The sequence below is a fragment of the Streptomyces dysideae genome (assembly GCF_001514305.1).
Classification (GTDB): Bacteria; Actinomycetota; Actinomycetes; order Streptomycetales; family Streptomycetaceae; genus Streptomyces; species Streptomyces dysideae.
The window spans coordinates 530430-692720 of sequence record NZ_KQ949076.1; the positions used below are offsets into that span (position 1 = coordinate 530430).

Annotated in this window: 134 protein-coding genes, 1 tRNA gene and 7 pseudogenes; 85 read left to right on the forward strand and 57 right to left on the reverse strand. The window is 67.3% G+C overall.

Translation table 11 applies throughout. From position 1 onward, the window contains the following. Positions 1-1279 precede the first annotated feature (1279 nt). From AQJ91_RS05640 to AQJ91_RS05680, 9 genes are all read left to right on the forward strand, one after another. Positions 1280-2503, forward strand: a complete 1224-nt coding sequence (locus AQJ91_RS05640) for an ROK family transcriptional regulator (protein ID WP_067016971.1) — start codon at positions 1280-1282, stop codon at positions 2501-2503. A 94-nt stretch (positions 2504-2597) separates the two neighbouring features. Further along, positions 2598-3935, forward strand: coding sequence for an ABC transporter substrate-binding protein (locus tag AQJ91_RS05645; protein WP_067016973.1), 1338 nt, complete (start codon positions 2598-2600; stop codon positions 3933-3935). Between the two features lie 7 nt (positions 3936-3942). Beyond that, the gene (locus AQJ91_RS05650; RefSeq protein WP_067016975.1) at positions 3943-4884 is read left to right on the forward strand and encodes a carbohydrate ABC transporter permease; all 942 of its coding nucleotides are present in this window, start codon (positions 3943-3945) and stop codon (positions 4882-4884) included. A gap of 2 nt (positions 4885-4886) precedes the next feature. Beyond that, positions 4887-5780, forward strand: coding sequence for a carbohydrate ABC transporter permease (locus AQJ91_RS05655; protein ID WP_067016977.1), 894 nt, complete (start codon positions 4887-4889; stop codon positions 5778-5780). Between the two features lie 6 nt (positions 5781-5786). Beyond that, positions 5787-7052 carry a 6-phospho-beta-glucosidase gene (locus AQJ91_RS05660; RefSeq protein ID WP_067016979.1) on the forward strand — a complete coding sequence of 422 codons (1266 nt, stop codon included), beginning with the start codon at positions 5787-5789 and terminating at the stop codon, positions 7050-7052. Continuing rightward, on the forward strand, positions 7043-8014 hold the full coding sequence (locus tag AQJ91_RS05665) for an N-acetylglucosamine kinase (RefSeq protein ID WP_067016981.1): 972 nt from the start codon (positions 7043-7045) through the stop codon (positions 8012-8014). The genes AQJ91_RS05660 and AQJ91_RS05665 overlap by 10 nt, the downstream gene beginning before the upstream one ends. Positions 8015-8337: 323 nt before the next feature. Beyond that, entirely contained in the window at positions 8338-9741 is a 1404-nt protein-coding gene (locus tag AQJ91_RS05670; RefSeq protein WP_067017231.1) for a hypothetical protein, read from the forward strand. Between the two features lie 14 nt (positions 9742-9755). Continuing rightward, a complete protein-coding gene (locus AQJ91_RS05675) occupies positions 9756-10814 on the forward strand; it encodes a glutamate ABC transporter substrate-binding protein (protein ID WP_067017234.1) in 1059 nt (352 codons plus the stop codon). A gap of 66 nt (positions 10815-10880) precedes the next feature. Then, entirely contained in the window at positions 10881-12209 is a 1329-nt protein-coding gene (locus tag AQJ91_RS05680) for a hypothetical protein (protein WP_067016983.1), read from the forward strand. A 1-nt stretch (position 12210) separates the two neighbouring features. Here AQJ91_RS05680 and AQJ91_RS58705 read toward each other — a convergent pair whose 3' ends face one another. After that, complete coding sequence (locus AQJ91_RS58705; protein WP_456113453.1) at positions 12211-12537, reverse strand: hypothetical protein; 327 nt, start codon at positions 12535-12537, stop codon at positions 12211-12213. On the opposite strand from AQJ91_RS58705, the gene AQJ91_RS05685 reads away from it, so the two are divergent. Continuing rightward, positions 12512-14740 (forward strand): serine/threonine-protein kinase, encoded by a 2229-nt coding sequence (locus AQJ91_RS05685; RefSeq protein WP_456113454.1) that lies wholly within the window; start codon positions 12512-12514, stop codon positions 14738-14740. The genes AQJ91_RS58705 and AQJ91_RS05685 overlap by 26 nt on opposite strands. On the opposite strand, the gene AQJ91_RS55215 is transcribed toward AQJ91_RS05685, so the two are convergent. After that, complete coding sequence (locus AQJ91_RS55215) at positions 14716-15135, reverse strand: hypothetical protein (RefSeq protein WP_234381842.1); 420 nt, start codon at positions 15133-15135, stop codon at positions 14716-14718. The genes AQJ91_RS05685 and AQJ91_RS55215 overlap by 25 nt on opposite strands. On the opposite strand from AQJ91_RS55215, the gene AQJ91_RS05695 reads away from it, so the two are divergent. The 3 genes from AQJ91_RS05695 to AQJ91_RS48815 all read left to right on the forward strand — a co-directional run bounded on the left by AQJ91_RS05695 (position 15134) and on the right by AQJ91_RS48815 (position 19975). Continuing rightward, positions 15134-16573: a PP2C family protein-serine/threonine phosphatase gene (locus AQJ91_RS05695; RefSeq protein ID WP_407696827.1), complete on the forward strand. Its 1440-nt coding sequence runs from the start codon at positions 15134-15136 to the stop codon at positions 16571-16573. The genes AQJ91_RS55215 and AQJ91_RS05695 overlap by 2 nt on opposite strands. Positions 16574-16673: 100 nt before the next feature. Then, positions 16674-18020, forward strand: coding sequence for a vWA domain-containing protein (locus tag AQJ91_RS05700; RefSeq protein ID WP_067016987.1), 1347 nt, complete (start codon positions 16674-16676; stop codon positions 18018-18020). An 83-nt stretch (positions 18021-18103) separates the two neighbouring features. Next, the gene (locus AQJ91_RS48815; protein WP_079084688.1) at positions 18104-19975 is read left to right on the forward strand and encodes an FHA domain-containing protein; all 1872 of its coding nucleotides are present in this window, start codon (positions 18104-18106) and stop codon (positions 19973-19975) included. A gap of 254 nt (positions 19976-20229) precedes the next feature. Here the strand turns inward: AQJ91_RS48815 and AQJ91_RS05710 are convergent, their stop codons facing one another. Further along, positions 20230-21216 carry a methyltransferase domain-containing protein gene (locus AQJ91_RS05710; protein WP_067016991.1) on the reverse strand — a complete coding sequence of 329 codons (987 nt, stop codon included), beginning with the start codon at positions 21214-21216 and terminating at the stop codon, positions 20230-20232. A gap of 147 nt (positions 21217-21363) precedes the next feature. On the opposite strand from AQJ91_RS05710, the gene AQJ91_RS05715 reads away from it, so the two are divergent. From AQJ91_RS05715 to AQJ91_RS05740, 6 genes are all read left to right on the forward strand, one after another. Beyond that, entirely contained in the window at positions 21364-21777 is a 414-nt protein-coding gene (locus AQJ91_RS05715; protein WP_067016993.1) for a globin, read from the forward strand. A gap of 228 nt (positions 21778-22005) precedes the next feature. Beyond that, positions 22006-22707, forward strand: coding sequence for a FadR/GntR family transcriptional regulator (locus AQJ91_RS05720; RefSeq protein ID WP_067016995.1), 702 nt, complete (start codon positions 22006-22008; stop codon positions 22705-22707). Positions 22708-23007: 300 nt separating this feature from the next. Further along, positions 23008-24447, forward strand: coding sequence for a four-carbon acid sugar kinase family protein (locus AQJ91_RS05725; protein WP_067016997.1), 1440 nt, complete (start codon positions 23008-23010; stop codon positions 24445-24447). Further along, positions 24447-25301 (forward strand): class II fructose-bisphosphate aldolase, encoded by an 855-nt coding sequence (locus tag AQJ91_RS05730; protein WP_067016999.1) that lies wholly within the window; start codon positions 24447-24449, stop codon positions 25299-25301. Before AQJ91_RS05725 ends, AQJ91_RS05730 begins: the two co-directional genes overlap by 1 nt. Positions 25302-25342: 41 nt before the next feature. After that, on the forward strand, positions 25343-26245 hold the full coding sequence (locus AQJ91_RS05735) for an NAD(P)-dependent oxidoreductase (protein ID WP_067017001.1): 903 nt from the start codon (positions 25343-25345) through the stop codon (positions 26243-26245). Continuing rightward, entirely contained in the window at positions 26242-27687 is a 1446-nt protein-coding gene (locus AQJ91_RS05740; protein ID WP_067017003.1) for a GntT/GntP/DsdX family permease, read from the forward strand. Before AQJ91_RS05735 ends, AQJ91_RS05740 begins: the two co-directional genes overlap by 4 nt. Before the next feature lie 110 nt (positions 27688-27797). Here AQJ91_RS05740 and AQJ91_RS05745 read toward each other — a convergent pair whose 3' ends face one another. The 3 genes from AQJ91_RS05745 to ettA are packed head-to-tail and all read right to left on the reverse strand — an operon-like array spanning position 27798 to position 30560. Next, positions 27798-28481 carry a DUF8185 domain-containing protein gene (locus tag AQJ91_RS05745; RefSeq protein WP_067017005.1) on the reverse strand — a complete coding sequence of 228 codons (684 nt, stop codon included), beginning with the start codon at positions 28479-28481 and terminating at the stop codon, positions 27798-27800. Continuing rightward, a complete protein-coding gene (locus AQJ91_RS05750) occupies positions 28478-28891 on the reverse strand; it encodes an acyl-CoA thioesterase (protein WP_067017007.1) in 414 nt (137 codons plus the stop codon). The genes AQJ91_RS05745 and AQJ91_RS05750 overlap by 4 nt, the downstream gene beginning before the upstream one ends. A gap of 4 nt (positions 28892-28895) precedes the next feature. Further along, on the reverse strand, positions 28896-30560 hold the full coding sequence (gene ettA, locus AQJ91_RS05755; protein ID WP_067017009.1) for an energy-dependent translational throttle protein EttA: 1665 nt from the start codon (positions 30558-30560) through the stop codon (positions 28896-28898). Between the two features lie 878 nt (positions 30561-31438). On the opposite strand from ettA, the gene AQJ91_RS05760 reads away from it, so the two are divergent. Further along, a complete protein-coding gene (locus tag AQJ91_RS05760; RefSeq protein ID WP_067017011.1) occupies positions 31439-32002 on the forward strand; it encodes a dirigent protein in 564 nt (187 codons plus the stop codon). A 1043-nt stretch (positions 32003-33045) separates the two neighbouring features. Here AQJ91_RS05760 and AQJ91_RS05765 read toward each other — a convergent pair. From AQJ91_RS05765 to AQJ91_RS05780, 4 genes are all read right to left on the reverse strand, one after another. Beyond that, a complete protein-coding gene (locus AQJ91_RS05765; protein WP_067017013.1) occupies positions 33046-34467 on the reverse strand; it encodes a Cys-Gln thioester bond-forming surface protein in 1422 nt (473 codons plus the stop codon). A gap of 273 nt (positions 34468-34740) precedes the next feature. Beyond that, positions 34741-35220 (reverse strand): single-stranded DNA-binding protein, encoded by a 480-nt coding sequence (locus AQJ91_RS05770; RefSeq protein WP_067017015.1) that lies wholly within the window; start codon positions 35218-35220, stop codon positions 34741-34743. A 220-nt stretch (positions 35221-35440) separates the two neighbouring features. Further along, positions 35441-37366, reverse strand: a complete 1926-nt coding sequence (locus tag AQJ91_RS05775; RefSeq protein ID WP_067017017.1) for a YfjP family GTPase — start codon at positions 37364-37366, stop codon at positions 35441-35443. Positions 37367-37369: 3 nt separating this feature from the next. Next, a complete protein-coding gene (locus AQJ91_RS05780) occupies positions 37370-38977 on the reverse strand; it encodes a dynamin family protein (protein WP_067017019.1) in 1608 nt (535 codons plus the stop codon). A 321-nt stretch (positions 38978-39298) separates the two neighbouring features. On the opposite strand from AQJ91_RS05780, the gene AQJ91_RS05785 reads away from it, so the two are divergent. Next, a tRNA-Arg gene (locus AQJ91_RS05785) sits at positions 39299-39374 on the forward strand. Between the two features lie 248 nt (positions 39375-39622). On the opposite strand, the gene AQJ91_RS05790 is transcribed toward AQJ91_RS05785, so the two are convergent. From AQJ91_RS05790 to AQJ91_RS05800, 4 genes are all read right to left on the reverse strand, one after another. Further along, positions 39623-41017, reverse strand: a complete 1395-nt coding sequence (locus tag AQJ91_RS05790; RefSeq protein ID WP_067017021.1) for a tyrosine-type recombinase/integrase — start codon at positions 41015-41017, stop codon at positions 39623-39625. After that, the gene (locus AQJ91_RS48820) at positions 41017-41214 is read right to left on the reverse strand and encodes a helix-turn-helix transcriptional regulator (RefSeq protein ID WP_079084689.1); all 198 of its coding nucleotides are present in this window, start codon (positions 41212-41214) and stop codon (positions 41017-41019) included. Before AQJ91_RS48820 ends, AQJ91_RS05790 begins: the two co-directional genes overlap by 1 nt. A gap of 433 nt (positions 41215-41647) precedes the next feature. Next, on the reverse strand, positions 41648-41968 hold the full coding sequence (locus AQJ91_RS05795; RefSeq protein WP_067017022.1) for a winged helix-turn-helix domain-containing protein: 321 nt from the start codon (positions 41966-41968) through the stop codon (positions 41648-41650). 587 nt (positions 41969-42555) lie between these two features. Further along, positions 42556-43071 carry a VUT family protein gene (locus AQJ91_RS05800; protein WP_067017024.1) on the reverse strand — a complete coding sequence of 172 codons (516 nt, stop codon included), beginning with the start codon at positions 43069-43071 and terminating at the stop codon, positions 42556-42558. Positions 43072-43614: 543 nt separating this feature from the next. Here AQJ91_RS05800 and dpdE point away from each other — a divergent pair. From dpdE to dpdD, 8 genes are read left to right on the forward strand one after another with little or no spacing between them, the layout of a single operon-like run. Further along, complete coding sequence (dpdE, locus tag AQJ91_RS05805; RefSeq protein WP_079084690.1) at positions 43615-46890, forward strand: protein DpdE; 3276 nt, start codon at positions 43615-43617, stop codon at positions 46888-46890. Beyond that, a complete protein-coding gene (gene dpdF, locus AQJ91_RS05810) occupies positions 46880-49471 on the forward strand; it encodes a protein DpdF (RefSeq protein WP_067017026.1) in 2592 nt (863 codons plus the stop codon). The genes dpdE and dpdF overlap by 11 nt, the downstream gene beginning before the upstream one ends. Beyond that, positions 49471-50403, forward strand: a complete 933-nt coding sequence (gene dpdG, locus AQJ91_RS05815) for a protein DpdG (RefSeq protein WP_067017028.1) — start codon at positions 49471-49473, stop codon at positions 50401-50403. The genes dpdF and dpdG overlap by 1 nt, the downstream gene beginning before the upstream one ends. Continuing rightward, complete coding sequence (gene dpdH, locus AQJ91_RS05820) at positions 50396-53494, forward strand: protein DpdH (protein WP_067017030.1); 3099 nt, start codon at positions 50396-50398, stop codon at positions 53492-53494. The genes dpdG and dpdH overlap by 8 nt, the downstream gene beginning before the upstream one ends. Next, positions 53491-54177, forward strand: a complete 687-nt coding sequence (locus tag AQJ91_RS05825; RefSeq protein WP_067017032.1) for a hypothetical protein — start codon at positions 53491-53493, stop codon at positions 54175-54177. The genes dpdH and AQJ91_RS05825 overlap by 4 nt, the downstream gene beginning before the upstream one ends. Further along, entirely contained in the window at positions 54174-58682 is a 4509-nt protein-coding gene (dpdJ, locus tag AQJ91_RS05830) for a protein DpdJ (protein WP_067017034.1), read from the forward strand. The genes AQJ91_RS05825 and dpdJ overlap by 4 nt, the downstream gene beginning before the upstream one ends. Continuing rightward, positions 58679-59197 carry a phospholipase D-like domain-containing protein DpdK gene (gene dpdK / locus AQJ91_RS05835; RefSeq protein WP_234381815.1) on the forward strand — a complete coding sequence of 173 codons (519 nt, stop codon included), beginning with the start codon at positions 58679-58681 and terminating at the stop codon, positions 59195-59197. The genes dpdJ and dpdK overlap by 4 nt, the downstream gene beginning before the upstream one ends. After that, the gene (gene dpdD / locus AQJ91_RS05840) at positions 59194-61224 is read left to right on the forward strand and encodes a protein DpdD (protein ID WP_067017241.1); all 2031 of its coding nucleotides are present in this window, start codon (positions 59194-59196) and stop codon (positions 61222-61224) included. Before dpdK ends, dpdD begins: the two co-directional genes overlap by 4 nt. Positions 61225-61284: 60 nt before the next feature. On the opposite strand, the gene dbpB (AQJ91_RS05845) is transcribed toward dpdD, so the two are convergent. From dbpB (AQJ91_RS05845) to AQJ91_RS05860, 4 genes are read right to left on the reverse strand one after another with little or no spacing between them, the layout of a single operon-like run. After that, positions 61285-62382 (reverse strand): DGQHR domain-containing protein DpdB, encoded by a 1098-nt coding sequence (dbpB, locus tag AQJ91_RS05845; RefSeq protein WP_067017036.1) that lies wholly within the window; start codon positions 62380-62382, stop codon positions 61285-61287. A gap of 48 nt (positions 62383-62430) precedes the next feature. Continuing rightward, entirely contained in the window at positions 62431-63666 is a 1236-nt protein-coding gene (dpdA, locus tag AQJ91_RS05850) for a tRNA-guanine transglycosylase DpdA (RefSeq protein WP_067017038.1), read from the reverse strand. Next, a complete protein-coding gene (gene dbpB, locus AQJ91_RS05855) occupies positions 63663-64805 on the reverse strand; it encodes a DGQHR domain-containing protein DpdB (RefSeq protein WP_067017040.1) in 1143 nt (380 codons plus the stop codon). Before dbpB (AQJ91_RS05855) ends, dpdA begins: the two co-directional genes overlap by 4 nt. Next, entirely contained in the window at positions 64802-65599 is a 798-nt protein-coding gene (locus AQJ91_RS05860) for a hypothetical protein (RefSeq protein WP_234381816.1), read from the reverse strand. Before AQJ91_RS05860 ends, dbpB (AQJ91_RS05855) begins: the two co-directional genes overlap by 4 nt. Positions 65600-65801: 202 nt before the next feature. Between AQJ91_RS05860 and queC the strand changes: the two genes are divergently transcribed. The 6 genes from queC (at position 65802) to AQJ91_RS58125 (ending at position 70037) form a co-directional block, all read left to right on the forward strand. Next, positions 65802-66512, forward strand: coding sequence for a 7-cyano-7-deazaguanine synthase QueC (gene queC / locus AQJ91_RS05865; protein ID WP_067017044.1), 711 nt, complete (start codon positions 65802-65804; stop codon positions 66510-66512). Positions 66513-66514: 2 nt separating this feature from the next. Continuing rightward, positions 66515-67150 (forward strand): 7-carboxy-7-deazaguanine synthase, encoded by a 636-nt coding sequence (gene queE, locus AQJ91_RS05870; RefSeq protein WP_067017046.1) that lies wholly within the window; start codon positions 66515-66517, stop codon positions 67148-67150. Beyond that, positions 67151-67507, forward strand: coding sequence for a 6-carboxytetrahydropterin synthase QueD (gene queD / locus AQJ91_RS05875; RefSeq protein WP_067017048.1), 357 nt, complete (start codon positions 67151-67153; stop codon positions 67505-67507). 2 nt (positions 67508-67509) lie between these two features. Beyond that, positions 67510-68277, forward strand: coding sequence for a GTP cyclohydrolase I FolE2 (locus AQJ91_RS05880; protein WP_067017050.1), 768 nt, complete (start codon positions 67510-67512; stop codon positions 68275-68277). A 204-nt stretch (positions 68278-68481) separates the two neighbouring features. Then, a complete protein-coding gene (locus AQJ91_RS57290) occupies positions 68482-68616 on the forward strand; it encodes a Mu transposase domain-containing protein (protein ID WP_267891166.1) in 135 nt (44 codons plus the stop codon). Between the two features lie 914 nt (positions 68617-69530). Continuing rightward, entirely contained in the window at positions 69531-70037 is a 507-nt protein-coding gene (locus AQJ91_RS58125; protein ID WP_079084692.1) for an ATP-binding protein, read from the forward strand. 346 nt (positions 70038-70383) lie between these two features. On the opposite strand, the pseudogene AQJ91_RS05885 reads toward AQJ91_RS58125, so the two are convergent. Beyond that, positions 70384-70719: pseudogene (locus AQJ91_RS05885) on the reverse strand (IS701 family transposase); the annotation flags it as partial. Positions 70720-70984: 265 nt separating this feature from the next. Here AQJ91_RS05885 and AQJ91_RS05890 point away from each other — a divergent pair. After that, a complete protein-coding gene (locus AQJ91_RS05890; RefSeq protein ID WP_067017054.1) occupies positions 70985-73159 on the forward strand; it encodes a recombinase family protein in 2175 nt (724 codons plus the stop codon). 39 nt (positions 73160-73198) lie between these two features. On the opposite strand, the pseudogene AQJ91_RS54335 reads toward AQJ91_RS05890, so the two are convergent. From AQJ91_RS54335 to AQJ91_RS48835, 3 genes and pseudogenes are all read right to left on the reverse strand, one after another. Further along, a pseudogene (locus AQJ91_RS54335) lies at positions 73199-73795 on the reverse strand (IS701 family transposase); the annotation flags it as partial. 3 nt (positions 73796-73798) lie between these two features. Further along, a pseudogene (locus AQJ91_RS05900) lies at positions 73799-75480 on the reverse strand (ISAzo13 family transposase); the annotation flags it as partial. After that, positions 75404-75853 carry a transposase gene (locus AQJ91_RS48835; protein ID WP_456113455.1) on the reverse strand — a complete coding sequence of 150 codons (450 nt, stop codon included), beginning with the start codon at positions 75851-75853 and terminating at the stop codon, positions 75404-75406. The pseudogene AQJ91_RS05900 and the gene AQJ91_RS48835, both read right to left, overlap by 77 nt. An 84-nt stretch (positions 75854-75937) precedes the next feature. On the opposite strand from AQJ91_RS48835, the gene AQJ91_RS05905 reads away from it, so the two are divergent. Both AQJ91_RS05905 and serS read left to right on the forward strand, forming a co-directional pair. Then, positions 75938-76555, forward strand: a complete 618-nt coding sequence (locus tag AQJ91_RS05905; RefSeq protein ID WP_234381817.1) for a hypothetical protein — start codon at positions 75938-75940, stop codon at positions 76553-76555. 312 nt (positions 76556-76867) lie between these two features. Beyond that, complete coding sequence (serS, locus tag AQJ91_RS05910) at positions 76868-78154, forward strand: serine--tRNA ligase (protein WP_067017056.1); 1287 nt, start codon at positions 76868-76870, stop codon at positions 78152-78154. 45 nt (positions 78155-78199) lie between these two features. Here serS and AQJ91_RS05915 read toward each other — a convergent pair whose 3' ends face one another. Beyond that, positions 78200-79183, reverse strand: a complete 984-nt coding sequence (locus tag AQJ91_RS05915) for a phosphotransferase family protein (protein WP_067017057.1) — start codon at positions 79181-79183, stop codon at positions 78200-78202. A 180-nt stretch (positions 79184-79363) separates the two neighbouring features. After that, on the reverse strand, positions 79364-79921 hold the full coding sequence (locus tag AQJ91_RS05920; protein ID WP_067017059.1) for a P-loop nucleotide/nucleoside kinase family protein: 558 nt from the start codon (positions 79919-79921) through the stop codon (positions 79364-79366). A gap of 393 nt (positions 79922-80314) precedes the next feature. Between AQJ91_RS05920 and aspS the strand changes: the two genes are divergently transcribed. Both aspS and AQJ91_RS05930 read left to right on the forward strand, forming a co-directional pair. Further along, entirely contained in the window at positions 80315-81637 is a 1323-nt protein-coding gene (gene aspS / locus AQJ91_RS05925) for an aspartate--tRNA(Asn) ligase (protein WP_067017061.1), read from the forward strand. 168 nt (positions 81638-81805) lie between these two features. Next, complete coding sequence (locus AQJ91_RS05930; RefSeq protein ID WP_067017063.1) at positions 81806-82804, forward strand: asparaginase; 999 nt, start codon at positions 81806-81808, stop codon at positions 82802-82804. A gap of 230 nt (positions 82805-83034) precedes the next feature. Here the strand turns inward: AQJ91_RS05930 and AQJ91_RS57295 are convergent, their stop codons facing one another. The 5 genes and pseudogenes from AQJ91_RS57295 to AQJ91_RS58710 form a co-directional block, all read right to left on the reverse strand. Beyond that, positions 83035-83640 carry a helix-turn-helix domain-containing protein gene (locus AQJ91_RS57295; RefSeq protein ID WP_324617971.1) on the reverse strand — a complete coding sequence of 202 codons (606 nt, stop codon included), beginning with the start codon at positions 83638-83640 and terminating at the stop codon, positions 83035-83037. A 112-nt stretch (positions 83641-83752) separates the two neighbouring features. Further along, a complete protein-coding gene (locus AQJ91_RS05940) occupies positions 83753-84307 on the reverse strand; it encodes a flavoprotein (RefSeq protein ID WP_067017065.1) in 555 nt (184 codons plus the stop codon). A 5-nt stretch (positions 84308-84312) separates the two neighbouring features. Then, positions 84313-85545 carry a helix-turn-helix domain-containing protein gene (locus AQJ91_RS05945; protein WP_067017067.1) on the reverse strand — a complete coding sequence of 411 codons (1233 nt, stop codon included), beginning with the start codon at positions 85543-85545 and terminating at the stop codon, positions 84313-84315. A 760-nt stretch (positions 85546-86305) separates the two neighbouring features. Next, entirely contained in the window at positions 86306-88534 is a 2229-nt protein-coding gene (locus tag AQJ91_RS48840; RefSeq protein WP_159054488.1) for a tetratricopeptide repeat protein, read from the reverse strand. A 234-nt stretch (positions 88535-88768) separates the two neighbouring features. Beyond that, positions 88769-89071: pseudogene (locus AQJ91_RS58710) on the reverse strand (helix-turn-helix domain-containing protein); the annotation flags it as partial. A gap of 54 nt (positions 89072-89125) precedes the next feature. On the opposite strand from AQJ91_RS58710, the gene AQJ91_RS05970 reads away from it, so the two are divergent. The 3 genes from AQJ91_RS05970 to AQJ91_RS05980 all read left to right on the forward strand — a co-directional run bounded on the left by AQJ91_RS05970 (position 89126) and on the right by AQJ91_RS05980 (position 91846). Continuing rightward, entirely contained in the window at positions 89126-89320 is a 195-nt protein-coding gene (locus AQJ91_RS05970) for a hypothetical protein (RefSeq protein WP_067017247.1), read from the forward strand. A gap of 251 nt (positions 89321-89571) precedes the next feature. Beyond that, a complete protein-coding gene (gene gltX / locus AQJ91_RS05975; RefSeq protein WP_067017077.1) occupies positions 89572-90939 on the forward strand; it encodes a glutamate--tRNA ligase in 1368 nt (455 codons plus the stop codon). 157 nt (positions 90940-91096) lie between these two features. Further along, complete coding sequence (locus AQJ91_RS05980) at positions 91097-91846, forward strand: phytanoyl-CoA dioxygenase family protein (protein ID WP_067017079.1); 750 nt, start codon at positions 91097-91099, stop codon at positions 91844-91846. Positions 91847-92297: 451 nt separating this feature from the next. On the opposite strand, the gene AQJ91_RS05985 is transcribed toward AQJ91_RS05980, so the two are convergent. After that, positions 92298-93470 carry a serine hydrolase domain-containing protein gene (locus tag AQJ91_RS05985; protein ID WP_067017249.1) on the reverse strand — a complete coding sequence of 391 codons (1173 nt, stop codon included), beginning with the start codon at positions 93468-93470 and terminating at the stop codon, positions 92298-92300. A 71-nt stretch (positions 93471-93541) separates the two neighbouring features. After that, positions 93542-94885 (reverse strand): NsdA family TPR-like regulatory protein, encoded by a 1344-nt coding sequence (locus tag AQJ91_RS05990; RefSeq protein ID WP_067017081.1) that lies wholly within the window; start codon positions 94883-94885, stop codon positions 93542-93544. A gap of 874 nt (positions 94886-95759) precedes the next feature. Between AQJ91_RS05990 and AQJ91_RS55225 the strand changes: the two are divergent. Then, positions 95760-95914 (forward strand): annotated as a pseudogene (locus AQJ91_RS55225) (IS5/IS1182 family transposase); the annotation flags it as partial. An 89-nt stretch (positions 95915-96003) separates the two neighbouring features. On the opposite strand, the gene AQJ91_RS48850 reads toward AQJ91_RS55225, so the two are convergent. Then, a complete protein-coding gene (locus AQJ91_RS48850) occupies positions 96004-96273 on the reverse strand; it encodes a helix-turn-helix domain-containing protein (RefSeq protein ID WP_079084695.1) in 270 nt (89 codons plus the stop codon). A 391-nt stretch (positions 96274-96664) separates the two neighbouring features. Between AQJ91_RS48850 and AQJ91_RS05995 the strand changes: the two genes are divergently transcribed. After that, entirely contained in the window at positions 96665-97705 is a 1041-nt protein-coding gene (locus AQJ91_RS05995) for an AAA family ATPase (protein WP_079084696.1), read from the forward strand. Beyond that, positions 97702-98253: a guanylate kinase gene (locus AQJ91_RS06000; RefSeq protein WP_067017083.1), complete on the forward strand. Its 552-nt coding sequence runs from the start codon at positions 97702-97704 to the stop codon at positions 98251-98253. Before AQJ91_RS05995 ends, AQJ91_RS06000 begins: the two co-directional genes overlap by 4 nt. A 15-nt stretch (positions 98254-98268) precedes the next feature. Here the strand turns inward: AQJ91_RS06000 and AQJ91_RS06005 are convergent, their stop codons facing one another. The 3 genes from AQJ91_RS06005 to AQJ91_RS06015 form a co-directional block, all read right to left on the reverse strand. Beyond that, positions 98269-99144 (reverse strand): DUF1932 domain-containing protein, encoded by an 876-nt coding sequence (locus AQJ91_RS06005; RefSeq protein WP_067017255.1) that lies wholly within the window; start codon positions 99142-99144, stop codon positions 98269-98271. Then, positions 99144-99797 (reverse strand): HAD family hydrolase, encoded by a 654-nt coding sequence (locus tag AQJ91_RS06010; protein WP_234381819.1) that lies wholly within the window; start codon positions 99795-99797, stop codon positions 99144-99146. Before AQJ91_RS06010 ends, AQJ91_RS06005 begins: the two co-directional genes overlap by 1 nt. Before the next feature lie 606 nt (positions 99798-100403). Then, complete coding sequence (locus AQJ91_RS06015) at positions 100404-101288, reverse strand: class I SAM-dependent methyltransferase (RefSeq protein WP_067017087.1); 885 nt, start codon at positions 101286-101288, stop codon at positions 100404-100406. Positions 101289-101546: 258 nt separating this feature from the next. Between AQJ91_RS06015 and AQJ91_RS53375 the strand changes: the two genes are divergently transcribed. The 8 genes from AQJ91_RS53375 (at position 101547) to AQJ91_RS06050 (ending at position 110044) form a co-directional block, all read left to right on the forward strand. Then, entirely contained in the window at positions 101547-102056 is a 510-nt protein-coding gene (locus AQJ91_RS53375) for an NUDIX hydrolase (RefSeq protein ID WP_159054489.1), read from the forward strand. 321 nt (positions 102057-102377) lie between these two features. After that, positions 102378-103232, forward strand: coding sequence for a glycosyltransferase family protein (locus AQJ91_RS06020; RefSeq protein ID WP_159054490.1), 855 nt, complete (start codon positions 102378-102380; stop codon positions 103230-103232). A 40-nt stretch (positions 103233-103272) separates the two neighbouring features. Beyond that, the gene (locus tag AQJ91_RS06025; protein WP_199847856.1) at positions 103273-104130 is read left to right on the forward strand and encodes a glycosyltransferase family A protein; all 858 of its coding nucleotides are present in this window, start codon (positions 103273-103275) and stop codon (positions 104128-104130) included. Next, on the forward strand, positions 104127-107225 hold the full coding sequence (locus AQJ91_RS06030) for a pyridoxal phosphate-dependent decarboxylase family protein (protein WP_067017092.1): 3099 nt from the start codon (positions 104127-104129) through the stop codon (positions 107223-107225). Before AQJ91_RS06025 ends, AQJ91_RS06030 begins: the two co-directional genes overlap by 4 nt. Next, positions 107222-107746: a nucleotidyltransferase family protein gene (locus AQJ91_RS06035; protein WP_159054491.1), complete on the forward strand. Its 525-nt coding sequence runs from the start codon at positions 107222-107224 to the stop codon at positions 107744-107746. Before AQJ91_RS06030 ends, AQJ91_RS06035 begins: the two co-directional genes overlap by 4 nt. Before the next feature lie 23 nt (positions 107747-107769). Then, positions 107770-108636 (forward strand): histidinol-phosphatase HisJ family protein, encoded by an 867-nt coding sequence (locus AQJ91_RS06040; RefSeq protein WP_067017096.1) that lies wholly within the window; start codon positions 107770-107772, stop codon positions 108634-108636. A 32-nt stretch (positions 108637-108668) separates the two neighbouring features. After that, positions 108669-109421, forward strand: coding sequence for a sulfotransferase family protein (locus AQJ91_RS06045; RefSeq protein ID WP_199847857.1), 753 nt, complete (start codon positions 108669-108671; stop codon positions 109419-109421). Then, positions 109418-110044, forward strand: a complete 627-nt coding sequence (locus tag AQJ91_RS06050) for a hypothetical protein (protein ID WP_067017101.1) — start codon at positions 109418-109420, stop codon at positions 110042-110044. Before AQJ91_RS06045 ends, AQJ91_RS06050 begins: the two co-directional genes overlap by 4 nt. 14 nt (positions 110045-110058) lie before the next feature. On the opposite strand, the gene argS is transcribed toward AQJ91_RS06050, so the two are convergent. Beyond that, positions 110059-111786, reverse strand: a complete 1728-nt coding sequence (argS, locus tag AQJ91_RS06055) for an arginine--tRNA ligase (RefSeq protein WP_067017103.1) — start codon at positions 111784-111786, stop codon at positions 110059-110061. 367 nt (positions 111787-112153) lie between these two features. Here argS and AQJ91_RS06060 point away from each other — a divergent pair, with 367 nt between their 5' ends. The 3 genes from AQJ91_RS06060 to AQJ91_RS06065 are packed head-to-tail and all read left to right on the forward strand — an operon-like array spanning position 112154 to position 114764. Beyond that, on the forward strand, positions 112154-113824 hold the full coding sequence (locus tag AQJ91_RS06060) for a hypothetical protein (protein WP_067017105.1): 1671 nt from the start codon (positions 112154-112156) through the stop codon (positions 113822-113824). Further along, positions 113821-114042: a hypothetical protein gene (locus AQJ91_RS53380; protein ID WP_159054492.1), complete on the forward strand. Its 222-nt coding sequence runs from the start codon at positions 113821-113823 to the stop codon at positions 114040-114042. Before AQJ91_RS06060 ends, AQJ91_RS53380 begins: the two co-directional genes overlap by 4 nt. Next, entirely contained in the window at positions 114039-114764 is a 726-nt protein-coding gene (locus AQJ91_RS06065) for a phytanoyl-CoA dioxygenase family protein (RefSeq protein ID WP_067017107.1), read from the forward strand. Before AQJ91_RS53380 ends, AQJ91_RS06065 begins: the two co-directional genes overlap by 4 nt. Here AQJ91_RS06065 and AQJ91_RS06070 read toward each other — a convergent pair. The 4 genes from AQJ91_RS06070 to AQJ91_RS06085 form a co-directional block, all read right to left on the reverse strand. Then, positions 114761-115615 (reverse strand): GNAT family N-acetyltransferase, encoded by an 855-nt coding sequence (locus AQJ91_RS06070; protein ID WP_067017109.1) that lies wholly within the window; start codon positions 115613-115615, stop codon positions 114761-114763. The two genes, AQJ91_RS06065 and AQJ91_RS06070, sit on opposite strands and share 4 nt — an antisense overlap. Positions 115616-115780: 165 nt before the next feature. Further along, on the reverse strand, positions 115781-116350 hold the full coding sequence (locus tag AQJ91_RS06075; protein WP_067017111.1) for a GNAT family N-acetyltransferase: 570 nt from the start codon (positions 116348-116350) through the stop codon (positions 115781-115783). A 208-nt stretch (positions 116351-116558) separates the two neighbouring features. Beyond that, positions 116559-117506 (reverse strand): aminoglycoside phosphotransferase family protein, encoded by a 948-nt coding sequence (locus AQJ91_RS06080; RefSeq protein ID WP_324617972.1) that lies wholly within the window; start codon positions 117504-117506, stop codon positions 116559-116561. A gap of 14 nt (positions 117507-117520) precedes the next feature. After that, positions 117521-117964: a serine O-acetyltransferase gene (locus AQJ91_RS06085; RefSeq protein ID WP_199847858.1), complete on the reverse strand. Its 444-nt coding sequence runs from the start codon at positions 117962-117964 to the stop codon at positions 117521-117523. Positions 117965-118754: 790 nt separating this feature from the next. On the opposite strand from AQJ91_RS06085, the gene AQJ91_RS53385 reads away from it, so the two are divergent. Together AQJ91_RS53385 and AQJ91_RS06095 are read left to right on the forward strand one after the other, a co-directional pair. Continuing rightward, positions 118755-119246 carry a helix-turn-helix domain-containing protein gene (locus AQJ91_RS53385; RefSeq protein WP_267891168.1) on the forward strand — a complete coding sequence of 164 codons (492 nt, stop codon included), beginning with the start codon at positions 118755-118757 and terminating at the stop codon, positions 119244-119246. Between the two features lie 236 nt (positions 119247-119482). Beyond that, the gene (locus AQJ91_RS06095) at positions 119483-119923 is read left to right on the forward strand and encodes an NUDIX domain-containing protein (protein WP_067017258.1); all 441 of its coding nucleotides are present in this window, start codon (positions 119483-119485) and stop codon (positions 119921-119923) included. Positions 119924-120148: 225 nt separating this feature from the next. Here the strand turns inward: AQJ91_RS06095 and AQJ91_RS06100 are convergent, their stop codons facing one another. The 4 genes from AQJ91_RS06100 to AQJ91_RS06115 all read right to left on the reverse strand — a co-directional run bounded on the left by AQJ91_RS06100 (position 120149) and on the right by AQJ91_RS06115 (position 124840). Then, positions 120149-121024, reverse strand: a complete 876-nt coding sequence (locus tag AQJ91_RS06100) for an aminoglycoside phosphotransferase family protein (RefSeq protein WP_067017119.1) — start codon at positions 121022-121024, stop codon at positions 120149-120151. Then, positions 121021-122454 (reverse strand): helix-turn-helix domain-containing protein, encoded by a 1434-nt coding sequence (locus tag AQJ91_RS06105; protein ID WP_234381821.1) that lies wholly within the window; start codon positions 122452-122454, stop codon positions 121021-121023. The genes AQJ91_RS06100 and AQJ91_RS06105 overlap by 4 nt, the downstream gene beginning before the upstream one ends. Before the next feature lie 143 nt (positions 122455-122597). Continuing rightward, the gene (locus tag AQJ91_RS06110; RefSeq protein WP_079084698.1) at positions 122598-123326 is read right to left on the reverse strand and encodes an HAD family hydrolase; all 729 of its coding nucleotides are present in this window, start codon (positions 123324-123326) and stop codon (positions 122598-122600) included. Further along, a complete protein-coding gene (locus AQJ91_RS06115; RefSeq protein ID WP_067017123.1) occupies positions 123323-124840 on the reverse strand; it encodes a helix-turn-helix domain-containing protein in 1518 nt (505 codons plus the stop codon). Before AQJ91_RS06115 ends, AQJ91_RS06110 begins: the two co-directional genes overlap by 4 nt. Positions 124841-125184: 344 nt before the next feature. Here AQJ91_RS06115 and AQJ91_RS06120 point away from each other — a divergent pair, with 344 nt between their 5' ends. The 12 genes from AQJ91_RS06120 (at position 125185) to AQJ91_RS06170 (ending at position 137945) form a co-directional block, all read left to right on the forward strand. Next, positions 125185-125379, forward strand: coding sequence for a hypothetical protein (locus AQJ91_RS06120; protein WP_067017125.1), 195 nt, complete (start codon positions 125185-125187; stop codon positions 125377-125379). Positions 125380-125588: 209 nt separating this feature from the next. Beyond that, entirely contained in the window at positions 125589-126593 is a 1005-nt protein-coding gene (locus AQJ91_RS06125) for a hypothetical protein (protein WP_067017127.1), read from the forward strand. A gap of 78 nt (positions 126594-126671) precedes the next feature. Next, the gene (locus AQJ91_RS06130) at positions 126672-128204 is read left to right on the forward strand and encodes an amino acid permease (RefSeq protein ID WP_067017129.1); all 1533 of its coding nucleotides are present in this window, start codon (positions 126672-126674) and stop codon (positions 128202-128204) included. After that, complete coding sequence (locus AQJ91_RS06135; RefSeq protein WP_234381822.1) at positions 128204-129628, forward strand: glutamine synthetase family protein; 1425 nt, start codon at positions 128204-128206, stop codon at positions 129626-129628. Before AQJ91_RS06130 ends, AQJ91_RS06135 begins: the two co-directional genes overlap by 1 nt. A 38-nt stretch (positions 129629-129666) precedes the next feature. After that, positions 129667-130167: a LuxR C-terminal-related transcriptional regulator gene (locus tag AQJ91_RS06140; protein WP_067017131.1), complete on the forward strand. Its 501-nt coding sequence runs from the start codon at positions 129667-129669 to the stop codon at positions 130165-130167. Positions 130168-130304: 137 nt separating this feature from the next. Further along, on the forward strand, positions 130305-131189 hold the full coding sequence (locus AQJ91_RS06145; protein WP_067017134.1) for a phosphotransferase: 885 nt from the start codon (positions 130305-130307) through the stop codon (positions 131187-131189). Then, entirely contained in the window at positions 131186-131986 is an 801-nt protein-coding gene (locus AQJ91_RS06150; RefSeq protein ID WP_067017265.1) for a class I SAM-dependent methyltransferase, read from the forward strand. Before AQJ91_RS06145 ends, AQJ91_RS06150 begins: the two co-directional genes overlap by 4 nt. 32 nt (positions 131987-132018) lie before the next feature. Next, positions 132019-133038 (forward strand): phosphotransferase enzyme family protein, encoded by a 1020-nt coding sequence (locus AQJ91_RS06155; RefSeq protein WP_234381823.1) that lies wholly within the window; start codon positions 132019-132021, stop codon positions 133036-133038. Beyond that, the gene (locus tag AQJ91_RS53390; RefSeq protein ID WP_159054494.1) at positions 133035-133280 is read left to right on the forward strand and encodes a hypothetical protein; all 246 of its coding nucleotides are present in this window, start codon (positions 133035-133037) and stop codon (positions 133278-133280) included. The genes AQJ91_RS06155 and AQJ91_RS53390 overlap by 4 nt, the downstream gene beginning before the upstream one ends. After that, positions 133277-135217, forward strand: coding sequence for an ABC transporter ATP-binding protein (locus AQJ91_RS06160; protein ID WP_234381824.1), 1941 nt, complete (start codon positions 133277-133279; stop codon positions 135215-135217). Before AQJ91_RS53390 ends, AQJ91_RS06160 begins: the two co-directional genes overlap by 4 nt. A gap of 581 nt (positions 135218-135798) precedes the next feature. Beyond that, positions 135799-137289, forward strand: a complete 1491-nt coding sequence (ltrA, locus tag AQJ91_RS06165; protein ID WP_234381825.1) for a group II intron reverse transcriptase/maturase — start codon at positions 135799-135801, stop codon at positions 137287-137289. A gap of 38 nt (positions 137290-137327) precedes the next feature. Continuing rightward, positions 137328-137945, forward strand: a complete 618-nt coding sequence (locus AQJ91_RS06170) for a class I SAM-dependent methyltransferase (RefSeq protein WP_234381826.1) — start codon at positions 137328-137330, stop codon at positions 137943-137945. A gap of 478 nt (positions 137946-138423) precedes the next feature. Here AQJ91_RS06170 and AQJ91_RS06175 read toward each other — a convergent pair whose 3' ends face one another. From AQJ91_RS06175 to AQJ91_RS06200, 6 genes and pseudogenes are all read right to left on the reverse strand, one after another. Next, positions 138424-139392, reverse strand: coding sequence for a hypothetical protein (locus AQJ91_RS06175; protein WP_067017138.1), 969 nt, complete (start codon positions 139390-139392; stop codon positions 138424-138426). Positions 139393-139550: 158 nt separating this feature from the next. Then, a pseudogene (locus AQJ91_RS48870) lies at positions 139551-140026 on the reverse strand (L-threonylcarbamoyladenylate synthase); the annotation flags it as partial. 164 nt (positions 140027-140190) lie between these two features. Further along, entirely contained in the window at positions 140191-140769 is a 579-nt protein-coding gene (locus AQJ91_RS06185; RefSeq protein ID WP_067017142.1) for a hypothetical protein, read from the reverse strand. Continuing rightward, a complete protein-coding gene (locus tag AQJ91_RS06190) occupies positions 140766-141959 on the reverse strand; it encodes an MAB_1171c family putative transporter (RefSeq protein WP_067017144.1) in 1194 nt (397 codons plus the stop codon). Before AQJ91_RS06190 ends, AQJ91_RS06185 begins: the two co-directional genes overlap by 4 nt. A 12-nt stretch (positions 141960-141971) precedes the next feature. Then, positions 141972-142442, reverse strand: coding sequence for a hypothetical protein (locus tag AQJ91_RS06195; protein ID WP_199847859.1), 471 nt, complete (start codon positions 142440-142442; stop codon positions 141972-141974). Between the two features lie 360 nt (positions 142443-142802). After that, complete coding sequence (locus tag AQJ91_RS06200) at positions 142803-143243, reverse strand: helix-turn-helix domain-containing protein (protein ID WP_067017146.1); 441 nt, start codon at positions 143241-143243, stop codon at positions 142803-142805. An 893-nt stretch (positions 143244-144136) separates the two neighbouring features. Here AQJ91_RS06200 and AQJ91_RS51865 point away from each other — a divergent pair. The 10 genes from AQJ91_RS51865 (at position 144137) to AQJ91_RS06255 (ending at position 152971) form a co-directional block, all read left to right on the forward strand. Further along, the gene (locus AQJ91_RS51865; RefSeq protein ID WP_199847860.1) at positions 144137-145195 is read left to right on the forward strand and encodes a hypothetical protein; all 1059 of its coding nucleotides are present in this window, start codon (positions 144137-144139) and stop codon (positions 145193-145195) included. Next, positions 145192-145947, forward strand: coding sequence for an ATP-binding protein (locus AQJ91_RS06210; RefSeq protein ID WP_067017149.1), 756 nt, complete (start codon positions 145192-145194; stop codon positions 145945-145947). Before AQJ91_RS51865 ends, AQJ91_RS06210 begins: the two co-directional genes overlap by 4 nt. A 32-nt stretch (positions 145948-145979) precedes the next feature. Then, the gene (locus AQJ91_RS06215; protein WP_324617973.1) at positions 145980-146729 is read left to right on the forward strand and encodes a WhiB family transcriptional regulator; all 750 of its coding nucleotides are present in this window, start codon (positions 145980-145982) and stop codon (positions 146727-146729) included. Between the two features lie 95 nt (positions 146730-146824). Further along, the gene (locus tag AQJ91_RS06220) at positions 146825-148156 is read left to right on the forward strand and encodes a DUF2637 domain-containing protein (protein ID WP_067017151.1); all 1332 of its coding nucleotides are present in this window, start codon (positions 146825-146827) and stop codon (positions 148154-148156) included. Beyond that, entirely contained in the window at positions 148153-148344 is a 192-nt protein-coding gene (locus AQJ91_RS06225) for a hypothetical protein (RefSeq protein ID WP_067017153.1), read from the forward strand. The genes AQJ91_RS06220 and AQJ91_RS06225 overlap by 4 nt, the downstream gene beginning before the upstream one ends. Before the next feature lie 461 nt (positions 148345-148805). Continuing rightward, on the forward strand, positions 148806-149336 hold the full coding sequence (locus AQJ91_RS06235; RefSeq protein ID WP_067017157.1) for a plasmid mobilization protein: 531 nt from the start codon (positions 148806-148808) through the stop codon (positions 149334-149336). Beyond that, complete coding sequence (locus tag AQJ91_RS06240) at positions 149333-151063, forward strand: relaxase/mobilization nuclease domain-containing protein (protein WP_067017158.1); 1731 nt, start codon at positions 149333-149335, stop codon at positions 151061-151063. Before AQJ91_RS06235 ends, AQJ91_RS06240 begins: the two co-directional genes overlap by 4 nt. An 84-nt stretch (positions 151064-151147) precedes the next feature. Next, on the forward strand, positions 151148-151594 hold the full coding sequence (locus AQJ91_RS54340; RefSeq protein ID WP_067017160.1) for a hypothetical protein: 447 nt from the start codon (positions 151148-151150) through the stop codon (positions 151592-151594). A 92-nt stretch (positions 151595-151686) separates the two neighbouring features. Beyond that, positions 151687-152376: a hypothetical protein gene (locus tag AQJ91_RS06250; RefSeq protein WP_067017162.1), complete on the forward strand. Its 690-nt coding sequence runs from the start codon at positions 151687-151689 to the stop codon at positions 152374-152376. A 292-nt stretch (positions 152377-152668) separates the two neighbouring features. Next, positions 152669-152971, forward strand: a complete 303-nt coding sequence (locus tag AQJ91_RS06255; RefSeq protein ID WP_234381827.1) for an NUDIX domain-containing protein — start codon at positions 152669-152671, stop codon at positions 152969-152971. A gap of 199 nt (positions 152972-153170) precedes the next feature. On the opposite strand, the gene AQJ91_RS06260 is transcribed toward AQJ91_RS06255, so the two are convergent. The 4 genes from AQJ91_RS06260 to AQJ91_RS06275 all read right to left on the reverse strand — a co-directional run bounded on the left by AQJ91_RS06260 (position 153171) and on the right by AQJ91_RS06275 (position 155647). After that, entirely contained in the window at positions 153171-154064 is an 894-nt protein-coding gene (locus tag AQJ91_RS06260; protein WP_067017165.1) for a hypothetical protein, read from the reverse strand. Positions 154065-154111: 47 nt separating this feature from the next. Then, positions 154112-154798, reverse strand: coding sequence for an SPDY domain-containing protein (locus tag AQJ91_RS06265; protein WP_079084704.1), 687 nt, complete (start codon positions 154796-154798; stop codon positions 154112-154114). Positions 154799-154876: 78 nt separating this feature from the next. Continuing rightward, positions 154877-155185: a hypothetical protein gene (locus AQJ91_RS06270; protein ID WP_407696826.1), complete on the reverse strand. Its 309-nt coding sequence runs from the start codon at positions 155183-155185 to the stop codon at positions 154877-154879. Positions 155186-155287: 102 nt separating this feature from the next. Continuing rightward, positions 155288-155647 carry an SPDY domain-containing protein gene (locus AQJ91_RS06275; protein ID WP_067017169.1) on the reverse strand — a complete coding sequence of 120 codons (360 nt, stop codon included), beginning with the start codon at positions 155645-155647 and terminating at the stop codon, positions 155288-155290. Between the two features lie 1353 nt (positions 155648-157000). Between AQJ91_RS06275 and AQJ91_RS58130 the strand changes: the two are divergent. Next, positions 157001-157135, forward strand: a pseudogene (locus AQJ91_RS58130) (HNH endonuclease); the annotation flags it as partial. 45 nt (positions 157136-157180) lie between these two features. Further along, entirely contained in the window at positions 157181-157642 is a 462-nt protein-coding gene (locus tag AQJ91_RS06280; RefSeq protein WP_067017171.1) for a hypothetical protein, read from the forward strand. Positions 157643-157793: 151 nt separating this feature from the next. Here AQJ91_RS06280 and AQJ91_RS06285 read toward each other — a convergent pair whose 3' ends face one another. Continuing rightward, positions 157794-158528 carry a hypothetical protein gene (locus AQJ91_RS06285; protein WP_067017173.1) on the reverse strand — a complete coding sequence of 245 codons (735 nt, stop codon included), beginning with the start codon at positions 158526-158528 and terminating at the stop codon, positions 157794-157796. Positions 158529-158957: 429 nt separating this feature from the next. On the opposite strand from AQJ91_RS06285, the gene AQJ91_RS06290 reads away from it, so the two are divergent. Further along, positions 158958-159182, forward strand: coding sequence for a hypothetical protein (locus AQJ91_RS06290; protein ID WP_234381828.1), 225 nt, complete (start codon positions 158958-158960; stop codon positions 159180-159182). Positions 159183-159479: 297 nt separating this feature from the next. Here the strand turns inward: AQJ91_RS06290 and AQJ91_RS06295 are convergent, their stop codons facing one another. Next, complete coding sequence (locus tag AQJ91_RS06295; RefSeq protein WP_067017175.1) at positions 159480-160205, reverse strand: hypothetical protein; 726 nt, start codon at positions 160203-160205, stop codon at positions 159480-159482. 301 nt (positions 160206-160506) lie between these two features. On the opposite strand from AQJ91_RS06295, the gene AQJ91_RS06300 reads away from it, so the two are divergent. Beyond that, complete coding sequence (locus tag AQJ91_RS06300; RefSeq protein WP_067017177.1) at positions 160507-161679, forward strand: hypothetical protein; 1173 nt, start codon at positions 160507-160509, stop codon at positions 161677-161679. Positions 161680-161869: 190 nt separating this feature from the next. On the opposite strand, the gene AQJ91_RS06305 is transcribed toward AQJ91_RS06300, so the two are convergent. After that, a partial coding sequence (locus tag AQJ91_RS06305; RefSeq protein ID WP_159054495.1) for an LAETG motif-containing sortase-dependent surface protein occupies positions 161870-162291 on the reverse strand: 422 nt, incomplete at its 5' end.

The window sequence follows — 162291 nt, forward strand, 5'->3', positions numbered from 1 at the left end:
CCCCCGGGCGGCGACGGCGACGGCACTGGCGGAGGATCTGGCGACCCACCGGCGCCGGGCGACGGCACTGGCGGAGGATCTGGCGACCCACCGGCGCCGACTGGCGACGCCTCTAGCGGAGGTGGCGGAGCACCACTGCCGCCAACCAGCGACGGCTCCGGCACAGGGGGCGGAGGTACTGATGCTCCTCCCCCCTAGCAGCGACGCTAGTAGCGACGCCGGAAGCGGAGACATCGGTAATCCACGTCCGCCGGCTGGCGACGGCTGTGGCTGAGGAGGCACTGGCCGGAGGTGGCGGAAGACCACCGGCGCCGCTTGGGGGCGGCGGCAGCTCTGGAATCAGTGCCGGGTCGTGATGTGCGTCGATCGTGCGCCACACGGAGGCCGGTGCAGGGCTCCGGTCTCCCGCCGCTGCAGTCGCGCGCCGGTCGGCTGTCGTGTGGCTGGTCCTTCTCCTGCATGGGAATGCTGACGCGCGTTCAGCGCCTGCCCCATCGCGTCGCGGCATAGTCGACGGTTACGGCCTTCCTCCGCTGGTCGAGGTTCCGAAGCCGTGCCGTGCGGGCCTCTCACGGGTCGGGCGGTGCCCGGCAGCCCTGGCAGCGGCTCGACGTTGCTTGAACTCGTCCTTGAGATGGCCCCAGGTTCGGTAGAGGGATGCGCGGGAGATGCCCGCCTCGCGGGCGAGCGTCTTGACGTCGCAGGCCCTGCCCGGGCGGGGATCCGTCTGGCCAGTAGCCGGTCGATCGCCGCGCGGATCCGCCGCTCGATCTGGTCGCGCTGATCGTGGCTGAGGGCCATGTCATTCGGCCTCTCCCGCTGCTTGGTCGATCTCTTCATGGACTCGCATCGAGCGCTCGTGCTCGGCTCGCCGACGGGCCTTCTCCCGGGCCGGGACACGGCGACAGCCCAGCAGGTCAGCACTGTTGCCCACCGGCCGGTCTGCCAGACCGGCCGGTGAACGATGTGGTGGGTGGCCTGCGGACAACGGGCGCTGTCCGCAGGGTGGGGAGCGACAAGCGCGTCCGGCGTCCTGAGCAGGGTTTCTTGGCTGTGGCCGATTCACCGGATCCACGCCCGACCTGGCGGACGCCGTAACGACTGCGCCACCTCAAGGTCTGTACCTATTGACGCCCCCTTCCCTTCGGGCATACCTTCCTGCCATCCGATAGGAAACTTTCCTAACAGTGATCGCCGAGGGCCCCGTACCCGGGCCCCCGATGGACTTCCCTCCCAGGTCACTGAAAAGCTGGACAGCCGAGAGGCAGGTGTCGACCCCATGGCAGGAACCGCCGGTACGCCGGGCACCCCGCGCGTTCTGCGGGCCATGAACGACCGTGCCGCCCTGGACCTCCTCATGGAGCACGGGCAGCTGTCCCGGACGCGGATCGGCAAGCTCACCGGCCTCTCCAAGCCGACCGCCTCCCAGCTTCTGGCCCGTCTGGAGGCCGCCGGGCTCGTGCTCGCGTCCGGCACCACCGAGGGACGGCCGGGGCCCAACGCCCAGCTGTACGAGGTGAATCCGGCCGCCGCGTACGCCGCCGGCCTCGACGTCACCCCCGAACGCATCCTCGCCGCCGTCGCCGACATCACCGGCCGCACGGTGGGCTCGTACGAACTCCCGACCCCGGGAAGACGCCCCGCCCAGCCCGTCGTCCGGCAGGTCACCGACGCCCTCGACGGTGCCGTGAAGGCCGCCGGGCTCGCCCGTGACGACGTCCACCGGCTCGTCATCGGCACCCCTGGCGCCTTCGACCCCAACACCGGCCGCCTCCGCTACGCCTCCCACCTCCCCGGCTGGCACTCCCCCGCCCTCCTCGACGCACTCGCCGCCGCCCTGCCGATACCGGTCGAGTACGAGAACGACGTCAACCTCGCCGCCGTAGCCGAACAGCGGCTCGGTGCGGCGCGGGGGCACGAGGACTTCGTCCTGCTCTGGAACGAAGGCGGTCTCGGCGCCGCCCTCGTCCTCGGCGGGCGTCTGCACCGCGGCTGGACCGGCGGCGCCGGCGAGGTCGGCTTCCTGCCCGTGCCGGGCACACCCCTCGTCCGGCAGGTCACCAAGGCCAACAGCGGCGGCTACCAGGAACTCGCCGGCTCGCAGGCCGTACCCAAGATCGCCCGCGAGCTGGGGATCGAGGACATCCCGACGGGGCCGTACGCCGAGGTCGCCGCCGTCCTCGTCGCGCGGGCCGCCGAGCAGGCCGACGTCCCGGCGTTCCAGCGCCTGTTGGAGACCTACGCCACCCGGCTCGCCACCGGTCTCGCCTCCCTCGTCTCCGTCCTCGACCCCGAACTCGTCGTCCTCAGCGGCGCCTCCCTCACCTCCGGCGGCGAGGCGCTGCGCGCCCTCGTGCAGGCCGAGTTGCAGGAGCTGGCAGCGGCCCGGCCCCGGCTCGTCATCGGTGACGTGCGCGAACACCCCGTACTGCGGGGCGCGTTGGAAAGCGCGCTCGCCACGACTCGCGACGAGGTCTTCGACACCGCCGCCGCCTCCCGCTGATCCCCGCAGTTCCCCCCGTACCCCCTCGCAGTCCCCTCATACTCACCCCCCGCCTTCCCTCATCCACCCCGTCCTGCCCCTGGGAGACCCTGTCATGCCCGGAATGTCACGGAACGCGGCCATCGCTCTCGCCGCCACCGCCTCCATCGCCCTCCTCGCCACCGCCTGCACCGGCCAGTCCGGATCCGCCGCCGACGGCGACGCCGCGAAGGAGACGACCCTCAACTTCTGGCACGCCTGGAGTGCGCCCGCCGAGGTCGCGGCCGTCAAGTCGCTGATCGCCGGCTTCGAGAAGGCGCACCCGAACATCCACGTCAACGTCGTGGGCAACATGACCGACGACAAGATGAACCAGGCGCTGCGCGCGGGCGGCGACAAAGCCCCCGACGTCATCTCGTCCTTCACCACCAACAGCGTCGGGAAGTTCTGCTCCTCCGGCGCTCTCGTCGACCTCAATCCCTTCTTCGAGAAGTCGGGGGTCGAGCCGGAGAAGACATTTCCCAAGGCCATGAACGAGTACACCCAGTTCGACGGCAACCGGTGTTCCGTACCGCTGCTGGGCGACGCGTACGGCCTCTACTACAACAAGACCGCGTTCGAGGAGGCCGGCATTTCCGAGCCGCCCAGGACCTGGTCCGAATTCGCCGCCGACGCCAAGGAGTTGACCATCGCGCAAGGGAACAGTTACAAGCAGCTCGGCTTCATGCCGAACTACCACGGCTGGGAGTCGACCACCGAGCACTATCTCGGCCAGTTCTCCCCGACGTACTTCGACGCCGACGGCAGGTCGAACATCGCCAAGGACCCGGCGTTCGAGGCGAGTTTCACGCTTCAGAAGAAGCTCGTCGACGAACTCGGCGGCTTCGAGAAGCTGGAGACCTACCGTTCCAAGCTGGGCGACGAGTGGGGGCCCAAGCACCCCTTCCACACCGGTCAGGTCGCGATGCAGCTCGACGGCGAGTGGCGGCTCGGCATGGCTCTGGACGCCAAGCCCGACTTCGAGATCGGCGTCGCCCCGCTGCCCGTCCCGGACGACCAGGCCGACGAGTACGGCAAGGGCTACATCACCGGCACGATCGCCGGTATCGCCGCGACCAGTGAGAAGCAGAACGCCGCCTGGGAGCTGATGAAGTACATCACGACGGACACGGACGCGGTGGTCGGATTCTCCAACGCCATCCACAACGTGCCGTCGACACTCGCCGCGCTCAAGTCGCCGAAGCTGAAGTACGACCCGCGCTTCAAGACGTTCCTGGAGATCGCCGCGAACCCGAACTCGACCACCTCACCCGCCTCCGTGAACGGCGGTGTGTATCTCGCCACGATCCAGGAGCTCGGCTACGACTACGAGAGCGGCAAGGTCACCGATCTGAAGAAGGGCCTTCAGGACACCGCCCGGCAGATCGACACGGACATCGCGCAGGCGAAGTAGCCCTCCGATGAGCACGGTCACGCTCGCGTCGAAGCGCCGCAAGGCGGCGCTTCGCACCGTCGCCTTCATGTCGCCCTGGCTGATCGGATTCGCGGTGTTCTTCGCGTATCCGCTGATCTCGACGGTCTATTTCTCCTTCATGCACTACGACGGCTTCAAACCGCCGACGTGGAGCGGAACCCGGAACTGGACCTACGTCTTCGAGCACTACCCGCTCTTCTGGCCCGCCCTGCGCAACACCCTGTGGCTGGTCGTCATCATGGTCGCCCTGCGGGTCGCCTTCGGCCTCGGTGTCGGCCTCCTGATCACGAAGATCAAGTCCGGCACGGGCGTCTTCCGCACCCTCTTCTACCTCCCCTACCTCGCCCCACCGGTGGCGGCGACGATGGCGTTCGCCTTCCTGCTCAACCCCGGTACGGGCCCGGTGAACTCGGTCCTGGAGAAGATCGGCCTTCCGGCCCCGGGCTGGTTCAACGACCCCACCTGGTCCAAGCCGGCTCTCACACTGCTCGCCCTCTGGGGCATCGGCGACCTGATGGTCATCTTCATGGCCGCGCTGCTCGACGTACCCCAGGAGCAGTACGAGGCGGCCGAGTTGGACGGCGCGTCGGCCTGGCAGCGGTTCCGGTACGTGACGCTCCCGAACATCTCCCCCATCGTCATGTTCGCGGTCGTCACCGGTGTGATCCAGACGATGCAGTACTACACACAGCCACTGATCGCGGGAAAGGTCGCCTCGGGCGTCATCCAGGGCGCGGGCACCCTGTTCGAGCCCGGCTACCCGGACAAGTCCACCCTCACCCTCCCCCAGCTCGTCTACAACCTCGGCTTCCAGCGCTTCGACTACGGCTCGGCGTGTGTCGTCGCCCTCGTCCTCTTCGCCCTGTCGATGGTGTTCACCGCGTTCCTGATGCGGCGCCGGGGCGGTCTCATCCAGGCAGGTGACTGACCATGACCCAAGTGCTGGACAAGTCGGTCGAGTTGCGGCCGTCCGTGACCCCGGCCGAGCGCGTCGCCCGCCGCCGGGCACTCCTGGAGTGGATCGCGGTCCACTCTCTCGGCGTGGCGACCGCCCTCTTCTTCACCCTCCCCTTCGTGTTCGTGTTCCTGACCTCGCTGATGAGCGACTCGCAGGCACTGAGCCGGGACCTGGTGCCGGACACCTGGGAGTGGACCAACTACCGGAAGGTGTTCGACACTCCGGGCTTCCTCACCTGGTGGAAGAACACCCTGATCTACGCCGGCCTCGGCACCGTCCTCACCGTCGTGTCGTCGATCCCGGTGGCGTACGCGCTCGCCAAGTTCCGCTTCCGGGGCCGGAATCTGTCCCTGATGCTGGTGATCTCGATGATGATGCTGCCGCCGCAGGTGGTCATCATCCCGATGTACCTGTTCTGGGCGAAGCAGCTGGACCTGTCCGGCACGCTGTGGCCGCTGATCATCCCGATGGCGTTCGGCGACGCGTTCTCGATCTTCCTGCTGCGCCAGTTCCTGATGACCATCCCGAACGAGTACCTGGACGCGGCGAAGGTGGACGGCTGCGGTGAGCTGCGCACGCTGCTGAAGGTGGTCCTGCCGATGGCCCGGCCGGGCATCGCGGCCGTCGCCCTCTTCCAGTTCTTCTACGCCTGGAACGACTACTTCGGGCCGCAGATCTACGCCTCCGAGAACCCCGGCGCGTGGACGCTGTCGTACGGCCTCGAGTCGTTCAAGGGCGCCCACCACACCGACTGGAACCTGACCATGGCCGCGACCGTCCTGGTCATGGCCCCCGTGATCCTCGTGTTCTTCTTCGCACAGAAGGCGTTCGTCGAGGGCGTCACCCTCACCGGAGTGAAGGGTTAAACACGTATGAAACTCACCGTGGTCGGCGGAGGGTCGACCTACACCCCCGAACTCGTCGACGGCTTCGCGCGCCTGCGCGACACCCTGCCCGTGGAGGAGCTGGTCCTGGTCGACCCGGCGGCGGACCGGCTTGAGCTGGTCGGCGCCCTGGCCCGCCGTATCTTCGCGCGCCAGGGCCACCCGGGACGCGTGACGACGACCGCCGACCTGGACGCGGCCGTGGACGGCGCCGACGCGGTCCTGCTCCAGCTCCGCGTCGGCGGCCAGGCGGCCCGCGAACAGGACGAGACCTGGCCCCTGGAGTGCGGCTGCGTGGGCCAGGAGACGACGGGCGCCGGCGGCCTGGCGAAGGCCCTGCGCACGGTCCCGGTCGTCCTCGACATCGCCGAACGGGTCCGCCGTACCAACCCCCACGCCTGGATCATCGACTTCACCAACCCGGTCGGCATCGTCACCCGCGCCCTGCTCCAGGCCGGCCACAAGGCGGTCGGACTGTGCAACGTGGCGATCGGATTCCAGCGGAAGTTCGCGGGCATGCTGGGGGTCGCCCCGGCCGACATCCACCTGGACCACGTCGGCCTCAACCACCTCACCTGGGAGACGGGGGTACGCCTGGGCGGCCCCGAGGGCGAGAACGTACTGCCCAAGCTGCTGGCCGACCACGGCGAGACGATCGCCGCCGACCTGCGCCTGCCGCGCCCGCTGCTGGACCGTCTGGGGGTGATCCCCTCCTACTACCTCCGCTACTTCTACGCACACGACGAGGTCGTACGGGAGCTGCGCACGAAGCCGTCCCGGGCGGCTGAAGTGGCGGAGATGGAGCGGCAGTTGCTCGCGCTGTACGCCGATCCGGCCCTGGACGGGAAGCCGGAGCTGCTGGCCAGGCGCGGCGGCGCGTACTACTCGGAGGCGGCCGTGGATCTCGCGGCCGGGCTGCTCGGCGGGGGAGGCAGCCCGTACCAGGTGGTGAACACGTACAACCGGGGCACGCTGCCGTTCCTGCCCGACGACGCGGTGGTGGAGGTGCAGGCGGCGGTGGGCGGCAGGGGTCCGACGCCGCTGCCGGTGGCGACCGTGGATCCGCTGTACGCGGGGCTGATGGCACAGGTGACGGCGTACGAGGGGCTGGCGCTGGAGGCGGCGTTGCGCGGGGGGCGTGAGCGGGTGTTCCGGGCGCTGCTGTCCCATCCCCTGGTCGGCCAGTACGAGTACGCCGAAGCCCTCACCGACCGACTGATCGCACACAACCGGGAGCATCTCGCGTGGGCCTGACCGCATGTGTCCTCGCCGTCGACGCGGGCAACAGCAAGACCGACGTCGCGGTCGTGGCGGCCGACGGGAGCGTCCTCGCCACGGCGCGCGGGGGCGGGTTCCGGCCGCCGGCGGCGGGGGTCGAGGCGGCGGTGGACGCGGTCGCCGAGGCGGTGGGGCGGGCCTTCGCCGCGGCGGGCGTCAGCTCGGTCGAGCTTGTCTCGGCGTGCCTCGCGAACGCCGACTTCCCCGTCGAGGAGGAGCGGTTGGCGGCGGCGCTGCACGCGCGCGCGTGGGGGGCGCGCGTGGAGGTGCGCAACGACACGTTCGCGATCCTGCGGGCCGGGGTGACCGAGCCGCGGGGGGTCGCCGTCGTCTGCGGCGCGGGGATCAACTGCGTCGGGATGCGGCCCGATGGGCGTACCGCGCGATTTCCCGCGCTGGGACGGATCTCCGGGGACTGGGGTGGGGGCTGGGGGCTGGCGGAGGAGGCGTTGTGGTTCGCGGCTCGGGCGGAGGACGGGCGGGGGGTGCGTACGGAGTTGGCGCGGGCTCTTCCCGCCCACTTCGGGCTGGCGTCCATGTACGCCCTGATCGAGGCGCTGCATCTGGAACACGTTCCGCAGGTTCGTCGGCATGAACTGACCCCGGTGTTGTTCGCGGCGGCGGCGGGTGGCGACGCGGTGGCGCGGTCGCTGGTCGACCGGCTGGCGGAGGAGGTGGTGGCCATGGCGACGGTGGCGTTGACGCGGCTGGAGTTGCTGGCGGAGGAGACGCCGGTGGTGCTGGGTGGGGGTGTGCTGGCGGCTCGGCATCCCCGACTGGACGGTGGGATCCGGGAGTTGCTGGGGGTGCGGGCTCCGAAGGCGGTGGTGCGGGTGGTTGAGGCTCCGCCGGTGTTGGGGGCGGTGTTGTTGGGGCTGGATGGGGTGGGGGCGGGGGCTGAGGTACAGGGGAGGGCGCGGGCGTACTTCGAATCCTGAACGCCGGGTTTTCTCGCCCTCGAACGCCGGACGGGCTGAGAAAGCCATTCTCCCGACCGTGAACGGCCTGCGCCCACCCACCCGAGGCGGAACCGAACTGATGCCGGGGGCGTATTCATGGGCAGGGGGTGGTGCGAGGCGTACCCCGGTGTGTCGGGATTTCGGTGGCCGCACTGCGATCCCATCAAGATCCGTGAAGGCCGGTGCGGAATGTCAGTCCCGGCAGCGATACTTGCGGCGATGGATGACCATGGGGGAGGTCAGCAGTGACACACCCGCCGAAGAGCAGCGCGGCGCCACCACCGGGACACAGCGTGCCCACGATGCCGTCCGTACCACCACAGCCCGGGCAGAGCGGCCGTCCACCCACACCTCCCGCATCCCCCGTTTCCTCCGCGCCACCGGCGGAGCGACGCCGTACGGCCTTCGCCGAGGGCCTCGACCAGCTCCGCGCAGCGGCGACCACCGAACCCGGCCGCCTCCGCATCATCGGCGCCCTCCTCGCCCTCCTCGTCGTCGCGTTCGGCGCCGTGACCGCCTGGCAGATGACCGAGCGGGCGACGGCCGCCGACGACGTGCTGAACAGCAGCCAGCCCCTCACCTCGGACGCGGCGGACATCTACCGCTCGCTCGCCGACGCCAACACCGCGGCCTCCAGCGGCTTCCTGGCCGGCGGTCAGGAGACGAAGGAGACCCGCGACCGGTACGAGAAGGACATCCGCACGGCCGCCGGCAAGCTCGTCAACGCCGCGGCCAACTCGGACCCCGACTCCCCCTCCGCGGAGACGATCGCCAAGCTGAACCGGCTGCTGCCGGAGTACAAGGGCCTCGTGGAGCGGGCCCGCACCTACAACCGCCAGGGCTTCCCGGTCGGCGGCGCCTACCTGCGCTACGCCAACGAGAAGATGCAGGAGGAGATGCTTCCGGCGGCGGAGGAGCTGTACACGACGGAGAATCAGCGGCTGCGTGCCGACTACGCGGACGCCACGCCCTACCCGTGGGCCGCGATCGCGCTCGGCGTCCTCGCGCTCGGCGGCCTCGCCTGGGCCCAGCGCCGCAACTACCTCCGTACGCACCGCGTCCTGAACCACGGCCTGGTCGCCGCCTCGGCGACGGCCACGGTGGTGCTGCTGTGGCTGGTCGTCGGCCACAGCGTCGCCCGCGCGGGCCTGAACGACTCGTACGACCACGGCGTCCGCTCGCTGAACGTCCTGCACGACGCCCGCATCGCGTCCCTCAAGGCGCGCGGCAACGAGAACCTCACGCTGGTGGCCCGCGGCGCCGAGACCGTCGAGGTGGGCGGCCAGATCCGCGACGCGTACGACAACGCGTTCCGGACGGACATGGACGCCCTCGCCAAGGGCCTGGCCGAGGCGGAGAGGCTCGCCGACGACCGGGCGGGCGAGCGGCCGGTCACCGCGGCCGCCGGGTTCATGAAGGTGTGGCAGGACCGTCACACCTCCGCCCGCGACGAGGACGACAACGGCGACTACCAGGCCGCGCTGGACAAGGTGATAGGCACCAAGGGCACCACCGGCGAGTGCTTCGACAACGTCGACGAGCGGCTCGCCGTCGCGCTCGGCCACGAGCAGATCGAGTTCAAGCGGGCCGCCGGCGACGGCCTGGACGCGATGACCGGACTGCCGGCGGGCGCCGCGGTCCTCGCCGTCCTGGGCGCGGCCGGCGCGGTGCTGGGCATCGGACGCAGGCTGTCGGAGTACCGGTGAAAGGGGGCGTGACGATGTATACGCGACGTCTGCGGGCCGGCCTGCGGGGCTGGGGCGGGGTGGGCGCGATGGCGGTCGTCTGCGCCTTGGCCATGGCCTTCGTACTGCTGCTGCCGCTCACCCAGTCGTCCGGCGACGGGAGCACGGGAACCGGCGGCCGAGGGGGCGCGTACGGCAGCCAGGCCCGGGCCGACCTGTGCGCGGACCCGGAGATCCAGAAGGCCCCGGAGAAGCAGACGCTGTCGCCGTCGGGTGCGGACGGCGCCACCATCGAGGCGATCAAGAGCCGTGAGGGCGAGAAGCGCAAACTGATCGTCGGCGTCGACCAGAACAGCTACCGCTGGGGCTACCGCAACCCCAACAGCGGCAAGTCCGCCGAGCTGGAGGGCTTCGACATCGACCTGGTGCACCGTATCGCCGAGGACATCCTCGGCGACCGGGACGCGGTCCAGTTCAAGGCGATCCCCACCAACCAGCGCATCCAGGCGATCCAGGACGGCCGGGTCGACATGGTGGTCCGCACGATGACCATCAACTGCTCCCGCCTGTCCGACGTCGCCTTCTCCGCCCCCTACTTCAAGACCGGCCAGCAGCTCCTCGCCCCCAAGTCCTCGACGGTCAAGGGCTACGACGACACCCTCGCCGACCAGCGGATCTGCACGGCGGAGGGCTCCACCGCCAACACCGCGCTGAAGAACGACCAGCAGGGCGGCAAGGTCCCCGCCTCCGCCGACATATCCACCACCGTGCCCAACCAGCTGGACTGCCTGGTGCGGCTGCAACTCGGCGAGGTGGACGCCGTGGTGACCGACGGCGCGCTCGCCGCGAGCCAGGCCGCGCAGGACCCGACGGTCGAGCTCAAGGGCGACCCCTTCACTGTCGAGTACTACGGCGTGGCGATGAAGAAGGACGCCGACGATCTGGTACGCCGGGTCAACCAGATCCTGGTGGACTACCACAAGGACACCGCGGGCGGCTGGCAGGCGTCGTACGACAGGTGGCTGTCGGCGACACTGGGCGAGGAGCCGGCGATGTCGGAACCGCCCGCCCCGGAGTACCTGCGCAAGAGCTGAGAGAGCGTCAAGCACCGACTGCCGACAACCTACCGACGGAAACACACACGCAGCGAGAGGTGATCGATGGGCGTCACGGGACCCCCCGGGCCGGTGATGGACCGGGACGAGGTGGACCGTGCGCTGGCGCGGCTCGGCGCGGAGTACGAGGCGATCGAGACCTCGCTCCTCGCCCTGCAGGACCACGCGGGCCGCAGACTCCTCGAGGGCGCCGAGCTCACGGGCGTCACCAAGGAGCGCTGGACGGCCGCGGAGGCGTCGATCACGCTGCTGTGGGCGTACTTCGACGCGTACACGGACGCGCTGCGCTCCGCGCGTGACATCCGCGCGCGCCGCCGCTGGTCCAGCCGGGACGACCTGGTGGAGCTGACGGAGTTGCTGCGCGGCGAGTGTGTGACGGTGGCCGGCAGTGCCACGGCCACCGCCAACGCGCCCACGCTGCACGGCGGTCCGGGCAAGCTCAGCGAGCAGTTCTCGCTGGCCGCGCTGGTGGACCGGATGAACGAGTTGTACGCGACGTCGCTGGACATGGTCGTCGCCGCCGACGCGGTGTGGTCGGCGCTGCCCGCCCGTATCGATTTACTGGCCGCGGAACTCCAGCGCACCCGCCGCCTCGCGCACTCCGTCGGCGTACGCCCCGGCGAGCATCCGGCGGGCGACGACCTGGAGCGCATCACCCGCACGCTCACCAGGCTGCGCGAGGAGGTGGTGTCCGACCCGCTCGCGTACTGGGCGCCCGCGCCGGGCAGTTCGGCGCCGGGCGGCGGGAAGCCGGACACCACGGTCTACGACCGTGAGGCGCGCGCTCTGGAGGACGTACGGCGGGAGATCGACGCCGTGCTGACGGTCCGCCAGGACGCCGAGCAGCGGCTGGTGCGGCTGCGCGACGTGCTGTCCCGCGCGGACCGCACCCTCGCCGAGGCGCGTACCGCGCGCGGTGAGGTCCTCGCGAAGATCGCCGCCACCGAGGTGCCGGTCGTCAGCGGCCCGCCGACCGCGCTGCAGGAGCAGCTGGCAATGGCCGCCGAGTACCGCAGACAGGCCCAGTGGCACCGTCTGTCCCCGCTCCTGGAGTCCCTGGAGCAGAAGGCGGAGGACGAACTGCTTCGCGCCCGCGAGTCGTTGACCGCGGTCACCGCGCCCCTGGCGGTCCGCGCCGAGCTGCGCGGCCGCCTCGACGCGTACAGGGCGAAGGTCGCCCGGCACGGCCTCGCGGAGGACGCTCTGCTCATCGAGCGGTACGACGCGGCCCGCCGCATGCTGTGGAGCGCGCCCTGCGACCTGCGCGTCGCCGAACAGGCCGTGCTGCGCTACCAGCAGGCGGCCGCCGAACAGTTCGCCGGCCCGCGCGTACCGGGGCCGGGCGGACCGCAGGACCGTAGGGGGGAGTCATGAGTCAGGCGAGCCAGGCACAGCGGGCGTGCCAACGGCCGGACTGCGACGGGACGTACGAGGACGTGGGCGGCGGCGAGCTGTACTGCGACACCTGTGGTCTCGCCCCGGTCGTCTCGTCGACCGGCATGGTGGGCTCACCGCCGACCGGGATGACCCGCGGCGGCAAGGGCTCGTCGGGCAGCAGCAGTTCGCGCTCCAGCAGCCGCGGCAGTTCGCGTACGTCGTCGCATTCGTCGAGGTCCCGGCGCTCGGTGTCGGGGCGGCTGTCGCGTGCCCTGTCGGGCCGTTCCACCAGCCGCTCGGTGTCGGTGCGCAGCTCCGGCTCCACCGCCGGCTCCAGCGGCCGCGGCCGGCTCGGCGTCGGCCTGGTACAGGTGCCGGACGTGCCACGGCCCGACCCGCGCGCGATGGTGCAGGAGAACCCGGAGGTGCCCGAGCGCAAGCGGTTCTGCTCGCGCTCGGACTGCGGGGCGCCGGTGGGCCGGGCGCGGGGCGACCGTCCGGGGCGTACGGAAGGTTTCTGCACCAAGTGCGGACACCCGTACTCCTTCGTCCCGAAGCTGCAGGCCGGCGATGTCGTGCACGGCCAGTACGAGGTCGTGGGCTGTCTGGCGCACGGCGGTCTGGGCTGGGTCTACCTGGCCGTGGACCGCGCGGTGTCGGACCGGTGGGTCGTGCTGAAGGGCCTGCTGGACACGGGCGACCAGGACGCGATGGCGGCGGCGATCTCCGAGCGGCGCTTCCTGGCGGAGATCGAGCACGCCAACATCGTCCGCATCTACAACTTCGTCGAGCACCTCGACCAGCGCACCGGTTCGCTGGACGGGTACATCGTCATGGAGTACGTCGGCGGCAAGTCTCTGAAGGAGATCGCGAATTCACGCCGTACCCCGCAGGGCAGGCGTGACCCGCTGCCGGTGGAGCAGGCCTGCGCGTACGGCATCGAGGCGCTGGAGGCGCTCGGCCATCTGCACAGCCGCAACCTCCTGTACTGCGACTTCAAGGTCGACAACGCCATCCAGACCGAGGACCAGCTCAAGCTGATCGACATGGGCGCGGTGCGCAGGATGGACGACGAGGAGTCGGCCATCTACGGCACGGTGGGCTACCAGGCGCCGGAGGTCGCGGAGGTCGGCCCGTCGGTGGCGTCCGACCTGTACACCGTCGCCCGTACGCTCGCCGTCCTGACCTTCGACTTCCAGGGTTACACGAACGTCTACATCGACTCCCTGCCCGACCCCGACAACATCGAGGTCTTCCAACGGTACGAGTCCTTCTACCGCCTCCTGGTCCGCGCCACCGACCCGGACCCGGCCCGCAGGTTCGCGTCCGCCCAGGAGATGGCCGAGCAGCTGACGGGCGTCCTGCGGGAGGTCGTGTCCCTGCAGACGGGACGGGCGCGTCCGTCGCTGTCGACGCTGTTCGGTCCCGAAGTCCGGGTCACGGACACGGAGTTGTTCCCGAAGCCGGCCGGGGAGGTGTCGCGGCTGGGGGCGCGGGTGGTGCGCGCGGGGAAGAAGACAGCGACTCCCCCTGCCACCACCACTCCCGTGCTTCCCGTCGCCCCCGCCCCCAACGCCCCGGCCATCGTCAAGCCCATCGCCGCCCCCGCCGCCGCCCTCGCCCTCCCGGTCCCCCACGTCGATCCCGCCGACCCCAACGCCGGGTTCCTGGCGGGGCTGATGACGACCGCGGCGGCCGAGCTGCTCGGGGCGCTGGCAGCGGCGCCGACGCCCAGTGTCGAGACGCGGCTGCGTCGGGTGCGGGCCTGGCTGGAGAACGGTGACGCGGCCACCGCGCACGAGACGCTGCTGCGGCTGGAGGACGAGCGGCCCGACGACTGGCGCGTCGTCTGGTACCGCGGCGTCGCCGCCCTCGTCACCGGCGACCAGGAGGGCGCCGCACTCGCCTTCGACGCGATCTACGACGCCTTCCCCGGCGAACCCGCCCCCAAGCTGGCCCTCGGTCTGTGCGCGGAGGTGCTGGGGCAGCTGGACAACGCCGCCGAGTACTACCGGCTCGTGTGGTCCACCGACCCCAGCTATGTGAGCGCCGCCTTCGGCCTGGCCCGCGTCCAGCTCGCCACCGGCGACCGGCGTGGCGCCGTGGGGACGCTGGAGTCGGTGCCGGAGTCGTCCATCCACTTCGTGGCCGCACGCGTGGCGGCCGTCCGCGCACGGCTGCGGCAGCACACGGAAGTCGCCGGTGCCGTACCGTTCCTGGACGACCTGACCGCCGCCGCCGGGCAGGTCGAGGCGCTGGACGCGTACGGTCTGGACCCGGCGCGCCGCGAGCAGTTGTCGGCGGAAGTCCTCGGCTGTGCCCTGGACTGGGTACTCTCCGGTGGCCAGGGTTCCGCCCCGCCCGCCCCCGGGGGACGGGCGCTGCTCGGCAGTGGCCTGGACGAGCGGGGACTGCGTTTCGGCCTGGAGCGTTCGTACCGCACGCTGGCCCGGCTCGCACGGGGTGGCGAGGAGAGGATCGACCTGGTGGAACGTGCCAACCGTTACCGCCCCCGGACGTGGGTGTAGTTGATGTCGCAGATGCCCCAGCCGACAGCCTTGTCGAAGTGTCCGAGCTGCGAGGAGCCGCTCGAGTCGGGTGACCGTTTCTGCGGTGCGTGTGGATACGACCTGTCCGCCGTACCCGCACGACCGGGCGACAGCCCGACGATCGCCATGAACGGCTCGGCCCCGCAGACGGGAACAGCCGGCGCGGGCTGGCCGGTCGCCCCCGAGCCGCCCGGCTCCGCCTCCCCACCGCCGGCACACCTGCCGACGGACCTACGGGCGGGGGTCTCAGGCGGCAACGAACTGCCGCACGGCGCCCCGCGGATGCCGTGGGCGGGCGCCCCGCAGTCACCGGTGCCGGGCACGCCCCCGCCGCCGGTGGGCGCACCCAGGCCGCCCCAGGCCGGCCCGCCCATGCCCCCGGCACCCGCCCCGGCCCAGGGGACAGGCTCAGGCGGCAACGAACACCCGCACGGCGCGCCGCAGCCACCCGCGCCGGGCGCACCCAGCCCGTCCGTGGCGCCGCCGGCCGGCTCGCCCACGCCCCCGGCACCCGCCCCGGCCCAGGGGACAGGCTCAGGCGGCAACGAACCGCCCTACGGCTCCCCGCTGCCGCCGCCGGGCGCACCGCAGCCACCCGCGCCGGGCACGCCCCCGCAGCCACCCGCGCCGGGCACGCCCCCGCCGCCACCGAGCGCACACAGGCCGCCCGAGGCGCCGCCGGCCGGCTCACCGACCCCGGACAGTCACGACGTACCGGCCGCCCCACCCATGCCCCCGGCGCCCGCCCTGGCCCCCGACGGCAACGACGTGCCGACCGGCTCCCCGGGGTCCCCCGCCACCGGCGTGCAGTTCCACCGGCCGCCGGAGCCCGACGAGTACCCGCTGCAGGCGCCCGACCCGCGTGTGGTCACCGACCGGCCGCCCCCGGCCGAGGGCATCAAGCTGTGCGTGGCCTGCCGTGCGGGCCGCGTCGACAGTGACGGGTACTGCGAGACCTGCGGGCACGCCCAGCCGCGCGAGCGGGACCACATGGAGCACGACGCAGGCCCGGTCGCCGCCGTCAGCGACCGCGGCCTGCGCCACCACCGCAACGAGGACGCGTTCTCCGTCGGCTGCACCGCGCTGCCCGACGGCTCCCCCGCGGTCCTGGCGATCGTCTGCGACGGCGTCTCCTCCGCGACCCGCCCCGACGAGGCCTCCCTCGCCGCGTCCCGCGCGGCCGGCGAGTCCCTGCTGGCCGCCCTGCCACGCGGCACGCACCCGCAGCAGGCCATGCACGAGGCGATCATCGCCGCCTCGCACGCGGTCAACGCCCTGGCCGACGAACCGGCCACCGCCCGCGAACACGCCCCGCACCAGAACGCCCCCGCCTGCACGATCGTCGGCTCCGTCGTCACCGCCGGCCTGCTGGTCGTCGGCTGGGTCGGCGACAGCCGCGCCTACTGGATCCCGGTGGACCGGAGCTCTCCCCCGGCCCGGCTCACCGAGGACGACTCCTGGGCCGCGCAGATGGTCGCCGCCGGCCTGATGAACGAGGCGGAGGCCTACGCCGACGAGCGCGCCCACGCCATCACGGGCTGGCTCGGCGCGGACGCGTACGAACTGGAGCCGCACACCGCTTCCTTCAAGCCGGACCGGCCGGGTGTAGTGGTGGTGTGCACGGACGGGCTGTGGAACTACGCCGAGGCGGCCGGGGAGATGGCCGAGGCCGTCCCCCTCGACGCCGCCGTACGCCCCCTGCACAGCGCCCGGGTCCTGGTCGGTCACGCCCTGGACGGCGGGGGCCACGACAACGTAACAGTGGCCGTGCTGCCGTTCCCGGCCCCGCCGATGGGGGCAGGATCGGCCTGAGGCCGCACGGCGGGGACAGCCTCAACGGACCGGAGGGGACCGGTCCGTATTCAGCCATTTCCCCACCTCGGTGGGGTTCTCGAGGGGGATCAGAGAAGGCATGGCCAATTTCTCGAAGTCGAACGTGCCGCAGTTCTCGATGGACGTCTACCAGAACGAGTACCTGCCGGAGGGCGGCCGCGAGGTCAACGCGATCGTCACGGTGACCGCGACCGGCGGCGGCACGATCGGAAGCGCGGTCGCGGCACCTCACCTCTACGCGCCGGGGCAGGGCCCGTCCGCGGCCGTGGCGATCATGGTGGACTGCTCGGGCTCGATGGACTACCCGCCGACCAAGATGCGCAACGCCCGCGACGCCACCGCCGCCGCGATCGACACCCTGCGCGACGGCGTGCACTTCGCGGTGGTCGGCGGTACGCACATGGCGAAGGAGGTCTATCCGGGCGGCGGGCGCCTCGCGGTCGCCGACGCCACCACTCGCGACCAGGCCAAGCAGGCCCTGCGCAAGCTCAGCGCGGGCGGCGGTACGGCCATCGGCACCTGGCTGCGGCTCACCGACCGTCTGCTGTCCTCGGCGGACGTCGCCATCCGGCACGGCATCCTGCTCACCGACGGCCGCAACGAACACGAGTCGCCGGAGAACCTGAAGGCCGCGCTCGACTCCTGCGCCGGACGCTTCACCTGTGACGCCCGTGGCGTGGGCACCGACTGGGAAGTGAAAGAAGTCACAGGCATCGCCTCCGTGTTGCTCGGCAGCGCCGACATCGTCGCCGACCCGGCCGGACTCGCCGTCGACTTCACGCAGATGATGGAGACGGCGATGGGCAAGGAGGTCGCGGACGTCGCCCTGCGGGTGTGGACGCCGGTGGGCACCACCATCAGGTTTGTCAAGCAAGTCGCGCCGACGGTCGAGGAGTTGACCGACCGGCGCACGGAAGCGGGCCCGCGCGCCGGGGACTACCCCACCGGCTCCTGGGGAGACGAGTCCCGTGACTACCACGTCTGCGTCGAGGTCCCCTCGGCCGACCTCGGCCGGGAGATGCTCGCCGCACGCGTCTCGCTGGTCGTCCCGCAACCCGACGGCACGACCCAGAACCTGGGCGCGCAGGGTCTCGTACGGGCCGTGTGGACCGACGACATGGTCGCCTCGACGTCGATCAACCCCCAAGTCGCCCACTACACCGGCCAGGCCGAACTGGCACAAGCCATCCAACAAGGTCTCGATCTCCGCAAGTCGGGAGATGTCGATGGAGCAACGGCCAAACTGGGCCGCGCCGTTCAGCTCGCCAGCGCCTCCGGAAACGCCGATACGGCGAAACTCCTTGCGAAGGTGGTGGACGTGGTCGACGCCGCGGCAGGTACTGTGCGACTGAAGGCGAAGGTCGCGGAGGCCGACGAGATGACTCTCGAGACACGGTCGACAAAGACTGTTCGTGTAAAGAAGTGACATGACGGAAGAGCGAGCCTGACCCCTTGGGGTTGGAGAAATCCGGTCGAACCGGCCGGAAAAGGAGAGGGGGAAGCGCCGACATGCCGACCTGCCCGAACGGACACCAGTCGGGTTCCGACGACTGGTGCGAGGTCTGCGGTCACCGCATGGCCGGTTCCGCACCCCCGCCCCCTCCGCCGCCCCCCGGCGGCGGTTACGGCTTCCCGCCCCCGCAGGGCGGCCGTCCGAACGCCGAGCCGGAGCTCTGCCCGCAGTGCCGTACGCCGCGTGAGGGCGGTGCTCCGTTCTGCGAGGAGTGCCGGTGGAACTTCCTGACCAACACGGCGACCTCGTACACCCCCGCCGCCCCGCGCCAGTCGGCGCCCGGCCCGAACCCGAACCCGGCCTCACGCTTCCAGCAGCCGCCGGGACCGGGGCCAGGTCCGGGTCCGTCGTACGGCGGCGGTGACTCGTACGACTACCAGAGCTCGCGTCCGTCCCAGGTGAACCGACCCGCCGAGCCCCTCGCCCCCTTCGGCACGGAACCGCCGGGACCGGGCGGCCCCAACGGTCCGGGTCCCGGCGGTCCGCCGCCCTTCGGCGCGGGCCCTGCGGGGCCGGGCGGCCCGGGTGGACCTTCCGGTCCTGGCGGCCCGCCTCCCTTCGGCTCGGACCCCTCGCGACCCGCTGGACCCGGTGGCCCCGGTGGCCCCGGTGGCCCCGGCGGTCCTGCAGGCCCCGGTGGTCCCGGCTTTGGCACCGACCCCTCGCGGCCCGGCGGCCCCAACAGCCCCTCTGGTCCCGGCGGCCCGCCGCCCTTCGGCGCCGACCCGTCGCGGCCCGGCGGCCCCAACAGCCCCTCTGGTCCGGGCGGTCCGCCGCCCTTCGGCGCGGATCCGTCGCGGCCGGGCGGCCCCGGCGGCCCTTCCGGCCCTGGCGGCCCGCCGCCCTTCGGCGCCGACCCTTCGCGGCCCGGCGGCCCCGGAGGTCCTGCAGGCCCCGGTGGTCCCGGCTTTGGCACCGACCCCTCGCGGCCCGGCGGCCCCAACAGCCCTTCCGGTCCCGGCGGTCCGCCGCCCTTCGGCGCCGACCCGTCGCGGCCCGGCGGCCCCTCCGGCCCTGGCGGCCCGCCGCCCTTCGGCGCCGACCCTTCGCGGCCCGGCGGCCCCGGCGGCCCCGGTCAGGGCGGCGGCTACGGCTATCCGCAGCCCGGCTCGAACCAGGCCCCGCCCGGCCCGCCTCCCTTCGGTGCCGACCCGTCGCGGCCGGTTCCGCCGCCGCCCGGGCCCACGCCGCCCGCCGGCCCCGGTGCCACGGGTGGTGCTCCGCAGGCGTTCCATCAGCCCGGCCCGCCTGCCCCGCCCGGGTTCCCCCAGGAGACGAACCGTCCGCCGCAGCAGGGCGGCCCGCCCTTCGGCGGCGGTGACGACGACTGGGTGATCTCCCCGCCGTCGACCGGACCGGGCGGTCCCGGTGGTCCCGGCGGTCCCGGTCAGGGCGGTGGCTACGGCTATCCGCAGCCCGGCTCCACCCAGGCCCCGCCCGGCCCTGCCTTCCCGCAGCAGCCGGCGACCTGGACGGCGACCATCGGCCCGGACCGCGACTACTTCATGGCGATGATGCACCGCTCCGGCCCCGAGGCCACGGGCCTCAACCTGCCCGCGTACTCGCCCGAGCAGCAGCGCACCCTCGGCGGCAACCAGGTCACCATCGGCCGCCGCCGCCACTCCACCGGCGACACCCCCGACATCGACCTGTCGGTGCCGCCGGAGGACCCGGGCGTCTCGCACCAGCACGCGGTGCTGGTCCAGCAGCCGGACGGCAGCTGGGCGGTCGTCGACCAGAACTCGACGAACGGGACCACGGTGAACGGCGGCGAGGAACCGATCCAGCCCTTCGTGCCGGTGCCGTTGCAGGACGGGGACCGGGTGCACGTCGGGGCGTGGACGACGATCACGATCCGGCGGGGCTAGTGCCCCGGCAGGCACCGTTCGCCCGTCAAGGAGCGGCGTCCGGTGCGTGCTCTCGGCGTGCCGGGTACAAGCCCTCGTACTGGACGTACCTGGGTTTGTGCCCGGTGCGGCGAGTGGGGGCACCTCCCACGCCCTTAAGGCAGTGGGGGAGCGTGCCGGGCGTCGCGACGGGGCGAATGTTGCCTGTTGGGGCATTAGATTCCCGCAGCTGATCGAACAGGGAGGGGCCGGGTATCCGGCCCCTCCCTGGCGTTTCAGCCGGGCAGCGCCCACACGTACGGCCCCTCCGGATCGTCCAGCCACGCCCACTCCCGCTCGCCGCTCACCGTGACCCCGTATCGCTCCCGCTCCGGATGCCCCTCGCGCTCCCACATGCCGTACACCTCCTGCGGATCGAGGCTGCCGAGGGAGAGGGCCAGCAGAAACCGGAACAGCTCGTGCTCCCGGGCCCGGCGCGGCACCCCGCCGAGCGGCGCCGGTTCCGGCTCGAGCCCGGTGCCGCCCCGCAACGGCACGAAGTAGGCGGGCGTGTGCAGGAAGCGCCCCTCGGCCTGTCCGGCGTTGCGTACGGTCAGGGCGACCAGGCCGGTGCCGAGCGGGGTCAGGATCCGGGCGCCGGGGCGGCACTGGGCGAGCCAGGCGTGCGGGACGGACGGCAGGGCGCAGGTCGCGATGATGCGGTCGAAGGGGGCGCGTTCGGGGACCCCGCGCGCGCCGTCGCCGGTGACGACGACCGGGTGGTATCCGGCGGCGGCCAGATGCTGCCGGGCCGCCTCGGTGATCTCCGGCTCCAGATCGACGGTGGTGACGAGGTCGTCGTCGCCGAGCCGGTGGGCGAGCAGCGCGGCGTTGTAGCCCGTGCCCGCCCCGATCTCCAGGACTCTGTTGCCGTCCTCCACCCCGAGCGCAACCAGCATCATCGCCATGAGCGAGGGCTGGCTGCTGGAGGAGAGGAGCTCGCCGTCACGCAGCCGGGTGGCCAGCGGCATGTCCGCGTACGCGCCGGCCATCCAGCGCTCACGGGCCCGCGGATCGGGGCTCTCGCCCCAGCGCCGCTCGTAACCGCCCACGACGCCGACGTAGTAGTACGGCACGAAGAGATGGCGCGGCACCGCCGCGAACACCTCCCGCCACACGGGATCGGCGGCCCACGCCCCGCTCGCGTCGATCTCCCGCACCAGCGCCGCCCGCACCGTGGCGGCGAGGTCGTCCAGGTCCTTGTCGAGAGCATGCGAGCTCATGACTCCACTGTGCTGCGCGAGACGCCGCGAGGCGAGCGCCCGGACCGACGGATCCGGAATCAGCTCTTCAGAAGGGAGGCCTCGGAAGGAAGGGGTCTCAGAAGGGAGGTCCTAGGCCTTGAGTCCTCGGCCACCCGGTCTGAGACCATGGGTGACGTGAATGAGATTCGGCGCGGCACGCTTCAGGAGCAGACCTTCTACGAGCAGGTCGGCGGGGAGGAGACCTTCCGCCGCCTTGTCCACCGCTTCTACGAGGGTGTCGCCGAGGACCCGATCCTGCGGCCCATGTACCCCGAGGAGGACCTGGGCCCGGCCGAGGAGCGCCTGGTGCTGTTCCTCATCCAGTACTGGGGCGGCCCGACGACGTACAGCGAGAACCGCGGCCATCCCCGGCTGCGCATGCGCCACGCCCCCTTCACCGTCGACCAGGCGGCGCACGACGCCTGGCTGAAGCACATGCGGGTCGCCGTCGAGGAGCTCGGCCTGTCCGAGGAGCACGAGTACACGCTGTGGAAGTACCTGACGTACGCGGCGGCGTCGATGGTGAACACGCCGGGCTGACACCGGACCCACGGCCGCGGCCGGACATTGATCACTTCCCGTAACCAAACAGAAATGCGATACGGGTATTGACGCGCCCCCACCCCGATGCCATGGTTACGAACACCGAGACATCAGATGTCTGACGTCAGATATCTGATCCACCGGTCGAGGCCACCGCACCACCCCGTACGGTGACTCCGACGGTCCCCCGTACCCGCACCGCCCGCACTTCCCGGAGGCCCGAAGATGTCGCTCTCCGAAGACCTCGCCGAACGTCTGCTCAGCGAGATCATCGACGGCACCTACCCGCCGGACGCCGCGCTCCCCCCGGAGGCCGAGCTCGCCGAGCAGGCCTCCGTCAGCCGGCTGACGGTCCGCGAGGCGGTCAAGCAGCTCCGCGCGCAGAACGTCGTACGTGTGGTCCGCGGCCGTGGCACCTACGTCAACGCCCCGGACCGCTGGACGGCACTGGAGCCGGTGATCCGCGCGGCGTCCCGTTCCTCCCACACCTCGCTCTCCGAGCGCCTCATCGAGGCCCGGCGGCTGATCGAGAACGGCGCGACGGAGCTGGCGGCACTCCGCCGCGGCGAGACCGACCTCGCGGAACTGCGCGAACACCTCGCCACGATGCGGGAGGCCGCCGACGAGGCCGACACGGAGAAGTTCGTGCAGGCCGACATCGACTTCCACGCGACGGTGATGCGGGCGACGGGCAACCTCTTCGTCCCCCTCCTCTTCGAACCCTTCGGCCCCCTCCTCGCCGAGGGCCGCCGCGAAACGTCCGCGGTCCCCCAGATCCGCGCCAACGCCATCGCCCACCACGAGACGGTCCTGGCAGCCCTGGAATCCGGCAACCCGGACAAGGCCCGCGAGGCGATGAACGCACACATGAACCAGACGGCGAACGACTACAGAACACACGTACTGAAGTCGCCCGAGTCCACTTAGCTGGGGGAGCCCCACCCGTGTAGCTGCGGGCAGTCGCACCGGCGTAGCTGCAGGCAGTCCCACCCGCTTGGCTGCGGCGGCCAGCCCTGCCGCTGGGGCGGCGCCCACCCAAGCAGGCGGCACCCCGCTCCGCCGTAGTCCGTGGGCAGCCGTACCCGCGTAGCTTCAGGCAGTCGTGCCGCTGGGCCGACGCCCGTCCCAAAGAAGCGGCACCCCGCCAGCGCGGGCGAGTGTCCCCACCCCCAACAGCATCCCCCATCCCGCGAACCCCTTTCACGCACCCCATTTTCAGGAACCGCCATGCCCCTACCCCGCCACGCCCTCGCAGAGCCCGAACTCCTCGCCGGCCTCCCTCCCGTACGAGAGGTCACCCCCACCGAGGTGGCAGCCCACCTCACCAGGGCCCCCCGCCTCGCCGTCCTCGACGACGACCCCACCGGCACCCAGACCGTCAAGGACGTCCCGGTCCTCACCACCTGGACGGTCGAAGACCTCCGCTGGGCCCTGCGCCAGAACAGCCCCGCCTTCTTCGTCCTCACCAACACCCGCAGCCTCAGCCCCCAGGACGCGGCAGCCCGCAACCGCGAAATCACCCACGCCCTCCACGAGGCCGCCGCGGCGGAGAACATCCCGTACGTCATCGCCTCCCGCGGCGACTCCACCCTCCGCGGCCACTTCCCCCTCGAAACCGACGTCCTCTCCGAGGAGTTGACGAAGGCCGGCGCCGCCCCCGACGGTGTGGTCCTGGTCCCCGCCTACATCGAGGCCGGCCGCCTGACCATCGACTCGACGCACTGGATGCGCACCCCCGAGGGGCTCCTCCCGGTCGGCGAGAGCGAGTTCGCGAAGGACGCCACCTTCGGCTACACCTCCTCCACCCTGCCCGACTGGGTCGAGGAGAAGACGAAGGGCCGCATCCCCGCCGACAAGGTCCACCGCATCACCCTCACCGACCTGCGCACCGGCGGCCCCGCCCACGTAGCCACGCAGCTCACCGCACTCCGCGACGGCGCCACCGCGGTCGTGGACGCGGTCTGCGACGACGACCTGCGCGTCCTGGCCCTCGCCGTGGCCGAGGCGGAAGCGGCCGACACCCGTCTCCTCTACCGGGTGGGCCCGTCCTTCGTCCGTGCCCGCGCGGGCCAGCCCGCCCACCCCCCGCTCACGGCCGCCGAACTCACCCCGCTGCGCGCCCCGTCCCCCCACGGCCTGATCGTCGTCGGCTCCCACGTCTCCCTCACCACCCGCCAGCTGACCCATCTCCGCACCACCACCCCCGACCTCGCCGAGTACGAGCTCGACGTGGCCCGACTCCTCGACCCCGCCACCCGGGACTCCCACATCGAGGAGATCGCCGCCACGGCCGCCGCCGCCCTCCAGCACGCGGACACGGTCATCCGCACCACCCGCACCGTGGTCACCGCGGCCGACCCCGACGAGAGCCTGGCCATCTCCCGCAGCGTCTCCGCCGCCCTCGTCGAGGCGGTCCGCCTGATCACGGCCGCCCAGCGCCCGGCGTTCGTCATCGCCAAGGGCGGCATCACCTCCAGCGACACCGCCACCCACGGCCTGGAGATCCGCCGCGCCTGGGCCCGCGGCACCCTGCTCCCCGGCATCGTCTCGCTCTGGCAGCCGGTCGACGGCCCGGCCGCCGGCATCCCCTACATCGTGTTCGCCGGAAACGTCGGCGGCGACACCGCCCTCGCCGACGCCCTCGCCCTGCTGAGGAGCGCCGCCTGATGCTGCTCACCGGACCCGAGGGCCTCAAGGCCCTGACGACCGCCCACGAGACCGGCCGTGCCCTCCCCGGCTTCGTCGCCTACAACCTGGAGACGGTCCAGGGCATCGTCGCAGCCGCGGAGGCCCACCCCGACGACCACCCGGTGATCATCCAGGCGGGCTCGAGCCCGTTCAAGCACGCGGGCCGCGCCCCCCTGATGCGCCTGGCCCTGGACGCTGCGAAGGCCTCCCCCGCCCAGCTCGGCGTCCACCTGGACCACAGCCGCGACCTGGACGAGCTCACCGCCTGCCTGGAGGCGGGCTACACCTCGGTCATGATCGACGGCTCCCACCTCCCCTTCGCCGAGAACATCGCCCTGACCCGCGAGGCCGTACGCCGGGCCCGCGACCACGGCGCCTGGGTGGAGGCCGAGTTGGGCGCGCTGCCCGGCGACGAGGACGTCTCGACCGACGCCACCGCCTCCCCGACCGCCATGACGGACCCGGCCCAGGCGGCCGAGTTCGTGGCCGAGACGGGCGTCGACGCCCTGGCGGTCGCGGTGGGCAACGTCCACGGCTTCACGGCCGACCCCGTACGCCTGGACCTGACCCGCCTCGCGGCCATCCACGCCGCGGTCCCCGTCCCCCTGGTTCTCCACGGCGCCAGCGGACTCCCCCGGGACCAGCTCCTCGGCGCCCTCACTCACGGCGTCGCCAAGATCAACGTCAACGCCGAACTCCGCCGCGCCTACCTCCGGGCGGTGAGCGCCGAACTCCCCACGGCACTCCCCGGCTCCGACGTGGTGAGCCTGTGGACCGCGGGCCGCAACGCCGTCACAGAGGCGGCGTCCCGCATCATCACGCAGCTCTCCTAGCCCCCACTCAACGCCCTCCCGCTCCCCGGAAAGGCCCCTCGATGAACCCCCGTCCCCACACCGCGGTGATCGGCCTGGGCGCCATGGGTCTACCCATGGCCACCCGCCTGGCCGCTCACCTACCGGTCACCGCCTACGACATATCCGAACCCCGCCTCGCCCAGCTCGCGGCAGCGGGCGGCACCCCTGCGGCCACGCCCGCCGAGGCCGCCCGCGAAGCCGACGTCGTCCTCCTCGCCGTACGCGACCAGGCACAGGTCGACGCGGCCCTCTTCGGCGAGAACGGCGCCGCGCTCACCCTCCGCCCCGGCACCACCGTCATCCTCACCAGCACGGTCGGCCCCGACGCCGCCCGCGCCACGGCCGCCCGCCTCGCGGAGCGCGGTGCCCTCACCGTCGACGCCCCCGTCAGCGGCGGTCCCGTCCGCGCCGGCAACGGCGACCTGCTGATCGTCGTGGGCGCCGAGGACAAGGCGCTCGACCTGTCCCGCCCGGTCCTGGACCTGCTGGCCTCCACCCTCACGGTCGTCGGCCCCCGCCCCGGTGACGGCCAGGCCCTCAAGGCGATCAACCAGCTCCTCGCCGGCGTCCACATCGCCGCCGCGGCCGAGGCGATCGCGCTGGCCCGAGGCCTCGGCCTCGACCCGGCCACCGTCGTCGAGAGCCTGCGCCACGGCGCCGCCGGGTCCTTCATGTTCGCCGACCGCGGTCCCCGCATGGTCGAGGCCTACGCCTCCGACCAGGACCCCGAGGTGAAGTCCCGCCTTGACATCTTCGTCAAGGACATGGGCATTGTGACCGGAATTGCGAAGTCCGCTCATGTTCCGGTCCCCCTGGCGGCCGCCGCCGAGCAGCTCTACCTGCTCGGCGAGCGCTCGGGTCTGGCCGCCCACGACGACTCCAGCATCGTCACCGTGCTCTCGCCGAAGGAGGCCGACAGATGAGCTCCACCACACTGCTGCTGATAGCGGCGGGCGGCATCGCCGTACTGCTGCTGATGGTCATCAAGTTCAAGGTCAACGCGTTCGTCGCCCTGCTCCTGGTGAGCCTGGGCGTGGCACTGGCCGCGGGCACCCCGGCCGCGGAACTGGTCACCACCATCCAGGAGGGCATGGGCCAGACCCTCGGCTACATCGCCGTCATCATCGCGCTGGGCGCCATGGTCGGCCGGATGATCGAGATCTCGGGCGGTGCGAAGTCGTTCGCACAGTCGCTGATCGACAGATTCGGTGAACGCCGCACCCCGCTGGCACTGACGGTCGCCGGTTTCGTCCTCGGCATCCCGATCTTCTTCGACGTCGGCCTGATCATCCTGATGCCGATCGTCCTGGGCGTCGCCCGCGTCTCCCGCAAGCCGATCCTGCTGTACGCCCTGCCGCTGGCCGGCGCGATGCTCACGGTCCACGCCCTGCTGCCCCCGCACCCGGGCCAGGTGGCGCTGGCCGGCCTGATCGGCGCCGACCAGGGCATGATCCTGCTCTTCGGCATCCCGATCGCCGCGCTGGTGTCCGTGGTCGGATTCCTGCTCGCCCGGCGCCTGACCCGCCGGGAGTACCCGATCGACCCCGACCTGTACGAGCGGGTCTACGGCGACACCGACGTGCCGGACGACGCGGACGGCACCGGCGGCGGCTCCACCCCGGCGGCGGGCGGCGGTGGCGGCAGCGCCACTGTCCTGGCCCCGGCGCCCACCGGCACCAAGCAGACGGAACGCCCGCCGTCCTTCGGGACGATCCTCACCCTGGTGCTCACGCCGATCGCACTCATCATGCTCGGCACGGTCTCCACGAACACCCTGGACGAGGGCTCCTTGCTCCGCACCGTCCTCGGCGTCCTGGGCGCCCCGATGATCGCCCTGCTCATCGCGGTGGTGCTGTGCGCCTACCTGCTGGGCGCCCGCCGCGGCTGGTCCGCCTCCCACACCGAGGAGGTCCTGAGCTCCGCGCTGCCGCCCGTGGCCCTGGTCATCCTGGTCTCCGGCGCCGGCGGCATCTTCGGCAAGGTGCTCGTCAAGACCGGCATCGGCGACGCGGTCTCGGACGTACTGCAGGCCAGCGGTCTGCCGCTGCTCGCCCTGGCGTTCCTGATGACGCTCGTGCTGCGGGCCGCCCAGGGCTCGGCGACGGTCGCGCTGGTCACCGTGGGCGGCCTCCTCGCACCGCTGCTGAAGAACGCGGACCTGTCCTCGCCACAGCTGGCGCTGGTCGCGCTGGCCATGGGCGGCGGAGCACTGGCCCTGTCCCACATCAACGACTCGGGCTTCTGGATCTTCACCAAGCTCGTCGGCATCAACGTACCGACCGCCCTGCGCACCTGGACGGTACTGACCACGACGATGGGCCTGACGGCCTTCGCGCTCGCGGCAGTTGCGTGGCCGTTGGTGTAAATCACGGAGTCTGTGTGATCCACGTGATGCGCCCGGCGAGAGCGAGCAGCCCCGGCTGCCCCTCGCCGGGCGCTGCCACGCAGCCAACCAGGGACGTGTCCCGCCCGCCGTCAGCGAACGCTGACGTCCAGCGCTCCAAGTCCCGCCCTGCGTACGGCGATCGACCCGTACGGCGTGCGCAGTCTGAGCCACGCGCCGGAGGAGACCAGCCGTAGCGCCTCCTCGCCCGGCGCTCCCGCGGGCCGCAGGAAGCCGAGCGACTGCGCCGCGTGTACGACCCGCACGGGCAGCCGGGTGTCCCCGACCGGCCGGGACCAGATCTCCCGCCCGATCCGGTCGAGTTCGGCCCGGGTACGCCCCTCGGGCGCCAACTCCTGCGTACGGGACCGGAATTCGGCGACCGCCGCGCCGACCATCGCCCGCAGCTCGTCCGACGCCGGCAGCCCGGGCTCGGGCCGCCAGCCACCGCGCGGCGGAAGCACACCGGCCCACGGCGGCCCGGTGACGGGGGCGGGCACGACGGCCGTGGCGGCCGACTCGTCGAGGGACTCCAACAGCTCACCCGCGGACACGGTCACGTCCAGCGTGACGTCGAGCCCGTTCTCGTACGGCTTCGCCAGCCGTGCCGCGCGGATCGCCAGCACCTCGAAGGACGGCGGCCGCCCGAAGACGGCGAGTGCGGTGCCGGCGGCCTGGAGGCGCACCGCGGCTCCACGGTCGTAGTGGAGCAGCCGGGAGAGGAAGGCCGCGAGGTCCGCCGCCTCCCCCTCGTCGGCAAGGTGGAGCACCGTCATGCGGCGACGGCCTCCTCCTCGTCGTCGTCCCGGTATTCCTCGAGGAAGTCCCGCTCCTCCGAGGTGAGCCGGCGGGGCCGCTGCGCCTCGAAGTCGAACGGCACGATCACCGTCGAGGCGCGGACGTAGATCTGGTCGCCGTCCTTCACCTCGTAGGCGATGGTGAAGGACGCCGCCCTGATCTCCGTGACCCACAGATCGATGTCCACGGGTGTGTGCCGGTGGACGAGCTGCCGCTTGTAGTCGATCTCATGGCGTGCCACCACGGACCCCTGCTTGAAGTCCTTCTCCGGGCGGAACAGGAAGTCGATACGGGCTTCCTCCAGGTAGCGGAGGAAGACCACGTTGTTGACGTGGCCGTACGCGTCCATGTCCGCCCAGCGCAGCGGGCAGCGGTAGATGTGCCGCAAGAGATCAGCCCCGGGTCAGCTTCTTGTAGGTGGCGCGGTGCGGACGCGCGGCGTCCGGCCCAAGCCGCTCGATCTTGTTCTTCTCGTACGACTCGAAGTTGCCCTCGAACCAGAACCACTTGGAGTCACCCTCGTAGGCGAGGATGTGCGTGGCGACCCGGTCCAGGAACCACCGGTCGTGGGAGACGACCACAGCGGCACCGGGGAACTCGAGCAGGGCGTTCTCGAGGGAGCTGAGCGTCTCGACATCGAGGTCGTTGGTCGGCTCGTCGAGGAGCAGCAGGTTGCCGCCCTGCTTGAGGGTGAGCGCGAGGTTCAGCCGGTTGCGCTCACCACCGGAGAGCACGCCGGCAGGCTTCTGCTGGTCGGGCCCCTTGAACCCGAAGGCGGAGACATACGCCCGCGACGGCATCTCGACCTGACCCACATTGATGTAGTCCAGCTCGTCCGAGACGACGGCCCACAGCGACTTCTTCGGGTCGATGTGCTCGCGGCCCTGGTCGACGTACGAGATCTTGACGGTCTCGCCGACCTTGATCGAACCGGAGTCGGGGGTCTCCAGACCCTGGATCATCTTGAAGAGGGTGGTCTTGCCGGCGCCGTTAGGACCGATGACACCGACGATCCCGTTACGCGGCAGCGTGAACGAGAGATCATCGATGAGGACCTTCTCACCGAAGGCCTTGCTGAGGTTGTTGACCTCGACGACGATGCTGCCGAGCCGCGGCCCCGGCGGGATCTGGATCTCCTCGAAGTCCAGCTTCCGCATCTTGTCGGCCTCGGCCGCCATCTCCTCGTACCGAGCGAGACGCGCCTTGGACTTGGCCTGCCGCCCCTTGGCGTTGGACCGCACCCACTCCAGCTCTTCCTTGAGCCGCTTGGCGCGCTTGGCGTCCTTCTGGCCCTCGACCTTGAGACGGGTCTGCTTGGTCTCCAGGTACGTGGAGTAGTTGCCCTCGTACGGGTGGGCGCGGCCGCGGTCGAGCTCGAGGATCCACTCGGCGACGTTGTCGAGGAAGTACCGGTCGTGGGTGACGGCGACGACGGTGCCGGCGTACTTCGCGAGGTGCTGCTCCAGCCACTGCACGGACTCGGCGTCCAGGTGGTTGGTGGGCTCGTCGAGCAGCAGCAGGTCGGGAGCTTCGAGCAGCAGCTTGCACAGAGCCACCCGGCGGCGCTCACCACCGGAGAGGTTGGTGACGGGCCAGTCGCCGGGCGGGCACCCGAGCGCGTCCATGGCCTGCTCCAGCTGCGTGTCCAGGTCCCACGCGTTGGCGTGGTCCAGGTCGTCCTGGAGCTTGCCCATCTCCTCCATCAGCGCGTCCGAGTAGTCCGTCGCCATGAGCTCGGCGACCTCGTTGAAGCGCTTGAGCTTGCCCATGATCTCGGCGGCGCCGTCCTGCACGTTCTCCAGGACCGTCTTGGACTCGTCGAGCGGCGGCTCCTGGAGCAGCATGCCGACGGTGTACCCCGGCGACAGGAAGGCATCGCCGTTGGAGGGCTGCTCGAGCCCCGCCATGATCTTGAGAACGGTGGACTTGCCGGCGCCGTTCGGGCCGACCACACCGATCTTCGCGCCAGGCAGGAAGCTCAGCGTGACGTCGTCAAGGATGACCTTGTCGCCGTGTGCCTTACGCGTCTTGCGCATGGTGTAGATGTACTCAGCCAAAAGAAACCGTCCGGCAGCTTGAAATCTGGCAGTGGGCAGATACACCCCATCTTGCCTGACGTCCAGCCTCGGGTGGTAACCCATATGGCCGGGGGGCTGTGAGCTGGGGTCTCGTCGCTGGCGGCTGTGGCTCGACTGTCACTGTCGGTCGCCGTTGCGTGCGCTCGGGCGCCCTCGCACGGCCCAGGGACGGCCGAGGGACGGCCGAGGGACGGCCGAGGGACGGCCCAGCATGATCGGTACGGGACCTGCCGCCCCGTCGACTACGAGCGCCTTCGATGCGGTCTGCCTGAGCCTCAGCCAACGACAGTCAGCCACGACGGCGGGCCTACCGGCGGACCAGGCGCGCGTGTGCCTCGCTGCACCCCCACCGGCCTCAGTCCCGCTGCCGGTGCGGCCACCCAGCGCAAGCCGCGCGCCGGCCGGGCGGTAACAGTGCCCGCCACCGGACCCAGCGTTGACCACACTCAGCGGCAGCAGCTTCTTGCCCGCCGGGCCGATCTGGATCTGTGTGTCCGTCTGCGGGTCCACTGACAGACCCCATCCGCGCTGCCGCCCGAGCCGGTGCGGGGCTGCTCGCGTTCCGGGTGGACACACCTGCTGCCTGACAAGGCGTCAAGGCGCTCTGGCGCGCACGCGCATCGCGCAGTGGGCTGACTCCCGACCACCGTCTGCGTCGGCGCACCGAAGCCAGACACGTGCAGCGACAGCCATCCATGAAGGGCACTCGAACGGCCGAGCCCGGCAGCGCACCTCTTCATGTCACATTACGGTTAAACCCGATATCTCCCTTTCGGGTTACTGGCCAGGGCGAACGAGAAGGCTCAGCAGGAGTGACAGAGTGTCACTTCTCCTCGTCCTGGGGACAGGAGAGCATCATGAAAATCGGCAAGCGGCGCATCCGACATGCCGCTCTGGCTACATGCGTTGCCACTCTGACCTCGTTGGCGATCATTGCCGGCGGGCCCTCCGGGGACGGACAGGGCGACACCAAGGACGAGACGCCTCCCGTGGCGCCGAGGGGTGACAGGCCGCAGAAGGAGGTTTCCCCCGGGGAAGGCCGCACCATCCAGGTGGAGGCAAATGTGCAGGTCGCCGAAGAACTGGACCTGGGTGCGCCGGGCCGTAGCGTCGGCGACCAGTTCGTCTTCTCAGGCAATTTGTCGTCGGCTGAGGACCCGGACCGCGTCATCGGCCGGTTCAGCGAGTTCTGTGTCATCACCGACCTGGAACGCAACGCCGGACAGTGCATGCTGACCGCGGTGCTGCCAGGAGGGCAGATCGCGGTTCAGGGCGAGCAGGAAGGAATTCCGACGCCGACTTCGGTCACCAACGCGATTACCGGCGGCACAGGGGAATTCCGTGACGCGCAAGGTCAGATGACGCTGAAAGTCCTGACGGCGGCGACTTGGGCCATCACGTTCCAAGTGACCGACCACTGACCTCAGCTTGAGTTTCAACCCCGCACGTCATCCGGTAGCTCATGTTTCTGCAGGTCGGCCTCTGGGCTTCGTCTGGTGGCGGGCAGGGCTCAGCTTCAGCAACGCTTGCCCGCCGAGTGCTCGTCCCTCTGGTGTTCCATAACCTCTTCTTGCCCGGGGACCGGGCTGCTGAGGGCGGTGGCCAGAGCCTGGGCTTGGTCCGGCGTGATACCGAGGGCGAGTGGTACCTGGCGGGGGCTGTACGGGGATGAGCACACGGCGATCGGGTTGTCGCCGGTCGGGGTCCACCGGGGTCCGCTGGCCGGTCCTGTTCCCCCAGCAGGATCGCGGCCAGACCACTGGCAGCATCCGCGCGGATCCCACAGGGAGACAGCGCGCGGGCCACGGTGTCACGCGCATCGCCGGGCGTGTCGGCGTCGCCGAGCATGGGCAGCAGGAGCAGGAGGCGCTCGGATGGATTCGTCAAGCCCTCGCCGCCTTCCTGTGTGCTCGTGGCGAGAGTGAGGAGTTCCCTCCAGGACAGGCCAGAGCCTGGCTTCGGCAGCGCGAACTGGCCCCAGTCGACATCGGGTTCGGGCTCCACTTGGCGATCTCCGGCGCCTTGATCGCCAATGAGAAGTGGCCCCACCGGCATGCACAACGCGCAGGTCGTCGGGTGGGGCCAGCATCCGCTGACGCGGCCCCAGTGGTGGCGGTTGTGGAGCCAGCGGCGGCTGGCAAGTGGGGCCGCCGAACGCTGACAGAGCCAAGGGCCGGCCTCGTCGGCGCCGCACTGGCCGAGATGGCCGAGGCGCCCCCACTTGGGATGCCGGACGAAGAAGTCGACGTGCCTTCGGGGTCGTTCGCCTCGGCTCGGCGAAGACCGGACGGCACGGCAGTTCGCCGCTGCAGCGGTTTCATGCCCCGTTGCGGCAAGTAACACCCCACTTGCCGTACGCCCATCCCCTGCTGGAACCCCACGGCACAGTCACGGCGCGGTCACCCACCGTCGAGTCGGCAAGGACCAACCTCGTTCGTGCATGACCCGCACCGCAGTCCCGTTCTCAGTCCTGCGTCGTCGCTTCCTTTTTCTTCACGAGGACCAGAGCCGCGCCACCGATCAAGACCAGCGCGATGGCCACGCCGACGATCAGCGGTGTCGCGCTGGACGCGCCCGTTTCCGCGAGGTTGGTGTCGGCGGTGGTCGTCGTGCCCTCCGTCGCGGGGCTCGGCTCGCTCAGGGTCTGGGTCGTGTCGCCCGCCGCCTCCGCCTCGTTCGTCTGCGTCATGCAGTCGAGTACGCCGGTGAACCGTTCCGTGAGGCCGCCCGGTCCCTCGATGGTGAAGTCGTACGCCTGGTCCTCCTGCAACGGGACCGTCACCGTGCGGGACTCGCCCGCCGGGATGGTGTACTCGATGCCCAGCAACTCGAAGGTGAACGCCTCGTCGCCCTCGTTGGCCGCGGTGATGTCCACGCCGCTCTCGGCGCAGTTCTTCGCCGCGGACAGTGCGGGTACGGCGCCCGTCTTCGCCCAGGTCGCGCTCGCCGCCGCGGAGACGGTCGACTCGCTGGAGCCGGCCAGGATCTGGGTCTGGCTGCGGCTCTCCGAGGCGAAGGCCCGGCCTACCGGCACGGTGGTGGAGGCCTGGACCGTGACCTCCGCCGTACCGTCCGCGGCGTCCTCGGGCACCTCGAAGAAGACCTGCGCACCGTCGGCCGCGGCCGTGACCGCCTCGCCGTCCGCGTCGACGATCCGCACCCCGCTCGTGGCCGCGTCCGCCGGCGGTGTCACCGTCACGCTGCCCGCGTTGGTGTGCACCGTGACCGGGCCGAGCCGCTCGCCGGGGTGGCCGGAGAGCGCGGGCGGGTCGAGGCTCAGCGACGCCTGCGGCTCGGCCACGTTGCGCGCGTTCTTCTCCAGGTAGTCCGCGAGCCTCTCGGCCTGCGGGTCGACGGCGTCGACGGCCGCGCCGTCCGAGTAGCGCCAGATGGCCACCTGGGTGCCGGCCGCCGCGTCCTGCTCGGTGAGGCCGCCCTGGACGCCCGCCTTCCGGGCAAGCGCGGCGAGGTCGTTGACCTGCGGGTAGGAGTTCTGCAGGATCCAGCGGATCCGGCCCGCGTCCTTGTTGGCGCCCAGCGAGGTGCCGCTCCACGGCGTCTCGTGGTATCTGGCGTCCCGCTGCGTGGGGTTGTGCAGGTCGATGCAGTACGTCTGCAGGGTGCCGCCGCCGTCGACGGACATCTCGAAGAGGCCCGCCGAGATCTCCTGGTCGCCGGTGTCGCCGTGGACGACGGCCGCGCCGTACGTCTTCAGACCGCCTATGGTGGCGGTCGCCCCGCCCTGGCTCCGCGCCGTCCCGTCAGCCGCGGCGGTGGCCGCACCGGCCATCACCCCGGCGGCGGCGAGCGCAGAAACCAGCGTGACGGCGGCGAGGCGGGCCGTCGCTCGGCCGCGCGTGAACCGCGCGGAGAACGCAGAAAACACAGAATTCCCCTTCGAGCAGGACCCGTTGACGTGGGGGGTAGGTCCCACCAGCAGAATGTTCAAGCCCCGAGAGCTATGCCCGGCATCCTAGGGACGCGGGCGCACCACGTTTCCCGGTGATCCCGTCGGGCAACCGATCCGACTCGGAATCGTTATCGCCAACACCGCCTGCGAGCAGGGCTTATCGACAAATCCACTGAGATCGTTTGAGACCGTTTCGGAGTGCATTCGCCGATAAGCCGCAGTTCGGTCAGCAGTGGGCGGCAGCTGATGTCACGTCACCGCTACCGGCTCCGGGGCCCGTTGGGAGTTCCTCTCGTCAACTGACACCTCCTCGACCGGGGTCTCCCAGGCCGGCTCCGGCTGTGGCGGCGAACCCACGGCCGTCGCCTCCGGCTTCGGTGCGCGCCGGAACGCCGACGTGCCGCGCGCCAGGTCGTGGCCGATCGCCACCGCGTCGATGTCCGCCGAGGTCCAGCTCTGCCCCTCGCGGACGTCCGTCCGCACCTTCAGCCGGCCCTGCACCACGACGGGCTCCCCCACCGACAGCGACGCCGTGACGTTCGTCGCCAGCTGCCGGTTGGCCCACACCGTGAAGAAGTTGGTGTGGCCGTCCGTCCACACGCTCTTCTCCCGGTCCCAGTAGCGCTGGGTCACCGCCATCCGGAACCGCGCCGACGGCCCGTTCGCCAGCTCCCGGTACACCGGCTGCGTCGCCACGTTGCCCACCGCGCAGATCGTCGTCTCGTTCATCCCGAACCCCTCCCATGCGCCGACGGGCCCGTCCCGTACGGCTGCGTCTGGCACGACGACCGCGCCTGCCGCGATCGCCGTACCGCCAGACTGCCTCCGCCGGGCCGAACCCGCTGAGCGCTGTGGACCACCGCCCGTCTGTGGAAAACTCCGCCACCCGAACGAGTGATCCACCCGCACCCTCCGCCGTTACCGGGTCACCACCTCCCCCTGCATCAGGTCACCTCGCCGCTGTCCCCACCCCCATGACCCGCCCGTACTGCTCCCGCACCTCCCGGTACCGCAGCAGCTCCGCCGCCACCGGATCCAGCACCCGGGCCCGCCCGCACCCGGCGGCCGCCTCCCGCAGCCGCCGCTCGGCCTCCGTGCCGTATCTCCGTGCGGGGCCGCGTGCCGCGACCCGGCAGCTCCACTCGACGAGCGGGCCGCCGATGATGCCGGCCACCATCAGCAGCACCGGCACGCCGAGGTTCGGCGCCATGACGCCGACGATCTGGCCCAGCAGCCAGAGCCCGCCCACGACCTGGAGGATTGTCATGGACGCCTGCACCAGCACCGCCGCCGGCCACCAGCCCGGCCGCGGCGGCCGGCCCGGTGGCAGTCCCGCGCGCGCGGCCAGCTCGTCCAGTGCCTCGGGCAGGCCCTGTGAGCCGCGTACGGCGGCCTCGCGCACCGCCTGCGCCCACGGTCCGGGCAGTCCGGCCGAGGCCCGGTCGGCGACCGTGCGCACCGCCTGTTCCACGCGCTGGCGTGCCGTGGCCTCCTCGTCGGGCTGTGCGCGCAACGGGAATCGTCCCGTGGCGGGTTCGCGGCGGTCCTCGTACCACCGCCACAGCCGTAGCCAGGGCGTACCGCACGCGCGGTTGGCGTTGCGCAGCCAGGACCGTTCGGCGGCCTCGCCCGCGGCCGTGGCACCGACCGCGTCCGCGAGGCGGGCGGCGAACTCGTCCCGCGCCTCCTCGCTGAGCCCGGTGCGACGGCCCGTGGCATAGACGGGCCGCAGCCGCCACCCGGCGGCGTCCACATCGGCCGAAATTCGACGTGCGGGGGCCCCGCGTTCCGCCACGAACTGGCCGAGGGACTCCCGCAGTTCGCCTACGCCGTCCCCGGTGAGCGCGGACAGCGCGAGTACGGTCGCGCCCGGTTCGCCGTACTCGCCGAGCGCGATCCCGTCCTCGTCCAGCAGTCGCCGCAGGTCGTCGAGTACCTGGTCGGTGGCCTCGCCGGGCAGCCGGTCGATCTGGTTGAGGACGACGAACATGACCTCGGAGTGCCCCGCCATGGGCCGCAGATAGCGCTCGTGCAGGATCGCGTCGGCGTACTTCTCGGGATCGACGACCCAGATGACGGCGTCGACGAGCGCCAGGACGCGGTCGACCTGCTCGCGGTGCTGTACGGCGGCCGAGTCGTGGTCGGGCAGGTCGACCAGGACGAGGCCGCGCAGCTGGCCGTCGGCGTCCGCCTGCTGCGAGGGGCGCCGCCGCAGCCGTGGCGGGATGCCGAGGCGGTCGATGAGGCTGGCCGCGCCGTCGCTCCAGCTGCACGCGATGGGCGCGGCGGTGGTGGGCCGCCGTACGCCGGTCTCCGAAATGGTCACTCCGGCGAGCGAGTTGAACAGCTGCGACTTGCCGCTGCCGGTGGCGCCCGCGATGGCGACCACGGTGTGCTGCCCGGAGAGCTTGCGCCGCGCGACCGCCTCGTCGAGCACGCGCCCGGCCTCGGAGAGCGTGCGGCTGTCCAGCCGGGTGCGTGACAGCCCGACCAGTTCACGCAGCGCGTCCAGGCGCGACCGCAGCGCCCCTTCGTACGCGAGCGGTCCCGCGGTCTGCGGGTCGGAGGCGCGGGTCTCCACGACGGCGGCCTGCTCGGCGGAGGCAGCGGCAACAGCGCCGGCGGTGGCAGTGGCAGTAGCAGTGGCGGTGGCGGTGGTTTCGTTCACCCGCCTTGCGATCAGCCCGTCGTCCCAGGCGGTCGCGGAGTCCGTACGGTCCGTAGAGGGGGAGGTGTCGTCGTCCTGCTCCCCCGTCTCGTCCTCGGCGGTCGCGGCGGCCGCCGGCTCGCTCTCGGAGGGCTGCTCGTCCCCGGTGGGCGGGTCCTCCGGGTGATCGGCGTGTTCCGCGTGGTCTTGGTCAGTGACGGCAGTCACCGGTCACCTCTCCTTCTGCAGTACGGACAGCGCGGCGATGAGTTCGGCCTGGGGTTCCGGATGGACCTCGAGCGCGTCGAGAGGGGCGAGGCGGCGTTCGCGTTCGGTGCGGAGGATCCGGTCCAGGTGTTCGGTGAGCAGGCGCCCGCCCCGATCGCGCAGCCGCAGCGCCCCGTGGGCGCCGATGCGCTCGGCGAGCCCCTCTCCGGCGAACCGCGCCCGGCGGCCGCCCAGCAGCACCGTGGCGACGAGGGCGGCGACCGCCTCGGGATCGGGTGCGATGCTGCGGTCGAGGCCGCGCACCTCGTCCTCGGCGTACTCCTCGAGCTCCCGCCGCCACCGCCGTACGGCCATCCCGATGCGGTGTTCGGCGCTCTCCAGGGACGGGTCACGGCCGGTCAGTTCCGGGGCGGCTGCGGCCGGTTCGCGCCGCCAGGTGTCGTCGACACGTTCGTCCGCGGCGGTGACGGAGCACAGCAGGAGGGCGCTCAGGCTCTCCACCAGCGAGTCGAGGAGCTCGCTCGCGGAGCAGTCGAGCGGGAAGGCACGCCACCGCTTCAGCGCGTCCCCGGCGAGTACGGCCCCACCCTGCAACCGCCCCCGCAGGCGCGCGTGCTCGCTGTCGTACGCCGTGTCGACGGCGGCGGTGAGCCGCAGCGCGGCCGCGTACTGGGCGGCGGCGGCACTGGCCAGCTCGGGCATGCGGGCCTTGAGGGAGTCGAGCACCCCGTATGCCGTACGGGCCATGACGTGCTGCCGTGCCGCCTCATCCTGCGCCTGGTGGACGAGCCAGGTACGCAGCGGCGCCACGGCGGTGGCCGGCAGCAGCCCGCCGCCCCAGGCGGACTCGGGCAGTTCCGGCACGGTGAAGCGGGGTACGTCGCCGAGCCCGGCCTTGGTGAGCAGGGCGCCGTACTGCCGGGACACCTCGGACACGACCTGGTGCGGGACCCGGTCGAGGACGGTCACCAGGGTGGCGTCGTACTCCTTGGCGGTGCGCAGCAGATGCCAGGGCACGGCGTCGGCGTAGCGGGCGGCGGTGGTGACCATGATCCAGATGTCGGCGGCGCTGATGAGTGCGGCGGCGAGGACGCGGTTGTCGGCGACGAGGGAGTCGATGTCGGGCGCGTCGAGGAGGGCGATGCCGGGCGGCAGGCTCTCGGTGGTCTCGATGCGCAGCACGCGCGCGGGGTCCTCGCCGGGCATCAGCAGTTCGTCCGCCGGCTTGTGATGCGGCACCCACACGCGCGTGAGGTCGGGCAGCACCCGCATCCCGCTGAACCAGTGATGGTCCTCCGGGTGGCAGACCAGCACGGGGGTCCGGGTCGTCGGCCGCAGTACGCCCGCCTCGCTGACCCGGCGTCCGACGAGGGAGTTGACGAGCGTCGACTTGCCGGCCCCGGTGGATCCCCCCACCACGGCCAGCAAGGGCGCTTCGGGGTCCCTCAGCCGGGGCACCAAGTAGTCGTCGAGCTGGGCGAGCAGTTCGTCGCGGTTGGCACGCGCGCGTGGCGCCCCCGCCAGGGGCAGCGGGAAGCGTGCGGCGGCGACACGGTCGCGCAGGGCGGAGAGTGCGTCGAGCAGCTGAGGCCGTACGTCCAAGGTCACCACATGGGAAGAATGCCCAATTTTAGGGGAATTCTGAAGCATATGAGCATGTCTGCGCGCCGACGGGACACAAGGGGCGGAAGGGGTGACTGGGACATGGTCGTAGTCCAGGCATAACGAGTGCACAACACCCGGGGCGCGAGACGCCAAAAGCGGTGCACGATTCGTACCTGCCTGCGATTATCAGGACCGCTTCACCGAACCTCCACATCGAGCCACGGAGGCGAAGCAACAGGGACAAGGACGCGGGAGCCCTATCCTTGTCCCCGGCAACGTCACGGATCAGCCCACACCCGGGCACCACGACAGAGGCCACCACACCCGGCCCCCGTAGCTCAGTGGATAGAGCAGGCGCCTTCTAAGCGCTTGGCCGCAGGTTCGAGTCCTGCCGGGGGCGCCACCGACCGTCGGTCTAGCTGGCAACATTACCGCAGGTCAGACTGCGTTTTCCTGGTCTTCCACGTTAATCGGATTCTTCGCCTCCGTCGGAGGCCGAGTCCGGCTGGCACCGGTCAAAACCGGGCTTCTACGGGTGTCCGTCCCACATACGTCCCACAAAATCTGGGGTCGCGAGACCGTGCTCCGAGCCCCTCCGAGCACACAAGAGCGGCCTCGGAGCCCATCTTCGTGGGGCTCCGAGGCCGCTCTTCACGCCGCTACCTCCGGGAGGGCTTGGACGTCTTCTATCCGTTTCAGGTAGTCATCCAACTGGCCGACGATGCAGCGTGCATAGATGGCCAGCAGCACCGGCACGCTGTTTCCGGCCCACTCGGCGACCTGGGCGGGCGGGATGCCGTTGTTGAGCCAGGTCGTCAGGCAGGTGTGACGCAGGTCGTACACGCGCTTGCCGGTCGGTGACTTGAACTCGTGCTCGTTCAAGATCTCCTCGCGTGCCTTCGCCCAGACACGCCGGAAGACCGAGCCCGCCAGCATGCCGCCCTTCTCCCCTGGGAAGAGGAGGTCGGCGGGCTTGAGGCCGTACTCCTTGATGATCTCGCGGAGGAGTACGACCAGGGAGGGGTGGATGGGGACGACGCGCGTGTCGCCTTCGCCTCGCCCCTTAAGGTCCCGTTCCTCGTGGACGTCGCCGGTATCGGTCCACTGGCTGCCGACTTCGGGCTGGGCTTCATGGACGAGGAACTCGCCCCAGCCCGTCTCCGGCAAGGTGGCGTCACCCACACGGAGGGCGACAGCCTCCTCGGGACGAAGACCCGCGTAGTAGAGGGTGGCGAAGAAGGCCCGGTAGAGGCGTCCGCGACGCGGACGCCTGCCTATCCAGTCCAGCATCTTGGCAACCAGGTCGCGGTTCAGCAGGCATCGCTTGTCGATGGCCTGCGCCACCCTCGGTGCCGTGCGCTCCCCCTTGCCCTTCGGGAGAGGGTTGGCCTTCAGGTAGTTGTGCCTGATCGCGTAGCCCATGACCAGGTTCATGATCCGGTCGTTGCGCGTAACGGAGCTTGCGGCCGCCGCGGTCCCGTCCAGGAGGGTGCCGAGAGCCGTGACGACCTTGTCGACCGTCTCGGTCTTCTCCCAGGCACTCATCGGGAGAGCGTTGCGCTTGACCCAGTCGAGGATCGTCTGTACTTCGGTCGGCACCGGGTTCTCGGGGTCGGTGCGCCGATTGACGTTGAACGCGTACTCCCGCAGCGCTCTGCGGACCATCACGGGCTCGAAGTGCTTCGGCGGATGCGTGCGCAGCAGGGCGATGGTCGCGGGCGTGAGCGCCTTGGCCATGTTCTTCCGGGTGTTCCCGGAAGCACGGGGCCATTTCCAGTCGACGTACTCGACAGCGAAGTCATACCAATTGACCTCGGCGGCCTTGGACGTCCAGGAGATGGGCCGACCCGTTTCGATGTCGAACGGCTCACGCTTTCTGTGCGCGGACATCAGCTTCGAGCGCTCGTCGTCGGCTACCGCGCTCTTCTTGTACGTCTTGCTGTGCTTCTTGTGGGCGACCTTCCAGCGGACGGTGTAGGTGTTGCCCTTGGCCCGCTTGTTCGTCTCTATCGGGTAGAAACGAACGTCCAACGAGCTGGTGTCCATCAAGAAGGGTCCTCGCAATCCATAAGCCAGTTCTCGAAATCGCTGCGCCGTATCCGAAGGGAGCCGTTGGGCAGTCGAATGCAGCGCGGGCCGCGCCCCTTCTGGCGCCAGTCGTAGAAGGTCGATCGGGCGATCTGCAGCTCATCGCAGACCTCGTCGACCGTCAGCTTCTGCCCAGGTCGAACCGCTACCGCCATGACGCCGCCTCGCGGTCCCAGATGGACAAGGAGTCGGCGTATGAGGAGGATGGACCTGCCAGCCCGGGACGAAAAAGGGCAGGGGGTATCGCGGATCGGCACATGAGATGGGTGTTCCTTGCGAAAGAGCGCGCGGGGCGACGGAGCGGGACTAACAGCGCTGAGAGCCCGTGCCGGCCCGGCAAGGACATCGCTTCTCTTCAGCGAACAGGCGCTGCGGATTACAGGGCAGCAGCAGGCAGGAGCCGCTCATTACCTCCTTGCATCCTTGCGGCGCTGTCTACTGCGTCCGCAACGGCTCCACCGCCAAGCACAGCCGAGTGCGAACACCATTAATGCTCTGCACGATCCCCGGTTTCGGTAACCGGGGATCGTCTGCTATGTATCGCGCTGCGCCACGGGGTTCCGTGCGTTGGCCCCGGGTTTGCCTCGGTCAGGAAGCCAGCCGGTACGACCGGAGAGCGGGGGTCTCGCCGCCCATGACGAGCGCCAGGAGCCCGTCGTCGGTGAGTCGGTCGAGGTTGCGGGCCACGACGCGTTCGGATGCACCATCGGCTCGGGCAACGTGCCGGGTTGCGGCTCCGGGGTGCGTCGCGATGTGTGCGAGGACCGCTCGGTCACGGCGGTAGCCGCGTTGCACCAGGTCCTCGCCGAACAGCCCGGCCGCACAGACGCAGAGGCACAGTGCGGTGGAGAGGGCGGCGTAGTCCTCTCGCTCCCGCGCCGTCCACTCGTTCAGGGCGCCAAGCGCCAAGAGGATCGGGGAAGTGAAACGGACGGATCGGAGAGCGGCATTCGACAGGTGGCGCTCCTTGGGTTTGGGCCTCGGCGACGAGACCTAGCAGCAGGGGGTACGGGCCGCCGGCCCGTCTGCTGGCCGGCCGCGAAGCCCGCATTCCCTCATTGAGCTGGTGTTATCAGGGACGTTGTACGTTGACATGGTCCTGGAAGAGGTTCCAGTCCCTTCGGGCTCTTTCTCGTCTGCTGTGAGCGATGCCGGACCAAGAGGGAGGCCAACCAACCGGAGAACGACAGAAACGCTCTCGCCGGCCTGGCCCCACCTGCACGGCCTCGACGCAGACCTTGACGACATCCACCTGTCCGGCTAGCGGCTGCCCACTCCGCGGTGCATGGCCGGTACCAGTCCATGCCCGCTGGATCAACTGGAAGTGGCGTGGCTACTTCGGTATCCCGCGCTGCGTCACTGGCGGGATGCCTGGGGCACATTGAGGACGTGGTGTACCGATCTTGGGCGTCGGTTTGCCGACACGCGAGCCGACAGCGCGGGGGCCGGGGCCTGCTCAGTTCCGTACACCACTTGCTCGGACGCGACCCCAGAGATCAGGTTGTCGCCTGCTTCCGCCGGCGAAGTAGCGTCAGAACAGCGACCGCCGCAAGGGTCATCCACGACTTGCCCAGGATCTGTCCCGGCAGGTACGCGAACGATCCGAAGGCCAACTTGAGGAACAGCAGGCTGTCCGCGAGCAGGCCGATCGCATTCGAGGCGAGCATCGCGGTCAGGAGGCCACGTCTCCGGAGCGGTTCGTAGATCGCGAAATCCATGCTTTCGGCGACCGCGAAGGCGGCGGCCGAAGCCACGGCGAGCGCGGGGTCGGCAAGGAGGTACGACAGGACGGTGCCAACGCCTATAGCCGCGAGGACAGCACCGCGGCCGACGGACTCGCGAGCAAGATCCCGAAGAACCAAGGCGAGGCCGACCATGTAGACACCAGCGGGAGCCGCATAGCCGAAGCCGACTGGGACGACTCCGAAGTGGGTGACGGCCAGATTCGCCGCGGGGATCGTGGCGACGTAGGCGATGAGGGTCGCGATACCGGCAGGGGCAGGGACGTTCACGGTCTTCTTTCTTCTTGGGTAGTGGTGATTGCGCCGATACCACGCCGCGGACGGACAGCGAGGCGAGCGCCCAGACAGTACAGCGCAGGCCACTGACACTGGTATCGGGCCCAGGTGGCGAAACTCTGGCCGAGATTGAGTGCGCTGCCGGAGGCATACGCATAGACGCCCGCCGTGAAGCACACACACCTCGGTCGACGTGAAGGAGGCTGCTCGAGCGAACCCTCGCAGGTCGTACGGCCGCACCCGTCCCAGCACCAGCCGCCTACCCACCAGCCATCCGGCCCGACGAAAGATTCGGAGCGAGGCTGCGTTTCGGTCGCATTTTGTGGCGCAGTCCCACCCCCGTGGACCCACCTCGCGTAACCGGTTCGCCCCATTTAGAGAAATATGCGACGACAGCCAGACCTCCCCGACACCACACACTCAGCCCATCCTCGAATGTATATGCGAATTCGTGCGCTCCTCCGTCAACTGCCTTGTCAGTGGGGGCGCCTAAGCTCGTCTTCATCGTTAAACCAGCAGGTGGGGGCGAGCAGAAGGATGTCTTCGGGCTTCACAGTTGGGCGCCTTGTCACGTTCACAGGAGCGCCTGGAATCGGCCGCGTGGGGGCAGTCGACGGTGGTACGCTCCGCGTCGACTTCTTCGAGTCTGTCGCGGAGCCCGAAATTGAGTCACACACCGTCCCGGCTACCGCCTGCCAGCAGGTGCGGCTCAAGCCACAGACTCGAGTGTTTCGACACAACCCCAGCACCGGGGAGTGGCTAGCCGGGCGGATCACGAACCACGTTGGCGGTCAGTACTTCGTCCAATTCCCCAACGTGGAATACCACTTCCCCGTACCCGAGTGGGAACTCCGGGTTCGCTGGGACAAGCCGGTTAGGGACCCCCTCCAGGTCCTGGCGTCCGGAGGCAACGAATCTGGCTTCCTCTACAACGCACGCATCCCGATGCTGCGCAACCTCGTGGCGCAGCGCGCCGTGAGCGCCAACACCCCCGCCCTCCTAGCGACAGCTGCTGAAATCTATCCGCACCAAGTCCGCGCCGCGCTGACCGTGCTCTCCGATCCCGTTCAGCGGTACCTCCTCGCTGACGAGGTCGGACTCGGCAAGACCATCCAGGCCGGCTACGTGATCCTGCAGACTCTGATCGACAACCCCCAGGCGCGTGTGGTCATCGTCGCCCCCGACTCCCTGCGCCGTCAGTGGCAAGCCGAACTGCGCACGAAATTCTTCACCGACGACTTCCCGACGCGCGTCAGGATCACGTCCCACGAGTCGCCTGAGAAGTGGAAGCAGTACGACGAGAGTGATCTCGTCGTGGTTGATGAGGCCCACCTGCTGGTCCAGGACCGTGACGACACGGATCCCACCTATCGCGCGCTGTGCGGCCTTGCACACTCTGCATCGAAGCTGCTGCTGTTGTCCGCCACGCCCGTCACGTCAAGCCACACCACGCACCTGGGGCTTCTGCACCTCCTCGATCCCGACGTGTACAAGTGGAGCGAGCGGGAGGCGTTCGAGCAGCGATACAACCACCGGGCAGAGTTGGCCAATCACCTATACAGCCTCAGCGCAGATTTCCACGTGCTGCTGCCCTCCTCGATCGAGATGGTCAAAGGACTGCTGCCTCAAGAGGACACCCGCTTCGACGACCTGGCAGCCCGAGTCCTCGAACTCCTCGACAGCGAAGGTAACCTTCGTGACGAGACCGACATGCAAGAACTCTCCGCGCGCGTCACAGAGCTTCGGGCGCACATCAGCGAGACGTACCGACTGCACCGCCGGGTCATCAGGCACCGCCGGGCAGGCGTACTGGGCGACGACGATGACTCGGCACTGTTCCTGTACGAGGTACGTGGTCGGACTGAGCCGACACCGTTGGCAGTCGAATCGTACGATCCGGCCGCGGACAGCCTCGTGGAGTGGCAGACCCAGCTGTGGGGGTATCTCCTCGACGAGGGGCTTGAGGGCAGCCGCAGCGCCTACGCCCTTGCCCTGGCTGTGCTCGCCTCGCGTCTCGGCGGCACGTCTGCGGACTACCTCGACGCACTCCGGTGGCGTGTCCGCCGGGACGAGGACGCCGCCCTTCGGGCTGGCTTGGGCCCTCGGGAGCAGCGCCACCTCACCGCCCCGCCAGTTGTGCCCCACGAGGCGAAGATCCTCGAAGGGCTAGAAGAGCAGATCACAGACGCCCACCATGTCACCGAGCTCAACGAACTCGTGGACGCCCTTCTCCCAGCCCTGCGTAAGGGACCACGCGTCATCGTCTTCTGCGGCCCCGGAGCCCTTGCCGCGAGGCTCACCGAACGACTGAGCGCGCGGTTCCCCAAGGTCGCGTTCCTCGAGCACACCCGGCGCACAGGTACTGAGAAATCCGAACTCGCCATCAGGAAATGGCGCGAGCACCCCGCGCAATCCGCCGTACTCATCGCTGACGACACGGCGGAGGACGGCCTCAACCTCCAGGCTGCTAGCACGGTGATCCACGTACGCCTCCCATGGTCACCCAACCAGCTCGAGCAGCGTCTCGGCCGAACCGATCGCTACGTCGAATCAAGCCAGCAGCGCCAGCCGCCGGCGCAGTTCGTACTCACGGACGCTGAAGGCCACTCGGGGGCATGGCTGTCCCTGCTCGTCAACGGCTACGGCATTTTCGCTGACTCGGTGTCCACGCTCCAGGACGCAATCGCACAGGGCCTCGCTGGCATTTGGGCTGAGGCGCTGGAGCATGGTCCGGAGGGCCTGACGGAGGCCGCCGATACCGTCCAGGCTCAACTCGCCGATGCTCGCGCTGAGATCGACCAGATGGACATGCTTGAGTCGATCTTCGACACTTCCCCCGAAGGGAACAGGTTCACCGAGCAGTTGGGGGAATTTGAAGCGAACTGGGGGCACGCTCGCGAAGCCATGTTGGGGTATACCGGCCGAGATGGCTCAAGCGGCATCCAGATCCGTCACAGTGAGCCCAGCACCCATCGAGACGCCTTCGAGATCACGCCGAAGACCCTCATCTCCCCGCACCTCTACGACCGCGAGAAGCTCACCGAGGAGATGGCCCGGGGAACGTTCAACAGGAACGCGGCACTCAAGGCCCCCGGCACACGGCTGTTCCGCATCGGTAACCCGCTCGTCGACACGCTCGCCAACGTCGTCTGGTACGACGACCGCGGCCAGGCCACAGCGTTCTGGCGTGCCGACCCGAACCACAGGGGCGATCCGGAACCTTACTTCGGCTTCGACTACCTCGTCGAAGCCGACACCGCCCCGGCGCTGGAACTGGCCCTGAAGCTCCCACACGCTCAGAAGCGCACCCAAGTGGAAGCCGCTCTACGGCGCCAGGCTGACCAACTGCTTCCTCCCTTCACGCTGAAGGTATGGGTGCCGGCAGGCGACACCCAGGCACTCACCGACGAAGCCCTCCGAGCCTGGTTGGACGCGCCCTACAGCGCCACGGACCACAACTACAACTCCAAACGGATCCACGAACTGCTGAATCTCTTCGATGGGCCTACGGGATACGACGTCTCTGCACGGGCTGCCGAGCAGGTCGCCCGAGCCGAACTCGAGCGGGTGACCAACCTGGCTGACCGGTGCGCCCAGGCCCAGCAACAGGGCCGCGAACGCCTCACAGTCGCGCGAGCCCAGGCAGAGGCCCGGCAAGCAGCGGGTCGCCTCCTCGACGACGCCGAGAGCTACCTGCTTGATGTGGACGTCACCGCGACGTTGGTACAGGGGCTCAACCACCCCAAGGTTCGGCTTGTATCCGCGACGTGCGTGCTGAAGACGGGGCTTAGGAGGATCCGTCGTGGCGACTGATAACTGGACTGGGGCGGCCTCCCTGTTCAAGGACCTGTCGAGACTGCCCGAACTCCCGGACGCCCGCGGAACGCTGCGTAGGCTCCGCGACGCCCTGATGAGTAAGTCCGCCGGGTGGCGAGACATTGCTTCACTTACTCGACAGATACTCCTCGAAGCTCAGGCACGCGGGAACACCACGGGTTTGACGGTGCCGCTCGATCCACAGCTTCCCACCCGCGACCAGTGGGAGGAGATTGGATGCCAGACCGGGTTGACTTATGGCGGCTCGTATCTGTGGGTGACCGCGAAGCCATGGCACCCGCCTGTCCGCGATGACGTGTCCCGCAGTGCAGCCGAGGAGGATCTCCGCCAAGTCCATCTCGGGGAGGATTCACCCAACCGCCGGAAGTTGGAGTCGTACCCAGCCGACCCGTTCTTCAAGGCCGCCCTCGGTGACGGTTACGACCACTACGTGTCGGTCGGGCAACGGCAGGCAGCCAGGGCCGTGGCGCTCGCCGAACCGGGGAGCACCACCATCATCTGTCTCCCGACAGGACACGGAAAGACCGCGGTGGCCATGGCGCCGGCACTCTTGGCGAGCGTGAGCAACGGCGTGTCCGTGGTCGTCGTGCCCACCAGTGTCCTCGCAGCGGACTTGGAGCGGCGCACCAGCGAGATCATCGAACGGCAAGGACAACACAGCCCCACCCGCCGCTACGCCTACACAAGCGGGCTGTCCGCAGAAGAAAAACGGCAGATGAGGGAAGACATCGCTGCGGGGCGTCAGCGACTGGTATTCACCTCACCTGAGTCCCTTGTGGGAAGCCTGAAGAAGCCATTGGAGACCGCCGCTGAGGCTGGCTTCTTTCAGTACTTCGTGATCGACGAAGCACACCTCGTCGAGCAGTGGGGAAACAGTTTCCGCACCGAGTTCCAGACGATGTCGAGTCACCGTCGCACCTGGCTCAGCAAGGCCAAGAAGGCCCCGCAGGGACGGGAGCCCATCACTGTGGCGATGAGTGCGACGCTCACCGCGCAGCAGGTAGAAACGCTTGACACGCTGTTTGCCTCCCCTCAGAAGGCAAGAATCGTGTGGGCTGCGCAACTCCGCCATGAGCCGAGTTACTACGTCAATGCTTGCGGAAGCGAGAAGGAACGACAGGATGCAGTCCTCGACGCCGCCTCGTACCTGCCAAAGCCGATGATCGTCTACACGACGAAGGTCGAACATGCGGAAGAATGGGCTGAGCGCCTGCGAAATCATGGTTTTAACCGAGTAACTCACGTAACGGGTGATTCCACCGACAGCGAGCGTCGTGATGCGTTGGAAGGGTGGAGCGGCAAGACCACAGAGGGCAAGACCAACACGCGATACGACATCGTGGTGGGCACTGCAGCGTTCGGTCTCGGTGTCGACCTCGACGATGTCAAGACGATTGTGCACGCCTGCCTGCCCGAAACCGTGGACCGCTACTACCAGGAGATAGGGCGGGCAGGTCGTGACGGCAGCCCCTCAGTCGCCTTTCTGGCAACCACGTACCAGGATGAAGAGATCGCCGACTACATGAGCAATGAGGTGATCATCGGGGCACCGCGTGCCTGGCAACGGTGGGAAGCCATGTTTCACGACAAGACCACCGTTCAAAACCTCCATAGGGTCAGCCTCGACTCTTTCCCACCGGACATGAACGAGGGCTTCCACCGCAATCGTGCATGGAACATCCGGATCCTCAACCTGATGATGAGAGCCGGCCTCGTGGCTGTCCACCCGCCGCAGCCGCCAACAAGAGGCGAGGGCGAATCAGATGTCTTTTGGAAGGCACGCCTTGACCAATTCTACTCAACAGCCAATGACTACGCGGACGTAGAGCTACTCGGCTCTGACTCCCGGATCAAAGAGCACTTCTACGCCCGATTCGAAGCGGAGCGCGCAAAACTGCTCCAAGATCGGACAGCATCACTGCGAGAACTCAAAGCCGCTCTGGTGGGGAACCGCTGCATCGGCGAGGTACTTGGGGCGTACTACCGCGTCCCCGACGGGACAGGTGAACGCCGCACGGGCATCACCTGCCGAGGCTGCCCTCACTGCAGGGCAACCGCAGAACCAATGTCCAGCGGCTTCTACCGGCTGGCCGGCGAGCCCCGTCCCCTGCTGCCAACGCCTGAGGAGCAAGGACGTCTGCCTCTGAAGCAGTACTTCGGAGACCGACGATGCCTGAGCCTTTGGTGGCAGGACGCCGGCGACCAGGTCCTCGCGGCCCGTCTAGTGGAAAGCCTTGTCCGCCGCGGAATCGCCGTGGTCGGAGGCCCTGGAATCGATGCCCGCATGAGAAGTCAACTACAGGCCACGGCGCGGACCCGTACCGTAATCGTTGACGACGACGGCGCCCTCCTCGCGGACTGGCATGGTCCAGTCATTTGGATGTCGGATGCCGGTGCAGTATCTCCTGGACCGGAGATCGCGACTCGCTTCGCGTGGGATGCACCGACCTACCTCATCCACCCACGGACCCTGGACCACCCGGAGCGTCAAGGTACGCCACTCATCGACATCCATTCGGCGAACCTGTCGATCCGCCGCGCTTTGGAGGAACTCTGATGACTCTCCTGAACGTAGACGCTGCCATTCCGTCTCAGACCTGGGCGCTGGTGCGTCTCCTCACGTACTTGGGGAAGAGCATCAGCTTGGAGGACGCACGGGCCTTGCTGAGTCCTCCGCCCTTGCGGGCCGAGGATACGACAACCAGACCCCCATTTGACTGTGCGGTCAGCTCCCTCCTGACCCTCGGCTTGGTACAGGTCGACGATGAGCGGAAGGAGTTGTCGCTGGCCGGCCGGGCCACAACTCTGACCAGCAGCGACGATGTGGAGACCTACACCGCCCTCCTCCGTCACGCAGTCCTCGAAGCGGACCGCAACAGCGAACTCGGGGCGGACAACGACGCGGCGGGGCCCCGTGACCTGACACGTGCGCTTGCCTGGTTTCTCGTGCACGACCCGATGGAGCGTCCCGTCGATTGGGTCGCCGCACAGCACTTGCTCGACGAGAAGGACGGAAAGGACCGCGGCTTGCTCAGGCCGGAAGTGCTTCCCCTCTTCGCCAACGCAACACGTTGGACGCGCTTCAACTACTGGGCCCCCGCCCTTGGTCTCGCCGCCGCCCCGCTCTTTCGTACAGAGGGCAGCGGCCCGCTCGTCCCCGACTGCACTGTGGCCGTAAAGCAGACAGTCGCCGAATTGTGGCGAGAGGAGCAACGCATCAACGCTGTCGAGGCATTGCAGGTGCTGCGAGAGCACCTACCTGTACTGCCTGGTGGCGCGCACTCGCTCGCGCTCGGCATCCCCAGCCCAGGCGAGAACGTGGCTGGGGCCGCGCTGTCCTTCGCTCTGCTGCGCGGTCACGAGGAGAAGTGGCTCCGGTTGGAGCACGACGACGACGCGCGGCACATCCTTCACGTGTACGACCCAGACCGCCCGGCCAGCCCGCGCACCGTCAGCGACATCACCATCCTGGAGGCCACCAATGGCTGACTTCCGCGGAATGCTCTGCTGGGATCCGCCAGTGGCAGCCTCCACGATCAACACCGAGGCAGTCAGCCCGTCGAGAGCAGTCTTCCTGGCCACTCACGCACCGTTGAGAATCAAGCGGGCCCGGATCATCGACGACAAGAAGTTGATCCTCGAAGGCAACCCGATCAGCGAGGAGGCCGTCTACGAAGATTTCCTGGCGCTCCGACCGGACAGCGGCACCCTTCTCATGCCTGTCGTCGGTGACTCCGGTTCGGGCAAGTCGCATCTCGTGCGATGGGTGCGAGAGCGACTCACCGGGGCGGATGAGGGGGCCGACGGGCGGGAGGTCATCTACCTCGAGAAGTCCAAGACTAGTCTCAAGGCTGTCGTCAGTACTCTCATCGCAAAGGCGGAGAGCAGCGAACTGGCGCAGCTCAAAGAGGACATCAACAGGTTCACCGAGGACATCGATGAGGAATCGCTGGCACGGCGGATCCTCAACGAGTTGAGCGAGGCTCTGGAGGCCACCCCTCCGAGCGCGGAGTCGCGCCCCTTGGCCCGGATGCTGGTCGGCCCCGGCAAACTGGCCGCGGTACTTCTCGACCCCCACGTCCGTGCGGAACTCCTGGCGCCAGGCCAATTCGTACCCGAACTCGCCCGCCAACTCATCCACAACCGTCAGGCCGGGCAGGCAGACCGCGCCGAGGGTTTCGCGGTCAGTGACCTCCCGCTCGATATCCGCGACATCAAGTCCGCGTCGGGCATGGCACAGCGGTTGCTCGGCACGATCAGCACCCGAGGTGACCTTCAGGCCATCGCGGTGGACCTGCTCAACAGTCACCTGGAACCCGCTATCAAGAGCGCCGCTAATCTCGGAGCGGGCCGGCTCCTGGATGCCATGACGCAGGTACGAGAGGAGTACCACCGGCAGGGCAAAGAGATCATCCTGTTGATCGAAGACTTCGCCCTGATCCAAGGCGTCCAGAGGGACCTGCTCGACGCCGTGGTGGAAGCGGCCAACCGCGAGGGCAGGACGGCCCTCGCCCCGATCCGCACCCTCATGGCCGTGACCACAGGATATTTCCAGTCCCTGCCTGAGACGGCGTTGACTCGCCTCCAGGCGGGCACCGGCTACGTTTATCACCTGGATGTTCCCTTCGGTCCGGAGGAGACGGGGCGCACAGAGATCGCCTCGTTCGTGGGCCGCTATCTCAACGCAGGACGTGTCGGCCGCCAAGCGCTGGAGCGCGCCAACGACGAGATCCCCAACAAATGCACGTCCTGCCCTCTGAAGTCGGAGTGCCACGAAGCCTTCGGCGCGACCTCCAACGGTTACGGCCTCTACCCATTCAACGAGTCAGCTCTCGTCAGGGCCGTTCACTCAACAGCCCCTCAGGACAAGCCGTGGTCCTTCAACCCGCGCACCGTGCTGGGGAGCGTCGTACGTCCGCTCCTCATTGAATACTCCAGCGCCATTCAGCAAGGAGAGTTCCCTGGACGAGACTTCCGGGAGCGGTACCGGCCGACCAAGATCGATAAGCTTCTCAGCCGCGAGGTGCGCAGCTTCGTAGACGAGAACGATCCCGATCCGGCTTCCGTGGAACGGCGCAACCTTGTGCTCGAGTTCTGGGGAGACGCCCCCGAGCACGCCAACGGCATCCATCCCACTATTCTCGAAGCCTTCTCCCTGGAGCCACTGGCCGGCGAAGGCCAGCACGACCGCCCGTCTGCTTCCGCTTCCCCCACAAAGGAGACAAGCACCAGCACGTCGGGGCCCGAAACGAAGGCTGCAACCGACGAGAGCGATCTCCCGAGAGAAGTCCAGCGAATGCTGGAGACGGTGGACGAGTGGCTCACCCGTGAAGGCGGGCTGGACACGACCACCGCCAACCGAATCCGAAGTGTCGTGTCGACCGCGGTGGTGCAGAGATATCTGTGGAACTCACCGCTGATGCGAGAGCAAGCCCTTGGCGACATCAGAAAGGCAGCCTGGCCTCCCAAAGCGACAGTCGTGTCCATCGAGGGTGCAAAGGAGAACCTGCCCGGAGTCGAGAATGCACCCGTATCCTTCTCCCGCCTTCCCAAGGACAGTTGGTTCTTCGACAGCCTCCTGAAGGCTGAGCGGAACCTGCCGGCACGAGCCGAGGACATCCGCAGGCTGGCCACGCTGGCAGATAAGCACAGGGCCGACCTCACGGCACGGCTCGAGCGGCACATGGAGATCAGCGACGACCATCTGGTCGCCGGCTTCCGGGCATCACTGCTCGGAGCGGCTCTCGCGGGCAAAGCATGGCCCGGGATGCCCACCCCGATGCTCATCGCCGCCGTCCTGGACGACGGGCAGGAGTGGTGCCGCGAGGACACGTCCATTCGCAGTACCAGATGGATGGACGTGTTCGGAATGCATCTGAACACACGCCCGGAACTCGTGAAGCAACTGCGCTACGCCGTCGGCATCGCACAGGGCATCGGTGCTGTGAACATGGTCGACGCCGCGCGCATTCTCCCTCTGCTCGAGGAAGCAACGTCCACATGGAGTTGGGATCCCGAGACGCTGCAGATCCCGAAGTGGGTACGGCCGGCGGTCACCGGTTTCGCATCTTGGCCAGCCATGATTGACGACCAGATCAGCCGGCACGAAGGGCTGCTCGACTCGATCCGGAGCCGCCAACCGCGCGGCACCACCGGTATCCAGACCATGGCTGCCATCCGCGACGCAGTCAGCGCCGCACGCGACGTCGGACTGCCCCTGACAGCCGAGCAGGCACGCCAATTCGAAGCTCTCCTTCAGGCATGCCATGACGCCGATTGGAAGGCTGTGTCCGCACTCGAGGACGACTTGGCCAAGGCGAGCGACGAAAGCCGTGATCCTGCCGCTCGTCAAGATGCACGCGTTGCTGCAGCGGTCAAAGATCGCGGCACTTCGCTCAAGGCCATTCAGCAACTCCTCGTCACCTGTGATGCCTGGCTGGACGCTGCTCTCACCAGCGCCGAGTCACGTTCCAGTGGCTCCGCAGGCGACAGTGCCGCAGAGGACGTCGGGCAGATTTGTACGGAGTGGCAGGCACTCACAGCTGTCGCGGCCGACGAGGACAACGGGGAGGACTCGTGACCATCTTGTCCGTATACGACAAGGCCGTGCAGCTGCAAAACAGGGCCCGCCAGATCGCCGCCGGAGCCGTCGGCGAGAAGGAGGCAACCCGGGTCCTGAGCCGCACTAAGGAACTCCGCGCGGCGCTGGCGGAACTCAGAAACCAGGTTGAGCTGAGTCACGCCCTTGCTGGCCTGGGAGCAGCCGCCAAGCCCGACCTGGCCGGCATCGACGCCGCTCGCACAGCGTTCGATCGCAAGGCCCGCAACGGGCTGCCCAGCGACACAGTTTTCAACACGGCCAGGAGGAAAGTTCAAGAGTTCACGGACAGGCTCAAGGGCGACAACAGCGAGGCCTGGTCTTCCTGGGCCACAGCAAGGATCGCTGGCCTTCCGCTGGCCCGTATCCCCATGCTCTCGGCTGACGAGCGTGAGGCAGCACGCGGACGGGAGAAGGAACTCCGGCAGGCGGCAGCTGCCAAGAACCTGTCCAAGGCAGGCATCACTCTCTTCACCGGCACGTACGCCATCCTCGCCGAGGCTCTGCACGACAAGAGCGATCCCCCCAAAGAACTGCTGGACCTCCTGGACCGGTTGGAGAAGCGACCCAGCCCGACTCTCCGTGACATCACGGACGCCGACATAGCACTGCTGCGTCAGTTCGACATGGACCTTCACATCACCCTGCAGAGGACGGGAGCGTGACAGACCACCTCGACATCCGCTTCGCCAACGAGCTCCTGAATCGACTGGAGGACCGCGAGCTTCCCCTCCTGTCATGGGGCGTCACGGAGAGCGCACTCTCGGAGGCTGAGGTCCTCGAGACCATCGACAGCGTCTTGAGCACCCACGATGCGGCCCCCGCCGACGTTTCTGCCAAAGCGGTGCTGGAAGAGTTCCTCCTTCGTGCCCTGTTGTTCGAGGTGCCCGTGCCCGTGACATCGCCTCCGCGGTACCGCACACGGCTGGCGGAGTCGGTAAGGCTCACCGCTGGGCTACGACAGCTCTTCGCGCGAGGAAGCTGGGCCGACGAAGAGCAGCCCGGTTGGTGGCAGCACCAGCGGCGCCTCGTCGCCGATTACCGACTGCATGTGTCACCGCGACGCTATCCGCGCCGTGACATCCCAGCCGCCGATGCACTCCGAAAACTGGCGCAACTTCCCGAATGGGGCGAAGTACAAGCGCACGTTGCGGCCGCCCAACTCAAGGATCGGAAGCTCGCGCGCTTCCAGTTGGAGGCCACGCATGCGGTTTTCAACGCTCTCAGCGCAGACACGTCCAAGGGGATCATCGTCGGTGCAGGTACAGGTAGCGGCAAAACGCTGGCGTTCTACTTGCCGGCCTTCGCCGCAATGGCCGACCGTGCTCGACCCGGCACAGCGTCGAACGTCCACACGCTGGCCCTATATCCGCGCAAGGAACTCTTGCGAGACCAGCTTCGAACATCCATCCAAGAAGCAGACAGCATCGATCAGGCGCTGCGTGAGCAGGGACGACGCCCCCTTCGAGTGGGCGCGTTCTACGGCGACACCCCGTGGAATGCGCGTGACCGAAGGCTCGAAGCAGACTCTGGGCTTCCCAACTCTTGGGCGCGAACCCGTAGAGGCGCCATATGCCCTTATCTGCCCTGCCCTGCACCGGACTGCGGCACAGGGGATCTTGAGTGGACGGATGAAGACCGTCGACAAGGGCGAGAACAACTCACTTGTACCAATACAAAGTGCGGCTACGCACTCAGTGGCAGGCGCCTCGCGCTCACCCGCGAGTCCATGAAGAAGAATCCGCCAGATCTGCTCTTCACGACCACGGAGATGCTGAACCTCTACAGTGGAGACTTCTACCTGGAGCAGTTGCTCGGCTGGCGCGGCGGCAAGACGGCCCCCTCATTGGTCCTCCTGGATGAGGTCCACACCTACAGCGGTCTCCACGGAGCGCAAGTGGCCCTGCTGCTGCGTCGCTGGCGCGAAGCGGCTCGCCGCCCCATCACCTTCGTGGGCCTGTCCGCCACCCTGCGCGACGCGGATTCGTTCTTCGCACAACTGGTTGGACTGCGCTCGAGCGACGTCGTGCCTATCGAACCAGACGACGAGGACCTGCACGCCGAAGGCCGCGAGTACGCACTCGCCCTCCGTGGAGATCCCATCTCTGGTGCGAGCCTGCTCTCGACGTCAATCCAGACAGCCATGCTCCACGGCCGCATGCTTGACCTGGACAACAACACGTATCTGTATGGCTCCACAGGCTTCCTTTTCACGGACGACCTAGACGTCACCAACCGCTTCTACAACGACCTCCGTGACGCGGAAGGTGGACAAGACCGTGGCGGGCGCCGCAACCGCCGCAAGCCAGTACTCGCCGGACTCCGCTCCTCCGTACGCGACGAGCACGCCGCTCGCTATTTGGACGGCCAGTCGTGGGACCTTGCCGAGAAGATCGGTTACGACCTCGACCCAGGTCTTCAACTCCACCACCTGCGGATCGGGCGAACCTCCTCCCAGGACGTGGGCGTCGATCGTCATGCGAACCTCACCGTCGCCACAGCTTCTCTGGAGGTCGGGTTCAACGACCCCCGAGTAGGCCTTGTACTGCAGCACAAGGCGCCCCGCGACGCCGCAGCATTCATTCAGCGCCGCGGCCGCGCAGGCCGCGCGCCTGGAACACGCCCCATCACCGTGGTCACTCTGTCGGACTATGGTCGGGATCGCCTCGCCTACCAGGCGTACGAGACTCTGTTCGCTCCCGAGGTTCCGGCACGAAGCCTGCCCATCAACAACCGCTTCGTGCTGAAGATTCAGGCCACGCAGGCACTCCTGGACTGGGCGGCCCGGAAACTTCGCACAAGGAACCTGTGGGCTGACCCACGTAAGATCCTCAAGGCTCCCAACGGCCATGTGGTGCGTGACGACGACCGGCCTGGCCACGACGCTCTGACGTCCCTCTTTGATGCTTTGCTCTGCAAGCCCGACCTGCAGGATGAACTCGCTCGACATCTGATGCGGGCCCTCAAGATCAGCGCAGACGAGGTACAGGCTCTGCTGTGGGAGCAGCCGCGGTCGCTGCTGCTCGCCGTCGTCCCGACGGCTCTGCGCCGCCTTCGCAGCAACTGGTCCTTCCAGCGCATCGACCCAGGCGCCAAGGAGGGGTCCCTGCTACCCGAGTTCATCACGCGTTCGCTCTTCGAACCGTTGAACTTGCCAGAGGTGGCGCTGCAACTGCCGTTCCCCGAGCGGAACAGTCTGGAGCAGCTTCCGATCGCCCGGGCTCTACGGGAGGCCGTACCCGGACGTGTGAGTCGCCGTTTCGGGCATCGCCACGATGACCACCGCACGTGGCTGCCGGTACCGCCAAGCGGCACTGACACGCTCCCACTGCCTCAGATCGTTCAGCATGCCGACCCTGAGGGGGTGTGGCACCCGCACGGTCACGATCCGCAAGGAATCAAGGTCTTCAGGCCCCACCAGTTGAAGCTGGAGCAGCCCACACCGGACATCGCCGATCAGTCCCAAGGCTTTCCCTTGTGGGGAACTCAGATCGTCGTGCCGGAGGATGCTCCGCCCACTCCAGCGGACGTGCCCAATCCCTCACCCTGGCGCGAGCGTATAGCTGCCATCGGCTTCGCGACTCACGCGGCAGGAAACCCGATCCAGATGCGCCGCATGACCGTGGGCGCCGAATGCCAAATTGTCTTCGAGCGAGGCGGGGGCGAGACACGCAAGGTCTACTACGAGTTGCACGGCAAGCCAGCCGCTCTTGGTTTCAGAATGGATGTCGACGCGGCCCGCATCTTGATCAAGCCTCTCGACACGTCCGACGCCAGCGTCAAAGAGTACCTGTCGTCTGCGCAGTGGCGTTCCCTGGTGTTCTCGTGTGCCATCGACGAGGATCCGACGCTGGCCGACATTTCGAATAAGTTCCAGCGAGAGTGGCTCACGCAGGTCTATTTGACAGCATTCGCCCTTGCAGGTCTCGACGGGACTCGCACCGCCGAGCAAGTACGTGCCTCCCTGGCGAACGGAGCCTGGGCTGGGCAGTTGTCCCGGATCATCAGCGTGCTCTACCGGGACAGCAGTGATCCCGAGCAGATCCTCGACAACACTCGGCTGATCTCCGGACTCACGGAGTTGGTTCGCGACGAACGTGTCCTTACTGCTGTCGACCGGGCTGCGGAGCTTCTCGTCGCTCCGGATGTCGCTGACCGCACCGAGGACATAGCGCAGCGCGCATATCGAGACACCCTGGCAGCAGCGATCCTCGCCGCCGCGCAGCGCGCTTGCCCTGACGCGCAGGATGGAGACCTGATTGTCGACGTCCTGCCCAGCACCGACAGCAGTAAGCCCACCGTCGTGTGGCTCAGCGAGACCTCGGTCGGCGGATTGGGTGTTATCGAGAGCCTTGTCCGCTTCTACGGAGAAGATCCTCGTCGATTCTGGGCGCTCGTCACCAGTGTCCTTGCCCCCAGCGACTACGAGTACGTTGACGCCACACTGACAGGGCTGCTGCAGCACCTTGCGGAGGAGCCAGGCGGGGATGCCGCCGCGGCTATCCGGGCATTGCGCGGTGCCGTAGACGCCGAAGCGGCGAAGGAGGCTCTCAACGCGCTCCTCACTGCCTGGGAACGGCTGGACGGACGGCCCCGACGCGCCGCCGTCTCGGCCTTGTCCACCCGCCTCCTTCGCCCGGGATCCGGAGCCGACACGGACACCCAGGCGTTGGCCATGGTCGACGCCTGGTCGGATCTGGAGCAGCGCCTCGGGATAGAGGTAGACGCTCGTGTTATCGCGTACGCCGTCGGCGACAAGCGGCTGACCGTCGGTGATACCCGTGCCTTGAACGCCGACCAGGCCTTCAGCCTCCTGTGGCCGCGTGGACGTCAGGCCCGCACGCAAGACCTGCAGTACTACCAACCGTACGCGGATGGCCCGGTGCTGGACCGCCTCCTCGTGCGGAGAGCCCATGACGACCGTCTTCCCCGGGTGGATGTCATGGCCAGCGACTGGGTGCTGGCCTATCAGAAGGCGATGTCCGACTTCGCGAGTGTGGAGCTCGTCTGCCCGGCGAGCGAATCACGGGCATTGGCCGAGGCAGTCGTCCAAGTGCCGGCCCTTCCGGTCGAGAGGGACGTCCTGCGGGTCCATGGCGAGGTTCGCGGCTATGCCCGGCATCGAGATGAGCTGCGTGTGCGAGTGGAGTTGCGGGAGGCAGTCCAGTGACAGAACTGATAAGAACTCTACGCACGGGCGCCAAGACCGGCTTGAGCGTCGACTCGATACTGTCCGCGGCACTGATGGCGGAGATGATCAGCCCGAGCAGGGAACTGTGGCTGGTCTCCCCTTGGATCACGGACGTCCGAGTGATCGACAACCGTCATGGGAGCTTCGACGCTCTGTTCGGCGATGTACCGCCCAGTAGTTGGCGGCTGTCCGATGCGCTTCTGTGGATCGCTGGTGCTGGATCCCATGTCTACGTGGTTACTCGCCCTGACTCTCATAACGAGGCATTCCTTCGGCGGATCGAAGGAGCGGAGTTGGACACGCTGCTCGTGCGGCGTGACCCAGATGTCCACGAGAAGACGCTGTGCGGGCAGGAGTGGCTGCTCACCGGGTCGATGAATTACACGGTTCGGGGCATGGCGAAGAACGATGAGTCGGTCACCTACAAGGTGGGGGGGCCGGATGCCGGGCAGGCGCGGCTGGACCTGGCGCGGCGGTGGAGGAGTGGTTCGTGACGCAGCCCCAGGAGAAGAGGCGGGAAGCCGTCGAGACGTTCTTGGAGCGGTTCTTCGGGCCGGGAAACGGTATCTGGCCGGGACTGAGCCCAGACTTCCGCTACAAGGACCGCACCCTGCCGTTCGTGGAGGCTCTGCGGCGCGGCGACGACGCACCGGTCGTGTTGCCGCGTGCGTATACCAACCGCGACCGTTTCGTCATGTACGTCATCGCCCGGGACGTGAGTGATCGTGCGAAGACAGCCGAGTTGATCCGTGCCTTCGCCGGCCCAACGTACATCGCGTACGACGAGCAGGTAGGCATTCAGCCGGTCTGGCTCGACCCGGATGACCCTGTGGAACTGGCCATTCTCAACTTCTTCGGCCAGCGCCCCACCTTCAGGCTGGAGACAGGGCGGACTCTGGACCACAAGTTGAACCTGGCCAATGCTCTGCAATTGATGCAGCGCACAGAGGCCAGGCGACCCCCCAGGCTGTGGCGCGTCGCCAAGCCGGTCGGCCGCCTCCTGGCGGAGTTCGAGGCCTCTCTGTCGGCCGGCGCAGAGGCAGCGTCAGGCGTGGTACTCGATCACCTGGCGGCGACGGGTGGAGTGACCGCCTTCAACCTCGCGAACTTGAGGATCAAGCGGCTTGATCGGCTCGGCCGGAGTGAAGAGCTTCTCGACTCCCCCGACCTTGCCGACGTCATCCGGCAGAACCCGCCCGTCCCTGTTAAGGAGGCCATCCTGAACGCCGTGTATGCGGCGTTGGAGGAGCCTCTCGCAGACAGTGATCTGCCGACGGCGCGGCAGAGGCTGGAGGAGCGAGGACGATTCGTCCCTGACCTGCTTGACATCGACGCTACTTCGCTGAGCGCGCAAGCCATCACCGTTCTGTTGCTGGCGGCCTCTGTCCTTGAGGATGTTCCCGCCCTTCGCCAACTGATCGCGGCCGTGCAAGCCGACGATCGCTCCGGCGAGTTGCCCCAGTTGGTTTGGGATGACGCCGTGCAGCGACTGCAACAGGCCGACGGCGGCTCACTACTCCCAGAGGAGAGCGAGCCATCCGCTGATACAAATGCAAGCGAATCGGCAGAGCCGCAGGCCTCCGTCGACTCCTGGCCGTCTCTGCTCGCGGCGGTGGCTGAGGGCAGCAGTGGCGGTGAGTTGGCACTTAAGAACCGCACGTGGGCTTCGTGGCCATCGCCTGCGGCTGACGACGCCGTCCTGGCGGCGTACCTGGACAGCCTTGAGAACCAGGCCGCAGACGAGGTATGGACGGCTGTCGGGGCTTTCATTGATGCCGTCGGATACGAGACGCCGGCAGGACTGACCGCCCACGCCTTCATACGCAACGCCGTGACCTTCGACCGGTTCGGTCCCGGCGACCTTGCCGTACTGCAGGCTCTCACCGAGATCGCGCTCCGCGCCGCGCCCTCCACACAGACCTACGCCGACATCCTCGAGGAAATTGGCGCCGAGCGCAGCCGCTGGATCTCACCGGAGCGGGCACCGATCGCCTTGGACTTCGTCGACCTGCTGTTCCTGGCAGCCTGCCCGGACTCCGATGCCCGCAGCAATCTGGCGTACAACCTGCTGGAACCCCTCTGGCGGCATCAAGGGCGGCTCAATGAAGCCGACTTGTCCTTCGCGAAACGCCTCTCGGAGGAACTTGGCGTCAACTTCACCTGGCAGACCCGCGTCGGCAGCGAGCAGGAGGCAACGCTCGCTGACCTTCCATCTATGAGCGTGCTGCTCTACTCCCTCGACAAAGCTGTGCTGGCGCGATGCACCGAGGAGATTGAGCAGCTAGCCCCTGCCGTGAAGGTCCTGACGGCTTCGGACCACGTCGGTTCTCTTCAACTCCGGCAAAAGGCCCGTAGCGCGAATGTGATCGTCGTGGCTACACGATGCGCGAAGCATGCAGCCACCGGCTTCATTGATCAGAACAAGACGACCAAATACGTCGGATACGCGAATGGAAGCGGCTCGGCATCGCTCCTACGTGCTGCGGTCGACACACTCCGCATGGCGGCGGCAACGTCTTAACAGAGCGGCGGCCGCCCCCGAGCATCGAGGCGGCCGCCGCATCAAGGCACGAGTGAAGGACTATCGACTGACTAGGGCTTGAAGGTAGCTGCTGAGCAGTCGTACGTCGTTGGAGGTGTTCTGCAGGCTGTTCCAACGGCGCTCTTCGCCGTCGGCGAAGAGCCATGTGCCGGAGGTCCAGGCCACGTGGTCCTCCAGTCCTCGCAAGATGGCGCGGACCTCATCCCAGTTGACTTTATCGACGGGGATGTCCGCGGTGAGCCGGTCCATGACGAAGCCCATGGCCTGGATGCCGACGCCGTGGGTCAGCCTGGAATCCTTCGGCCGCTTTTCCCACGCGTCGCGGAAGATGTTTGCCACTGGTGTCCAGAAGGCCAGCAGGTGGGCCAGCATCCGATCTTCATCCCCGCTGCCGTCGGTGGCATCGCGGTACTGGAACAGGGCTCCCTCATAGATGCTGTGCTCCAGCATCTTCAGGACGCTGTTGTCTTTGATGTCCCCAGTAGGGGATGTGGGGCTGCTGATCCTTCCGCTGAAGGGACCCTCCCCCATGTTCAGGAGGACCATGATCCTCGCGGCCAGTTGCCGGCGCGCGAGCGAGCGCGGCAGCTGACCGGTGGTCTCGGGCAGGAGTTCGTACACGAGGCCCTTGGGGAGCGGCTTGGTGGAGTTGACCAAGATGAACTGCGACCGCTGCTCTTCCTGTCCGGAAGCGATGAAACCCACGGCTGCGACAGGGAACTCAGCGAGATCAGCGTCTCTGATGGCTGCGCTGCGCTGCTGTCCATCCACGAGCCAGGCCGGCTTGTCTTCGTCCGCCAGTGACTCGTCGACCGGGATGATCAGCTCGCCAGGGATGGAGTACTTCACGTCTCCACCGCGAACCGCTGGTTCGAACCGCACGCGCTCGTCGAACGCGAGAACCAGGGCGTTGGGGAGCATCGCCCCTTCGGACTCGAGGTAGCGGCGGATGGAGCGGATGTGGCTTAGGACCTCGGGCCGCTGGTACCCCTGCAACCGCTTCTGGCCGTCGCGGCGGACGCGTGAGACGGCGGCGAAGTCGTGCAGTTTCTTGCCGTCAACGCCGAAGCAGTAGATCTCCTTGGTGCCTTGGAGGACCTTGAGGGCGGGTAGCTTCAGCTCGTAGCGGTCGGCCACATCATCTCCTGTTGGGGGCTATTTGAGTCTTATGCGCGTTCTGGGTGATTATGTGAACGACAGCTTGCGCATCTTGGCTTCGAGGACAGTCATGTTATGGAACCCGCGGCGTTTGTTTCGCTCCGATCCGCGGAAGATGACCATCTCGATCTTGTGCTCCTTGCATAGATCGCATGGGCAGTCCTCCCAGGGACGATCAGCGAGGGTTGGCTTGTACCTGTCGACTTGCTTCAGCTTCTTGGCATCGCCGAGGAGAGCCTGATAGGCGCGCAGCGCCTCCATGACCTCTCCGACTTCCGCGTTGCGCTGGTTGTACTTGCGTAGCAACTGGAGGCATTCTCGTTCCGCCTTGATCGCCGCTGCCTGAGAGACGACGCCGGCGAGGATGAGCCGCTTGAGTGTGGGGTTTCCGTCGACCTGCGGGACTCTGATCGCCGTGTAGGAGCCGCTAGCAGTGTGGTAGTTGTTGCGCTCGTCCATAAAGGCTTGACGGAACGCGGAGGTGCTGTCGAAGCTGCCGACGTAGTACTTGGCGAACTCTTCCATGCTGTCAACGCGGGTGATTCCGAGCAGGTGGAACTCCACCCCGTCAGCGCGAACTTTAGCGATTTCCTTAAGGCAAGCCACAATCTCGGGCGTCTTCAGCGGGACCATGCCCCCCAGGGCAATCCGCTTGTATCCCATTCGCTGGAGGCGCGCAACGCTGTCCGCGTAACTGGCCGGACTCCAGCCCTGAGCCGCGCCGACTGGTTCCAGCTTGCTGTCCTCATTCAGAATCTTTGCATTGCTAGCCCGGACAGCAGCAATGAACGCTTCTGCCAACTCCAGTGAAATCTCACGCCGCTTCACCCATGCAGGGTCAACGTCGGCATCTTCGGGATCGTACCCAAAGATCACATGGTCGATACTGATCCCTGAATTAAATTTGCACCCAAGGTAGAAATCAAGGACTTGTTCAACAGAGTAAGGTGGGTGCTCTTCGTCGATATAGTTGAACGCGCCACAGTCTCCGAGACTCCGCATCGCCTTCGGGAGCCTGAAGAACTCTCTCACCCCAAGGCGGTAGAGGCGCTCTCGCTGAGGGGCACTGTACTTTCCCGCACCCTTCACAGACCCGTCAACAATAGCCTTGCTTACCAGGATCCCGTCGTACGGCGCCGGCGTCACCGCTTGGTGGGCATAGAGATCGTCCCTCTGCCGAACGCGGTACGGGGAGTACTCATCGTTGATGAAGTCATATGTGGGACTGACTTGATCTTGACTGTCCGGGAAGTAGAACTTCACGACGCGCTCATCCTCGACTGAAGGTAGATTCGGATCAAAAGGTTCGACAGGGTACTGATATGCCGGGGCGTGTTCTGCAACTCATTCCAAGGAATGTTGAGTTCCGGCCAACGCCCCTTCGTCCAGTGGCAGTAAGGCTTAACTAGCGCCAATTCCGCCATGGCTTTTTCGTAAGCATCCTTCGACCCATTTTCCGCTACCCCCAGCACTCGGTCCATAATCCGGTCCATGAGGCGCCCCATTGACCGGATTCCAACACCGTGCATCAGTCGACTCTTAGCTGGCGCGAGCCCCCATGCTTCCGGGAAGGTATCTCTGACTGCCGTCCAGTAGATAACGAGGATGTCCCTCATTGCCGCTGCGTCGGTGGTCCCGTTGGAAAGGTTCTTGTAAGGGAAGAGCACCCCGGAAGGAGACAGCGACTCTTCGATGGCGGAGATGAGGCTGTTGTCCTTGACTACTGCCTCGGATTTTCGGTCTCCCGTTGTTGACGCCTGCTTGATCAGCCCTCTGAACGGCGAATCACTGTCCTGATTAAGGGCGTTGACGAGCGTGGAGGGAAGTTTCCGAGCGGACAACCTGGTAGGCAGCTTGGTGTTTACCTCGGGCAGGAGCTCTGACACCAGGTTGGTAGGAAGCGGGGACACCGTGTTGACGCGCAGGAACTGGTCACGTTGGACTTCAAGGTCTTCAGCTACGAAACCTGCAACAGTGACGGGGAGCTTTGACCGCTTCGTGCGGGCGAGAGCGAGGCTGCGCTGCTGTCCATCCACGATTAGGGCAGGGCGGGGCGATTCCGGTGAATCGGGCAACGGGATCTCGATGGTGCCGATCGTTGCCAGGCCGTCGGTGCTGTTGGGTCCACGGCTCCCCTTGAACCGGACGGAGGAGGGCAGGGCGAGGATGAGGCCGTTCGGGAAGAGGACGTTCTCTCCATCGAGGTAGTCAAGGATCTGCTTGACGTGCTGCTTCTTCTCCGGCCGCTGGTAGCCGAGCAGCTTCCCTGCCTCATCTCGGGAGATCCGTGCGACGTCGGCCACGACGTCTACTTCCCCAGCCTGGAGAGTGAATACGTAGAGGGGGATGTTGGGGTTCTGCTCGATGCGCAAAGCTCTACGCCTGATGAGGTTCTCTGTCACCGCTCCCCCATGATCCGGATGTACAGGTTGGCAAAGCGGCCCTGCTCGCAGGCTCGGCCGCTGTCTCGCAGCAGACGGAGGAGCCGTGTCCGAGAGATGCCAGGCTGATCTGCGGTCTGCTGCCGAATGAAGCTGATGACTTCGTCATCGGTCATGGGTTTCCGGTTGTGCTGCTCAGGCTTCGATGCGCTCGCCGCCCACTCGTGCCAGGAGTCGCTGGTCGTCTTCGAGGTCAGCCGGTCGTCCTCGCAGTGCTGAAGCCAAGAAGCAGCCATGCGCACGTTCAGGCTCGTCAAGGTGCCCCCAAGGGCACGTCTCAGACCTGCGTCAGCGGCAACCCTGTGGATCCCCGGGATCTCTTCGCCGCCGCCGAAGAGAAGCGTCTCGCTCGCAGTCTCACCCAAGGCGTGAAGTTCTGCCGTCATGGCCCTTGCGTAGACCTCGGAGAGCACCAGCAATACGGGGCCACTGTTACCGAGTTCCTGCAGCGTGGCGCGCCCAGTCCCATCTTGGAGGTGTCCCCACCACTTCGCACTGCCGTCCGTAGACGTAGCCACCGAGTCGGCGTGGCGAGTGCTGAAGGTTGCTGCGTATGCCGGGGCTGACTCGGATACCGGCTGCAGTCCGAGGCCGGCGGACGCGACCCACAGCCGCGCGTCGAAGCCAGCCTTTGAAGCCGCTGCCTCGAGGCGACGTGACTGTGTCCAGTGGTCGCCGCAGTAGAGCTCGGCGAGCGGGTGGGTCACGGAGGCACTCTCGACGCGTTCCTTCCAGAGCGCCGAGCGTTCCTTCACGGTGCCGGCTGGAAGCGACCTTGCGTGCAGTGAGGCTTCTGGTGCGGCAGCCTTACGGTCCGTACACGTGACCACCAGTGAAAGTCGCCTCACGCGGCTTCGCTCCCCACGCCCATAACTCGAAGTCTGTTGCCGTTACTCTACCTGCCAGTTTTCGCGCTAGTCTGCACCGGTACACAAGCATCTAACTGGGGAGCAGGGCATGGCGGAGCGTCCCGCGATCGTTCTACTGAGTGGCGGACTGGACTCGACGACTGTCCTGGCAATCGCCAAAGACCAGGGCTACACGCCGTACGCGCTGAGCTTCCGCTATGGGCAGCGACACAGTGTGGAACTTGAGGCTGCGAAGCGTGTGGCTGCGGCGCAGGGGGTGGCGCGTCACGTCATCGCAGACATCGATTTGCGAGTTTTTGGCGGCTCGGCGCTCACGTCGGACATCGACGTTCCGAAGCACGAGTCTCTGGACGACGCTGGCAACAAGGACACCGGCAGCAGCGTACCCATCACCTACGTCCCGGCGCGCAACACGATCTTCCTGTCCTTCGCGCTGGCGTATGCGGAGACGGTTGGGGCCAGCGACATCTTCACGGGCGTGACCGCGGTCGACTACAGCGGCTACCCGGACTGCCGTCCCGAGTACATGGAGGCCTACGAGCGCATGGCCAACCTGGCCACCCGCGCCGGGGTTGAGGGCACGCAGAGGCTCAAGCTCCACTCGCCGCTCATCTCCATGTCGAAGGCCGACATCGTCCGTGAGGGCCTGCGCCTCGGCGTGGATTACTCCCTGACGTCCTCGTGTTACGACCCGGACGAGCAGGGGCGAGCCTGCGGGCACTGCGAGACCTGCCTGCTCCGCCTCAAGGGCTTCGCCGAGGCTGGCGTCACCGACCCCGTTCAGTACCAGGGCGCGTGAGAATGACCTATCTGGTCAAGGAGATCTTCTATACCCTGCAAGGCGAAGGGAGCCACGCAGGTCGTCCAGCCGTCTTCTGCCGCTTCTCCCGGTGCAACCTCTGGACAGGCCTGGAGAAGGACCGTCACCGTGCGATCTGCCAGTTCTGCGACACAGACTTCGTCGGAACCGACGGAGAGGGCGGTGGCCGGTTCCGGACCCCGGACGAACTCGCTCAAGCCGTAGAACAGGCATGGCCCTCGTCCTCCAAAGAGCACCGCTTCGTGGTGTGCACGGGCGGCGAGCCGCTGCTGCAACTCGACGAAACAGCAATCGACGCGCTGCATGCCCGAGGATTCGAGGTGGCCGTCGAGACGAATGGCACCCGCGTACCGCCGAGGGGCATCGACTGGATCTGTGTCAGCCCCAAGATCGGCTCCGAACTGGTCGTGACCAGCGGAGACGAACTGAAGCTCGTCTACCCCCAGTTGGGTGGTGACCCCCGTCAGTTCGAGCAACTGGATTTCCGGTACTTCCGGCTCCAGCCCATGGACGGCCCGGACGTTGAAGCCAACACCAGGGCGACGGTCGAGTACTGCATGAAGAATCCGCGCTGGATCCTCTCTCTCCAGACGCACAAGTATCTGGGAATTCAGTAAATGGAAATCTTTCGCGAGTTCACGTTCGAAGCGGCTCACCGACTGCCCAACGTGCCACAAGGGCACAAGTGCGCGCGCCTGCACGGCCACTCCTACAAGGTCATCGTCCATGTCGAGGCTCCCGTCGACCCTGAGGCGGGCTGGGTCATGGACTTCGGGGACCTCAAGAAGGCCTTCAAGCCCATCGAGGCGCAACTCGACCACTACTACCTCAATGACATCGAGGGTCTGGAGAACCCGACCAGCGAGGTCCTCGCCCGCTGGATCTGGGAACGGCTGAAGCCGACTTTGCCCGACCTCTCTGCGCTCACGGTCCGCGAAACGTGCACGTCCGGCTGCACCTATCGGGGCGAGTAAGCATGCACGACATCCAGAACGAGACCGATCCCCGCGGCATCGAGATTGACGACGTCGGCATCAGCGGCTTGCGCTACCCGCTGTACTTCGAGGACGGTCACCTCCGCCAAGAAGGCATCGCCGAGATCGAAGTGACCGTTCGGCTCCAGCAGGACCGCCGCGGCACCCACATGAGCCGCATGGTGGCCCTCGCCCACGACCACCTCCGACGGTTCGACCCTCGGAAGCTGCCGTACGTCCTGAAAGTCGGCGCAGACCTCCTTGATGCACCCGCCCTCGCGGTGACGATCGATGTCCCGCTGAGCACGCGCGTGGTCGCACCTTCGAGCGGCGAGGAGTCGTGGCAGGTCCACGACGTCCGTTTCGAAGGCCGCTGGGATGATGGCGACGCGACGGTGGTCACGTCGATCACGACCGAGGTCACCAGCCTGTGCCCATGCTCAAAGGCCATCTCGGACTACGGCGCCCACAACCAGCGCAGCCGCGTGACGCTCTCCGTGACGGGGCACGGTGACACGCCTTATCCCTTGAGGGTGCAGGAGGCAGTAGGCCTCCTGGAAAGGTGTGCGTCCGCACCGGTCGTGCCGTTGGTCAAACGCACCGACGAACGCGTCCTGACGATGCAGGCGTACGACCATCCTGTATTCGTCGAGGACATGGCGCGCGACGTGAGCCTCGCTTGCCGCGAACGAGGCCTAGTTCACGCAGTGCGCGTACGAAACCTTGAGAGCATCCATAGCCACGACGCAGTAGCCCGAATCTCCAGGTGACTGCCGCTGATCCTCAGCGGCAGGTTTCTTGGCCTGGATAACGCTCCCGACAGACCGCCGCCCCGCGCCCGAAGCGGCGGTCTCTGTCGTCCTCAGTTCAGTGCCAGAGCACTCGACCCGGTCAGTTCCCGACCAGCGCGAGAGCGTGACTTCAAGCCGCTGCCCGACGAGCCGTTCGAGACTGGCCGCTGGTCGAGTCCGCGGGTGGACCGCTGCGGCCAGATCAGCGTCAGCAACAACCGCTACTCGGTGCCCGTCCATCTGATTGGATGGCAGGTGCGTGTCCCACTGCACGCCTCCGAACTGATCGTCTACGACGGCCGCACCGAGGTCGGCTAGCACGAACGGCTGGTCGCAGGCGGGGTCCGCCAGGAACTCGACCACTACCTGGAGGCCCTGCTGCGCAAGCCCGGAGCCACCGCTGGAGCGGGCCCGCGTCGCGGCAAGTTCACCCCGGTGCACAACGCCTGGTGGGAGGCTGTCCGCGCAGCCCATGGCGACGCCGAGGGCACCCGGGCACTGATCGAGGTATTGCTGCTGCACCGGCACATGCCCCACGAGCACGAGGTGGCCGAGATCGCCGCCGCCCTCAAGGCTGGCGCCCTGGCCTCGAACGCTGCTGCCCTGGAGGCACGCAAGGTCGCGGACGCCGACCGGACAGCCGAACGGCCCGAACAGCCGACTCCGTCCCGTCGCCTCGCTGGCCGCCCGCCGCCTGGCTCGCACTCCGGCCGGCAACCGGCCGTTACCCTCCCTGGACGCCTACGACGCCCGCTGCTGTATCGCCGGCCGCCCAATGCCCACCGCCCGAGGATGTACGCCGGGGCAGCTCAGCGCCACCTCGGTCTGACCGAGCCAGCCGCCGACGCCCCATCGGCTCCGCTTGCCGGATGCTGCGCCTCCCCACCACCTCGCCCAATACTTCGACACCGCCGCAGCCTCCCGAGCCCTGCCCGACCATCCGCCGAGGCTGGGGACAATTACCGCTCCTCCGGGGCCAGCAGAGACTGGCGAAGCCATCCGAGCTGGCGTCCTTCGAAGAGGATCCGGAGCAATGACATTGCAGCAGGGATATCACCTCAGCAATTGGGAGCCAGGCCACCTATGGTCCATGGTGGTCGTCCGCCACCTGCTGGGCTTACCGGTCTCGTTGGGTCACCTGTGGACGCGCCCAGCAGAGTCGGCGAGCGATCCGTTCACTTGTGGGAAACCACGTTGACGCCGTAGCTCCCGCCCCGCGAGAGGTCATAGCCATGCCCCGCCCGCTCGGAGATTCGCCCTATGCGTTCACCGTCCCGCCCTCGGTCGAGGCGGTACCAGCCGCACGAGACCGCATTGTCCACCGTGCGCAGCGGCTCGGGCTGACCTTGGATGAGGAACTGACCAACGACTTGCGGTTGCTCACCGGAGAAGTAGTCGCAAACTCGGTCTCGCACACGCAGGCCGATTGCGTGGTGTCCGTGCGGTGGACCGGAGAGCGGCTGCGCGTGGAAGTCACCGACGTTGACCCCACCCTGGTACGTCCGACCCGGGCCGAGGCGATGGACGAAAACGGGCGGGGCCTGTTCCTCGTTGACGCATTGGCAACAAAGTGGGGCTCAGAACCTTGCGAGGCGGGGAAGAAGACATGGTTTGAACTGGCAGTCCCCGCCTCCGTAGCGGGCACCGCCACAGAGCCTGCCTCATATGCCCGTGCCGCTGCAGAGGAGCCCATGCCAATAACCAGTGCACATGCACGAATCAAGCATCAAGCAGCTTGAGCTGCTCCTGTCCAGGCCGCCGACAGATATTCAACTATTCAGAACCGTTGCTGTGGCTGTGACGTTGTTGGCCGGCCTGAGTCTTGGCGAGCGGATAGGTCTCGTCGCGCTGCTTGGCGGGCTTCCACGTGCGACGTACACGTCATCGTATAGTCTGGCCACACCTTGATCAGGCTGTCTTCCAGCGCCGCCCGTGCCTCTCCGATTCAAGGGGCGCCTGATGAGTGGGCGCCACATTCTCGGCGTCGCTCGAATCCGCCTCCGACACCCATGTGGGCGCCGTCGGAGATATTCGGTGTTGCTGCGGGAGCTCTCGTTCTAATACTCCAGTTGTAGATCGTGATCTTCATCGTTGATGGGCGGCCTGCCGTTCGTAGTGGCAGGCCCGGGACCGGGCTTGATGGCGTCGTCGCCAGGTGGACCAGCCGAGGTGATGTGCGGCTGGGCGGATGGTGATGCCCAGTGCGGCGAACAGGTGCCGGATCTCGTTGCAGGTCAATGGGATCAGCTCGCCTGGGACCGGGCGGTGGTCGTGTTCGTGTGCGGTGGCTGCGGCCAGGAAGGCATGGGCGAGCATCGCGAGGGTGACCCAGCGGTGCCAGGACGTCCAGCGTCTGACCTGGTGTTCGTCCAGCCCGGCCAGGCCCTTGGCGGCCTGGAAGGTCTCCTCAGTGCGCCACTGGTGAGACACCCCAAGACGGTTCGAACTTGGCGGAGTTGGCGATAATCCAGGTAGATGCCCTGCTGCGCCTGGTCGCGCTGGTCGATCGGCTGCGGGGTCGAGGAGATGCGGCAGGGGGTGCGGAGCGGTGTCCGACCCCGACGACTGCCCCCCTTGACACCGGTCTGGGCAAGTCTGCCGGTCGAGCAGAGGATCGTGGCGGTGCGTCTGCTGGCGGCCTGGGCGGCTCGGGCAGCGACGGCTCGCAGTCGACGGGAGGACCACGATGACCGCGACATTCCCGCCGCCGTGGGGCCGGTCCCAGGACAAGATCCGCGCTGAGGCGCTTGACCGGGCCGCGGTGGTGTACGTCCGTCAATCCACCCGTCAGCAGGTCGCTGAGCACGGCGAATCGACGCGGCTGCAGTACGCACTGGTCGAACGGGCGGTCGCGCTCGGCTGGGCCCGCTCGCGCGTCGAGGTGATCGATGACGACCTGGGGCATTCCGCGGCGGTGGCCGAGACGCGGCCCGGCTTCGCGAAGCTGGTGACCGAGGTGACGATGGGCCGGGTCGGTCTGGTGCTGGGGGTGGAGATGTCCCGGCTGGCCCGCACCGGCCGCGACTGGCACCAGTTGATCGAGTTGTGCTCGCTGTCCGGTGCACTGCTGGCCGACCCCGATGGCGTCTACGACCCCTCGTACTACAACGACAGGCTGTTGCTGGGGCTGAAAGGGACGATGTCGGAGGCGGAACTGTATCTGATCCGGCAGCGGATGCAGGGCGGGAAGATGGCCAAGGCCGAACGCGGTGAACTGGCCATCCGCCCTCCGATCGGCTACTGGCGCCGCCCGTCGGGGGAAGTGGTGTTCGAGCCCGACGAGCAGGCCAGGACGCTGGTGCACCTGGTCTTCGACACGTTCGCGAGAATCGGCACCCTCAACGGCGTCCTGCGCTACCTGGTCGCCCACGACCTGCAGCTGCCGGTGCGCTCTGCATCAGGGGCGGACAAGGGCGAGTTGACCTGGCGCCGTCCCAGCCGCGAGACGCTGCAGAACATGCTGCACAACCCGATCTACGCGGGATACTACGCCTACGGGCGCCGGCAGAGTGATGTCCGGCGCCGCAAGCCGGGACGGCCCTCGACCGGGCGGGTGGTGACCGCAATGGACTCCTGGCACGTGCTGCTGCCGGACCGGATGCCCGCCTATATCAGCGCCGGGCAGTACGCCGCGAACCTGCGCCGCCTTGAGGCCAACCGGAACACGGCCGCCGCCCCCGGCGCCCCACGCGGCGGATCGGCGCTGCTGGCCGGGCTGCTGCACTGCGGCCTCTGCGGCGGGCACAAGATGACCTCCCACTACCACCGGCACGGACCGCACCCGCTCACCCACCGGTATGCCTGCGCGTTCTACCCGGTCAACTACGGCACCGGACAGCCATGCCAGACCATCACCGGCCCGGCGCTGGACGCCCACGTAGTCGACCAGGTCCTGGCCGCGGTGCGGCCGGCTGCCGTGGAAGTGTCGCTCAAGGCCGCCGAGCAGGCCGAGGCCGAGCGAGCGGTGCTGGAGACGCTGTGGCGCCAGCGGGTGGAGCGGGCCAGGCTCGCCGCCGAGCGAGCGGCCCGGCAATACCGCCTGGCCGAACCGGAAAACCGCCTGGTCATACGGCAGCTGGAGAAAGACTGGGAGACCGCGCTGGCCGAGCAGGCCCGGCTGGAGGCCGACTATCAACGATTCACCGAGACCCGTCCGGCAGCCTTGAGCGCCGCCGAGCGGGACGCCGTCCACGCCCTGGCAGCCGATCTTCCCCGACTGTGGGCCGATCCACAGGTCACGACGACCGAACGCAAGGAGCTCCTGCGCACGCTGATCGAGAGGATCACCGTCGCGGTGGTCGGCCGCAGCGAGCTCGTCGACGTCACGATCACCTGGGCCGGAGGATTCGAGACCCACAGCCGGGCGGTGCGACCGGTCCTGCGCTACGACCAGCTGTCGTACTTCCCGCACCTGCTGCAGCGGCTGACCGATCTGGCCGGTCAGGGGATGAACGTCGGCCAGATCACCGCACGGCTCAACACCGAAGGGCTGAGGCCGCCCAAACGCACCACCCGCTTCACCACCGAGCAGGTCGGCAACCTGTTGATCCGCCACGACATCCGCGTCCCCGGGCACCGCCGCACCCCCGCCCCGGACCTGCCTACGCACCAGTGGACCGTCAAGACGCTCGCGGCAGAGCTCGACCTGCCCATCAACACCGTCTACTCCTGGATCTACCGCGGCTGGATCACCTCGGAAAGGCGCCCCGGCCTGCGATTCCGGATCATCCGAGCGGATGCCGCAGAGATCCAGCGCCTCCGCGCACTGCGCGACCTGCCCCGCGGCCATCACACAAAAACCCGCTGGCAGGCACCCGTCCCACCCCAACCCCACAACAACACCGAGAGGCAAGAGCCATGAAAAACCATCCCGATATGGGGAGCACTACGGGTGGCACACCTCGACGGTCCACCTGCGCCCGGCCACCCGCACCAGCGTGGCCAGCGGCACCGGGGCGGCCGAGTAGCAGCGGTAAAAGGCGAGTTCACCGCTATTGCGGTTGCGGCGAACGAGTAGATGGCGGTGACCGGGCCGGTCGTCGGCAACATCGGCCAGGGCCCAGTCGTAGAAGCGGTGCCCCTTGGCGCCGGCGCCCGCGGAGAGCTTCTGCCAGGCCCGTTTCGGCAGCTTCTTGACCAGTGCATCGGCCCGCACCTTGCCCGCCCGGGTGGCGATCTGGTGATCGCAGGCGACCGCGAGGACGTAGCCGACCTGGCGGTCTTCCAGCGCGCTGCGTAGCTGCGGATTGCCTCCGTAGACCTCGTCTGCCGCCACCCAGGCGGCACGGACCCCGGCATCCAGGGTCCGGCCGATCATACGGACGGCGAGCGCGGGCTTCGTGGCGAAGCCGACCTCCTCGGGAATCCCGGCCGACCGGCAGCGGGCCGCGTCCGTGATCCACGAGCGCGGCACATACAGTTCCCGGTCGATCGCCGCGTGCCCGCGTCGGCTGGAATAGGCTAGGTAGACGGCGACCTGGCTGTTCTCGATGCGCCCGGGGGCCCGTATTTCAATAACTGTCAGCGACGGGTTCCCGCGGGGGTTGTTCGGGCGTGTAGCTGTTCCAATGTGCGGGCGGGCGATCCGGGTATCGGCGTGACGAGGATCCGGTGCAGGTCCAGGAGCCGTTTTGCGTCCTGGTACTGGATGGACAGGTTGGTGCGGTTGACGCCCAGTAGTTGGGCCAGGAACGTCATGGTCACCGCTCTGCGCCGGCGGAGGATGGCTGCCAGGAGCCGGTGGGTGTGGTCCACGCTGCTGGTTTGTGGGTGACGGTAGCTGCGCGGGCGGTGGAAGCGTCGCTGGAATGCTGCCTCGGCCAACGCGTCCCAGAAAGGTTCCGAGACCGCCACCAGATGCTCGAAGGCGGTTCGTGACATGCCGGTCAGGGCCGGGTCGGTGAGCATCGCGGTCAGGGCCGGGTCGGTCCGGTGTGTCGTTGCCGGCGCGTCTGGCGCTCGCGGCGGAAGGGGAGACAGCGTGTAGTTCCAGTCACCGTGGAAGGCGTTGGGTGTAATGGGAAGGGCGTGGAACTCGGCGGGTGTGACGCTGATGCCGAGGTCGTAGCTGCCTGTGTCCAGTTCGGCCCCGATGGTCAGGCCGGTCCTGGTGGTTGTGGCGGCGATGGTCTCGAGGATGACCTGGTAGCTGGTCAGCGGCCGTCCCCGCCAGTTCGCGGTGATGTGACAGAACATCCGGTGCTCTATCTTGTTCCACTTCGAAGTCCCCGGCGGTAGGTGACAGACCGTGATCTCCAGGCCGCTCTCTCGTGCGAAGGTGGCAAGGTTGCTTTTCCAGGTCCAGCGGCGGGGGTCGTTGGAGCCGCCGGAGTCGGCGGTGATCAGGAGCCGGGTGGCATTCGGGTGGTCCGCCCGTCCGCGGTGTTGCCACCAGCGTCGGATGGACTCCACCGCGAACTGGGCGGTGTCGTGGTCGGTGCCGACGTTGACCCATCCGCTGTTGTTGGCAATGTCGTAGATCCCGTAGGGGATCGCCATGGGCTGGTCGTTGGTGGTGAACGTGTGGCAGTCCACCTTGATCGCGTTCTTGCCCGGGCGCCAGGTGCGACCGGGCCGGTCACGGTTGCCGAGCCATTCCTTGGCTTTGGTGTCGACGCTGATCACCGGCTGGGCATCGTTGAGGAACGCGGCGGCGGTGGCATTGAGGTGGGTGAACTGGGCATCGCGGTCCGGATGGCTGATGCCCTCTGTGGTCTTCGCGGTTCCCTGCAGGCTGTAGCCCAGGGTGTGCAGCAGGTGTCCGACGGTTGAAGCGCTGACCGGGTGGCCCTGTGCGGTGAGCGTCGAGGCCAGGGCCCGTAACGACAGCGTGGTCCACCGCAACGGGGAGACGGGGTCGCCTCGGGTGTGCGGCTCGATCAGCGACTCCAGCGCGGGCAGCAGGCCAGGGTCGGTCTCCGTCAGCCGCTTGCGGCCCGCACCTGGAGCCCGGACCCGCAGGGTCGGTGAGGGACAACCGGCCAACTCGGCCATGCCTCGCGCGATGGTTGCAGTGCTGGTGCCGGAGGCGATGGCGACCCGGACGATCCCGCCGCGGCCGAGGGCCGTCGCCTCACTGGCCAGGTACAACCGACGGCGGCGCTCATCAAGGTGCGGCAGGATCTGATCGAACTTGGCCCGCAGAGCACGAGCCGCAACGCGGCCTGACAGACACGAGGTCATATCTCAGACTCCCACCAACACCCCTCTGCCGAGCACTAATTGAAATACGGGCCCCGGCGGTGCCGGTGTACTGGCGCTGCACGCCGACCGTGGCGGTGCCCTTTTTCAGGTCGCCGGTCTCATCGACGACCAACACCGCGTCGTGATCATGCAGTTGCTCGACGACGAAGCCGCGCAGCTCGTCCCGGACCGCATCGGCATCCCACTTCGCCCTCGACAGCAGATGCTGCAGGCCGTACGGGGTGGCATCGCCGGCGTGCTCGGCCAGCGTCCAGCAGTTCTTGCGTGGCAGGTCCGACAAGAGCCCGAGCACGAATTCCCGGGCCCGCCGCCGTGGTTCCACTCGGGTGAACCGTCCCGCGATGCGGCCCATCAGGACCTCAAACATGTCCTGCCAGCGGGCGGGATCTATGCTGTGGCCTGCGGCCACCGCCTGATCTTCTGTCTTCACACACTGATGATCAACGGTGGCCGCATCCGTGCCGCTCGCCCCCTGCGATCCGAGGGGCAGGGGGCCTACTGGCGCGCCGGGCAGGGGCTAATCATGTGGTCGCTCACTTCACGGCCGGTGTTCCGGCGCTTCGCCGGTGCTGTCACGGCTGGCCTGGCCTTGGCGGCAACCTCAGGGTGCACGGTTCCCATCGATGCCGTCGCCGGTATCTCCGTGACCGCCGACGGCCGCCTGCTCGGCGTCATGATGGTCTGCGGGCATCAGATCGACGGTGCGATCCTCTACGTCGACAGCGACGATGCCGACAAGACGGTGACGGTCGGTTCATGGACCGCCGACCACCCCCTCACGGCAGGTCTCACCACCTGGACCCTTAATCCTCCTTCTGCGGGCTGGACCGCCGACAAACCTCTCGCTCCGCTCACCGCCAAGACCGCCTATGCCCTCTACGGGGGGACCGAGGACAACTCGTGGTCATCGAGCAGCGTCTCCTTCACCCTGGCCGACCGGGACCGGCTCACCCCGGGAATGGTCCGCTACGACAAGATCTCGGACAATGGTGATGAATCCGCAGTCACCGTTCCCATAGCGGAGTTCAAAGCCAGGGCCTGTCGGGACATGTAACGCAACGGCGCCTCCGGCCAGGTCGAGGCGCTTCGCCGCCACAAGACGCAAGATCACGATCTACAGCTGGAGTACTAACCTCTCCATCAACGCGATGAAGGAGACAAGTAGTCCGGGTCCACGCGAGCCGAGAGAGCTGTCGGTAGCTGGGAAGGCAGCCTCGCGCCCTGCGGCGAATCCCCCCGTGACCGGGTCGTGAACGAGGCCACCACCCTGTGGTGGCGAAGGCGCGGTGGCACCGCGAGTCGCCCCTTCTCGCCCGCGCTCCCAAGGGATCACGTCACAACGACTGATCGAACGGAGCACCGCACGATGATCGATGTCACCCTGATCCGCGACAATCCGGCCTACGTCCACCAGGCACTGGCCAAGCGGGCCGTCCACGTCGACCTCGAAGGGTTTCTGCGCCTGGACGACGACTACCGGCATACGCGAGCTGAGGTAGAGCGCCTCCGCGCGGAGCTGAAGAGGATCTCGGGCAACATCGCGAAGCGGCAACGGGCAGGCGAGGATGCGGCAGACCTGCGCTCGGAGGCGACGGCCGTCGGCGACAATCTGACCGCCGCCGAGACGAAGCTCGCCGGACTGGAACAAGCGCGTCGAGCCTTCCTTGATCCGTTGCCGAACCTGCCCGACGCGGAGGTGCCGGCCGGAGGCAAGGAGAACAACGAGGTCGTCCGCGAAGTCGGCCGGCGCCCGGAGTTTGGCTTCGCGCCGAAGGATCACGTGGAGCTGGCCCGGCACCTCGGCCTGGTCGACTACGAGCGGGGAACGAAGCTCGGCGGCAGCGGCTTCTGGCTCTACCGGGGAAACGGCGCGCTCCTTGAGTGGGCGCTATTGAACTACTTCGTCGAGGCCCACGTGCGGGACGGCTACGAGTTCGTGCTGCCGCCGCACGTGCTGACCTTCGTAGCCGGGTACACGGCGGGCCAGTTCCCGAAGTTCGCCGACGAGGTCTTCGTCCTGGAGGAGAGCGAGCAAGGCCCGGCACGGTTCCTGCTGCCGACCGCGGAGACCGCGCTGGTCAACCTGCACCGGGACGAGACGCTGCCCGAGATGGAGTTGCCGAAGCGGTACGTCGCCTACACGCCTTGCTACCGCAAGGAGGCTGGCGGCTACCGCACGGCCGAGCGGGGGACCCTGCGCGGGCACCAGTTCAACAAGGTCGAACTGTTCCAGTTCACCCACCCCAACGCTTCGGACGCCGCGCACGAAGAACTCCTCGGTAAGGCCGAGGCGTTGGTGCAGGAGTTGGATCTGCACTATCGGATCACACGGCTTGCGGCCGGGGACACGAGCGCGGCGATGGCCAGGACCTACGACGTCGAGGTGTGGCTGCCGAGCGTCAGCGCGTACGTCGAGGTCAGCTCGGTGTCGAACGCCCGCGACTACCAGGCCAGGCGCGGCAACATCCGCTACCGGCCCCGGCAGGGCAAGTCGGCGTACGTGCACACGCTGAACGCCTCGGGCCTGGCCACCAGCCGTCTGGTGCCCGCGCTGCTGGAACAGCACCAGCAGGCCGACGGCGCCGTGGCGGTCCCGGACGTCCTGCGGAAGTGGATCCCGAGCGGTGTCCTGGCAGCACCCGTGCCGGCCTGACGCCGAGCGGGCTGTACGTCGAGCACCGAACGGCTGTCCCGCGGGTCAGAATGCCCAGCCATGCCGATCGGCCAGCCACCGCAGGGTGACCTCTCCGCACCACGTCTGGTGCTGACGAATGTGCGGGGACCACTCTGCTGGGGGCTGTCCGCCGGAGGTCAGGAAGGAGCCCGAGAGTGCGGCCAGCGCCGCATCAATTTGTTCGTCGGCGACTCCACGGGCGGTGGGGTGCTGGATGAAGAGGGACGTGGCATCGTGGCCGTCGGCGTAGGCGGTGGCCAGGAGGAGGACCAGATCGAACCAGCTCGCCCCCAGGCATGGCCAGTTCCAGTCGCAGATCCACGCGGCGCCGTATGTGTCGATCAGCACGTTGTCCTGGCGCAGGTCATGGTGAAGGACGGCATTTCCTGCGACGGCCTCCCGCCATCCGCTCTCCAGGCCGGCCAGCACGTCCAGGAGGTCGAGTGGCATCCAAGAGGGGAGGACGTTCGTGGGCGTGGCGCCACGGGCGACGTTGCGCCAGTCGGCGAAGTCACCATCTGCACCCACTGGCTTGAGACCAATGTGCTGGAGTCGTGCGGGTGGGGTGGCGAGCGCTTCTGCAGCGATCGTGTAGGCGTCGAGGGTGGCCTTGAGCTCGTCGGATTTCCATGGCGCGGCGGGCAAACGGCCGCCGTCAACAGCTTCGATGCCGAGGACGACCCATCCGTCCTGCTCCTCAATCCACTGCAGGCGTGGCGCCGGAATCGGTGCGGGGAGCGCCTGGTTGATCAACGCTTCCCTGCGGTAGCAGTCGGCGACCACCGCGTTGTCCGTGCTGTTGACCGCTTTGATGAACTGAGGTCCGGACGTGCCACGGAGCACTGCGGCGAAGCCGCTGGTGAATCCGCTCCCGGTGCTGCGCCCGGCCTGTACCTCGCCCCCGAGATGCTGTGCGATGAGTTGGCGAACGTCCTGGGGGAGGTCCTGCCAGTGTGGGCGTACCGCAGTGGCGTTGTACCGGAGGCGGGGGGTGATGATGTGGGGCATGCCGTCAGGATGAGGGAACCGCATTCGCCGGCGCCACGCAGTTGTCGCGTGGACGAGTCCCGGTCCATGCGCTCGCTGAGCCGCGTAGGACTGCATCGAGACGAGGAGCGTCCTGGTCGCTGCGGCCACAGCCTGATCACCGATGGCCGCCCCCCTATCCGAACCGGCCGGCTGGCGCGATCAGGAACTGCGGGCGGGATGAGGCTTGGGGGCCCAACCGGTGGCGGCCACCACCTCCCGCGCGATGTCCACGACAGGTCGTCCGTCCGTCACCACCCGCACGGTATCTGCGGAGGCACGCAGGTCCAGGAGCCGCGCCTTGCGGACGCTCCCTTCCAGCTCCTTCTCCAGTTCCGAGCCGAGTTCCCGCCCCAGAAGCCGCTCGCGGGCGGTGGCATCGGAGGCGGTGAGCAGGACTCGTATGATCCGCACCTCGGCCCCCATGGCGCGTTCGAACATGCCTGTCGCCTCGGGCAGCACGCTCACGGTGTTCGTGTAGATCAGACGCCGGTAGCCGCGGTGGGCGAAGTTCGCCCATACGGCGGTCAGGTTGCTCTCGGTGATCTCCGTGCGGTGCGGGTCCCCTGCTGGTGCTGGATGCACCTGCCCCATGAAGTCCCCCTCGATGACCGCGTGAGGGACCGCCGCGGCACGCAACAAAGCCGAAACCTCCCACCCCACCGTCGTCTTGCCGACGCCGGCTCGCCCGCCTATGAGCAGTACTTCAGCTTGATCCATGAGGGCAGCGTGCCAGCAGGCGATCGACTCACGCGATCCCTTATCGATCCGCCTTCCCTAGCAAGATCACGCCTTGCTCAGGAATCTCGCTGTCCTCTCCGGGGCCTGCGTCGCTATCCTCCGTGGCAACGCGATGACGGAGACGAGTAGCCGCGGGATCACGCGAGCCGAGAGAGCTGCTGGCAGCTGGGAAGGCAGCCTCGCGCCCCGAGGTGAAGATCCTCCCGAGTGCGGGGAGGAACGGCCCGCCGGCCCAATGCCCCGCCGGCTGGCCTCGTAACCGGCCACGAATGAGGCCGCCGCCGTCGAGTGGCGGTGAAGGCGCGGTGGAACCGCGAGTCCCCTTCTCGCCCGCGCCCCCAAGGGATCACCATGACGCCCTGGAGGGCTGCGATGATCCACACGACCGATCGTGTACTGGTATCCGACCTGCGCGAGCACGTCGGCCGCACCGTGTCTGTGTCGGGCTGGGTACACACACTCCGTCTGCTGAGCAAAGTGCAGTTCGTCGTCGTACGCGACCACACCGGCCTGATGCAGGTCACTCACCAGCGAGGCGGCGCAGGCGACGAGATCGAGGCCGCCCTGCAGCAGCTCACCCCGGAGTCCGCGGTGCGGATCACCGGCCGCGTCGCCGACAACCCGATCGTGAAGCTCCACGGCCTGGAGATCATCCCGGAGCGGGTCGACGTCCTGAACCGGGCAGAGACACCGCTGCCCATCGACGAGGGCACCGGCCCGGAACACCGCCTGGACTGGCGGTTCCTCGACGTACGGCGCCGCCCGGCCGCGCAGCTGCTGTTCGCCGTGCAGACCACGCTCGAGCAGGGCATGCGCGAGTACGCCTACGAGCACGGTTGCACCGAGATGCACACGCCGAAGCTGATGGGCACCGCCTCGGAGTCCGGGGCCGAGGTGTTCGAGCTCGGCTACTTCGGCCGCTCCGCCTACCTGGCGCAGTCGCCGCAGTTCTTCAAGCAGATGGCGATCGCGGCCGGCGTCGACAGGGTCTTCGAGATCGGGCCGGTCTTCCGCGCCGAGCCGTCGTTCACCTCTCGTCACGCCACCGAGTTCACCGGCGTGGACGTGGAACTGGCGTGGATCGACGGGGTCGAGGATGTCATGGCGTTCGAGGAGCGGATGCTCGCGCACGCCATCGCCCAGGTCGCCGACGCGCACGGGGAAGCGATCCGGGAGACGCTCGGCGTCGAGGTGACAGTACCGGCAACGCCGTTCCCGCGGATCACGATGGCTGAGGCTCAAGAGATCCTGCGGGCGAAGGGCTGGGACCCGCAGGGCGTGAAGGAGGACCTGGACCCCGAGGGCGAGCGCGGCATCGGCGCGCATCTCAGGGAGCACACGGGCCATGAATGGGTGTTCGTCACCCACTACCCGACGAGTGTCCGGCCCTTCTACCACATGCGGCCGGCGGACAACCCGGCTGTGACGCTCAGCTTCGACCTCCTGTGGCAGGGACTGGAGGTCACGACCGGCGCGCAGCGTGAGCACCGCTACGACGTGCTCGGGAAGCAGGCTGTGGAGAAGGGCCTGAGGCGTGAACCGATGCAGGACTACCTCAACGTCTTCCGGTACGGCTGCCCGCCCCACGGCGGTCTGGGCATGGGGCTGAGTCGGGTGCTGATGGTGTTGCTCGGGCTTGACTCGATCCGCGAGGCCACGTTCCTGTTCCGTGGCCCGAACCGGCTGACTCCGTAGCGGGCGAAAGACCGGGGCACGATCACGATGGCGCGATCGACGGTTTGTCGCTTCACGGCAGTTCAGTGTGAGGCTGACGTCCTCAGGGGGACCCGATAGCCTGCATCGAACGATCTCTGAGGGACGAGATTCATCCTGGCTGAGACTGGTCAGAAGTTGGGGGCGAGGATGGGCGCAACAAGAGCGGTGGCCGTCTACTCTCTCGGCGGCACCATCGCCATGACCACCGATCCAGCGACCGGCGGAGTCGTCCCCGCCCTCTCCGCCCACGACCTCCTCGCGGCCGTGCCCGGCCTGGATGGCCACGGAATCGAGCTGCGCGTGCACGACTTCCGCCGTGTGCCCGGTGCCTCGCTGACCTTCGACGACCTCACCGAACTTGGCGCGGCGGTCGACAAGACCCTCGCCGGCGGCGACGTCGACGGCGTCGTGATCACGCAGGGGACCGACACCATCGAGGAGACGGCGTTCTTCCTCGACCTTCATCACGGCCACGAGCAGCCGATCATCGTCACCGGAGCCATGCGCAATCCGACCATGGCCGGTCCCGACGGACCCGCAAACCTGTACGCGGCCGTACTCGCCGCATCCGACCCGAAGCTGCGTGGCGCCGGTGCCCTGGTCGTCCTGAACGACGAGATCCACGCGGCACGCCACGTCCGCAAGTCCCACACCACCAGCCCCTCCGCCTTCACGTCACCCGGCGCAGGGCCCATCGGCCGGATCGCCGAGGACCAGGTACGGCTGACCACTGCGCTACCCCACCGCTATGGCCCCTTGACACGGCAGCGAAGCCGTGAGGTGCACGTGGGCCTGTATACGGTCAGCCTCGGCGACGATGGGGAGCTGCTCGCGGCATGGGACGGCCGATGTGATGGGCTCGTCGTCGCTGCGTTCGGTGTCGGCCACGTTCCCCAGCGACTCGTCGAGAGCCTCGAACAGCTCGCCGGGCGGGTCCCCGTGGTCCTCTCATCGCGCATCGGGAATGGCCCTGTCCTGACCAGGACGTACGGCTTTCCTGGATCCGAGAAGGATCTGATCAGCCGTGGGCTCATCCCAGCTGGCAATCTTGGCCCCTACCAAGCACGCCTCCTACTCCATGGGCTGTTGGCACAAGACGCGGACCGCGAGACGATCACGGAGAAATTCTCCCTCTTCGCGCGCTGACCTGCGCATCTCAGTCCGTCCGAGGGGACCCCAGAGACGTGCCAACGGTGCCATTCCCGAGGATCAGGAGGATCGAGGAACAAGAGATCCAGCAGTTCGGCAGCCGACCTTTGGCGGATCACCACTGATCGGATGACTCGATACCGGCCAGGCCAAGTCCCAGTTCTTGCGGCAGATGCGATTACTCGCCACCGCAGTCTGACGACAAGATTACGAGCTGAAGTGGAACATCAGGAGACTGTCCGCAGAGGTAGGCCTGGAGCGGCAGCTACGGGGCGGAGCATCGGCCCCGTGATGTCGACGGGTGCGTTCAAGCCGTCCAGGAGCACGATAATCCGGTCGATGTTGGTGAGGCGTCGCTGCCCAGATTCCAGCATCGACAGAAAAGCCTGGCTCAGTCCCGTGAGGAGGGCCATGTCCTCCTGACGGAGGTGGCCGTACTCTCGCACGAGTTGGCACAGCCTGCCGAAGTCCGTGTGTAACAAAGCGTCTCTGACGTCCTGGCGATCCCACACGTGAGGTGGAACGGGGCGCCCAGGCTGTACGGCTGTCCCCCTGCGTGCGCAGCCGGAACAGATGTCTTCCCTGTTGTACCGACTCAGGCGGCATCGGCAAAGGTTGCAGAGCCGAGTGCGGCTGGTTGGCGTGGGGGTGCTTCTCGTGGCGCTCACGGGGAAGCGCTCCGTGTCCGACGGCGTTGGGGCGGCACCAGACGAGCATCGAGATGAGTAGTCATTGCCACCCATCGCATCCGTGCGTGCGTTCGGGTCGCTCTTGGATGCATCGCCCCAGGTCGTTGCGCTGGGGAGCGCCGCGCTCAATCCCTGATCGGGCATCCGGTCCCTCCGTTAGCCGGTGATGGCCTCAGACTGGCGCCGGTCAGGACGAAGGGCCCGGACAGACTGTCCGGGTCCAATTCTTCTTGTTTCGGGGTTTATTGATGGGACGTCAGGAGACTGCCCTGCTGGCCTCGTCGAGTATGGCTTCCCACGGGTTCTGGCGCCCCGGCATCCCAGCCCGCGGCTCGGCGAGCGGCCATACTTCGTCTCCGTAGATCAACCGCACCCCTGAATCGTGAAGGGCTTGGATGTGCCCTTCCCATGCGGGGTGGCGAGCGTGCGCGGCGTTCACGCGGGGCCAGACGACTACCGGGAGGTCCAGTGTTCCGATGGCTTCGTTGACCTGTGTCAACGCTTGGTTATCTGAGATCCCCAGGGCGAGCTTGGCGACGGTGTTGGCGCTTGCCGGGGCCACGGCGTAGCAGTCCACGGGCGGATGCGGCCGGGAGTCACCCGGCAGGCGTGATTCGGACCGTACGGGAAGGCCGGTCAGCCCCTCGAGCTGCGCCGTCTCGCCGCTCGCGCGGAGCCACTGACCTGCGGTCGGTGTGAGCGTGACCGCAACCGTCCAGCCCCGTTCGAGCGCCGGGATCACGAGCCCTGTACGCAGTTCCTCAATCCCGCCGGCGCTCGATCCGACGACGCCCAGCACCTTGCCCTGCATCGAGCTCACTGCACCGCCCTGCATCGTTGGGCCATGGCCAGCAGCTCGGACGAGTGGCTGCCGCCCGTGACCGGGAACTGCTTCCTCAGGTCGCGAAGGGTCTCGCGTACGCGTGGATTGTTCCGCACGAGTTGGGGCGAGATGCGTTCGGCCTCCCGCAGTTCCCTGAAGGACTCGTCGACGCGACCTCTGAGGCAGAGGCCGCGGGCGTAGTCGATGCGATGAGAGACGGCGCGTTCCGCCGGCATGTGGGAGACGTCGATGCCGCCATGCTCGACGACGTACGGGATGTTCTCCAGGTCAAGCTCGATCGACAGGCGGTGCAGCTCGACGTTCGTCGGACCGAAGCACGTCTGCCAGTGGTTCTCGTCGGAACCGAGCCGGTCGGCGAGCCGCTTCGCCTTCTCCAACAGGGAGTTGGCGGTGGGCCGATCCTGGTGCCGTGCAGCGGCCACAGCAGCCCGCAGATGAATCATGCCAAGCAGGCTCAAGGCGGCCGGGTCGTCGTCGCGAACCTGACTGACGAGCCAGGCCGCGGCGGTATCGCCCAGTTCGAGGGCGTCCTCGTATCGCCCGTTGGCCAGCAGTGCGTGCGTACCGGAGCGAGCGGCGGAGACGAGCGACAGCGGGTCCTCGGATTCGTCGGCGGCCCGCATGGCGCGCTCGGCCGCGAGCCACGACAAGTCGGACTCGCCGACCTTGGCGAGGGTGGTTGCCGCCAGGTGATGCGTACGGGCCGAGACGGCGAGGCCGCGTCGCCGCTGATCGCCAGGCGGAAGGTCTTCCAGCTCCTGGGCAGTCCTCAGCAGACCGGGCAGGGCCGCGATGACGTCGCCAAGAACGCCAGCCTGGTAGTCGCCCCAGCTGCGCTCGACGACGACCTGCGCCTGCTCCGGCCTCGGCAACTGCCGCTCCGCCGTGGGACCGAACAGCAGCCTGGAGAGCCGTCGAGGGCTCATCAGCGCATCGCGGACCGCCGGCACGTCGTCCATGTGCTTTTCCTCGTCCTCCAAGAGAACAGGCTGCCCCATCAAGTCGCCAAGCGGGACACGCAGTACGCGAGCGAGTTCAGCGAGCTTGTCGATCCTCGGCGGCTTTCGTACTCCTCGCTCGATCTTCGACAACCAGTCGGTGCTGTGCCCGACGAGGCCGGCGAGGACGGGCTGCGTGTAGCCCCGGCGCTCGCGGTAGAACGCGATCCGCTCTCCTATGCTGAGGTGATCACCAAGACCACGCATGCGCGCTGCCTCCCCAACTTTGGTCCGTCATTCACGGTAGCGGCCGAGCAGGCCGCGAGATCAGGCAGCGATTCGGGCTGCAGTGCCATGTTCAACATCCGCTCGCGGGTCTAGAACAGGCCGGACACTTTGTCCGGCCTGTACACACGAGTCCACGAGGCGCCACAGTTCTGCTCGTCCGTGATCACGGCCAACGGTCGATGACCTGGGGGAACTACCTGCGTGGCGGCGCAACGCAGTGGAAATCTCCAAGCCGAGCCCAACGCCGGATCATGAAGTGCGCACAGACGTCTGGTCATCGGAGTTCCGTGAACCTACTGCGCCGGATCGTCTGGGCGCGCACGGACCGCGACACATGGGTACGGATTGAGCGCCGTCCGTCGCCAAGGTCACCGGGCAAGGCTGGAACGGCACGGAGAGCGCCGCGGTCTTGGCCAAGGGAGCGAAACCCGACTGGTTCCAGGCCGTGTCCTGGACCGATGCAGCCGGAGTTGCGGTGTGGCTCGCCGACGAAAGCGAGCCGCTTCCTGGACATCCAGTAGGTCCGGACTCGGCGCTGACACTGCTGGCTGACTTGTGGAAGGCGTTGGCTGTCTCTCTGGATGCACTCGACCGAACTCCTCGGTCCAGAACCGCCCGGACTCGCACTCGGGCTCACAACCGGACTCACAAGGACTGCACCGGACACGCATTGACCAAGGCTTCCCACGGCAGAGGCAGGGAGGCACCTCCGCAGCATCGCTGCCCTGGCCCCCTTCCCCTACCAAGGTGCGGACGGTGTGCCGTCAGGATCGAGCCCATGAGGCCACAGTCGTCCGAGAAACGTATCTGGCCTTTCGTTCTGACCCGAGTTGCGGAGCCGGGGCCAATTGTCGGCGTCACCGGCGTCGGCTGCTTCCCGGGCGAAGCGTTCGGCATCGGCGCGGTATCCAGCCTCTGCCCGCAGTTCGGCGAGCCGATACAGGGCACCGGACGCGCCGCGGTCAGCTGCTTCCCGGGCAAGGCGTTCGGCTTCGGGGCGGTCGCCGGCTTTCTCTCGAAGTTGGGCAAGTCGAAACAGGGCGCGAACACTGCCGCCAGCGTCGTACAGCTGAGCGAGCCGCTCGGCTTCTACACGGTCGCCGGCCTGCTCTCTGAGTTCGGCCAGAAAGTAAAGGGCGCCCTGGTCGCCAGCTGCAGCGGCTTCACGAAACAGGGCTTCCGCCTCTTCGTACTCCCCACGCTTCGCCCGTATCTCGCCGAGATGAGTCAAGGCGCCAGCGAAGGGCCCTGAGGCCGCCAGCCGCCGCCATAGGACCTCGGCGTCTTCGTGGTTCCCAGCCTTTTCCGCCAACTGGGCAAGGACATCGAGTGCGTCGACGTCACCAGCGGCTAGGGACTGCTGGAGCAGTTCCTCCGCTGCCTCGCGGTTTCCAGCCTCTGCCCGCAGTTCGGCCAGCCGGTGCAGGTAGTACGGGGCGCCGTCGTCGGCGGCTTGGCGGGCGAGCCGTTCGGCCTCGGCATGATCCCCGGCTTCCTCCAGGAGCGTCACGAGTTGGAGCAGCGCCTCACCGTCATCGATGCCCATAGCCTGGCGCAGCAGAATCTCCGCGCTCTCACGGTTTCCAGATGCTTGTTCCAGTTCGGCCAGCCGGTGCATGGCCTCGACGTCGCCAGCATCGACGGCTGTCTTCAGTAGGTCCCTTGCCGCTCCGCGGTCCCCCGCCTCCATTCGTATCCCAGCCAGGCGCACGTAACCGTAGGTGCCGAAGGTGTCGCTGACGTCGGCCGCTTGCTGGGCCAGCCGTTCGGCTTCCTCATGGTCACCGGATCTTTCACGCATTTCAGAAATCCAGAGCAGAGCGTGTGCATCACCTGCGTCTGCGGCCTGTTGGAGCAGATTTTCCGCAGCTTCTGGCTCATCGGCCTGCATCCGCAGCTCGGCGAGCCGATGCATCGCAGCAACGCTGCCGGCGTCGACAGCCTTCTGCCAGAGCTCGTATGCCCAGTAGATCCGGTGCCGGGAAAAGGCGGCCCAGGCAAGGTGGTCCAGGGTTTCAGGATCGGCGAGCTCGTCGCGCGCGGCCTTCCAGAACGACGTCGGAGGGCAGAGCGGTTTGCGCTCCTGGCGTCCGTATTGCTCCAGGTAGTCGGCTAGCCGGTATGTCGTTCCGGCCTGTTGGGCGCCAGTGTTGCGCCTTGTCGAGCGCAACCGGGTGCGACGCAATGGAGCTAGGTTGCCGTGCACAGTTGTGGCGAGCTGGTTGAGGGCCGTTTGAAGCCAGTCGTCGTCAAGGGCGTCATACTCGTCGTCGGTGAGATAGTCCTCAGCCGCCTGCTCCAAGAAGGTGATGGGCAGGTGGAGCCCCGCGCCGAGACGGCGGCCGTCCATGGCCGCGTTCAATAGAGCGCGCCCGGGTGGGGAGGCGGTGTGGTAGCGGTGCAGCAGTTCTGGTCCCCCAGCCATGAGTTGTGTCACCTGCCCGTTGCGCGCGTGTTCCAGAGCATGCGTGAGTTGCTGATCACCGGCAGCGGCTACGGCCTTCGCCACACCGATGGCGGTGGCATCGAAAGCATCGGGTACGGCGATCAGTCGGCCGGCCAGCAGTTCCCGCACCTGGGGGTGATTGCTCTGCTGCCCGGTCTGGTTGAGCGTGTAGATGGCAGCATATTCCGGCCACAAGGTGCCCAGGATGAGGACAGGCGACCGCGCCGGTTCCGTGAGCAGCGAGCGCAGCGCGGCGGCGATGCGTTCGCCAAGTCCGGCTGGTGCGCCGAGGTAGTGCTGGGCTTCGTTCAACCAGACGACCGTGTGTGGCGCTACGCGATTCAGGTCGGCGAGGGCGGCCTCCGCATGGGTGGGGTCGAACGGATGCCAAAGTCTCCACCCCAAAGGAATGAGGGGCTGGACCGCTTCCCAGCAGGCGCGGGTCTTCCCTGTTGAGGATGTCCCGACCAGCACCGCCATCTCGCTATGGCCGCCTGCCGCGATCATGGTGAGGCTGGCCAAGTCCTCGTCATGCGGTCGACGTACGTATCCGGGTAATCGCCCGCCGCTTCGCAGGAGCCTCCTGCGGCTGACACCACCGTCATCTCTTAAGCGCGGCGGGTCAGCGGCCGGGTGGACTTCGAGGTCCAGAGGGTGCCAGTCAGAAATCAGCCGACCGACGCCGCCTGACAGGCCTGCCTCGGATCCATCGGGAGTGTTGGCTAAGGCGGCAGCGCGAAGATCAAGCAGTGGGCGAGGGACAAGGCCGAGTGCGTCAGCGAGAGCAACCACGGTCTCTGCCGAGGGCACCGGAGCACTTGTGCTGAAGGCTTCACTGACCGTGGTGCGCCCCAGCCCTGCCCGCCGGGCGAGCGCCGTCTTGGTCAGGCGTTTGGAAGACAAGGCCTCCTCAAGGAGCGCACGCAGTTCGGTGAGTGCGGCTCCGTGGGGCCATCGATCCTCCCTGCTCACGCTTTTACCCCCCTGTTCCCTACCCCGGCCGTATCGGTGTTCGACAGTGTCCATCATCGTCGGCCCGCGCCTCGGCGAACACATCATCCAGGAGATTCAGAAGACATCAAACGTCCATGTTCGCCGATGGGAAGTGGCATCGTGTCCGACCACACCGCAGTGATCCTTCTCGCTTGTGTCCTTGCCGTTCTCGTCGCCGTGCTGGTCGGCATCGCCGCCGGCTGCCTCGCACGTCTCGATGGCTCCACCTACCCCGCCGCGCTTGAACGAGCAGCCCTGGCGTTCGCCGCCGTTCTCACCCTGGCTGCGACGATCGCCAGCGCAATCACCAGCTGACATCCATGCCTACCGGCACCCGACTCCATCGGGATGGCCCGCGTCGTGAACGGCAATCAGAACGAGTCGGGCTGCGCTCTGGTTCAGCTCCGCACGTCACCCCCGTCGAATCGAGGTCGGACTGGGGTTGGCCGGGCAGCAGTCGGCGAGGTAGCCACAAAGTGCGGGCCGAGCACCGGCTGGGAATCAGTAGGCTTGCGCGTATGTCTCTGGCCTCCACACGCGTGCGCTTCGCCCCGTCCCCGACTGGAATGTTCCACGTGGGCGGGGCCCGGTCGGCTCTCTACAACTGGGCCGTCGCAGGACAGTCTGGGGGCAAGTTCGTCCTGCGTATCGAGGACACCGACGCGGCTCGCAACAAGCCCGAGTGGATCGACGGCATCGTCAGCGCTCTCGCGTCGATCGGGATCTCCAAGGACGATCCCACGTTCGAGGGCCCCTACTTCCAGTCACAGAACGCCGACCGGCACCGCGAGGCCGCCCAGCAGCTCTACGCGCAAGGCCGCGCGTACTACTGCGACTGCGCCCGTGAGCAGGTTCAGGAGCGGACCGGTTCGCAGCACCTCGGCTACGACGGTTTCTGCCGGGACCGGGGCCTCGAGTACGTGGAGGGCCGGGCCCTGCGGTTCCGTACGCCCACCCAGGGCGAGACGGTGGTCGTGGACCTGATCCGCGGTGAGCCGTCCTTCCCGAACTCGGCGATCGAGGACTTCGTCATCGCCCGCGGCGACGGCTCTCCGGTCTTCCTGATCGCCAACGTCGTCGACGACCTCGACGAGGGGATCACCCTGGTCATCCGCGGCGACGAGCACCTGTCGAACACGCCCAAGCAGCAACTGCTGTGGGAGGCGCTCGGCGCGAAGCCCCCGGTGTGGGCACACCTGCCGGTGATCGTGAACGAGAAGCGGCAGAAGCTGTCCAAGCGCCGCGACAAGGTCGCTCTTGAGGACTACCTCGCCGAGGGCTACCTGCCGGAGGCGATGACCAACTATCTGATGCTGCTCGGCTGGGGCCCCGGCGACGACGTCGAACTACGGCCGTACGAGGAGCTGGAGCAGAAGTTCCGCGTCGAGGACGTGAACACCTCCCCGGCCTTCTTCGACATCAAGAAGCTGACCGCGTTCAACGGCGAGTACATCCGCGCGCTGCCGGTAGGGAAGTTCATCGCGGCCTGTGAGCCGTGGCTACGCGCCCCGTACGCCAACTGGGCGCCCGAGGACTTCGACAAGGCGGCCTGGGAGGCGATCGCCCCGCATGCCCAGACCCGCTTGGCCATCCTGTCGGACATCACGGCCAACGTCGACTTCCTCTTCCTGAAGGAGCCGGTGGAGGACGAGGCGTCCTGGACCAAAGCAATGAAGGGCGATCCTGCGGCCCTCCTGGTCACGGCCCGCGCCAAGCTGGAGACGGCCGACTGGACCAACCCCGAGTCCCTCAAGGCGGCGGTCCTGGCCGCTGGCGAGGAGCACAGCACGAAGCTGGGCAAGGCCCAAGCCCCGGTGCGCGTCGCTGTCACGGGCCGCACGGTCGGCCTGCCTCTCTTCGAGTCCCTGGAGGTCCTCGGCAAGGACCTCACGCTGGCCCGGATCGACGCGGCCCTGGCGAAGCTCGCCGACTGACCACTTCGCGACAAGGTCCCGTCGCCCGCGTGGGGAGGCGGGACCCGACGTCGCGGAAGTATGTCGTGACAAAGCGGGCCAGCGCGACGGCATATGGGCGTGGACCTCAAGAGTTATTTGGTTGCTCGAGAAAACGCTGCCTGATGCACTGAACGGCATGGCGACCATCACCGGCGAGATGAGGACCACGTTCCGTCAGCAGGGATTCATAGTGATTCCAGACGTGCTCCGCGGCGAACAGATCGCCACAGGCCGCAGGGTGGTCGCCGCCATGCTGGAGCGGCAGCCCCCCGCCGACGACCACGTCGGACCGTATTTCCTGTGGCCGTCCTTCCCTCCAACCGGCCATCCACTGCTCGACCTCTATCGGGAGACGGGCATCGGGCAGCTCGCCACCCAGCTGCTGCGTACCGATTTGGCCGTGCAGGACCCCGTTTTCGCACAGGTGGCCACAACGATCCCGCCCTGGCCGCATCGGCCGGGCGGGCCGCACGTCGACGGCCTGACGCCGGGGGAAGCGGACGGACGTCCGGGGACGTTCTCGCTGCTGGCCGGCGTATGGCTCACCGATCACGACCGGCGGCATCGGGGGAACCTATGGGTCTGGCCGGGAACCCATCTGCGGTTCGGGCAATACCTCGCCGAACGCGGCGCAGACGCCCTGGCTTGCGTCGAGGAGATGAATCCGGGCCCCTATCCGAAGATCGAACTCGGAGAGCCGACGCAGGCCGTCGGCGGTGCGGGCAGTGTGCTGTTCGCGCACTACCTGCTCGCCCACAACATCGGTAACCACGACGGTCCAGCTGACGAGGGGCGGCGCGAGACGGTGTACTACCGGCTCCATGCGAGCGGCCACCGTGATCGGTGGCGCGAGGCCGTCACTGATCCGCTCGCCGAATTCCGCTGATAGGGCACGACGTGAGGAGCCGGGTCTGTGCGTAGTGTCGACCGACCAGTGTCGGTCGGCCATACCCGCCAAGTCCGGCAGCAACCGCCTCACCTCTCCAGAAGTGCACACCGGGTAGATGATCAGCTCAGACTGGACGGCATCGCAGGTTCCACCGGCAGAGCCAGCGATAAAGCCCTGCCCCTCAGCTACGGGGGGAGCCGAGGGACAGGGCGGCTCTTCACCAGGCCAGCCGCAAAAGGCCATGGCGAGGCTGGTAGTCGCGCGCTGGCTACGCGATGGTGAGCACAGGAGCGCCTGTCGTTTCCCAACTCTGCATTAACAGAAGGGACTTGGCACATCACGCGCGTGATATTGCTGTCGGCGGCAGACTGGCTACCTTCTCCTTATCGTGGCGGAGGTTCAGGCGGGCTGAGGGGCTGCCTGCCTGAGGGGAAGATTCCGGTAACTCTCACCCCAGCGACCTTCGCACCGCGGCGACCAGCAACGTCGCTCGCACATCATCGGGGCCCCCGATGATGTGGTTCATCGCGTAGCCGAACGCGATCCCGTGCTCCGGGTCGGCGAAGCCGAGTGAGCCGCCGCGACCGGTGTGGCCGAAAGCGTTGGGCCCGGTCATGGGGTTGGTCTCGGTCGGCAGCATGTATCCGGAGCTGAACCGGCTCGGCGCCACCATCACCTGGTCCGCACCGCTTGCCTGCTCCTTGGTCGCCGATGCGAGGGTCTCCGGAGTGAGCAGGCGTACGCCGTCCACCTCGCCGATCAGCGCCGCGTACATGCGCGCTAGTCCGCGCGCGGTGCCGATGCCATTGGAGGCCGGGAGTTCCGCAGCCTGGACCTCGAGCGAGTTGAAGTCGATCTCGGCCGGGTCAGTGACCGCGAACGCCCTGTTGCTAAACGAGTTCGGGTCGCGCCACGCCGCGACCAGTTCGCGGAGTTCTTCGGGGATCGACTCCGGAGGCACGGTGGTGAAATCGACATCGGGCTGCTGATACACCATCCGGCTGACCCGGTCGCGTTCACTCGCCGGCAACCCGATGAAGAAGTCCAATCCCAGAGGGCCGGCGATCTCGTCGGCGAAGAAGCGGCCCGGTGTGCGGCCGGACACCCGGCGGATCACCTCGCCGACCAACCAGCCGAAGGTCCTGCCGTGATATCCGTGCGCGGTGCCTGGAGTCCACACGGGACGTTGAGCGGCCAGTGCGGCCGCCATCGGCTGCCAGGCCAGCGCCTCGGCCAGCGGAACCGGTTGGTCCAGCGCGACCAAGCCAGCCTGGTGGGAGAGCAGCCAGCGCACCGGGATCTCCGCCTTGCCGTTTGCGGCGAACTCCGGCCAGTACTTGGCCACCGGCGCGTCCAGATCCATCACTCCGCGCTGGGCCAGCAGGTGCGCTGCGGTGGCGGTCGCCCCCTTGGTCGCCGAGTAGACCAATTGCAGCGTGTCCCGCTCCCACGGACGACCGGTGTCAGGGTCGGCTATCCCACCCCACAGGTCCACCACCGGCCGACCATCCCGGTACACGCACACTGCCGCGCCGACGTCCCCGTGCTGATCGAAGTTCGCCGCGAACGCCTCACCCACCGGCTCGAACCCGTCCGCGACCTCACCGTTGATCGTCGTCATGCCGACCATCCTGGCATTTCGGCCGCTCGCCCGGAGGGTGGTCCCTCTCGGTGCGCCCAACCTCATCTCGATCAGGCTGCGACGGGAAGCGCCTGAAGGCGTTCACGGAACTCGCGGACGGCCGGAACTGACTTGTGCGGTTCAAGCCGCGCAGAGAACTCCTTCAGGCGGTCCAGGGCCCGCACGGAACTGACCTTGCCTTCGAGGAGCTCAGCACCGTAGTTGGCGGCGTCGAGCGCGCCGTCCAAGTCGTTACCGGCGAGCCTGGCCTCAGCCAGGCGGCTGGACCGTACGGCCTTGTCCCGGGGCGCGGCCTTCATGACGGAGGTCTCCAGCGAGCTCGTCGCGCGCTCCACCTGGCCCGAGCGCAACAAAACCTTGCCCTCGGTCGACTTCAGCTGCGCCTCGCCGAACCAGTCGAGCCAGTCCGGGTTTTCCTCCACCGTGTGGCGCTCCCAGAGAGAAGCGGCGCGGTTCAGCGCCGTACCAGCCCTCCAGTGGTCGCCGTCGCGGGACAGCGCCTCGGCCTTGTGCAGGTAGAGAAAGGACTGGGTGTAGCGCGACAGCGTTCGAGGAGCGTTGTCGATGGCGGTCGAGATGAGGTCGACTCGCTCGGCGGTCCGTCCGGCCTCGGAGACGTGGACCCCCATCTCCGCCAGGACGAAGGCCCCGAAGGCGTCGTCTCCAGCCGTCCGGGCGCTGCGCAGGGCCCCGACGTAGTACCGCTGTCCTGCGGACCGCAGCCCAGCGTCGTAGGCCATCCAGCCGGTCAGATGCGACACCCGGGCCGCCAGTGCGTACAGCCGGATGCGGATCTTGTCCGTGTAGCGGCCAGCGTCCAGGAGACCGGTGATCAGGGCGAGATCGCCGCGCGCCTGCTCCAGGAGCCGGGCGCCTCCGAGCTGGTCGTCGAGTGTGCGGAGTGTGCTGATGCGCTGCTCGATCGTCGAGACCATCGTGTCGGTGACGCGATCTCCGTTGAGCCCTGAGGCGAAGGCGGAGGGCGCCTCAGCCCAGCTCGCTGCGAGCCCCGTCAGGGCCGCGCCTGTGATGGTGAGAAACCCCCGACGGTCCATGCGGCCACTCCCAACCAGATCAGCCAGAGCCTCGACGGTACCGGCCTCGGTCCAGGGGGCAGTGAGCCCAGTTACTTCCCACACGGGGAGCCACCGCGGCCATCCTTCGGCCTGAACCTGTTCGTACGGAACGCGCAGCAGGTCGGCGAGGACGCGCTGAGCGTCGGCGTCCGGCTCCTGGCCTTGCTCCCACTTCCAGACGGTCGTGCGATTGGTGGCCAGGGGGATGCTCAGTTCCTTCCCCCGCGCCTGCATGAGCCGGGCCAGCTCGGCCTTCCCCCATCCGCTCGACTGACGGACGAAGGTCAGTGGGTGCACTGCTAACGACTCACCAGTCATGTCAGGCCTCCCGTCATCCCCGCTCGATGATGGGAGACTACCCACGCTGACGTGCACATGAGAGCCAACAGCGTCGAGAGAAACCCCCTAGAAACCTTCCCGCCTGGTCACCAGATGGTTTCACTGATTCACCAGGCCGTTCAGCACCCCGCCGGCCAGAGAGCTCGGTTCTGCACGAGATCACCGATCTACTGATGGAGCCTCGCCATGCGCTATCCGGCGACGAGCACCCCCTCGTCGACGAGTCGGTCCCCGATCACCACACACCCGGTGGGCGAGGTACTACTTGGCGCTTCCATCCGGCGGGGTTCATGGACAGAACGCATCAGCGACTCCGACGAGACGCGAGACGCCCGCCGGTGCCGGCAGTGCCAATGCGTCCTTAGTCGATATAACGAGGAGCCATATTGCAGCGCCTGTTCACGCAGGAGGCGGCATCTGTCTGAGCCAGCTCCATGCGTGCCTACCGAGGTGTGGACCCGTACAGACATTCAGGAAGCACTGCTCGCTCGCGACTTCGGCAGGCTATGTCAACTGGTGCGAGTCGCCAGCAACTTACGGCAGAGTGACATGACTGTACTCACAGGGCTGAGCCAGGCCTTCTTGTCCATGCTCGAGTCAGGCACACGTCGGCTGACGAACATAGACAAAATCGTCGAGCTCCTTGCAGGACTCGGTGCTCCAGCGGAACTCACTGGCCCCATGCTCCGAATGCCGAACTGGATGCGCGATGAGTCCGACGAATCGCCTGGCATGCACGAGTGACTCCATGGCGCAAGGGTGCGCCTGCCCAAGAACGAGACATTGGCCCAGGCCGGTACGGGATTCGGCGTCTCCACTGCGACTGCCGGCTGGTACGTTGTTTATGTCGTGCCAGGTTATGGCCCTGGCAGACCGGGCGTGTCGCGGAGCCGGGGCCACGGTCCGCACTCCGTATTACGGCCGTGACCTGCCCAATAAATACGCCCAGTTCAACCAGGAGCAGCCCGGCTGAGAGCACTGGGCGAACGGGCCTTAGCTTGCCTGAAGTAATGGCGGATTTCCGCAAAACCCGCTGCAGCACGAGCCGACTCGGCTCGCTGAGTCACAACTGAAACGGGTTATCTGCCGATCCAGTCCTACAACGGAGGATGCCCCAACGGCTCCGAGGGTTCGCCATGGGGTGGAGTGGGGTGCGCTGGGGTCCGCAGCATGGGGCCAGTGAGCTCGATCGGCACGTCAAGGCCATCGAGCATCATGATGATCTTGTCGATGCTGGTGAGCCGCCGTACGCCTGATTCAAGCATCGACAGAAACGACTGACCGAGCCCGGTCAACGTGGCCAGGTCTTCTTGTCGCAGCCCTCCAAGACGGCGGACCAGCACACAGAAAGTCCCAAAATCCCGCATGGCGAGCGCTTGTTGAACCTCGGCGTCGGACCAGACGTGCGCCAGCGTCGGTGGCTCTTGTGTCCGGCGGATGCACGCGGCGCAGGACGTCTCATCGTTGTAGCGGCTGAGGTGGCATCCACACCCTTTGCACCGGCGCGCTTGTCGGGGGCGAGGTGCCTCGAAGGTAGGTACGACCGATGCGGACACATCTCCTCCGTTTAGTGGGCACTCTTTCGCAGCCAGTCGCTGGGACGACTGGTGGGGCTATGGCGGGTACAGGACCATGACATCGGCGACTGGGTAGCTGAGGTATCACGGACTGCTACCGAAGCTGTTCATCGTGCCGGAGGCGACTTTTCAACATCCGCTTACACACAGGTTCATGAGAGGGAGACTTAGGGTCCGAATCATGACGAGGGACGGGCAGGCGGTATCGGACATGGCGAAGCGCCGCGTTGGGTGGCGTCCGGACAAACTCCGCGCCATGCGCGAGGCGCATGGGCTGACCCTTGAAGGGGCTGGGGAGCGGCTGCGGGACGTCGCGCGCAGTGCTGGCATCACGCAGCCGGCAGCAAACTTTCAGACCCTTTGGCAGCACGAGCAAGGTGAGGTCTATCCCGGTCCTCACTACCGCCGTGCGTACTGCTTGCTCTACAGGGCGACGGAGCCTGAGCTTGGTTTTCGGAACGCGTTGCCGGACGAGGCAACGCTGTTGAAGCTCACTCCCTCAAGTGACCTTCACAATGGCGCTCACGTGTTGGCTGTGGAACGCGCCCTCGCACAGATCGCGCCAGGGACGGACGACTCCGACGGGCGGGAAGTACAGCAGCGGATCATCGACGCTTGGAAGCGGCGTCATACCGGTGGCGACCCGAACCGGCCGACGTTGCTGATGGTGGGTGGTTTTGCGGGGAGTGGGAAGTCGGAGTTTTCCCGCTTTATCTCCCGGCTCACCGGCTGGCCCGTGCTCGACAAGGATCCGATCACGCGGCCCTTGGTGGAGCGGCTCTTGGTGGAGTTGGGTAGCGAGCCGAATGACCGGCACTCCGCGGTCTACCGTGACCACGTGCGGCCGCTGGAGTACCAGTGCCTCCTGGAGACGGCGTACGCGAATGTCGACTGTTCCATCAGCACAGTGTTGAGCGCGCCCTTCGTGTCGGAGGTCACGGATGTGCGCTGGATGCGGCGATTGGTCAACCGGTGCGAGGCCCGGGGCGTGAACGTCGCCGTGGTCTGGGTGCAGTGTGACCTCGAAACGATGCACGAGTACATCAGCTTCCGATCCGCGGCCCGCGACAGTTGGAAATTGCAGCACTGGGAGGAGTACGCCGCGACCATTGATCCTGAGCTTCGGCCCGCCGTGCCGCACCTGGTGGTGGACAACCGGCTTGGCTCTGCTATTTCCCTCACCGACCAGGTGCGTCAGGTCTTCGGGACAGTCTTCTCATGAACCAGGGGCTCTTGTTGTACGGCCCGCCGGCGTCAGGCAAGGACACCGTTACTGCGGCCCTCAGCGATCTCAACGCTCTCTATAGGGCCTTCACACGCTTGAAGGTGGGCACGGGGAAGACACAGGGCTATCGAATGGGCACGCCCGAAGAGCTGGCTGATCTCGAAGAGCGCGGCGACGTCCTCTACTCCAATGCCCGGTACGGCAATATCTACATCGTCGATCGCCCTGGCCTGGCGCTGGCGATGGAAGGAAGCCGTATCCCGGTCCTGCATCTGGGCCAGGTGGCAGGCATCGAAGCTGTCGCCGACGGCTATCCAGCCGCCTGGTCTCGTGTCCTGTTGTGGTGTTCACGGGAGGCCACCGCTGCGCGGTCGAAGGAGCGGGGAGACGGCGATACGGATGCGCGGCTTGCTGCCTGGGATGCAACCGAGCAGGACCTCGCCGAGAACAGCCAGGTGAAGTGGGACTTGCGGGTCGATACCGAGGCCAACTCGCCCGCCGCCACTGCTCTACAGATTGATCGCCTCATTCGCACTCCGGGATGACGAGAAGAAAGCCTGTTACGGGGCCGGCTCCTGTCCAACGGTGGTCTCCGATGTGCCGCTGCCGTCATGCAGCAGCGCGAGGGCTTCACTGATGGTGAGAGTGGTGTCCCGAGCCTCGTCCCAGGAGTGGAGCACCTCGGCCGCTGCGCGCATCAAATGTCCGGGGAGGCCGGTTTCATCGAGTAGGTCGGCGGCGTCCTCAAGTTCTGGAGCCCACCGCCAGGCTCGGGAGACCGTCTTGGGGATGTACCCGGTCTCTGTCAGATAGCTGCCTGTTCGCTTGCTGGCGATGTGTATAAGTTCATCCGAAACATCGTTCGCGTCCGCGAGACCGTAAGCCACTGCTGCCAGGACACGGGACGCCTTCTGGTAACTGGAGTAGGCGAGCTTCAGCGCGGACGCCTTCCCGATGTCGTCACCGAGCTGGTGGGTTTGCACATCGGTGCCGGCGAAGAGGTCCTCAAGCCGGTCGACCTCTTCCCGCGGTCCTGCGAGGTAGAGGGTTGGGGATTTGCCGTCGACAGGAGGGGAACCGACGACGGCTCCATCGACGACAACGGCGTTGCGAAGGCGTTCCGCGACGTTCCGGACGCGGTGCGGAGTGATCGCATTCGCCTCAACATAGGTGCCGCAGAAACCGTGGGCGGCCGCCTGGGCAGCAACATCTTCCGCGGCCGCGGGCGGACACAGTGACAGCAATACATCAACGCTATCGACGAGGTCAGCGAGGGCGACCGGCTTCATGCTGGCCCGCTTGGCGCGCTGCCGAGAGCTCTCGCTTCGTCCCGTCGGGCACCACAGCACCGTCGTGCCCTTCGAGCGAAGTTGCGCAGCGAAGGCTGCGCCCATGCTGCCGGGGTGCATAAGCCCGACGGTTACCTCAGTCGCCATCACCGTGCCGTCCTCGTTTGAGTGGTGCTCAGCAGCAGATTGATGGCGCTGAGGGCGTCGGGTACAGCGTGGTCGGGGGGACTCAGGTGATCAAGCCACGGCCGGTCTTGGCTGACCCAGATGGTTCTTAGGCCTGCGGACTGGCCTCCGCGGATGTCGTTCTCGGGGTTGTCGCCGACCATCCAGCCCTCTTCCCAGGGGGTGCCGCCGCAGCGGGCGACGGCGACGTGGAAGGCGTCCGCTTCCGGCTTGCGTGCCCCGATTTCTTCTGAGATTACGATGGCGTCGACCGACCTGGTGAGTCCTGCGGCAGCGATCTTGGCGCGTTGGATGTCGGCGGCTCCGTTGGTGAGGATGCCCAGTCGCCACCGCGCGGCGCGCATCTGCTCCAGGCCCTCGATGACGTCCGGGCGGCGGGGCACTCTGGCGGCGATTCCTGTGACGTAATCGTCCCAGAGTTGCGTGGCCGGCGCTTCGAGAAAGAGCTCGTGGCGCAGCCGCTCGAAGGTGGCCGGGTAGGCCCTCTCCTGGAGTGCATCAACGAGGTGTCCTTCTGCTCCGCTGCCCAGGCCGTGGGCGCGGCAGAAGTCGGCCGCCCATTTTGCGAGCGCCCCCTGACGATCACAGAGGGTGTTGTCGAGATCGAAGAGCACCAGCCTTTGCATAGGGCGAGACCCTAGCTGGATCCGGTGTCCAGCACGGCACCCTGGCCGGGAGTCCGTCACCGCCCCTGGGTGGGCACGAGCGCTGTCAGCGGTCACAGGAAAGAACTGGCAGCGCCGGGCTTCGATGGTCCACGGCGCGCCGCTTTCCACGCCCTGTGGAAGCGCAACGGAGGTGGCACATCCCCTGGATCGTTGAGGTGCCGTCGGTGGCGAGTGCGGCGCTCAGCAGCGCGGACACAGCACGGGTGTCCGCACTCCGTCTCAGCGCGGTGGAGCCGTGCGGCGAGGAACCTACTCTGACACCCAGAGCGATGATGCAGTCTCCCTCGGTAGTCGAAGGACTCGGGTGTGGAACACCACGTAGGTCCCCGAGCTGACGTTCAGGGCATCCCCCTTGGGGAGCACGGAGCTGCTCCGTCACAACCAGGAGGACGACGCACTGCGCGAGCCGCCCGGCAACCATCCAAGTCTTAGGTCTGGGGCGGACGGTCAAAATGAGCGCAACCCATCGGGGCAGCGGAGTCCTTGACGGCTCATCGCGGACCGGACACTTCAGGAATGGACAGCCCTACTCTCGCTCACTCCTTGCCGTCTCTACCGTCGAGCGAGCAGGGCATACAGCAGGGGAACCCGCGGCTCGTCGTCGGGCAGCTGCCACCAGCCGTCGCCGGTACGGATCATGCGGTCCCAGCGGCGCCAGGGGAGCTGCGGCGTCTCCCGCAGTCTCTCGATCTGCAGGCCGGCAGTAACAACGGCGTTGACCACGTCGTCGAGCCCATGCATCCACTCGAAGAAGTCCGTCGCGCCCTGGAGGGCCGGACCATCGGTGTACGTATGGGTGGACTCGCGTTGGATGGCGCCGCTGGCCAGGTAGTCGTGCCCGATCGAAAGACTGTTGGCGTGGTGGTCGTGGCCAACGAGGTCGGGGCCGTCACCGGTGTGCGGCCTGGGGCGCAGAGCGTTGAGGAGCGGGTGGAACTCTGCGACGTACAGCCTGCCACCCGGACGCAGGAGCCTGGCGACTGTCTTGGCCCACGGAATCAGGTCGGGGAGGTAGTACAGGGCTCCCTTCCCCGTGTAGATCACGTCGAACTGACGCCCGTCGAGGACTTCGGCTGCGTCATACACATTGGCCTGGACGTACTCGACAGAGATGTTGGCGCGCTGCGCGAGTTCTCTGGCTGAGGAGACGGCCTGCCCAGAAAGGTCGAGACCTACCGCATGAGCGCCGCGGTGGGCGAAGGCGATGGTCTCGGTACCGAGATGGCACTGAAGGTGGAGAACGTCGCACCCTTCCAGTTCACCGAGGTCTTCCCACTCGAAGGGGGCAAACCAGCGAGAAGGGTCGGGAGCCTTGCCGTCTTCGAGGCCGTAGTACCTGCTGCCGATGTGGACAGAGGTACGCGCGTCCCAGTTGAGCTCATTGGCTCGCATCATGTCCCGGCTGGTGAGGTCGAGCCCTTCGGATGCCTCAGTCATGCTTTCATCCAATCACCTGCCTTCGGGACACACATATCACCTCGGTGATATCACTCAGGCGATGGTCCCGCCCTTACGAACTAGGCATCCTTACAAGCTCGTTCGGCTCGCGTCAGGAGCCGGATGTTGAATGCACCTTCTCCCCGCGAGCAACACCTTGGCGAGCGGGAAGCGTGGCTACTAGCCGCACTGGAACACACCTCGCTCCGTGTCCGTATTCCAGACACCTGCTGGACGGCCCATTAGGAGGGGCACAACGTGACCACGTTGACGCACCGATGGCTCCCGAGCCGCATGCCGGACGAGACCGATGTGCGACAGGTTTACGGCTTCTGCTTTGACGCCGCCGGCCGGGTGTTGCTGGGAGTGGAGCACGGAGAGAGCCCCGGGCATCGAATGCCCGGTAGCGAAACGAAAGTAGACGGATACGACTACCTCGCAACGTTGGTCCGAGAGTGCCGAAGCGGGTATCGGGTCACCATCACGAAACCTATCTATCTGGGATATCGGCAGGTTCGAGACCAAGACGCCAAACTGACCTATGCCGAACTCTTCTTGGCAGCGCGCATAACCACGTTCCATCGCCGGAGTCCCGCGCTTGGTAGCTGTCGCTCATTCCAGAGGCTGCTGACACCAGTCAGCTATGTTCCCGATCGCCTCGGCTGGGGAGCAGAGGGATCGCTGCAGATTTCTGCCGCTGCCGCTGTCGCAACTAATGTCTTCGGCCTCGACCTGTCGGTTCTGCACGACGAGGTCTATCGGACCTGAGGCGATAGCCGTCCGCCACCAACACGCTGACAGTTGAATTTGACTCTCTCTACTGGCGCGTATCCAAGAACGTGGATGATGCGCGCCCTGCAAGACAGTGTCGCAAACGATCACGCATGTCCGAGTCGGCAGGCTCGGCGAAATGAGCGGCGGGAGGGGAGACCTGTGGCATCCGTACCGCACAAACCGATCGCTGAAAGTCCAGACAACGGGCGAGGCAACGTACCAGATCGCGGCATCTTGGTACTTGCCTACGGGCACAGGCGATACCACCGCCAAGCATATTCACTGGCCCTATCGTTGCAGCGCCACTCTCCCGGCATGCATCGCACCCTGGTCACCGACGACGTGCGATGTATAGCAACGAAGGCATACGACTCGGTGATCAAGATTGAGACTGGGCAGTCCGATGACTGCCGCCTCAAGCTCAGTCTCGATACGTATGCCCCGTACCCGCGCACCCTCTACTTGGACGCCGATGCTCTTGCAGTCCGCCCCATCGAGCCAGTATTTGACCTATTCGACAGCTCCGACGTTGGAGTAGTCGGGCGTGACATCACAGCCGACCAAGACGAAATCTGGTATGGGGACGTCGCCTCAATGTGTCGCGCAGCGGGTACAGGCTGGCTACCGAAGTGCAACAGCGGCCTGATCCTCCTCCACGCCACCGATGCAACTCGGCAAGTGTTCGCTCGGGCCCGCGAATTGGTCAATCAATACAGCGAATTGGGGCTGCACACCTTCCGCGGAGGAATCGCCGACGAGCCCCTCCTGGCGATGGCACTGGCCGAGCAAGGTATCCACGCCCAAGATCTCACTGCTCTCGCATCCGCGACTCCGATCGGTATCAATGGCCCACTGCGAGTCAATGCACTTACTGGGGCGTGCACATTCGCCAAGCAAGGGCTTGAAGTTGAGCCCGCTCTGATCCACTTCGCAGCTGACTACAGCTCGGACTACCGGCTTGCCGGCGCCCACTACAGGCGTGAGCGACTCGCGCTTCATCTGTCTCAGCGCCTCGGAGCGCCTGACAGGACAGCCCGGATCGCCGCAGGGCTGCGCTACGGCCTTCAGTGCGGAGCGTTCAACACCTGGATCCGCATCGTTGGCCGCGCCCCTCGCGACCCTTCCGACTTCTTCAGCACGGCGAAGCAGCCCCTTGAGGTGTCCCAGTGATCAGCGACAGGAAGCAATCTTCGTTGAAGGAGAAGGACTTGTGACACAGGTGCCACAGCCCCGTCAGACTTCGCCGATCCACGAGTCGACGGCCGGGGAGCCCGCTTTCCGGATCGCGTTCCTCTTCCACACCAATCTCGACCTGCTCAGCCAGACCCTGCCGCGTTGCTTGGAAGCCCTGACGGCAGGGACTCAGGAGTCTTTCGAGGTGGTACTGCACTGTGACGGGACTCCCCCGCAGACCGTCGCCCAGCTCGCCCCGCGGCTGGCGCAATGGGGGGTCGACGAGGTGCGAGTACGCCGCCGAGACCGGTTCGTAGCTTCTGGGGACGGATCGAACAACGGGCATCGCAGACTGTTCGACCAGCGCTCCCCGTACCTGATCGTCATCGAAGACGACGTGGTCATGTACCGCACCGATCCGTCGTTCGACGCCTTGTCTGCCTGCCGGCGCCTCTTCGAGAAGCACCCAAGGGTTCCCGTGTTGAGCAAGGTGAGCGACCACCACCAGTGGTCCTGGAAGCTCGAAGACGCAGGCGACGAGCTCGAACCTGGCGTGCGCTCCGTCAACCGGCTGTCCACGCACTTCATCGCGTACGACCTGCGCCGGTTCACCCCCATTGCCGATCGTTTTGGTGGCTTCGACCTCGACGTGTTCATCGACCGGGACGACCTCAGCTACAACTGGGAGGATCTCGTCTCCCACGTTGGCACTACGGGGGAACGCCATATCGCCTTCCCCGAAGGCTGGCCGCTTGAAGTGTTCCACTGCGATCGCAAGGTCGCCCCAGGGTCGATGTACCACACCCAAGATCCCCGGCTGAAGGCTCAAGTCCTCGCCGAGCTGGAGCAACGGTTCCGAGTGGGTCTCGACACGCCCATTGAGGTGACAGCATGACGACCGCTCCGACACGCATCAACTCGTCACGCTCGTATGCCGAGCGCCTAGAGGCGTGGCGTACGCGCCTTGCCGAGAGTCGGCATCTCTCGAGTCGCTTCCGCGACCGGTACTCGATCGTCCTGGCGCAGATGGAAGCATTCGCCATGGCGGAAAGCGTCGCAGCAGCACGGGAGGCAGCAGCCGACGACCCTCATCGAGCCGCTGAGTTACTGGCTGGCACTACCCTGCTCCCTTCAGCAAGCCGGGCTAGCGCGCCTCTCCTCTTTGACGGCGACACGGACATCGTGAGACTGCTGCGAGAGCTGCTCGCTGAATGTCCCCACCTCGATGACTTCATGGCGGCCCAGCAGCCCTTGGCTCAGACCGCCGTCCCGATCCACCCCTCCCGTAGGGCACGCATTCTCCGAGTCGATGAACCAGCTTCGTGTGACTTGGTGGCGCTGGTCTGGTCGGCCGGATCCGTCGAGGAGCGGCAGAGGAACGCTGCTCTGATCTCCGGCATCCTCCCTGAGCGGAGTGGTACGGGTGAGCTGCGGTTCGCCGTCCAGAGCGAGTACGCGCTGGTCCGGACGGAAAGTTCGGCGGACCCGTGGGTCTTCTCCCCGAACCTCGGCGAGACATTGGAGGATGCGCTGCGCTCGAGGAGGCTCGATTCGCGCAGCCGACGCCGGATCCTTACCGCCCTGCGACGGCTACGCGAGGCGATGCTGGAGGCTGGCCTGATCTGGCAGGGCTTCGCTCCCCGGAACATGTTTCTCCGAGATGAGGAGATCATCCTCATCGACTTCGAGGAGGTCGTCGACAGCAACACCTCGCCAGCACGCGCGGCTGAGTACCTGCTGTGGCACAGGATCTTTTTTGCCGACAGCCTGACCGCCGCGGAGGCCGCCGAGCTGTTCGCCGTGGACAGCAATGGTGCGCCCGCCATCGCTGACGATCATCCGCTGCCGGCGGACTCGTTTGAACGGGCGCTGCTCGCGGTCGATACGGTGACGTGGCGGCAACGCCGAGAACTCCTCGGTCAATCCCTACGCCTTGAGAGCCAGCACCGACGTCCTGAGCGACGGCGTGATGGTGGAGTTCTGTACGGACACGAGCTTGGGCACTTTTGGGGCGACTTCCTGCCAGTTACTCATGAGGTCCGGCTCTTCAGCCATCTGTCCCCGATAGAAGATCCAAACACGCTGGTCGCATGCCTGGAGGCATTTGAGGCCGCGATGGAGGCCGACATCTGCCGCGCCATTCGAGCCAGCTGCACAGGCGCCGGCGATGGCAGTGCAATGCGCACAGAGGGGCTCATCGACGCCCTGGATGCTGTTGGCGTGACCGCTCTTGCTGAGGCGCGTCTGGACACGCGGGCCTGGTACCAGCAGCTGACGGCCGATCCTGCTCGTCTCATAGACGAACTTCTCTTTCAGCTCGGCACCAATGTCGGCGGTGTGAGCCAGGCGCTCCTGGACACCTACCTCGTCGGCAGAAGTGGCGCCCGGAAAGGGCATGAGGAGGATCTGGTCGAGACTGTTCGTGTTGGCCTGGACTTCCTGCACGGCGCCGAGCCGGAGCAGCCCTTCCTTCGCTACGCCGAGCCGACCGCACTGAGGAAGTCCGTCGCCCAGCCCCTGCCGCGGGAAGGGCTCGGTTTCGACCACGTCCTCGCTGAGGTCAACGACGTCGTTGCCCGTTACTCCATCGGGCAGGGGCACCCCAGGTATTTGGCGTTCCCCGACTCGGGCAACGCCTTGGCTGCCCTGGCCGGCAGCCTTCTCAGTCCGCTCCTCAACCAGAACCTCATAGCCGTCGACCGCAGCGCGCCGTCAGCGACCTTCGTCGAGGCACAGGTCATCGAATGGCTGCGGGAGCTGGTCGGGTACGCGACCGTTCCGCTCACCGAACTACGCGGCGTCAAAGACGTCTCCGGTCTCTGGACGACCGGAGGGCATCTGTCCAACCACATCGCGATGCTCGCTGCGCTGGGACACGCCTTCCCCGCCGCACGCAAGCATGGCCTGCGAGGGCTCGACACCCAGCCAGCGGTCGTCATGGCAGGGCCGATCGCTCACTACTCGCACAGCGACGCCGCGTTCCACCTGGGCCTGGGCTGGGACGCGATTCTCTCCACCGGCGCCAAACAGGGCTACACGACCGACCCGGCGGCTGTTGACCGGCTTCTCTCGGATCCGCCCTCCGGTCGTACGCCGTTCATGGTGGTTGGAGTGGCCGGCAACTGCCGGACCACAGGACTGGACGATCTTGAGGCGCTCGGTGAGGTCTGCCGCAAGCATGGTGTGTGGTTCCACGTCGACGCCTGTCACGGAGGAAGCCTGATCTTCAACGATCGGCTGCGGCAGCAGCATCTTCGTGGAATCGAGCAGGCCGATTCTGTTTCTCTCGACCCCCACAAGGGCCTCTTCACCCCATACCCCTCGTCGTATGTCCTGTTCCGGGAGCGTGAAGTCCTCACCCAGTTCAGCCGTCACACGACGACTGTCATGGCGGACGACTGCTGGGACCTCGGGCTGATCACCCCGTTCCTCGGATCGCGGGGCTTCCAAAGCCTGCCGACCTGGATGCTGCTGCGTCACGTCGGCACGCGTGCCTTGGGCGCGATGGTGGAGGCTCGGCAGGCTCTGGTGCGCTACCTGGAGAGACGACTCGACGAGACCGGACTGTTCGTCCGTCTCAACGACGTTGACTTCTACCGGATGGCCTTCGTGTTCTGCCCACCAGGCGTTCGTAGTGCGCTCACCAGCCTGGATGCAGCCGGCAGGCAGCGAGCGGCGAAGGTCGTCAGTGCGTACACGTCGCGGGTGAACACAGCCCTGTACCAGGCCGGTGAGGTGTGCTTCGACGAGCACTCGCTCGCCGACCTGGCTGACCGTGTGGGTGCTGGTGCTGGAACCGGCTACACGATCATGGCCACATGCCCCGGTAATCCGCTCCTCACCCGGGCTGATCTGGATGTCGCGGTGGAACGGCTCGTCGCCGAGGCGCAACCGCTCGTCGAGCCGATGCTGGCGGAGATCCGCGGAGAAGCTGTGCACCAGCACGCTCCTCGACTGAGCGGGCCTGCCGGATGGAACGATGGCGAGTGAGCGGCGACGTTGTATCCGCGATTGATCAGTTCCTCACCGATCAGTCCTGCGAGGCAGTTGCCGCATTCGTCTACGGCTCAGTCGCGAGGGGCCAAGCGGGGCCGACGAGCGATGTGGACACCTTCGTGCTGCTCGCAGAGCCGTTGCCTGCGGTTGCGGTGCAACGGCTCCGGTCGGGCTTCGCCGAGCTCCAGGAACGCCTCGGATATACCCCTGACGCCGCCTATCCGGTGGAGCTGTTCACCGTACAGCAGGCCCATGGGGCCCTTGCCGGGAATGAGGTCAGCCGAGCCATTCATCAGGCCTGCTCTCAAGGGAAGGTCAACTCCGACCTGGCCGAGGCAGATGCCGTGGAAGTCCTTCGGGCCCTGCTCGGTGCACGGCTGACCGTGCGCGCCTCCGCGCAACTCGATGAGTTGACCGTACGTGCCACCCAGGTTCTGACCCGGCACCTGCGCTCCGCTTCTACACCGCCCGAGCGGGAGGTCCTCCGCGCGCTCGGCATACGAGGGAACAACTGACCGCACAGAGGAAGGAAGATCCGTTGGCTACGGAAGATTTCGCATGGAAGGCCTCGCCCGGACAAGTTCTCCCGGCGGACAACCACGTCCACACAGAGTGGTCGTGGGACGCTTCGACAGGGGTCATGGAGAAGGCCTGCGAGGAAGCGATACGGCTCGGGCTGCCGGCTATCTCTTTCACCGACCACGCGGACTTCACCGCTTGGGCGTTCCCTGGTGAGGCGCAGGATTCGTCCGTCGTCCGTGTCATCGACACCCACGCTCACACCGGCCTATTCGACCTGGACGGGTACTGGGAGTGCCTGGAACGCTGCCGCGACCGCTATCCGGATCTCAAGATCCTTTCCGGCATGGAACTCGGCGAGCCTCATCTGTTCGACAAGGAAATCAGCGCGCTCCTGAAGCGGCGGCACTTCGACCGGCTCCTCGGATCTCTGCACTCGCTGACCGTCGACGGGCAACTGCACTACGCGCCGTTCCTGTTCACGGCCGACAACGCCCAGGAGCTGATGCGCACCTACCTCATCGAGACCCTCAACATGGTCGAAAGCAACGACGTGTTCCAGGTCCTCGCCCACATCGACTACCCGATGCGCGCCTGGCCGAAGGGCGCGAAGCCGTTCAACGCGAACGACTACGAAGAGGAGTACCGGGCCGTCCTGCGTGCTCTCGCCCGCTCTGACAGGGCTCTCGAGATGAACACCCAGGGCCCCTGGCCTGCGGCCGAGGTTGTGCGCTGGTGGTACGAGGAGGGCGGATCAGCGGTGTCCTTCGGCAGTGACTCCCACGAGCCGGAGACCGTCGGCCGGAACTTCGCCGCGACTGCGGCCATGGTCGAAGCTCACGGCTTCAAACCGGGCAAGGACCCCATCGACTTCTGGCGCCGATGACCCACCCAGGACAGCAAACGAGGAGATTGCGCGTGCCATCGAAGCCAGCACTGGATCGCCTGGTGCCATCGCCGGTGTTCATCCTCAGTTCGATACGTTCCGGGTCGACGCTCCTGCGGTGCATCCTGGACACTCACAGCAAGATCCGGGCGCCGCACGAGCTGCACTTGGCCGATCTTGAGGTCCAGCTCAGCAGCCCCTACATCGAATTGGCGATGCAAGCCTCGAACCTGGAGAAGGACGAGATCGAGCACCTGCTCTGGGACCGCATGCTCCACCGCGAACTGGTCTTCACAGGCAAGGACATCGTGGTGGACAAGACCCCCGGCAACCTACTGCTATGGCGCAGGCTCGCCGCGTGTTGGCCGCAGGCCAGGTACATCTTCCTGCTCCGGCATCCACTGCACATCCTGGAGTCGTCGCTGGCCGGCAGACCCGAGCAAGATCCCGCACAGACACAGCAGTTGGTGACAACGTACCTCCGGGAACTCGACTCAGCCCGCCGTACCCTCAACGGCGCCACCGTGCGCTACGAGGACCTCACCCGCGATGCGGAGCAGGTGACCCGGGAGATCTGCGCCTACCTCGACGTGCCGTGGGAACCCGAGATGCTCAACTACGGGACCGTGGATCACGGCCCGTTCGTGCAGGGGATTGGCGACTTCACCGAGAACATCAAGAGCGGCGTCGTCCAGCGCGGCCGGAGCCTGCCGACAGACGCGGATGTGCCGGACAGCCTGATGGAAGCCTGCCGCGCCTTCGGGTACGTGGAGGCCCATCGGTGACAGCCCCGGCGACCGCGGGCCAGGTGCCGGACAACGGCACCTCCCCCCTTCAACGACAGGACGCGAGGCAAGAGCAGGCGCGTAGCGTCATGAACGCGCTGCAACCACTCCAGCGGTGGGAGCAGTTCGGTGTGCCGAAGCTGTGTGGGGCTATGTCGTACGGCCTGCTGGTTGCCCCGGACATCGACATTGAGATCTACGGTTCTCTACGTGTCGATACCGGGTTCTCCCTCGTGTCCGAGTGGGCCCAAGACCCGGCCGTCGACAGAGTCCTGTTCCTCAACGCGGTCAACGAGCCAGATGCCGGCCTTGGCTGGGAGGTGCGCTACCGGGTTCGCGACGTGCCCTGGACCGTGCAGATGTGGCTGCTACCCACCGACTACGAGGGGCCACGATCGGCTGACCTCGTGGAATCCATGCGCGCCGCACTGAGCTCCCAGACCCGCAGTTCGATCTTGCGCATCAAGGAATCCCTCGTGGCACGCAACACCGAGTACCGGTCGATCGATGTCTACCGCGCGGTCCTCGACGATGGCGTTAACGACGTTGAGGAGTACGACCGGTGGTGCCGGTCGTACTCCTCAACGGGATTGCTCAACTGGCGCCCACTACCTCGCCGGTAGCAGGCGCCCACGGGTCACATACGGTCAGGGGCGTCGATCCCGAGGAGGCCCAGGCCCAGCTCCAGTGTCCGAGCGGTGATGTCACACAGAGCCAGGCGGCTCTGCTTGACGTCACCCTCGGCGCGCAGAACAGGGCACTTCTCGTAGAAGCTCGTGAACGCCGACGCCAACCCGTAGAGGTAGTTGGCGAGCTTATGGAACTCCAGCGTCTCGGAGACCTCAGCGAGGAGGCTGCTGAACTCAAGCAGCTCCAGAGCGAGGGCGCGCTCGGCAGGCTCAGCGATGACCAGCTTCTCGATACCTTGCAGCGGCGTTTCCACACCAGCGCGGCGGAAGATGGAGCAGATACGGGCTCGCGCGTACTGCAGGTAGGGGGCGGTGTTGCCTTCGAACGACACCATCCGGTCGACGTCGAAGACGTAGTCCCGCGTACGGTCGGTGGAGAGATCCGCGTACTTGACGGCGCCGATGCCGACCGCCTGGGCGACTGCGGCACGGGCTTCTTCATCAAGCTCGGGGTTCTTCTCGGCGACCACCGCGGATGCCCGGACCACGGCCTCTTCGAGGAGGTCCACCAGCTTCACTGACTTGCCGGCGCGGGTGCGCAGCATCTTGCCGTCGTCGCCGAGGATCGACCCGTGTCCGACGTGCTCGGCGCGGGCAGGTGGGACGAGCCAGCGTGCGTCCCGAGCCACGTCGTAGATCATCGCCAGGTGCTGGTGCTGGGGCAGGCCCACGACGTACAGCAGGCGGGTGGCGTGGAGGTTCCGCAGGCGGTGCCGGATCGTGGCGAGGTCGGTGGCGCCGTAGCCGAAGCCGCCGTCGCCCTTCTTGACGATGATCGGCAGAGGGTCGCCGCTCCGGTTCTTGTAACCGTCGGGGAACACGCATTGTGCGCCGTCGCTCTCCCGCAGGAGGCCGAGCTCGTCCAGCTCATCCACTACGGACTGGAGCTGGTCGTTGTAGTAGCTCTCACCGAAGAAGTCGTCTTCGGTGAGGCGGACGCCCAGCATGCCGTAGACGGTCATGAAGTACTTCTTCGACTCGTCCACGAGCGTCTTCCACAGACGCAGGGTCGTCTCGTCGCCGCTCTGCAGCAGGACGACCCGCTTGCGGGCCCGGTCCTTGAACGTCTCGTCGGCGTCGAACTTGACGCGAGCGGCCCTGTAGAAGCCATTGAGGTCGCCGACCGACAGTTCGTGTGCGGCCTCGGACTCTCCGATGTCCAGAAGGTGCTCGACGAGCATGCCGAAGGGGGTACCCCACTCGCCGATGTGATTCTGGCGAATGATGGTGTGCCCCTGCCACTCCAGGAGGCGCACGGCTGCGTCGCCGATGATCGTCGAACGCAGATGTCCGACGTGCATCTCCTTGGCTGCGTTCGGGGCGGAGTAGTCGATCGCGATGGTCTCCGGGGCCTTGGCCTGCGGTACGCCGAGCCGCTCGTCACCGATGGTGTCAGCGAGGAGACGTGCGAGAACCTCGTCAGAGAAGGTGAGGTTGATGAAGCCGGGCCCCGAGATCTCGACCGAGGAGCAGAGATCGTCAAGCTGCGCGGCCTCCACGACCCGGCTGGCGATGTCGCGCGGGTTGCCACCGATCTTGCGAACCAGCGCCAGGGCGGCGTCCGACTGGAAGTGAGCGCGCTGGGATCGTCGGATGACCGGGTCGACGGGAGCGCCTGCCACCGTCTCGAATGCCGGGGCCAACCTCTGATGCAGCAATTCTTCCAGATTCGCCATTCGAAAAATCTAGCTGAGCCAAAAGATGGGTGTCCAATCACGAGATTGGCGCCACGGCGGGCCCAAGGACGGCACCCGGCGCAGGCTCGGCCGTCAGGAACCAACACCGCACCAACACGTAGCGTGATCACCTGACTACAAGATTTAAGAAACGGCTGAACCCCCACGCACGGGCTGACGGCCACGTGATACTCACCAACATGCCGGACCCTGTGCACGCCTCCCACGATGAGATCGGTTTGACCAGCGACCCCTTCAGCAGGATGGGGCGCCCGCGGTCTCCAATCAGAGGTACGGCGGCGGCCGGCGCAACGCGGTACCAAGCACCAGTCCCACTGCCGCAGCCACTGATCATGGGAGGACGCCGATGAAGACCGTCGTGCTGCTCGTCAAGAACGGCATCGGGTTCGGTCACTTGAGGCGCGCCGTGCTCATCGCCGAGGCCATCAGGAACGAAGGCCGACTCCGCCCCGTGATCATCAGCCAGGCCAGCTCACTGAGCCTGTTCCGCGACACCCCCGTCGAGGTCATTAACTTTCCGCTGCTGCACAGGGTGTCGTCGGCCGTGGCAGAGGACAGCTACACCGCGATCCTCGACCGGCTCCTCGAACGACTTGATCCAGCAGTTGTCATCGAGGACACCTACCCGGACCCTCGCTACCTCTCCCTCAAGTCGCTCGCCCAGCGCCCTCGGCTACTGGTGATGCGTCGCCTCGATGGGACGTCGTTCGACCAACTCCGCATGCAGGGTCGGTTTGCGGCCTACGACGAGATCCTCATCGCGCAGAGCCGCGAGGACTTCTTACGTGAAGGGCACAGTGGCGACTCGATGGCTGCCGTGCAGTTCGGCACCAGCTTCTCCTTCATCGGGAACCTCAGCTATTCGCCTTCTCCTGCCGAGATCGCGCAGATGCGCGCCGCCTACGCCCCCAACGACGAGCCCCTGGTCGTCGTCAACGGCGGGGCTGGTGGGGATCAGATGCCTGACGGTTACGGCGACCGTCTCTTCGGTGCCTGCGCGCAAGTGGCAGCACGGATCCACGCGGACGGTCACCGAGCGCGGTTCGTGTTCGTCACCGGCCCGTACTATGCCGGCAAGCCGCTGCATGAGACAGGAAACGTCACGGTCCGCCGGTACGAGCCTCGGCTGGCGGGACTTCTCTCCGCGGCTCATGTCGCGATCATCAAGCCCGGTAACAATGCCTTGTCCGAGGCATTGCTGGGCCAGGCCCATCTCGTCCTCGTACCGGATGTCTCCTTCATGGAGGGTCTCGACGAGCACGCGGCTCGAATAGCTGAGCAGTACGGCGGTGCCACGGCGACGACCGATCCGGAGGCCCTTGAGAAACTCGTCTGCGAAGCTCTCGCACGCCCTCTTCGTGAAGTGCGGCTCGAGCCGAACCACAAGGGTCTTGCTGAAGCAGTCGATGTCATTCACCAACTGGCCCAGCGGCCCCTGCCTCACGTCCCACGACGCCGCCTCATGCTCGTCCTGAATCCCGGCTCTGGTCAGCAGGCCGACGCCTTGCGCCGTGCGGTTCCGGAACCGCTGAAGAGTGCGCTGATCCTCAACGAGACCGCCCCGGAGGGACCACCCTCCATCGCGGAGCTCGATGCACCGCGTGCTGGCGTGGAGGAAGTACAGGCGTTGTTGGTGAGCTCCGAGCCCCCCAGCACCACGCCACAGGCGATCGCGGACCGTGGCATTCGCTTGCTCATAGCGCCGAATGCTGTGTCTCCGGCAGTAGAGCGGTGGATGCGACTGGCCCCGCCCCTACCGGCGCTGGCTGTTCTGCATGGCTCCACCGTCACGGCCGCCGCCGGCCGGGCTGAGTTCTGTCTCCGAAGGCTTGCTCAGGCACTGGCTGCTGAGGAACCGTCGTGTGTGATCTTGGACCTGTCAAGGTTGAGTGACGGGAGAGCCATTGAGCAGTACCTGGCCAAGATCGGCGATTGGCTGCGTCTCCAGCCTGTTGAACTCATCGGTCCCGAAGCGGCCACCGCTCTCCTCGCCCGACGTCTATTGGAGTCATCGTGACACCAGGGGTGGATCTTGCGAACGATGCTGTAGAGCCCGAACTCCGGAGCGTCTGCACGTTCGATGTTCGTCATGCCGACAGCGACGTGGAAGGTCTCGTTGATCAAATCATGGGTCTTCTCGACAGCGGCGTGACGCTGGTGGATCTCTCGCACCACGATCACCGAGGCACAGTCATCGAACTTCGAGCGCAGCCGAAGGGCGGTACCGCTCAATGACGCTCTCAGAGTCCACGACCAGCCTGGTCGCCGACGTACAAAAGCAAGGGTTCGCGATCTGGCCCGGGTTCCTTCAGGGCGAACGATGCGACGAGATACGTAGGCTCGCCAAGCACCTCGCGGGCGGCGAACACGCCAACCGCTACCCCAAGTCCACACGCGTGTGGGATCTGTACCGGCATGGGGAAGAGTTCGTTGATCTTCTCGCCGACCCAGAACTCACCGCGGTGTTGAACGAACTGCTTGGAAAAAACCACCTCCTATCCGACTACAGTCTTAACGTCGTTCAGCCCGGCCAGCCAGTCGACGGCTGGCACATCGACTACCCCTACAACGAGATGCCGGCCCCTGTGACTGGAGCCGTCCTGGGGTTGCAATGCGTGCTGGCTCTGGATTCCTTCCGCTCCTCAAACGGAGCTACTCAGCTGGTCCCCGAGTCGCACACAAGGACGGACCGTCCCGACCCCGAAGCCGTCATCGAGCACGTTGTGTTCGACGGTGAGCCCGGAGCATTGTTGATCATGGCGGCAGCGACCTGGCACCGCTCAGGCTTCAACGCATCCACAGCGCCGCGGTCGGCTGTCCTGATGAGCTTTGTGGAGAGGTGGGTGCGGCCGATGTCCGATCCGCCGGAGCCGGGGCCGTGGGGACGTACAGACGCCTTGCGGATGCTCCTGGGTATGCAGCGGCCACCGGAGACGATCAATGGCGTAGCGATCTAGAAGTCGTACACCGCGAAGTCGGTGACCGGTCGGTAGCCGATCCGCTGGTAGAGGCCGTTGCTGGTGGGGTTGGCCAGGTCCGCGAACAGCAGGACTTCCGCCGCGCCCGCGGCAAGCGCGGCCCGGCTCACCTCGACCATTACGGCGCCCGCGTAACCGCGGCCGCGCAGGTGGGCGGGCGTGTAGACGGGGGCCACCCGGATCTGGCCCGCCACCATAGGAGTTACGCCCGCCATGGAGACGGGGGTGCCGTCCAAGGTCTCCCAGAACCTGACGCGTCTATTGGCGATGCGCGTGTCGGCCCAGGATCTGGCGTCCCTGGAGGCGACTTCTCCGATGGCGGCGGCGAACTCGCGGTACCAGCACATGAGTTGCTCGCGGTCCTGCTCGCCTGCGACTCGACCCCGCCCCTCCGGTAGCGGCTCCAGTGGCATGAGCGTGCCGAGACGGTACAGGCGCTGCCGCTCATAGAGCGTCGGCGTCGCACCCGTGTGCCGCTGCCAAGCCTCGGCGAAGGCGGTGGCGGTGTCGTGGTCCGCGCTGACACCGGGGAGGCGACAGCCGAGGCCGGCCAGGTGGGCGGCGAGGGTGTCGGCCTCCTCGGGGGTGAGGGGGGTGAGGTTCAGACGGCGGGGCGGGGTGCGGAAGAAGGTCGCGCGGACCTCACCCGTCCGCTCCAGCAGGCCGAAGATGGGGGCTTCCGCGCCGTATGCGTCCGCCCCGCGCGTACGCAGCGCCTCGGTCACCGTCAGCGGGACGGTGTGCAGGGCGGGGCGCGAGCGCAGGAAGTCTCCGGCTCGGGCGAGAAAGCTGTCGACGTCTTCGGTGAGGTGCCAGTCATCCGGGCGCATGCCTCATGATCCCGCGCGTTCACTGACTGCGCCCGTGGTTTTCCGACGGGGCGAGGCTACGGGGCGCGGTCAGGCGCCGCCTCCCCCCAGTGAACTTTGCCGCCTACTCCGGCTCCGGGTCGGTCGCCAGACGGCCGTGCAGGTGCATACCCCGGAATGGGTCGCTCAGGGAGCGGGAGCACCGTAAGGAGGCGGTGTGAGGCGGTCCAGGCGCCAGACGACGTCGGTGCCGCTGTCTGAGGGAGCTGCGGGTGGTGTTACCGGCTCCCGCCGGACTTCGGTGAAGCCCAACCGGCGCGGAATGGCGCCACTGGAGGTGTTGGCCAGGTCGTGCGCGATCTCCAGGTACTCCACGTCCGGCAGGGCGAACATCTCGGTGACCATGGCTGCCATCGCTCTCGTGGCGATGCCCTGGCCGGTGGCGGCAGGGTGCAGCCAGTACCCCATGCGCCAGCCCTGAGGTTCGGCCCCGCGGTAGGTCGAGCACATGCCGATAAGCGTGCCGTCTTTGGTAATGGCGTAGTTGTACGCGTCGCCGCTTGCCCACTTCGACTCGGACTTCGCGAGGAAGTCTCGGGTGCTCTTTTCGCTGTGCCCAGCGACCCACGGCATCCACGGGCGCAGGTGGTCCAGAGACTCCTCGATCAACTTGAACGCCGGAGGGAAGTGGCTCTGCCCCCGCCAGCGTCGCAGGGCGAAGTCTCCGCATTCGATGATCTGACTCGGCCGCTCCATGGCAGCCCATGATTGTTTCGCAGAAGGCTCACAGCAACGGAATATGGGCATGCGTCAGGCCGTCTACTTGGCAAGACGCCGGTAGCCCGGACGGCCTGAAGATCGGGGGAAGTTGCCGCCATGTGCGGGTGGTCCCGGCCGCTCCGGTACGCCCCAGGCGCCTGCGGTGATCCGCGGGACAGCCACTGAACGCATGCGCAGCGGGAGCTCAGGTCAGGGCTTCGGCGATCTGGTCAGTGATGTCCACGAGCCAACCAGGATCTCCGTTTTGGCGACCCCATTGCGCGGACATCACTGCACGCGCCTGGGCCCAACGAGAGACGCGCTCTCGGTCGAGTTCGGCGGTTTCGGAGAAGATGTCGAGGCGACGCAGCAGCGCCGTCTTCAGATCATCGGCGGCTAGCAGATCATCGAAGTGGCCGCGGAGTAGCTTGATGGCGTCGTAAGCCGGATCGCCGACGTACCCCTTAGGATCGATCGCCAGCCAGGGCTCCCGCTCGGCCCGCAGCACATTGGCATAGTGCAGGTCGCCGTGGACGAGCGTATCCGGCTGGTCGGGGCCAAGCTCCTTCACAGTCGAGAGCGCTGCGTCGACTACCCGCTGCGGCAGAGGATAGGCCAACTCCGCTGCTGCCTCGCGGATTTCATCAAGCCACCACTGCTCAGCGTGGTCGCGCAGCCGTGGCAGGCGCGGAGGAGCTGGCACAGCCAATCGACGGACGAGGCGGCCTGCGGCGGCCACCGCCTCGTCAACGTCATCGAGATCGGCAAGGCTGGTCTGTTCTGCCTTCTCCAGCACCATGGCGAAGTTCGAGTCGTCACGCTCGTGCAGCAGCACGGCTCCACGTCCACCCCACCAGGCAAGGGCGTGGGGCTCATGGACAAGGCCGGGGTGCGGATGCGAGATCTTCAAGACTCCGGGGTCGCCATGGCGCAGCACGGGGACTACGAGCCCGACCTGCCCGTGCATTGCTGTAGCAGTCGGTGTGCAGCTCCAACGCTCGAGTAGCTCATCAACCAGGACGGGCAGGGACGCGAGCCAAGTCCTGCTGCCTTCGCCCTCCCGATCGATTGTTCTGCTTGCGAAGTCATCCGGTATCTCGATCATCCAGCACCCTTGGCGGCCTGCCCCCTCCGCTCTGTCCGTCGTCCTCATGCGGAACGGGCCAGCTAGATCGTCTTCTCTCGCACGACCTGGGCAGGTACGCCGACCACTGTGGCCCCGGCCGGGACATCATGGGTTACGACAGCTCCGGCTCCGATGTTCGCCCCTTGCCCTATGTGGAGGCTCTTCTCGAACGGAGTGATCACCACGGCGTTCGCCCCGATCATGACATCGTCTCCGACGATGATGCGGTGTGGTGATCCTGCCGGGGCACGAACTGACAGCGTGACGTTCTGCCAGATACGTACCCGCCGGCCGATCGTCACGTTGTCGTGGACGACCGTTCCGAGGCCGTGGTGGCCGAGATACACGTCGGGGCTAACGTCTCCGCCAGCAGCAAGCGAGTTGTGGTAGAGGAACGAGTTGAGTTGCTTGACGCGCTTGGCGAGCCAACGGTGCTCTCGCTTGCGTAGTGCGATCGCCCACATCCACAGCCGTTCAGGGCTCACGGTCGATGCTCCTCTTGCCTACGTTGAAGTCGTCGTATGGGTAGGTTCGTCGGCCGCGGTCAGTTTTCCGCTGCTGTTCATCGGGGCCCAGGCGCCGGCCCGGAATTCGTGTACATTCCGAGCGACGATCCGCGAGCCATGCGATCTCGCATTGATTTCCGCCTCCGATCAGAGTGGATTCCTTTGGAAGCACGGAGGTTGAGCGTCCGCAGGCTCGCTAGGCTTGATCGAACGTGACGCCGATCCACACTCCGAAGGAGCGGTCTCACGCGGGTATGAGGTCGTGCAAGAGTCTGATCCGCGCGACAGCGTACGACCGCACCTCGGCACTGGAGCATCACTCCCGTGATACGGCCATTGCCGCGCTACATACCCCGCGCCATGTGGCGCGTCTCTGTCGGTGGCGTCGAGGTCAAGGTGCCGCACCGTTCCGCAGGCCACGAGCGTGCGGTGCGCGAATGATCGGCGTGAGGCCGTCAGTCAGGTCTCGAATTTCTTCGAGTGGGGCACACGGCCTCAACTGTTCGTTCTGGAACGGATATCACGCCCGTGATATCACCTGCGGAATATACGTAGAGGGCATTTGACGGGACAGTTCTGTGGTCAGCCGCCACCGATCGTGCGAGACCCACGGTCGCGGGCGTACGACTTCGTCCAAGGGGGCCAGCGGCCTCACGCAGGCGGCACCAACTGCGCGGGCCGTGTCGCTTGCGCGGATTCAGCTACACGCGCCCGCGCAGCCATCCCCCATCAATTCCGAGTGCACGCGAATCGAAAGGACAGTCGAGCAGTGTCGGCCCAGCCTCGCGTAACGCCTCGAGCCCTCACTCCTGCTCAGGTGCGGGTAGCTCGCAAGATCGCTGGCGGCATGGACACCGCTCAAACCGCGTTCGAGTTGGCTATCACACCAGGCACCGTCAACGTGCAGCTGGCGAACATGGGCCGGAGGCTCGGAGTGAGCGGTCGGGCCGCAATCGTCCATGCCGCCTACGCCGCCAGGCAGATTCCTCGCCCCGAGCGGGAGTCTTTCGACGGTGAGTTCACTGAGATCGAGATTCAGACGTGGAACCTCATCGCGTCAGGGGCAACGGTGCAACGCATCGCTGACGTATTCCGAGTCTCGCGCGCTACCGCTCGCATGCGGATCAGGTGCTTGCGACGCCGGCTGAAGGCTTCCAGCGACGCGCACCTGGTGACGCTGGGCTGGCGATACGGGGTGGCCGATGAATCGCTCATGGACACAGGTTCTGAGATGACGATCGCAGTCGCACGAAGTGTATGACGTGTCGCCGCTAGGAATCCGCGGTAGTCCTCGGTCACCGCTCGGATCTTTAGCCTCAGGCAGGCCCCACCACTGCATCGACATCTTCGAAGGCGCCTGCGGCGGGGCTTCACTCGAAGCCGGGCACGCGAAGCTCTGACCTAAACTGCCCATCAACGGGCCGATGAAGGGACGCAGCCGTGCCTCAGCCGAACGCCGACGACCAGCCCAAAGCCCTCAAGCCCGCCCTCGAATCCATGACAGTGCTGGTCGCCGCCGTCATCGTCCACGACAAGGCCACCAACCGCGTCGTCCTCCTCCAGCGCAGCCAGAACGCCAAATTCGCCCAGGGCATGTGGCACCTCCCCGTCGGCAAGAGCGAACCCGGCGAACCCATCACAGAAACCGCCGTACGAGAGCTGTACGAAGAGACCGGCCTCACCGTGAAGCCCGAGGCCCTCAAGGTCGCCCACATCATCCACGGCGCCTGGGGCGTCGAAGCCCCCAACGGCTTCCTCACCGTGGTCTTCGCCACCCACGAATGGACCGGCGAACCCGAAAACCGCGAACCCCGCAAGCACGACCAGGTCTGCTGGGTCGATGTCGAAGCAGTCCCCAAGGAATTCTTGGACACCACTGTCAGAGCCGTCCACCGTTACTTTGAGGACGGTCCACAAGTGTCCCTCGACGGCTGGTGAGACCACGCTGCCCCAGTTCCGAAGGAGCTTCCCGGTCCTGGTGAGGAATTTGTCAGCTCGGCCGGCTGGCAGCACAGTCGGGCGCACGCTCGACGTCGAGGACGAGGCCATCAGGTGTCGGCACTTCGTCCGCTGGACTGGCCTGCTCACGCGCTCGTCGGGTCGCCGAGCCTCGATGACCGAGCCGAACTCAGTCTCCATCCTTCGTTCCGACGGCTAAGCGTCTCAGGCAGCACCCCATTGGGCTTGGCCATCGGAATTTCTGAGGGTCTCAAAGCGGTGGGACAACTGCCGGCCGGCACCAGCGTCCCCTTGATCCGCACGTCGAATGAAGGAACCGAGGGTGTGGAGATCCCGGATCTCACAGAGAACGGGCAGACCAGGCCACTGCCTGATGTCGTAGCCGTACCGAAGGCTGAAATCATCGAGCTCTGCACTGGTCCGTCCGAAACGGACTCCTTGGAAGGTATTGGCTAGGTCGAGCTCGCGGGGGCCGACGGCTGCTTCGTCCCAATCACCGAGCCTGACGTCTTGTTCGTCCCAGAGGGTGTTTCCTGGATACGCGTCACCATGGATGTGTCCCTGGCCCAGAGGGAACTCCAACTTCCCGTAAGTATCCAGCAGCTCCTCGCGCCGGGCAGCCAGCCACTCGCGCTCGGACGGCTCCAGGTAGGTACTGGAATCCACAGCACTCTTGAGAGACGTGAGCGGCTGGTACTGGGGCAGGGACACCGGCGGCGGTGGCAAGGCGTGGAGGGCTCGCAGTAGATCGCCAAGCCTTCCCGCCGACGGCGCTCCACGCTGAGGTTGCGGGTAGTGCCGCCAGAACGTGACGACATACGGGGCGCATGCCACTGGTTGCGGAACGTCCACAGGCTCCGTCGCCGGGAAGTCGTTGGCGACGAGCCAGCGAGTGAGGGACACGGCAGTTTCGAGCTGCCGTTGTTGCGAGTCGGAGCTGACGCGAACGACGACGCCGTCATCGGCCAGCAGGAAAACGGACGTGGCGTGATGGTGGAGTTGAGTGAGGGATCGGTCTGCCAATCCGGACGCCCGGCAGGCGAGGCGGGCGGCCGACTCAGGTGAGACCGTCAATGTCATGGAGTAAGGGCCTTCGCTGGGGTGTCGATCGCCTTATAGCCGCGGGTTGCGTCCGCTAGCTCGCGGGCGAGCCGGCTACGGGTGAGCCGCGGTTCTTCCAGAAGCCTAGCTACTCCCTCCATGGCGTCGCCTAGCTGCCGGATACGACGGTTCGCCGGAAGCTCCAGGAGGGGCTGGAGCTGCTCGCCGGCACCCTCGATCTCCCCGGCAACGATACGCGCTGTCACGATGTCCAGGCGGGCCAAAGCCTCGTCACCGTACGACCGGTGTTCCCTCGGCCCGCTCTCGTACAACTCGATCGCTGCGGTGGCATGCTTTTCGGCCCGCTGATGCTCGCCGAGCAGGGCGAAGGTTCCGCCCATGTAGTACTCCTGCTTCGCTTCGGGGAAGGTGAGAAGTCCCCCAAACCGGGTCAGGGCGTCCGGGGCCGCCTTCTGCTCGCGGGCACGCTGGAGCTCCTGAAGAGCGGCCATGGCCGTACCGCGATCTCCGATTCGCGCTGCTGCTCTCGCTTCAATCGCGGCAATTCGGATCCGAGTCTCACCGCCGGGCGCAAGCCGGATCGCCTGTCGCGTGTAGTCGAGAGCCGTTTGCCGGTGGGTCGACCACTCGGCGATCAGGGCGGCCGTGCCCTTCACCCAAGCCCGTAGGTCGTTGTTGTCCGCCTGCTCGGCAAACGTCCAAGCTGCCTGGAGCTGCGCGACCGCCGCATCTTCATCACCGAGGTTCTGTGAAGCGTGGCCGAGCAGGAGGCAACTCGTACCAGCGAGGAGGAGTAGTTCGCTGGTCTGGCCCAACGGTTGGTGGCCGCTGAGCAGGAAAAGAAGGCGGTCTCGGGTTGCGACGAGGTCGGTGAAGACCTGGTGCAGTGGAGCGTGAACGTAGTCGACCGCGATGTGGGCGAGCGCGGACTCAAGTCGCTCAAGTTCCACATCGCTCACGTTGCTCTTCGTGATCTCGTCGGTGAATTGCAGCGACTGCGCAGCAGCCCGCGCTGCCAACTCGTTCAAGTTCGTGGTGTCGCTTTCCGCTGGCCAAATGCCGTCACGGCCATGCCCGAGCTGCGACGCGTGGGCTGGTGTGGAGAGCGCTGAGTGCCCACGAAAAGGTGGTCCCAGCAGAGCGTCCGGTGCTCCGACGCCCTGCAAGAATCGTGCGGCCTTATCGATGTTCGTCAAGCGGCGATTCCCGGCTTCCAGCATCGACAGAAAGCCCTGGCTCAACCCGGTCATGAACGCCATGTCGTCCTGCCGGAGACCTGCCTTGTCGCGAATGAGGCGGCTCGCACGACCGAAGTCACAGGCGGTGATGGCTGATTGGACGTCGAGGTCCAGCCAGACCGTGTCTGGGACGTGAGGTACAGGGTGGGCGCCGAGCCGTTTTCCGCGTGCGCACGCGGCGCACCGGTCCTCCAGGTTGTACTGGCTCAATCGGCACCCGCAACCGGCACAAGCCCGAGCGTGCTTTCGCATGGCACCCCCGTTTCTCATCTGCGCGCGCCAGCGTAAGTGCGGACATGGTCGTGCCCGTATCACGGAAGTGATACGGGCAGCCAGAGGAACTTCAGTTCGCCTCAGATGCGTTCGACGGTGACTGCTGTAATCGCGTCAAGGAGCCGCGGTACGTCTTCGAGGCTCTCGAGGACGACATCAGCTCCGGCCGACGCCAGCTCGTCGGCTGAGGTCTTCCCGGAGGCGACCCCGATCACGGGAGCGCCTCCCTCAAGTCCCGTGCGGACGTCTTCGAGGGAGTCGCCGATGATGACCGTGTTGGAGCGGGTGAAAGCCGCCCCGTGTTTGGCCTGAGCGCGCTTCTGCGCGACGCCAACGAGGGCCGGACGGTGGTCGTTGTCGGAGGAGTATCCGCCGATCTCTGTGTCCAGGAACTCGTCCAGGCGGAACGCTTCGAGCTTCAGAAGCGCGTTGGGTCTCAGGTTTCCCGTGACGACGGTCGAGACGCGCCTCGGCTGTGCCTGCACCGCCTTGAGAGCGGCCAGGGCGCCGGGAAGCAGGAGGCCTTGCTCGCGTAGATCTTCCGTGTGGGCGGCGAGGCGCTGTGGCAGGAGTTCCACCATCCTCGGCTGCAAGTGGGGCACGTCCGCCTCGGAGACGCCGTTGTCCAGGAGCAGGGATCGGATCGCGAGGGGCATGGTGACGCCGGTTCCCCGAGCCGGAAGTCGCTCTGCTGGGCGCCCGACGATCTCAGCGAAGGTCTCTCGGTAGACCTGCCGGTCGACGTCACCGACGTACAGCAGAGTGCGGTCGATGTCCCACAGCACGAGGATCTGCTGGGCGTCGCTCAAGTTCGGCTCCCTGTCGCCACCATTGCGGCACGTCGCTCCAGTACCTCTTGAGCGTACGCGTTGTGGGCAACCGGCTGGAGTTCGCGAATCATGCTCGTGACGTGGTTGTCGAATCGAGCCGACTGAAGGGTTTCCGCCAGGTCGAGGACCTCGTGTGCCGTAGCGCACCCGGCTTCAAGATCGCCTTGCGCGATATGCGCGGTTGCGGCACGTGAGAGGAACAGACCCCTGGTTCGGTGGTCTCCTGAGTTGAGGGCCTGCCGTGCTTTGGTGAAGCTGGCGACGGCGCTGCGCGGATCGCCCAGGTCGAGGTAGCAACTGCCGGCCTGTCCGTGGATCTCCCCCTCGTTGATCCAGTACAGCCAGTGCGGATCGTGCTCGGAGCGCCCCTGGGCGCAGAGTTCGGCGGCTTGCCCGAGCGCGGTGAGGGAGGCGTGGCGTTCGCCGAGTTTCGCGTGACCGCGGGCTTGTCGGGTCAGCAGCATGGCTTCGAGTGCTGGAGTGCCGAGTTTCTTGATCTTGTCGCGGGCCCGGCGTGCCGCGGTGACGGCGTGGTGCGGCGTCCCGGTGGAGTACCCGTGGATGGCGATGTAGGACAGGGCGCCGGCGCCGAGCCGGACGTCTTGTGAGGCTTTGGCTGCGCGCAGTGCGGCGTACAGGTAGCCGAGAGGTCGGTCGCGATTGCCGGAGTCGAAGACGAACCAACCCGTCTGAGTAGCCGTGTCGGCGATGATCGCCGCGAGTCGCCGCCCCGCTGCCTCGTCGTAGGACGTGGAGACCATGAGGTGCCTGAGGAACTGAAGGTGTCGGTCTCCGAGGCCGGCAACGGTGCCACTGCCGTCGCTCGCGTCCATCGTCCGCAGGCTGTCCGTGGTGCGCTGGAGACCATCGAGCAGTTCGTTGGTGAGGCGGCTTCCCCCTACTGCGCGGCCGAGGGGTTCGGCTTCGGCGCTGTCCCATGCGTTCACGAAGGCGGTGAGGGCGATGCCGCTTGCGGTGAGGAATCGTCGACGGTCCATCGTGCTGTCTCCTACCGCAGTATCCAGTGCTGCCACCATACGGACCGTTGTCCAGGGCAGAGTTGGATCGGCGTCACCAGCGAACTGGTCCCGGGGCGGTTGCGACGCGTTGGCTCTGGACTGTGGGAGGGGGAGCGCGACGAGCTCGGCTGGCACATCCAGCCCCGTCAGGAACTCGACGATCTTGTCGATGTTCGTGAGGCGACGGCTGCCCGCCTCCAGCATGGACAGGAACGCCTGGCTGAGGCCGGTGAGTTGGGCCATGTCGTCCTGCCGCAGGGAGCCGCGCAGTCGAATCAGGCGGCAGGCCTGGCCGAAGTCCCAAGCGGCGAGCGCGTCGCGAACGTCTGGGTCGAACCAAACGTATTCCGGCACGACGGGGAAGTGCTGTTCGGTGCCGCGGGAGCAAGCGCATGCGAAGCACAGGCTGTCAGTGTTGTAGCTGCTCAGTTGGCCACCACAGCGGTCGCAGCTTCGCAACGGCTGCTGATGCACGTCAGGCCTCCCCGCGAGTGAGCGTGCGCAACCTCAATTACTCCTGGTGGAGCCGGAATTACACAAGTGATATCACCCTCGGAATGTGTGCGCAGGATGTTTTGCCGCCAGGGTTGGAGTCCCGCAGCGCGACGTGGCGACGAACCCACCAAGAGCGTGATCATTCGGTCCGCCTGCTGCTCGTCGCGCTGCGGGGTACGCGCACCTGTCGCTGATCCCCCTATCGGAGTCCACGTTGTCACCCGCCAGACGACCAAGGTTGGGCCGCGGCCCGCTTGCCTCCTCCCACGGTCCGCTTCTCGCACCTCACCCGGCAGAAGCGCCGGGCCAGTGGGTGGTGCCCGGTGGCCATTAGCATCTCCGCCGTCGTGCTCCTGGGCATTCTCGTCTTCATCTTTGTCAAGAAGAGCGGGCTGAATGCGGCGCACGCCATCGTGTGCACTCTCTTCGGGTTCTTTCTGGCGAGTACATCGATGGCTCCGAGTATCAACCGCTTCGTCACCAACTTTGCGGACATGGTCGGTCAGATCCGCTTTTAGGGCAGCTAGCGCCATAGCCGGAGCAGTCACTCCCCCTGCCTGAAGGCACACCCTGCCGTTAGCGGCTCAATCCCCCAATTCTTCTGAGGCCCTCTGATGACATGCACGCCCAACTGGAAATCCGCCTCGCATCGCGCTGCTCGTGTGCCTCAGAAGAGCAGCGGTGTTCCGCCTTTGGGGCGTCGTCGTTCCCGATTCGAGGGTCCGTGATGCCTCTCGTGTATCACCCGGCCGGCCACGACGACGACCTACGCGTGGCCTTGGAAGAGCTAGAGGCAGGCCGCTGGCGAACGACCGGGAAGCTGCTCCTGGATACGGGCGCGCACTGGGCACTGCGGACATCGCGCACCCAAGTGTTGGCCGTGGCGGCAGCTCGGTCGGATGTGGTCAACGTTTGGCTCGACGAAGAGCCCGGAAACTACAACGCGCAGCTGATGAGTGCTCGCGTCGCCGTTGAGCGGGCGCTACGCGCACACCGCCAAGGGCATCCGGCGACCTTGGAATTCGAGTTCAGGGCCCGGCGTGAGGTGCTGCTGGCGGCTCGTCACGCGCCGCAGGATCCCGTGCCGTGGGTCTGCCTTGTGGCGTTGGCGCAGATCGACACCCGGCAACTGCGTCATGAGCACCGCTTGGCGCCGGCCGAGCCGATGCTGCCGAGCGGACCCTGGGGGTTGCTTTACGAGGTCAACCAGCGTGATCCATACAACCGCGAGGCTTACCACCGTGTGCTGCAGTTCCTGCTCGCACTTGACGGGCCCCAAGCCGCCTCCTTGGCTGCGGTCTTCGACTTCGGGCGATGGGTGGCATCACAGCGGCCGGTTGGGTCTCCGCTATTGCTTCTGCCCGCGTACGCGCAGATCGAGCAGCGACGCCGATCGCACGCCGATCCGTTGTGGCGGCGGCAGTGGGCGCACGAGTCGACGCTCGATTACACGCTCAACGCCTTCCACGACTGGTTCCGCAAGACGTCCCCTGAGCAGTGTTCGGTCGCCGATCTGCACTGTCTCGCCTATGCGTTGTGGGCGGGACATCAGTATCTGGAAGCCGCCGAGGTGTTCGCGGCGGTGGACCCGTACGCGGCTCGTGAGCCCTGGGCCTCGGTGCACGACGGAGCCGCAGGACCGGATCCCGGCGAAGCGCTACTGCTTCGAGCACGTGCCGAGTCCTTTTCCTACGCCCGCTCCCACGGGAGGCGCGCCGGTCCGCATCCGTAAGCGGCTTCCGGCTGCCCACTCCTTCGGTTGGCATGAACCCGTCCATCTCCGCTTTCCCTCAATCTTGGAGGTTGTCCTGTGTCCCGTTTAAGCCACAGCCATCGCGCGGCGCCCCGGAAGGCCGATGACGCGTACTTGCGGGAGCTCGGCTACGAGCCGGTGCTGACCCGGCGCATGGGTCCGTTCGGGAACTTCGCGATCAGCTTCTCCGTCATCAGCGTCCTGTCCGGCTGCATGACGCTGTACGGGTTCGGCCTGAACACCGGCGGTCCGTCCGTGATGCTGTGGGGCTGGGTCGTCGTGGGCGCCATGGTGATGTTCATCGGCGCCGGGCTGGCCGAAGTGACTTCCGCCTATCCGACCTCCGGCGCCCTGTACTACCAGGCGGAGCAGCTCGGCGGCCGGAAGTGGGGCTGGTACACAGGCTGGCTCAACCTGCTCGGCCTGCTCGGCGCGATCGCCGGCATCGACTACGGGGCCGCCCTGTTCACGGGGGCCTTCCTGAACCTGCAGTGGGGTTTCGAACCGACGCCCGGCAAGATCATGCTGATCTTCCTGTGCATCCTCGCCCTGCACCTCACGCTGAACCTGTTCGGAGTCCGGCTGGTCAGCATCCTCAACAGCATCAGCGTCTGGTGGCACCTGGCCGGCGTCACGGTGATCGTCGGCGCGCTGGCCATCGTGCCCTCCCACCACCAGTCCGCCGACTTCGTGTTCAGGGAGTTCGTCAACAACACCGGCTGGTCCAGCCCGTTGTACGTTTCGGTGCTCGGGCTGCTTCTGGCCCAGTACACCTTCTGCGGCTACGACGCCTCCGCGCACCTGTCGGAGGAGACCACGGACGCCCAGGTGTCTGCTTCCCGGGGGATCATCCACGCGATCGGCTGGTCGTGGCTAGCCGGGTTCGTGCTGCTGGCCGGGCTCACCTTCGCGATCCAGGACTACGCGGGCACCGTGGGCACAGCGACGGGGGTGCCACCGGCACAGATCTTCCTCGACGCCCTGGGCATGGCGGGGGCGAAGGCGCTGCTCCTGGTCGTGATCGTCGCTCAGCTGTTCTGCGGCAACGCAGAGACCGCCGCGGCCAGCCGGATGGTGTTCGCTTTCTCTCGGGATGGGGCGCTGCCGGGCTCACAGTTGTGGCGGCAGGTGGATCGTCGTACCGGCACCCCGCGCAAGGCGGTGATGCTGTCCGTGGTGTGCGCCGCGGTGCTGGCGCTGCCGAGTCTGTATAGCCCGGTTGCGTACGCGGCGATCACCAGCATCAACGTCATCGGTATCACCCCGGCGTACGCGATCCCGATCTTCCTGCGGGTCAAGAACCGGCACCGGTTCAAGCCCGGCCCGTGGAACCTGGGCAGCTGGGGCGTGATGGTGGGCACGATCGCCGTCATCTGGGTGGCGTTCGTGACCGTCCTGTTCTGTCTGCCCCAGACCCGCCCCGACGGCGGGGCTCTCGCCACGGTCGACACGTTCAACTACGCGCCGGTGGCTCTGCTCGTCGTGCTCGCGCTGGCGTGGGGGTGGTGGCACAAGCAGGGCAGCACGTACGAGGTGCCGGCCCAGAACTTCGACCGCTCGACGGGCGAGTACGAAGACGAGGTCGTGTGATGACCACAACGAGCAACGGCACAGCCCCGCGCCTGGCCGTAGCGGCGGCTGCCGCATCGGGGGCACGCTCGGAGAAGGCCCTGTCCCTGACCGATCTGCGCAACCTCGTGAAGGGCGGCGCGATCGACACCGTGCTGCTGGCCGTTCCCGATCTGCAGGGGAGGCTGAAGGGAAAACGGTACGACGCCGACCACTTCCTCAAGCGCGTCGCGCATCACGGTGCCGAACTGTGCGCCTACGTCCTGGCCACTGACGCTGAGATGAGCCCGGCGGACGGCTTCGCGCTGACCTCGTGGGACAGCGGCTACCAGGACCTGTCCGTTCAGCCGGCCCTCGGAACCCTGCGCGTGGTGCCGTGGCTGCCGCGCACCGCCATCGTCCTCGGCGACGCCGTACACCACGACGGAACGCCCATCGACGTCGCGCCCCGCCAGATCCTCCATCAGCAGCTGACCCGGCTGTCACGGCACGGCCTCCAGGCCAAGGCGGGAATCGAGACCGAGTTCACCATCTACCAGGGAACGTACGCGGAAGCGGAACGGGCCGGGTACCAGGGCCTGCGGCCCGTGACGATGGACAATCTTGACTACGCCCTCGACCACGACCCCGCCTGCGACCGGTTCTTCCGCCGCCTGCAGCGGGCATTGGCCGGGGCGGGCATGCCCGTGGAGGCGATCAAGACCGAGGCCGGCCCCGGCCAGGTAGAGGTGACCTTCCCGTACGGACCCGCGCTCACCGCCTGCGACCGGCACCTACTGTTCAAGCACGCGGTGCGCACGCTGGGAACGCGCAGCGGACTGGCGCCCACGTTCATGGCGGCCCCAGAGACCGGGTGGGCCAACGGCCTGCACCTGCACGTCTCACTGTGGTCGAAAGCCCTTAGCCAACTCCACGCCCCTGACAACGAATACGAGCTGTCGCAGATCGGACGGAACGCAATCGCGGGGCTGCTCGCAGGCTTGCCAGAGCTGGGCCCGTTCTATGCCCCGAACGTCAACTCCTACAAGCGATTCACGCCCGGCTCGTTCGCGCCGACCATGCTCCACTGGGGCCACGACAACCGCACGTGCGCTGTCCGCGTCGTCGGTCACGGAGAGGGCCTCCATCTGGAAATCCGTGTGCCGGGCGCGGATGCCAACCCCTATTTGGCCCTGTCCGCGGTACTGGCGGCGATCGACTACGGCATCGAGCAGCAACTCGCCCTCGGCCCTGAAGCGGCCGGCAACGCCTACAGCGGGGGCGGCACCCCTGTGCCGCCCACCCTCGCTGACGCCCTGACCGCCTTCCAGGAAAGTGCCCTGGCCCGCAGCGCGTTCGGCACCGAAGTGGTCGAGCACTATGCCCATCTCGCCCGCTTGGAACTCGACCACCAGCAGCGCCTGGTCACCGATGCCGAGCGGCAGAGGTGGCTGGCCCGGGCCTGACCGTCAAGCCACCGCGAAGGAAAGGAACTGGAACTCCCGTGAGTGCACGACCGGCGCGCCCGCCCGCCACGTACCTCGATCTCACACCCGCTCAGGTTCGGATCGCCCAGAAAGTCGCGGAGGGCAAGAGCACCTATGCGATCGCATCCGACCTGACCATCACCGCCGGGACGATCAACGTGCAAATGAAGCACTGCGGTCAGAAGCTCGGGGTAAGCGGTCGGGCCGCCGTCGTCCACGCGTGCTACGTCACCGGGCAGCTCAAGCGTCCTGGGAAGGCAGCGTTCCCGGAGACGCTCTCGGACGCAGAGACGGAGACGTGGCGGATGATCGCCACCGGTGCGACCTCGAAGGACTACGCGGACCGTGCTCGTATCAGCCGCGACGAAGCCCTTCAGCGGATCAGAGCTCTCCGGCAGCGCGTCCGGGCGCACAACGACCCGCACCTGGTGACGCTCGGCTGGACGTACGGGGTCATCGACGAGTCCCTCGTCGAGATGATCTCTGGCACGGTCCTTCGTGCCCTGGCCCCTGCATGACCAGCTCAGACCGAGTTGTCAGTCCCCCGTGGCACACTCCCCATCCCCACATGAACACCAAGAGCACCCAATTAATCACTTTTTGTGATCGGACTGGGTGGCATGGCTAATGGAAGGGCGCACCAAACGTGACCGATATGCCCAGTGCACTCCACCAGCTGGTGGAATCGGTGACCGACACCTACACCGTGGTTGCCGAACATCCCCGGCCCGGCGACATCAGACCATCACTCTGGGAGATCGACGGACTCTGCGGCGAGCGTTGGTTCGCCAAGCAGCATGTCGGCCCGAAACTGCACCGGCGTGAGGTCGACGCGTATCTGAAGTGGACGGTCTCCCTGGGCGCCGACCGTGCGCCCGAGCTCATCGCTTCGAACTCGGAGACGCGAACCGTCCTGGTCACTGCAGTGCCCGGCCGCAGCCTGGACACGCTGCGGCTGCCGGCCGAGCAGGGGCGCAAGGCTTATGAGCAGGCCGGTGAACTCCTGGCCCGGCATCACACCGCGGCGGCGGACGAGCCGACCGCAGACGTGACCGAGGAGGCGTGGGACTCGACGGCTGCGAAGCTACTGGATGATGCTGCCTCCCACGTGCCGGAGCACGAGATCACGATGGTGCGTGCGCTCGTCAAGGAGACACCGCCGCGTCTGCCGCAGGTGGCGGCACACGGCGACTACATGCCCAAGAACTGGATGTGGGACGAGACCGAGCAACGGCTTCGGATCATCGACTTCGAGCGGGCGGAACTCCAGCCCGCTGCCCGCCGGGACTTCAGCCGCCTGCGCTACCGGATCCTTCTGCAGCGCCCCGACCTCCTTGCCGCCTTCCACTACGGATACGGCCGCCGGCTCACCGAAGAGGAGCTGGCGGCATGCCGGGCGTACGCGGCCTTGGATGCGCTCGACTCGCTGTCCTGGGGGATCACGCATCGCGACATCGGGCTCGTCGACGAGGCCCACACCATGCTGGAGAACCTGCGTCAGGAGAGCGGCACGCGCATGTGGGGCGGGTGGGGTTCGTGAACGCCTTTGCCGGAACTGCCTCTTACTACCGGCGCTTCCGCCCCGGCATCCCAGTCGACCTTGCCGTCCTCCTCGCCCACGAGGCACCCACGGCTTCTCCACGGCGTCTGCTGGACATCGGCACCGGCCCAGGGCTCGTTGCCAGCGCGCTCGCCCCGTACTTCGACGAGGTGATTGCGGTCGACTCCGACCAAGCGATGTGCGCCGAAGCTGAGGCCGTGCTCCGCCCCGCGCTCTCCGGCGGTCAGCGGTTGCAGATCCGGCACGCGCTGGCGGAGGACTTCGAACCGCCGGCGGGATGGCAGCCGCACCTCGTGACCTGTGGCCGTGTCCTTCACTGGCTCGACCGGCCTCGTTTCCTCGATCGACTGGCCGAGTACGTGGGCCCCGGCGGTGTGCTTGCGGTGTTCAGCGATCGCAGCCTGTGGACCGCCGAGAGTGCCTGGCAGCAAGCCGCGCGCGCCGTCGTCCAGAAGTTCCTCGGTGAGCGGCGGCGAGCGGGGGACGGCGTCTTCGGCCCGCCCGGGCCGCCGTACGAAGAAGTGCTGCGCGCTTCCGCCTTCGGCGAGGTCACCACCGCGACCATCCCCGTTCGCCGCGAATGGAGCATCGCCGAAGTCATCGGCTACCTGTACTCGACTTCGTTCGCGGCCTCGCATCTGTTCGGCGACCGCCAGGATGCCTTCGAGACGGCACTCGCGAAGGCTCTGGTCCCCTTCGCGGAGGGCGGGTTCCTCGTGGAGGACAACACATTCACCGTCCTCACCGCGCGCCGTCCTTCCTCCATGGACCGGTGACGGGTATGAGCGAGGCGGACTGGGATGCGGCTGTGACAGCTGACGTGCTGGAGGAGCGGTACGGGCTGGTCGTGGACGTGGTCGAGCCGGTGCACATGGGCACCGACACGATCAACCGGCGGGTCCTGACCGACGACGGAATACGGCTGTTCGTCAAGGAGTATCGGACGAACGCGGACCTGGAGGCAGCCCGCACCGCATGGGACATGTCGGAGTACTGCCGAGCTGCGCGCCTTCCCATCCCCCGCGTCTGGGACGACGCGGACGGCAACCTCATCACGATCGCGCAGGGCAGCGCCTGGGCCGTGGTCGACGAGGCGCCCGGCCGCGTGACCTCCTCGGCGATGACGGTGCCCCTCGCCCGACACATCGGCACGGTGATGGGACGCATGCACCGGGTGCTGGCCGCCTACCCGCTGCCGCAGCGCATGCAGCAGTCCCGCTGGCGGACGGGCACGGTCGAGGACGCGGTCGGCAAATGCGGCACCGTGATGGCCACGGCCCTGCAGCAGGGGCATGAAAGTCTCCAGCACCTACGGACCGACCTCGATCAGCGGCGGGAGGACCTACAGGATCACGTCCACCGGCTACGGAAGCACCTGCCCGACACGATGGTGGAGCAGGCACTGCACGCGGACCTCAGCCGCACCAACTTGATCGTCCTCGCTGATGCCGTCACCGGTGTCATCGGCTTCCGGGGCGCAACCGGCATACCGGCCTGGGAGCTGGGCCGGGCCGCGTTCGATCCGCGCACCGTGGCCACCAGTCCGGAATGGGACGCCTGCGCGCTGGCGATGGTGAGCGCCTACCACGCAGAGAACCCCAGCCTCCCCCTGGTGGAAGTACGGGCCTGCGCCCGGATCGCGTTGCTGTACATGCTGTTCAGCTTCTACGGCGCCGCCACCGCCGAATACGACCTTCCTCCCGAAGCGGAAGCCGACCTGAAGCAGCACTGGATCGAGCGGCAAACCGCCATCCGCCGCATGCTGAACAGCCTTTCCGACCTCGATGACGCGTTCGCCAGCCTCTCTACGGACGGAGGCTGTTCGTGACAAACCAGCCGCCGCGCATCGCCGGAGCCATCGGCACCCTGCACGGAGTACGCAGCGCCCTGATCGCAGGCACCGTTCTCCTGCTCCTTCCGGTCTTCGTCCTGGCGCTCTCCCCAGTGCGTTCCCTGCGCGCCCTTCCGGCGACCACGCCGAGTCCAGACGGCCAGGCCCCTGTCGTGACGGGCGGGCCGTCTGGTGCCAGCCCAAGTGCCCTGTGGCAGAAGGAAGGAGACAGGCCGTGACGGAAACCGCCAATAGGCTGCACGGCGACAACGGCGAGACAGACGACGCGAATTCGGTGCCCGCTGGCGAGGAACAACTGGCGTTCAACCACCCGGGCGGGGACAGCCTGGAGTTGGCCGAACTGCTGACCGGGCGCACGATGGCCCGTCGGCTTCCCTCACTGATCCGCAGGACCTTCTCCCTGGCCTGGGAGGTCGATCGCAAAGCCGTCGTCGCCCTGCTGGCCTGCCAGATCGTCTCCGGGGTCTCCGGGGCGCTCGGGCTGTTCGCCACGACGAAAGCGTTCTCGGTGCTCATCGAGACGGCACACGATACGAGTCGGCTGCCCGCGGCGATTCCGGCCGTGTCCTTACTCGCCGGGACGGCTGGACTGCGGGCTCTCCTCGGCATCGCCATCCAAGCTCTGTCCAACCGGCTTTCACCGCGCATCTGCCGCGAGGCGGAGTACAAGATGCTGGAAGCGGCGACCAACGCGGAACAGGCCGCCTACGACCACCCGGGCTTCAACGACCGCTTCGACGCCGCCGAGAGGGGAGTCGACGTCAGCCGGCACATGATCGGCCAGTCCCAGAACTACATCTCCTCCCTGGCCACCCTGATCGCCGCTGGCGTGGTCCTGGCCAGCCTCTACCCCCTACTTCTGCCTCTGCTGCTCCTGGCCGCCGTACCGCAGGCGATCGCCTCCATCCGCAGTGAGCGCGTCACCTATCTGGCGACGGTCGCCACGCACAAGGACCGGCGCGTGATGTACATGCTGCGCTGGCACTTGATCGCCAAGGACCAGTCCGACCAGGTCCGCACCGACACCCTGGCCCCCTACCTGCTGGAGAAGTACAAGGCCAGCGCGGAGCGGGTGGAAGCCACCAGCAACACCGCCACCTGGGACCGGGCCAAGATCGCCGTCCTCGGTGCCGCCGCCACAGGGCTGGCGTCCTCGGCAGTGTGGGGGGCGGTCCTCCTGCTGCTGGGGACCGGCCGGATCTCGGCGGCAGCGGCCGGCACCGCCGTATTCGCGCTGCGCTCCGCGGCCACCGGACTCCAGGGACTCGTCGGCTACGGCCGGGACCTGCTGCGCACCGGGCTCTACCTCGACGACTGGGAGCGGTTCGTCAAGGAAGCCGCCGGCCAGCGCTTGGACCGCGGCACCATCACCCCCCAACCGCCCCAGCACATCGCCCTGCGGCAGGTCACCTTCCGATACCCCGAGGCCGCCCAGGACACCCTCCACGACGTCGACTTCGAAGTCCGCCAAGGCGAGATCGTGGCCGTCGTCGGGGAGAACGGCTCCGGCAAGTCGACCCTGATGAAACTGCTGTCCGGGCTCAACTTGCCCACCAGCGGGGTCGTCACCTGGGACGGCATCAGCATCGCCGACCTCGACCCGCACGCGATGTGGCGGCACACCTCCGTGGTGCCACAGGACTTCGCCCGCTGGCCCATGACCGCGCGCGAGAACATCACCCTTGGCCAGCCGCGCCCGGAAGGCGACCTGGCCGTCCAGCGCGCAGCACGGGCCAGCGGAGCTGACGACGTGATCAAGACCCTCCGGTCAGGGTTAAGCACCTTGCTGGCCCGAGAGTGGTGGGGCGGCGTGGCCCTGTCCCCAGGACAATGGCAGCGCATCGCCGTCGCTCGGGCCGCACACCGAGACGCGGGCCTGCTCGTCATGGACGAGCCCACCTCGGACCTCGACCCTCGGGCCGAGCACCGGATCTTCACCGGCCTGCGCGAGATGGCCGGGGACCGGGCCGTCGTGCTCGTGACCCACAACCTTGCCAACACCTCCGTCGCCGACCGAGTTTTCGTCCTCGACAAGGGCCGCGTAGTACAGACCGGCACATTCCACGAACTGATCAACCAGCCTGGTTTGATGCAGGACCTCTGGCGCCTGCAGCAAGACCGAGACGCCTACCGCACGGAAGGGGAAGACACGTGATCCAGTCCCCCCGGGCCTACTGGGAGCCGCTGGTGCGCCACGAGGCGCTTGGAATTGCGCGGAGGTGAAAGGACTCCGCCGCCGGTAAGTCGCAGCTGACCGGTGAAACTGGGAGGCAGCCGGAGCCGGGGAACGCCGGTGACGGTGGGAGCAGCCTCCGACAACGTACGGGACGGGTTGGAACTGTCAGACATCCCGGGTCCGGCAAGCAGCGATGGAAAGGTGTACGTGAGGAACCGCTGTATGACGCTCCGTAAGCCCAGTGCCGGCTCAAACCTGACGGATATGGGCCGGTGTGCAGCGCGCAGTCGCCTTGGCGTTGTGAAGGCGATGAACTCCGAAGCCGGTTTAGTGGTCCGGTGGGGAGGCCACGGTGAAGAACTGCGGCGTAGCCGTGGCGATGCTGTCGGAGTAAAGGCGGGCACCTACTCCATCAATCGATTCCAAGTGAACGTGGGAACCATCCTTGGTCGCCCTGGCGCATGGTTGCCAATCATGTGCGGGGCAGGTCCGTTGCCGACTGCAGGCCGAGAGATGGGACGGAGGCCCCGTAGTAGTCCGAGCGTGCGAAAGGCACGTACATGGCGAAGGGGGCCAGCAAGTCAACAGCCGAAGAACTGGAATACCAGGAGGTGTCGTTGGTGAATACCGACGAGCTGGAGTACGTCTTAGCCAAGGCGGAACGCCGGGTACTAGAGATCCAGGCCAAGCTGCACCGTTGGGCCGGTGATGACCCTCATCGCAGGTTCGATGATCTGTTCAATCTCGTCGCAGACCCCGCGTTCCTGATGGTCGCATGGGGTCGAGTGCGGGAGAACAAGGGCGCCAAGACCGCCGGGGTGGACGGGCATACTGCCTCTGCCATCGTGCGGGAGACGGGAGTCGAGGTGTTCCTCGACAGGGTTCGCACTTCGCTGAAGGACCGAACCTTCCGTCCGCTCCCGACAAGGGAACGGTTGATCCCCAAGGCGGGCGGGAAACTGCGTCGCCTTGGAATCAGCACCGTGACCGACCGGGTAGTGCAGGCGTCGATGAAGCTGGTGTTGGAGCCGATTTTCGAGGCGGATTTCCTCCCGTGTTCGTACGGGTTCCGTCCGAATCGCCGAGCCCATGACGCAGTTGCCGAGGTGCGCCAACTCGCGTCCCATTCCTATGAGTGGGTCGTTGAGGGAGACATCAAAGCCTGCTTCGACGAGATCTCGCACCCCGCCCTCATGGAGCGGGTCCGGGGCCGGATCGGAGACAGACGCGTCCTGGCCTTGGTAAAGGCATTCCTCAAAGCAGGAATCCTCAGCGAGGATGGACTGCTGCGGGAAACCAACACCGGGACTCCTCAAGGGTCGATTCTTTCTCCGCTGCTGAGTAACGTGGCCCTCTCGGTGCTGGACGAGCACATTGCCCAGGCACCGGGCGGGCCCGCCACGACGCCGTGGACCCGTGCGAAGCGGAAAGCGCAAGGGCTGCCGAACTACAGGCTTATCCGCTACGCGGACGACTGGTGCCTGGTGATCTCGGGAACCCGCGCCGACGCCGAGCATCTCAGGGAGGAGGCGGCCGACGTCCTGAGCACCATGGGCCTTCGGCTGTCTCCGGAGAAGACGTTGATCACGCACATCGACGAGGGCCTCGATTTCTTGGGGTGGCACATCCAGCGCCATCGCAAGCGGGGCACAGACCGGCAATACGTCTACACCTATCCCGCCCGCAAGGCGGTAAAGGCCGTCACGGCCAAGGTGAAGACGATCTGCCGAGAAATGGACACGGGCCAGCCACTCGACGCCCTGCTGACCAGGTTGAACCCGGTCATGCGGGGCTGGTGCCTGTACTTCCGGCCCGGCGTGTCCAGCGCGACCTTCCATTACCTGCGCTACTTCGCGTGGCGTCAGGTAATCAAGTGGTTGCGCAGGAAGCACCGCCGGACCAATTGGAAGGACCTCCGCCGTCAGTACTGCGACGGCGGCTGGTGGCCGCACACGGAAGATCGGACGCTGTTCGATCCTGGAAAGGTGCGCACTACGCGATACCGATACAGGGGCTCGGCGATCCCTACCCCGTGGGCGGCGACAGGATGAGGAAGCAGCTTGCTCCGACGGGACCTGTGGAGCGCCCGGTGCCTGGTAACAGGCACGCCGGGTGCGGGAAGCGGTCCGGGGAAACGGGCCGGTCGAAAGACCGGTACCGCGCCCCGGACCGACTTCACTGGGCCTCCGGCCGCCGCTACCGGCAGATCAACGACCAGGAGACCCAACTCCTCGCCAAACATCTCGGTCCCGGCCGCGCTCGGCCATCGCTCGATGTGGGATGCGGCGACGGCGCCCTCGCCCGCCACCTGCACCACCACCTCGGCTACCGGGCCACCGGCATCGACTGCGCACCCAGCGCCGCCGCCATCGCCGCGAGCACGGACGATAACGTCCACTTCCAGGTCATGGACTTCGCCACCGACAACCTGAACCAACTGCCCGATCCGGCCTACGCGGTGGTCACCTGCCGCCTGGTATACCGGTTCATCACCGACAAGGGCGCCTTCCTGGACCGGGTCCGTCAGGTCCTCGCCCCCGGCGGGACCTTCTGGGTGGTCACCGAACTTGCCGACCGACGCACCGATGACGACCCCCTCAAGAGCCTGGGCATCACCGCACACGACGTCGAACTCCTCACCTGGCGTTGGTCCACCGTGAAAACCGTGGACCTCGACCGGTTGGCCTGCTTCGCCCTGCGCCCCTGATTCCACACTTCTCGACCATCGGAGAAGGCCGCTTGATGAGCGAGCAGACCAACCTGGCTGCCTGGAAGGCGTACGGAACGCACCACATCCAAAGAGGAACCGACGTTCCAGACCCCGACCGCCTGACCTGGGGGTTCTGGCCAACTGGGTCCGGCGCCAAGGTCCTCGGCGACATCGCTGGCCGCCGTCAACTCGACCTGGGTTCCGGGCTCGGCATGTACGCCTCATACCTCGCGCGCGAGCACGGCGCACTGGTCGACGCCGTCGAGGTCTCCCTTCCCAGCACCAGCGCGCCACCGCCCGCTACGGCCGACAGCCGGGCCTCAACCTTGCCTGCGAAGATCCGGCCGCGATCCTGGCCCGCATGCTGGGCATTCAGCAGTCGGTCGCGGCAACAGGCAAGTAGTGGGACTGGATGGCGTACGCCGCCGACATTGCGGCCTGCCCGCCGGCCAGGTGAGCCGCTGGGCAGGCACGGTCAGCGAGCCGGCCCGAGGGGAACGTGCGGCGTGGCGAGCACCCGTTCGGCGATCCCCACGACCGCTGGCCAGATCTCGCTGACCTGAGTCGCGTTGAGGGAAACGGTCTCGGTGTAGCCCTCATACCCGTAGCCGTTGTCCAGAACGGGCTGAAGGTTGCGGGCACGCCACGACTGGACGAGTGCAGTCTCGACCCTGCGGGCATCGGCACCGACTGCGAACCGCATCGTCTCGATCGTGATCCAGCCGTTGAGGGCGTGCTCGTACAGTCGCCTGTTCTTCGGGCTGTCCTCGCAGATACCGATCTTGGCTGCAACCAGGTCGGGTTTGACGACCAGGTAGAGGATCGCCGGGAGGTGGGGCTTGAAGCCGTGATCGGCGCATGACTCGCAAGGGCCTTGCCGCTTTTGGGAGTTGAGAACTGGCTCGCAGTAGTGGCCTTTCGCCAGACAGCGGCCCGGCCACTTCGTGGCGTCGTTGGTGTAAGGGATGTCCGGATCCGGGGAGTAGCCCCACTCCCGTGCTCGCTGGCGGGCCACGTCGTCCGACAGGCGCCGCTTTCCTCCGCAGTGCTCACAGCCGCCCTGTTTGCCGTTCTTGATGTTGTCGAGCCGAGGTCCGGGCTCGCAGATCCTCCAACAGCGCAAGCACCAGGACCGGACCGCTGTCTTGACGTCTGGTATCTCCACCATGGGCAGCATGTTCCCGAGCCGGATCATGTCTGTTCGGCGCTGGTTGGCCCGGTGTCGCTTGTTGCAGTGGACGCAGCCAACCCGGCCCTTCTTGGCCAGTGACCGGACCACACTGAGGTATGCGGGAAAGGGCTCGACGTGTCCCTTGCACTTCGGCTGGATGCAGCGGACGGCGAATGGCTTGGAGGTCACTCCGGGATATGGCTCTACCGGCTCCAGGCCCGAGGCCCGCAGTTCAAGGGTGGCCGCCGCATGGTCGATCTTCGGACGCTTCATGCTCGGCGGCCTCCCCGTGAACTGGCAATTATCGTTCCATCGTTGTGAGTTGTACCCATGATGACGGCCCGGCGCGAGAGCCGCCCGGGAGCCCTCGGCCGACAGCGGAACACACCGTGCGCGGTTCGAGGCGCAGCCGGAACAGCGGGTGGGGCCGAGTCGACGGCATCACCGAGCTCCGCCCGGACGTGGTCAGCGGTTGTGGGGCTGACCGAGCCGAAGCGGTTGACGGACGGGCCGCCACGCCGCCGCCGAAGGCCGACAGCAGCGCGAGTGCCACAGGGTGATCGGGCACGCGCACGGGCACCGTCTCCAGTCCACCAGTGGCTTCGAGGGGCACTCGTCGGCCGCGCCGCAAGACCAGCGTGATGGGGCCCCGGCCATAGTGTTCGGCCAGCAGACGCGCCGTCGCAGGCACCTTCTCGACCCGGTCCTCCAGTGTTCCGCGCCACCGATATGGACGATCAGCGGGTGGGGGGGCGGGCGCCCCTTGACCTGGAAGAGGCGCGCGACGGCGGCGGGATGTTCGGCAGTGGCGCCCAGACCGTAGACGGTTTCGGTCGGGAGGGCCACGAGGCACCCAGCGTGCAGGACCTCCAGCCGCCTTCTCGATGTCACTGGTTGATGCGATCACCCCTCGCAAGCCTCCCGCTGTCCTGCTCTGCCACGACCGACGGCACCGCGTGAGTCAGGACGTCTCGGCTTGGGTCGGCAGGCGGGCATCTGGCCACCGTTGGCGGTGAGCGACCGGGCGCCACCATCAGGACTGGCCGGGCAACGCGGTACTGCCGATTCCCGTCAGCGCATCGCGCTGAATACGACAGCGGCGGCCAGCCCTCCGAGCAGGGCGCCGACCACCGTCTGGGCGGCAGTGTGGTCGCGGAGCGCGACGCGGGACCAGCCGATTGCCGCGATGCCGAGTACCAGCGGTGCCATGCTGGCGCCATAGGCGAGGAGCAGGATCACGACCACTCCGCCGGCAACGGCAGTGTGGACCGAGACCTTCCACCAGACGGTCACCATCATGGTTGTGATGAGACCGACGAGCATGGCGACGACCAGGGCGAACACCTCGCGGGGCGCCTGGAGAACGACGAGCAGCGAGATGCCGATCAGTACTGACGCCATCGTGGCGAGGAGGGGCACGGCGCGCTGTTCGCGGACTCGTACGTGCTTGTCGGTCCAGTGGCCGCGCTTGACGCCGAGCATGATGACGGCGAACGGGATACCGCCGCAGAACAGGGCGGCCAGCATGCCCCAGCCGAGCCCTGTGACGCTGCTCGTGCTGTGCCAGCCGATGATCAGCAGTATCGCGATGACGAGGTTGGCCGGCGCGAGGGTGTCGGTGATGAGGCGGGCTGTGCGGGACTCGGTCACTGTGTCGTCTCCAGCGTTCGGGCGTGGTCGAGCTTGGTAGCGAAGGTGCGGGTGAGGTCGGAGTCGTAGGCCCTGGCTAGTTGCTTGAGCGCGTGGATCTCGCTGGGCAGATCTCGGCCGCCGCTGGCGGGCGGGAGGGCCTCGCCGGACGAGGGCTCGTTGTGCTGCCGGGCTTGTTGGGCGCCGATGATCCAGCAGGCTTCGGAGGCGATGTCGGCCTGGGCTCCGATGAGGCCAGAGGCAGCGACGTGGGCGCGTGCCTGGTCGCGCAGGCTGCCGGGGGCGTGGTCGCTGAGGGTCAGGACGGCGTCTCGGATCTCGATGGTGCGGCGATAGAGCCGGTCGTGAACGTGACGGGGGTGGAGCATCTCGGAGGTTCTGCGCCGTGGCGGGTCGAGGCGGACGGAGGGGACGGCCTCCGTGAGACTGAGCCAGAGCGGGTAAAGCTGCAGCAGGTCGCGGTATTCGCGGCTCCAGCGGCGCAGGCGTCCGGATGCGGGCAGCGTGCTGCCGGTCATGATGAAGAGCAGCGCGCTGAAGAGCAGAAGACCGCTGATCGTCTCGCTCGTGCTGGCCGGAACAGGGCTCTGTCCCAGAAATGCCAGGATCACGGTGGCAACGCGGTGCGCGGCGTAGACGATGCCGATGGTGGTGCCCATGCCGGTGAGACGCAGGCCGCGGCCGAGGAGGCCGGCATCTGGCTGTCGTCCCCAGCGCCAGCACAGCCGGGAGGCGCTGAACAGTGCCGCCCCGAGGTATGCCGTCCAAACGGCTCCGTAGGTGGCGATGCGCCAATCGGCGGCGTAGTCGGTCAGCAGGTCGACCGCTTCGTGCGGCTGAGGAGTGGCGAAGAACAGCACCGTGATGATGGCCGCTGCGGTGGTCGGGATAACGAGGTGCAGGCGGGAGGATTTCAGCCCGGCTGCCTTCTCTTGGGCCATGTCATGGACGAAGGTCAGCACCGCATGCGCGGCAACGATGCAGCCGAGGTGCTTGCCCAGGGCGCTCAGGTTGTTGATCCCGAGTGCGGCGTCTATGGGTGCGGCGATGGAGGGCACTCTGAGCGTGATGGCGACGGCGAGGGCGAGGAAGGCGGTCCACAGGGCCCGTTTGCTGGAGTCGCGCCATGCGGCCGGGGTGCGCCAGGCGGTGACCAGCCACAACAGGACCGCAGGAAGTATGTCGATCATTCCCGGGCGCTCTTATGAGTCGCTGAGCGCGTCGCCCAGGCGCCGCAGGACACTGCTGCGCGGCGTCTTGCTGGTGCGGGAGGCGGCGGCTTTGCCGGCGATCAGCCCTGCGAGACGCTCGGCGTCCCGTTCGTCCTCGGTGCCGTAGCTGGCCCTGGTGAGGAGACTGACCACAGTGGCGGGGTCGATGTCCGGGAACAAGCCGCCGCTGTCTGTCTGGACGCCGTCGAGGATCGAGCGGTGGCCCAGGAGCATGTGACCGATTTCGTGCAGGATGATGTGGTCCTGGTGCAGCGGGCTTGTCGCCGCCTCGTGGAAGATGTGGTCGGCCTTCTCGGTGGCGATCCATACCCCGCATGGGGCGTCGGTGCCGGAGATGCCGGGGACGCTGTGCAGATGGAGCGGCCGGCCTCGCTGCGCCGCGATCCGGTCGCAGAAGATCTGGACGTCGAACGGGTCTGGGATGTCGATCGAGGAAAGCACGTCCCCGATATCCGGGCGGTCTCGGCGTCCGTCGCCCGGCTGCTGTCTTCGACTACGCAACGGCAACTCGACTCCGCAGGTGGCGCTGTACCCGTCCGCGACAGAGGCGGCACCGGAATCCAACGTTCCGGCACAGGAACGATACGACAACCTTCAATCGAATATGCCAGGAGCATGCTCAACTTACACTCACCGCCACAGTGAGCGATAAGTGAGTCTGATGCGCTATTACTTGATCAAGGCTGAATCGCGCGGCGATTGGCGCGGGCACCGCACTCAAATTCCATGCACCGACCCGCAGAGTGATGTGCGTCACAATTTCCGCCGGTCGCACCTCTACACCTGGACGTCGACCCGCCTTTACTGACTGGACGCCTCGCCGTCGGCTAGCCCCTCGAGCTCGCGGGCCCGCTCAATAAATCCCTTGATCGTCTTGAGTGTCGCCACCGACAGGCCGGAGGCCCTGGTGGCGACCTCGACCACATCGTTGTCCCGCATGGTCTCGATCAGTTCCAGCTGAGCAGCAATCCGCTCGGAGGACTCGTCGTTGAAGAAGTAGGCGGGGGCGACGCCGAAGAAGCCGGCGAGGGCCTCCAGGTGCTTCATGGTCGGGTTGTCCTTCTTGCCCTTCCGAAGGGTCCAGATGTAACTCGCCGAGATGGTAGGCCCCCCCGCCTCCTGGATGGCCTGTGCCACCTCTTCGTAGGTGTACTCACCGCGGTTCTTCGGGTGGATCGTCTTGAAGAGGTGGTCGAGCTTCTCCGCGAGGGTGCGCTGCTCCGCCGGCGCTCCTTCGCTCATACAGGCCCATCCTTCGGTGACTCACAGGGGATCTTCGACTGGCGTGAACGATACACCGACGGGCGCGATGATTCCATTCTTGCCAGTTGACGTGATCCATCTTTGCTGGTCTATTGTCGTCGCAGACGCATCGACTGGGGCGAATGAGGGGGCCGCGGCCTCCAGAGTTCTGATGGACGGGGAAGGGGACGCCGTGCGGATAGTGCCGCTCAAGGGCTTACCCGCAGCGCCCGGTCACGGCCGACAGGTCGCGCGGACCACCTCACGGCCACGAGCCGGCGTGTAGACGACCTAGCCGGCACGCATGTGCCTTGGCTCTGTGGGGCCCAAGAGGTACGTGGCGGAGTTCTTGCTGCACGCCGCGATCCGACCAGCCACGTGCCTCCGTCACCCAGGCTGGCTTCACATGGCTGCCCCATCGCCCGCCCCTGGCCGGGTATCGGCTCAGGCCGCCTCACGACAAGTTGTAGAGGATTCAAGAGCTAAGTCTGGATGTCGTGGCAGGCCACACGTATGTTTCTGGTCCCCCGCCGGGCATCCGCCCGGCGACCCATGCGAAGGGAGGCGCCTGTGAGGCGCGCACCACCCGCTAGAGCGGGTCACGGCCCGGTGAACGCCGACGGCGCCTGAGAGCGGGAACTCCCAGACGCCGAACGGCTGTAGGACACCCGCGCCCCGGGAAGGGCGCGGAGATCACCCAACGAATCCGTTCTGGTCCCTTTCCACCAGCACCGGAACGGATCCTGCTTCGAGGGAGAGTTTCGCATGCCGACTGCCCTGCGTGAAAGGCCGAAGACCCCGGCCTGCGCGGCAGCCTGTGCCCCTTCGGTCCCTATTCGCCGAGCGCCGGCGCCGGACCGCCCGTCGGTACGCCGGTGCGGGGGTGATGCCTGATGGCACGCATCCGCACCGTCAAGCCCGAGATGTTCGAGTCGGAGTCGCTGGCCGAGTGCTCGGTGACCGCCATGCTCACCTTCATCGGGCTGCTGACGCAGGCCGATGACTCCGGCCGTCACCGCGACCACCCGGCGATCATCGCCGGTCGGCTGTGGGCTCTGCGACCGGAGCACACGGCCGCCCACGTCGCCCAGGACCTGGAGGAACTGGCCGCCGCAGGGCTGATCTGCCGCTATACCGGCTGTGACGGGCGTACGTGGCTGCACGTCGTGACGTGGGAGCAGCACCAGAAGATCAACAAGCCCACGGCATCCCGTGTGCCGCGCTGCCCCGGTCACCAGGGGAATCAGCTGTGCGGCAAGTGCCAGACCAGTGATTGCCCAAGGGCGCGCACGGAGGTTTCCGTGACGTCTCCCGGAACCCTCCGGGAGGACTACGGGAGCCCGCAGGGAGCGGTGCACGGCCCCGTTCCCGCCGTCACCGCCCCTGCCGAGTCCACCGCCGCCGCCGGCGAGTCTGCGTCTGGGCCTCCCGACGGGCGCGCTGCCCCTGCTGCGGCACCGTCCGGGAAAACTGCAGGTCGGGCGGCATGCCCGGAGGACTCCGGGAGGACTACGGGAGGAGTACCGGAGGGCTCCCGCTCTGGATCTAGGATCTTGGATCCTGGATCTTTCCTTACGGGGCGCGAGGCGCCCGCACCCGACGCCGCCTCCGGATCGGTCTCCGCCAAGGAACTGGTGGCCGAGTACATCCGGGACTGCTCGCGCCGACCGCCGGAGGACTTCCTCGGGCTGCTGGGGCGCAAGGTCAAGGTCCTGCTGGACGAGCGCTTCGAGCCGCAGGACATCCGCGTAGCCCTGGAGCGGCTGCGGGCCAAGGGGCTGCACCCGAGCGTGCTGCCGAGCCTGGTGAACGAGGTCGTCAACGCTGCCCCGCAGGCTGCCTCGGTGCCGTCGTCCGCCTCCGGCGCGGGGCCCTGGGCCAGCACCAGCACGTCCCGCTACACGCCGTACCTCAACCCGACCGAGCCGACGACGTTCGGAGGCCGCCTGTGACCCGCGCGCACTTCGCCGACCCGCAGCCCGCCATCGGGGAGCGGCTCCGTGCCCGCCTGGAGGCGAAGCTGGCCGAGCGCGGCATCGACCCGACCGCGCCGCTGCCGGACACCCCGGAGCCGATCCCGGCCCTGGAAGCCGCCCAGGAGCGCATCCCGGTCGACTACCGCGACGCCGTGGTCGAGCACCCCGACGTCGCCGCCTGGGTGCGCACCATCACCGAGGCAGCCGTCGAGCCGAACGCCGGCGGGCTCAACCCGCACTTCGGCACGGCCGGGCGCCGGCGGATCGCGCACGGACCGTCGCTGCTGCTGTGGGGCGACACCGGGGCCGGCAAGACCCACCAGGCGTACGGGGCGATCCGTGCCCTGACCGCCGCCGGGTGTGGCGTGAGCTGGCACGCGACCACCGCCGCCGACCTGTACGCCGACATGCGCCCGCGGGCCGGTGTGGACCCGGAGCACATGCTGCGCCGGATCGTGCGGGTGCCGCTGCTGCTGCTCGATGACCTCGGCGCCGCCAAGGGCTCGGAGTGGACGGAGGAGATCACCTTCCGGCTGGTGAACTGGCGCTGCCAGAACCGCCTGCCGACGATCTTCACCACGAACCTGCCGCCCGTACGCGACCGCAGCGTGCCCCCTCAGCAGCCGGTCCTCCGCGACAAGATCGGCGACCGCGTCCTGTCCCGCCTGTCTGGCATGTGCACGCCGGTCCACTTCACCGGCCCGGACCGCCGCTTCCTACGCCGCTGAAGCCCTGCCCCCTCCCCCAGACGCCACCTCCGGTGCGGCACCGCCGCGCCCTCACCCCGCCTCATCACCGCGCCGCGGCGTATCCGCCCACCGTCGGCACCGCGTGCCCCACCGAGGCGTACCCGGAGACTTCCTTGCGCACCATCACCACGAACGACACCGCGCGCCCGACGCTGCGCGGGATCGCCGACCACAGCTGGCACGCCCGGGGCCTGTGCTACGGCATGCCTGCCGAGGACGCCGATGAGCTGTTCTTCCACGCTCCCCGCAGCCACGCGGCCATCGCCGAGGCCAAGTCCATCTGCGCCCGGTGCCCGGTCAAGAAGGACTGCTTCAACTACGCCCTCGACAACGAGATCCGCCACGGCATGTGGGGCGGGCTGACCGAGGCCGAACGCCGCCCCTGGCACGCCAGGGTCAGCAAGCGCCTGGACTACAGCCGGGTGCTGGCCGCCTTCCAGGGGCGTGACGTGCACCTCAGCGAAGCCGAGCGCGAAGCAGTGGTCCGGCACGCCTACGCCCGCGGTTGGACGGTCGAGCGCCTCGCCTACGCGCTCCAGCTCGAACTCGAGTGGGCCAAGGACCTGATGCGGCAGGCCGCTCACGACGTCACGGATCGCGACCGCTACTGGGGCCTGTACGACGAGGAGACCGACGCCACCGGCGAGGAGCACCCCGAGGACGAAGGGGAGGACGGCGACGAGTCCGAGGTGACCACCTCGCCCGTGCCCCGCCAGGTCCACACCACCGCCCTGATCACCGCGCTCGGAAAGGCTGCATGACCCACCCCACCGCTGCACCTCCCGCCGCAGCCGCTGCCGGACGGAGCGAAGAAGCGCCTCACGATCGCAACCACCCCGACGAAAGAGTCCAGCAGGTGGGCACCACCAAGACCCAGCGCATCCTGATCGTCGTCGGCGCCACCCTGGTCACCGTCGTTGCCATGGCTGCCAGCGCCGACACCCTTGCCGCCCTTGGACGCGCCGTGGGCTGGGGCGCCGTGCTGGCCTGGTCGCTCCCCGTGAGCGTCGATGCCCTGGCACTCGTCGCCGGCCTTGCCTGGATCGCGGCAGGCGTCGGCCGAAAGCTCGGCCAGGTGCTGACGCTTACGACCGTCGCGGTGTCCGTCATCCTCAACGCGGTCGGCCACCTGGTGTCGACCGGGCACCTCAAAACCAGCCCCTACCTGGTGATCGCCGTGTCGGCCGTGCCACCACTGGCCGCCGCACTGGCCGTCCATCTCGGCGCCACGGTCAACGCGGACCGGACCCTGATTCCAGCCCAGACCACTGCGTCAGCCAAGACCGGCCCCGGCACACCTCGTACCCCCGGCAACGACGAAGCCGTGCCCCTCGCGCGGGCCAGCGCGGACCACCGGCCTCCTGCTGACAGCACTGGCGGACCAGCGCACCAGTCTGGTCCGGAGCACACGGTCCAAGGCCATGCCGGGGACCAGGCAGGTGGGCAGGTTCGTCTGCGGACCACGGACCAGCCGACGGGCTCCGATCCCGCGGACCACGACGCTGAGGCTCCGGACCAGCGGACCAGCGCCGCCCCGGACCACGCGGGCCAACCTGCGGACCAGGCCACTGGTCCCGGTCTGCAGGAGACAGTCCGCGAGGAGCGGACCAGCAACACCGCAGGTCACGCAGCTGCCGAGCCGAAGCGGCCCGCGGACCACGAGCGCGCAGACCACGTCGGCGGACCGGTCGATGAGGCCGATCGGGAGGGCACGGACCACGGCTCACCTGCAGACCAGATGCAGGCCCAGGACCACCCGCAGGACACGGACCTCACTCTGCGCACCACGGGCCAGTCGACACAATCCGCTCCCGCGGACCACGACGGTGAGGCGCCGGACCAGCGGACCAGCCCTGCCCAGGACCACGCTGACCAACCTGCGGACCAAGACGAGGACGACTCCTCCGGTGGTCTGCAAGGTGCGCGGACCACGCGCCCGCACGGTGCCCCGCCTGCGGTGCAGACCGCCCCGGCGGACCAGGACGACGACGTCCCGTGGGAGGTGAAGGTCGAGGTCGCCCGCAAGGCCGCCCTCGCAGAGGGGCGGATGACCCGCAGGGCCATCCGGCCACACCTGCGCAAACACAACATCAAAGTCAGCAACGAGCTGTTCGGCGAGCTCCAGGCCCACCTGTACGCCGACCCCACGCTCGCGCACCTGCCCCGCACACCGAGGAAGACCCGATGAAGACTTGCGCATCCTTCGACCGCATCAAGAGCGGCTACGAGCGGGACATCACGTACCTGGGCAACCACGCCAGGGTCCACGAGGGCACACGGGCGGGGAAGGTCAGCGCGACAACCGTCCACGGTGTCAAGAGCCGCATGGCCAGAGCGCTCAGCAGGCACTACGAGCGCTGCCCTCTATGCGGCTGACACCCGCATAGCCGCAGGTCATACCCCCTGATTCATCCCTCTGACGCGGTGGTCCGGACTTGTGCCGGGCCGCCGCCCGGCCATGGAGAACCCGCCATCCACTCCCGCAAGCACCGCACGTCCCTCCCGACCGGCGCCGAGGCAGCCGCCTGGGCGGACGTCCTGGTCCGCCACCAGCTTGTGCACGCGGCCGTGTTGGCCCCGACCGGCCAGTGGCTCGTCCAGCACTGTGCCGAATCGCCCGTCCGCGTCCTAGATGGGCCGGCCGCCATGGTCGAACTCGTAGCCGAAATCCAGCACCAGATGCGCACCACGAGGCACCGAACCCGATGACGAACCCGACGACAAACCCCACCCCAGCGCCAGGTGAGCCCGAAACCAACTCGGCCTCGACGCGAGCAAGTTGTTGCGACTGTATTACTCCCGTCGGGAGTAATACAGTCGCGTCTCCCGCCCCGGGGGTGGCGGGAGAGGTCCAGCGCCAGGGGGCACTGGACCGTCCGGATGCGACCGAGGGCGGCTCGCATCCGAGGGGGGAACCGACCCACCCGTGTCACAACCCCCACTGCGCGCACAGCACCCCGCACCAGCCGCCCGCGCGTAACCGCCCGCGCAAGACCAGCACCAGCAGCCGTACGCACCTGATCGCCAGCCGCTTCAACAACGAAGAGAAACAAGCCCTCGTTGACGCCGCCGCGGCGTGCGCCATGACCCCGTCCGGCTTCCTCGCCCACGCCGCCCTCAGCGCCGCCCGTGACCTCACCCGCACCGCCGCCGAGGTAGCCGGCGAACGCGAAGTGATCGCTGAGCTGTTCAGCCTGCGCCGCCATCTCGCCCAGATCGGCAACAACCTCAACCAGGTGGCAAGGACCCTGAATTCGGGTGCGGACGCACCGCACGCCGAAGCTGTTCTCCAGGCCGTGCATCGCGCCGCGAAGCGGGTGGACGCCTTCACCCAGCACCGGCTGGACCACCAGACCCGAGCCGCATGATCCCCAGAGTCCACGCGCGCGGGAAGCGCACCATCGGCCTGCTCTACTACCTGTACGGACCGGGCACCCACGAGGAACACGTCGACCCCCACCTCGTCGCCGCCTGGGACGATCTCGCCCCCGACCCCGGACGCGACCCCAACGCCACCTACGGTGACCTGCAGCGGCTCCTCGACCAGCCCGTCGACATGCTGGCCAAAGAGGACCGGCCCATCAAGCACGTGTGGCACCTGTCCGTGCGGGCCGCGCCGGAGGACCCGATCCTCAGCGACGAGCAGTGGGGCGAGATCGCCCGGCGAATGGTCTCGGCCACCGGCATCGCCCCGGACGGCGACAGCGCGGGCTGCCGCTGGGCGGCCGTCCGCCACGCCGACGACCACATCCACATCATCGCCACCATCGTCCGCGAAGACGGGCGCCAGGCGCGGCTGCGCTACGACGGCAAGCGCTCGCAGGCCGAGGCCCGCAAGATCGAGGCCGACTACGGGCTGCGGTGCCTCAACGCCGGAGACGGGACCGCCGCCAAGCGGCCTACCAGCGCCGAGCGCCACAAGGCCGAACGTGAGGGCCGTGGACGGCCCGCCCGCGAGGAGCTGCGCGAGACTGTGCGGCAGGCAGTGGCCGGAGCCACGAGCGAGGCGGAGTTTTTCGACAGGCTGGCCGCCGCCGGCGTGCTGATCCACAAGCGCGTCGCACCGTCCGGTGACCTGCTCGGCTACAAGGTCGCCCTCCCCGATGACCGCAACAAGGACAAGGAGCCCGTGTTCTATTCGGGCTCCACGCTCGCCCCGGACCTGTCTCTGCCCCGCATCCGCCAACGCTGGTCCGGCAACGACACCTCCCGCGCGGCCGGCGAGGCGCTGTCGGACCATGACTCCGGCGCGGTCCCAAACGGTCCGGCTACGGCGCGGCGCAGTGCGGCCACGGCGGCATGGCAGGCGCTGCTGGTCATCGACCAGGGCGACGACGCGGTGGTGGCCGCGCAGATCGCCGCCGCCGGGGAGGTCCTCGACGCGCTCGCCAAGACCTCCGCCGCTCACACCCGTGCCCAACTGCGTGAGGCGGCCTTCGCGTTCGAGCGGGCCACCCGCTCCCACATCCGGGCCGAGCGCGGGCACGACCGTGCCCTGCGCCAGGCCGCCCGCGACCTCGTCTACAGCGGTCCCGCGCTCGGCCGGGGGGAGGACGGGGCGACCACGGCGATGCTGATCGACATGGCGTTCTTCCTGGTCACCGCCGCCGCCCATTGGCACGGGAAGAAGCAGCACGCTCAGCAGGCCGCCGCCGCCCGTGAGGCTGCCGAGCACCTGCGCGCCGCCTACCAGGCCGCTGCTGGCATGCCAATCGGCGTGCTCTACCAGCGGGGCCGTCGCCTGTCCCAGCCCCTGCGGCACAAGCAGATCGCCTACCTGCGCCAGGCGGTGCCCGAACTAGCCGAACAGGTCCTGGCCGAGGCCGGCTGGTACGCCCTCGCGGCCACGCTCGCCGACGCCGAGAGCGCCGGACACGACCCGGCCGCGCTGCTGGCCGAGGCCGCCGAACGGCGAGAGCTGGACACCGCAGGCTCGATCAGCGACGTACTGGTCTGGCGACTGCGCCGCATGGCCGACCTGCCGGCCGACGCCTCGACAATGCCCGAACCCGGCGCCACTGCAGCAGCCCAGACCCGCGGGCGTACTGCGCAGGCTTCCACTCGCCGGACGGACCGGCCACGCAAGCCTAGGTGATTCTGAAATTTCAACGTTGCGGCAGGTCAGACGCTTAGGGCACTCTCCATGTGCCCGCCAGACGACACAGGGATGGAGACCCGCATGTTCCGACGCCGTGCCCGCGACGACCGGGAATTCCGCCAGGCCCAGCGTGAGGCGCTCGCGCTGCGGCAGATACACGCCCAAGAGCCCTGGCCGTCCGACACCATCCAGACCAAGGCTCCGGCCGCGGACAACGGAGAGACAGTGGTCCCGGACTTCCCACCGGCCGACCTGCGGGCGCCGTCGAGGCACGACGTCGAGGGCGTGATGATGCGCTGGATGCCCCCGCTCGTCATCGACGGCGAGGTCCACGCCTGCCCGCAGTGCGGCACGTATCGGGACTGGATCGTCTTCAACATGAACGACGACTCGGTGTGGCTGCGCTGCACCGCCGGCCACCAGGTGATGGAACCGCGTCTGGACGCCGCCTGGTTCAACCGCAACTGCGGTCCCGTCGACCACTGGCACCCCACCCTGGAGGACGGCCTGCGCCACCTCGGGCACTAAGCCCCTCGAAACCCCTACCCCTTCGCATCCGCCGGCAACTGGAGGACCGGCCCGGTCAGACCGTCCGCACCGCGCCACTTAGGGGTTTCCACGTGCGCCTTCCCACCACGACTGTCCTCAGCCTCAGCCTCGCCGTACTCGCCCTGGCGGGCTGCTCCAACAACACAGCCGCCGCCCCCAACCCGACGTCCTCCACCGCAGCGACGGGCACAAAGGAGCACAACAACCCGGCGGCCAAGCCCATGTCCTCGGCTGCGCTGGCCAACCGACTCCTTGACGAGAGCGACTTGGGCGAGGGCTACACCCGTAGGCCGGAGACTACGGCTCGGCACGACGACGTCACCGTGATCGGCTGCCCGGCACTGGCCAAGCTCGGCGGCCAGACCGCAGTCGGCAGCAGCCTCGACTTTCCCCGCTCGGCGAAGGTGTCCTTCACCTACGCCGGTTCCAGCGGCTCGGAGGTGTCCGAGGAGCTGTACAGCGACACCCCCGCAAAGCTGTCCACGGGCGTGACCCGGATCTTCAACGCCATGACGTCGTGCTCGACCTACCAGGTGTCAGTGGGCAGCACGCTCATCGACATGCAGGCCCAGAAGACCAGTGCGCCCCGGCTCGGTGACGAGCAGTGGAGCCAGGTGCTCAACTACAGCGCCGGCGGACAGCGAAGCGTCGTCAAGCAGACGGCGATCCGCACCGGCGCGATCCTGGTGGTCGTCTCCGGATCGCCCGCCCTTGTCGACGCCCACCTCGCAGCCGCCGTACGAACGGCGCTGGCCCACTGACCCAGGCAAACCCTCCTGCCCCGTCCGTCCCTGCCTCAGGGGAGGACGGGGCATTCGTCATCCGCTACTACCGTAGTGTCCCCAGACAACTGCACACCGTCACAACGGTGATGCGGCCCCGGCCTCGGGCTCGGCGCCATCCGGATCTGTCGTACGAAGAGAGGTCACCGGCGTAGCGGACCGTCAGGCGAAGACCCGTGGGTGTTTCGCGTTCGTCACCATGCCTCGCCGTGAGGTCGTGCTGTAGTTGCGAGACGACAAGGCCGCCATCGGATGGCCTGGGCACTAGTCTATGCCCGGCGACGGAGCGGAGGCGGACGAGACGCCGCTCGAGACGATCCTGCGTGAGCTGCTGGAGGAGACCGGCGTCGTGCCGGACGCGATCGAGGAGGCCGCAGTCACCGCGTACGAGAAGGGCAAGACTCCTCCGCACGTCTTCGTGGCGGCATGGGACGGCGCCGCGGACGAACTCCTCCTCGGCGAGGGCCAGGACCTTCGCCTGTTCCCGCTCGACGCCCTGCCCGATCCGATGCCTCCCCATGTCCGACACTACGTCGAACAACTCGCACGGCGCCTGCCGCCACGAAGCCCGTAAGACTGCTCTCACCACCACCGGCACCGTCCGGGCGCCCGGTGGACATCTGCAGCACGCGGCGCTCCCCGACCGCATGGGAAAAGGGCCCGGTTCCCTCACCTTGCCGAAGATGAGGGAACCGGGCCCTGGTGTTCTGGGCCTTGGCGGTTGGCCAGCACAGGCGCTATCGGAGCAGGCCGGTGCCGCGCCGCCGTAAGGATCAGGACAGCCGGGGCATGCCCGCCTCCGGCGGCTGCGGCCGTTCGATGACGAGCAGGCGGTCGTGGTGGATTCCTAGCTCCACGATCTCGTCTTGACCAGGGAGATAGACGAGGGCGGCAAGCCGTCGGCCCCGGGCTGGGTGGGTAACGGTCAGGACGTGGTGCTGGTCTGGGCAGCCCGACACCGTATAGACGTCACCGTTGTTGAGGTCTGCGGCGCGGCCGGAGAAGGTCTCCACGTTCCGGCGCTGGTGCCACCAGCGGGCGCGTGACCGCATGCGGGGCAACACCGTGCTGCGCCGGTCGCGCTCGTTCCTCCAGGCACGGCGGCAAGGGGCGCATTCGGTGCTGGCGTCGGGGTTCGGCCCGGACAGCAGCGTGCCGCACCAAGCGGTGCCGGAGGCGGCATGACGGCGGTGCCCGGTGACGAGGTTTCCGCGGCCGTTGGGCGCCCACAGCACGTCCTCGTCGCGCGGGCAGGATCCCTCAAAGAGCAAGCTCACCTCGCCCGCGAGGCGGTGGAAGCGTTCCAGGGCCGCCGCGAGCGACGAACAGTTGGCGCATACCCGACGGGCCGACGTCGGGCGCGCGTCAAGCGGCTTGCCGCAGTAGCCCAGCAGATGGCCGGGGATCGGCCGGTGAGCGGTTGCACTCTTCCCGGTGCCGACAGCGGGCCGGAGATCCGGTTCGCCGCCGGGGTGCGGGTGCGTGGTGAGGATGAGCCAGGCACGCGTACAGCTCTGGCACAGCGAGTGTGCCGTGTTCTCCGCGATCAGCGCGAGGTCGGTCGCGTGCGTGGCGCACACGGTCAGCGGCTCGGTGCCGACCATGACGCCGTGGTGGGCGGTCCCGTTTGTCGGAGAGATGGACAGCCGGATCAAGGGCAGGGGCAAGCAGACCTCCAGGGGATGAGACATCGGGTGGGTGGCGAGCGGTGTCGTCAGTCGCGGCGGACGACGGTGAGCCGCTCCTGCGCGACGTCCGGCAGGGTGCGCCGCGGCACCGGGACCGGGGAGGCGAGCGAGGCGGCGAAGACAGCAACCAGGTCGTGCGGGACGCTGGCGCTGAAGCTGGTGCACCACAGATACGGGGCGCCGAGGACGGGTTCCGCCCATGCCTGCCAGCCCACCAGGTCGGGGCGCGGGTCGGCGTCCTGGATGAGCGGGGGCAGTTCCTCCAGCGACACGCTGGAGGCGAAGCCGGGGTCCGTGGCGGTGGTCGTGGGGCGGTCCACGTCCCTCATCCAGCCCTGAGCGACGAGCGCGGCCAGGACCGCCTCCGGCTCGCCGAAACCCGTGTCGGGCACATCGCGGGTGTCGAGCGCGATGAGGAGGTCGGCGAGTGCCTCGTGGGGGACGCCGGTGGTGAAGTAGGCGTTCCACTCAGTCAGGGCGCTGTCGGAGTGCGGGCGAGCGGACAGTTGCCAGGCCACAGGCAGGCCGCCGAGTTCGAAGGGGTAGCTGGCGAGGATCCACTCGGCGCCGCGCAGCTCGTCCGGGCTCACGTACAGCAGGGTGTGGCGGGAGGTTGGCCACAGGCGCCAGCCCATGCCGGTCAGCAGGTCGCCGATCCGCTCGGCGAGAGCGCCGTCGTCGCCGGCCAGATGGCGCGGGGTGACCCAGTACACCGGGTCCGGCGAGTGCGGGTGGGAGGGTTCGTGGGGGTGGTGCGGGTGCAGGGGCGCCTCCGTGCGGTCGTCGGTGGTTCAGCTGCCGCCGTCGCGCGGCGAGGTCGCCGTGCGACGGCGTCGTGAGGGGGCCTCGGTCGGCTCGTGCCAGGTGAGCGCGACGGCGACGTCCGGCGGCAGGTGGCCGATCTGTTCGGCGTCGTTGGTCTCGGCGATGAAGACCAGCGGGTTGCCGTTCTCGTCCTGGGAGGCGATCACTCCGCCGATGCGGTGCGCCATGGGGAAGAGCGGGTTGATGGCGAGCCGGGCTGGCGCGTCACGGTCACAGGCGGACAGAAGGCCGATGACGTCGCCGACGGTCATCTCGGGCAGGTGCGGGTCTTTCACAGCTTTCTCCTCTCGGTAGCGGACAGGGGTGGCCGGCGTCGGGCAAAGCGGGGCAGGCAGTTGTGACGACGCGATGGTGTGGCTACCGGGCCAAAATGCCGTTCACTGCGGCTGGGCGGTGGCCAGGACCTGGGCCACGGCGGCGGCGACGATGTCCGCCGGGGTCTCGGTGTCGAACGACATCCGGTACCCGCGGGTCTTCGCAGTGCCCGTGACCGCGATCACCCAGCCCTCACCGTCGGTGCCGGGACGGCCCGTCGGGAACCAGCCGAGGTAGAACCTGCCGTCTTTGCTGTTCACATGGACATCAGCGCGGTCGTCCACGACCAGCTTGAAATCGACGTCCGTGAACTGGTCGATCACCAGCATTGGTTGGCCGGGACCGAGTTTCCAGGAGTGCAGCCGCAGCGCCTCGACAGTGGCGGCGAATCCGGGCTGGGCCACGTCCAGGGCCACAGGCATCACCTCTCTGACCTGGGGTTTTTCCGGGAAGGCGTCTACGTTGACATGCCCCAGAAGCGTTGGCCAGTCATTCCGGGATCTTTCCTGTCTGCCACAGGCGAACTGTTGACCGCTGCCACCCTGTGGGATCTCAAATCCCGTAGCCGAATTCCACGGCCAATGGCCACTCGCTGGCCGACCGGCCACGGATCTGAGATTGGCACCGCCGCAGTGACGGACGCGCCGATCGATGATCTTGTAAAGGCGGAGGTAGCGGAGTACGAACCGCGGCGGCACGGGACTGCGAGGAAGGCCGTTCCGCTGACCGTGGTCATGGACGGCTGTCGCCGCAACGCGATCCGAGGGCGAAAAGGTCAGCAGACCCGAGGCAGGCAGAGCGTCTTGGCCGCCCTGCCCGTCCAGGTACCGCTACCTCGGCGAAGTTGAGTCGGCGACGTAGACGATCCGGATGCGGACCGCCCAGGCGACCTCCATTGCTTAATTGGGTTTACGACCGCGCGTTGAGGCCCCTGGGCGAGAGGTTCGGCCCACCCCCGCGCGTGCAGGGCGCACAAGCCGCGACCTGCCCAGGTTCGAAATAACAGCAAGAAGCACGGACCACCCCCGCGCGTGCGGGGAGCGCGCTACAGTGCTTGAGGTGGCGACGCTTATAACTTGACGCATGTCCCACGATTGAATGAGCGGCGTCGGGTACATAGTTTGCCGCCGACGAAAGAGCGGGATCACGCCCGGCAAGGCGTGACCCCGCGAGGACGGGTTCGCGAGACCCGCCCAACTGGCCGCGCATGCGGTCAGCGAAGGGTGACCAGGGACCGGCTACAGGCCATGGCGCCTCCTCCAGTCGCTGAACCAGTCGGCAACAGCTCGACCGGCCAGCGCCGACAGGAAGGTGATCAAGACCTTTGCTGGTCCCTTCCCCTTGTCGCGAGACTCCCCGCCGTTCATATGTGCCTCCAATGCACCAGTGGGAGTGGCATGACCACGAACTCATGTGCTGGTACTTGGAGTTGCACGCGTCGGACGGGCCGACATCGCAGAGACGACGATATGCCTTGCCGTCGAGCCGGAGGCCCACCTTCCCGGGAAGTCCTGAATTTCACTCCTTCTCCTATATGCAGCCATAAGCACCCTTACATTGCGCACTCGATGCGCCACCACGCGCGTACAGCGCGCGATCGAGAGTCGAGGCAATCTTCCATACCGGGAATCTTCACAAGCGGAGGGAGGATGTTCGCCCTTGCACCGAATGTCAGCGCCTCCTCTTACGATCCTCGCGGTTGATCAGGAGGAGGGCGCGTGGTGGATGTAATCCGTCGCGGAGAGCGGGGCAAGCAGAAGACGTGGCAATGGGTCATGGTCCTGACGGCGCAGCGAGGACTCTGCACGTACTGTGGCCGGTCGCCTGCTACGACGATCGACCACGAAGAGCCCATCGCTGATGGGGGAGCGGACATCTGGTGGAATTTCGTTCCGGCCTGCGATGACTGCAATCGCTGGAAGAGGGGCCGTAGTGCCAGGCGCTGGGTAGCGGACATGGACCTGCATCACAGGTATCCGAAGGTGGGCTTTGCAACGCGGGCTATGCCGCCCGCGGTCTACGCCGGCATCACGAGGCGTGTGGAGCGTGTCCAGCGGGAGATAGCGGACATGGATCGCCGTGAGTGGTTCCGCCTGCACTATGGGAGTGAGCGGCACCGGAACAGAAGCGAACTGTCCGAGATCCTTGCGCGCTGCAAGGCGGAGTTACGGGGGTACCCGCACTATCCCTGGCGCACGCCGAGGCTCGGCACGTCACGGAATGTCTGTACGCGCTTGATGTGCTGCGGCTACCAGCACCCGAAGGCTGAGTACATGGTGGCCTTCCTGGAGCGTGAGGAGCACGACGCCTTCCGACGAGCCGTCTTCAACGAGCGCGCCCACGAGGGGGATGTTCTGGGTCGGCTCATCAGGGAGTACCTCCTTGGCAAAGGTTGTGGCGACGACGGCGCGGCGTAGTCATGCAGGGTGAGATCAACCCCGACGCTCCGCCAGTGACCTGCGTCAGCGCAAGGTGAGAAGGAGCAGAGGAGCGCCCGGGACCTGCCCTCGACAAGCGGCGTCCTGGCCAACATGACTTACTGTCTGCTGATGGCCTGGCGGCCCGGCCTCACTTCAGGTGCCGGGTGAAGAACTGGGCCGCAGTATCCCCCGCGAACTGCGGGACGCCGGTGTGCCCACCCATGTTGGCGTGCAGCGTCTTCTCCTTGGAGCCGAAGGCGTCGAACAGGTCCAGGGCCGCCTGCCTGTCGTTCCCTTCGTCGTCCCACTGCAGCAGGACGTGCAGCGGAATGGTGACCTGGCGGGCCTCCTCGAACATGGCCCGAGGCACGAAACTCCCGGCGAAGAAGCCGGCGGCCACGATGCGCGGCTCGACCACCACAAGGCGAACGCCGATGGAGATCACTCCCCCCGAGTACCCGACCGGGCCGCCGATCTCGGGTAGCGACAGGAGGGCGTCAAGGGCGGCCTGCCATTCCGGGACGGCCTTGTCGACGAGCGGGAGGATGAGGGCGTCGATGATCTCGTCGCTGACCGGCTCGCCGGCTTCTATAGCCCGGCGCAGGTCGGCGCGGGCGTGCTCGGCGGCGGCCCAACGGGGCCGCTCACCGCTCCCGGGAAGCTCGATGGTGGCCGCGGCGAAGCCATCCGCTGCGGCGTGCCGGGCCCGCGCCACCAGTCGGGGATACATCTTGAGCAGCCCGAGCGGGGGGTGGCCGAGCAGGATCAGCGGCGCCGGTGCGGATGCGGGCGTCCACAGGATGCCGGGGATCTCGCCGAGGGTGAATTCGCGTTCGAGGACGCCGTCGTCGAGGTGCTGTTCCGAAGTGAACTGAAGGACCATGGTCGTCGTGCCTTACGGGAGTGCGCTTGAACGGCGCTCCCGGACGACCTATCGCCCGACCGTGACCCCGCAGGAGAGCACCCATGTCGATACGTTCACGGGTACCACCTCCTCGTTCTCTCGCACGGCCTCCGCGAAAGTAGCAGCGACCGCCGTGGACCGCCAATCGGTTTTTGCCCGGACTCCGTGGCCGGGTAGCAGGAGCCAGAACACCACGCAGAGTTGCCTTGGGGCCTCATCGCGGCTTCCCGAGGCGAGGCCCAGCGACAGCGGGGCGCGCTGGGGGCGCTGTGCCCAGATGAAGGGCAGCAGCGCAGCGGGAGCCTACGCGGCTTGACTCCTCCATCGGGAAGCCACTGGGTCTCGACGTCGTCGCGGAACTGAGTGGCGGCGCAATGCCAGGACACAGGATGCTCCGTCGTGATCGCCATGTCGTTCGATGACCTGATCAACGCGGAGCGCCCTGCCCTGGAGGCTCACGGCGCCGTCAAGAACGAGCCCTACAGCGCAGAAACGTGGAAGCCCTGGTTCGACGCTGCCGCGGATTTTCAGGCCAAGGTGACGAAGTACGCGAAAGAGCAGGGCGTGGACCGGGTCTCCGTCGAGATGGACGTGAAGAAGGCCGTCCGCCATCCCGCGGAGGACGCGCCGTAACGATCAAGCTGGACGCCCGCTGCGTGTTCACGCTGGACGACGGCGGGCAGCAGCCGGTCCTCCGCGTGCACGACGACACCAACGTCCGTGTACCAGCGGGCGGTGCGGTCAACGTGACGGGCAGAGATGGGCCGAGCCGTACGGCACCCTCGCCCTGGGGCGCCGGCGGCGAGAAGGCAGCCGGTGATCTCTCCGGGCGAGTGCTCCATTGCATCGGCGTCGTGCCCCGTAAAGGACCATCGGCCGCTGCCGCCCCTGAACGACGAGTCGTACGGGGATCTCGCCGGGCCTGAGAGCTCAACCCCCTGCAGCGCCGCCCCGGGGCTCGACCGGAGCCGGTCGCGTCAGCTCCACGGAGCCGGCACGGAAGTCGTACCGGATGCCGCCGAAGATGGTGTCCGGCCGCCGGCCCGCTGAGCCACCGCAGAGGTAGGCGATCACGGCGCTGCCGAGCCACTCCCTGCGCATGTGGTGCTCCTGGACCTCGGTGTGCATGAGTTCCCGCGCCCAAGCGGACAGCCTCCCCTCTGGGGTGACTAGATCGTTGAGGAGGGTGTCCAGGGCCGCATATTGCTGGTCAAGCACGTCGCGGTGATATCGGACCAGGCGCTCGACGGCCGGTGCCCCACCCTCTCCGGCAGCCTCGCGAAGGTCGGACTCTTGTACGCATCCTTCATGTAGCTCGTACTTGCGGTCGACGTAGGCGGCGACCTGTCGACGGTAGTTCTCCGGCACGTCCTTGTAGGGGAAGTCGTGCCAGCCGGCGTGGAAGAGGTCAGCGTGCCAGGAGGCGTCGCCTGGTCTGGGTCTTAGGCGGGTTTCGGCACTCCCCATCGTGACCGAATGGAGATCGTTGCCCACCTCGCAGTAGCTGGCGCCAGGGGCAAAGTGCTCCAGGATGCATTCCTTCAACTCGTCCATGTCGCCGGACCAGCACTTAACCAGCTCAGCTGAAGCACTCGCTACGGGGCGCTGGTGCACGACCAGGCTCAGGTGGGAAATGTCGATAACGGATTCGGGCATGCTGGCCCCTCGGGAAACACGGACACCAGGTGGGCGCTGTTGTGCGCAGTGTCTCGGGTTTACGTGCAGAAGATGTCTCCGTAGACCGCGACACGCATCCCGCGTCGTCCGGACGGGTGACTGGGGATCAGCCGATGGCCGGGGAACTGCCTGACCGTACACGCCATCATTGCTGGCGTAACCGACGACGAGCGGCAGCTCGTTTAGGTCACCAAACGGTCGCCAATCAACGCATACCGCAAGGCAGTTCGGACAATCGGCGATCTCCCGCCTCACTGGCCGATGATCGTAGAATCACCGCATGTCGGTCGTCTCGCACCTGTACCACGGTGAGTTGAGTGACTGGTGCGAGGCGCGGCTGCCCGGGTCGGCCGAGGCGGCCCGGCAGATGACGGCTCAGGTCCGGGACCGTTTCGTCACGCGCCCGGAGGGAGCGGTCGACAGACATCACTGGAGCCAGGCCGGCCGGGCCTTCACGCTGCGCCTGGCCGCGCTGATCCAGCCCGCGCCACCGTATGCGGCACTGCTGGGACTGGCCGGCGCGGGGCTTGTCTCGCGCTCCTGGGCAGATGCGCAGGCGGCGCGCTATCCCACCCATGCCGGTCTACCTGAGGACCGCCGCGAGCGGGCACTGGACATGCGTCCGACGCCGAGCGGCTGGATCGACCTCAAGACGGCACGGGACGCGGGAGCGACGGTTGGCATGGTGTTCACCTCAAAAGAGGGGGGACACCGCGGTTTCTCGCGTCCCGGCCTGCCGGACGAACCGGTGCTCGGCGAGTTGTTCAACCGGATGCGCGACTACTTTGCCGCGCATGCCCCGCTCGGACGGCTCGGCGGTCCGGGGTCGGAACGGGGCCTGGCCCGACTGTGCTGGATCCTCGCCGCGTTCCAGTACGCCTATCGCAACAACAGCATCGAGCACCCGCTGTTCCGAGTGTTCCGAGAGGATGTTCCGAGCGTCGAGGAACTGCACGGTAGCGCGCACGACGAGGTAATCGCCGATCCCCTGGCCCTCACGCAGCGGCTGATCGCCTCGGGTGCCCTGGAACAGATGCGCCGCCTGGCCGGTGATCCGCCCATCGGCACGCCCTGGGGCATCACCTGCCCGGTGATCTTCGATCACTGGGACGATCACACCTTCGTCCTCGACGGCCCGGACGGCGCGACCCTGCTGGAGATCGCGAGCGTGGTCACCGCCGACGTCGCTACCAGCCGGGCACGCCGCCGCATCTGGAAGCTGCTCGCCGGCGCGTGGCTCGACACTGCCGACACCTTCCGCATCCGCACCGTCGCCGTGTACTTCGCGCGACACGGCGTACTGGTCGTCTGGCCGGTGGCATCCCTGACCGAGCTCCTGCTGGAGGGTCGCGACCACCAGGAGGCCAGGAACGAGTTCGTTGGGCTGGCGACATGCCTGCGCGACAAGGACCGCGCCCGCCGATCCGCGTGGCGCGCAGGCCGTGACCTGTAGCAACCAGCAGGGCATGTCCGGCTGTTGCTCGCGGGAGGGGAGAACCCACCGCCATCGGAGTCCAAGTCACCGCACCCACCTCGGCCGCCCAGCATAGGTGTCGCAGAGTACGAAATCAGGGCATGCGAAGGCCCCAGGAATCCGCCCGCGGCTCGGATCCCTGGGGCCTCACCTCGTGAGTCAGGTTCAGTCAGTCCTCGGACACGTCGCCGTCGGGACGACGTCGGCGTGCTGCCAGGACCGCGCCGCCGCCCGCGGCGATCAGGAGGCCGGCACTGCCGAGCAGCCACGGGGTGGCGTCGGCGCCGGTGTGGGCGAGCGTGCTTCTGGGAGCTGGCACCGAGGTGCTCGATGCGGCCTGGCGCGCGCCCTGAACGTCGGACGCTGAGGCAGACGGGGAGGAGGCGCTGCCCTCCGTATCAGCCTCGTCCTGAGTCGGGTTGTCCGACGTCGGCTCGTCCTGGTTCGGCTCGTCGGACGGCTTCTCTGAGAGATTGGGCTTCGGCGTCGTGCCGACGGCTTTGGTGTTGGTGATGGTCACGGTGACCGGGCTGCCGGGCTTGGCGCTGAAGTTCTTCGAGGGCTTGTAGAGGTCATATCCGGCGGGTGCCT

Excerpts from the sequence above, each read along its gene's own strand:
- AQJ91_RS05640 (WP_067016971.1), top strand. The coding sequence starts at position 1,280 with ATGGCAGGAACCGCCGGTACGCCGGGCACCCCGCGCGTTCTGCGGGCC.
- AQJ91_RS05645 (WP_067016973.1), top strand. The coding sequence starts at position 2,598 with ATGCCCGGAATGTCACGGAACGCGGCCATCGCTCTCGCCGCCACCGCC.
- AQJ91_RS05650 (WP_067016975.1), top strand. The coding sequence starts at position 3,943 with ATGAGCACGGTCACGCTCGCGTCGAAGCGCCGCAAGGCGGCGCTTCGC.
- AQJ91_RS05655 (WP_067016977.1), top strand. The coding sequence starts at position 4,887 with ATGACCCAAGTGCTGGACAAGTCGGTCGAGTTGCGGCCGTCCGTGACC.
- AQJ91_RS05660 (WP_067016979.1), top strand. The coding sequence starts at position 5,787 with ATGAAACTCACCGTGGTCGGCGGAGGGTCGACCTACACCCCCGAACTC.
- AQJ91_RS05670 (WP_067017231.1), top strand. The coding sequence starts at position 8,338 with ATGCCGTCCGTACCACCACAGCCCGGGCAGAGCGGCCGTCCACCCACA.
- AQJ91_RS05675 (WP_067017234.1), top strand. The coding sequence starts at position 9,756 with ATGTATACGCGACGTCTGCGGGCCGGCCTGCGGGGCTGGGGCGGGGTG.
- AQJ91_RS05680 (WP_067016983.1), top strand. The coding sequence starts at position 10,881 with ATGGGCGTCACGGGACCCCCCGGGCCGGTGATGGACCGGGACGAGGTG.
- AQJ91_RS05695 (WP_407696827.1), top strand. The coding sequence starts at position 15,134 with ATGCCCCCGGCACCCGCCCCGGCCCAGGGGACAGGCTCAGGCGGCAAC.
- AQJ91_RS55215 (WP_234381842.1), bottom strand. The coding sequence starts at position 15,135 with ATGGGCGGGCCGGCCTGGGGCGGCCTGGGTGCGCCCACCGGCGGCGGG.
- AQJ91_RS05700 (WP_067016987.1), top strand. The coding sequence starts at position 16,674 with ATGGCCAATTTCTCGAAGTCGAACGTGCCGCAGTTCTCGATGGACGTC.
- AQJ91_RS48815 (WP_079084688.1), top strand. The coding sequence starts at position 18,104 with ATGCCGACCTGCCCGAACGGACACCAGTCGGGTTCCGACGACTGGTGC.
- AQJ91_RS05710 (WP_067016991.1), bottom strand. The coding sequence starts at position 21,216 with ATGAGCTCGCATGCTCTCGACAAGGACCTGGACGACCTCGCCGCCACG.
- AQJ91_RS05715 (WP_067016993.1), top strand. The coding sequence starts at position 21,364 with ATGGGTGACGTGAATGAGATTCGGCGCGGCACGCTTCAGGAGCAGACC.
- AQJ91_RS05720 (WP_067016995.1), top strand. The coding sequence starts at position 22,006 with ATGTCGCTCTCCGAAGACCTCGCCGAACGTCTGCTCAGCGAGATCATC.
- AQJ91_RS05725 (WP_067016997.1), top strand. The coding sequence starts at position 23,008 with ATGCCCCTACCCCGCCACGCCCTCGCAGAGCCCGAACTCCTCGCCGGC.
- AQJ91_RS05730 (WP_067016999.1), top strand. The coding sequence starts at position 24,447 with ATGCTGCTCACCGGACCCGAGGGCCTCAAGGCCCTGACGACCGCCCAC.
- AQJ91_RS05735 (WP_067017001.1), top strand. The coding sequence starts at position 25,343 with ATGAACCCCCGTCCCCACACCGCGGTGATCGGCCTGGGCGCCATGGGT.
- AQJ91_RS05740 (WP_067017003.1), top strand. The coding sequence starts at position 26,242 with ATGAGCTCCACCACACTGCTGCTGATAGCGGCGGGCGGCATCGCCGTA.
- AQJ91_RS05745 (WP_067017005.1), bottom strand. The coding sequence starts at position 28,481 with ATGACGGTGCTCCACCTTGCCGACGAGGGGGAGGCGGCGGACCTCGCG.
- AQJ91_RS05760 (WP_067017011.1), top strand. The coding sequence starts at position 31,439 with ATGAAAATCGGCAAGCGGCGCATCCGACATGCCGCTCTGGCTACATGC.
- AQJ91_RS05770 (WP_067017015.1), bottom strand. The coding sequence starts at position 35,220 with ATGAACGAGACGACGATCTGCGCGGTGGGCAACGTGGCGACGCAGCCG.
- AQJ91_RS05790 (WP_067017021.1), bottom strand. The coding sequence starts at position 41,017 with ATGGACACCAGCTCGTTGGACGTTCGTTTCTACCCGATAGAGACGAAC.
- AQJ91_RS48820 (WP_079084689.1), bottom strand. The coding sequence starts at position 41,214 with ATGGCGGTAGCGGTTCGACCTGGGCAGAAGCTGACGGTCGACGAGGTC.
- dpdE (WP_079084690.1), top strand. The coding sequence starts at position 43,615 with ATGTCTTCGGGCTTCACAGTTGGGCGCCTTGTCACGTTCACAGGAGCG.
- dpdG (WP_067017028.1), top strand. The coding sequence starts at position 49,471 with ATGACTCTCCTGAACGTAGACGCTGCCATTCCGTCTCAGACCTGGGCG.
- dpdH (WP_067017030.1), top strand. The coding sequence starts at position 50,396 with ATGGCTGACTTCCGCGGAATGCTCTGCTGGGATCCGCCAGTGGCAGCC.
- queC (WP_067017044.1), top strand. The coding sequence starts at position 65,802 with ATGGCGGAGCGTCCCGCGATCGTTCTACTGAGTGGCGGACTGGACTCG.
- queE (WP_067017046.1), top strand. The coding sequence starts at position 66,515 with ATGACCTATCTGGTCAAGGAGATCTTCTATACCCTGCAAGGCGAAGGG.
- queD (WP_067017048.1), top strand. The coding sequence starts at position 67,151 with ATGGAAATCTTTCGCGAGTTCACGTTCGAAGCGGCTCACCGACTGCCC.
- AQJ91_RS05880 (WP_067017050.1), top strand. The coding sequence starts at position 67,510 with ATGCACGACATCCAGAACGAGACCGATCCCCGCGGCATCGAGATTGAC.
- AQJ91_RS58125 (WP_079084692.1), top strand. The coding sequence starts at position 69,531 with ATGCCCCGCCCGCTCGGAGATTCGCCCTATGCGTTCACCGTCCCGCCC.
- AQJ91_RS05890 (WP_067017054.1), top strand. The coding sequence starts at position 70,985 with ATGACCGCGACATTCCCGCCGCCGTGGGGCCGGTCCCAGGACAAGATC.
- AQJ91_RS48835 (WP_456113455.1), bottom strand. The coding sequence starts at position 75,853 with ATGGGCCGCATCGCGGGACGGTTCACCCGAGTGGAACCACGGCGGCGG.
- AQJ91_RS05905 (WP_234381817.1), top strand. The coding sequence starts at position 75,938 with ATGATCAACGGTGGCCGCATCCGTGCCGCTCGCCCCCTGCGATCCGAG.
- serS (WP_067017056.1), top strand. The coding sequence starts at position 76,868 with ATGATCGATGTCACCCTGATCCGCGACAATCCGGCCTACGTCCACCAG.
- AQJ91_RS05915 (WP_067017057.1), bottom strand. The coding sequence starts at position 79,183 with ATGCCCCACATCATCACCCCCCGCCTCCGGTACAACGCCACTGCGGTA.
- AQJ91_RS05920 (WP_067017059.1), bottom strand. The coding sequence starts at position 79,921 with ATGGATCAAGCTGAAGTACTGCTCATAGGCGGGCGAGCCGGCGTCGGC.
- aspS (WP_067017061.1), top strand. The coding sequence starts at position 80,315 with ATGATCCACACGACCGATCGTGTACTGGTATCCGACCTGCGCGAGCAC.
- AQJ91_RS05930 (WP_067017063.1), top strand. The coding sequence starts at position 81,806 with ATGGGCGCAACAAGAGCGGTGGCCGTCTACTCTCTCGGCGGCACCATC.
- AQJ91_RS57295 (WP_324617971.1), bottom strand. The coding sequence starts at position 83,640 with ATGCCCGATCAGGGATTGAGCGCGGCGCTCCCCAGCGCAACGACCTGG.
- AQJ91_RS05940 (WP_067017065.1), bottom strand. The coding sequence starts at position 84,307 with ATGCAGGGCAAGGTGCTGGGCGTCGTCGGATCGAGCGCCGGCGGGATT.
- AQJ91_RS05945 (WP_067017067.1), bottom strand. The coding sequence starts at position 85,545 with ATGCGTGGTCTTGGTGATCACCTCAGCATAGGAGAGCGGATCGCGTTC.
- gltX (WP_067017077.1), top strand. The coding sequence starts at position 89,572 with ATGTTCCACGTGGGCGGGGCCCGGTCGGCTCTCTACAACTGGGCCGTC.
- AQJ91_RS05980 (WP_067017079.1), top strand. The coding sequence starts at position 91,097 with ATGGCGACCATCACCGGCGAGATGAGGACCACGTTCCGTCAGCAGGGA.
- AQJ91_RS05985 (WP_067017249.1), bottom strand. The coding sequence starts at position 93,470 with ATGACGACGATCAACGGTGAGGTCGCGGACGGGTTCGAGCCGGTGGGT.
- AQJ91_RS05990 (WP_067017081.1), bottom strand. The coding sequence starts at position 94,885 with ATGACTGGTGAGTCGTTAGCAGTGCACCCACTGACCTTCGTCCGTCAG.
- AQJ91_RS48850 (WP_079084695.1), bottom strand. The coding sequence starts at position 96,273 with ATGCGGGATTTTGGGACTTTCTGTGTGCTGGTCCGCCGTCTTGGAGGG.
- AQJ91_RS05995 (WP_079084696.1), top strand. The coding sequence starts at position 96,665 with ATGACGAGGGACGGGCAGGCGGTATCGGACATGGCGAAGCGCCGCGTT.
- AQJ91_RS06000 (WP_067017083.1), top strand. The coding sequence starts at position 97,702 with ATGAACCAGGGGCTCTTGTTGTACGGCCCGCCGGCGTCAGGCAAGGAC.
- AQJ91_RS06005 (WP_067017255.1), bottom strand. The coding sequence starts at position 99,144 with ATGGCGACTGAGGTAACCGTCGGGCTTATGCACCCCGGCAGCATGGGC.
- AQJ91_RS06015 (WP_067017087.1), bottom strand. The coding sequence starts at position 101,288 with ATGACTGAGGCATCCGAAGGGCTCGACCTCACCAGCCGGGACATGATG.
- AQJ91_RS06020 (WP_159054490.1), top strand. The coding sequence starts at position 102,378 with ATGCATCGCACCCTGGTCACCGACGACGTGCGATGTATAGCAACGAAG.
- AQJ91_RS06030 (WP_067017092.1), top strand. The coding sequence starts at position 104,127 with ATGACGACCGCTCCGACACGCATCAACTCGTCACGCTCGTATGCCGAG.
- argS (WP_067017103.1), bottom strand. The coding sequence starts at position 111,786 with ATGGCGAATCTGGAAGAATTGCTGCATCAGAGGTTGGCCCCGGCATTC.
- AQJ91_RS06060 (WP_067017105.1), top strand. The coding sequence starts at position 112,154 with ATGAAGACCGTCGTGCTGCTCGTCAAGAACGGCATCGGGTTCGGTCAC.
- AQJ91_RS06065 (WP_067017107.1), top strand. The coding sequence starts at position 114,039 with ATGACGCTCTCAGAGTCCACGACCAGCCTGGTCGCCGACGTACAAAAG.
- AQJ91_RS06070 (WP_067017109.1), bottom strand. The coding sequence starts at position 115,615 with ATGCGCCCGGATGACTGGCACCTCACCGAAGACGTCGACAGCTTTCTC.
- AQJ91_RS06075 (WP_067017111.1), bottom strand. The coding sequence starts at position 116,350 with ATGGAGCGGCCGAGTCAGATCATCGAATGCGGAGACTTCGCCCTGCGA.
- AQJ91_RS06080 (WP_324617972.1), bottom strand. The coding sequence starts at position 117,506 with ATGAGGACGACGGACAGAGCGGAGGGGGCAGGCCGCCAAGGGTGCTGG.
- AQJ91_RS06095 (WP_067017258.1), top strand. The coding sequence starts at position 119,483 with ATGACAGTGCTGGTCGCCGCCGTCATCGTCCACGACAAGGCCACCAAC.
- AQJ91_RS06100 (WP_067017119.1), bottom strand. The coding sequence starts at position 121,024 with ATGACATTGACGGTCTCACCTGAGTCGGCCGCCCGCCTCGCCTGCCGG.
- AQJ91_RS06125 (WP_067017127.1), top strand. The coding sequence starts at position 125,589 with ATGCCTCTCGTGTATCACCCGGCCGGCCACGACGACGACCTACGCGTG.
- AQJ91_RS06135 (WP_234381822.1), top strand. The coding sequence starts at position 128,204 with ATGACCACAACGAGCAACGGCACAGCCCCGCGCCTGGCCGTAGCGGCG.
- AQJ91_RS06145 (WP_067017134.1), top strand. The coding sequence starts at position 130,305 with ATGCCCAGTGCACTCCACCAGCTGGTGGAATCGGTGACCGACACCTAC.
- ltrA (WP_234381825.1), top strand. The coding sequence starts at position 135,799 with ATGGCGAAGGGGGCCAGCAAGTCAACAGCCGAAGAACTGGAATACCAG.
- AQJ91_RS06175 (WP_067017138.1), bottom strand. The coding sequence starts at position 139,392 with ATGAAGCGTCCGAAGATCGACCATGCGGCGGCCACCCTTGAACTGCGG.
- AQJ91_RS06190 (WP_067017144.1), bottom strand. The coding sequence starts at position 141,959 with ATGATCGACATACTTCCTGCGGTCCTGTTGTGGCTGGTCACCGCCTGG.
- AQJ91_RS06200 (WP_067017146.1), bottom strand. The coding sequence starts at position 143,243 with ATGAGCGAAGGAGCGCCGGCGGAGCAGCGCACCCTCGCGGAGAAGCTC.
- AQJ91_RS51865 (WP_199847860.1), top strand. The coding sequence starts at position 144,137 with ATGGCACGCATCCGCACCGTCAAGCCCGAGATGTTCGAGTCGGAGTCG.
- AQJ91_RS06225 (WP_067017153.1), top strand. The coding sequence starts at position 148,153 with ATGAAGACTTGCGCATCCTTCGACCGCATCAAGAGCGGCTACGAGCGG.
- AQJ91_RS06240 (WP_067017158.1), top strand. The coding sequence starts at position 149,333 with ATGATCCCCAGAGTCCACGCGCGCGGGAAGCGCACCATCGGCCTGCTC.
- AQJ91_RS54340 (WP_067017160.1), top strand. The coding sequence starts at position 151,148 with ATGTTCCGACGCCGTGCCCGCGACGACCGGGAATTCCGCCAGGCCCAG.
- AQJ91_RS06255 (WP_234381827.1), top strand. The coding sequence starts at position 152,669 with ATGCCCGGCGACGGAGCGGAGGCGGACGAGACGCCGCTCGAGACGATC.
- AQJ91_RS06275 (WP_067017169.1), bottom strand. The coding sequence starts at position 155,647 with ATGCCTGTGGCCCTGGACGTGGCCCAGCCCGGATTCGCCGCCACTGTC.
- AQJ91_RS06280 (WP_067017171.1), top strand. The coding sequence starts at position 157,181 with ATGGACCTGCATCACAGGTATCCGAAGGTGGGCTTTGCAACGCGGGCT.
- AQJ91_RS06285 (WP_067017173.1), bottom strand. The coding sequence starts at position 158,528 with ATGGTCCTTCAGTTCACTTCGGAACAGCACCTCGACGACGGCGTCCTC.
- AQJ91_RS06290 (WP_234381828.1), top strand. The coding sequence starts at position 158,958 with ATGTCGTTCGATGACCTGATCAACGCGGAGCGCCCTGCCCTGGAGGCT.
- AQJ91_RS06295 (WP_067017175.1), bottom strand. The coding sequence starts at position 160,205 with ATGCCCGAATCCGTTATCGACATTTCCCACCTGAGCCTGGTCGTGCAC.
- AQJ91_RS06300 (WP_067017177.1), top strand. The coding sequence starts at position 160,507 with ATGTCGGTCGTCTCGCACCTGTACCACGGTGAGTTGAGTGACTGGTGC.